Source organism: Plantactinospora sp. DSM 117369 (genome assembly GCF_053764795.1).
Genome location: NZ_CM132446.1, coordinates 3023357 through 3254042 on the forward strand (window position 1 = coordinate 3023357; position 230686 = coordinate 3254042).

At 72.1% G+C, this 230686-nt stretch carries 177 protein-coding genes, 1 pseudogene and 1 riboswitch (2 of these 179 cut by a window edge); of the genes and pseudogenes, 98 read left to right on the forward strand and 80 right to left on the reverse strand.

Annotation, left to right across the window (positions count from 1 at the left end; translation table 11 throughout):
* A protein-coding gene (locus ACSMXO_RS13495; RefSeq protein WP_455417989.1) for an N-formylglutamate amidohydrolase crosses the window boundary here: on the reverse strand, positions 1–464 show its 5' portion. Its footprint begins 385 nt before the window's first position; the window shows 464 of its 849 coding nt (coding positions 1–464); it begins with the start codon at positions 462–464; its stop codon lies off the left edge, out of view.
* A gap of 180 nt (positions 465–644) precedes the next feature.
* Between ACSMXO_RS13495 and ACSMXO_RS13500 the strand changes: the two genes are divergently transcribed.
* The 3 genes from ACSMXO_RS13500 (at position 645) to ACSMXO_RS13510 (ending at position 5554) form a co-directional block, all read left to right on the forward strand.
* On the forward strand, positions 645–2537 hold the full coding sequence (locus ACSMXO_RS13500; protein ID WP_455417990.1) for a CocE/NonD family hydrolase: 1893 nt from the start codon (positions 645–647) through the stop codon (positions 2535–2537).
* Between the two features lie 234 nt (positions 2538–2771).
* Complete coding sequence (locus tag ACSMXO_RS13505; protein WP_455417991.1) at positions 2772–4211, forward strand: hypothetical protein; 1440 nt, start codon at positions 2772–2774, stop codon at positions 4209–4211.
* A 641-nt stretch (positions 4212–4852) separates the two neighbouring features.
* Positions 4853–5554 carry a hypothetical protein gene (locus tag ACSMXO_RS13510; RefSeq protein ID WP_455417992.1) on the forward strand — a complete coding sequence of 234 codons (702 nt, stop codon included), beginning with the start codon at positions 4853–4855 and terminating at the stop codon, positions 5552–5554.
* A gap of 283 nt (positions 5555–5837) precedes the next feature.
* Here ACSMXO_RS13510 and ACSMXO_RS13515 read toward each other — a convergent pair whose 3' ends face one another.
* Complete coding sequence (locus ACSMXO_RS13515) at positions 5838–6854, reverse strand: NAD(+)/NADH kinase (protein WP_346257733.1); 1017 nt, start codon at positions 6852–6854, stop codon at positions 5838–5840.
* 428 nt (positions 6855–7282) lie between these two features.
* Here ACSMXO_RS13515 and ACSMXO_RS13520 point away from each other — a divergent pair, with 428 nt between their 5' ends.
* The 7 genes from ACSMXO_RS13520 to ACSMXO_RS13550 are packed head-to-tail and all read left to right on the forward strand — an operon-like array spanning position 7283 to position 15524.
* Positions 7283–8302: a LacI family DNA-binding transcriptional regulator gene (locus ACSMXO_RS13520; protein ID WP_346257732.1), complete on the forward strand. Its 1020-nt coding sequence runs from the start codon at positions 7283–7285 to the stop codon at positions 8300–8302.
* A 1-nt stretch (position 8303) separates the two neighbouring features.
* Positions 8304–9566, forward strand: a complete 1263-nt coding sequence (locus tag ACSMXO_RS13525) for a sugar ABC transporter substrate-binding protein (RefSeq protein WP_455417993.1) — start codon at positions 8304–8306, stop codon at positions 9564–9566.
* A gap of 1 nt (position 9567) precedes the next feature.
* Positions 9568–10503, forward strand: a complete 936-nt coding sequence (locus ACSMXO_RS13530; RefSeq protein ID WP_455417994.1) for a carbohydrate ABC transporter permease — start codon at positions 9568–9570, stop codon at positions 10501–10503.
* Positions 10500–11405, forward strand: coding sequence for a carbohydrate ABC transporter permease (locus ACSMXO_RS13535; RefSeq protein WP_346257729.1), 906 nt, complete (start codon positions 10500–10502; stop codon positions 11403–11405). The genes ACSMXO_RS13530 and ACSMXO_RS13535 overlap by 4 nt, the downstream gene beginning before the upstream one ends.
* A 22-nt stretch (positions 11406–11427) precedes the next feature.
* Complete coding sequence (locus ACSMXO_RS13540; protein ID WP_455417995.1) at positions 11428–13017, forward strand: glucoamylase family protein; 1590 nt, start codon at positions 11428–11430, stop codon at positions 13015–13017.
* Positions 13018–13059: 42 nt separating this feature from the next.
* Entirely contained in the window at positions 13060–14958 is a 1899-nt protein-coding gene (locus ACSMXO_RS13545) for a GH39 family glycosyl hydrolase (protein ID WP_455417996.1), read from the forward strand.
* A 59-nt stretch (positions 14959–15017) separates the two neighbouring features.
* Positions 15018–15524 carry an amphi-Trp domain-containing protein gene (locus ACSMXO_RS13550; protein WP_455417997.1) on the forward strand — a complete coding sequence of 169 codons (507 nt, stop codon included), beginning with the start codon at positions 15018–15020 and terminating at the stop codon, positions 15522–15524.
* A gap of 206 nt (positions 15525–15730) precedes the next feature.
* Here ACSMXO_RS13550 and ACSMXO_RS13555 read toward each other — a convergent pair whose 3' ends face one another.
* The 3 genes from ACSMXO_RS13555 to ACSMXO_RS13565 all read right to left on the reverse strand — a co-directional run bounded on the left by ACSMXO_RS13555 (position 15731) and on the right by ACSMXO_RS13565 (position 21911).
* Entirely contained in the window at positions 15731–18520 is a 2790-nt protein-coding gene (locus ACSMXO_RS13555; RefSeq protein ID WP_455417998.1) for a BTAD domain-containing putative transcriptional regulator, read from the reverse strand.
* A 238-nt stretch (positions 18521–18758) separates the two neighbouring features.
* A complete protein-coding gene (locus tag ACSMXO_RS13560; RefSeq protein WP_455417999.1) occupies positions 18759–20966 on the reverse strand; it encodes a choice-of-anchor P family protein in 2208 nt (735 codons plus the stop codon).
* A gap of 285 nt (positions 20967–21251) precedes the next feature.
* Positions 21252–21911, reverse strand: coding sequence for an MBL fold metallo-hydrolase (locus ACSMXO_RS13565; protein ID WP_346257723.1), 660 nt, complete (start codon positions 21909–21911; stop codon positions 21252–21254).
* A 107-nt stretch (positions 21912–22018) separates the two neighbouring features.
* Between ACSMXO_RS13565 and ACSMXO_RS13570 the strand changes: the two genes are divergently transcribed.
* On the forward strand, positions 22019–22549 hold the full coding sequence (locus ACSMXO_RS13570; protein WP_455418000.1) for a hypothetical protein: 531 nt from the start codon (positions 22019–22021) through the stop codon (positions 22547–22549).
* 272 nt (positions 22550–22821) lie between these two features.
* Here the strand turns inward: ACSMXO_RS13570 and ACSMXO_RS13575 are convergent, their stop codons facing one another.
* The 3 genes from ACSMXO_RS13575 to ACSMXO_RS13585 form a co-directional block, all read right to left on the reverse strand.
* Complete coding sequence (locus ACSMXO_RS13575) at positions 22822–23193, reverse strand: hypothetical protein (RefSeq protein ID WP_455418001.1); 372 nt, start codon at positions 23191–23193, stop codon at positions 22822–22824.
* A gap of 141 nt (positions 23194–23334) precedes the next feature.
* Complete coding sequence (locus ACSMXO_RS13580; protein WP_346257720.1) at positions 23335–24168, reverse strand: class I SAM-dependent methyltransferase; 834 nt, start codon at positions 24166–24168, stop codon at positions 23335–23337.
* 1 nt (position 24169) lies between these two features.
* Positions 24170–24955, reverse strand: a complete 786-nt coding sequence (locus ACSMXO_RS13585) for a class I SAM-dependent methyltransferase (protein ID WP_455418002.1) — start codon at positions 24953–24955, stop codon at positions 24170–24172.
* 71 nt (positions 24956–25026) lie between these two features.
* Here ACSMXO_RS13585 and ACSMXO_RS13590 point away from each other — a divergent pair, with 71 nt between their 5' ends.
* Complete coding sequence (locus ACSMXO_RS13590; RefSeq protein WP_346257718.1) at positions 25027–25974, forward strand: LysR family transcriptional regulator; 948 nt, start codon at positions 25027–25029, stop codon at positions 25972–25974.
* 54 nt (positions 25975–26028) lie between these two features.
* Here the strand turns inward: ACSMXO_RS13590 and ACSMXO_RS13595 are convergent, their stop codons facing one another.
* Positions 26029–26826: an SAM-dependent methyltransferase gene (locus tag ACSMXO_RS13595; RefSeq protein WP_455418003.1), complete on the reverse strand. Its 798-nt coding sequence runs from the start codon at positions 26824–26826 to the stop codon at positions 26029–26031.
* A gap of 255 nt (positions 26827–27081) precedes the next feature.
* Here ACSMXO_RS13595 and ACSMXO_RS13600 point away from each other — a divergent pair, with 255 nt between their 5' ends.
* From ACSMXO_RS13600 to ACSMXO_RS13615, 4 genes are all read left to right on the forward strand, one after another.
* Entirely contained in the window at positions 27082–27834 is a 753-nt protein-coding gene (locus tag ACSMXO_RS13600; protein ID WP_346257717.1) for an NUDIX hydrolase, read from the forward strand.
* A gap of 131 nt (positions 27835–27965) precedes the next feature.
* A complete protein-coding gene (locus tag ACSMXO_RS13605) occupies positions 27966–28943 on the forward strand; it encodes a molecular chaperone DnaJ (protein ID WP_455418004.1) in 978 nt (325 codons plus the stop codon).
* A 29-nt stretch (positions 28944–28972) separates the two neighbouring features.
* A complete protein-coding gene (locus ACSMXO_RS13610) occupies positions 28973–29935 on the forward strand; it encodes a hypothetical protein (RefSeq protein ID WP_455418005.1) in 963 nt (320 codons plus the stop codon).
* On the forward strand, positions 29932–31245 hold the full coding sequence (locus tag ACSMXO_RS13615; RefSeq protein ID WP_455418006.1) for an adenylosuccinate synthetase: 1314 nt from the start codon (positions 29932–29934) through the stop codon (positions 31243–31245). The genes ACSMXO_RS13610 and ACSMXO_RS13615 overlap by 4 nt, the downstream gene beginning before the upstream one ends.
* Here ACSMXO_RS13615 and yaaA read toward each other — a convergent pair.
* Both yaaA and ACSMXO_RS13625 read right to left on the reverse strand, forming a co-directional pair.
* Positions 31232–32029 carry a peroxide stress protein YaaA gene (yaaA, locus tag ACSMXO_RS13620; protein WP_455418007.1) on the reverse strand — a complete coding sequence of 266 codons (798 nt, stop codon included), beginning with the start codon at positions 32027–32029 and terminating at the stop codon, positions 31232–31234. The two genes, ACSMXO_RS13615 and yaaA, sit on opposite strands and share 14 nt — an antisense overlap.
* A gap of 87 nt (positions 32030–32116) precedes the next feature.
* Entirely contained in the window at positions 32117–32776 is a 660-nt protein-coding gene (locus ACSMXO_RS13625) for an FMN-dependent NADH-azoreductase (protein ID WP_346257712.1), read from the reverse strand.
* A gap of 155 nt (positions 32777–32931) precedes the next feature.
* Between ACSMXO_RS13625 and ACSMXO_RS13630 the strand changes: the two genes are divergently transcribed.
* The 21 genes from ACSMXO_RS13630 to ACSMXO_RS13730 all read left to right on the forward strand — a co-directional run bounded on the left by ACSMXO_RS13630 (position 32932) and on the right by ACSMXO_RS13730 (position 57511).
* Positions 32932–33492 carry a MarR family winged helix-turn-helix transcriptional regulator gene (locus ACSMXO_RS13630; protein WP_455418008.1) on the forward strand — a complete coding sequence of 187 codons (561 nt, stop codon included), beginning with the start codon at positions 32932–32934 and terminating at the stop codon, positions 33490–33492.
* 179 nt (positions 33493–33671) lie between these two features.
* Positions 33672–35003 (forward strand): hypothetical protein, encoded by a 1332-nt coding sequence (locus ACSMXO_RS13635; RefSeq protein ID WP_455418009.1) that lies wholly within the window; start codon positions 33672–33674, stop codon positions 35001–35003.
* Positions 35000–36046, forward strand: coding sequence for a PASTA domain-containing protein (locus ACSMXO_RS13640; protein WP_455418010.1), 1047 nt, complete (start codon positions 35000–35002; stop codon positions 36044–36046). The genes ACSMXO_RS13635 and ACSMXO_RS13640 overlap by 4 nt, the downstream gene beginning before the upstream one ends.
* Positions 36047–36138: 92 nt before the next feature.
* Entirely contained in the window at positions 36139–37029 is an 891-nt protein-coding gene (locus tag ACSMXO_RS13645; RefSeq protein WP_346257708.1) for a carbohydrate ABC transporter permease, read from the forward strand.
* Positions 37026–38303, forward strand: coding sequence for an ABC transporter substrate-binding protein (locus tag ACSMXO_RS13650; protein ID WP_455418011.1), 1278 nt, complete (start codon positions 37026–37028; stop codon positions 38301–38303). The genes ACSMXO_RS13645 and ACSMXO_RS13650 overlap by 4 nt, the downstream gene beginning before the upstream one ends.
* Positions 38300–39343: an ABC transporter ATP-binding protein gene (locus tag ACSMXO_RS13655; protein WP_455418012.1), complete on the forward strand. Its 1044-nt coding sequence runs from the start codon at positions 38300–38302 to the stop codon at positions 39341–39343. The genes ACSMXO_RS13650 and ACSMXO_RS13655 overlap by 4 nt, the downstream gene beginning before the upstream one ends.
* Positions 39340–40218: a carbohydrate ABC transporter permease gene (locus tag ACSMXO_RS13660; protein ID WP_346257705.1), complete on the forward strand. Its 879-nt coding sequence runs from the start codon at positions 39340–39342 to the stop codon at positions 40216–40218. Before ACSMXO_RS13655 ends, ACSMXO_RS13660 begins: the two co-directional genes overlap by 4 nt.
* 18 nt (positions 40219–40236) lie before the next feature.
* Positions 40237–40719, forward strand: coding sequence for a hypothetical protein (locus tag ACSMXO_RS13665; RefSeq protein ID WP_455418013.1), 483 nt, complete (start codon positions 40237–40239; stop codon positions 40717–40719).
* A 134-nt stretch (positions 40720–40853) separates the two neighbouring features.
* A complete protein-coding gene (locus tag ACSMXO_RS13670; RefSeq protein ID WP_455418014.1) occupies positions 40854–43253 on the forward strand; it encodes a WD40/YVTN/BNR-like repeat-containing protein in 2400 nt (799 codons plus the stop codon).
* A gap of 157 nt (positions 43254–43410) precedes the next feature.
* Positions 43411–43572, forward strand: coding sequence for a hypothetical protein (locus ACSMXO_RS13675; RefSeq protein WP_346257702.1), 162 nt, complete (start codon positions 43411–43413; stop codon positions 43570–43572).
* Positions 43573–43578: 6 nt separating this feature from the next.
* Positions 43579–46230: a class III lanthionine synthetase LanKC N-terminal domain-containing protein gene (locus tag ACSMXO_RS13680; protein ID WP_455418015.1), complete on the forward strand. Its 2652-nt coding sequence runs from the start codon at positions 43579–43581 to the stop codon at positions 46228–46230.
* 158 nt (positions 46231–46388) lie between these two features.
* A complete protein-coding gene (locus ACSMXO_RS13685) occupies positions 46389–48119 on the forward strand; it encodes a DUF4331 domain-containing protein (protein WP_455418016.1) in 1731 nt (576 codons plus the stop codon).
* Positions 48120–48209: 90 nt separating this feature from the next.
* Positions 48210–49523, forward strand: coding sequence for a tetratricopeptide repeat protein (locus tag ACSMXO_RS13690; protein ID WP_455418017.1), 1314 nt, complete (start codon positions 48210–48212; stop codon positions 49521–49523).
* Complete coding sequence (locus ACSMXO_RS13695; protein WP_455418018.1) at positions 49520–51136, forward strand: HoxN/HupN/NixA family nickel/cobalt transporter; 1617 nt, start codon at positions 49520–49522, stop codon at positions 51134–51136. Before ACSMXO_RS13690 ends, ACSMXO_RS13695 begins: the two co-directional genes overlap by 4 nt.
* Positions 51137–51240: 104 nt before the next feature.
* Complete coding sequence (gene sigK / locus ACSMXO_RS13700; RefSeq protein ID WP_455418019.1) at positions 51241–51882, forward strand: ECF RNA polymerase sigma factor SigK; 642 nt, start codon at positions 51241–51243, stop codon at positions 51880–51882.
* Positions 51879–52619 (forward strand): anti-sigma factor, encoded by a 741-nt coding sequence (locus ACSMXO_RS13705; RefSeq protein WP_455418020.1) that lies wholly within the window; start codon positions 51879–51881, stop codon positions 52617–52619. The genes sigK and ACSMXO_RS13705 overlap by 4 nt, the downstream gene beginning before the upstream one ends.
* Before the next feature lie 170 nt (positions 52620–52789).
* On the forward strand, positions 52790–54490 hold the full coding sequence (locus ACSMXO_RS13710) for a CocE/NonD family hydrolase (protein ID WP_455418021.1): 1701 nt from the start codon (positions 52790–52792) through the stop codon (positions 54488–54490).
* A gap of 174 nt (positions 54491–54664) precedes the next feature.
* Entirely contained in the window at positions 54665–55876 is a 1212-nt protein-coding gene (locus ACSMXO_RS13715; protein ID WP_346257694.1) for a helix-turn-helix transcriptional regulator, read from the forward strand.
* A gap of 295 nt (positions 55877–56171) precedes the next feature.
* Positions 56172–56555 (forward strand): hypothetical protein, encoded by a 384-nt coding sequence (locus ACSMXO_RS13720; RefSeq protein WP_455418022.1) that lies wholly within the window; start codon positions 56172–56174, stop codon positions 56553–56555.
* On the forward strand, positions 56552–56686 hold the full coding sequence (locus ACSMXO_RS13725; RefSeq protein ID WP_346257693.1) for a hypothetical protein: 135 nt from the start codon (positions 56552–56554) through the stop codon (positions 56684–56686). The genes ACSMXO_RS13720 and ACSMXO_RS13725 overlap by 4 nt, the downstream gene beginning before the upstream one ends.
* Positions 56687–57103: 417 nt before the next feature.
* Complete coding sequence (locus tag ACSMXO_RS13730; protein ID WP_346257692.1) at positions 57104–57511, forward strand: NUDIX hydrolase; 408 nt, start codon at positions 57104–57106, stop codon at positions 57509–57511.
* Positions 57512–57533: 22 nt separating this feature from the next.
* Here ACSMXO_RS13730 and ACSMXO_RS13735 read toward each other — a convergent pair whose 3' ends face one another.
* The gene (locus ACSMXO_RS13735) at positions 57534–58052 is read right to left on the reverse strand and encodes a hypothetical protein (protein ID WP_455418023.1); all 519 of its coding nucleotides are present in this window, start codon (positions 58050–58052) and stop codon (positions 57534–57536) included.
* Between the two features lie 173 nt (positions 58053–58225).
* On the opposite strand from ACSMXO_RS13735, the gene ACSMXO_RS13740 reads away from it, so the two are divergent.
* The 4 genes from ACSMXO_RS13740 to ACSMXO_RS13755 all read left to right on the forward strand — a co-directional run bounded on the left by ACSMXO_RS13740 (position 58226) and on the right by ACSMXO_RS13755 (position 63629).
* Positions 58226–59809 carry a phospholipase D family protein gene (locus tag ACSMXO_RS13740; RefSeq protein WP_455418024.1) on the forward strand — a complete coding sequence of 528 codons (1584 nt, stop codon included), beginning with the start codon at positions 58226–58228 and terminating at the stop codon, positions 59807–59809.
* Between the two features lie 270 nt (positions 59810–60079).
* Positions 60080–61087, forward strand: a complete 1008-nt coding sequence (locus ACSMXO_RS13745) for a 3-oxoacyl-ACP synthase III family protein (RefSeq protein ID WP_455418025.1) — start codon at positions 60080–60082, stop codon at positions 61085–61087.
* A 23-nt stretch (positions 61088–61110) separates the two neighbouring features.
* Complete coding sequence (locus ACSMXO_RS13750) at positions 61111–61875, forward strand: AfsA-related hotdog domain-containing protein (protein ID WP_346257688.1); 765 nt, start codon at positions 61111–61113, stop codon at positions 61873–61875.
* Entirely contained in the window at positions 61872–63629 is a 1758-nt protein-coding gene (locus tag ACSMXO_RS13755) for an acyl-CoA dehydrogenase family protein (protein WP_455418026.1), read from the forward strand. Before ACSMXO_RS13750 ends, ACSMXO_RS13755 begins: the two co-directional genes overlap by 4 nt.
* Before the next feature lie 180 nt (positions 63630–63809).
* On the opposite strand, the pseudogene ACSMXO_RS13760 reads toward ACSMXO_RS13755, so the two are convergent.
* A pseudogene (locus ACSMXO_RS13760) lies at positions 63810–65051 on the reverse strand (amidohydrolase); the annotation flags it as partial.
* Positions 65052–65213: 162 nt separating this feature from the next.
* On the opposite strand from ACSMXO_RS13760, the gene ACSMXO_RS13765 reads away from it, so the two are divergent.
* On the forward strand, positions 65214–65408 hold the full coding sequence (locus tag ACSMXO_RS13765) for a thiazolylpeptide-type bacteriocin (RefSeq protein WP_318397877.1): 195 nt from the start codon (positions 65214–65216) through the stop codon (positions 65406–65408).
* A 79-nt stretch (positions 65409–65487) separates the two neighbouring features.
* Positions 65488–65667, forward strand: a complete 180-nt coding sequence (locus ACSMXO_RS13770; RefSeq protein ID WP_346257686.1) for a thiazolylpeptide-type bacteriocin — start codon at positions 65488–65490, stop codon at positions 65665–65667.
* A 75-nt stretch (positions 65668–65742) separates the two neighbouring features.
* On the opposite strand, the gene ACSMXO_RS13775 is transcribed toward ACSMXO_RS13770, so the two are convergent.
* The 14 genes from ACSMXO_RS13775 to ACSMXO_RS13840 all read right to left on the reverse strand — a co-directional run bounded on the left by ACSMXO_RS13775 (position 65743) and on the right by ACSMXO_RS13840 (position 89146).
* Positions 65743–67662, reverse strand: a complete 1920-nt coding sequence (locus tag ACSMXO_RS13775) for a TOMM precursor leader peptide-binding protein (protein ID WP_455418027.1) — start codon at positions 67660–67662, stop codon at positions 65743–65745.
* The gene (locus tag ACSMXO_RS13780) at positions 67659–68414 is read right to left on the reverse strand and encodes an ABC transporter permease (RefSeq protein ID WP_346257684.1); all 756 of its coding nucleotides are present in this window, start codon (positions 68412–68414) and stop codon (positions 67659–67661) included. Before ACSMXO_RS13780 ends, ACSMXO_RS13775 begins: the two co-directional genes overlap by 4 nt.
* The gene (locus tag ACSMXO_RS13785; RefSeq protein ID WP_346257811.1) at positions 68411–69334 is read right to left on the reverse strand and encodes an ABC transporter ATP-binding protein; all 924 of its coding nucleotides are present in this window, start codon (positions 69332–69334) and stop codon (positions 68411–68413) included. The genes ACSMXO_RS13780 and ACSMXO_RS13785 overlap by 4 nt, the downstream gene beginning before the upstream one ends.
* Entirely contained in the window at positions 69331–70518 is a 1188-nt protein-coding gene (locus ACSMXO_RS13790) for a peptidase M50 (protein WP_455418028.1), read from the reverse strand. Before ACSMXO_RS13790 ends, ACSMXO_RS13785 begins: the two co-directional genes overlap by 4 nt.
* On the reverse strand, positions 70515–71576 hold the full coding sequence (locus ACSMXO_RS13795; protein WP_455419233.1) for a lantibiotic dehydratase C-terminal domain-containing protein: 1062 nt from the start codon (positions 71574–71576) through the stop codon (positions 70515–70517). The genes ACSMXO_RS13790 and ACSMXO_RS13795 overlap by 4 nt, the downstream gene beginning before the upstream one ends.
* 13 nt (positions 71577–71589) lie before the next feature.
* The gene (locus ACSMXO_RS13800; protein WP_455419234.1) at positions 71590–74307 is read right to left on the reverse strand and encodes a lantibiotic dehydratase; all 2718 of its coding nucleotides are present in this window, start codon (positions 74305–74307) and stop codon (positions 71590–71592) included.
* 8 nt (positions 74308–74315) lie between these two features.
* Positions 74316–75950 (reverse strand): nitroreductase family protein, encoded by a 1635-nt coding sequence (locus ACSMXO_RS13805; RefSeq protein ID WP_455418029.1) that lies wholly within the window; start codon positions 75948–75950, stop codon positions 74316–74318.
* 9 nt (positions 75951–75959) lie between these two features.
* Positions 75960–77885, reverse strand: a complete 1926-nt coding sequence (locus tag ACSMXO_RS13810) for a TOMM precursor leader peptide-binding protein (RefSeq protein WP_455418030.1) — start codon at positions 77883–77885, stop codon at positions 75960–75962.
* Entirely contained in the window at positions 77885–79990 is a 2106-nt protein-coding gene (locus tag ACSMXO_RS13815; RefSeq protein WP_455418031.1) for a TOMM precursor leader peptide-binding protein, read from the reverse strand. Before ACSMXO_RS13815 ends, ACSMXO_RS13810 begins: the two co-directional genes overlap by 1 nt.
* The gene (locus ACSMXO_RS13820) at positions 79987–81837 is read right to left on the reverse strand and encodes a BTAD domain-containing putative transcriptional regulator (protein WP_455418032.1); all 1851 of its coding nucleotides are present in this window, start codon (positions 81835–81837) and stop codon (positions 79987–79989) included. The genes ACSMXO_RS13815 and ACSMXO_RS13820 overlap by 4 nt, the downstream gene beginning before the upstream one ends.
* Before the next feature lie 199 nt (positions 81838–82036).
* A complete protein-coding gene (locus tag ACSMXO_RS13825) occupies positions 82037–82690 on the reverse strand; it encodes a LuxR C-terminal-related transcriptional regulator (RefSeq protein ID WP_455418033.1) in 654 nt (217 codons plus the stop codon).
* Between the two features lie 511 nt (positions 82691–83201).
* Complete coding sequence (locus ACSMXO_RS13830; protein ID WP_455418034.1) at positions 83202–85340, reverse strand: MMPL family transporter; 2139 nt, start codon at positions 85338–85340, stop codon at positions 83202–83204.
* A 382-nt stretch (positions 85341–85722) separates the two neighbouring features.
* The gene (locus ACSMXO_RS13835; RefSeq protein WP_455418035.1) at positions 85723–87420 is read right to left on the reverse strand and encodes a peroxidase family protein; all 1698 of its coding nucleotides are present in this window, start codon (positions 87418–87420) and stop codon (positions 85723–85725) included.
* A gap of 328 nt (positions 87421–87748) precedes the next feature.
* Positions 87749–89146 carry a short-chain fatty acyl-CoA regulator family protein gene (locus ACSMXO_RS13840; protein WP_455418036.1) on the reverse strand — a complete coding sequence of 466 codons (1398 nt, stop codon included), beginning with the start codon at positions 89144–89146 and terminating at the stop codon, positions 87749–87751.
* A gap of 200 nt (positions 89147–89346) precedes the next feature.
* Here ACSMXO_RS13840 and aceA point away from each other — a divergent pair, with 200 nt between their 5' ends.
* The 3 genes from aceA to ACSMXO_RS13855 all read left to right on the forward strand — a co-directional run bounded on the left by aceA (position 89347) and on the right by ACSMXO_RS13855 (position 93660).
* Positions 89347–90633, forward strand: coding sequence for an isocitrate lyase (gene aceA, locus ACSMXO_RS13845; RefSeq protein WP_455418037.1), 1287 nt, complete (start codon positions 89347–89349; stop codon positions 90631–90633).
* A 156-nt stretch (positions 90634–90789) separates the two neighbouring features.
* The gene (gene aceB / locus ACSMXO_RS13850) at positions 90790–92391 is read left to right on the forward strand and encodes a malate synthase A (RefSeq protein WP_455418038.1); all 1602 of its coding nucleotides are present in this window, start codon (positions 90790–90792) and stop codon (positions 92389–92391) included.
* A gap of 39 nt (positions 92392–92430) precedes the next feature.
* Complete coding sequence (locus ACSMXO_RS13855; RefSeq protein ID WP_455418039.1) at positions 92431–93660, forward strand: hypothetical protein; 1230 nt, start codon at positions 92431–92433, stop codon at positions 93658–93660.
* A 94-nt stretch (positions 93661–93754) separates the two neighbouring features.
* Here ACSMXO_RS13855 and ACSMXO_RS13860 read toward each other — a convergent pair whose 3' ends face one another.
* The 7 genes from ACSMXO_RS13860 to ACSMXO_RS13890 form a co-directional block, all read right to left on the reverse strand.
* On the reverse strand, positions 93755–93976 hold the full coding sequence (locus ACSMXO_RS13860; RefSeq protein ID WP_346257670.1) for a hypothetical protein: 222 nt from the start codon (positions 93974–93976) through the stop codon (positions 93755–93757).
* A gap of 86 nt (positions 93977–94062) precedes the next feature.
* Positions 94063–95790: a beta-N-acetylhexosaminidase gene (locus ACSMXO_RS13865; RefSeq protein WP_455418040.1), complete on the reverse strand. Its 1728-nt coding sequence runs from the start codon at positions 95788–95790 to the stop codon at positions 94063–94065.
* Entirely contained in the window at positions 95790–96623 is an 834-nt protein-coding gene (locus ACSMXO_RS13870) for a carbohydrate ABC transporter permease (protein ID WP_455418041.1), read from the reverse strand. Before ACSMXO_RS13870 ends, ACSMXO_RS13865 begins: the two co-directional genes overlap by 1 nt.
* On the reverse strand, positions 96623–97522 hold the full coding sequence (locus tag ACSMXO_RS13875; protein ID WP_455418042.1) for a carbohydrate ABC transporter permease: 900 nt from the start codon (positions 97520–97522) through the stop codon (positions 96623–96625). The genes ACSMXO_RS13870 and ACSMXO_RS13875 overlap by 1 nt, the downstream gene beginning before the upstream one ends.
* A gap of 5 nt (positions 97523–97527) precedes the next feature.
* Positions 97528–98814, reverse strand: a complete 1287-nt coding sequence (locus tag ACSMXO_RS13880) for an extracellular solute-binding protein (protein WP_455418043.1) — start codon at positions 98812–98814, stop codon at positions 97528–97530.
* 263 nt (positions 98815–99077) lie between these two features.
* Entirely contained in the window at positions 99078–100367 is a 1290-nt protein-coding gene (locus ACSMXO_RS13885) for an amidohydrolase/deacetylase family metallohydrolase (RefSeq protein WP_346257665.1), read from the reverse strand.
* Positions 100364–101692, reverse strand: coding sequence for a MarR family transcriptional regulator (locus ACSMXO_RS13890; protein ID WP_455418044.1), 1329 nt, complete (start codon positions 101690–101692; stop codon positions 100364–100366). The genes ACSMXO_RS13885 and ACSMXO_RS13890 overlap by 4 nt, the downstream gene beginning before the upstream one ends.
* A 155-nt stretch (positions 101693–101847) precedes the next feature.
* On the opposite strand from ACSMXO_RS13890, the gene ACSMXO_RS13895 reads away from it, so the two are divergent.
* The 3 genes from ACSMXO_RS13895 (at position 101848) to ACSMXO_RS13905 (ending at position 108210) form a co-directional block, all read left to right on the forward strand.
* Positions 101848–103089, forward strand: coding sequence for an alanine racemase (locus ACSMXO_RS13895; RefSeq protein ID WP_455418045.1), 1242 nt, complete (start codon positions 101848–101850; stop codon positions 103087–103089).
* 610 nt (positions 103090–103699) lie between these two features.
* The gene (locus ACSMXO_RS13900) at positions 103700–104806 is read left to right on the forward strand and encodes a sugar phosphate isomerase/epimerase family protein (RefSeq protein ID WP_455418046.1); all 1107 of its coding nucleotides are present in this window, start codon (positions 103700–103702) and stop codon (positions 104804–104806) included.
* Between the two features lie 74 nt (positions 104807–104880).
* Positions 104881–108210 carry a ThuA domain-containing protein gene (locus ACSMXO_RS13905; protein ID WP_455418047.1) on the forward strand — a complete coding sequence of 1110 codons (3330 nt, stop codon included), beginning with the start codon at positions 104881–104883 and terminating at the stop codon, positions 108208–108210.
* A gap of 99 nt (positions 108211–108309) precedes the next feature.
* Here the strand turns inward: ACSMXO_RS13905 and ACSMXO_RS13910 are convergent, their stop codons facing one another.
* Positions 108310–109296, reverse strand: coding sequence for an N-acetylglucosamine kinase (locus ACSMXO_RS13910; protein WP_455418048.1), 987 nt, complete (start codon positions 109294–109296; stop codon positions 108310–108312).
* Positions 109297–109402: 106 nt separating this feature from the next.
* On the opposite strand from ACSMXO_RS13910, the gene ACSMXO_RS13915 reads away from it, so the two are divergent.
* From ACSMXO_RS13915 to ACSMXO_RS13940, 6 genes are all read left to right on the forward strand, one after another.
* Complete coding sequence (locus ACSMXO_RS13915; RefSeq protein ID WP_346257659.1) at positions 109403–110320, forward strand: MurR/RpiR family transcriptional regulator; 918 nt, start codon at positions 109403–109405, stop codon at positions 110318–110320.
* A 2-nt stretch (positions 110321–110322) separates the two neighbouring features.
* Positions 110323–111075 (forward strand): sugar isomerase domain-containing protein, encoded by a 753-nt coding sequence (locus ACSMXO_RS13920; RefSeq protein WP_455418049.1) that lies wholly within the window; start codon positions 110323–110325, stop codon positions 111073–111075.
* Between the two features lie 20 nt (positions 111076–111095).
* Positions 111096–112532, forward strand: coding sequence for an N-acetylglucosamine/diacetylchitobiose ABC transporter substrate-binding protein (gene ngcE / locus ACSMXO_RS13925; protein WP_346257658.1), 1437 nt, complete (start codon positions 111096–111098; stop codon positions 112530–112532).
* Positions 112533–112539: 7 nt separating this feature from the next.
* Positions 112540–113466: a carbohydrate ABC transporter permease gene (locus ACSMXO_RS13930; protein WP_346257656.1), complete on the forward strand. Its 927-nt coding sequence runs from the start codon at positions 112540–112542 to the stop codon at positions 113464–113466.
* Entirely contained in the window at positions 113463–114359 is an 897-nt protein-coding gene (locus tag ACSMXO_RS13935; RefSeq protein ID WP_455418050.1) for a carbohydrate ABC transporter permease, read from the forward strand. Before ACSMXO_RS13930 ends, ACSMXO_RS13935 begins: the two co-directional genes overlap by 4 nt.
* A gap of 171 nt (positions 114360–114530) precedes the next feature.
* Positions 114531–115712, forward strand: coding sequence for a carbohydrate-binding protein (locus ACSMXO_RS13940; RefSeq protein WP_455418051.1), 1182 nt, complete (start codon positions 114531–114533; stop codon positions 115710–115712).
* Positions 115713–115886: 174 nt separating this feature from the next.
* On the opposite strand, the gene ACSMXO_RS13945 is transcribed toward ACSMXO_RS13940, so the two are convergent.
* The 4 genes from ACSMXO_RS13945 to ACSMXO_RS13960 form a co-directional block, all read right to left on the reverse strand.
* On the reverse strand, positions 115887–117539 hold the full coding sequence (locus tag ACSMXO_RS13945; RefSeq protein ID WP_346257653.1) for a tripartite tricarboxylate transporter permease: 1653 nt from the start codon (positions 117537–117539) through the stop codon (positions 115887–115889).
* Positions 117540–118061, reverse strand: coding sequence for a tripartite tricarboxylate transporter TctB family protein (locus ACSMXO_RS13950; RefSeq protein ID WP_455418052.1), 522 nt, complete (start codon positions 118059–118061; stop codon positions 117540–117542). It lies immediately after the preceding gene.
* On the reverse strand, positions 118058–119083 hold the full coding sequence (locus ACSMXO_RS13955) for a Bug family tripartite tricarboxylate transporter substrate binding protein (RefSeq protein WP_455418053.1): 1026 nt from the start codon (positions 119081–119083) through the stop codon (positions 118058–118060). Before ACSMXO_RS13955 ends, ACSMXO_RS13950 begins: the two co-directional genes overlap by 4 nt.
* A 199-nt stretch (positions 119084–119282) precedes the next feature.
* Entirely contained in the window at positions 119283–120296 is a 1014-nt protein-coding gene (locus ACSMXO_RS13960) for a cobalamin-binding protein (RefSeq protein WP_455418054.1), read from the reverse strand.
* A 35-nt stretch (positions 120297–120331) separates the two neighbouring features.
* Here ACSMXO_RS13960 and ACSMXO_RS13965 point away from each other — a divergent pair, with 35 nt between their 5' ends.
* Entirely contained in the window at positions 120332–121618 is a 1287-nt protein-coding gene (locus ACSMXO_RS13965; protein WP_455418055.1) for an endo-1,4-beta-xylanase, read from the forward strand.
* Positions 121619–121707: 89 nt separating this feature from the next.
* On the opposite strand, the gene ACSMXO_RS13970 is transcribed toward ACSMXO_RS13965, so the two are convergent.
* Positions 121708–123225 (reverse strand): family 43 glycosylhydrolase, encoded by a 1518-nt coding sequence (locus ACSMXO_RS13970; protein WP_455418056.1) that lies wholly within the window; start codon positions 123223–123225, stop codon positions 121708–121710.
* A 29-nt stretch (positions 123226–123254) separates the two neighbouring features.
* Positions 123255–124760 (reverse strand): family 43 glycosylhydrolase, encoded by a 1506-nt coding sequence (locus tag ACSMXO_RS13975; protein ID WP_455418057.1) that lies wholly within the window; start codon positions 124758–124760, stop codon positions 123255–123257.
* A 485-nt stretch (positions 124761–125245) separates the two neighbouring features.
* Between ACSMXO_RS13975 and ACSMXO_RS13980 the strand changes: the two genes are divergently transcribed.
* Both ACSMXO_RS13980 and ACSMXO_RS13985 read left to right on the forward strand, forming a co-directional pair.
* Positions 125246–126781, forward strand: a complete 1536-nt coding sequence (locus ACSMXO_RS13980; RefSeq protein ID WP_455418058.1) for a family 43 glycosylhydrolase — start codon at positions 125246–125248, stop codon at positions 126779–126781.
* Between the two features lie 140 nt (positions 126782–126921).
* Positions 126922–128313 (forward strand): FAD-dependent oxidoreductase, encoded by a 1392-nt coding sequence (locus tag ACSMXO_RS13985; protein ID WP_455418059.1) that lies wholly within the window; start codon positions 126922–126924, stop codon positions 128311–128313.
* A gap of 12 nt (positions 128314–128325) precedes the next feature.
* On the opposite strand, the gene ACSMXO_RS13990 is transcribed toward ACSMXO_RS13985, so the two are convergent.
* Positions 128326–128919 (reverse strand): TetR/AcrR family transcriptional regulator C-terminal domain-containing protein, encoded by a 594-nt coding sequence (locus tag ACSMXO_RS13990; RefSeq protein WP_346257644.1) that lies wholly within the window; start codon positions 128917–128919, stop codon positions 128326–128328.
* Positions 128920–128987: 68 nt separating this feature from the next.
* On the opposite strand from ACSMXO_RS13990, the gene ACSMXO_RS13995 reads away from it, so the two are divergent.
* Positions 128988–130223, forward strand: coding sequence for a beta-ketoacyl-[acyl-carrier-protein] synthase family protein (locus ACSMXO_RS13995; protein WP_455418060.1), 1236 nt, complete (start codon positions 128988–128990; stop codon positions 130221–130223).
* A 192-nt stretch (positions 130224–130415) separates the two neighbouring features.
* Positions 130416–132959 (forward strand): polysaccharide lyase family 8 super-sandwich domain-containing protein, encoded by a 2544-nt coding sequence (locus ACSMXO_RS14000; RefSeq protein ID WP_455418061.1) that lies wholly within the window; start codon positions 130416–130418, stop codon positions 132957–132959.
* Positions 132960–133006: 47 nt separating this feature from the next.
* Here the strand turns inward: ACSMXO_RS14000 and ACSMXO_RS14005 are convergent, their stop codons facing one another.
* The 4 genes from ACSMXO_RS14005 to ACSMXO_RS14020 all read right to left on the reverse strand — a co-directional run bounded on the left by ACSMXO_RS14005 (position 133007) and on the right by ACSMXO_RS14020 (position 135526).
* Positions 133007–133570: a dihydrofolate reductase family protein gene (locus ACSMXO_RS14005; RefSeq protein WP_455418062.1), complete on the reverse strand. Its 564-nt coding sequence runs from the start codon at positions 133568–133570 to the stop codon at positions 133007–133009.
* 23 nt (positions 133571–133593) lie between these two features.
* Complete coding sequence (locus tag ACSMXO_RS14010) at positions 133594–134058, reverse strand: SRPBCC family protein (protein WP_346257640.1); 465 nt, start codon at positions 134056–134058, stop codon at positions 133594–133596.
* A 1-nt stretch (position 134059) separates the two neighbouring features.
* Complete coding sequence (locus ACSMXO_RS14015) at positions 134060–134401, reverse strand: ArsR/SmtB family transcription factor (protein ID WP_455418063.1); 342 nt, start codon at positions 134399–134401, stop codon at positions 134060–134062.
* Positions 134402–134596: 195 nt separating this feature from the next.
* On the reverse strand, positions 134597–135526 hold the full coding sequence (locus ACSMXO_RS14020; RefSeq protein WP_346257638.1) for an alpha/beta hydrolase family protein: 930 nt from the start codon (positions 135524–135526) through the stop codon (positions 134597–134599).
* Between the two features lie 166 nt (positions 135527–135692).
* On the opposite strand from ACSMXO_RS14020, the gene ACSMXO_RS14025 reads away from it, so the two are divergent.
* On the forward strand, positions 135693–136280 hold the full coding sequence (locus tag ACSMXO_RS14025) for a TetR/AcrR family transcriptional regulator (RefSeq protein WP_455418064.1): 588 nt from the start codon (positions 135693–135695) through the stop codon (positions 136278–136280).
* A 127-nt stretch (positions 136281–136407) separates the two neighbouring features.
* Here ACSMXO_RS14025 and ACSMXO_RS14030 read toward each other — a convergent pair whose 3' ends face one another.
* Positions 136408–137457, reverse strand: coding sequence for an SEC-C metal-binding domain-containing protein (locus tag ACSMXO_RS14030; protein WP_455418065.1), 1050 nt, complete (start codon positions 137455–137457; stop codon positions 136408–136410).
* Positions 137458–137606: 149 nt separating this feature from the next.
* On the opposite strand from ACSMXO_RS14030, the gene ACSMXO_RS14035 reads away from it, so the two are divergent.
* The 3 genes from ACSMXO_RS14035 (at position 137607) to ACSMXO_RS14045 (ending at position 145349) form a co-directional block, all read left to right on the forward strand.
* Positions 137607–140867 carry a family 78 glycoside hydrolase catalytic domain gene (locus tag ACSMXO_RS14035; RefSeq protein WP_455418066.1) on the forward strand — a complete coding sequence of 1087 codons (3261 nt, stop codon included), beginning with the start codon at positions 137607–137609 and terminating at the stop codon, positions 140865–140867.
* 102 nt (positions 140868–140969) lie between these two features.
* Positions 140970–143750, forward strand: a complete 2781-nt coding sequence (locus ACSMXO_RS14040) for a family 78 glycoside hydrolase catalytic domain (RefSeq protein WP_455418067.1) — start codon at positions 140970–140972, stop codon at positions 143748–143750.
* Between the two features lie 138 nt (positions 143751–143888).
* The gene (locus tag ACSMXO_RS14045) at positions 143889–145349 is read left to right on the forward strand and encodes an MFS transporter (RefSeq protein ID WP_455418068.1); all 1461 of its coding nucleotides are present in this window, start codon (positions 143889–143891) and stop codon (positions 145347–145349) included.
* A gap of 57 nt (positions 145350–145406) precedes the next feature.
* On the opposite strand, the gene ACSMXO_RS14050 is transcribed toward ACSMXO_RS14045, so the two are convergent.
* Positions 145407–146474, reverse strand: coding sequence for a TetR/AcrR family transcriptional regulator (locus tag ACSMXO_RS14050; RefSeq protein ID WP_455418069.1), 1068 nt, complete (start codon positions 146472–146474; stop codon positions 145407–145409).
* 118 nt (positions 146475–146592) lie between these two features.
* On the opposite strand from ACSMXO_RS14050, the gene ACSMXO_RS14055 reads away from it, so the two are divergent.
* Positions 146593–147786, forward strand: coding sequence for a cytochrome P450 family protein (locus tag ACSMXO_RS14055; protein WP_455418070.1), 1194 nt, complete (start codon positions 146593–146595; stop codon positions 147784–147786).
* A 147-nt stretch (positions 147787–147933) separates the two neighbouring features.
* The gene (locus ACSMXO_RS14060) at positions 147934–152616 is read left to right on the forward strand and encodes a family 78 glycoside hydrolase catalytic domain (protein WP_455418071.1); all 4683 of its coding nucleotides are present in this window, start codon (positions 147934–147936) and stop codon (positions 152614–152616) included.
* Positions 152617–152674: 58 nt separating this feature from the next.
* Here ACSMXO_RS14060 and ACSMXO_RS14065 read toward each other — a convergent pair whose 3' ends face one another.
* A complete protein-coding gene (locus ACSMXO_RS14065) occupies positions 152675–153718 on the reverse strand; it encodes a LacI family DNA-binding transcriptional regulator (RefSeq protein ID WP_455418072.1) in 1044 nt (347 codons plus the stop codon).
* Positions 153719–154016: 298 nt separating this feature from the next.
* Here ACSMXO_RS14065 and ACSMXO_RS14070 point away from each other — a divergent pair, with 298 nt between their 5' ends.
* The 5 genes from ACSMXO_RS14070 (at position 154017) to ACSMXO_RS14090 (ending at position 159563) form a co-directional block, all read left to right on the forward strand.
* Positions 154017–155534 (forward strand): sugar ABC transporter ATP-binding protein, encoded by a 1518-nt coding sequence (locus tag ACSMXO_RS14070; protein ID WP_455418073.1) that lies wholly within the window; start codon positions 154017–154019, stop codon positions 155532–155534.
* Between the two features lie 76 nt (positions 155535–155610).
* The gene (locus ACSMXO_RS14075; protein ID WP_346257628.1) at positions 155611–156672 is read left to right on the forward strand and encodes an ABC transporter permease; all 1062 of its coding nucleotides are present in this window, start codon (positions 155611–155613) and stop codon (positions 156670–156672) included.
* Complete coding sequence (locus ACSMXO_RS14080) at positions 156662–157681, forward strand: ABC transporter permease (protein WP_455418074.1); 1020 nt, start codon at positions 156662–156664, stop codon at positions 157679–157681. The genes ACSMXO_RS14075 and ACSMXO_RS14080 overlap by 11 nt, the downstream gene beginning before the upstream one ends.
* 338 nt (positions 157682–158019) lie before the next feature.
* Positions 158020–159072, forward strand: coding sequence for a rhamnose ABC transporter substrate-binding protein (rhaS, locus tag ACSMXO_RS14085; RefSeq protein WP_455418075.1), 1053 nt, complete (start codon positions 158020–158022; stop codon positions 159070–159072).
* Positions 159073–159347: 275 nt separating this feature from the next.
* Entirely contained in the window at positions 159348–159563 is a 216-nt protein-coding gene (locus ACSMXO_RS14090; RefSeq protein ID WP_199853049.1) for a helix-turn-helix domain-containing protein, read from the forward strand.
* 50 nt (positions 159564–159613) lie between these two features.
* Here the strand turns inward: ACSMXO_RS14090 and ACSMXO_RS14095 are convergent, their stop codons facing one another.
* Complete coding sequence (locus ACSMXO_RS14095; RefSeq protein WP_455418076.1) at positions 159614–160909, reverse strand: aldehyde dehydrogenase family protein; 1296 nt, start codon at positions 160907–160909, stop codon at positions 159614–159616.
* Positions 160910–161159: 250 nt separating this feature from the next.
* A complete protein-coding gene (locus tag ACSMXO_RS14100) occupies positions 161160–162617 on the reverse strand; it encodes an MFS transporter (protein ID WP_455418077.1) in 1458 nt (485 codons plus the stop codon).
* 192 nt (positions 162618–162809) lie between these two features.
* Between ACSMXO_RS14100 and ACSMXO_RS14105 the strand changes: the two genes are divergently transcribed.
* Positions 162810–163649 (forward strand): hypothetical protein, encoded by an 840-nt coding sequence (locus ACSMXO_RS14105; protein ID WP_455418078.1) that lies wholly within the window; start codon positions 162810–162812, stop codon positions 163647–163649.
* Between the two features lie 94 nt (positions 163650–163743).
* Here the strand turns inward: ACSMXO_RS14105 and ACSMXO_RS14110 are convergent, their stop codons facing one another.
* Together ACSMXO_RS14110 and ACSMXO_RS14115 are read right to left on the reverse strand one after the other, a co-directional pair.
* Entirely contained in the window at positions 163744–165648 is a 1905-nt protein-coding gene (locus ACSMXO_RS14110) for a DUF2207 family protein (RefSeq protein WP_455418079.1), read from the reverse strand.
* Between the two features lie 329 nt (positions 165649–165977).
* Positions 165978–167030, reverse strand: a complete 1053-nt coding sequence (locus ACSMXO_RS14115) for an LLM class flavin-dependent oxidoreductase (protein WP_346257621.1) — start codon at positions 167028–167030, stop codon at positions 165978–165980.
* Positions 167031–167330: 300 nt separating this feature from the next.
* Here ACSMXO_RS14115 and ACSMXO_RS14120 point away from each other — a divergent pair, with 300 nt between their 5' ends.
* The 3 genes from ACSMXO_RS14120 to ACSMXO_RS14130 all read left to right on the forward strand — a co-directional run bounded on the left by ACSMXO_RS14120 (position 167331) and on the right by ACSMXO_RS14130 (position 171350).
* Entirely contained in the window at positions 167331–168755 is a 1425-nt protein-coding gene (locus ACSMXO_RS14120) for a hypothetical protein (RefSeq protein WP_455418080.1), read from the forward strand.
* A 28-nt stretch (positions 168756–168783) separates the two neighbouring features.
* Positions 168784–170007 carry an ARPP-2 domain-containing protein gene (locus ACSMXO_RS14125; protein WP_455418081.1) on the forward strand — a complete coding sequence of 408 codons (1224 nt, stop codon included), beginning with the start codon at positions 168784–168786 and terminating at the stop codon, positions 170005–170007.
* A 77-nt stretch (positions 170008–170084) separates the two neighbouring features.
* Complete coding sequence (locus ACSMXO_RS14130; protein WP_346257619.1) at positions 170085–171350, forward strand: SGNH/GDSL hydrolase family protein; 1266 nt, start codon at positions 170085–170087, stop codon at positions 171348–171350.
* Positions 171351–171428: 78 nt separating this feature from the next.
* Here the strand turns inward: ACSMXO_RS14130 and ACSMXO_RS14135 are convergent, their stop codons facing one another.
* Both ACSMXO_RS14135 and ACSMXO_RS14140 read right to left on the reverse strand, forming a co-directional pair.
* On the reverse strand, positions 171429–172586 hold the full coding sequence (locus ACSMXO_RS14135; protein ID WP_455418082.1) for a DUF5685 family protein: 1158 nt from the start codon (positions 172584–172586) through the stop codon (positions 171429–171431).
* 61 nt (positions 172587–172647) lie between these two features.
* Positions 172648–173826, reverse strand: coding sequence for a low temperature requirement protein A (locus ACSMXO_RS14140; protein ID WP_455418083.1), 1179 nt, complete (start codon positions 173824–173826; stop codon positions 172648–172650).
* 178 nt (positions 173827–174004) lie between these two features.
* On the opposite strand from ACSMXO_RS14140, the gene ACSMXO_RS14145 reads away from it, so the two are divergent.
* Positions 174005–175138 (forward strand): serpin family protein, encoded by a 1134-nt coding sequence (locus ACSMXO_RS14145; RefSeq protein WP_455418084.1) that lies wholly within the window; start codon positions 174005–174007, stop codon positions 175136–175138.
* A 35-nt stretch (positions 175139–175173) separates the two neighbouring features.
* Here the strand turns inward: ACSMXO_RS14145 and ACSMXO_RS14150 are convergent, their stop codons facing one another.
* The 6 genes from ACSMXO_RS14150 to ACSMXO_RS14175 form a co-directional block, all read right to left on the reverse strand.
* Positions 175174–175752 (reverse strand): gluconokinase, encoded by a 579-nt coding sequence (locus tag ACSMXO_RS14150; protein WP_455418085.1) that lies wholly within the window; start codon positions 175750–175752, stop codon positions 175174–175176.
* Positions 175742–176971 carry a D-mannonate dehydratase ManD gene (gene manD, locus ACSMXO_RS14155; protein WP_346257614.1) on the reverse strand — a complete coding sequence of 410 codons (1230 nt, stop codon included), beginning with the start codon at positions 176969–176971 and terminating at the stop codon, positions 175742–175744. The genes ACSMXO_RS14150 and manD overlap by 11 nt, the downstream gene beginning before the upstream one ends.
* Positions 176972–177026: 55 nt before the next feature.
* The gene (gene dgoD / locus ACSMXO_RS14160; protein WP_455418086.1) at positions 177027–178175 is read right to left on the reverse strand and encodes a galactonate dehydratase; all 1149 of its coding nucleotides are present in this window, start codon (positions 178173–178175) and stop codon (positions 177027–177029) included.
* Between the two features lie 36 nt (positions 178176–178211).
* On the reverse strand, positions 178212–179036 hold the full coding sequence (locus ACSMXO_RS14165; protein WP_455418087.1) for a carbohydrate ABC transporter permease: 825 nt from the start codon (positions 179034–179036) through the stop codon (positions 178212–178214).
* Positions 179036–179962, reverse strand: coding sequence for a carbohydrate ABC transporter permease (locus ACSMXO_RS14170; protein WP_346257611.1), 927 nt, complete (start codon positions 179960–179962; stop codon positions 179036–179038). The genes ACSMXO_RS14165 and ACSMXO_RS14170 overlap by 1 nt, the downstream gene beginning before the upstream one ends.
* A 70-nt stretch (positions 179963–180032) precedes the next feature.
* Positions 180033–181211 carry an ABC transporter substrate-binding protein gene (locus tag ACSMXO_RS14175; RefSeq protein WP_455418088.1) on the reverse strand — a complete coding sequence of 393 codons (1179 nt, stop codon included), beginning with the start codon at positions 181209–181211 and terminating at the stop codon, positions 180033–180035.
* Positions 181212–181454: 243 nt separating this feature from the next.
* Here ACSMXO_RS14175 and ACSMXO_RS14180 point away from each other — a divergent pair, with 243 nt between their 5' ends.
* On the forward strand, positions 181455–182216 hold the full coding sequence (locus ACSMXO_RS14180) for a FadR/GntR family transcriptional regulator (RefSeq protein WP_455418089.1): 762 nt from the start codon (positions 181455–181457) through the stop codon (positions 182214–182216).
* 162 nt (positions 182217–182378) lie between these two features.
* A complete protein-coding gene (locus tag ACSMXO_RS14185; RefSeq protein ID WP_455418090.1) occupies positions 182379–183503 on the forward strand; it encodes a 5-methyltetrahydropteroyltriglutamate--homocysteine S-methyltransferase in 1125 nt (374 codons plus the stop codon).
* A 36-nt stretch (positions 183504–183539) separates the two neighbouring features.
* Here the strand turns inward: ACSMXO_RS14185 and ACSMXO_RS14190 are convergent, their stop codons facing one another.
* A complete protein-coding gene (locus tag ACSMXO_RS14190; RefSeq protein ID WP_455418091.1) occupies positions 183540–183809 on the reverse strand; it encodes a VOC family protein in 270 nt (89 codons plus the stop codon).
* Between the two features lie 76 nt (positions 183810–183885).
* On the reverse strand, positions 183886–184167 hold the full coding sequence (locus ACSMXO_RS14195) for a CBU_0592 family membrane protein (RefSeq protein WP_455418092.1): 282 nt from the start codon (positions 184165–184167) through the stop codon (positions 183886–183888).
* Positions 184168–184174: 7 nt separating this feature from the next.
* A riboswitch (guanidine-III (ykkC-III) riboswitch) is annotated at positions 184175–184234 on the reverse strand.
* Positions 184235–184387: 153 nt separating this feature from the next.
* On the opposite strand from ACSMXO_RS14195, the gene ACSMXO_RS14200 reads away from it, so the two are divergent.
* Positions 184388–185518 carry a magnesium and cobalt transport protein CorA gene (locus ACSMXO_RS14200; RefSeq protein ID WP_455418093.1) on the forward strand — a complete coding sequence of 377 codons (1131 nt, stop codon included), beginning with the start codon at positions 184388–184390 and terminating at the stop codon, positions 185516–185518.
* A gap of 30 nt (positions 185519–185548) precedes the next feature.
* Here the strand turns inward: ACSMXO_RS14200 and ACSMXO_RS14205 are convergent, their stop codons facing one another.
* From ACSMXO_RS14205 to ACSMXO_RS14225, 5 genes are all read right to left on the reverse strand, one after another.
* Positions 185549–186709, reverse strand: coding sequence for a magnesium and cobalt transport protein CorA (locus tag ACSMXO_RS14205; RefSeq protein ID WP_346257604.1), 1161 nt, complete (start codon positions 186707–186709; stop codon positions 185549–185551).
* Positions 186710–186981: 272 nt separating this feature from the next.
* Positions 186982–187257 carry a ubiquitin-like small modifier protein 1 gene (locus ACSMXO_RS14210; protein ID WP_318397787.1) on the reverse strand — a complete coding sequence of 92 codons (276 nt, stop codon included), beginning with the start codon at positions 187255–187257 and terminating at the stop codon, positions 186982–186984.
* 3 nt (positions 187258–187260) lie between these two features.
* Positions 187261–188346 (reverse strand): WD40/YVTN/BNR-like repeat-containing protein, encoded by a 1086-nt coding sequence (locus ACSMXO_RS14215; RefSeq protein ID WP_455418094.1) that lies wholly within the window; start codon positions 188344–188346, stop codon positions 187261–187263.
* 109 nt (positions 188347–188455) lie between these two features.
* Complete coding sequence (locus ACSMXO_RS14220) at positions 188456–189286, reverse strand: isocitrate lyase/PEP mutase family protein (RefSeq protein WP_455418095.1); 831 nt, start codon at positions 189284–189286, stop codon at positions 188456–188458.
* A gap of 60 nt (positions 189287–189346) precedes the next feature.
* Complete coding sequence (locus ACSMXO_RS14225) at positions 189347–190588, reverse strand: sialidase family protein (RefSeq protein ID WP_455418096.1); 1242 nt, start codon at positions 190586–190588, stop codon at positions 189347–189349.
* A 397-nt stretch (positions 190589–190985) separates the two neighbouring features.
* Here ACSMXO_RS14225 and ACSMXO_RS14230 point away from each other — a divergent pair, with 397 nt between their 5' ends.
* From ACSMXO_RS14230 to ACSMXO_RS14245, 4 genes are all read left to right on the forward strand, one after another.
* Entirely contained in the window at positions 190986–192374 is a 1389-nt protein-coding gene (locus ACSMXO_RS14230; RefSeq protein ID WP_455418097.1) for an RNA-guided endonuclease InsQ/TnpB family protein, read from the forward strand.
* A gap of 10 nt (positions 192375–192384) precedes the next feature.
* On the forward strand, positions 192385–193977 hold the full coding sequence (locus ACSMXO_RS14235; protein ID WP_455418098.1) for a glycosyltransferase 87 family protein: 1593 nt from the start codon (positions 192385–192387) through the stop codon (positions 193975–193977).
* 299 nt (positions 193978–194276) lie between these two features.
* Complete coding sequence (locus tag ACSMXO_RS14240; protein WP_455418099.1) at positions 194277–196049, forward strand: sulfatase; 1773 nt, start codon at positions 194277–194279, stop codon at positions 196047–196049.
* A 162-nt stretch (positions 196050–196211) separates the two neighbouring features.
* A complete protein-coding gene (locus ACSMXO_RS14245; protein ID WP_455418100.1) occupies positions 196212–196589 on the forward strand; it encodes a VOC family protein in 378 nt (125 codons plus the stop codon).
* Between the two features lie 104 nt (positions 196590–196693).
* Here ACSMXO_RS14245 and ACSMXO_RS14250 read toward each other — a convergent pair whose 3' ends face one another.
* From ACSMXO_RS14250 to ACSMXO_RS14260, 3 genes are all read right to left on the reverse strand, one after another.
* On the reverse strand, positions 196694–197158 hold the full coding sequence (locus ACSMXO_RS14250) for a PPOX class F420-dependent oxidoreductase (protein WP_346261461.1): 465 nt from the start codon (positions 197156–197158) through the stop codon (positions 196694–196696).
* 100 nt (positions 197159–197258) lie between these two features.
* A complete protein-coding gene (locus tag ACSMXO_RS14255) occupies positions 197259–198041 on the reverse strand; it encodes a CoA-transferase subunit beta (protein ID WP_346261460.1) in 783 nt (260 codons plus the stop codon).
* A 169-nt stretch (positions 198042–198210) separates the two neighbouring features.
* Entirely contained in the window at positions 198211–199029 is an 819-nt protein-coding gene (locus ACSMXO_RS14260) for a CoA transferase subunit A (RefSeq protein WP_455418101.1), read from the reverse strand.
* A gap of 511 nt (positions 199030–199540) precedes the next feature.
* Between ACSMXO_RS14260 and ACSMXO_RS14265 the strand changes: the two genes are divergently transcribed.
* The 5 genes from ACSMXO_RS14265 (at position 199541) to ACSMXO_RS14285 (ending at position 204357) form a co-directional block, all read left to right on the forward strand.
* Positions 199541–200800, forward strand: a complete 1260-nt coding sequence (locus ACSMXO_RS14265; RefSeq protein ID WP_346261458.1) for an FAD-dependent oxidoreductase — start codon at positions 199541–199543, stop codon at positions 200798–200800.
* A gap of 162 nt (positions 200801–200962) precedes the next feature.
* Positions 200963–202015, forward strand: a complete 1053-nt coding sequence (locus tag ACSMXO_RS14270) for an aromatic ring-hydroxylating dioxygenase subunit alpha (RefSeq protein WP_455418102.1) — start codon at positions 200963–200965, stop codon at positions 202013–202015.
* Positions 202012–202329, forward strand: a complete 318-nt coding sequence (locus tag ACSMXO_RS14275; protein WP_455418103.1) for a hypothetical protein — start codon at positions 202012–202014, stop codon at positions 202327–202329. Before ACSMXO_RS14270 ends, ACSMXO_RS14275 begins: the two co-directional genes overlap by 4 nt.
* 30 nt (positions 202330–202359) lie before the next feature.
* Positions 202360–203391: a PDR/VanB family oxidoreductase gene (locus ACSMXO_RS14280; RefSeq protein ID WP_455418104.1), complete on the forward strand. Its 1032-nt coding sequence runs from the start codon at positions 202360–202362 to the stop codon at positions 203389–203391.
* A gap of 195 nt (positions 203392–203586) precedes the next feature.
* Positions 203587–204357, forward strand: a complete 771-nt coding sequence (locus ACSMXO_RS14285; protein ID WP_455418105.1) for an IclR family transcriptional regulator — start codon at positions 203587–203589, stop codon at positions 204355–204357.
* Between the two features lie 316 nt (positions 204358–204673).
* Here the strand turns inward: ACSMXO_RS14285 and ACSMXO_RS14290 are convergent, their stop codons facing one another.
* Positions 204674–204919, reverse strand: a complete 246-nt coding sequence (locus tag ACSMXO_RS14290; protein ID WP_455418106.1) for a hypothetical protein — start codon at positions 204917–204919, stop codon at positions 204674–204676.
* A gap of 209 nt (positions 204920–205128) precedes the next feature.
* Here ACSMXO_RS14290 and ACSMXO_RS14295 point away from each other — a divergent pair, with 209 nt between their 5' ends.
* From ACSMXO_RS14295 to ACSMXO_RS14305, 3 genes are all read left to right on the forward strand, one after another.
* Positions 205129–205971: a class I SAM-dependent methyltransferase gene (locus tag ACSMXO_RS14295; RefSeq protein ID WP_455418107.1), complete on the forward strand. Its 843-nt coding sequence runs from the start codon at positions 205129–205131 to the stop codon at positions 205969–205971.
* A gap of 142 nt (positions 205972–206113) precedes the next feature.
* On the forward strand, positions 206114–206755 hold the full coding sequence (locus ACSMXO_RS14300) for a hypothetical protein (RefSeq protein WP_455418108.1): 642 nt from the start codon (positions 206114–206116) through the stop codon (positions 206753–206755).
* A 322-nt stretch (positions 206756–207077) separates the two neighbouring features.
* Positions 207078–208049, forward strand: a complete 972-nt coding sequence (locus ACSMXO_RS14305; protein ID WP_455418109.1) for an ADP-ribosylglycohydrolase family protein — start codon at positions 207078–207080, stop codon at positions 208047–208049.
* A 42-nt stretch (positions 208050–208091) separates the two neighbouring features.
* Here the strand turns inward: ACSMXO_RS14305 and ACSMXO_RS14310 are convergent, their stop codons facing one another.
* Positions 208092–208907, reverse strand: coding sequence for a hypothetical protein (locus ACSMXO_RS14310; protein ID WP_455418110.1), 816 nt, complete (start codon positions 208905–208907; stop codon positions 208092–208094).
* 11 nt (positions 208908–208918) lie between these two features.
* Positions 208919–209557: an RNA polymerase sigma factor gene (locus tag ACSMXO_RS14315; protein ID WP_455418111.1), complete on the reverse strand. Its 639-nt coding sequence runs from the start codon at positions 209555–209557 to the stop codon at positions 208919–208921.
* 622 nt (positions 209558–210179) lie between these two features.
* Here ACSMXO_RS14315 and ACSMXO_RS14320 point away from each other — a divergent pair.
* The 3 genes from ACSMXO_RS14320 (at position 210180) to fxsT (ending at position 215466) form a co-directional block, all read left to right on the forward strand.
* Positions 210180–211181, forward strand: a complete 1002-nt coding sequence (locus tag ACSMXO_RS14320) for a DUF4034 domain-containing protein (RefSeq protein ID WP_455418112.1) — start codon at positions 210180–210182, stop codon at positions 211179–211181.
* Positions 211182–211315: 134 nt separating this feature from the next.
* Complete coding sequence (locus ACSMXO_RS14325; protein WP_455418113.1) at positions 211316–211705, forward strand: LppU/SCO3897 family protein; 390 nt, start codon at positions 211316–211318, stop codon at positions 211703–211705.
* A 404-nt stretch (positions 211706–212109) separates the two neighbouring features.
* The gene (gene fxsT / locus ACSMXO_RS14330) at positions 212110–215466 is read left to right on the forward strand and encodes an FxSxx-COOH system tetratricopeptide repeat protein (protein ID WP_455419235.1); all 3357 of its coding nucleotides are present in this window, start codon (positions 212110–212112) and stop codon (positions 215464–215466) included.
* 75 nt (positions 215467–215541) lie between these two features.
* Here fxsT and ACSMXO_RS14335 read toward each other — a convergent pair whose 3' ends face one another.
* On the reverse strand, positions 215542–215721 hold the full coding sequence (locus ACSMXO_RS14335) for a hypothetical protein (protein ID WP_455418114.1): 180 nt from the start codon (positions 215719–215721) through the stop codon (positions 215542–215544).
* Between the two features lie 199 nt (positions 215722–215920).
* On the opposite strand from ACSMXO_RS14335, the gene ACSMXO_RS14340 reads away from it, so the two are divergent.
* Entirely contained in the window at positions 215921–217168 is a 1248-nt protein-coding gene (locus ACSMXO_RS14340) for an effector-associated domain 2-containing protein (protein ID WP_455418115.1), read from the forward strand.
* Here the strand turns inward: ACSMXO_RS14340 and ACSMXO_RS14345 are convergent.
* From ACSMXO_RS14345 to ACSMXO_RS14355, 3 genes are all read right to left on the reverse strand, one after another.
* Positions 217157–218986, reverse strand: a complete 1830-nt coding sequence (locus tag ACSMXO_RS14345) for an HEXXH motif domain-containing protein (RefSeq protein ID WP_455418116.1) — start codon at positions 218984–218986, stop codon at positions 217157–217159. The genes ACSMXO_RS14340 and ACSMXO_RS14345 overlap by 12 nt on opposite strands.
* 209 nt (positions 218987–219195) lie before the next feature.
* Positions 219196–222813: a discoidin domain-containing protein gene (locus ACSMXO_RS14350; RefSeq protein ID WP_455418117.1), complete on the reverse strand. Its 3618-nt coding sequence runs from the start codon at positions 222811–222813 to the stop codon at positions 219196–219198.
* Positions 222814–223166: 353 nt separating this feature from the next.
* The gene (locus ACSMXO_RS14355) at positions 223167–224969 is read right to left on the reverse strand and encodes a P-loop NTPase fold protein (protein ID WP_455418118.1); all 1803 of its coding nucleotides are present in this window, start codon (positions 224967–224969) and stop codon (positions 223167–223169) included.
* 90 nt (positions 224970–225059) lie between these two features.
* On the opposite strand from ACSMXO_RS14355, the gene ACSMXO_RS14360 reads away from it, so the two are divergent.
* Positions 225060–225995 carry a TIGR04222 domain-containing membrane protein gene (locus ACSMXO_RS14360; protein ID WP_455418119.1) on the forward strand — a complete coding sequence of 312 codons (936 nt, stop codon included), beginning with the start codon at positions 225060–225062 and terminating at the stop codon, positions 225993–225995.
* A 258-nt stretch (positions 225996–226253) separates the two neighbouring features.
* Here ACSMXO_RS14360 and ACSMXO_RS14365 read toward each other — a convergent pair whose 3' ends face one another.
* On the reverse strand, positions 226254–226406 hold the full coding sequence (locus tag ACSMXO_RS14365; protein WP_455418120.1) for a DUF397 domain-containing protein: 153 nt from the start codon (positions 226404–226406) through the stop codon (positions 226254–226256).
* Positions 226407–226629: 223 nt separating this feature from the next.
* On the opposite strand from ACSMXO_RS14365, the gene ACSMXO_RS14370 reads away from it, so the two are divergent.
* Positions 226630–227244, forward strand: a complete 615-nt coding sequence (locus ACSMXO_RS14370; protein WP_455418121.1) for a mycothiol-dependent nitroreductase Rv2466c family protein — start codon at positions 226630–226632, stop codon at positions 227242–227244.
* A 14-nt stretch (positions 227245–227258) separates the two neighbouring features.
* On the opposite strand, the gene ACSMXO_RS14375 is transcribed toward ACSMXO_RS14370, so the two are convergent.
* Complete coding sequence (locus ACSMXO_RS14375; RefSeq protein WP_455418122.1) at positions 227259–230297, reverse strand: BTAD domain-containing putative transcriptional regulator; 3039 nt, start codon at positions 230295–230297, stop codon at positions 227259–227261.
* 260 nt (positions 230298–230557) lie between these two features.
* On the opposite strand from ACSMXO_RS14375, the gene ACSMXO_RS14380 reads away from it, so the two are divergent.
* On the forward strand, positions 230558–230686 hold the 5' portion of the coding sequence (locus ACSMXO_RS14380; protein ID WP_455418123.1) for a hypothetical protein. 174 nt of this gene lie beyond the right edge of the window; 129 of the gene's 303 nt are visible here — the first part of the coding sequence; the start codon lies at positions 230558–230560; its stop codon lies beyond the right edge, outside the window.

Genomic DNA, 230686 nt, shown 5'->3' on the forward strand with positions numbered 1-230686 from the left:
ACCCGGCCGCGTACGGCCAACCGGGCGTCCACCAGGTCGGTGATGGCCCGGGCGTAGGGCCGGTACCAGCGGTCGAGCAGTTGCGCCTCGGCGACCGGGTCCTCGGCGCGCAGCGGGGAGCCGTCGCTGGTCCTGGTGTAGACGGCGGCCATTCCGACCGCCCGCATCGACTCCCGCTCGTCCGGGAAGCGCTCCGGGTCGACGACCAGCCGGGAGAGCAGGTTCACGAACGTCCACGGAGTACGCCGGGCGGAGGTGGCGGCCCGGGCCGCGATCAGGTCGGTGTGCGCGTCGGTCATCCGGGCCAGCTCGGCCGCCAGGGCGGCGTCGTCGAGCAGCAGCCCGGCGCGTACGTCCGGCGGGACCAGCCGACCGGCGTGCGGGACGTGCAGGACCACGTCGCTGTCGGCGGCGCCCGGCACGACCCGGAAACCAACCGCCGGCTCCGCCCCGCTGTGCCGCACTCGCTACCGCCGTCCCGTCGACCCGCTGCCGGCGGACGGTAGCACGGCGACGGCGCAACCGCTGGTGCTTCCGTGTGCCGTCGAACCTGGACGGATCAGGTTCCGACAGATGTGCGTTGTTCGATCGGCGCTCTCGCCCGTAACCTACGCACGCCCTTGACCGGCGAAAAAGGAGTGTTCATGGGTCGGATCAGTAGGATCTGGCGGGTCGGACTCGCGGTGCTTCCGATGGCGGCGGTGGCCGTGCTGGGCTCCGCGCCGCCGGCGTTCGCCCACCGGGAACCGTCGATCGTGGTACGCGACGGCGTGACCCAGCCGGTGTTCGGGTACGCCGACGCGATCCGGGAACGGCTCTTCGTCGACTCGACGTTCGACAGCGACAACGACGGCGAGCGCGACATCATCGCGTTCGACGTGATGCGGCCCAGGGCCACGGCCGACGGGCTCAAGGTGCCGGTCATCATGGACGCCAGCCCTTACTACTCGACCGTCTGCCGGGGCAACGAGTCCGAGTGCAAGGCCGACCTGGACGGTGACGGCCTGCTCGACCGGTGGCCGCTCTTCTACGACAACTACTTCGTCCCGCGCGGCTATGCGGTGATCCTGCTGGACATGGTCGGCACCAACAACTCCACCGGCTGCCCGACCACCAACGGCACCCCGGACAACCTGAGCGCCAAGCAGGCGATCGACTGGCTGAACGGCCGGGCCACCGCGCGGAACGCGGCCGGGAAGGTCGTCAGGGCCGACTGGCACAACGGCCGTACCGGCATGGTCGGCAAGTCGTACGACGGCTCGCTGGCGATGGCGACGGCGGTGACCGGGGTGAAGGGCCTGACCACCATCGTGCCGATCAGCGGCCCGGCCGAGTACTACGACTACACCCGCAGCAACGGGGTGATCACCCGAGGCAACAGCTATGTGTCGTCGCTGGCCAACACGGTGACCAACCCGGACCGCCGGGACTACTGCAAGCCGGTCCGGGACGCGCTGGGCGCCGCCGACGGCGACGAGACCGGCGACTACTCGGCGTTCTGGACCGAGCGCAGCTACGTCCGGAACGTCGGCAAGATCAAGGCCAGTGTGCTGCTCTACCACGGGCTCAACGACGACAACGTCCGGCCGGACCACTTCAGCAAGTTCTGGTACGAACTCGCCGAGCACCGGGTGCCGCGCAAGTTGTGGCTCTCCCAGGAGGGGCACGTCGACCCGTTCGACTCGCGCCGGGCGGTCTGGGTGGACACCCTGCACCGCTGGTTCGACTTCTGGCTGCACCGGGTGCGGAACGGGATCATGGACGAGCCCCGGGTCGACCTGGAGCGCTCCGCCGACGTCTGGGAGACGCACGCCGACTGGCCGATCCCGGGGACCCGTGGGACCGAGGTCTTCCTCCAGCCCGGCACCGGCGGTGCGGGCGGCCTCAAGCTGATGCCGGCGTGGAAGCCGAGCGCCCAGACCTTCGCCGACGACCCGGCGCAGCGCCAGGACGCGATGATCACCAACCCGGAGACCGTCCAGCCGGGCCGGCTGGCGTACCTGTCGGAGCCGCTGCGTGCCCCGCTGCACATCTCCGGTACGCCGGTGGTGAAGCTGCGGGCCTCCGCCGACAAGACCGACACCAACTTCGGGGCGATCCTGGTCGACTACGGCACCGCCGAACGGGTGGCGCACCGGGCCTCCGGGGAGGGCATCATCACCCTGGAGACCCAGGACTGCTGGGGTGAGACCAGCCCGACCGACGACGGGTGCTACAAGCAGACCCAGAAGCGGGTGGCCACCGCCGACCTCGAACTGGTCACCAAGGGCATCCTGGACGCACAGAACCGGAAGTCGATCCGCACGGCGACCCCGTTGGTCCCCGGCAAGCTCTACGACTTCGACTTTCCGCTGCTGCCCGAGGACTACGTCTTCCCGCCGGGTCACCGGATCGGCGTGATCATCGTCGGCAGCTACCCGCAGTACTCCAGCCAGGCCGACCCGAACCGGGCCACCATCGACCTGGCGCTGAAGAACAGTCGTGTCGTGCTGCCGATCGTCGGTGGTGCCCGCGCCGGGTACGCCGCCGGACTGTGACCGTACGCCCCGCCGGCTGTCGGAGACTCCCCGGCGGGGCACCGGGACAGCTCCTCGGTGGCCGCCGGCCGTCCCCGTCCTGGTCCGGCGGTGCCCGGCCGGAGCGCCGGTACGGCTCGGCCGGGCCACCCCGCCGGGCCGCCGTCAGGTGTATGATCCGCCGGTTGAGCCCTACCCCTGCGGCGTGTGCCCCGGACGCCGGCACCGGGCTCGCGACCATATGGAGGATGGCGCATGTCCCAAGGCCAGGAGCTGTTCGACCTGCACGAGGACAAGACTTCGCGGCCCAGCTTCGAGACCACGCTGCGCGGTTACGACAAGCGGCAGGTGGAGCAGTATGTGGCGCAGACCGCCCACGAGCTCTCGAAACTGATCTCCGAACGTGAACAGGCGTTCAGTCACATCCAGGGGCTGACCGTCCATCTCCAGCAGGTACAGGCCGAGTTGACCGAGCTGCGAGACCGGCCGCCGCAGGTGGACCGGGCGTCGTTCCGCGACCTGGGTCCGATGGTCGACCAGATCATGGCGCTGGCCGAGAAGCAGGCCGGAGTGATCGTCGACGCCGCCGCCCAGCGGGCCACCGAGCACCAGAACGAGGCGGAGCGGGTCCTCGCCGACGCCCGCGAGCAAGCCGAGAAGCTGGTGGCCGAGGGTGAGGCCGGCCGGGAGCGCGCCGAGCAGGAGGCGCAGCGGGTCAGCGAGCGGAGCGCCCAACAGGCCGAGCGGGCCCAGGCCCAGGCCGAGTCGATGCTGGAAGCGGCGCGCAACCAGATCCAGCAGGAGATCGAGGCCGCCCGGGCGCGTACCCAGCAGGAGCTGGGCCAGTGGCAGGCCAACGTGGAGCGGGAGCTGACCGAGCTGCGCAACAGCACCGAAGCGGAGCTGACCCGGGCGCAGAAGCAGGTCGAGGAGGAGAACGCGAACCTGCGGTCGGAGGCCCAGCAGTACGCCTCCGAACTGCGGCGCCGGGCGGACGAGCAGGCCACCGCGCACCAGCAGCAGCTCGCGGCGCTCCAGGAGGAGGTCGAGACGCGGCAGCAGTCGCTCAGCCAGTTGCTGGCCGCGCAGGAGACCGCGCAGCAGCGGCTGGCACAGTCCCGCCAGGAGGGTGCCACCGCGGAGCAGGAGTTCGCCCAGCTACAGCAGCGGCTCGGCGAGGTCCGCCAGGACCTGACTGCCGAACTCAACCGGCTGGACGAGGCGCGCCGGGCGGCGGAGCAGGCCGAGCGGCAGGCGGCCGAGGTGCGGGCCCGGACGCAGCGTGAGGCGAAGCGGCTGGCCGACCGGGCCGCCGCCGCGGTGATGGCGGCCGCCGCGATCACCGGAGAGACCGGCGAATACCAGATGGTGGCGGTGCGCCAGGAGGCCAACCGGGGGCCGGCCGAGCTGCCCGCGGAACCGGTCGAGCAGCCCGAGCAGCCGGAGCGGCGCGAGTCGGTCGAGCAGCCGGAGCCGGCAGTGCACATGTTCGGACCGGTCGAGCAGCCGGAGCCGGCGGCGAACATGTTCGGACCGGCCGAGCAGCCGGAGCCGCCGGCGAACATGTTCGAGCCGGCCGAGCAGCCGGAGCCGGCCGTGAACATGTTCGAACCGCAGCAGCCCCCGCACCAGCCGCAACACGGGCACTCGCCGCCCGTCTACACCCCGAACGGCGGCGACCCCAGCCGCTACTAGCGGCGCGCGGCGACGTCGGTGCCAGGGTTTGAGCTGGCGTGAGGATGGTTGCGGGTCGGAGGTCGTGATGTAGCGAGGTCTCCGGTAGATGGTTCAGCGACCAAGCAGAACCTGGAAAGCCGGAGACCTCGTGGACACCCTGGCGGTGACGAGGCGGTTCGACCTGGCCGATGCCCAGTGGGCAACGCTGGAGGCGTTGCTGCCGACGCCGAAGCCGCCAGGCCGACCGTCGTTGTGGAGCAGACGCCAGTTGACCGACGGATCCGGTGGCCTGCCCGGGTCGGAGCCCCATGGCGGGCTCCCACGGCGGCCAGGCGGCAGTCGGTCCTGAGCCCCTGGCCAGAAGTCTTCGCCGTAACCAGCGCGCGATCCGGCGGATGCCGGCGACCAACGACGGAACCGCGCGGTGCCCGAGGTCGTACGGGCGAGAGAGAGCACTCCTGCACGGGCTGTATCGCGATCCGCGACGGGCTCTCGTGCTGCCGAGCTGCTGACGCGTGACGACGAGCCGGACCGGTACCGGTGGTGCGGGCTGATCCGCCTGAGCACGAGGTAGGCGCCGGTAACCGGCCGACATCCGCGTCGACAACAGCGTGGACAGTACCAATCTTCTCCGGGAGAGATGTGAAAGGGAAGTGAAAGTGGGCGTATTTACCATTGTTGTGAGAAGCGCCGCGCTATCCGAGGGCGAAGGCCGTCGTCCGACAACTGAGGCAAACCGGCACCCACCACGGAGGTATAAACATGCGAAACTCCTGTCGAGATTTGTCGTCATCGCTTCGGTACTCGTCACCGCGCCACTTGTCGGCGGCGCCGCCCATGCGGCCGCGCCCGCCGGCCAGCAGTACGTGCAGTACAAGACCGGGACCCAGGCGGTTTTTGAACAGCAGGCCCGGGCGGCGGGTCTGACCCCGAGTCAAGCCGAGTACCTGGAGAAGCGGAGCGACTACTACCTGGCCATCATGGGAGGGAAGCGGATATCCCTCAACCAGATCGACGTCAACGGGACCGCGACGGTGAACATCGCGCTTCCGGGCGAGAGTCGCCCTCGGAACCTCTCGTCTGAGGCTGGCCTCCGTCAAGCTGCCGAACCGTGTCCCTACCTGTACTTCTGCGCCTACCAGTACGAACACTGGACGGGCGACTCCATCAATATGTACAACTGCAGGTTCTATCCGATTCCATGGGTTTCGGCGGGCTCCTGGGAGAACGACCAGACCGTTGGCACCGAACCCATGCAATACCACAGCAACGGCGGCAGCCAGCGACTTCCCGCTGCGTACGCTTTGCAGGGGAGCGGCGTTACGTGGCTGACAATCACCGGCATCAGGCCGTGCGACTGACCGACCGGCAACCGTAGTCGCCACGCACGCTTCCGGCTACGACATCCATCGCCGGCGGAGGGCCGAGGAGCCGGTGCCCCACTTTCGGACACCGGCTCCTCCGGGTGAGGCCGCGCAGTACCGCTGCCCACGCCGGGCCACCGCTCTGCGTGCCGTGATCCTGCTGTCGTGGCCATCCGCTTCAGGAACTCGCCCTCCGCCACGAAGCCACCATCCGCCTCGCCGCCATCCACGAATGGCTGCGGCCGACTTCGACACCGGCCCTGGTCGGCGGAGCGGGCGTTCAGCCGTCGGCCTGGTCGGGCCGCCGGCTGTCGGCCACCGCCGCGGGCGCGTCGGCGAGGGAGAACCGTTCACGCAACCGGGAGTAGAACCGGGACGGGCGCAGCCGGACCAGGTGGGCCGGTTCGCGCGCCGGCAGCACCGTCACCCAGTCCCCGGGATCGAGTACGCCACGGAGCTGCCCGTCCACGCTGACCGCCACCTGGCCGGACCGGTCGAGGACGCGTACCGTCACCGCCTCGTCGGCGGCCATCACCAGGCTGCGGTTGAAGACCATGTGCGGGGCGACCGGAGTGAAGGCCAGCGCGCGGAGCCGGGGGGAGAGGATCGGGCCGCCGGCCGCGAAGTTGTAGGCGGTGGAGCCGGTCGGGCTGGCCACCACGAGGGCGTCGGCCGAGTAGGAGGCGAAGAGCGTCTCGTCCAGGTACACCCCGAGGCTGGCCTGCCGGTCGCGGGCCAGCTTCTCGAAGACGATGTCGTTCAGCGCGGTGACGTCCAGCGCCACGCCTGGCTGGTCGACAGGTTCGGCGCTGCGGGGCAGTGGCGGGGGCGGCGGCAGCAGCGGCCCGCGCCCGTAGCGCAGCAGCGCCTCCATCCCGCCAGGAATCTCCAGCGGCCGGGAGGCACAGAGCGTCAGCATCAGCCGTTCGTCGAGCTGTACCCGGCCGGCGAAGAACGCGTCCAGCGCCGTGTCGATCTCGGCGGGCTCGATCTCGGTCAGGAAGCCCACCCGGCCGACGTTGATGCCGAGCACGGGTACGCCGTCCTTGGCGGCGATCCGGGCGCCCCGCAGGAAGGTCCCGTCCCCGCCGATCGTCACCACCAGCGCCGGATGGCCGGCGGCCTCGGCCTCGTCGCCCGCGTTGCGGCGTCGCCGCTGCCCCCAGGACGGCTCCCAGACGTCGATGTCGCTGACCCCGATCGAGTGGTCGGCCGCCCAGCGCCGGACCGCCCCGGCCGCCGTCACCGCCGCCGCCCGGCCCTCGTGCACCACCAAGCCGATCCGTTGACCCGTCATGCTCTCTCGTTTCTCCTGCCTGGCGTCCGCGCCACCGGCCCTCGGGCGGTGAACGATCCGGTCGCGGTCCCGGCCACTGCCTATCACGAACATGGTCGACCAGCCCGCACCGCCCCGTGTCGCGGGGCCGACCGCGCCGACCGGGAGCGCCCGCCGCACCCGAACCGGGGACAGTCCGGGCCCGGGGCGCGGCGGCCGTCCCGAGCGTGTCGAGCCGGGCCGACGGCGGCGAATTTCCCGGCCTGGCACCGCTTCGGCCCGACCGTCGTAACAGGACTCCGGGTAAAGGTGCTGGCCCCGCTCGGCTTGACAGTGCTGCCGTACGGGGTCAGGCTGGGGCCACTGTAAGCGCTTCCGGAAGTGGTCCGCCGCTCCGGATTCTGTAAGCGCTTCCGGACTGGTTTGACCATAGTTGCTTGGAGTTGGCAATGGCGGTGCAGGACCGACGACAGGCGACCATCTACGAGGTCGCCCAGCGGGTCGGCGTCTCGATCGCCACCGTGTCCCGAGCGCTGCGCGGCACCGACTACGTCGCACCGGAGACCCGCCGCCGGGTGCTGGCGGCGGTGGAGGAGTTGCAGTTCCGGCCCAGCCGGCTCGGGCAGTCCCTGGCCGAGGGGCGGCACGCGGCGAACGGCATCGTCTTCCCCGACCTGTCCGGCCCGTACTACTCCGAGGTGGTGCTCGGCTACGAGGAGGTCGCCGCCGAGCTGGGCAACAGCGTGCTCATCCTGGCCACGCACGGTCGGCCCGACCCTGCGCGCAAGGTGCTCGAACTGGCCCGCCGGGTGGACGGGATGGTCGTGATGGGCCGGACGGTCGCCGACGGGATCGTCGCGCAGGTGGCGGAGACCGGCGTCCCGACCGTGCTGCTGGCAAGGCCAGCCGTCGGCGCCCTGGACACCATCACCGCCGACAACGACAGCAGCGCCCGGCGGCTGGTCGAGCACCTGCTCGGACACGGCTACCGGCGCTTCGCCTACCTGGGCGACCCGGACTCCTCGCCGGACGTGACCGACCGGTACGCGGCGTTCCGGGCGGCACTCGCCGACGCCGGGCACACCCCGCCAGGGGCACCGGTGCGCTGCGCCTTCGACGTGGAGGCCGGGCACCGGGCCGCCCGGCAGGTACTCGCGGGCCGGTCCCGTCCGGCCGCGCTGGTCTGCGCGAACGACGAGGTGGCGCTCGGGGCCATGGCGGCGGCCGCGGAGCTGGGGCTGACCGTCCCCGGCGACGTCGCGATCACCGGGTGGGACGACGTGATGGCCGCGCGCTACGCCGGGCTCACCACCGTGCACCAGCCGATGCGGAAATTGGGCGCGACCGCGGCCCGGTGGCTGCAGGACCGGATGGCCGGCAGCCAGACAGCGGTACGTCGAGAGGTTCTCCCGACCCGGCTCGTCGTCCGGTCGAGCTGCGGTCCACATGGCGCCGAGACGGAGGTCTGAGATGAGGACATGGAGACGGGCCGGTACCGCCGTGGTGCTCGCGGCGATGCTCGCGGTGACTGGCTGCGGCCGGGACGCCGGTACCGGCGAGGAGGCGGCCGCGCCCGTCGCGGAGGGCAAAGCGAGCGGCGACATCACGGTCTGGGCGATGGGCACCGAGGGGGAGAAGCTCTCCGTCCTCGCCGCGGACTTCATGCGGGAGAACCCGGACGCGAAGGTGACGGTGACGCCGATTCCGTGGGACGGCGCGCACGACAAGCTCGCCACCGCCATCGCCGGGAAGCAGACCCCAGACCTCAGCCTGATCGGCACCACCTGGATGGGGGAGTTCGCCAAGACCGGCGGGCTGGACCCGACACCGGGTGAGCTGATCAAGAAGGAGGACTTCTTCGAGGGAGCCTGGAACACCACGGTCGTCGACGGCACCTCCTACGGCGTGCCCTGGTACGTCGAGACCCGGCTCTTCTACGTGAACTCCGCCGTCGCCGCCCGGGCCGGGATCACCACCCCGCCGAAGACCTGGGAGGAGTTCAAGTCCGCGATCACCGCACTGAAGGCTAGGGGCGGCGCGAAGTGGGGCGTCAACCTGCAACCGCCGGGTTCGGCCATCGGTTCCTGGCAGAGCATCATGCCGTTCGTCTGGTCCAACGGCGGCGACGTGGCCACCGGCGACGGTTTCACCCTCGACAGCCCACAGGCCGTCGAGGCGTACGGGTTCTACAAGTCGTTCTTCGATGAGGGGCTCGCCCCGAAGGACCTCGCGCAGGGCGCGCTCGAACCGGCCTTCCTCGCCGGCGAGATCGGGGCGTTCCCCTCCGGCCCCTGGCACATCGGCGTACTCGAAGAGCAGGGCGGCGCGGGCAAGTTCCAGCTCTGGCAGATGCCGGGCCGACAGTCGGCCACCTCCTTCGTCGGCGGCGGTGACCTGGCGGTCTTCTCCGACGCGAAGAACCGCGACGGTGCGTGGAAATTCGTCGCCTACCTGAGCCGGCCGGACGTGCAGACCACGTGGTACCAGACGGTCAGCGACCTGCCGGCGGTCAAGAAGGGCTGGGACGATCCGGCGCTGCGCGGCGACCCGCTGCTCTCCGCCTTCGGCAAGCAGTTGGAGGACGCCAAGTCGCCACCGGCGATCGCCACCTGGGAGCAGATCGCGGCCGCGATCGACGGCGAGGTGGAGAAGATGGCCAAGGCCGGCGCGAAGCCGGAGGACGCGGCCAAGGCGATGCAGCAGCGGGCGACCTCGATCGGCACCGGGGTCTGAGATGACCGCCGTCGCCCCCGACGCGGGCACCCGGCGCGGGCGCAGCAGTCCGCGGCTGCGCCGGGCGGCGGTCGGCTGGGGCTTCGCCCTGCCGTTTACCGCGCTGCTCGTGGTCTTCCTGGCCGGCCCGGTGCTCGCCTCGCTGCTGATGAGCTTCACCGACCTGCGCAGCGCCGACGTCCGGAACCCGTTCGCCGTCAACATCGTCGGACTGCGCAACTACGCTCGGCTCTTCGGTGACGAACTCTTCGTCCGGGCCGCGGTGAACACCGCGATCTTCGTGCTCCTCGGCGTACCGCTGACCATGGTGGCCGGACTGGCGGCGGCGCTCGGGCTCAACTCGGGACTGACCCGGTTCCGCACGGTCTTCCGGGTCGGCTACTACCTGCCGGTGGTGACCAGCATCGTGGCGGTCGCCGTGGTCTGGCGTTTTCTGCTCCAGCCGGACTCCGGGCTGGTCGACAGCCTGCTCCGGCTGGTCGGGCTGGACGGGCCGAACTGGCTGGGCCGGACCGACCTGGCCCTGCCGTCGCTGATCGTGATGGCGGCCTGGCGCAACCTCGGCTACCAGATGGTGATCTTCCTCGCCGGGTTGCAGGCGATCCCGCAGCACCTCTACGAGGCCGCCCGGATCGACGGGGCCACCGGATGGCAGCAGTTCCGGTACGTGACGCTGCCGTCGCTGCGCCCCACGCTGCTCTTCGTCGGGGTGATCGGGACCATCGGCTACCTCCAGTTCTTCGAGGAGCCGCTGGTGATGACCCGGGGCGGTCCGCTCAACTCGACGCTCTCGGTCTCGTACCACATCTACAACCAGTTCGGCTTCGGCAACTACGGGTACGCCTCGGCGATGAGCTATGTGCTGTTCCTGGCGATCGTGCTGCTGTCGATCCTCTGGTTCCGGCTGCTCCGCTCGTCCGAGGAGGTGTCGCGGTGACCGCCCCGGTGACGAGTCCGCGCCCGGCGGTCGCCGTACCGCCGGCTCCGCCCGCCGGTCCCGCCCGGCCGGTACGCCGCCGACGCGACCGGGTGGCCTCGGTCGTGCTGCACGTGGTGCTGGTGGCGGGGCTGCTTGCCATGGTCGGCCCGTTCGGCTGGATGCTGCTGTCGTCGTTCAAGCCGGAGGCCGAGATCCGGCTCGTCCCGCCGACCTGGTGGCCGGAGCAGTTCACCCTGGCGAACTACCGGGAGCTGTTCGGCCGGCTCGACTTCCCGACGTACTTCTTCAACTCGGCCCTGGTGGCCACCCTGGTCACCCTCGGCAACCTGGTGTTCTGCTCGGCCGTCGGCTACGCGCTGACCAAGCTGCGCTTTCCGGGCCGCCGGGCGCTGTTCGGGCTGGTACTCAGCTCGGTGATGGTGCCCAGCATGGTGACCTTCGTGCCGCTCTTCGTGCTGGTCGCCAACCTGGGGCTGACCAACACCTACGCCGCGCTGGTGCTGCCGTTCCTGGCCGGGGCGCTGGGCGCGTTCCTGATGCGCCAGTTCATGTTCTCCATCCCCGACGAACTGGTCGAGTCCGCCCGGGTCGACGGCGCCAGCGAGCTGCGGATCTTCGTCCGGATCGTGCTGCCGCTCTGCCGGCCGGCGCTGGCCGCGCTCGGCATCCTCACCTTCCTCGCCAACTGGAACAGCTTCATCTGGCCACTGGTGGTGGCCACCACCGAGGACAAGTACACCCTGCCGGTCGCGCTGGCGCTCTACAGCGTCGGGCAGAACCAGACCAAGTTCGGGCTGCTGCTCGCCGGCTCGGTCGTGGTGGTGCTCCCCGTGGTGATCGTCTTCCTCGTGTTGCAGCGGCACTTCGTGCGCGGCATCGCGACCACCGGACTGAAGTGACGTACCTCCGGAGGTAACCCCCATGATCCGTCCCCTCCGGGTCGCCCTGGCGGCGACCCTCACCCTCGCCCTGACCCTGCCGACGGGCGCCGCCACGGCCGCGCCCGCCGCACCGACGGAGTCGGCCGTGCCGGCCGGGTCTCCGGCCGGGGCCGTCGACCGGGCGGCCGCGCTCCGCTGGGCGGCCGACACCTGGCGCTCCATGGTGGCGATGACCGACCCGGGTACCGGACTGCCGGCTGACAACATCGACGGCGACCTCGCCACCGGCAGCCGGGCGAAGTACACCTCGCCGACCAACATCGGCGCGTACCTCTGGTCGGCGCTGGTGGCGCGCGAGCTGAGGCTGATCGGCGAGCGGGAGCTGGTCGGGCGGGTCGGCGCCGCCCTGGACTCGCTGGCCCGGCTCGACCGGCACGCCGACTCCGGCATGTTCTTCAACTGGTACGACCCGGCGACCCTGGAACTGCTGCGTACCTGGCCGGTCGACGGCACGCCGGTCCACCCGTTCGCCTCCAGTGTGGACAACGCCTGGCTGGCGACCGCGCTGATGATCGTGCACAACGCGCTGCCGCAACTGCGCCGCAAGGCCGACCCGGTGCTGAACGCGATGGACTTCGGCTTCTACTACGACCGGCAGGCGCTCGGCGCCGACGTGCCGGTCGGGCTGATGCGGGGCGGCTTCTGGGTCGAGCCGCCGCCCGGCTGCTCGCTGCCGGGCAACTACCGGGGCCGGGGGCCGGACGTGCACTACACCTGCCACACCTACGGTGCTTTCAACAGCGAGACCCGCATGATCAGCTACGTCGCGATCGCCCGTGGTCAGGTGCCCCCGGCGCACTACTTCGGCCCGTGGCGGACCTTCCCCGACACCTGCGACTGGTCCTGGCAGGAGATGAAGCCGGTCGGCGGCTGGCGGGAGTATGCCGGGGTGCGGGTCTTCGAGGGCGCCTACCGCTACCGGGGTCTCCAGTTCGTACCGTCCTGGGGCGGGGACATGTTCGAGGCGTTCATGCCAGACATCTTCGTGCCGGAGACCCGGTGGGGGCCGGACAGTTGGGCCCGCAACCACCCGGTGTACGTACGCGGCCAGATCGCGCACGGCCTGCACGACGCGAAGTACGGCCACTGGGGCTTCTCGCCCGCCTCCGACCCGGCCGGCGGATACCGCGAGTACGGCGTGGACGCGATGGGGCTGGACACCCCCGGCTACCCCAGTGACCAGGAGCGGACCAGCGTCGACTACGGGTTCGAGGGCTGCCCCGACCGTCCCGCCCAGCCGGAACCGGCGGCGTACGGCGACGGGGTGGTCACCCCGCACGCGGTCTTCCTGGCCCTCCAGTACGCGCCGGCCGAGGCGCAGACCGAACTGGCGAAGCTGCGCCGGGACTTCGACATCTACGGCCCCGGCGGCTACTACGACTCGGTGGCGGTGCGCAGCGGCACCGTCGCCAAGCGGTATCTCGCGCTCGACCAGGGCATGGTGCTGGGCGCGCTGGGCAACCTGCTCGGCGACGACCTGCTCCGCCGGCAGTTCACCCGGGGCGGGGCGGAACGGCTGCTGCGGCCGGTGATGCGGCTGGAGGAGTTCTCCGTGCCGGCCCGGCAGTAATCCCAGATCGAGCAGAACAGCCAGACGGAGGATCACGCGCGGATGAGCGAACAGACGACCAGCACCGAGAACGCGGAGCGGGCCCGGGCGGACTGGGAGGGGCGGATGGGGCGGCGCCGGACCGGTGCCGCCGACGACGGACCGCTCACCCTCGACGCCCCGACCGCCCTGGTGGCGAGGTCGGGCCGGGGACAGGTCACCCTCGACTGGACGCCGGTGCCGGAGGCGATCGGCTACCAGGTGTACCGGTCGACCGGGGACGCGCCGCCCGTGCCGCTGGACCATCACGGCGGCGACGTGCTGGCGGTGCCGCATCCGCCGTACGCGGACACCACCGGCGAGCCCGGCCGCTCCTACGAGTACGCCGTGGCGGCACTGCGCGACGTCGACCAGCCCGGGGTGCTGTCGGAGCCGGTCCGGGTGGCGGCGCTGCCCGAGACCGCTCCGGGCGCGGGTGGGGAGCGTCCGGCCGTCGCCCGAGCGGAACCGCTGGTGCGGGTGATGGTCGAGGCGTCCGGCCCGACCCGGCCGGTGCACCGCCCATGGCGCCCCATGGTCGGCTCCGAGCACCTGAGCCACCTGCTCAGTGCGGAGACGACCGGCGGGCGGCCGATCGGGGCGGACCTCGCCGAGGCGCTGCGGATCATGCGTACCGAACTGGGCGTCGGCAGCGTACGGGCGCATGCCATCCTCGGCGACGATCTCGGCGTGTACCGGGAGGTCGACGGCGAGCCGGTGCACGACTTCAGCGGGGTGGACGCGGTCTACGACAGGCTGCTGAGTCTCGGCCTGCGTCCCGTGGTCGAGCTGTCGTTCATGCCCCGGGATCTCGCCAGCGACCCGTCGAAGACCGTCTTCGCGTACGGGGCGGTCGTCTCCCCGCCCCGGGACTGGCAGCGCTGGGCCGAGCTGATCCGTGCCCTGGTCAGCCACCTGATCGACCGGTACGGCCGGGCGGAGGTGCGGCACTGGCCGTTCGAGGTGTGGAACGAGGCGAACCTGGAGGTCTTCTGGTCCGGTACCCGGGCCGAGTTCCTGCGGCTCTACGAGGTGACCGTCCGGGCGGTCCGGGACGTCGACCCGGGGCTCACGGTCGGCGGCCCGGCCTCGGCCGCCGCCGGCTGGGTGGGGGAGCTGCTCGACCACGTCGACGCCTCCGGTGCGCCGATCGACTTCGTCTCCACACACACCTACGGCGCCCCGCCGCTGGACCTCCGCCCGCTCTGCGCCCGGCACGGCCGGCCGGACCTGGGCATCCTGTGGACCGAGTGGGGGGTGACGCCGACCCACTTCAACCCGGTCGGCGACGAGGTCTTCGCCGCCACCTTCCTGCTGCGCGGCATGCGTTCGGCGGCCAACCGGGTGGACGCGCTGGCCCACTGGGTCGCCTCCGACCACTTCGAGGAGCTGGGCCGCCCGCCCCGGCTCTTCCACGGCGGCTTCGGCCTGCTGACCGTCGGCAACCTGCGCAAGCCCCGGTTCTGGGCGCTGGCCCTGGCCGACCGGCTCGGCGAGCACGAGTTGCCGGCCACGCTGACCGGGGACGGGGCGGAGAGTCTGGTCGAGGCGTGGGCGGCCCGGGACGACGACGGCACGGTGACGGTCCTGGCCTGGACCGGCACGCTCGACCAGTCCAAGGCCGGTGGGGACCGGCGGTTGGACCGCGACGTCCGGGTCGAGCTGCGTGGGCTGGACGCCGGCAGCTACCGGGTACGCCACTGGCGGGTCGACCAGGAGCACTCCAACATCCGCCGGGTCTGGCAGGACCTCGACGGCGGCGACTGGCCGACCGGCGAACAGTGGGAGCTGCTGCGCGCCCGGGACACCCTGGACGAGTACCGGCCGGAGCAGGTGGTGCGGGTGGTCGACGGCGGCTGCGACGTGGACTTTCCGCTGCCGATGCCCGGGGTGTCGTTCCTCCGTCTCGAACCGGCGCCGTAGCCGTCCGCCCATCGGACCCAGGCGCGGCTGGTCCTGTGTGGAGTGCGAGCATGGCGGCCATGGAAATCTACGAGGACGAGCGTTCGGTGTCGCGGGCGGACCTGGCGGGCTGGCTGCGCCAGTTGGCCCACCAGCTCGATTCGGAGGGAAAGATCTTCTACGGCGCGGCCGGTGCGGTCACCGTCACCGACCAGGTCGAGTGTGAGCTGGAGATCGAGCGCGACGGTGCGGAGATCTCCGTCGAGATCGAGTTCTCCTGGACGGATCCCACCGCCGCCGCCAGCGCCGATGACGGGGACGACGAAGAAGAGGACGAGGAAGAAGACGAAGAAGGGGACCAGGACGAGGAGTCGACCGAGGCGTCGGCCACCGAGCCGGGCGACGAGCCGGCGGCGGAGGGCGCACCGGCGGACGCCGAGCCGGTGAAGCCCGCGGAGCCGGTGAAGCCCGCGGAGCCGGTGGCGGAGACCAGCGAGCCCGCCAGCCCGGCGGCCACCACCACCGCAGCGGAGCCGTCCGGCACCGACGAGCCGACCGGCGACGGCCGGCCGGCCGGAGCGGCCTGACCATCCGATCAGGACAGTTGACGGGTGGGCCAGTCGGGGGTTCCGGGCCGGCCCACCCTTGCGGCCCGGCCCGCCGGTAATCCGCCGGAAACTGACCGTAGTGCTCCCTGGGGCGGCCGGCCTGGCGGCGCCGGAGCTACTCGTCGCCGACCCCGGAGTCCTTCCGGCCAGTGCGCGACCTCCGGCCTCCGGGCTCGGCGGTGCGGTCAGTCCCGGAGCTTGGCGCGCAGTACCCCGGCGTCCGGCGCGCCGAGTTCCTCGTAGACGGCGAGGGCCTGCTGCCAGACCGCCCGGCCGTCCCCGCGGCGCCCGGCCGTCCGCAGCGCGTCGCCGAGCCGATGCAGGGTGGCCGCCTGGTACCAGCGGTCGTCGAGGTCCCGGTAGATCTCGGCCGCCCGCTGGTAGTGGTCGATCGCCGCGCCGTGCCGGCCCAGTTGGCTGTGTGCGGTCGCCGCGGCCTGCAACGCGCGGGCCTCGCCCCGACGGTGGCCGAGCGACCGGAAGATCTCCAGGGATTCCGTGATCACCGGTACCGCCTCGGCGGGCCGGCCGGCGACGGTCAGGGTCAGCGCGATCTGGTAAAGCGAGATCGACATGTTCCCGGTCTCGCCGTGCGCCCGTTCCAGCGCGTACGCCTGCCGGCTGCACCGCAGCGAGCGGTGGTGCTCACCGGCGTCCCGGTACGCGGCGCCGAGGTTGCTCAGCACCGTCGCGATGCCCGCCGGGTCGTCCATCTCCCGGAAGATCTCCAGGGCCTGCCGGTGCGTCTGCACCGCCAGCGCGGTCTGCCGGGTCGACCGGTAGGCGGTGCCGATCCCACTGAGCATGTGCGCCTGGCCGATCGGGTCACCCGTGCGCTCGGCCGCGCAGAGTCCGGCCCGATGGGTGCGGATCAGGTCACCCCAGGCACGGGTCAGGTGCAGGTGGACCCAGCCGGCGTAGGCGAGGCGCCAGCAGAGGTCGTCGAAGCCTTGGGCCAGTGCCAGTTCCACCGCGGTGATCAGGTTGTGCCGCTCGGTCTCGTACCACTGCCGGGCCTGCCGCTCACCGGAGAAGGTCATCGGTGTGACGTCCCGGGGCGGTCCCGGTACCCTCACCTCGGACTCGCTCGGCTGGAGCAGCGGCCGGGCGTGCAGGGCGCTGCGGGTCAACCAGTCGACCAGCCGGCGTTGGCTGGCGGTCCGCACCCGTGGGGTGTCCTGCTCGGCGGTGAGTTCGGCGGCGTAGGTGTGCAGCAGGTCATGCACCACGAACCGGCCCGGGGTGTGCTCGCTGACCAGGTGCGCGGCGGCGAGTTCGTCGATCAGCGCCCGGATCCGCGCCGCGTCGGCCCGGACCAGGGTCGCCGCGGCCGGGGCGGACAGCTCCGGGGTCGGATGTAGGCCGAGCCGCCGGAAGAGCCGGGCGGCCGGCGCGCTGAGGGTCCGGTACGACCAGGAGAAGACCGCCCGTACGTCGACGGCCGTGTCCGGGCTGGCGAACCTGTCCAGCCCGCCCTCGCTGTCGGCAAGTTGCCGGTCCAGTTCGGCCAGCGCAAAGGCGGGGCGGGCGACGGCCCGGGCGGCGACGATGGCCAGGGCCAGTGGCAGCCGGCCGCACGCGTCGACGATCCGGTCCACCGCCCCGGGTTCGGTGTCGATCCGCCGCCGCCCGAGCCGCGAGCCGAGCATCTGCCGGGCCTGGTACGCGGTGAACGGGTCCAGCCGGACCGTCCGGGCTCCCTCGGTCACCACCAGCGCGGAGAGCTCGCTTCGGCTGGTGACCAGCACGAAGCACCCGGTCCCGCCGGGCAGCAGCGGCCGGACCTGCTCGGCGTCGCCCGCGTTGTCGAGTACGACCAGCATCCGGCGGCCGTCCATCAGGGACCGGTACAGCCCGGTCTGCCCGTCGAGGTCGGCGGGGATCTCTGCGGCGGGCAGCCCGAGCGCACGGAGGAACAGCGTCAACGCGTGCTCCGGGGTCACCCTGGCGCGGTCGTCGTAGCCGCGCAGGTTCACCCAGAGTTGGCCGTCGGGGAAGTGCTCCGCGACCCGCCGGGACCAGTGCAGCGCCAGCGCGGTCTTGCCGACCCCGGCCGTACCGTTCAGGACCAGGACGCCGGGTGCGCCACCGGGGCGGAGGTCGCGGCTGTCGAGCAGGGTGTTCAACCGGGCCACCTCGGTGTCCCGGCCGGCGAAGCCGGAGACCTCCGGCGGCAGTTGCCGGGGTACCGGCGGCAGCCCCACCGCCTCGGTGGATGCCGTCGGGGTGCCGCCAAGCACCTGGGCGTGCAGCCGCTGGAACTCCTCGCCCGGGTCGAGTCCGAGTTCCTCGGCCAGGTGCCGGCAACCCTCGTGATAGGCGTCCAGTGCCTCCGCCCGGCGCCCGCTGCGGTGCAGGGCGGTGACCAGTTGCAGCCAGAGCCGCTCGCGCAGCGGATCCTGGGCGGTCAGCCCGCGCAACTCCTCGACGAGCTCGGCGTGCCGGCCGAGCCGCAGGTCCACGTCGATCCGCCGCTCCAGCGTACGGAGTCGCTGTTCACGCAGGCCGGGAACGCTCTCCCGGTGCAGCAGGTCGGACGGTACGTCGGAGAGCGGGTCACCACGCCACTGCCGCAGTGCGGCATGCAGCGCGGTCGACTCGCCGTCCAGATCGGACCGCCCGGCGGCCCGGTCGGCCGCCAGCACCCAGCGCCGGAACCGCCCGAGGTCCACCAGATCGGTGCCGACCTCGATCAGGTAGCCGTCGGAGCCGGTGGCGATCAGCGGCGGCGAGCCCGCCTCGTCGAGCAGGGCGCGCAGCCGGGTGACGTACAACTGTGCGGCCCGCCGGGGGTTGTCCGGCTGCCGGGTGCTCCAGATCGCCTCGGTCAGCCGTCCGACCGAGACGAGCCGGCCCGGTTCCAGTAGCAGCGTCGCCAGCAGCGCCCGGCACTTCGGCGACCGAACCGGTACCGGCCGGCCCGCCACCCGTACGTCGATGGGCCCAAGCAGCCCGAATTCCACCCCGTTGGTCATCGCCCTCTCCGCCCCCGCGTCTCCGATAGGCTGACACATCAGCCGGCAATCGGAAATACGCAGCTTGACGTACACATACAGGGTCGTGGAGACAGACGATAGCGGTTTTCCGACGAGATAGAGATCAATTCTCGGATCCGTTGCGGAATTCCGCAATGGAATGACCATTCGCGGCCGGGCCGACGGGGTCGGGGTACCGGAGCGGGCCTGCTCCGGTACCCCGACGCCGTGCCGGTCGTCAGCCCAGGTAGCTCCGGCTGAGGACGATCTCCTCACTCGGCAGGCCGAGCAGTCCGAGCACCTGGACCCGGACGGCGGTCTGCACGAGCTGCCCGTTGGGGTTGGTGGTGGACTCGTTGAGGTAGACGACGGCGACCCCGGGGATGCCGATCGTCACCGGGCTACTGGTGCCGACGGCGGCACCGTTGATCGTGCCGACCACCCGGGAGGTCCGGGTGATGCCGTCCGGTCCGGCCACGCTGGTGCTCTCGATGGTGGAGAGGTTGACCAGACCGCCGAGCAGGTTGGCGCCGGCGACGGTCGCCCGGGCCGTGGTCGTACCGGTGTCGGGGTCGAGCGTGCAACTGGCGTTGAGTACCCCGGTCGTCAACAGCGGCGGCGCGTTGACCGCCACCGAGGTCTGCGCGTCATCGGGCGGGCAGGTGACGTCGGGCGTCCGGGGGACGGTCAACAGCAGTCCGGTCGCCTGTAGCGCGAAGGCGCCGCCGGGCAGGTAGATGACCACCCGTACCACGGCGGTGGCCGAACCGCCGTCGTCGTCGGTCACCCGGACCAGCACGTTGTGCGGGCCGAGCGCGGTGAACGCGTGGCTGATCGTGCAGGTGCCGGCTCCGCCGGCCTCGTTGACCGTGCCGGCGGCGAGCGGGCTGCCGTCGTCGAAGTCGACCGAGCAGGTGTGCGTGTCGTTGGTGCCGATGTCGGTGAACGGCGCGGTGAAGCTGACCGGGGTGCCCCGGGTGAAGAGCGCCCCGTCGGCCGGGGCGGAGATGCTGACCGCCGGTGCGACGTTGGTCAGGGTCAGCGTGGCGGTGGCCTCCACCGGCGGGTTGACCCCGTCGTCGGCGGTCAGGGTGAGCGTGTAGACCCCGTTGTCGGTGCAGGTCACCGTCGTGGTCAGCGCGGCCTGGTTACCGAACGCGCAGGTCGCCCCCGGCTCGCCGCCACCGCTGACGTCCCAGTCCAGGGTGGCCGGTGGGCCGTCCGGATCGGTCACGTCGCCGGCGATGCCGACCGGGGTGCCCTCCTGCCCGGAGTACGGGCCGCCCGCCTCGACCACCGGCGGGGCGTTGATCACGACCGTGGTGCAGTCGGTGACGAAGCCGGGGCCGCCGCCGTCACTGCCGAAGGCCCGTACGCAGATCTCGTGCGTACCGGCGGGCAGCGCCGGGGTGCTGGTGCTGTAGGTGACGTTCTTCGGCCCGGGGGCCTGCGGCAGGTCGGGCTGGATGTCGGCGTTGCCGATCGGGGTGTAGGGGCCACCGGGCCCGGTGGTGCTCAGCGCCAGCGAGCTGAGTTCGGAGGTGATGATGCCGGGCAGGAAGTCCGGTAGATCCTGGGTGGGTACCTCGACGCACTGCCCGCCCGGCACGGTCGCGGCGGTGATCTGTTGGAGGCTGCCGCGCCCCTCACCGTCGTCCGTGCAGGAGGAGCCGGAGCCGACCGCGAAGGTGTAGATGTCGACCTCCTCCGGGGTACCGACCAGCGCGGCCGCTACGCCGCCGTCCGCGCCGTCGGTGGCTACGCCGTCGGAGAGGAAGACCACGATCTTGCGGTCCTCGTCCGCCGCCTCGGCCACCGCCCGGGCCCGGGTCACCGCGTCGGCGAAGTCGGTCGCGCCCTCGACCTCGCGGTGGGTGAAGTCGTCGACCCCGCCGTTGCCGGCGGCGTTGGAGAAGGCCGAGGCCATTACCTCCTCGATGTCCCGGTCGCCCGCGTCCGGCCCGGTACCGCCGAGGTCGCTGTCCGGGCCGGTGGTGAGGTCGTCGGGGGTACCGCCCGGCACGACATCGGCGGCCACCGCCGTCGACCCGAAGACCACCGCACCGACGCTGCCGACGGTGCCGGCGATGGCGGGATCGGTCACGATCCTGTTGTTGAGGTTCCGGGCGGCGGCTATCTCACAGTCGATGATCCGCCCGCAACTGTTGGCGCCCGCGTCGGTGCTGCCGGAGACGTCCAGCACGTAGACGACCGCGGTGTTGGCCACCGGTTGCCCGGTGCCGACCGCCGCCGTGCCGGTCACGGTCACCGGACCCGGGGGCAGCACCGCCCCGTCGGTCGGGGTGTCGATGGTGACCGAGATGCTGGTGCCGCCCGGCAGGTTGCCATCGACGGCTCCCGCCGGTACCCCGGCCGCGAGTACGAGTGCCAGCGCCGTTACCGAGACAACCGTGGTGCCGGTCCAGGCTGACCTTGCACGCTTCATTGATTCCTCCTCCGTCGGGGCGTGGAACGGGGTCACGACCCCGATGCACGCAGACGGAGTATGGAGTGAGGTGAATGTGGTTCGTGCGCGTTAAGTGACAGCCCGTTGACTGAATTCAGGTAGCTCAGTTTCTATCGATCTGATATGCATTCATCAATGGTTGGATGAACGGACTGAGTAGTTCCGGCCGCTCGCCTCTCGACAGGGGCGGACCGTCCCTTGACTCGGCGGTCACTGGGGCCGTGAGCGGACGCCGCAGGCCTGAGCGGTGCCCCGCCGCACCGGTCAGACCGTGACGGCGGCTCCCGGCTCGGCCAGGGCGTGGAACGTGATGCCGAGCCGCTCGACGTACCGGCGGAAGGTGTCGTAGCGCTGCCGGAGGAAGAAGTCCCGGGCGTGGCCGTCGTGCACCGGCAGGACCGCCCCGGGCTGGAGTTGGGCGACGAAGCCGGCCACCGCCCGCTCGGTCAGGAACGGCGCCATCACGGGTACCGCCGCCACCGCGACACCCCGGTACGCCAGCAGCCCCGGATGCAGCGAGTCACCACAGTGCAGCAGCCGCCCGCCGACCAGGTAGGCGGTGTTGCGCGGGGTGCGGTCGTCGAGTACCGGCTCGTGGTCGGCGGGAACGGCGTCGAGCCGCAGCGCGCGGACGTCGTGCGCGCCCTCGGCGAGTACCGTCACGTCGAGCCCGTCCGCGCGCAGCGCCTCGGCGGTCTCCTGGTTGCCGAGCAGGCGCGCCCCGGTCCGCCGGACGATCTCGACCAGCGCCGCCGGGTCGGCGTGGTCCGGATGGTGGTGGGTGAGGGCGACGGCGTCGAGCCGGCCGAAGTCGGCCGGGTCCACCCGGCCCTCCGCGAAGCTGAACCGGCCGGGATCGATCAGCAGCCGTACCCCGTCCTGCTCGACGAGCAGGCACGAGTGCAGGTACTTCGCGATCCTCAAACCGCCGACCTCTCCTCGGGCATCCCGACGGGCTACCCGGACGTCTCCCGGGCAAACCCGGAATCCGCCGGCCGGGCGGCCGTGACGGGGCCGGCTACGGTGGCCGGATGCGGCAGGGGCGCGGTGACTGGGCGCAGCGGTGGAACGCCGACCGGTTGGACAGCCGGGTGACGGAGCTGCTGCGCCGGTGGCCCGAGGACCCGGCCGGAGCGGCGGTCCTGCTCAACGGAGTGCTCCGGGCCGCCGCGCCGTACTCGGTGCTGTCCCTGGCGGAGAGCTACCGGCGTCGACACCACTCACTCGAACCGTTGCTCGGCGCCGGCACCGACCGGTTGGTCGAGGAGGACTCCGGCCGGTACCCGAGCGGGGTCGCGGCGCTGCTGACACTGGACCGGTCGGGGCGGCTGCGCGAGGCGGGGCTGCGCCGGCTGGTCGCCAGCGAGGAGCCGTTCGTGCTGCCGTACCTGCTGCTGCGGCTCGACGACCCGGTCGATTCGCTCCGCGACATGGCCGTCGACGCGGTGCGCCACCGGCTCCGGGTCGACGGTGTCGACGTGCTCGTACCGATGGCACCGCTGCTCGACCGGCTCGCCGGCCGGCGCCGGGCGGGTCCGCTCGTCCGGGCCCTCCGTCCCTAACCGAGCCCGACGCGGCGGAAGCCACCAGCACGGACAGCGCGAGGGCCATGGCGGGGCCGGGCTCGGTGGGCAGACCGGCGGACCGGGCGACCAGGATGGCGACGGTCGCGACGGTGAGGCCGGCGACCGCGGCCCAGAGCCGGTGGCGCCGACGCGCCAGGGCGATGCCGCCGGCCACCGCTCCAATGGCGCAGTCGAACAGCCGGTAGCGGCGGCCACCCTAACCGTCGACGACGATCGAGATGTCGCAGACGACCTGGTTGCCCATGACCTCAGGCGACCCGGAGGGTCGGCGCGGCGACGATCCGGGCGAGGTCGGAGATGTCGCCGGTCTGGTCGACCGGCGGATTGGCGGCGCCGGCAGTCGCGCTGGCCGCCGGGCCGGCGGTCGCCGTGCCGGTGGCGTCCGGCGGCGAGCCGGGCGAGGCCGTCGCGATCGGCACGGTCGGGGCGGCGGACAGGCTGATCTCGTTGAGCGTCCCGATCAACCTGCTTACGTCGTCGGTCGCCATCCGGAATGATCCCCGGCACACCGTGCCGATCCACAGCGACACCACCACGGTGCCCCGGTCACCGTGGTAGCTGACCCGCATCGTCCGGTCGCCGCCACGGGTGTCGATGAACAGATCACCAACGCTCGGCATCGGCCGCACCTCACCCATGGATCCAGCATGTGGCATCGGGAGCCGGAGTGGAAGGCCCGGCAGCGGGCCTGGCCCGCGCCGTCTCGCCTCGGCCCGGGCACGCCACAGCGGGCGAGCGGTGGGTGTGTGCCGGGATCCCGGCTACGGTCGGCGGGCGGTGACCAGCCAATGCGCGCCGGGGATGCGTACTCCGTCCGGTCCCTCGTACCGGCGCAGCACCTCGACCAGGATCTCCCGGGCCGTCTCGACGCTCGGCCCGTTCGCGGACTGCAGGACCGCCAGTACCGGTCCCGAGCCGAGGAATCCCTCCGCCGCCTCGCCCGCGTCGGCCCCGAACGCCATCGGGGCGTCGACCGGCCGGGGCCGTACGTCGGTGAAGCCGGCCCGGTCCAGCACCTCCGTCAGCCGGGCGGGATCGGCCAGCGAGAACATCGCCGAGTCGGGCAGCCGCCCGGAGTTCCGCCGGCCGTGCAGCGCGGACATCGGTGCCACGTACCACGCGTTGTCGGCCATGTCGCGGGGGCAGACGAAGGCGAGCCGTCCGCCCGGCCGGAGCGCGTCGCGGACGTTGCCGAACGCCGCCACCGGGTCGGCGAAGAACATGATGCCGAACTGGCTGATCGCCACGTCGAATCCACCGGCCGGAAACGGATGCACCTGCACGTCGCCCTGCGCGAACTCGATGTTGCGCAGCCCGGCCGAGGCCGCGGCGGCCCGGGCGTGGTCGAGCATCGGCGCGGAGAGGTCGACGCCGAGTACCCGGCCCCGGGCGGCCAGCCGGGCGCCCAGTCGGCTCGTCTCGCCGGTACCGCAGCCGATGTCGAGTACCCGGTCGTCCGGCCCGATCGCGGCGGCGGTGAGCAGCGCCTCGGTGAGCGCGCCGTTCACCGGGTCGTCCCGCTCGCTCCGTGCGGCCCAGTTGACGCCCTCGGGCCCGTTCCACGCCTCGGCCTGGTCGGTGTTGACGATACGCATCTCAGTTCCCTTCCGGACGGGCCCGGGCGAGCAGCCGCAGGCCGACCGGGGCGAGGCCGCCGTCGGCCACCCGCAACCGCTCGATCTGTCGGAGTGTCGTGAACAGCGCCAGCCCGTCGGCGTCGTCGTCGAGCCGGTCGGCGAGATAGCGGTGCAGGTACGGCACCCGCACGGTCTGCTGGATGTCGAAGAGTGTGGCGATCTCGGTGCTGACCGCCACTCCCGGGTGCAGGCGGTACGCGTCCCGGTGCCGCTCGACCCAGTGCGCGTGTGGCGCCTCGACCGGCGCGGCGTCGGGATCCGGTCCGAGCCGTCCGGCGGCGCCGAGCACTGCCGCGAGGTCGTGGTACCAGCCGGCGGTGGCGGCGTCCGCCCGTTCCCAGGCGAACTCGTCGACCACCAGGGTCCCGCCCGGCCGCAGCAGCGACCACGCCCGCCGGACGGCGCCGGCGAGGTCCGCCATGTGGTGCAGGGAGAGCGAACAGAGCACCACGTCGAAGGGGTGCTCGTCCCGGTAGTCGGCCAGGTCTGCCACGAGCGCCGCGACACCCTGCGTGGCGGCCGCGCTGACGGCCACCGGATCGACGTCGATGCCCAGCACGGCGTAGCCGGCCCGGCCGAGGGCGCGGGCGAGGTCGCCCCGCCCGCAGCCGGCGTCGAGGATCCGGGCCGGCGGTGGGGGCAGCCAGCCGGAGAGGAAGGCCAACTGGTCGGCGATCCGGGCGGCGGTGACGTCGCCGGTGCCGGCGTCCGGGTCGTACGCCCGGGCTGTGCTGATTGGACTCACCGGTCAAGCGTCGACCGGGGTGGGCCATGCGGACAACTGCGGGTTGGTTGGGTCTGCCATAAGCTCGACGCATGCTCGATCCCTGGTCGTTGCAGGTGCTCGTCGCGGTGGGCGAGCGCGGGTCGTTCTCGGCGGCGGCCACGGCGCTCTCGCTGACCCAGCCCGCCGTATCCCGCCAGGTCGCGGGCCTGGAGCGGCGGCTCGGGGTACGGCTGTTCAGCCGGGACGTCCGTGGTGTCCGGCCGACCCCGGCCGGTGCGGTCGCGATCGAACTCGCCCGGGACAGCCTCACCCGGCTACGGGACCTGGAGGCCCGGCTGGCCTCCTTCGCCGAGCTGGAGTCGGGCGAGCTCCGGCTGGCCGCCTTTCCGAGCGTCAACACGCACTTCGTGCCCGAGGCGGTCCGCCGGTTCGGTCAGCTCCATCCGGGCGTGACCCTCAGTCTCCGGCAACCGGACCAGCCGGCGCTGCTGCCGTCGGTACGCGACGGGCGGATCGACCTGGCCCTGGTGACCGACTGGCACCTGTACGACGAGCCGCAGGCGGCCCGGGACGCCCCGGTCGGTGCCGACCTGCCCATGATGAACGTCGAGGGTGTCGAGTTGGTGCCCCTGCTCGACGAGGAACTCCAGGTGGTCCTGCCGGCCCAGCACCGGCTGGCCCGGCGCCGCCGGGTCCGGCTGGCGGAGCTGTGTGGCGAGACCTGGATCGACGGGGCACATCCCGACTGTCTCGGGCCGGTGGCCCCGCTGGCCCAGGCGCTCGGCGCCGCACCCCGGATCGGGTTCTGGTGCGACGACTGGAGCGGCAAGCAGGCGCTGGTCGCGGCCGGTGTCGGCGTGATGCTGATGCCGACCCTGGCCGCCGTGGCGGTACGCCGTGACGTGGTGTTGCGCCCGACCACTCCGGTGCTGCCGACCCGCCGGCTCTACGCGGTGACGGCCAGACCGGAATTCCGTGCCCCGGCGGTGACCGCGATGCTGGAGGTACTGGCCGACCTCGCGCGGCTGCGCGGCTGACCGGTGCGGGCGGCGCGCCGCCGGACGGCGGCCGGCGCGGAGCCGTTGCCGGGGCTACCGCTTCCGGGCGACTCCGGCGGCGACCTTGAGCATGGTCGGCGGAGCCTTTTCGTCCGGCCACCACTCCTGCACGTCGACGACGCCGGGCGAGAGCAGTTCGAAGCCGTCGAAGAACCGTTCGATGTCGTCCCGGTGCCGGAACGTCATCGGCGCGGGGGAGTTCACCGAGATCTCCTCCAGCTTCGCCCTGGCCGCCGGGTCGCTGCCGTCGACGCAGAACTGGGAGATGCAGATGTAGCTGCCCGGGGCCATCCGCTCGCGGAACCGCGCGATCAGCGCCGCCGGATCCTCGGCGTCGGTGACCAGGTGGAACAGGCCGATGAAGAGCAGCAGTATCGGCTCGTCGAAGTTGATCAGCCGCTGCACCTGCGGATCTTTGAGGAGTTCGTCCGGCCGGCGGACGTCGGCCTGGATCGAGACCACGTTCTCGTCGGTGGCCAGCAGGGCCCGGTTGTGGATGAAGACGATCGGGTCGCTGTCCACGTAGACCACCCGGGCGTCCGGGGTGATGGCCCGGGCGGTCTCGTGCACGTTCGGTGCGGTGGGGATGCCGGCGCCGATGTCGAGGAACTGCGTGATGCCGGCGTCGGCGCACATCTGGGTGACCCGGAGCAGGAACCGCCGCTGGGCCTTTCCGAGGGCGGGCAGGTCCGGGGCGAGCGCGATGACCTGCTTGGCCGCCTCCCGGTCCACCGCGAAGTTGTCCTTGCCGCCGAGTACGTAGTCGTACGCGCGGGCGTGACTCATCTGCGTGGTGTCGATACCGGAGGGCACGGAGTCCTGGTCGGTCACGGGCACTCCCGGAAACGGGATCGAGGGCTGCGAGCGGCGAGCCGATCCTAGCCCGCCGAGCGACCGGGTGCCCGTGCGAAGGGCCGGCAGGAAAGGGGCTTCCCGGCGGCTTCTCATGGCCGGTCACCGTGCGGTGGCGGTACGCGAGTCGTGTCCGGACACAGTGGGTCCGAGGGGTTGAACGGGCGACCGCTGCGCGGTAGGTTCACCTCCAAGTGAGTAAGACTCAAGTTGAGAACAACGGAGGTCGCGCCGATGCGCCCGGAGTCCACCTTCCTGGCCGGGTACGACCCGACGGCGTTCCCGCCGGTCGCGGTCACCGTCGACATCGTGGTGCTGACCATCCGGGACGGTGCGCTGCACGTACTGCTGGTGGAGCGGGCCGAACATCCATTCCGGGGACGGTTGGCCCTGCCGGGCGGTTTCGTCCGGGACGAGACGCTGGCCGAGGCGGCCCGCCGCGAGCTGGCCGAGGAGACCGGGCTGCGCCCGGGCCAGGCGGCGCTGGCCCGGGTCCACCTCGAACAGTTGCGCACCTATGGTGACCCGGGGCGGGACCCACGGATGCGGGTGATGTCCGTGGCGTACCTCGGATTCGCGCCGAGCCTGCCGGATCCCCGGGCTGGCGGCGACGCCGCCAGCGCCGCGTGGCTACCCGTCGACGAGGTCCGGGACCTCGCCTTCGACCACGACATCGTGCTCGCCGACGGCCTGGAACGGGCCCGCGCCAAGCTGGAGTACACCCCGCTGGGCACGGCGTTCCTCGGGCCGGAGTTCACCATCGGGGAGCTGCGCGCCGTCTACGCCGCCGTCTGGGGCGAGCAACTCCATCCCGGCAACTTCCACCGCAAGGTGCTCTCGGTGCCCGGTTTTGTGGAGAGCACCGGCGGGACGACCAGCCGGGGCGGCGAGCGGGGCGGGCCGAGGGCCCGGCTCTACCGGGCGGGCGACGCCACCCTGCTGCATCCGGCCCTGCTCCGGCCGACCCGCGAGGAGCAGGTCCGGTGAACCGGCCCGACGGTTCGGGAGCGAGGAGCGGGCCCGCCGGGGCGGGACCGTCGTGCCGTGACGGGCGCTACCGGCGGACCCGACCGGGCCGGCGGAGCAGCGCCGAAAGCCGACCGGAAGGGGAGAGCACGATGACCTTCGACGAGGCGGTCGCCCTGGTGGAACGGACGCGTACCCCGGCCGAGATATTCGTCGACGGCGCGACGACGTACCGCCGGTTGGTCAAGATCCTGCACCCCGACGTCGCACCGGCCGGTCGCACCGCTACCGCGACGGCGGCCCTGGCCCGGCTCGCCACGCTCTGGGCCGCGACCAGCGCGGTCATCCGGACCCGGCGGCACCGCTGGTCCGTCGGCGCCGAGTTCGCCAGCGGCGATGTCGGCACCCTGCGCGAGGTCACCGACGGATCCCTGCGCGGCCTGCTGAAACTGCCCCGCGACCCGGCCGACGGCGATCTGGCCCGGGCCGAGATCGACGCCCTCGACCGGCTCGCCCGCTGCGGCGAACACCGGTTCCGGGCCTACGCGCCACGCCTGCTGGACACCGTCACGCACGACGACCCGGCGACCGGGGTCCGGCGCACCGGACCGGTGCTGGAACGGCTCGACGGGTTCGTCAGCCTCGCCGAGGTGGCCCGCCGGTACCCGGACGGAGTCGACCCGCGCGACGCCGCCTGGATGTGGCGCCGGCTGCTGGTCGGGCTCGGCTGGGCACACCGGGCCGGCCTGGTGCACGGCGCGGTGCTCCCCGAGCACGTGCTGATCCACCCCGCCGAACACGGCCTCGCGCTGGTCGACTGGTGCTACTCGGTCCCGCCTGGCCAGCGGATACCCGCGCTCGTCGCCCGGCACCGCGACAGCTATCCGCCGGAGGTGCCCGGCCGCCGCCCCGCCACCCCGGCCACCGACCTCTACGCCGCCGCCGAGTTGATGGCCCGGCTGATCGGCCCGCGCCTGCCGACCGCGCTGCGCCGGTTCGCCGACGGCTGCCGCCTGGAGCGGCCGACGATGCGCCCCGACGACGCCTGGCGGCTGCTCGCCGAACTCGACGACCTGCTGCACGACCTCTACGGCCCCCGCCGATTCCGACCGTTCGCCATGCCGGCCTGATCCCTCAGGCCCGACCGAAGGGAAACACCATGGGCAGTGGACGCTGGTCAACCGACGTGTACTCGGCCGCCGCGAGCTACCGCGCGGCCACCGGGGCGAGCCCGTTCGCCTACAGCGACGGCGGAGCCCGTACCGCGCATCCCGACCTCAGCCCCTACAAGGTGACCGCCCGGGAGAGCCGGGACAGCGCCGAGCACCCGCACTCCACCCCGATCGCCGTACTCTTCGACGTCACCGGCTCGATGCGCGACGTGCCCCGGGTGCTCCAGGCGAAGCTGCCGCAACTGCTGGGACTGCTGCTGTGCAAGGGCTACGCCCGGGACCCGCAGATCCTGTTCGGGGCGGTCGGCGACGCCACCTGTGACCGGGTGCCGTTGCAGATCGGCCAGTTCGAGTCGGACAACCGGATGGACGACCAGCTCGCCAACATCGTCCTCGAAGGCGGCGGTGGCGGCCAGCAGACCGAGTCGTACGAGCTGGCGATGTACTTCATGGCCCGGCACACCGAGCTGGACAGCGTACGCAAGCGCGGCCGGCCCGGCTATCTCTTCCTGATCGGCGACGAGCTGCCGTACGACCGGGTCAAGCCGGCGGAGGTCCGCCGGGTGATCGGGGACCAGCTCACCGAGCCGATCGCGGTCACCGAGATCGTCCGCGAACTGCGGCGCAGCTTCGAGGTCTACTACATCCTGCCGAGCGGATCCAACTACGCCGGTGACCCGCGCACCCTGAACGCCTGGCGGAAGCTGCTCGGCCAGAACGTCCTGGAACTCGACGACCTCGACGCGGTCTGCGAGACCATCGCGCTCACCGTCGGGCTCGGCGAGCAGTCCATCGACCTCGACGCCGGGCTGCGGGATCTCGACGACGTCGGCTCGACGGTCGGCGCCAGCGTCGGCCGGGCGCTGGCGACGATCCGGCGCGACCCGGTCGGCAGTTCGGTGGCGCTGACCGGGCTCGACGACGGCACCGGCGGAAACCTCCGGCTGTGAACCACACCGTCGCTGTCGACCTCGGCTACGGGGACGCGGGCAAGGGCACCACGGTGGACTGGCTCTGCGCCGGGGCGCCGGTCACCGCCGTGATCCGGTTCAACGGGGGCGCGCAGGCCGCACACAACGTGGTGACGCCGGACGGGCGGCACCACACCTTCGCCCAGTTCGGCTCGGGCACGCTGCGCGGGGTGCCCACCCACCTGTCGCGGTTCGTCGTGGTCGACCCGCTGGCCCTGGCGGCCGAGGCGGCGGCGCTGGCCCGGTCGGGGGTGCCGGACCCGTTCGGGCTGCTGACCGTCGACGGCGACGCGCTGCTCGCCACCCCGTGGCACCGCGCCGCGAACCAGCTCCGGGAGCTGCGACGCGGTGCCGACCGGCACGGTTCGTGCGGGGTCGGGGTCGGCGAGACCATGGCGTACGCGCAGCGCCACCCCGACGCCCCGCGGGTCGCCGACGTGCGTGATCCGGTACGCCTGCGCCGCCGGCTCACCGGGCTACGCGACCGGCTCACCGACGAACTCGGTCCGCTCGACGCGCCGCCGGTCGACGACGTGCTGGCGGCGTTCCGGGCGTTCGGCGAGGCGGTCGCGGTGGTGGACGGGATCGCCGTCCGGCGGCGGCTGCTCCGTGCCGGACCGTGCGTCTTCGAGGGTGCCCAGGGGGTGCTGCTGGACGAGTGGCGGGGCTGGCACCCGTACACCACGTGGTCGACCACCACCTTCGACAACGCGGCGACCCTGCTGGCCGAGGCGGACGAGTCGGCGCTGCGGCTCGGCGTGGTACGCACCTACACCACCCGGCACGGGGCGGGCCCGTTCGTCACCGAGGATCCGGCGCTACGCCTGCCGGAGCCGCACAACGGGACGGGGCGCTGGCAGGGCCCGTTCCGGGTCGGCCACTTCGACGCGGTCGCGCACCGGTACGCCGTGCAGGTCTGCGGCGGGGTCGACGCGCTGGCCGTCACCCACGCCGACGCGCCGGGCCGGGAACCGGCGCTGCGGGTCTGCACCGGTTACGAGGTGGCCGGGGCGCCGCTGTTCCGGCTGGTCCCCGGGCCGGCGCGGGATCTCGCCCACCAGGCGGAGCTGACCGCGGTGCTGCACCGGGCCCGGCCGGCGGTGCTGTTCCGGCCGGACGACTGGCCGACGACGATCGGTGCGCTGCTCGACCTGCCGGTGCTGATGACGTCCTACGGTCCCCGGGGCACCGACAAGCGTTCCGGCACCGGATGCGGCGCGCGGCCGCCGGCTCGACCGGGCGGGCGGCACGCCGGCCCGGCGACCCCGGCCGGCGTCACAGTTCGGTGACCACCAGGTCGAGCTGTCGGGGGCGGCCGGCGACCACCGGCTGCTCCTCGACGGTGTACTTCAGGTCGCGCAGCGCCTCGACCAGCCGGCCGGCGGACCGGGGGGCCGCGCCGGCCAGCAGCAGGTCGCGGACCAGCCGACCCTTGCTGGCCTTGTTGAAGTGGCTCACCACGGACCGCCGGACCTCCCCGGCGACCACCTGCTCGTGCAGCACCCGGACCGTCACGGTGCGCTCGGCCAGCCGGCCGCTGGGCCGCCACATCGCGGCGTACCCGCTGGAGCGCAGGTCGAGCACGGGCCCGCCGCCGGCCGTCTCGGTGAGCACCGGGTCGAGCAGCCCGCGCCAGTACGCCGCCAGCCCGCCCACCCCGGGCAGGTTCACCCCGATCGCGCAGCGGTACGCCGGGATCCGGTCGTCCATCCGGATCGCCCCCCAGAGCCCGGAGAAGACGAGTACGGAACGCCGGGCCCGGGCCCGGGCCGGACCGGGCAGGGTGCCGAGGCCGAGTGCGTCGTAGAGCACCCCGGTGTAGACCTTGGCCGCCGGCTGGGCCGGCGCGGTGCGCAGCCGGGCGTTGCGGTCCAGCTCCTCGTCCTGCCCCGGGCTGAGCCCGAGCACCTCCCGGGCGCGGTCCCGGTCCGGCCCGGCGCAGAGTGCGACGAGCGCGTCGAGGACGCGTTCCCGCCCGGGGTTGAGCGCGGGCTGGGTCAGCGCGTCCGGATTCACCGGCCGGCCGGAGCGGGGCGCGGTCTTCCCCTCCGACGGAGGCAGCAGGATCAGCACGACCAGCAAGCCTACGCAGCGGGCCGGCGGGCGCGTACGGGGCGTGCCGGGCGGCCGCCCCGGACGCGTACCGGTCGGAGCGGTCGGTCAGGCCGCCTTGCCGAGGGCGTGCTGGGCCAGCAGTTCGCCGTGCTTGCCGGCCGAGGTGTGCCCGGCTTCGAGGTTCTGCCGGGCCAGGTCCCGCAGCGGCTCCATCGCCGGGGTGATCTCGGCCAGGGTCAGCTCGACCTCGCTGACGTGCAGGTCCAGCTCCAGCACGTCCTCGAAGAACCGGCGGTAGTACGGGGTGGCGTGGTCCCAGCCCTCCCGGGGGGTACCCGGACCGTAGCCGCCGCCCCGGGTGACGATCAGCGCCGCCGGCCGGCCGCGCAGCGGCGACTCCTGGCCCGGGGCCAACCGGGGATCGGTGAGCAGCAGGTCGATCCAGGACTTGACGTGCTGGGACACGCCGTAGTTGTAGAGCGGCACGGCGAGCAGGTACGCGTCGGCCGCGACGAGCTCGTCGACGTAGCCGGCGGCAAGCGCGGCGGCCTGCGCCTGGGCCTCGGTGCGCTGGTCGGCCGGGACGAATCCGGCGCTGACCGCCGCGGGCCAGGCGTCGGCCGGCACCGGCGAGGCGGCCAGGTCGCGCCGGATGACCAGCCCGGACGGGTGGGTACGGGTCCACGCCGCCTCGGCGGTGTCGGCGACGGCCCGGCTGACGGACTGCTCGCCGCGGATGCTGGCGTCGAGTCGGAACAGGCTCACTCTTACCTCCGAAAGAAGTTCTGTAACCGCGACTAAGTTAGCCACAGACCGACTGCTGCACAGCAGAACTGTGATTTATATTATCTTTAGTCAGATACTTCTGTCTCACAGAACATCTAGCGGGCGATGATCTTCCAGACGGGTATGCTGGTCATGTGTCCGACACCGCAGCTCCCGCGCCATCCGCCGCCCGTTCCGAGGACGGCGGTCGGATCGCGGCGGAGTTGCTCAAGGACGACTTCGGCTGGGCGCTCGGGGTGATCATGCGGCGCTACCTCCGCGCGGCGGAGGAGATCGTCAAAGACGTGCCGGGCGGCCCCCGGGGCTACCAGGTCGTCGCCTCGGCGAGCCAGAACCTGGCCACCAACCAGGGCGCGATGGCCGCCCAGCTCGGCATCGACCGGACCGTCCTCACCTACCTGATCGACGACCTGGAGGCCGCCGGACTGGTCTCCCGGCAACCCGACCCGGCGGACCGGCGCAGCCGCCGGGTGGTCGCCACCGAGGCCGGGAAGGCGCTCTGGCAGGACCGGCAGGCCGCCCTGGCCCACGCCGAGGCCGAGATCCTCCGGGTACTCGGCCGGGACGAGTCGGCCTTCAAGGAACTCCTGCAACGCGTGGCGATACACGCGGACCGGCTCGACCCGATGCAGAACGCCTGCCAGGTGGTCGAGGAGCTGAACGAACAGGAGAACCGGGGCCGCCGCCGGCGCTGACCGCGCCACGCGGACGGGACCGATCCCGATCGCGCCGAGGGTCAGCCGTGCGCCGCCGGTGGTCCACCGCTTGCCAACAAATCCGCCGACGGATGTATCCGAGCCGGGAGTAGCCGCCTCTGTACTGGTGAGCCGCGGCCGCCCCGGCCCGGCTGTACCTCGTCCGGAATCGGTGACCCATGCTGTCAACCTGGGTATCGCTGCTGCTTCTCGTCGCGGCGGCCGGCATCGTCATGGTCGTCGTGCGGCGCCGCCGCGGTGCGGAGACCACTCCGGCCGGCGGTCCGTCCACCATCGACGTGAGCGCGGAACTGCCGACCTTCAACATCGTCGCCCTCGGTGCCCAGGAGACCGGCAAGACCGTCCTGCTCGCCAGCATGTTCCACCGGCTCAGCACCGAGCTGCGCGAGGGTGGCTTCCGGCTCGTCACCGGGCTCGAACAGGCGGCCGACCTGACCGACCTCTACGCGACCCTGCGCGACCCGGAGGACGCCTGGCCGCCCGGGACGATGATTGGACAGACTCGCTCGTTCACCTTCGACTGCGTCGGCACGGCCGGCGGTCGGGATCACGCCGTACTCCGGTTCAACTACCTCGACTACGCCGGGGAACTGGTCGGTGGCGGGCGGGCGGCGAGCGTACCGGCGCACGGGCGGCAGGCCAGCCAGCAGGATCTGGAGCAGCGGCTGGGCGCCGCCCACGCGATCTTCGGCATCATCGACGGCCGGCGCATGGTAGACGCGCTGCGCGGTGGCCGGGAGGGCCAGCTCTACCTGGAGAACACCATCGTCCCGATGATCGTGCTGATGCGTCGGGCCGAGTGTCCGGTGCACTTCGTCCTCACCAAGTGGGATCTGTTCGACACCGTCGGCGCCGAACAGGACGAGGAGAACGACCGGCTCGAACTGGCCTGCAAGGAACTGCTGTCGTATCCGCCGATCCGCAACCTGGTCGAGCAGCGACGCCGGGCGCGCAAGATGGTCCGGTTGATCCCGGTCAGCGCGATCGGACGGCAGTTCGCCACGATGGCCGCCGACGGGCACATGGTCAAACTGCGGCACGGCCGGCTCCGGCCGGTCAACGTCGAACTGCCGCTCTGCGCCGTGCTGCCCGACCTCTTCGGGCAGGTCAGCGCGCAGCTCGACGAGGTCGTCGAGCGGAAGATCGTCGAGGAGTCCCGGGCACTCTCCCGGCTCTCCGCCGCCGAGACCGTGTCGGCGGTCGGCCGGTTCCTGGCCCGCCCCGCCGGACAGGCCGTACGCCTCGCCGTCGGCCTGGCCGTCGGGCGGAACGCGTTCAGCGAGCAGATCGTCAGCACCTTCCTCGACTGGGTCGGGGAGCCGTTCGAGGCGAAGGCCCGGGAGGTGGCGCAGGCGATCGACGACGCGCACCGTTCCGCCGAGCAGATCCGGCTCGCCAGGCGGGCCGTGCTGGAGGAGTTCCGGGAGAACATGGTCGTACTCCGCCGGCAGCTCCCCGCCTCCGACCTCACCACCTGGGGTGTCCGGTGAGCGCCGCGCCGGCCCGGTCCGGCTGGCCGTTCCTGGTCGGTCGCGGTCGGGACGCCGGCTACCGGATGCTGCTCACCCCGTCCGCGCTGGCCGACCGGAACGACTCGGACGGGCTACTCGCCGCGGTGACCGGCGAGGTGCCGGCGGACGCGCCACCGGTGGTCGCGGTCGTCGGCCCGGGCGGGGCACTCTGCGTCGTCTACCGCACCCTGCGGCCCAGCACCGCCGACACCGGCGCCACCGGTTCCGGCCGGCCCACGCCGTTGCTCGACCGGGCCGGCCGGCCGCTGGTCCTCGCGTACGGCTTCGTGTGCCGGGGCGGCCGGGTGACCCGGGTCGACGAAGCCGATCTGCGGTACGCCCGCGAAGTGGCGCTGGACGCCTTCCGCCGGTTCCACGCCGACGAGGCGGCGTACCGGACGGCGGTGTCGGAGCCGTATCCGCTGCGCTCGGAGGTTGTCGGACGACCGGCCGGTCGCGCCGGGGACGGCGGGCAGGCCCGCTCGGCGCCACCGGGGCAGCCCCGTTCCGGGTCACCGGGCCAGGAGGCACCCTCCGCGGCGGCCTGGCGGCCCGACGCGCTGCCGCCGTCCGGCCGGGACCGGAACGGCCGGCCGCGCCCACCGACCCTGCTGCTCGGCCTCTGCGCGCTGCTGCTCGTGCTCGGCGGGACCGGCCTCTGGCTGGCCACCCGGCCGCCCGAGGTACCGGTGCCGGGCATCGTGGGGCTGCCGGAGGCGGACGCCGTACGGGACCTGCACACCGCCCGGCTGCGCGCCGTACCCGGGTCGGAGCGGTGGGGCGGGGGCTGCCGGCCGGGCCGGGTGGTCGAACAGTCCCCGACGGCGGGCACCAGGGTCCGGGAGCAGACCGAGGTGGTGTACGCGCTCTGCGTGCAAGGGCGCCCGCCCGTGCCGCCGTCACCCGCGCTCGTGCCGCCACCGTCACCCGCGCTCGTGCCGCCACCGTCACCCGCGCGCTCCACGGCGGTGCCGGAGCGGCGGTCGCGTGCCACCAGTGAGATCGAGGCTGTACGACCGTAACGATCATCAGCGTAGGATGGGCGCCGAGCGGCGGGATCGGTCATCCAAGCGTGCGGAGAGGCGGGTCGCGGGTCGGTATGGCGGTTCGCGGCGTGCCGGGCACCTTCCCCGGAGCGGCGTCGGGTCCGCGACGCCGCCCGGCGAGCGGTCGGACGGCCCGGACGATCGGGCGGTTCGTGGTGCCGACCCTGGTGGCGGCGCTCTTCGCCGCTCCACTGTGGTTCATGGTGGTCGGCTCGCTCCGCCCCACCGGCCTCCCGCCGCCGCGTACCCTCGAGGTCCTGCCGCCGGAGCCGACGCTGGCCGCGTACGCCCGGCTGCCCGAGCTGATCCCGCTGTTCCGCTATCTGGCAAACTCGGCGCTGGTCGTCGCGCTCGCCGTACCGCTGACGGTGCTGGCCGCCTCGCTGACCGGTTTCGGGATCCGGCTGCTCGGCCCGGCAGCCCGGCGCCGGGTGGTGCTCGGCCTGCTGGTGGTGCTGCTCGTCCCGGTCACCGCCGTCTGGGCCACCCGGTTCGAGCTGTTCCGGCTGGTCGGGGTGGTCGACACCTACCTGCCGCTGCTGGCGCCCGCCCTGCTCGCGGTGAGCCCGTTCCTGGTGCTGCTCTACGCGTGGAGCTTCGGTGGCGTACCGGAGAGCCAGCTTGAGGCGGCCCGGCTGGAGGGCGCCCGGTGGCTGTCGGTCTGGCGCCGGGTGGCGCTGCCCCAGGTACGCCCGACCACCCTGGCGGTGGCGGTACTCGCCTTCACCTACCACTGGGCCAACTTCATCGACCCGTTGCTCTACCTGCACAGCGGTGACCGCTACACGTACGCGCTCGGGTTGCAGTTCCTGCGCCTGCTGAACCCGACCGACTGGCCGCTGCTGATGGCCGGCGCTGTCGTGGCGACCCTGCCGTGTGTGCTGGTGTTCCTGCTGGCCCAGCGGATCCTGCTGGACGACGACCCGTTGGCGGCACTGAGATCTGGAGGACGCAGATGACCCGATCCTGGCGGCGCTGGGCCGCCGGCCTGCTCGTCGCCGGCCTGCTCGCCGGCTGCGGCGCGGATGATCCCGGGGAGAGCGCCGGGATCACCGTCGTGCTCTTCGGCGACGCCGAGGAGATCGCCGGCTACCGGACGATGATCGAGGCGTTCGAGAAGTCCACCCCGGACGTGGACGTCACGCTCTCCCCGGTGGCCACCCAGGACGAGCTGATGGCCCGGCTGACCACGGCGTTCGCCGGCGGCACCCCACCCGACGTCTTCCTGCTGAACTACCGCCGGTACGGCCAGTTCGCCGCGCAGGGCGCCATCGAGCCCGCGCAGTCCTATCTCGACTCCAGCCAGGCACTGGCCGAGGGCGACTTCAGCAAGGCCGCCCTGGATGCCTTCCGGTTCGACGGAAAGACGCTGACCTGCCTGCCGCAGAACCTCTCGTCACTGGTCGTCTACTACAACGCCGACCTGTTCCGCGCCTCCGGCGTGACCCCACCGAAGGCCGGCTGGACCTGGGACGACTTCCTCGGCACCGCGAAGGCGCTCACCCGGGACGGCCGGTACGGGGTGGGCGTCGAGCCGAGCGTGCCCCGGCTGGCGCCGTTCGTCTGGTCCAACGGCGGTGACCTCGTCGACGACCCCGACCGGCCCAGCACGCTCACGCTGACCGGCTCGCCGGCCACCCGCGAAGCCGTCGACTGGTTCCTCGACCTGCAACTGGTGCACCACGTCGTACCGCCGGACGCCGAGGAGCAGAGCGAGTCGAGCGAGGCGCGGTTCCTGCGCGGCACGCTCGGCATGTACCTGAACAGCCGGGTCGCGGTCCCCACCCTGCGCACCGTCGAAGACTTCGAGTGGGACGTGGCGCCGCTGCCGGTCGCGCCGGGCGGGAAACCGGCGTCGATCCTGCACAGCGACGCGTACTGCATGAGCGCCGGGCGGCCCGACCACCGCGACGCCTGGCGGTTCATCGAGTTCGCGATGGGTGCCGAGGGGCAGCGGATCCTCGCGGCGTCGGGGCGTACGGTGCCGTCCCGGCTCGACGTCGCGCGCTCCGACGAGTTCCTGAAGCCGAGCCTGCCGCCGCACTCCTCGCAGGTCTATCTCGACGCCGAGCCGCACCTGCGGGCCACCCCGCGCACCGCCACCTGGTCGCGGGTCGAACGCGAGACGGACGCCCTGCTGGAGGAGGTGTTCTACGGCCGGGTCGGCCGCGAGGAGGGGCTGCGCCAACTGGAGGAGAAGGTACGGCCGCTGTTCCGGGACCCGACCCGGTGAGTGCCGACCGGGGCGCGATCCGGCTGGAGGCGCTGGGCAAGGCGTACGGGTCGGTCACCGCGCTGCACGAGGTCGACCTCGACGTGCGGGCCGGCGAGCTGCTGACCCTGGTCGGGCCCTCCGGCTCGGGCAAGTCGACGATCCTGCGACTGGTCGCCGGACTGGACCGGCCCGACTCCGGCCGGATCCTCGTCGACGGCACCGACATCGCACCGGTACCCCCGCACCGGCGGGCCGTCGCGATGGTCTTCCAGGATTACGCCCTCTATCCGCACCTGACCGTACGCGGGAATCTGCTCTTCGGGTTGCGGGTCCGCCGGGTGCCGAGGGCCGAGGCGGACCGGCGGGCCCGGGCCGCCGCCGAGCGGCTCGGCATCGCCGACCTGCTGGACCGCTATCCCGACCAGATGTCCGGCGGGCAGCGCCAGCGGGTGGCGCTGGCCCGCGCCCTGGTCCGGGAGCCCACCGTCTATCTGCTGGACGAGCCGTTGGCCAGCCTGGACGCCCAGCTCCGGTTCGCCACCCGGGCCGACCTGCTCGCCGTGCACCGCGATCTCGGCACCACGATGGTGCACGTCACGCACGACCAGGCCGAGGCGATGACCCTCGGCGACCGGCTGGCGGTGCTGGACGCCGGCCGGGTCCGCCAGGTCGGCCCGCCGCAGCAGGTCTACGACGAACCGGCCGACCTGGTGGTGGCCGGGTTCCTCGGCAGCCCGCCGATGAACCTGGTGCCCGGCGGCGGCGTGCTCGGCGGCGCACCCGGGCTGACCGTCGGGGTACGCCCGGAGGACATCGCCATCGACCCCGACGGGCCGGTCGAGGCGACGGTGGAGGCGGTGGAGGCGCTGGGCAGCGAGGCGATCCTGCTCACCCGCTGCCCGGACGGCACCCGGCTGGCGGTCCGCACCGGACCCCGGCACGGGCTGCGGGCCGGTGCCGGACTGCGGCTGCGCCCTGACCCGCGCCGGCTGCACCGCTTCGACACCGAGACCGGCCAGCGCCGAGCAAGCGTCGCCGGGACCGGCCGACGTCGATGAGCAGGCGTTTCCGGCGTCCGCTCACCCCGTGGATGTTCCTCGCCCCGTACGGCGTCGCCGTGCTGCTGCTGATCGCGCTGCCGGCGCTGCTCAACGTCGGGTACGCCTTCACCGACCACACCGGGTTGACCCGCGACCCCCGGTTCACCGGGCTGGCCAACCTGCGTCGGCTCTTCGCCGACGACTTCTTCCTGGACAGCCTCGAGGCGTCGCTGTTCCACGTGGCGGTCTCGGTGCCGCTGCGGCTGCTCGCGGCGGTCGGGCTCGGCCTGCTGCTCGCCGCGCCCAGGCCCGGCGGCCGGTGGTTCCGGGTCGCCGTCTACCTGCCGACGGTGATTCCCGACGTGGCGCTGGCGGTGCTCTTCCTCTGGGTGCTCAACCCGCTCTACGGCCCGCTCAACCAACTCCTCGGGCTGGTCGGGCACCCCGGCTACACCTGGCTGGCCGAGCCGACCACCGCCCGGGTCGGGGTGGTGCTGATGCTGCTCTTCCCGATCGGGGAGGGCTTTCTCGTCGTCCTCGCCGCCCGCCGCCTGCTCGACGGGCGGCTCTACGAGGCGGCGGCGCTGGAGGGCTGCGGCCCGTTCGGCCAACTGCGCCGGCTCACCCTGCCGCTGCTCGCCCCGGTGCTGGTGCTGCTGGCGGTCCGGGACACGATCCTCACCCTTCAGGTCAACTTCGTGCCGGCGTACGTGCTCACCGACGGGCGCCCGGCGAACGCGACCCAGTACCTGCCGGTCTACATCTTCGACCACGCCTTCGAGTTCTCCGGATTCGCCTACGGGGCGCTGCTGACGATCGTCCTGATGGTGATCAGCGCGGCCGTCATCACTGTGCAGCTGCTCGCGGTACGACGCTGGCGGGTGCTGCGCTGACCGTGGCATCCTGCACCGATGAGATCCCGGGTGCTCGTGCTCGCCGTCGCCGTGCTGGGGCTCGCCGGCTGCGGTGGTGACGGCGGTGCGGGCGGATCGGCGGCGCCGGACCGGAACGAGGCCATGCTGGCGAACCTGCCGAGCTGCGACCGGGTGCCGATGGACGAGGGCAGCGAGGTCACCGCTGAGGTCGCCGGTCTGGTGCTGCCGGAGGGCGCCCGGGTGACGAGTACGGCCGCGCAGGGGGCGCTGACCACGGTGGAGGCGACGATCCGGCTGACCCCGCTGGACGTACGGGCGCACTACCAGGAGCGGACCGACATCGAGCTGCTCAGCGTCGAGGACGAGGTCTTCGAGTCCGAGGTGCTGCTCCGGGCCCAGCACCGGCGGATGTACCTGCGGGCCACCGCGCTCTGCGCCGACGGCACCGCGCTGACCGCCGTGGTCGGTCCCGACTCCGACGACGCGGGCCTGCCGGGGTTCCGCAGCGGCGGCGGATAGCACCCGGCCTGGGGGTTGGCCCGGAGGTCGAAATGGGACAGCGGTTCATTGACCTTGATCCGTGATCAATCTAGCCTGGCCGCACAGCGACCGGATTCGCCATCGCACTCCCGTGTGGACAGGAGAGAGCCCGCATGAAGGCCACACCCCGCCCACCTCGCCGCGGCACGGCGGTCACCGCGACCCTGGTACTGCTCGCCGCCGGCGCCCTCGCCTCCTCGTCGTCGACCTCCCTGACCCCGCAGCCCGCCGAGCAGCGCTCCCTGGCCACCAGCATGCCGACCGGGCCGATGGAGATGCCCGCCGAGTGGATGACCTCGCAGCGGCTCAGCGACGGCAGCCGGGAACTATCCGCCGCCAAGTACGTCAGGGCCCGGGGCGAGGCGGACGGGATCGCCGCGCGCAGCCGGGGCGCGTACCACGACCTGGCCCGGCAGAAGTGGCACTTCTTCGGCCCGACCAACATCGGCGGCCGGGTCGTCGACATCGCGATCGACCCGTTGGTCGACGACCAGGTCTTCATCGCCGCCGCCTCCGGCGGGATCTGGAAGTCCAGCGACGCGGGGATGACCTACGAGTCCGTCTGGCCGGGAAACTGGGTGCAGAGCATGGGCGCGGTCGCGATGACCCGCAGCGGAGTGCTCTTCGCCGGCACCGGTGAGGCACAGCCGGGCGGTGGCTCGATCACCTTCGGCGGGGACGGGGTCTACCGGTCGTACAACCGGGGCAGGACGTGGCAGCGGGTGGGGCTGACGGACAGCCACGCCATCGCCCGGTTCGCCATCGACCCGCGCAACGAGCGCCGGATCTTCGCCGCCGCCGCCGGCAACCTGTTCAAGCCGGGCGGCGAGCGGGGCGTCTACCTCTCCGAGAACGGCGGCAGCAGTTGGCGCCGGGTGCTCACCCCGCCGAACGGCACCACCGGGGCGACCGAGGTGCTGATCGACCCGACCAACCCGAACCGGGTCTACGCCGCACTCTGGGACCACCTGCGCGAGCCGCACCAGCGGACGTACGGCGGGCCGGGCTCCAGCCTGTGGCGCTCCGACAACGGCGGCCAGAGCTGGCAGCGGATGACGAACGGGCTGCCGACCGACGCCGACCAGGGCCGCTGGGGCCTGGCACTGGCGCCGAGCGACCCGAAGCGGCTCTACGCGTACGTCGGCACCGCGCTCGGCCCGTTCCGGGCGTTCTACCGCTCCGACGACGGCGGCGACACCTGGACCCAGACCCCGGTCACCGCCAACCAGGCGTCGCAGTCCACCTTCAGTTGGTGGTTCGGCAAGCTCTGGGTGGATCCGTTGGACGCCGAGCACGTCTTCCTGGCCGGGGTGAACCTGGGACGCTCGACCGACGGCGCGCAGACCTTCGCCTCGGTCAGCGGGGTGCACGCCGACCAGCACGTGATGCGCTGGGACCCGAAGGTGCCAAACCGGGCCTACCTCGGCAACGACGGCGGGATGTACCGCTCCGACGTGAACGGGGTCGGCGGCTGGACCAAGGCGACGTACGAGCCGTACACCCAGTTCTACACGGTCGACGTCGCCGAGACCGATCCGGCGCTGAAGGTGGCCGGGGCGCAGGACAACGGCTGCAACCGGGGCTACAACGGGGTGGGCGGCCCGTGGGACGCGATCGGCTGCGGCGACGGGCTCCAGGTGGTCATCCACCCCGAGGCGTCGAACATCGTCTTCGGGTGCAGCCAGTACGGCTCCTGCTACCGCTCGGAGAACAGCGGTGGCACCCCACGGCAGACCATCGGCACCAACCAGACCGTCTCGGACCGGCGTAACTGGCAGACGCCGCTCCAGTTCGACCCGAGCGACCCGGACGTCATGTACTACGCCGGCAACATCGTCAACCGGTCCACCGACAACGGCCGGACCTGGACGGCGATCAGCCCGGACCTGACCGGCGGCGGCCCGAACGACCCGAACGGCTACCCGTGGGGCACCGTCACCACGCTCGCGGCGGCGCCGACCGACGGCAGCAAGCTCTACGTCGGCACCGACGACGGCCGGCTCTGGTGGACCGACGACACCGGGCAGAACTGGCACCAGGTCGACCCGGCGGAACTCCCCGGCACCTGGGTCACCCGGGTCGCGGTGCACCCGAAGGACAAGAACATCGCGTACGCCACCTTCTCCGGCTTCCGGTCCGGCAGCGACCGCCCGCACGTGATGGTGACCCAGGACGGCGGTCGTACCTGGACGGACATCGGCCGGGGCCTGCCGGACGCGCCGGTGAACTCGGTCATCCCGACCTCCGACGGCCTGCTCGTGGTCGGCACCGACGTCGGGGTCTACCTCTCGGCGTGGAACGGCGGGGAGTGGGCGGCGCTCGGCACCAACCTGCCGCAGGCGGCCGTGATGTACCTGCGCTACCACGAGCCGACCCGGCAACTGACCGCCGCCACCTTCGGCCGGGGCGTCTACGACCTCACTGTGCCCCGGTGCCCGGGAGCGTCGACCCGACTGCCGCTGCGCAAGCCGGGCGTCGGGGTCGTCGGCGCACTCGCCTCCTGCCGGGCGTAGCGACGAGCTGAGGCTGGCCGGTGCGGGGTGTGGACGAGGGTCCACACCCCGCACCGGCGATCAGTCTGTGTATGTCTCCTCGAAATATTGACATCCGCTGGGTAACGTGCGAACTCCAGACTTCCCGCAGACCAAGGTTGGTCGGAAAGGATTGACTGTGAACGCACTGCTGTCCCTGGAGCCGCGTGACGCGGGCGCCGACGTGCCGGAGCCGGACCTGGAGTTCGCCAACGGCTACCACACCGAGCAGGACCGGACCCGCTGCGAGGGCTGCTGCATCAACGCCAGCTGGGCCATCATCCACACTCGGTCGTCCTAACCACTAGTGATTCCAAGCCAGGACCGGGCGTTCGACGTGGCCGACAACGAGATTGAGAGCTACGTCGAACGCGCCGTCCGGGACCACGCCGGGAACGGCTACCAGCTCCGGTCCGACCACACCTGGCTGATGCTCAGACCGGACGGCAAGGTGCTGCCCGAGCATGGCTGGAAGCTACACATCTCGGCGCGTCCGGCCACCTTCCCGGCTCTGGTAGAGCGACTCGTCCCTGTGCTGCTCGCCGAGGGCTGCACCTTCAAACTGGCCCGCTCACGACGGGTGCTCAGCCGGCTCAACGACGGTTTCAGCTCACCGGCGTCGGTCGGTAAGGCCTTCACCCTCTATCCGGACCAGGACCGGGTACGCGAGCTGGGAATCCGGCTGGTGGACCTGCTGTGCGGGGAGCAGGGACCGCGGGTCCTCAGTGACCGGGCCATCGATTCGGCCGCGCCGGTCTACTACCGGTACGGCCCGTTCGTCAGTTCGTGGTCAGCCGATCCGAAGGGTCGCCTGGTCGCGGTGATCCACGGACCCAACGGGGAGGAATTCGGGGGGCTGGCGACGCTGCGGTACCGGCAGCCGACCTGGACGATCGACCCGTTCACCGGCGAGCGGGGCGACCACGACGCCGGCGCGGCCCGTACGCCGACACTGCTCGGCGGTCGCTACCGGGCGGTCGCCGGCGTCTACGAGTCCGGGCGCGGCAACGTCTATCGGGCAGTCGACGAGCGGGGCGGCGCCACGGTGGTGGTCAAGCAGGCCCGGGCGCACGTCGACGAACACGACGCGGTCGGCGACACGCGGCTGCGGCTCCGCAACGAGCGGCGCATCCTCCAGGTACTCGACGGTGTGCCGGGCGTACCGCGATTCGTCGACCACTTCCGGCACGGGGTCGACGAATTTCTGGTCACCAGTGACGCCGGCCCGCGCAACCTGGTGGACAGCGTCATACTCGATGGTCCGTACCTGCCGCGGGACGCCGTCGGGCGGTCGGACGCCCGGCGCGATCTCGAACGCCTCGCCGAACAGCTCGCCGGCATCGTGCTGTCGCTGCACAGCCGCGACGTTCTGATCCGCGATCTCACCCCGCGCAACATCGTCGTGGACAGCGACCGGGTGACCCTGATCGACTTCGGCCTCGCCCACCACGACGGCGTGTACGTGCCTGGTGGCACGCCCGGGTACGCCCCGGCGCGACAGTTCCGCGACGAGCCGCCCCTGGACACCGACGACCTGCACGCGCTCGGCATGACCCTGCTGTTCGCCGCGCACGCCCTGCCCCCGGTGGACGTGGGGGATGACCGGGAGATTCCCCGGCAACGCGCCCTGCGGGCGATCCGGGCGCGCCACGGTGAACGGCCGGCGGGCGTCGTCGGCGCGATCGTCGATCTGATCAGCGGCGACGGCGACCTGGCGCGCGACGCGGCACGCCGGCTGGCCGCCGGAGAGACCACCCGGCCGGGCAGCACACCCCGAGTCCTTCCCGCCCCGCCCGATGTCACCCCGGAACTCGCCGCCGAGATCACCGGCAACCTGCTCGCGGACCTGCTCGACCAGACCCGGCGGCTCATGGCCACCCCGCCGAGCCGGTCCGCCGCGATCGACGCGAGTGTCTACAACGGCGCCGCCGGGGTGGGACTGGAGTTGCTGGAGCACCTGGACCACTCCGGGGTCGCCGACTGTCTCCGCGACCTGGTGCCGTTCACCATCCAGGCGATGACCGCGATCGACCTGCCGCCCGGGCTGATGACGGGCCGTACCGGCGTCGACCTGTTCCTGTTGTCCGCCCAGCGGCGCGGCTTCGACCTCGGGCCGGGGTATCCGGGTCCGCACCTGCCCGCCGCCGACTGGGCGCCGGAGGACGAGGACCTGATGTCCGGCGCCGCCGGGGTCGGGCTCGGCCATGTGTTGCTGCACCGGGCGACAGGCGATCCGGCGCATCTCGCCGTGGCCCGGCGGTGCGCCGAGTTCGTGCTGCGGCGACCGGTTCCGGTCACGAGGACCGAAGCCGATCTGCTGCCGGCACCGGCCGCCGTCGAGCAGTCGGCCGGCCGGGCGCACGGCCTCGCCGGTACGACGGAGCTCCTGCTCGGCGTCGGCACCGCCCTCGGCGACGACAGCCTGATCGCCGGGGGAGCCGAACGTGCCCGGGCGCTCGCCCGCCGGGCGCGATCGTTGGCCGAGCGGATGCGCGGTCCGATCGCGGCCTCGATCGCGGTGTCCTGGTGCCAGGGTCTCAGCGGCATCACCGAGACCCTGTGGTACGCGGGACGCGTCCTGGACGACGCGGAACTGGCCGACCTCGCCCGCCACCTCGCGGACGTCTGTACGGCCTTCCTGCCCAGGGTGAGCGTGCCGGTCCAGTGTTGTGGCAGCGCCGGCGTCGGCAACATGCTGATCGACCTTGCCATCCAGGACGCCGACCCGCGCTACTGGGACGCGGCCAGCGCGGCGGGGGCGCAGATGCTGCTGCGCGGCGCCGGTACGGATGGACATCCGATCTTCGTGGTCGACGATCCGGCGGAGAATTCGGCCTCGTGGGCCTTCGGAGTCGCCGGCTTCCTCAGTTTCTTCCGGAGACTCTCCCGGCGCGGCGGCATCGCTGGCCTGCCGTTGTCCGGCTGGGCTGACCAGGTGTCGCGGAACCAGAGCAGGTAGCCGGGCCCGGTGCGGCGCGGTGGCCGGGCGCCCTATTCGGAGCCGGTCCCGGCGCGGATGGGTGGCTGACGGGAAACTCACAGTGGGCCATCAGGGAGGCGCCCTCCTCCGAATCCTCGGCAGACGACACCAGCGTCTGCACCGAGAGTGGAGGAAAGATGACCACGACACCTGGCCCGGCGTCACGGCGCCGGCCCGCGCGGCGGATGACCACGGCACTGGCCGCCGCGACCTGCGTCGCCCTCGCCGGTGCGGTGGCCGGCCTCGGGCCGACCACCGCCGGGGCGTCCAGCCACCGCGAGGCGCCGCTGGTCGCCACGGACCCGGCGATCGACAACACCGACCTGTACGCCTTCGTCAGTCCCGAGCGCCCGGGCTACCTCACGTTCATCGCCAACTGGACACCGTTCGAGGAGCCGAACGGGGGACCGAACTTCTACCCGTTCGCGACCGACGCGGCGTACAACATCAAGGTCGACAACGACGGTGACGCCAAGCCGGACGCGACGTTCCGGTGGACGTTCCAGAACGTCGACCGGCGGGGCGGCTCGACGTTCCTCTACAACAACGGCCCGGTCACCGCGCTGGACGACGAGAACCTGCTGTTCCGGCAGACCTACAAGCTGGAGTCGTCGTTCGACGGCGAGCCGTTCAAGACCCGGGTCACCGGCGGGCCGGTCGCACCGTCCCGGGTCGGCAACGCCGCCATGCCGGATTACGCCAAGCTGCGCCGGGACGCCACCACCACGCTGCCCGGCGGCTGGAAGGTCTTCGCCGGCCAGGCCGACGACCCGTTCTTCCTGGACCTGCGGGTCTTCGACCTGCTCTACGGCGGGGACCTCAGTGAGACCGGCCAGGACACCCTGGCCGGCTACAACGTCAACAGCATCGCCCTCCAGGTGCCGTTCTCGGACGTGGCGCTGCGCGGCGACCCGAAGCGCAACCCGGTGATCGGCGTCTGGGCGACCACCGACCGGCCCCGGGTGCGGATCTCCGGCAAGGTCGGCGAGGTGCCGCGCGGCGGCGACCGGGTGCAGGTCTCCCGGCTGGGCAACCCGCTGGTCAACGAGGTGGTGGTGCCGGCGAAGCTGAAGGACGCGTTCAATTCGCTGCCGCCGGAGAAGGACGCCACCATCCCCGAGGTGGTGGCCCGGGTGACCAACCCCGAGCTGCCCCGGTTGATCGAGACCAGCTACGGCGTACCGGCTCCGGCGACGCCCCGGCAGGATCTCGTGGAGATCTTCCTGACCGGGATCACCACGAGGACACCGGACGGCCCGATCAAGGTCGACCTCAACTCGCAGCTCAACAACCAGGACGTGTCGCCGGGCCGGTTCCAGCCCGCCGAGATGCTCCGGCTCAACCTGTCGACGCCGGTCGCCGCGACGCCGAACCGGCTGGGCGTACTCGGCGGCGACCTACAGGGCTTCCCGAACGGGCGGCGGCTCACCGACGACGCCGTGGACATCGCGATCCAGGCCGTCGAGGGGGCGGCGCAAACCGGCAAGCTGGTCGACGCGCTCGCCGCCGGAGACCGGGTGGACGCGAACGACAACCGGTTCGGCGGCTCCTTCCCGTACCTGGCCCTGCCGAACGTCGGCGCGGTCAACAAGGGCGGCGGCACCGGAGCCGGCGCCGGGGCGGCTCCGGACGGCGGCGACCAGGCCGACGGGTCGCCGCAACCCGCCGACCCGTCGGTGACCCCGGGCAGCCTCGCCGGACTGGCCAGCCGGGACGGCGGCGACACCCCCGCGACGATGGTCGCGACCACCGTCGCCTGGGGGCTGGCCGGGGTGGCCGCCGCGCTCGGCACGCTGCTGCTGGTCGGCTGGCTGCGCTGGCGTCGCCGTCCCGCGCCGGTCGACTCCGAACCCACCCAACCGCTGTAGCACCCCGGCCCCGGAGGCATGGCGGGTCGCGTGCCGGCCATGCCCCGGGCCCGGAGACCGAAGGAATCGCGGAGGAGAGGAAGCGGAGAGATGAGGCGGCTACTGCGGATCCGGGTCCGTTCCCTGGTGGTGCTGGGACTGGCCACCGTGCTGCTGCTCGGCGTCGGCGGGGTGCTCGGGCTCCGTGCACCGGCACCGGCGGCGGTCACCGGCGAGGTCGTACCCCGGGTCGACCGGCTTGCCGTGACGATCGACCGGGCGCAGGAGCAGCTCCGCCGGGTCCCCGGCGACCACCGGAGCTGGGCGGCGCTCGGCCTGGCGTACCTGGAGAAGTCCCGGATCACGGCGGACCCGAGCTGGTTCGGCAAGGCCGAGGGGGCACTGCGCCGGTCCCTCGCGGTACGCCCGGACGGCAACGACCCGGCGCTGGCCGGGCTCGGCGCCCTGGCGAACGCCCGGCACGACTTCGCCGGTGCCGCCCGGCACGCCCGGCAGGCGTTGCGGGTCAATCCGTACAGCGCGGAAGCGTACGCGGTACTCGCCGACGCCGAGACCCAGTTGGGCCGGGCCGACGCCGCGACCGAGGCGGTGCAACGCCTGCTCGACCTGCGCCCCGGGCTGACCGCGCTGACCCGGGCCGCCTACGACCGGGAGCAGCGCGGCCGGATCTCCGAGGCGACCGCCCTGCTGCGGCAGGCCCTCGACACCGCTCTCGATCCGGCCGATGTGGCCTTCTGCCGCTACCACCTCGGCGAGCTGGCCTGGAACGCCGGCGACCTGGCCGGCGCGGAGCGGGAGTACGCCGCCGGCACCGCCGCCGATCCCGGCTACCTGCCGCTGCTCCAGGGCCGGGCGAAGGTGGCCGCCGCCCGGGGCCGGTTCGACCAGGCCGTCGCCGGCTACGCCGACCTCATCGCCCGGTCACCGACCCCCGGCTACCTCCTCGAATACGCCGACCTGCTCGACGCCGCCGGCCGGAGCGCCGAGGCCGACGCGCAGCGAGAGCTGGCGCACGCCGCGCACCAGCTCTTCACCGCCAACGGCGGCACCGACGCCCTGACCGGGGCGGCTCTCGCGCTGGCCCGGTCCCGTCCGGCCGAGGCGCTGACCCTGGCCCGCCGGGAGTGGCAGCGGCGGCAGTTCGCCGAGGTCGCCGACCTACTCGGCTGGGCGCTGCACGCGAACGGGCGGCACGCCGAGGCACTCGGCTACGCCCGGCGCGCCGAGTCGCTGGGCGCCCGGAACGCCCGGTACGCCTACCACCTCGGAATGATCGAACTCGCCCTGGGGGACCGGGCGGCCGCCCGGCGCGACCTGGGGCGGGCGCTCGACGTCAACCCGTACTTCTCCACACTGGACGCGCCGGCCGCCGCCCGCGCCCTCGCCGGACTGGGGTCAGCATGAGACGGATCGCGCTACTGGTCGTCGTCGGACTCTCGCTGGGGCTGGCCGGTGCGCTGGCCGCCCCGCCGCGCCCGGCCGGCGCCCACCCGCTGGGCAACTTCTCGGTCAACCAGTCGGCGGCGGTGGAACTCCGCCCCGACCGGGTCGTGGTGGCCGCCGAGGTCGACCTCGCCGAACTGCCGACGTTGCAGGAGTCCGGCACGGTCGACTCGAACGGTGACGGCAGCGCGAGCGGTCCGGAACGCGCCGCGCACGCCGTCGCGAGCTGCGCCGGGCTGGCCCGGGACTTCGAGGTCACCGTCGCCGGCCGCCGGCTGGGCTGGGCGGTCGGCGACACCGCCTTCGAGTACGCCTCCGGTGCCGCCGGGCTGCCCACCAGCCGGCTACGGTGCCGGCTGACCGCCGACGCCGTACTCGGCTCCGCGACGACGGTCGAGATCGTCAACCGGTACCGGGTCGACCGGGTGGGCTGGCGCGAGCTGACCGCCGTCGGCTCCGGGGTGCGGATCGTCGACTCGCCGCTGCCGGTGGCGAGTGTGAGCGAGGGGCTGCGGGCGTACCCGGAAGACCTGCTCAGCTCCCCGCTGGACGTACGCGCGGCGCGGCTGCGAGTGGAGCCGGGTGCCTACGGCGGTGCTGCGGGTCCGGGGGCCGCGACGGTGGACGGCATCGCGGCGCCCACCTCCGGCGAGTCGTCCTCGGCCGTCGCCGGCTGGACGGCGGCTGCCGAGCGGCGGTTGCGTGACCTGGTCGGCAGCCGGCAGGTGACGCCGCTGGTCGGGACGCTCGCCGTGCTGCTCGCCCTGGTGCTCGGCGCGGCACACGCCGCACTGCCCGGCCACGGCAAGACGGTGATGGCCGCCTACCTCGCCGGTCGGGCCGGCCGGCCGAGGGACGCCGTGGCGGTCGGCGCGACCGTGACGCTGACGCACACCGGCGGGGTGCTGGTGCTCGGCCTGCTGCTGACCACGGTCGCCGGGCTGGTCGGCGAGACCGTGCTCGGCTGGCTCGGCGTGGTCAGCGGCGGCCTGATCGCGGTGGTCGGCGCGGGCATGCTGCTCGATCTCGTCCGCCGTCGTCGCGCCCGCTCGGCAGTCGACCACCACCGAACCCACGCCAACGCCTACGGACACGATCAGCCCCATGCCCATGCCCATGCCCATGCCCATGGCCACGGGCACGGGCACGACGACACGCACGGCCACACCCACGAGAATGACCACCCGCACGGCCACGGGGCGGGGCAGCACCACCACCATCACCACGGAACCAGCCGGCTTGGCATCCTGGGGCTCGGCGTCTCCGGTGGACTGGTGCCCAGCCCGTCCGCCCTGGTGATCCTGCTCGGCGCGATCGGCCTCGGGCGTACCGGATTCGGGGTGTTGCTCGTGATCGGCTACGGCCTCGGCATGGCCGCCACGCTGACCGCCGCGGGCCTGCTGGTGGTCCGGCTGCGGGAGCGGTGGGACCAGCGGCGGCGGCGCGACCGGGTGGCCCTGCGCTGGGTCCGGCTGACGGCGCTCGCCTCCGCCGCACCGCTCGGCACGGCCGGGCTGGTGCTCGTCGTCGGGCTGGTCCTCGCCGGCCGTGCCCTGGGCACCGTCGCCGTCTAGTGACCGGGCCCGGATACCGGCAGATCCGTGGATACCGATCCGGCGGATCGTCGTGTCCAATACCACTCGTGGTCCGGGCGGACCACCGAAGGAAGGCTGGTGCCATGACGGATCCCAGCGGCGCGCGGCGCCGGCCCGACCACCTCACCCCGGTACCCTCACCCCGGCCGGAGCCGGACGCGGGGCGGGCTGAGGCGGACGGGCTGCTGCGGGCGGTGGCCCTCGGCGACGAGGCGGCGTTCGGCCGGCTCTACGACCTGGTGGCCCCCCGGGTGTACGGGCTGGTCCGCCGGGTGCTGCGGGATCCCGCGCAGGCCGAGGAGGTCGCCCAGGAGGTACTGGTCGAGGTGTGGCGCACGGCGACCCGGTTCGACCCGGCGCGCGGCTCGGCGACGAGCTGGATCTGCACCATCGCGCACCGCCGGGCGGTGGACCGGGTCCGGGCCGAGCAGGCCAGTGCCGAGCGTCAGGTCAGGGTCGCCACGAGCCCGGCCGAGACCCCGCACGACGAGGTGCCGGACCAGGCCGCCCGCCGGCTGGAGCAACAGCAGGTACGCCGCTGCCTCGGTGACCTGACCGAGCTGCAACGCGAGGCGATCACCCTCGCCTACTACGCCGGGCACACCTACCGGGAGGTCGCGGAGCTGCTCGGCGCGGCGCTGCCGACGGTGAAGACCCGGATGCGGGACGGGCTGATCCGGTTGCGGGACTGTCTCGGCGTACTCGGGGTGGAGGTGACGAGGTGAGCGACATCCACACGCTGGTCGGGGCGTACGTGCTGGACGCCGTCGATGACCTCGAACGGGCCGCCTTCGACCGGCACCTGGCCGACTGTCCGTCCTGCGCGACCGAGGTCGGCGAGCTGCTGGAGACCGCCGCGCGGCTGGCCGACGGTGCATGGTCGGTGCCGCCGCCACGGCTGAGGGCCGAGGTGCTGGCCCAGGTGTCCCGGACCCGTCAGGAGCGACCGGGGCCCAGGCCGGGCCGGGACGGCCGGAGTGTGCTGTCCCGGTGGCGTACGGTCACCGCCGCTGCCGTCGCCGCCGCCGTACTGGCGGTGGCCGCCGGGGTGACCAGCTACCTCGTGCAGCAGCAGCGGGTACGCGACGAGCGGGCGGCCACCGTCGCCGCCCGGGCCGAGCTGGACCGGATGCAGGAGATCCTCGACCAGCCGGACCTGGTGGTCCGGCGCAACGGGCTGACCGGCGGGGGACGGCTGACCGTCCTCAGTTCCCCGGGCCGGGACGCCGGAGTCGTGCTGCTGGCCGGTGCACCCCCGGTCCCGGCCGACCGGGCGTACCAGTTGTGGCTGATCGAGGGGACGACCCCTCGGCCGGCCGGGGTGCTGACGGCCGGGGCCGGCGACGACAGCGCCGTGCTGGCCGGACTGTCGCGGATGAACGGGGTCGCGGTAACCGTCGAACCGGCCGCCGGCTCGGCCCAGCCCACCACGTCGGTGCTGACCAGCGTGCCACTCGACTGAACGCGCGACCGCCCCGGACCGTCGGGTCGTCACCGCCGCCGCGTCCCGGCGCGGATGCCGTCCGCATCACGAACATCACATCGACTTCCGTCAGATCGCGCTAGGTCGATATGGTGGCGCCACGTGTCCGGTACGGGGGAGGGACCATGCGCTATCGCGTTGGCACAGCCATGTCCAGATCGTTCGCCGCCGCCCTGTTGGCCGGGGCGATGACGGCGGGAGGCGTGCTGGTCGGCACGGCGCCGGCCACTGCCGCGCCGCCCGGCCTGGTGATCGAGAACGGCGCCACCCAGCCGGTCTTCGCCAGGGACGCGGCGATCCAGGAGACCGTCTACGTCAACTCTGGAATGGACAGTGACGGCGACGGCTCGACCGACCGGATCGCGGTGCAGGTGATCCGTCCCGAGGAGACCGAGACCGGGCTCCAGGTGGCGACGGTGATGCACGCCAGCCCGTACTTCGGGGACAGCACCGCGCCGCGCGGCAACCTGATCGTCCCGGCACACTTCACCGCCTGGTACGACGACTACTTCGTGCCGCGCGGCTACGCCGTCGTCGAGGTCGACATGCAGGGCACCGCCGGATCGGACGGCTGCGCCACCATCGGCGGCCCGGAGGACGTCCGCAGCGCGAGCGCGGCGATCGACTGGCTAAACGGGCGCGCCACCGCCACCTACTCCGACGGTACGCCCGCGGTCGCCGACTGGAGCACCGGTTCGGTCGGCATGATCGGTGTCTCGTACGCCGGCACCCTGCCGATCGCGGTCGCCGAGACCGGCATCGACGGGCTGGAGACGATCGTCCCGATCGCCAGCATCTCCGCCTGGTACGACTACGCCCGCGCCCAGGGAATCGCGTACGGCGGCTTCGGCAGCCGCTACCCCGAATCCCTGGCCCGGTACGTCTCCTCGCCCGCGCACGACGCCGAGTGCGCCGCCCGCTACACCGCCCTCGGCGACGCGGCCGACGACGCGACCGCCGACCTGAACGCCTTCTGGCAGCAGCGTGACTACCGGGACGGGGCGGCCTCGGTGGACGCCTCGGTCTTCCTGGTCCACGGCCAGCAGGACGGCAACACCAAGACCACCCAGTTCGGCCGGTACTGGGACGCCATCGCCGCCCAGGGCGTGCCGCGCAAGCTGTGGCTGCACGACGGGGCGCACACCGACCCGTTCGGCAGCGACCTGGTCGGGCGGGACACCGTCGGCCGCTGGATGGACTACTGGCTCTACGACATCGCCAACGGGATCATGGACGAGCCGCAGGCCACCATCAAGCGGCCCGGCGGCGCGACGAACACCTACCCGAGCTGGCCGGGGACGGTCACCTCGACCGACTTCTACCTCGGCGGGCCGGGCACCGGCGCCGCCGGCACCCTGCTGACCTCGCCCGGTCCGGCGGTCAACCAGTCGTTCACCGACAGCCGGGGCCAGTTCGAGTTCGCGATGACCAGCCAGCCGGAGACCGCCAAGCCGAACCGGTTGGTCTACCTCGCCCCGGCGCTGACCACCGCCCGTCGGCTGGCCGGGGCCGGCACGGCGGAGGTCCGGTTCAGCGCCACCTCGACCAGTACGCCGTTGACCGCCCTGCTGGTGCACTACACCGACGGGGCGCCGACCCGGGTGGTGAGCCGGGGCGCCATCGACACCAAGAACCACAGCTCGCTGACGACCGGTACGCCGCTGACCCCGGGCACCGCCTACACGGTGACGATCCGGCTGGAGCCGAAGGACTACATCTTCCCGGTCGGCAGCCGGATCGGGTTGGTGCTGGTCGCCAACCACGGTGAATACCTGACCACGGACATGTCGGCCGCCGGGGTCACCGTGCAGCTCTCGCCGAGCCGGCTCACCCTGCCGTTGACGAGCTGACGGCTGCGGCGGGGCAGTGACGCGTCAGACCCGGCTGGAACATCATCTACGCCTTGTCGTACATGATGTTCCAGCCGGGGAGTAGTGGCGGCGGACCGGATACGTTCCTGGCGCTGCTGGCTGAGTCCGCGTACCGTCGGGTACACGATGTACCCAATGCGGTGAGGTGGCGCCATGACCGATCAGACCGAACCCACACCAGGCATGCGGGTCGAGCGTCTACGCCGCGCGGCGGGACTGTCCCGGGAACGTCTCGCCGGGCTCGCCGGGCTCTCCCCGACGACCGTCAAGTTCATCGAGAACGGCAAGCGGTCCCTGACCCTGCGCGCCGCGCAGCAGATCGCACCCCACTTGGGCGTCCGGGACCTCGGCGACCTGTTCGGTCCGGCCGTCACCCTGTCCCTTGACGGTCGACCCACCCACCCCGGAGTCGAGGATGTCCGCCGAGCGTTGACCGCGTGGCACGTCAACATCGACGGCGTACCCGCCTCGCCGGAGTATCTGCGGGGCGCGGTTGATTCGGCGTGGCAGACATGGCACACCTCCCGGCATCAGCGGTCTGAGGCGGGCGCGATCCTGCCCGGCCTGCTCGACGCCACCCAGCGCGCCGTGCGGCTGCACGCCGGAGCAGAGCGGCGTCAGTCGCTCGCCATGCTGGCCCAGTCGTACCACCTCGCCCAAGCGTTCTTGGCTTGGCACGGCGACCGCGAACTGTGCTGGCTGACTGTCGACCGGGGCATGGCGGCCGCCCTCGACGCCGACGATCCGATCGCCGTCGCGCAGGCCATCTGGTACGCCGCCCACCTGCTCCGGTCCGTCGGCCGCGGCGACGAGGCGCTTGCCCGGCTCGGCGAAGCGAAGGCGCTCATCGAGCCGCGCGTTGCGGACGGGCCGGTCGAGTATGCCGAAATACTGGCCGACCTGCACCTGTGCTCGGCGTTGACCCGGGCACGGACCGGAGATCAGGGCGCCTGGTCGGATTGGGAGACGGCCCGGAACGTGGTGCATCGAGTACTGCCGGAGAACTTCGTCGGTTTGCGCACCCGGGTCTCCCGGCCACTGGTCGACGTCTACGCGGTGATGTGCGCCGTCGACCTCGGCGACCCGGAGGAAGCCCAGCGGCGGGCGCACTCGCTCGACCCGGCGTCGATACCTTCGACGGAGCGACGCGGGCGACACTACGTCGAACTGGCCCGGAGCGCGGACATCGAGGGCGCGCGGGAAGCGACCCTTCATCTTCTTCACAAGGCTGACGCGACTTCGCCGGAGACGGTCAGATACAACCCTGCGGCCCGGGACATGTTGGCCCGACTGGCTACCGAGGCCCCGGCGTCGATCCGGTCCGAGGCGGTTGAGCTGGCTCAACGAGCCGGAGTTACTCCGTAAGGGGTACGCCGTGTATCCGGGTACGTGACGTACCCCTCACCCAGTTGCGCGGTATCTACGGTGACTGCACGGTCGCGGCGCGGATGTCGGACGGGCGGGTGCCCTCAGGTACCGCGTAGCTGTTCATCCCACCGTGACCGCCCTCACTGGACGCGGCTCCGCAAGCCTGCCGCGTCCGCCGGGCGACACCCTTCCCCCGTTGGGTGCCGCCCGTCCAAGCGGGGCGTGGCGGCCGGAACGGGTTCAGTAGAGGGACCCGGCCGCCATGCCTCCCCGGTTCGACTGGGAGGGACCGATGGGCACGCTGGGAAGGTGGAAGTCCGCTCTCGACGAGTACCGGGCCGACCGGATCTGTGAACGAGCGCAGGCCGAGGAAGACGCCGAAGCGGCCCGCGCCAAGAAACGCGTGCTCGAAGCGGTCCTGGTCCAGCGGATCCCGGCGGGCCTCGTACTTCGCCTCGAACCCACGGACTGGCTGGAACTGATCTCCCCGGCTCTCGACCGCCGACCCCACGTGGTCGTCTCCACGACCCATGGACCGATCACGTATCGGGGGGATGTCGGCTGGCTGCGGGTGTGGGGACACTCGCCCTGGTGCGGCAGGTACCCCGACCACGGTCCGTGCATCACCCTGATGGTCCGGGTCGGCGCCATCCTCGACGCCATGGCCGCCAGATGAAGTACGTCGTGGTGAGGCTGGTCGATCTGCTGCTCGATGCACTCTGGTGGGTGGTCAACGAGCTGCACGGCGTTCGGGACTACCGGCTCGAAGCGGGCCGCTGGCGCCGCGTGGATGGACCCGACCGATGAGCGGCGGGATCGCTGGGGACTGGAGCCCTGCGATCGAGTACTCCGTCGCCCGACTGGCGAGCGACGTGCACGACCGCGGCGGAAGGTGCCTCAACTGCACGCCGGAGGGCTGCCCGGTCCCGCTCTGGGCGGCCGACGTGCTGCGGCGAGAAGCAGCCGTCCGGCTCCTGCGCTCGGGCACGCTGCCCGAGGATGCGACCCTTGACTACCTCCGGGCGGCCCTGGCGCGTGTCCGATGACCGGCACGACGATCTGTATGCCCTGTTGGCTGGCCGTCCGGCCGCCGCTGTCGAGCGACACCCCGCACGACTGTCCCGGAGCGGTCGTCGGCGACGGCCCAGAGGTTGCTGTCAAGAGGTGTGTGTGCCCGGTGTGCTGGCCGGAGGCTCCTGCATCGGAGGCGTTGAGGGAGTCATCGTGAACCAGCGATATGACCGAGCGTTGATCGCTGCTGCCGTCATCGTGGACGACGGCCGGGTGTTGCTGGTGAGGCGGCGTGTGAACGAAGGTCAGCTCTCGTGGCAGTTTCCGGCGGGGGAGGTGGAACCAGAGGAGTCCGCCGAGGAGGCCGCAGTCCGGGAAACCGGCGAAGAGACCGGCCTAACGGTCCACTCGGTGCAGCGCCTCGGCGAGCGCATCCATCCCGCGACGGGACGCAAAATGGTGTACGTCGTGTGCCGGGTGCTGAAGGGGACGGCATACGTCGCGGACGAGGAGGAGCTTGTCGAGCTTGCCTGGTGTAACCGGAGCCTGCTCGTGGAGTACGTGCCGTATCCGTTTTATGGCCCGGTCCAGGCCTATTTCGACCTGCACCTAGACGACTAGCAGCACTTGGCCGCCTGTTCGGTCATGCAGCGGGTGCTTTGACCACCAACGGGGTGCCATCGGTCAGCACGCGAAGGATGGCTGCGGTCGTTCGCGGCGGTCCGTCACCCGGGCAGTCTTGCCAAGCAACGATTGTGGCTCGGGAGGCCAGGGTGGAGAACCACTCGCCTTCGCACTTTGGCTTAGGCCTCTTCCACATGTCCTCTTCAGCGAACGTGGGGTCATTCAACAGCGAGTGCAGGTCGCGAATCTGGATTTCGTTGAGTTTGCCAGAGGTTGTCTTGTCATCACCCGCGCAGTTGTGACACTCCCATGCTCCGTGAGGCTCTACTTCCAGACGCTCCGACCAGTTAGTGCCGGGGTCCGAATCATGGCCGGCGGATACGATGACCCGTGGAATCATCAGAACAGTAGGGGACGGCCCCGGAGCAGAAGTTGCCGAAGTTGCTGAGTGCTCCTGCGCCGGCTCTGCCCCCGCGCATGCTGAAACGGTGAAGGCCAAGGCGCAGGTGAGGAAAAGACCGATTCGATACTTGGTCACGACGTGGGACAGTAGCGCCAGGCACCCCATCCTTCAAAGCCGCCATCTGGACTACCCGTTCAAGCCGCCAGGACGGTAGGGCGAGTCCGTCGTACTGGCCGAGTGCCGCGTACGGGATGCGGGTGGGCGGCGCCCGTCCTACCGTGAGGTGATCGCCTAGCGGAAGGTGCCGCGTGCCTGTTCAGGACTGGTTTCTCAGCGAGGCGGAGCGGGACAACCCCGACTCCGCCCTCCCGGTGTGGACGGAGGGCAACCTGGCCGAACCACTGATCCACGGCGCCACCTACTTCGACCGGCTCGCCACCGAGGTCGAAGCCCTCGAAGAAGGCGACCACGTCTTCTTCACCGACTGGCGGGGCGACCCGGACGAGCGGCTGCGCGACGACGGCCCCACCATCGGCGGGCTGCTCTCCGCCGCCGCCCGGCGCGGCGTCGTCGTCAAGGGCCTGATCTGGCGCTCCCACCTCGACCGGTTCACCTACAGCGAGGAGGAGAACCGGCACCTCGGCGAGGCGGTCGAGGCGGCCGGTGGCGAGGTACTGCTCGACCAGCGGGTCCGGCGTGGCGGCTCGCACCACCAGAAGTTGGTCGTACTCCGGCATCCGGCCGAGCCGGAGCGGGACGTCGCGTTCGCCGGCGGCATCGACCTGTGTCACAGCCGGCGCGACGACGCCGACCATCGCGGCGACCCGCAGGCGGTGCGGATGGCCAGGGCGTACGGCGACCGCCCGCCCTGGCACGACGTGCAGCTCGCGCTGCGCGGCCCGGTCGTCGGTGCGCTCGACCTCACCTTCCGGGAGCGCTGGACCGACCCGGCGCCGCTGGACCAGCACGGGCCGATCAGCACGGTACGCGACAAGCTTGACGGCGCGGACCTGCACGCCGACCGGCTGCCGCCGCAGCCGCCCGACCCGCCGCCCTGTGGACCGCACCGGATCCAGCTGCTCCGCACCTATCCGGCGATGCGGCCGGCCTACCGCTTCGCCAGGTCCGGCGAGCAGAGCGTCGCCCGTGGCTACACCAAGGCGATCAAGCGGGCCCGTCGGCTGGTCTACCTGGAGGACCAGTATCTCTGGTCCCGGGAGGTGGCGAAACTCTTCGCCGACGCGCTCCGGGACAACCCCGACCTGCACCTGGTCGCCGTCGTGCCCCGGCATCCGGACGTGGACGGTCGGCTCGCACTGCCACCCAACCAGGTCGGTCGGGAGCAGGCCATCGCACTGTGCCGGGAGGCCGCCGCGGACCGGGTGCACGTGTACGACGTGGAGAACCACGCCGGCATCCCCGTCTACGTGCACGCCAAGGTCTGTGTGGTGGACGACGTCTGGTGCAGCGTCGGCAGCGACAACTTCAACCGGCGCTCCTGGACCCACGACAGCGAACTCTCCTGCGCCATTCTCGACGACACCCACGACGAGCGGGCGCCCCGCGACCCGGCCGACCTCGGCGACGGGGCCCGCCGCTTCGCCCGTGAGTTGCGGCTGGCCCTGCTCCGCGAGCACCTGGACCGCACCTCCGGCGACGACGCCGATCTCCTCGACCCGGATTCGGCGGTCGACGCCATCGACGCCGCCGCCAACGCGCTGCGGGACTGGCACGCGGGCGGCCGGCGGGGTCCCCGGCCGCCGGGGCGGCTGGTCCCGCACGAGACGAGCCGGCTGCCGTGGCACCAGCGGCTCTGGGCGGTCCCGGCGTACCGGCTGGTCTACGACCCGGACGGGCGAGCCTGGCGGGACCGCCGCGCCGGCACCTGGTAGACCAGAGCGGGGAACGGAGGTCGGCAGGCAGATCACCGAGATCGTCGCGTTCCACGACACTGCCTCGCCGCCCGAGACTGGACGAGGCGCTGGTCTGCGGCGTGCCAATCCCGTGTATCTCGGCGCCGATCCCGTGTATCTACCGGTCCTCTGTGGAAGATCGACTTATATCGTCGGTTAACTGGGTCAGCTTGTCGGCCGCCATCCCACCGCCGGTGACCGTCCGGCGTGTCGGGGACGCGCGCCCGGCTCCGGGGGACGGGGAGGGTCATGGGAATCTACGGCGGCATAGGCGTGCTCGGAACCGGCAGCCACCTGCCGGACCGGGTCCGGACGAACGAGGAGGTGGCCGCCGCCTGCGCGGTGTCCACAGGATGGATCGTGGAGCGTACCGGCGTGCGGCGCCGGCACGCCGCCGCTGCCGGCGAGGCCACCTCGGACCTGGCGGTCGCGGCGGGCGGCCGGGCGCTGTCCGACGCCGAGCTGAGGCCGGACGAGATCGGCCTGCTGGTGGTCGCCACCTCCATGCCGGACGACTTCGGCCCGTCCACCGCCTGCCGGGTGCAGGTCCGGCTCGGCGCCAGCAGGGCCGCCGCCTTCGACCTCGGTGCGGCCTGCACCGGCTTCTTCTACGCGCTGCGGGTCGCGCACGACTGGCTGGTGGCCACCGGTGGCGGCGAGGGGTACGCGCTGGTCATCGGCGCGGAGAGCTACTCGCGGTTCGTGGATCCGGCGGACCGGGCCACCGCCGTACTCTTCGGCGACGGCGCGGCGGCGGCCGTACTCGGCCCGGTCCGCCCCGGGTACGGCTTCTCCGAATTCAGCTGGGGCGCCGACGGTAGTCAGGCGGACCACGTACTGGTGCCGGCCGGTGGCAGTCGCCGGCCGGCGACCGGGCAGACGCTCGCCGACGGCGCGCACTACCTGCGGATGGACGGGCGGGCGGTGGCGGCGTTCATCGCCGACGTGTTCCCGCGGCTGCTGGCCAGCGGGGTCCGTTCCGGCGGTGTGAAGCTCGCCGACGTGGACGTGTTGATCTCGCACCAGCCGAACCCGGCGCTGCTGCGCCGGGTAGCCGAGGCGGCCGGGGTACGCCCGGACCAGTTGCACATCATCGGCGACCGGGTCGGCAACCTGGGCGCGGCGTCGATCGCCTACGCGCTGGCGGACGCGGCCGAGCGGGGCCGGCTGGCCGACGGCAGCCTGGCCCTGCTGACCGGATTCGGCGCCGGTGTCACCTGGGGATCGGTCATGCTCCGCTGCGGGGGTTCGCGATGAGCGACGGCATCGGATCCGGCCCGATGAGCGACGAACCGGCGGACGTCTGGGTGGTCGGCGAGAGTTTCGTCCGGGCGACCGGGCTGCCGGACGTGCTCACCGTCGGGGAGTTGCACGAGGAGATCGCCCGGGCGGCGGTCGCGGGCCCGGCCCGCCGGCTGCGGGTACACGCCGGGCTGGGCGTCGATGCCACCACCTGGCGCGGGCTGCGCGTCGCCGCCGAGACGGACGGTGCCGGCCCGGCCGTCGAGTTCGGACCGGCCCCGCCCGACACCATTCCCCGGCACCGGGTGATCAAGCGCCGGCAGGACAACGTCCTGGTCGGCGAGCCCACCGTGGTCGACGGGGTGGCCACCGCCGCCCTGGTGGTGCCGAACGAGACCGAACTGCTCACCGACCACACCGCGGAGCGCCAGCACGTGCCGGGCGTACTGCTCATCGAGGCGGGCATCCAACTGCTCACCTGGCTGGTGGACGAACTGGTGCCGGCCACCCCGGACGGGGTGCGGCGGTACCCGGTGATGCACGCCTGCCGGTTCGACTTCCCGCGCTTCGTCTTCCCGTTCGCCGCGACCCTGCGGGCCTGGCTGGAGCAGACCGCGCCGGGCACCGCCGAGCGGGTGCCGCTGGTCGGGCATGCCCAGGTGTCGCAGGGCGGCCGGGTCTGCGCCGAGTGCGTCTTCGAGGTCAACGCCTTCGACCCCCGGCACGTCTTCGAGATCGAACATGCCCAGGCCCTCCGGGCCGCCGCCACCGCACTACCCGAGCCGAAGGAGGCGCACGCGTGAGGATCGCCGTCGGAACCGAGGAGCAGTTGCTGCGTACCCTGGACTCCGCGCTGGACCGGCCGTTGTTCGCCGCCGACCCGCCCCGGCACCTGGACGAGTACGCCCGCCGGACCTACGCCCAGCTCGAGGTGGTGAACGAGCTGGTGGGCGGCGCCTCCACGCTGCTCAAGGACTCCCGCAAGATGGCCGCAGTGCTGGAGTGGACGGCGGTGGTAGACCCGTCCCTGTTCGCCGCGGCGGCGATCCACTACGCGGTGGTGCTGACCAGCATCCGCGACCTGGGCCGGCCGGACGCCTCGCTGGTCACGGCGACCGACCGGCTGGACCGGCTGGACGCGGTGGGCGCCATTCTGATCACCGAACTCGGCCAGGGCAACAACCACATCGCGCTACAGACCCAGGCCCACTACGAGCCGGAGACCAGGACCTTCCGGCTGCACACCCCGCACCCCGGCGCCCGCAAGCTGATGGCCAGCATCGCGCTGCCCGGGGTGGCGAAGATCGGCACGGTGTACGCGGACCTGATCGTGGCCGGGCAGTCCCGGGGCACCTTCGCGTTCGTGGTGCCGCTGCGGGAACGGTCCGGGCTCACGCCCGGGGTGGTGGTGGAGCCGCTGCCCGGGACCAGTCCGGTGCCACTGGACTACTCGATCGCCTCCTTCGAGGGGGTGCGGGTGCCGTACGACCACTGGCTGCGGGACAGTGCCTCGATCAGCGAGGCGGGCGAATATCTCGACCCGCTGGGCAGCGCCGATCGGCGGATGCTGCGCTCGCTCTGCCTCTCGGCGTGGGCGTCGCTGGCCGGGGCGGTCGGGCTCGCCGCGGCGGCCCGGGCGGCAGTGGCCGTGGCGTTGCGTTACGCGAACAAGCGCACCACGCTGGGCCGGCTCTCGCCGAACCGGCCGGTGCTGGACTACCAGACCCAGCGCCACGCGCTCTACGGCGCACTCTCCGAGGCGTACGCGGTGACCGCGCTGGTCCGGCACGCCGTCGAGGACTTCCTGGCCCGGCCCTGGTCGGTCGAGGAGGCGCCCACCGACGAGGGCGCCATCACCTGGTCGCCGTGGGTCGCCGCGCACCGGGGGAACGCGCTGGCCAAGGCGGCCGCCGCAGAGATCTGCGCCGGGGTGGCCGGTGAGTGCCGGCGGCGCAGCGGTGCGCAGGGGGTGCTCTCGGCCAACCGGATCATCGCGTACGAGGGCATGGCCGAGTCGTACAACTCGGCCGGCGGCGACAACCTGCTGATCCTGCTGGACGCCGCTCGTTCGATGATCGAGGGTCCGGCACCGGACCGGCCGGTCGACCGGGTTGTCGGTGACCTGACCGACGCCCGGGAACGCCTGCACCTGGTGCGCCACCAGGAGGCGACCCTGCACCTGGAACTGGCCGAGGCGGTACGGCACGATGCTGGCTCCCCGTTCGAGTCCTGGAACCCGCACCTGGTGGACGCGGTCGCGCTGGCCACCACCCACCAGCGGCGGCTGGTCGCGGAGGCGTTCCGGCACGCCGTCGGGGCCGAGGAGCCGGGCCCGGCCCGGGACGCGCTGGCCGCGGCCGAGCTGCTGTACGGGCTGCGCGACCTGCACGAACACCGCGCCTGGCACCTCGAACGCGGCACCCTGGACGCGGCCGCGGCCCGGACCCTGGGCGGGCTGGTCGACGCGGCCGTGGACGGCGTGGGCCGGCACGCCGACACCCTGCTGGCCGGACTGGGGCTGCCGACCCGACGGCTCAACTCCCGAATGGTGCCCTAGCTCAGGGCGAAGTGTGCGTTTCCAGGGCGGCGCGGTACCCGGATGCGGCCTGGCCGCGAGTTGCTTTCGGGTTGTTGATCTTTCGGTAACAGTTCACGTAACTGGATGGGCTGTCGCTGATCCCTCAGTGCCGTTGGCAGCCTGGAGTCGTTGATCGTCCGGGTCCGCACCGAGCCAGCAGCGTGCGGCGCTCACCAGCGCCTGGATCCCGGTCGGCAGCGCGAGTGCGGCGTGCGGGGCGAACCGCGGCGAATGGTTGCCCGGGATCTGTACCAGCTTGGCAGCCGCGTCGCCGGCGGCGGCACGCCACTGAGCTGGACTGATCGTGCCCAGCATCCAGTACCCGGTGGCCACGCCGTCCACGCCGAACACGGGGAAGTCCTCGGCGGCCAGCGACGGCGGCCATCCGCCGACCCGGACGGCGCCGAACGCGTCCGCGTGCGCCGCGCGTACCCGGGCGGTGACCCAGGGATCGGGCCGGTTGACCGGGGCCTGCGCGACCACGGCGATGCGGGGATCGCCGGGCGTGCCGGCGGCGGTGCAAGCAGCCCGGACTATCCGTTCGACCGCCTCCCGCATCTGGCTCAGCGTCGCGGCCGAGTACGCGCGCATCGTGACGCCGATCGTCGCGCTGTCCGCTATCACGTTGGCGCGGCTGCCGGCCGAGAACTGCCCGACGGTGAGCACCGCCGGTTCGGACGGGGCGATCCGCTGGGAACGGATCGTCTGCAACTGCGTCACGATGGAGGCGGCGGTGACCACGGGGTCGACGCAGAGGTGGGGCATCGCCGGGTGTCCGCCCTGGCCGTCGATGGTGATTTCCAGGGTCACCGAACCTGCCGTCATCAGCTCGCCGTGTGCCACCATCCCGGCAGGAAGTGGCGCGGAGTGCTGTGCCAGCGCGACGTCGGGGCGGCCCCAGCGGTGGTAGAGCCCGTCGTCCATCATGGCCGCCGCGCCGAGCAGAGTCTCTTCGGCGGGTTGGCCGACCGCCAACAGCGTCCCCCGCCAGCGCTCCCGGTCGGCGGAGAGCACGGCGGCGGCGCCGGCGAGCGAGGCCAGGTGCAGGTCGTGCCCGCAGGCGTGCATCACCGGGACCTCGGCACCGTCGGCGCTCCGGGCGACAACGCCGCTGGCATAGGGCAGCCCGGTTTCCTCGGCAACGGGTAACGCGTCCAGTTCGGCGCGCAACAACACCGTCGGGCCGGCGCCGTTGGTGAGCCTGCCCACCACCCCGTGCCCACCCACCCCCGTGGTGACGTCGAAGCCGAATGCGCGCAGCCTGGCCGCGAAGGCCACGGCGGTCTGTGCCTCCGCTCCGGACAGTTCGGGGTTAGCGTGCAGGTGCCGGTACAAACCCATCGCCGCACGCAGGATGTCGCCGTGAACCGCACCGGTCGGCGCCAGCGCCCGGATGGCCATGTGCCAAGTCTTCGTCACCGCGCTCACAGGTCACTGTCATCGTCGGTCGGCGCCCTGCCAGCGCGCTGTGGCCGATCGGTGAGCGTCACCCGGTGGACTGTGGTGGCAAAGCCAGGCCCTCGTCCGGAGAGTCCGGCCCCGACACAGCACAAGGGAGTCCCCATGAACGCGCAGAACGAACTCGACCTCCTCGCGGAGGAGATCCTCGCCCTGGAGACGGAGACCTTCGCGATCTCCGACTACGCCGACGTCACCGAGGCGGTCCTCGCCTCGACCTCCTGCTCCGCCACCACCTCGTGCTGCAGCAGCACCACGTCGTGCACGAGCTCCAACTCGTCCAGCTCCTGCTGCGGCTGACCAGCCGATCAGCAGTGGACCCGGTGGTGGCCGGCGCGGTCGAACGCGGCGGCCACCACCGCCATACCGAGGAGTGCCCATGAACGATCAGACCGACCTCGACCTCCTGGCCGAGGAGATCCTCGCCCTGGAGACGGAGACCTTCTCGATCGCCGACTACACCGACGTCACCGAGGCCGTTCTTGCGTCGACGTCGTGCGCCACCACGTCGAGCTGCAGCTGCACGAGCTCCACCTCGTGCGCGGCGACAAGCGCCTGACCGTGGAGAACGGTTGACGGCGGTGGCCGGCAGGCGCATCAGAGCTTGGCGGCCACCGCCGTAACGAACGCGACGTTACGGGAACGGATGGGGGACCAGCCGCGGCCCGTCGACCGCACCGCCCCGCTCGCGCAGTCTCCGCTCCAGCCGGGGCATCGTGAGGGCCCGTTGGCGACGCCAGCCGAAATCTATCGGCAGCAGGCCGGGCACGATCGTGCAGACGGTACGGAGCCCCATCCCGAGCTGCTCCGGGGTGGTCTGGTCGACGACGATCACGTCGTAGCCCTTGCCGTGCAGCTCGTCCAGTACCCCCTGCAGGTCCTGGCCCAGGTCGGGATCGGGCGGCCGGGGCGTGCCGTACACCGCAGCCATCGACTCGAGTGGGCGATCGGCGAGATAGTCCTCGGCGTGTTCGCGCATCGCCGGCAGGCCGAACAGGTCGGCGTGGTCGTGCACGGTCTGGACCAGCGAGTAGTCCTCGGCCATGGCGTCGAGCTGGTGCCGCCGTCGCAGGGTCGTTCGGCGCTTGAGCGGGATGTAAGTCAGCGTTTCGGAGAGCGCGGCGGCGACGGCGCGCTCCGGCGCCAGGTGCGCCGCCGCAGCGAACGACAACAGCCCCGGTCCACCGTCGCGGCGCGCCGCCACCGTGGTGACCACGGGCACGGTCAGGTCGATGCGATTGTCGAAGGCGAGCACGTCGTAGCCCGCGAGCCGGGCGCGGTCGACCATCGTGCGCACCGCGGCGCTGTCGCACGAGTCCAGGTCGATGCGACGCAACCGCTCCCGGCCGTACCAACCGAGCACGAAGGCGTCCCGTTCGACGAGCTCCAGCAGCCCGTACAGGATCGCCTCCTCGAGGCAGCCGCCGGTGGCACAGCCGCTGGACGAGGAGAGGACGAAGTTGTCCCCGTCCGCCCCTGACATGTAGAAGCAGAACCGCCGCGGCACCAGGATCGGTTCGCCGCCGCGCATCCGGTGTCCCCATACCCAGGGGATCGGTCTGGAGGGTTCGAACCGCCGCACCATGTGGTCGGCGTCGTAGGTCTCGTCGGTGTACAAGCCGCAGGAGGTCGGATCGAGTGCCCGGTCGGCGACCTCGGTGTACGCGGCGACCAGCGGTGGGCCCGGGCGGCGCCGGTGGGTGCCGGCGTAGCGTTCCACCCCTTCGAGGTAGGCCAGGCGCAGGCTGTCGGCGAAGCTGTTGGCGTGCCCGCTCCAGGCGATGTCCATCAGGCCCGCGTAGCCACGGTTGAAGACGCCGCCGGTCACCGCGGCGGTCGTCGGCAGTACGGGGTTCATCAGCGCGCCCGCCCCGATGGCGCCGCACACCGGGTTTGCCAGCGCGCCGACCGGCAGGGGGTAGTCGTGCACGCCGCGCACACGGTACCGGTCCGGCTGGGGTTTCGGGCGCGATCGCGGCGTCTCGAACGGCGTCGCGCCGTCCGGTACGGCATCGGCACAGCTCGGGCAGAGCGGCTCGCGCAGCAGCGGCACCGTGTAGGAGCGCAGACCGCCCAGCTCTACCGAGGTGATCCGGGACAGCGTGGCACTGTCCGGGTCGAGATAGGCGCCGGCTGCGGGCGGCGAGTCGACGAGCGCGCAGAACAGGCTCCACACCGCGTCCACAATGTACTCGGGCAGCTCCGGCCAGACGCCGGTGGTGTTGAGCCCGAGGCCGACCTCCAGCGCTTCGCGTTCGGTGCGGCCACGCAGGCGCTGCCAGCGCACGCCAAGGCAGTGTCCACAAGGCTTCGAGTGACCGGGAGCACCGCCCCACGGCCCGAGCAGCACCGCGCCGCCGGTCAGGTGGACGTTGGCGGCGCGGCGTACCGGGTCGGGGGCGATCGTGACGTCAACGGCACCGAGCGTGACCACCGCGGGCGGCTCGCCGCCGGGCACCCGGCGCGCCGACCATCGGGCGTCGAGGTCGCGCTGGAGCTGGACCGCGCCGGCGGCGAGCGGGGCCTCCGGCGCGGTCTGGAGTGCACGCGTCATTCCTCGTTGCCCCACTTGAACAGGCGCAGGCCGACCGCGGTGAAGACGGCGCCGAACCCGAGCAGCGCCAGGCAGGCGACCCAGTACGCCTTCGCCTCACCGGCGCCCGCGAGAGAGTAGACCAGGGCATCGTCGACGTAGCGCAACGGCATCGCGTACGAGACGCTCTGCAGCCAACCCGGCATGAGCTCGACCGGGATGAACGCGCCGGACAGGAACGCCATGGGTATGACGACGCAGTTGGTGACGGCTCCCACCGCCTCCGGGGTGTTCGCCGCCGAACCGATGATCAGCCCGAGCGCCAGGAAGGTGGCGATGGTCAGCAGCATGATGGGCAGCGCGAGCGGCCAGGGCCCGGCCACCGTCATGTTGAACGGTGGAAGCATCGCGACCGCGATGAACAGCACGCACTGGGCGATCCCGACGAAGACGGCGACGACGAGGCGGGCGAGCATCACGCTGGAGGCCCGGGAGGGTGTGAGCCGGATCAGCCGCAGCAGGTCGTCCCGGCGCCACTGCACGAGCATGAAGGCGATCCCGAACACCGCCGCGTTGCCCAACCCCCAGGACAGCACGCCCGGGGCGATGAAGTCGATGTATTCGTTGCCGGTCTCCTCCACCTCCTGGCCCTGGAAGATCAGGCCGAAGATGACGAGGAAGATCAGCGGGAAGGCGAACGTGAAGAAGATCGTCGCCGTGTCCCGGGCGCTCGCCTTGACGGTGGCCCGGGTCAGCGCCACGAAGGCGGTCATGACTGTGCTCCGATCAGTTCCAGGTAGACGTCTTCCAACGTGGCCGACTTGGTCTGCATCCCGGCCAGGTCGGTGGTGGCGCCGAGTGCGGCAAGCACCTGGGGGAGCTGCTGGGTGTGCAGGATGAGCGTGTCGCTCTCCACCGTCACCGAGTCGACACCGTCGACGTTGAGGGCTTGCTCCGGCGCGAGCCGGCCGACCGGCAGCAACAGCTGGCTGCCCACGGCGGCACGGCTGATGAGTTGACGCGGCGCGTCCAGCGCCACTATCCGACCGCGGTGCAGGATGGCGACGCGGTCGCAGAGCGCTTCCGCCTCGTCGAGGTGGTGGGTGGTGTACACGATGGTCTTTCCAGCCCCTTTGAGCTGGCGCAGCATGACCCACAGGTCCCGACGGGCCTGCGGGTCCAGCGCGCCGGTCGGCTCGTCCAGAAAGATCACCTGGGGCTGGTGCACCAGGGCAGAGGCGATGGCGAGCCGTTGCCGCTGGCCGCCGGAGACGTTGGACACCCGCACATCGGCCGAATCGGTCAGCCCGACCTGGTCCAGCGCCCGCTGCGCGGCCTGCCGGTCCAGGCCGTAGAGCGCCGCGACCGTCTCCAGGTGCTCGCGCGCGGTCAGTCGCGGGAAGAACGCCGACTGCTGCGTCTGCACCCCGATCAACGGCAGCAGTGCCAGGTTGCGCGGCGCCGGGCGGTGGCCGAGCACCGTGACGGTGCCGGCATCCGGCACCCGCAGTCCTTCGATGATTTCGATCAGGGTGGTCTTTCCCGCGCCGTTCGGCCCGAGCAACCCGATGAACTCGCCGCGCGGCACGTTCAGGGTCACGTCGTCGACGGCGCGCACCTCACCGTAGGACTTGCTCAGCCGCGTGACCGCCACGGCCGGTTCTGCGTTTGTTTCCATCGCCTTGCCTCTCACTGGGTTCGTTGGTGGTGCGCGGTTTGCTGGGTTGGTGCGGCCCGCACGGGACGCCGCTGCCGGCTGGCGAGCCATAGGGTGATGGTCAGTACGACGGCCGCCGCCGACACGGCGTACCCGGCGTGACCGAGGTACGGCCGCAACAGGTCACCGGCGCCGTACGCGATGGCCGTGCCGGCGCCGGCGATCGTGGCGTGCCACGCCATGCCGTACAGGCCGAGCACCAACCGGGCCCGCCTCGGGTAGCGCGGACCGCGTCGGGTCAGCCAGTACCGGGGCCGCGACCAGAGGTACCAGCGGCTCTCCTCGGCGAGCGCGACCATGCCGACCTGGTGACTGAGCATCTTGTACCCGTCCAGCGGCGGTACTGGGACGAAGTTGACGAGGCTCTGCACCGCGCCGGCGACGACCACCGCCGCCGCGAACCGGTGCCCGGCCGAGCCGTCCGCTGTCACCTGCCAGGCGAGCGCGAAGGGGACGACGAGGAGGCTGTTCGCCACGCCGCCCGCGGCCGCGATGACGACCTGCTGCGCGCGTGCGGGCAGGTACTGGTACTCCTCCACCCGGCAGCTGAAGGCCAGCAGGTTGAGCCGGACGACCCGGCAGCCGAAATGGATCGCCGCGACGCCGTGCGCCAGCTCGTGCAGCATCGCGCTGAGGTAGCAGACCGCGGCGATCCCGGCCACGTGGCGCCAGTCGCCGAACGCCGGCGCGGCGGCCCGCCACAGTCCGGGAGCCGCCGCCGCGAGCGAGCCGTACATGGCCAGCAACCCGACACCGAGGACGACGCCGGACGGGGCCGAGAAGACCCACGCGAACGCGGCGGCGAGCCGGCCCAGCGTGCGCGGTGGCGCGACCGCGCGCCCCTCCGGCGCCCCGGGCGGCCGCAGCAGGTCACGCTGGTGCAGCAGCCACAGCAGCTGCGACCACTGCGCCGGGCCCAGCCGGCGGCCGAACCGGGCCGCGTACTCCTCGCCGATCTCGGCCAGCGACCGCTGCCCGTCCAACCGGCTCAGCAGGAACCGCTCCTTGGCCGCGACCTCGAACGCCTTGCCGCCACGGACCTTCACCAGATAGATCCGGTCCGGCCCGCGGCCCAGCTCCCGGGAGAACAGCAGGTCCGACCGCACCCGCGGCCGGTTGGTGAGGAGCGTCGCCCTGTCGCTCAGCGCGCTGTCGGTCATCTCGCCGCCAACGAGTCACGCACCGCCCTGCCCAGCAGGTACGCCAGGTAGGCTTCGTCCCTGAGTGTGACGTACAGCCGGTTGTTCGTCATGTGCAGGTACGGCGAGAGCAACCGCGGCAGGGCCACGCGCGGGTCGGTGACAGTGACGGCGGGAGTGCCCTCCGGGAAGGCAAACGTCAGCTGCCCCGACTCGGCCAGCCGCCCCGCCCGCTCCCGCAGTTGCGCGGCGTGCTCGGCCCAGCCGCGCAGGAACGCCGGCAACCGGTGCTGCTCGCCGCGGTCCAGCGCACCGAGGATGGGCTGGAACCGCCGGTCCAGGTCCGGCGCCAGCCGCTCGTACATGGTCGCGTAGTCGATGCCGTTGACGAAGTCGGTGCCGGCGAAGGCCCGGTGCCAGAAGTCGTGGTAGATGCCCAGGAACTCGGCCAGCTCGGCGCGGTCGGGCAGGAACGTGCCGGCCGTCACCAGCATCAGCTGCGCCGCGGTGCCCAGCGTCACCGGCCGCAGGTGGAGGTTCATCGTCCGGACCGCGTCGATCAGCACGTCGCTGGAGTACTCGAAATGCCATTCGGCGAGGGCGACACCGGCCGGGCCGCCGTACTTGCCGTACTCCGGCTCGTAGGGGCGGTAGCTGAAGGAGTTGTTCGGCTGCATCCGCACGTTGCCGTCCGGGCCGACCAGCTCGGCCGGCTTGCCCTGGGGAAACTCCAGGTCGAACAGGAGGTTGTAGAGCTCCGCCCGGTAACCGGCGTCCAGCTCGTACAGCGCCGGTCGTTCGGTCAGGAACCGTTGGATGGCCGCATCGGCCGCGGCGCGTACGGCGGGCTCGTCGGCGGCGGTGCGGAGCTTGAGCCGCAGCCGGACGTGCGGGCCTTCGAGCCAGTAGTTGATGAAGAAGTAGCAGGCCAGCAGGTTCCGCGCGCGCAACTCGTCGACCAGCGGCCGGATGCATTCGGTCAGCATCGGCCGGGCGCTGCCGCCGTAGAAGATGTGGATGGCCAGCCACCGCCCAGGCTCGGCGGCGAGGGCCTCTCCGGCCGCCGCCGGCTCCGTCACAGGCATCTCCGTCTCAGGCATCTCCGGCTCCGTCCGTCGGGGAGATCGGGAAGGTCTCGATGGCGAACTCGGCGACGTGGCCACCGCGGTCGGAGCTCGCCACCAGCTCGTCGCCGGCGGGCAGCATCTCGCGCAGCACCACGCGGTCCTCGGCGCCGTCCAGCGACGCCTCCAAGGCCAGCAGCGACAGGTAGCTGTCACAGTCGACGTACTGGGGCTTCGGTTTCGCTTTCGCCCGACCACCGCTCCCACCGTGGACGGTCGCGAACATCTGGGCGGGCAACCCGTTCGCCCGTCGCCACCGCTGCCAGCCGAGGAACCAGGCGGTGTCGGTGTCGCCATCACCGCGACGCGGAAGCGCGGCCGCCGTCATCGACCAGCTTCGCCGGCTGATCACCACGTCACCGACGCGGACCCGTGGACGCGTGGTGACGCCCTCCACGGCCGGCGGCTTCGGCACACCCCGCCACAGGTCGAGCGGGGCCATCGACGTCGGCGACAGCAGCAGGAGCGTGCGGTGTAGCTGTGGCAGCGCCATCGGCACCAGGTAGCCCAGGTATACCGGGATTACCTCCTTGCCCAGCCGGTGGGAACGCAGCACCACCTGGTCGGTGTCGACGTCGTGCTGCACGTACAGGTCGGCCAGGGGCAGTTGGTTGGCCTCCGGCACCAGGCTCGTCTCCCCGGGGCAGACGATGACGTAGTCGGTGAGCTGCGCGTGCAGGTTCAGGTTGGTGGTCGCCGCGCCGCCGGTCAGCTCGGCGAAGACGGCTCCCGGCGGCGCGACGGCGGCCGCCTGCGCCCGCAGGTGCGCGGAGAGCGCGGTGTCCTCGAAGCAGTGCGTGAAGCGGCTGAAGGGGAACGACAGCCCGCCGAGGGACTGGTTGAGCACCAGCAGGGGGCCCTCCCGCCGCCGGGCGACCTGGACGAGGTGAGCCTGCGGCCGGAACCCGCCGAGCAGGTCGCGCACGCCTCGAGTGAGCTTGTTCAGCACCGTGGGATCGAGCTTCAGCTCGGGCGCGTCCGGAGCCGCCGCGGCAGCCGAGCGCAGGTAGTCGGCGAAGTCCTGCCTGGCCCGGTCGAGCGCCGGCAACTCCGGCCGGCCGAGCCAGTTCTCCTCGGGCCGGTAGGTACCGTCCTCGGCGAACGGTCGCAGGTCGGCGGTGTAGGAGGCGTACTGCTCGTACAGATCCTCGTGGAAGTCCTCGACGAGGCGCAGCAGGTCGTCGCAGCGACCGCCCCTGCCGTACCTGGCCAGGAAGAAGCCGTGGAACGTGACCCGGTGCGGCAGCGTCATGTCGAAGGCCGGCAGCACCCCTTCCACCGCGGCGAGGTCGCCGCCGACCAGCCGTCGCCACTCGTCGGCCGGCGTGGACAGGTCCTCATCGACGCGGCAGTCCTCGTAGAGCAGGGCCTGCGGCAGGGACGCCGCCTCGGCTCCCAGCCAGACCTGGATGTCCCGCAGGGCCCCCCGCAACCGGCGCAGGGCGGACCGCCGGTCGGCGAGTTCACCGACGCGGAACGCCTCGACGAGCTCGATCGGCTCGGCCAGGCGTAGCGCCAGGTCGTCGGCCCAGGGCCGGTCGAGGGTGGTGAGGAAGTCCCGGAGGTTGCGCAGCGGATCGGGCGTGTGCACCTCGACGGCGAACCCGTCGACCTGGAGGATGCCCAGCCGGAGCAGGATGGACAGATACTCCTCGCACTGCTCCGGGCTCGCCTGTGTCTGCTGCCGCAGCCAGGCGGCGAGGTCCGCGCAACGCCGCGCACCGTCCTGGAGCAGACCGGTGAGCTGGTCGAGCAGGCCGCTGCGACGCAGGTAGAACAGCCCGTCCTGGATCGAGTCGAAGCTGACCGAAGCGCTGTCGTCGCCGGGCGTGACCCAACGCCGCACGTACCGCACCCGCTCGGCGTCCTGGCGCAGGCCGGGGCTCAACACCACCGGCAGGTCGCCCCGGCGGCCGAGGTCGGCGCTGATCGCATCCACGATGCGGGTCACCACGACCACGTTGAGCCTGACGTAGCGGTGCCACCGCGTCGGCACCGCAAGATCCGGTTCGGCCGCGCCCGCGTCGAACTCGCCCACTCCGATCCCCGTGAACGAGCTGAAGGGGCTGGTCTTGCACGCGGTGCGGTAGAGGTACGACAGGACCGACCGTTCCACCCGCCGCATCTTCTTCGCCGGCGGCGGCGAGCCGTCACGCCCCGCGAAGGCGACAAGCTGCTCGTCCAGTGCCGGTGACGCGATCTGGATACCGGCGCGCAGCCGCGGGTCGCCGGAGAGGCGCCACAGCTCGGCGCGGGAGTCGTCGATCTCCTTGTCGAGCCGGGTGCCCAACTCCTGCCGCAGCCACGCCATCCGCTGCGCGAGGGCCAGCCAGTCCCGTACCGGGTCGACCGCGGTCGGGTCGACCGCGGCCACCGCGGCGAGCGCGCCCTCCTGGTCGGCGGGGAGCACCACCTTGAAGATCTGCCGGCGCAGCGCGAGCAGCCGCCGTCGGGACTCGCTGTCTTCGTTGGCTCCGACCAGGTGGTGCAGCACGTCGCTGACGCGGTCCGCGTCGGCGCGCAGCTCGGCTTCGAGGTCGAGGAGCTCGCCGGCGTACCTGGCCGCCTCCGGGCATCGCAGCGCCGCCACCGTGTCGTACGGCAGGCCGCCGACCCGTACCGCGAAGTGGGTACCCAGACGGCGTCGTGGCGGCGCGACTTCCTCGGCTGTGCGGAACGTCATCATGGCCCGGCTCACCGCAGCTCGTGCCGGTAGTCGCCGGGCAGGTCTCGCTCGTGGCCGGCGAGCATGATCAGCAGTGGCGTCTCGCCGGTCGCGTCGAGCCCAAGCTCCTCGACGTAGGAGACGCCGTCGAACCCGAGCGCGACACCGCAGCCGACGTCGAGCGCCGCCGCGGCGGTGTAGACGTTCTGCGCCACCGCGCCGATCGTCGCGTTCACGACGTTGTAGCCACGAGGGCCGACCGCGTCCAGCACCGCGTGTACCCGGATGGTCGGCACTATCACCACGGCGGCCTGCTCCAGGTTGTAGTTGGGCAGGAAGTAGTTGCGCTGTAGGAACATGCCGGGTGGGCCGGGCCGGATGGCGCGCAGTTCGTGGCGCGCCGGGTCGTACTCGTAGCTGCCGGGTGCCACCCCGTCGACGTGGTTGACGAAGAGATAGAACTTCGCCAGGTCCCCGTCGTCACTGGTGATCTCGGTCGGCAGGCGCGCGGAAGATGCGGCGGTGAGCAGCGCGGCCAGGTCGGCCCCGTCCATCGCGGCGCTGCCGTCGAACCGGCCGAAGCTGCTGCGCCGACGGCTCAGCGCGGTGCGGATCGGCATGTCCATCCTGCGCGCCGGTGGAAGCGCCACCCGGTCGCCGCCATCGGGCACGGGCCTGGCCGCGGCGGCGGCCAGGGCACTCGATTCCGGCCGGGGCGTGGCCGACTCCGCCGTCTCCCGGTGGACGCGCCGCAACGCGTCGAAGGTCAGTACGACGCGGGACCGCTCGGAGTCGCGCCGCAGCACCGAGGCACCGTCGGTCGCCGTCGCCGTCGCCGTCGCCGTCGCCGTCGCCGCGGCCGCCCGGGGCGGCGCGTGGGTCGCCCCGGCCGCCGTCCACCTCAGCGGTACGACGGTGAACAGGCCCTCGTCGTCCGGGGGCACTCCGAGCAGGTGGCGCAGCGCCGCCTGGTCGAACCAGAACCTCGGCTCGATCCGCCGCCGCTGGCCACCGGCCCACAGCCGCCAGGTCTGCAGCAGCGTACCCACATCCATCGACACCGCGTGATACGAGAAGTTGTTGTACTTGAAGGAGTTCGCCCAGTACTTGACGCCGACCACCAGGAACTGGGTGGAGTCGTCCGGGAGGTCGGCGGCCGCGCGTACCCTCGCCGTCACGTCACCGGCCAGCAACCGCTGCATCGCGTGGTGCCGGCAGGAGTAGTGGTACACCCCTGGGCAGACTCCGGCCCCGGGCCCGGCGATCCAGTAGACGCTGCATGGGTAGAGGCCACCGCCGGAGGCGGTGCCGCGGTGCCAGGTCGCCCGTGCGTACCACGGATACCCGGGTGTGTCGGTGTTGGCCTGGAGGCCGAGCCGGCGGCCGATCAGCCCGTAGGAGTCGCGGAGCATGGCGCCCAGCATCGGCAGGCTGAACGCCTCGTCCCCCGGCTCCCCGGCGATGCCCGCACCGACCGTGGCGGAGTGCGGCGGTGGCATGTCGGGCAACGGGAACGACAGGGCACCGGGGTAGTACTTCGTCGGCCGGGGCTTGTCCGACCAGTCGGGGTTGAAGTCGACCGGTGGCATCGGAACCCGGTTGCGCATAAGGACTGCCGTCGCGTACTCGTGCGCGTAGCTGCCGGCAGTGTCGGTTGTCGTCATCGCCTCACCTCAGGGGTACGGGTGCGGGACCCGGTGGATCTCGTCATCGCGCAGGTCGTGGTCGGCCAGCCCGGCATGGCGCTGGGCGGTACGGAGGCGGGGCATGTGCAGGGCCCGCTGCCGCTGCCAGCCGAAGTCGATCGGCAACAGCCCCGGTACCGTCACGCTGGCCGTGTGCAGGCCGAGGTCCCGCTGTTCCGGCCGGGTCTGGTCGACCACGATCACGTCGAAGCCCTGCGCGGTCACCGTCGACACAGATCGTTCGAGGTCGTCACGCAGGTCGCCGGCGAGCGGGGGAGCCGGCCGGGCACCGGCGTACGTCTCGGTCATCGAGCGTGGCGCGGCGCCAGAGTCGAGCAGGAACGACGCGTGCCCGCGCATCTCCGGCAGCCCGTACAGCTGCGGATGGTCGTGCAGGTTCATCACCTTGTCATAGGCGTCGACCATCTCGCGCAGCTCGGGCTCCACGCTGGCGGCGCGCACCCTGAGCAGGATCGCGTCGGCCGCGATCTCGCACAGCGCCGCGGCGACCGCGGTCTCCGGGTCCAGGCTCGCCCCGCCGCCGAAGGCGAGCGTGCCGAAGCCGCCGTCGATCCGTTCCGCCACGGCGGTGACCGCGGGGATGTCGAACGTGCACCTCGCGTCGAAGAACCGGGCCCGGTAGCCGTACATCGCCAGCCGGTCCACCATGAGCCGGGTCTGAGGGCGGCGGCTGGTCTGAGGGTCGATCTCGGCCAGGGAGCGCTTGCCGTACCAGGCAATCATGAAGGCGTCTCGCTCGATCACCTCCATCAGGCCGTGGTACACCGCCTCCACCAGGCTGGCGCCCGAGGCGCAGCCGTTGGAGCACTCCTGGACGAAGCGGTCCTCCACCCTCGCGTGGTGGTAGTAGACCGACACCTCGGGCACCAGGATCGGCCGCGCGTCACGCATCGACCATCCCCAGACCCAGGGGATCGGCCGATCGGGCGCGAACCGCCTGATGCGGCGGTTCGACTGGTAGAACTCGTCCGCGTACACCCCGCACTCGCGCGGGTCGAGCGCGTCTTCGCCGAGGTCGTCCAGGGCCGCGACCACCGTGGTGCGCTTGCTGGACGGCCGCATACCAGCGGCCCGCTCGAGTCCCTCCAGCAGGCTCAGTCGTGCGCTGCGCGCGTAGCTGTCGGCGTGGCCACCGTGGAGCATCTCCCGCAGGTACTCGCCGCCGCGCGCCTGGAAGGCTCCGTGCACCGCCGCCGCCGACCGTGACGTGGCGTCAGGCCGCAGGCCGGGGCCGAGCACACCGCAGACCGGGTTGACCAACGCGATGGTCGAAAGCGGATAGTCGGCGGCATCGCGGATGCGGAAGGCGTCCGGCGCGCGTTTCGGGCTCGCCGTCAGCTCCGGCGCCGTGGGTGCGTCCGGCACCGCGCGGGCGCACTCCGGGCAGTCGCCGTCCGGTACCAGCGGCACCCGGCTCACCCGCAGCGTCTCCAGGTCGAGTACGTGGACGGTGGCGGTGGCGCCGGCCGCCGCCGCGAGCAGGGCGCGCAGGGCGTCCGCGGCGAACGGGGTCGCGTAGGGCCAGTCCCCCGCGGCTGCTGTCTCGCCACCCAGCTCCAGGGCGTCGCGCAGCTCCGCCGGCCGGATCGCCTGCCATCGGCGGGCGAGACAACGGGGACAGCCAACCCCGCCCGGTTCCGGGGCGAGCAGGGCATGCCGGCCGTAGACCAGCACCCGCGCATGCGCTGTCGCGACGCCACCCGCTGGCACCGTGGCGGTGAGTTCGTCGCGTGCACCGGGTTCGTCGCGTGCACCGAGTTCATCGCGTACGCCGAGTTCATCGCGTACGCCGAGTGGATACACGACGACCGGCGACGACGGGTCGGCGGCGTTCAGCAGCGCGCTGAGCGCTGCGGTGATCCGGTGTCCCGGATCCACGGCGGCCGAGCTCATCAACAGGACCTCTCCTGGAGCACGACGCGGACCGCGGACAGGCCACCGGCCGGCAGGTCGGCGCCACCGATCGGCACCACCACGACATCTGTACCGGCCTTCGCCAGATCGTCCAGCACACCCTGCCAGCCGCCACCCGCGTCGAGCCCGACCGGAGCGGTACCGGCCACCGCGAGGGTGTCGGCGTCGAAGTCGACGAGCATGGGGTCACACCCGTCGGTGGCCTCCGGGTCAGCCGACTGCTGTCGAAGCTGGACCCGCCCGAGCAGGTCGCACAGCGTACGCACAGCGGCGTTCCGCCACGACGGGTCGGCGGCGATCGACCAGAGCTTTCCGCCGCTGTGCGGCTCGACGCACCGGCCGAGCAGCGTGGGTACCCCACCCGGCGCACTCGCGGTGAGGTCGAGCAGGTCGACAGTGACGTCCAGATTCGCCGCTGACTTGGCGAGGAACCGCAACTCCGGGTCGTCCCCGAGCGCGTCCAGCGGCACCTGCGCCACCGGCGTACCGGCTATCGCGTCCCGCAGCGCGGCGAACGCCAAGGCGGAGGCGAGCCCTTCCCGAATCGCCGCGGCGGGGTCGAAGCCAGCCCCGGCTCCGGCGCGGCTCGGCTCGACAACCCGGTCCGCGTTGGCGATGCCGAACGGCTCGACCACCGCCCGCGGCAGTTCGACCCGCGCGTCGCTCGTCAGGCAGTCGCCGGTAACCGGTCCCGTGTCGTGCGGGCTCGCGCCGAGCTGATCGGCGTACGCGACGGCGGCCAGCGCCAGCGCGCGCGTCCGGGCCCCGACCACATGGTGTACGTCGAAGGCACTGATCCGCCGGGGTTTCCCCGACGGATCGGTGAACCGTACCGTACCGATCTTGACCGGCGTCTGCTCCCAGTCCTCGTCGTCGTAGCGCTGGAACACGCCGGCGTGCGGCTGGAGCAGGAGGTCCCGCGCGGCCAGTTCGGCGGCTGCGGCGTCGGCCGCCTCGTCCTCGTCGGCGACCTGGGCGGGCGACGGCGCGTCGACGACGACGGCGGCCAGCGGGATCCGCGGCGGTTCCGGCCGGCAGTAGACACACAGTGGGTGCGGCAACAGCGGTTCGCTGACCACGTCGAGCGAGTCCAGATCCTGCACGATCAGCTTGCCGTCGGTCTCGGCGGTCAAGGCGCCGGTGGTGAGCCGGAACACCTCGAAGCCCAGCAGGTTGCCGATCATGGCAGCCAGCGGGCCGGCCGGCCGGGGGAGGGTCGACGGCGCGGCGGCGGCGACCGCCACCTGGCGCCAGACGTCGGCGGCGTCCGCACCGCCGGCGTTGGCCGTCAACCGCAGCATCGCGCAGTACCAGCAACCCCGGTGACCGGCACCGCAGGCCGGGCCGATGATCGCCCGGCTGCCGAACGTCCACGCGGGAATCATCGTCTTGCCCTCGGGAACGCCGGCGGCGAGCAGGCGGTGCGCCAGCCGGGCGGCGCCGTCGCCACCGGCCACCAGTACGACGTCGGCTTCGGCCAGGTCGGCCCAGCTCAGCTCGTCCCCGCCGGCCGGCCAGTCGAGCACCGCGGACGGTACGCCGGTGGAGTGCAGTTCCGCGGCTTCCGCGGCGGCGGTCCCGTCGCCCCTGCCGACGATCGCTACCCGGGCCATCCCGTTGCGTACCAGGCTGGTGGCGCAGGCGTGCGCGATCGGCCCGCTCCCGATGACCGCTGCGGTGCTCTCGCGGAAGGCGGCGAACCGGTGCGGCGCGCCGTCGACGTAGTGGTCGATGTAGCCGATCTGGCTGGCAAACCGCTTCGCCACCGCCGCGCCGACGACCGTCGCCGGGTCCACCTCGTCGGGCGGGATGTCGCGGGCGAGCTTGCGGGTCAAGAGGGCGCTGACAAGTTCGCCGACCATGGCGCGTTGCGGCTCGGGCAGCTTGGCACAGAGCTCGGCTACCGTCCGGCGTCCGTTGAGGTGCGGGACCAGCAGGCTGGCCAGTCGATAGGCGCTGGGTGAGGTGATCCGGAAGCCGCCTGCCGGGTTGTGAAAGAGAACGCCGTCATATGCGGCGGTGAACAGCACATCGCGGCGGATCCGAGGCCGGGTGGCAGCAACGGACTCATATATAGCGGTCATCGGAACTCCGTTCCTGAAGCGGTGAGGGTGACAACGGCGCCGGCGCCCGGCCGCCGACCGTCGGTGGCGGCATGGGAGTAGAGCCGAAGGAGCTCGCGCATCCGGTAGTGCCCCGGACGCTCGTCGAACAGGCTGGCGTCGGTGAGCTGGTCGACTATCGCCTCGGCGACGTCGGGCGTGACCCGTAGCCGGTCCGCCACGGCGGGCAGCGCGAGCGTGTCCTGCTCGTGCGTACCGAGGCGCAGGAACGCGTCCACAAGTGCCGGGGGCAGCCGGTTCACCGCGGTGTCGAACCGGCCCAGCAACGACATGTCCGGGTCGCCGGGAAGCGCCAGCCGGTTGATCGGATCTTCGCGGAGCCAGGCGACCGACTCGGCCAGGCTCGTCCTGGTCCGGGTGAGCAGACGGCCGGCGGCGATCCGCAACGCCAGCGGCAGGTGGCCACACAGTTCGGCGAGCTCCGCCGCGGCGGCCGGCTCGGCCTCCACCCGCTCCTCGCCGATCAGCGTGGACAGCAGCGTGACCGACTCGGCGGGGCTGAGCCCCTCCAGCCGCTCTATCCAACCACCGAACCGCGCGACAACGCCGGCGAGACTGAACTGGCTGGTGAGGAGGACGGCGTCCCCGGGAGTCCACATCGGCGCGACCGTGAGCGCTTGCTGCACGTCGGCCACATCGTCCAGGACCAGCAGGCCGCGTCGCCGGGCGCCGGTGCGCGTCCAGCCCGCCACCCGGGCGGCTAGCTCGTCGGTGGTCAGCGGCTCGCCACCCGGGGCCCGCATCCTGACCATGAGTTGGCCGGCCGGAAAGTCCTCTCTCCGCTGCGCCGCCACGTACCGGGCCAGCGCGCTCTTACCGACGCCGGGTGGGCCGGTCAGCACGACGATGCCCGTCGCGGTGACGAGCCGTTCGGCCACGACCCGGGCAGCGGCGGCGCGCCCGACGAACTCCCGCGGCGCCCGGACGGACGGCCGGCTCGCCGCCGCGTCGTGCGGCTCGGCGGACTGGGCGGAGGTGGCGATCTGAGCCCGCCCGTCCAGCATCTGTCCGGTCAGGATGTTCGACTCGAGCCGCCGCAGGCGGGGCCTGGGATCGACGCCCAGTTCGCCGGAGAGGTAGTCCTTGATCCTTCGGTACTCGGCCACCGCCTCGGTCTGCCGGCCAGTCCGGTACAGCGCCTCGATGAGCTGCTCGGCGAAGCGCTCGTTCCCCGGGTAGGCGCGGGTGGCCTCCCAGAGTTGGACCAGGGCGGTCGCGGTGAAACCCAGCTGAATCTTCAGGTCGCAGAGCCGCTCCAGGACCCGCAACCGCTCCTCGTTCAGCCTCGGTACGACGTCGCGGTGCAACGTTTCCGACGGCACGTTGGCCAGCACCGGACCGTTCCACAACGCCAGGGCCGCCTCGAGGAGCACGAGCTGCTGATCGTCGTGCGGCCGCGATTCGGCAGCCTTGGCCAGTTCGCGGAACCGGACCAGATCGACCGTTTCGGCGGACGCGCGGACCCGGTACCCGCCAGGCACCGTCTCGATGGCCGTGGCGGTGATCCCATGCCGGACGAAGAGCTGGCGCAGCCGCATGGCACAGGTCTGCAGCGCCCCCTTCGCGGCCGCCGGCTGGTCGTCGCCCCAGATCGCCTCCTGCAGGGCGCCCACCGAGACCACCTCGTTGGGGCGCAGCAGCAGCGCTGCGAGCAGGTTGGTCACCCGGGACGGCGGCAACACAACCGCCTCCGTGCCCTTGGCGAGTGCCAGCGGACCAAGCACCCGGAATGTCACCTCGGCCTGGGAGAGTCGTTCGGCCGTACCGCCGTCCGGATCCGGGTCCGCTGTCCGCACGGCCGGTCGCATCGCATCCTCCCGTTCGCCCGTCGAGCCGGCAGCCAGCGACGGTCCCGTTACTGAGACTGTTACGCATGACCGAAATGTTTCGAGGCCTGGTCACGGCAAAAGGTAGCCCCCATCCGTGGGCCCCGGATACGTCACATTCCAGCGGTCGTCTCGTAAGCGACGGTCGCCGTAATGCGGGCAGCCATCGACCGCGACGGGATCAGATTCCCGGAATGAGGCGCAGCTCCATGGCGACTCGGGTCAGCCCGGCCTTGTTGTGCGCCCGCACCTTTCGCCGTACCCGATGCAGGTAGGTGTCCACGGTGGGCTTGGAGAGGCCGAGCTGCTGGCCGATCTGCTTGTGGGTGAGGCCCTGCGCGACAAGCGTGAGCACCTCCCGCTCCCGCGGCGTGAGCGCCGTGGCCGACACGGCGCCGACGGTCCGGTCCGGGGCGTCGCCGGGCTGCTCCGACGGCGAGCGATCGGCCGCGAGGACGGGGCCGAGGTTGCTTCCGAGGTAGAAGTCGCCGGCGGCAACGGCGCCTATGGCCCGGACGAGGCTGGTCACGCTGGCTCCCTTGGACAGGTAGCCCCGGGCACCGGCGCGCAGCGCCGCCCGCACATCGTCGGGGTCCGTCGAGTTCGACATGACCACTATCGGAAGGTTCCCCGGCAGCAGGAGAGGCTGGCGGACCGGCTGGGCAAACGGATCTCCGACCGCGATGAGGGCGTCCCGCGGGTACGCGAGCAGCCGCGGATCCGCGAAGGCGGCGAAGACGCCGGCCAACTCCAGGCTCACCGCGTCCTTGAGCACCTCGATCAGCCCGCGGAACGTAACAGATCGATCATCGATGATCGCGATCTTGAGGCTCATTGCGGCGGCGCTCCTCTACGGCGGACCAGCGCGGTCACACTTCGGTGATCGATGCAATGTAGATGAGGCGTTGTCGCCTATGCGTACAAGATTCGTATATTCGATATACAACCTCGGCAGACGGGCTGCCAGGCCAACGACCAGGCACAATGCTCCTGGTCTCAGTGCTTTGGTGCGAGCTGTCCACATTGTGTGTCAATAAATGATAGGCGCCTTATGGGCCGGAAATAGGATGCGCCGTACCGCAGCGTCGATGTTGATACCCGGCCATTCCGGACGGAAGTCAAGGCTCCCGGCGCCGGGCGGTCGGCGCTGCGTCGCGGCGATGGTCGCCATCGGGAACGGCGCCGGCCGCGACTGCTGTGCAGCCGGGCCCGGCTCGACGGCTACCGGCTGGTGCAGGGCTGGCCGCGGGACCGGTGATCCTTGACGCGTCCCGGCCACGACGTCCCCGACGGTCACCTGTGCTGGCAGTCCTGGCCGGTCCGCCGTCGGGCTTACCCGGCGGGCGTCACGCGGTGGGCTCGTCCCGTCGGTGTCGCCCGCCAGGACCGGGCGCGGTGTCCTCGTGCCCCGGCCACCAGGCGGCGTGGCCGAGCAGTGCGGTGATGGCCGGCGTCAGGAAGAGCGACATCACGAACGCGACGATGGCGATGCCGCAGGAGATGGCGAAACCCATCTGGGTCAGGGTGCTGTTGCCGGCCAGCATCAGCGAGGCGAAGGTGCCGGCGAGGATCAGTCCGGCGGCGGCGACCGTCGGTCCGGCGTGCCGGATCGCCATGCTGGCGGCGTCGCGCGGGCTGCGCCCCTCCCGGGCCTCCTCACGGAGTCGGGCGATCATCAGGATGTTGTAGTCGGTGCCGAGCGCGACCACGAAGAGATACATGATCACCGGCAGGATGAAGATCAGCCCGGGCTCGCCGAGCCCGATCTGGAAGATCAGTACGGTCGCGCCGAGGGTGGCGGCGAAGCCGAGGCCGACCGAGAGCATCAGATACCAGGGCGCCACGATGCTGCGCAGCAGCAGACCCAGGATGACCATGATGAGTACGGCGGCGACCGGGAAGACCACCGCGTAGTCCCGGTCGACCGCGGCCTGGATGTCGACGAAGACCGCGGTGATGCCGCCGACCAGCGCGGTCGTGCCGTCCGGTGCCGCCGCATGCGCGGTCTTCCGCAGTGGCCCGTCCACGGTGCGCAGGGCGGCGGCGGACTGCGGGGTGTCCGCCAGGGTGACCACGTAGTTCGCCACGGTCCGGTCCGGCGACAGGGCCGGCTCCGCGACCTGCCCGACCCCGGGCACCCCGGCCAGCCGCTCGCGGTACCCGCCGAGCTGGTCTGCCGGCAGCGGGGCACCGGTGTCGGAGCGGAGGAAGACGTTCGACGGCTCGGTCGCGCCGGCCGGCAGCCCCTTGCGCAGCTCCCCGCTCCAGACGTTCGACTCCGACTCGGTGGCGGTGGACCCGCTGCTGAGGTCGAAGTTCGGGTGGAAGCCGAGCGCGAAGACGGCGAGTACCACCAGCGCGCCACCGGAGACCGCCGCGTACAGCGCCGGGCGGCGACCCAGCGAGCGGCCGATGGCGGTGAACCGGGCACCGGTCGGCTCGTGCCGCCACGCCTTCGACGGCCAGAAGACCTTGGTGCCGAGCAGCGAGACCACCGCCGGGATCAGGGTCAGCCCGGCGACCAGCGTGGTGGCGACCGCGATGGCCAGGGCGGGGCCGAGCGACCGGAACAGGCCGAGGGTCGACAGGATCAGCGCCAGGAACGCGATGATCACCGCACCGGCGGCCGAGGCGATCGCCTCCCCGGCGCGGGCCACCGCGTTGATCATCGCGGTCTTGGAGTCCTCGCCCATCCGGAGGCGTTCCCGGTAGCGGAACATCAGGAACAGGATGTAGTCGGTGCCGACCCCGAACAGTACGACGATCAGCATCGCGCTCACCGAGCTGTCGGTCTTGAGGTCGAACGCGTCGTTGGCCCAGGCGATCAGCCCGGTGGCGACCTGCGACACCGCCCCGATCACCACCACCGGCAGCAGTGCGATGATCGGGCTGCGGAAGATGATCAACAACAGCACCAGGATCAGCCCGATCGTGGCCACCCCGATGATCGCGTTGGCCCGGTCGCCCGACTTCTGGGCGTCGAGGGCCTGAGCGGCGGTACCGGTGATGCCCGCCTTCAGGCCGGAGTCGGCGAGCTGGGCCGGCAGCGCGTCCCGGAGCGCCTGCACTGCGTCGGCCTGCGACCGGTCACCCGCGCTGCGCTGCGGATTGAGCTGTACCGCGACGATCTGGATCAACCGGTTAGGTGACGGCGGTGTCGGCACCACCGCGACGACGTTGCGGATCCGCTGCCCGCCGAGTGCCTGCCCGATCGCCGCCACCTTCGCCGCGTCGGCGTCGGTCAGCGGCGCGTCGTCCTGGCGCTCGAAGACGATGATCGCGGCCGGCGTCGTGGCCTGCGGAAATGCCTTCCGCTGGACCTCGATGGCCCGGATTGACTCGTAGTGCGAGGGGAGGAACGACGCCTCGTCGGTGGTGGCGGTCAGGGTCGGGGCGAAGCCGATCACCGCCGCCGCCGCGATCACCCAGGCCACGATCACCCAGATCGGGTGCCGGACCACGAACCGTCCCACAGCGGCGAACACCAGCCGCACCTCCCGCGTCGGTGACCATCCCTCCGTGATCAAACCTAAACGCTGCGCTATCCAGAAATGTCGTAAATAGTCCAGCCGGCGGACGCGGCCGGTGGCGCTCGGCGTCTTCACCGGGCACACCGGGTGGCTCTCCGCCGGCCCAGACCGGCCGGCGGGCCAGACCGGCCGGCGGGCCGGGCCGGCCGGCGGGCCGGGCCGGCCGGCGGGCCGGGCCGGCCGGCGGGCCGGGCCGGCCGGCGGGCCAGACCGGCCGGCGGGCCGGGCCGGTCGGTGGGGGCGGGCCAGCCGGCGGAGGCTTGTCCGCCCCCACCGACCGGCCGCTCGACATGCTCGCCGGGCCCGGGCGGGCTAGGCGAAACCGGTACGGCTCGGTTCAGCCGACCGGGTTGAGCAGTTCGGCCTTGCCCTCGAAGGCGTACAGCAGCAGGTCGACCATCCGGAACGTCTCGTCGTCCGGTCCGAGGGTGGGCCGCCAGGTCGGGTCGCGCAGGATCGAGATCCGGCTTCCCTCGATGGCCCGGTGGAACACCTCGGCGACGATCCGCGCGCCGACACCGTCGAGCCGGCCGCCGTTGAACTCCGCCTCGCGCAGGATGTAGAACCACAGCGGCGTGTTGGTGGTCAGCTCGGTCTTCTGCTCGTCGGTCAGCCCGTCCAGCACGGCCCCGTCCAGGCCGCCCAAGATCTCGTCGGCCTTGAGCGGCACCAGGTCGAAGAGCTGGGCCATCTGCTGACCGCTGGCCAGCCGCACCATCACGGCCCGGGTGAGGTTGCGGAAGGCCAGGTTCAGCTCGATCGCCGGCGGCGCCTCCTGGCCGCCGAACGATCCGAGCGGCAGGTTGCGCAGCGGGTCCACCATCCGGGTGTCGATCCGCTGGGTCAGGTTGAGCTGACGCTGCCCCGGATCGGCTTCGTCCCGCTTGACGACCGCGACCAGGTCCTCCCGGCCGGCCTCGGTGAAGTCGTACAGGCGGCGGAAGTCGGCGATCCAGTTGGTGGGTAGCCGCTCGAACGACCCCGACTCGGGATCGCCGATGGTGCCGTCCGGCGAGAGGATGCCGCTGGTGCCGGAGAACTGGAACAGCAGCTCCAGGGTGCCGGGCGCCAGCACGTCCGGGTGGTCCGAGGTGTTGAAGACGCGGTTCCAGTCGTACACGGCACGGATCATGCTGTGCCCCAGCCGGTAGGCCGCGACGGAGAACTCGATCGGCATCGTCGGCCGGTCGCCCGGCTGCACGGCCCTGTCCCGCCGTCCGGAGCCGTAGCCGGGGGAGACCTCGAAGAACCGGCGGCCCCGGCTGAACACCTCGTCGACCACCTCCGGCGCGACGATCCGAGGCAGGAAGTCGGTCACCAGCAGCCACTGGTAGTGCTTCACCACCACCGAGCGGGCCGCCCGGAACAGCGCCGGTCCGGAGAGCCCGCCCTCGGCCAACTGGTCGACCACCCGGTTGTGGAACCGGATGAACGCCAGGTGGGTCTGGGCCACCACCAGGTTCTCGTCGTTGCGGGCGTCCGGGATCAGTGCCGCCCGCCGCTCCCGCTTGCTCGACCCCAGCCCGGACCGGGGCAGGTCGAAGCCGTCCCGGTCCTGGTTGACCACGGGGTCGTCGCCGGCCACCGCCGCGCTGGTGCCGGTCTTCAGGTGTACGCCGTCAGCCGCGTAGAAGACCCGGTCGTGCTTGTCCTCGGGTCCCCGGCCGTAGAGCGAGTCGAGGTCGAGCGCCGGGGAGCGGCCCTGGAGCAACTCGTCGACGGAGACGTCCTCGCCCAGCGCGGCGGCGGTGTTGTCCATGGTCAGGTCGTGGTCCACGAACTGGCCGAGGTACGTGTACCCGGCGGGAACGGCCGGGACCGCCGAGTCGGCGTTCGCACCGGCCACCATCGCCTCGGCGACGGCGGTGCGGGTCGGCTCGGAGAGTGCCCGACCCTCCGGACCGAGCCGGGAGAACCGGAACTTGCGCAGCTCGGCGGTTGTCGACGGGCGGCGGGTGGTCGGTTCGTGCTTGTCGTCGAAGCAGAGCAGGCCCTCGCCCTCGACGAGGTAATCCTCCCGCATGTGCCGTTTCATTCGTCGTTCCTCCCTCGTGGTGACCAGCACCCGGACCCGGTTCGACTGACGGGGGAGGGATGTGCACGACAGGCGCGTACGCACGGCGACGCAACGTGCGTCCGTACTGCCTGAACCCCGTGAACGTCCGCGATCGGCGCGGACCAGCCGACCCGGCCCGGTGCACCATGCCGGTCTCAGTCGACGTAGGGCCAAGAGTCCGCAGCGCCGCCGGGGTCGTCCACCTAGTGTCGAGCATGCGACGGAAGCCAGGCCCAACCGTCACGCTGAGGCTATCTGCCCGTCACTGTAAGCACTTTCTCGACATTCGCTGAGTGTCCCCTGTGGACTACCTGTCCCGCTCGCGGAGCGGGTACGGGATGAACGTGCTCCGGTTCTCGTCGAGGTCGAGTTGCCGGCCGATCGGCTGGGCGGCCCGCTGCGGGCAGGTCATCCGCTCGCAGGTCTTGCAGCCCGGCCCGATCGGGGTGGCCGCCTCGGTCGCGTGCAGGTCCATCCCGGCGGAGTAGACGAGCCGGCCGGCGTGCCGGGTCTCGCAACCCAGGCCGATGGCGAACGTCTTGCCGGGCTGGCCGTACCCGCCGTGGTGCCGGGTCACGGTGCGGGCGATCCACAGGTAGCGCTGGCCGTCCGGCATCGCCGCCACCTGGGTCATCACCTGGCCGGGAGCGCCGAACGCCTCGTAGACGTTCCACAGCGGACAGGTGCCGCCCGAGCGGGAGAACGGGAAGCCGGTCGCCGACTGGCGCTTGGACATGTTGCCGGCCCGGTCAACCCGGACGAACGAGAACGGCACCCCGCGCGCCCTCGGTCGTTGCAGGGTGCTCAGCCGGTGGCAGACGCTCTCCCAGCCCATCGCGAAGTGGTCGGTCAGCAGTTCGATGTCGTATCGCATCGTCTCGGCCGCGACGAGGAATTCCCGGTACGGCAGAATCAGCGCGGCGGCGAAATAGTTCGCCAATCCGACCCGCATGAGGATCTGGGTTTGCAGGTCGGCGACGTTTTCCTCCTCGATGATTTCGTCGATGACGTCGGCGAATTCGAGCAGCGCGATCTGGGCGCCCATCCGGATCGCCCGCTGGCCCGAGCGCAGCGAGGTCGACAGGTGCAGGGTGCGGGTCTCCGGCCGGTAGCGGTGCAGGTCACCGGCGAGCGAGTCGGGATCCTGCCGGACTATCCGGATGCCGTGCCGGCCGGCGAGCCGGTCACTCAGCGCGGCCCGGGTCTCGCCCCGGCGGATCCCGATCTGCGCGGCCAGCGCCTCGGCCGCCTCGTCCAGTTCCGGGACGTAGTTCTGCCGGCGGTAGAAGAAGTCGCTGACCTGGTCGTGCGGGCTGCGGCCGGGCACCAGCCCCCGGTCGCCGACCACCTCGGCGAGCTGGTCGTCGACCTGCCGGTACCGCCGGTAGAGGTCGATCACCGCCTCGGCCACCTCGGGCAGCTTGCCCGCGAGTTCCGTGAGGTCGGGCAGGCTGGCCCGGGTCGGCAGCGCCTCGCGCAGCTCGGCGACCAGCCGGGGCGTGTCGTGCGGTGCGAAGTAGGCGGTGTCGACGCCGAAGACCTCGGTGATCCGGATCAGCACCGGGACGGTCAGCGGGCGGGAGTCGTGCTCGATCTGGTTGAGATAGCTGGGCGAGATGGCGAGCTGCCGGGCCAGCTCGATCTGGTTGATGCCGTGCTCCTCGCGCAGCCGGCGCAGCCGCGCACCCGCGAACGTCTTGGCCACGGCGCCTCCCTCCGCCCGGATCCAGTCACATTAACACACCTGAAAAGCAGCACATTCGCAACTTTGCAAAATGCGGTCGAGACTTTTCAATAGTTGGCTGTTTCCGTGTCTCGACCCGTCGCCGACGACCGTGCCACAGTTTCGCCAAGTCCTGATGGACGGTGAGTTGTCGACTATCGACTGAACCCGAGGAGACTTCCATGAGCACGCCGGCAGAGCGGTTGCGTACCGAATGGGCCACCGACCCGCGTTGGCGGGGCGTCGAGCGGGTCTATCAGCCGGAGGAGGTCGTCCGGCTACGTGGCGTGGTGCAGGAGCAGCACACCCTCGCCGACCGGGGTGCCCGGCGGCTGTGGGGCCTGCTGCACCAGGAGGACTTCGTCCCGGCGCTCGGCGCGCTCACCGGCAACCAGGCGGTGCAGATGGTCCGGGCCGGGCTCAAGTCGATCTACCTCTCCGGCTGGCAGGTCGCCGCCGACGCCAACCTCGCCGGACACACCTATCCGGACCAGAGCCTCTATCCGGCCAACTCCGTGCCGGCGGTGGTGCGCCGGGTCAACAACGCGCTGCTGCGCGCCGGCCAGATCGAGACGGCGGAGGGCCGCCGCACCGGGGCCGACGACGCCGGGATCGACTGGCTCGCCCCGATCGTCGCCGACGCCGAGGCCGGGTTCGGCGGGCCGCTGAACGCGTACGAGCTGATGACCGCGATGATCGTCGCTGGCGCGGCCGGGGTGCACTGGGAGGACCAGCTCGCCTCGGAGAAGAAGTGCGGGCACCTCGGCGGCAAGGTGCTGGTGCCGACCGGGCAGCACGTCCGGACCCTCAACGCCGCCCGGCTCGCCGCCGACGTGGCCGGTGTCCCCTCGGTGATCATCGCCCGTACCGACGCGCAGGCGGCGACGCTGCTCACCACCGACGTCGACGAGCGGGACCGGCCGTTCGCCACCGGTGAGCGGACCGCCGAGGGCTTCTACCGGGTCCGCAACGGGCTGGACGCCTGCGTGGCCCGGGGACTCGCCTACGCCCCCTACGCCGACCTGCTCTGGATGGAGACCAGTACCCCGGACCTGGAACTGGCCCGCCGGTTCGCCGAGGAGATCAAGGCGGTGTACCCGGACCAGATGCTGGCGTACAACTGCTCGCCGTCGTTCAACTGGCGCAAGCACCTTGACGACGCCACCATCGCCAAGTTCCAGCGGGAGCTCGGGCACATGGGCTACCGCTTCCAGTTCATCACCCTGGCCGGCTTCCACGCGCTGAACTACTCGATGTTCGACCTGGCCCGCGGCTACGCCGCCGACGGCATGCCGGCGTACGTGTCGTTGCAGGAACGGGAGTTCGCCGCCGAGGCGTACGGCTACACGGCGGTCAAGCACCAGCGTGAGGTCGGCACCGGCTACTTCGACCTGGTCAGCACGGTGCTGAACCCGGCCGCCGAGACCACCGCACTGCGCGGCTCGACCGAGGAGGAGCAGTTCGCATGAGCGAGCGTAGCGAGCGAATCAGCCAGCTCAGTGTCGATGTGCCTCATGAGGGCACGGAGCGGAGCGGAGTGCCGTCATGAGCGAGCGTAGCGAGCGAATCAGCCAGCTCAGTGTCGATGTGCCTCATGAGGGCACGGAGCGGAGCGGAGTGCCGTCATGAGAATCGCAGTGACCGGACCGCTGCGCGAGCGGTACGACGAGATCCTCAGCCCCAAGGCGCTGGACTTCCTGGTCGCGCTCGACAGCGAGTTCGCGGCCCGCCGGGTGGCCCTGCTGGACACCCGGCGGGCCCGCCGGGCCCGCTATGCCGACGGCCAGCTCCCCGGCTTCCTGCCCGAGACCGAGGCGATCCGGGCCGACCCGAGCTGGCGGGTGGCGCCGCCGGCACCGGGCCTGCACGATCGGCGAGTCGAGATCACCGGCCCGACCGACCGGAAGATGACGGTCAACGCGCTGAACTCCGGTGCAAAGGTGTGGCTGGCCGACTTCGAGGACGCGCTCGCGCCGACCTGGGACAACGTGATCGGCGGGCAGCTCAACCTGGTCGACGCGATCGACCGGCGGATCGACTTCACCGCGCCGGGCGGCAAGCGGTACGCCCTCGGCGACGACCTCGCCACCATCGTGGTCCGGCCGCGCGGCTGGCACCTGGTGGAGAAGCACGTCGTGGTCGACGGGCGGGCGATCTCGGCCACCCTGGTCGACTTCGGGCTCTACCTCTTCCACTGCGCGCAGCGGCAGCTCGACGCCGGCAGCGGCCCGTACTTCTACCTGCCGAAGCTGGAGAGCCACCGCGAGGCGCGGCTGTGGGCCGAGGTCTTCCGGTTCGCCCAGAGCTATCTCGGCATCCCGCAGGGGACCGTCCGGGCCACCGTGCTGATCGAGACCATCACCGCCGCGTTCGAGATGGACGAGATCCTGTACGAACTCCGCGAGCACTGCGCCGGGCTGAACGCCGGACGGTGGGACTACATCTTCAGCATCGTCAAGAACTTCGGCTGGCGGGACGACTTCGTGCTGCCGGACCGGGGCGACGTGACGATGACGGTGCCGTTCATGCGGGCGTACACGGAATTGCTGGTCCGGACCTGTCACCGGCGCGGGGCGCACGCGATCGGCGGGATGGCCGCCTTCATCCCGAGCCGGGATCCGGAGGCCAACCGGATCGCCCTCGGCAAGGTCCGGGCGGACAAGGAGCGTGAGGCCGCCGACGGGTTCGACGGCTCCTGGGTGGCCCACCCGGGGCTGGTGCCGGTCTGCCGGGATGCCTTCGACGCCGTCCTCGGCGACCGTCCGCACCAGCTCGACCGGCGCCGCCCCGAGGTCACGGTCGGCGCGGACGACCTGCTGTCGGTGGACCGTACCCCGGGCCGGGTCACCGGCGCGGGGCTGCGCGGCAACGTGGCGGTGGCGCTGCGCTACTTCGACGCCTGGCTGGCCGGCACCGGCGCGGCGGCCATCTTCGACCTGATGGAGGACGCGGCCACCGCCGAGATCGCCCGCTGTCAGGTGTGGCAGTGGCTGCACCACGCGACGCCGCTGGCCGAGGGCGGCCGGGTCACCGAGGGACTGGTCCGGTCCATCCTGGTCGAGGAGGTGACGAGGCTGAACGCGGAACGGTCGGTGGAGGAACGGGACCGGCTGACCCGGGCGGCGGAGATCTTCGTGCAGACCGCGCTCGGCGAGGAGCTACCGGCCTTCTTCACCACCGAGGCGTACGCCCGGCACCTGGTGACCTCGACGGTGCCCGTCCGGTAGGGGGCACCCGCCGGCCGATCCGGCTGACATCATGGCCGGGTGCTGGAACGACTCGACGACATTGACTGGGAACGGCTCGGGCACGCCTACGGCACCGCCGAGGACGTGCCCGAGCAGCTCCGCGCGCTGCGCTCGCCGGACGCCGCGATCCGGGAGAAGGCCCGCTGGCAGCTCTACGGCAACATCTTCCACCAGGGCACCCGGTACGAGGCGACGGCGTACGCCGTGCCGTTCCTGCTGGAGCTGCTGGCCGATCCGGCCACCGCCGAACGGGAGGAGTTGGTCGGCCTGCTGGCCGCCATCGCCGTCGGCTACGACGAGCAGTGGCTGCCCGACGGACTGCCGATCGCCGAGCACCGGCAGCAGGCGGCCGGCGGGGCGGAACTGCTCGCCGCCGCACCGCATCCGGGCGACGACGACTTCGACGAGGACGAGGGCGACGCCGAGTACCTCGAGTCACTCTCCGAGGACGACCAGGACAGGCTGTACACCCACGTGGTGGTCGCCGCGTACGACGCGGTCCGGGCCGGGGTGCCGCTGCTGCGTACCCTGCTCGCCGGCGAGCACGACCTGGAGTTGCGGGTGATGGCCGGGTACGCGCTGTCGTGGTTTCCCGAGGAGGCCGAGGGCAGCCTGCCGGTGCTGGCCGGTGCCGTCACCGAGGCGCTGGAGGTCGGGGCGACGGCCGTGGACGGCCCGGACCACACGGTGCTCGCCGCGACCGCCCTGGTGGCGACCGGGCTGCTCGGCGGGGCGCCGGACCCCGCCCTGCTCGACGACCGGCGTCCGCTGGTCCGGTGGGGCGCCGCGATCGGGCTGGCCCGGGCGCACGGGCCACGGGCGGACCCCGCGGTCGCCACCGAGCTGCTGGGCTGGGCCGGCGGCGAGAGCCCGAGCGACGACCGGGTGCCGTTCCTCGACGGCGACCTGGCCGGGTACGCCGGGCAGGCGCTCGCCCAGCTCGGTGCCGGCCGGACGGTCGAGACGTTCGACGCGCTGCTGCGCCGGATTCCGGCCGTCTCCGGCGTCGAGGCGCTGCACGTCGTCGGTGAGGCCCTGAAACTCGCCTTCCCGGGTGGGACGCTGACCGGCGACGTCCCGTTCGACGCCCTCGACGAGCGGCAGCGACGGCTGGTCCGGCAGCTCGCCGACCACGAGCAGGTGTGGCGGATCGACGGCTCGTACTTCGGGAACTTCCGGTTGCTGGTCGGCGAGTACGGCCTGCCGGACAAGTACGTCACGCTCCGGTCGTACGCCGACCAGGGGTAGGGAGGTGCGGCGTCGTGCCGCCGGTCGGGGCGTCGGCAGCTAGGCCGGCGCCCCGACACTCGACTACGCCTCGGCGGCTCGGCGTGTCAGCCGACTACTTGTCGTCGGCGAGCGCGACCAGCGCGCTGGCGGTACGGAAGTACTGGCTGCGGCCGAGGTCACCGATGGTCTTGATGCCCAGCGCCTCCTTGAGGTGCGTCGCGGCCCGCTCGCTGACTCCGGCGAGCGCGGCGACCGGGGCGTCGACGAGTTCGGCCATGCTCTTGTCCTGGTACTCCTTGTCGACCAGCTTGGCAAGGTTGGCGGTAACCGGCACGAATGCTCCCAATGGATGATCGGTCCGGCACGGCGCCGGATCCGGCCAGCATTGTTCCAGATAGGACGGACGCGGTTTCGACCGGATCATGAACTCGACGGCGCCGCCGGACGGCCGGGACCGGGCGGAGTCGTCGCATGGTCGGAACCGGGTCCACCCGCGCGCTGCCGCAGTACGTTGCCGGTGATCCGGGCCAGCTCGGCGTCCCGGTCGGCCCGCTGGCGCGGCCAGCCCGCCGCGTCCGGCCGGCGCTGCCAGGGCAGCGGCCCGCCCGGTGGCCGGTATTCCACGCCGAGCGCGTCCAGCCGGCCCAGGTGCTCCCGCAGCCGGTCGTCGAAGCCGTCCATCGTGCCCGGTGCCGACCAGACCGCCTCGGCGAACGCGGAGAGCCGGGGAAAGGCCAGATAGTCGACGGTACGCGGGTTGTCGGCGTGCTCGGTCCAGAGGTTGCACTGCGCCCCGACGATCCGGTGCCGCAGGTCGGCCGGCAGTTCGGCGGGTACCGGCTCGAAGGCCCGCACGTCCGCGACGGTGAGCACCGTGCCGACCGGGATCGGCTCGTCCGGCCGGTCCGACTGCCGGTAGTCGAGATAGGCGGAGGTGTCCCAGCAGGAGACCACGTCGTGGCCGGCGCGGGCCGCCGCGACCGCCAGCGCCGGCCCGCGCCAGGCCGCGACCGTCGCCTCGCCGGGCAGCCCGCCCTCCAGCACCTCGTCCCAGCCGAACAGCACCCGCCCGTTCGCTGCCAGGTGCCGCTGGAGCTGCCGGACGAACCAGCTCTGCAACTCGTCCTCGTCGCGCAGCCCCAGCTCGCGCCGGCGCCGCTGGGCGGCCGGGCTGGCCCGCCACTCGGACTTGTCACACTCGTCGCCGCCGATCCCGATGTGCCGGCTCGGAAACAGCTCCATCACCTCGTCCAGCACGTGCCGGACGACGTCGAGGGTCTGGTCGGAGACGTTCAGCACCCGCCGGGAGATCCCCCACCGGGTCGAGACCGCCACCGGCTCGCCGGGCTCGTTGCCGAGTTCCGGGTACGCGGCGATCGCCGCCTGGGTGTGCCCGGGCAGGTCGATCTCGGGTACGACGGTGACGAAGCGCTCCGCCGCGTACCCGACGATCTCCCGGAGGTCGTCCTGCGTGTAGTAGCCGCCGTGCGGCCGGCCGTCGAAGCGCTCGTGCTGCCGGGAGCCGACCATCGACTCGGGCCGCCAGGCGCCCACCTCGGTCAGCCGGGGGTAGCGCCGGATCTGCACCCGCCAGCCCTGGTCGTCGGTGAGGTGCAGGTGCAGCACGTTCAGCTTGTGTGCGGCGAGCAGGTCGACGAGGCGCAGCACCCCGGCGACCGGCATGAAGTGCCGGGCCACGTCGAGCATGCAGCCGCGCCAGCCGAACCGGGGTGCGTCGGAGATCTCCACCGCCGGCACCCTCCACGGGCCGGCCGAGACCCGGGCCCGGCGGTGCACGGCTGGCGGCAGCAACTGGAGCAGGGTCTGGGTGCCGTAGAAGACGCCCGCCGGGGCGCCGCCGGTGATGGTGACGCCGTCGGGGCGTACCCGCAGGTGGTAGCCCTCGGCGGCCAGTGCCGGGTCGACGGCGAGCGCGATGCTGCCTCCCCCGGCGACGGCGCCACCCCCGAAGCGAACGCCGTCGCCGGGGGAGGGGTCCGGCAGGGGCAGGCCGGTGGAGCGGGCCAGGGTTTCCCGGAGCAGCCGGGCCACCCCGGCACAGCCGGACTCCGCGCCGAGGGTCGTGGCCGGACCGAGCGCGAACGCTCCCGACCCCTCGCGGGTGGTGGCCGGACGGGGCAGCGGCATCAGTCCTTCACCGTCCCACCGAGCCCGGCGACCAGCCGGCGCCGGACGAAGACGAAGAAGACCAGTACCGGCACGGTCATCAGGGTGGAGGCGGCCATGATGCCGCCCCAGTCGTTCTCGTCCGGCTTGAAGAAGACCAGCAGCGCGGCCGGCAGGGTCTGGTTCTCGGTGGCGCTGATGATGAAGGTCTTGGCGAAGAGGAAGTCGTTCCAGGCGGTGATGAAGGAGAAGACGCTGGTCGCGGCGAGGCCGGGTGCGATCAGCGGAAAGAGGATCCGGCACAGGATGGTGAACCGGGAGGCGCCGTCCACGGTGGCCGCCTCCTCCACCTCCGGCGGCACCGCCGCGACGAAGCCGCGCAGCATCCAGATCGCGAACGGCAGGCTGAACGCCAACTGCACCAGCACCAGCGAACCGAGGGTGTTCAGCCCGACGCCCGGCACGGTCCGGCCCAGGTCGCGGATCTGGAAGAAGAGCGGGATGCTCAGCGCCTCGACCGGCACCATCTGGGCGATCAGGAAGAGCACCAGGATGGTGCTGCGGGTCCGGAACCGGTAGCGGGTCAGCGCCACCGCGGCCAGGAACGCGACCAGCGCACTCAGCGCGACCACGGCCAGCGCGACGACCAGGCTGTTCAGGAAGTACCGGCCGAAGCCGCTCACCCCGAGCGCGGAGCGGAAGTGGTCCAGGGTCGGGTGCAGCGTCCACGGGCGCGGGTCGGCGGAGAGGATCTCGCCGGTCGGCTTCAGCGCCGACAGCACCATCCAGTAGATCGGGAAGACCGTGACCAGCGCGACCAGGATCGCGACGGTGTCCGCGACACGGCGACGCATCAGAGCACCTCCCCGGTGCGGCGCAGCGCCCGCAGATAGCAGAGGGTGACCACCAGCAGGATCAGCGTCATCACGATGCCGATCGCCGAGCCCAGGCCGTACTGCGACGAGGCGAACGCCTTCTGGTACGCGTACACGTTGAGCACCATGTTCTGGCCGGCGATGCCGCCGCCCCGGGTCATCACGTAGATCTGGGTGAACACCTTGAAGTCCCAGATGATCGACTGGATCACCACGATCGCGATCAGCGGTCGCAGCATCGGCACCGTGATCCGGCGGAACGCGGTGGCCGGGCCCGCACCGTCCAGCGCCGCCGCCTCCAGCACCGACGGCGGGACGGCCTGGATGCCCGCGTACAGGGTGATCATCACGAACGGGAAGGAGTGCCAGACCACCACCGCACCGACCAGGGCGAAGGCCACGGTCCGGTCGTAGAGCCAGTTGTGGCCGTCCAGCCCCAGCACCTCGTTGACCAGGCCGAGGTTGCTGTCGAAGAGGAACATCCAGACCACCGAGCCGGTCATCGCCGGTGCCGCCCAGGCGGTCAGCGCGGCGTACGACAGCAGGGTCCGGGCCAGCTTGCCGATCCGGGTCATCAGCACCGCCAGCGTGGCACCGACGGCGAGGGTCACCAGCACGCACCCGGCGGCGAAGACCACCGTCTGGCCGAGCACCGTCCAGAACGCCGGATCGGCGAAGAGGGTGGAGAAGTTGCCCGCCCCCACGAACCGGGCCGGCTCGCCGCCGGAGACCTGCGGCTGCCCGTAGTCGAACAGGGAGAGCAGGCCGAGCTGATAGAGCGGGTACCCGAACATCGGCACCAGCACGGCGAGCGCCGGCAGCAGCAGCAACCCGGGCATCAGCCGCTGCTGCCGGCGGATCGTTGCGGACGACGGCACGCTGGCTACTTCCCAAACGCCGCGGTGATCTGGGTGTTCGCCTCGGCGGCCGCGGCGTCGACGGTCGCCTTACCGGTGATCACCTTTTGCAGCATGTTCGGCAGGATCTTCTCGGCGTCGATGGTGGTCCACGCCTTGTCGACCGGGACGAACCTGGTCCCCGCCTCCATCGTCTCCACGAACGGCTTCAGGAACGGCTCCTTGGCGATCACCTCGGCCCGGCCGGACTTCATCGCCGGCACGAAACCCATCGCGGCGTAGAGCTTCAGGGTGTATTTCTTGCTCGCCAGCAACTGCATGAACTCCACGGCCAGGCTGCGGTGCGTGGTGGAGCGGAACACCCCGAGGCTGCTGCCGCCGGCGAAGGCGGGCGCGATCGAGCCGGGCTTGGCGCCGGGCAGCGGCACCACCGCGTACTTCCCCTTCACCGCGCCCGCCTCCACCGCTGAGCGGTTGAAGTTGCCCAGGATGCCCATCCCGGCCCGGCCGGCCGCGAACGCCTCGACGGTCCCGCCGCCGGTCAGGTCGACGCACTGCTGGGCCGGGCAGATCTCCGGGCTGAACAGGTCGGTGTACGCCTTGATCCCCGCCTTCGACCCGGGCGAGTCGATGGCCGCGGTGTACCCTCCAGCCGAGTTGGTCGCGATGTCGCCTCCGGCGTCCCAGACGAACGGCAGCGCGCCGAAGGTGTAGAGCCCGCCGACCGCGATGCCGAGCATGTCCTTGCGCTCGGCCCGGATCTTCTTGGCGGCGGCGACCAGTTCGGCGTACGAGGTCGGGGGAGTGAGTCCGAGTTCGGTGAAGACGTCGGTGCGGTAGTAGAGCGCCCGGACCCCGATCCACCACGGCACCCCGTACGCCTTGCCGGCCACGGTGACCGTCTGGACCAGGTCGGCCGGCAGGTCGGCGGCCTCGGCCCACTTCTTGTTGTCCTCGGTGACGTCGGCCATCCCGTTCGAGGCGACGAAGTTGGCCAGGTCGGTGTTGCCGACCTCGGTGACGTCCGGCGCGCTCGCCGGGTCGTTCAGCGCGCCCTTGTACTTCTCCGCCCGGGTGTCGGTGGCCAGGTAGCTGACGTCGACCAACACGTCGGCGTTCTTGGCGGTGAACTCGGCGATCGCCTCGTTGATCACCGCCTCCTTGGCGGCCCGGTTGGCCTCGTCGAAGAGCCAGACCCGCAGGGTGCCGGTCCGGCTGTCGGTGCTCTCGGCGGGTGCGTCGGTGGAGGGCGCGCAGGCACCGGCGCCGAGCGCCAGCGCGAGCAGCGCGGGAAGTGCCAGGAGTTTTCGCACGGGCTGCCTCCTCGAATAACGAGCTAGGTTCGTAATTAGGTCGATATGGATGTCATCCAGGCTGGGGTTCCGCCAGTCGCCCGTCAAGTAACAATTTCCCTGCTCAGGTGCCCTATCAGGACAGGCCGTAGCCGCCGTCCGGCCCGGCCGGACGGCACCTGCCCGGACCGGCTCAGTCGCCCAGGTAGAGCACCGCGTCGATCTCGATGTCGAACCCGTTCAGCACCGCCTGGTCGGCCACGACGATCTGCCTGGGCATGGGATCAACCTCCGTGTCGGGGGAACTGCTCGGCGAGCCCGTCCGGGCCCACCAGGGGTGGGGTGAGAAGTCGGCGTACCGCCCGGTCCCGGTCGGCCAGCGCGGCGCGCTGCGCGTCGGTGAGCGTGACCCACGGCGGCACCGGCCCGGTCTGTCGGGGAGGCAGCAGCCGGCCCGCCCGGTAGGTCAGCTCGTTGACCAGCCGCAGCGGGGCGTACCGGCGCTGCCCGTGCACGTCGACCAACTCGTACCGGCCGGGCTCGATCGTGAAGACCGCGATGTCGGCCGGTGCGCCGACCGCGAGCGTGCCGATCCCGTCCGGCAGGCCGAGCGCGCGGGCCGGTCCGACGGTCGCCGCCGCCACCACCTGGGGCAGGCTCATCCCGACCGCCAGCATCTTGGCCATCGTGGTCGGCAGGTCGAAGACCGGGCCGTGCAGCGACCGGCTGTGCAGGTCGGTGGAGACGGCGTGCGGCGGCATGCCGGCCGCCAACTGCGCCTCCAGGACGTCAAAGGCGAAGCCGCCGGAGCCGTGCCCGAGGTCGAAGCGCACCCCCGCCTGGTACGCCTCCTTCGCCGCCGGGTCGAAGCCGTCCGGGCCGGCCGCGATGCCGCTGGCGCAGTGCGTGATCAGGTCGCCGGGACGCAGCAGCGGCAGCAGCTGCGCCACCGTCGGCGGCGCCGCGCCGATGTGCACCATCACCGGCAGTCCGCACGCCTGCGCCGCCTCGACCGCCCGGCGCAACGGGGCCAGGCCGTGCGTACCGACGTTGTGCCGGTCCATCCGTACCTTGATCCCGACGATGCTGTCCCGGTGCGCCCGTACGGTCGCCACCGCCAGCTCGACGTCGCAGTTGGCCAGCTCCCGGGACTCGCCGACCGGGGCGACCAGCCCCACCGCGGAGATGTTCAGCAGCGCGGGTACCCGGACGGTGTACCGGGCCGAGGCGGCGGCGAACGCGGCGAACCCGTACGCCCCGGCCGAACCGGCGTCCACCCAGGTGGTCACGCCGGAGCGCCAGGCCACCGGGTCGGGGTCGATCCCCCAGTACGTCGCCCCGGCGTGCACGTGTGTGTGCAGGTCGACCAGGCCGGGCGTGATCAGCCTGCCGGCCAGCTCGACCAGCTCGGCGGCCCGTTCCCGGGGCAGCACGGGTGCGACCGCCGCGATCCGGCCGTCCCGGACGGCGACGTCGTGCCGCCCCGCCCGGCCGGTACCCGGATCGAGCAGGTCCCCGCCGGTGAGCAGCAGGTCCCAGCCCTCCCGACCGGACTCGGCAGCGGATCCGGTCACGGCGCTGCCTCGACCGGGGCGGGCACCGGCCCGGCCCCGCCGGCGCCGCCGATGCGGAGCCGGTAGAGCCGGGCCGGGCGCCCCTTGCGGTGCACCTGCGTGCTCCCCTCCACCTCGACCAGGCCCGATTCGCTCAGCTTGCGGATCAGCCGGCGGCCACTGGGATCGGTGATGCCGAGCTGTTGGGCCAGGTCGCTGGGGGAGATGGCCCGGCCCTCCAGGGCCCGTTCGATGGCGGAGAGCCGGGACAGCGTCGCGGCGCTCAGTCCCACCTCGGCGGCCAGCCGTTCGAGTTCGGCGCCGTGCTCCCGGTAGGTGAAGGCGAGCGCGGCCCCGGCCGGGCTCATCGGCCCGATGATGACGCCACCGTCCTCGACCAGGTACGCGCTCGGCGACTCCTCCTGCTCGGCCCGGGCGACCGCCCGCTCGGCCAGGTGCAGGCAGCTTCGGGCCGAGGCACCGACCCCGAACCCGGCGGCGACCCGGATGCCGAGGGTCTCCTGCGCCTGGCCGAGCGTGGGCAGCGACACCCAACTGTTGGTCGCCTGCTCGAAGAGGGCCTGGTGGGCGAAGACCACCACGCCGCGCCGGCCCCGGTTCTCGATCCAGGCGTCGCCGAACTCCGGCGTGTTGAGCAGCAGGTTCATCAGCCCCACCCGGGCCCGGTCCAGGTCGAGCTGCGGGCCGGCCCGGCCGACCAGGAAGATGCCGGCGGCGAACCGCAGCGCACTGGCCTGTTTGGACTGCACCTGGAGGGCCAGCTCGTGCAGTTGGGCCCGCAGGGTGGCCGGCCCGGGCAGACCGCCGAGGACCCGGGCGCCGCCCTGTAGCTGGGCCGCGACCGCCGTACGCAGGCTGATCACGTAGTCGGCGCCGGTCCGGGCCAGCGTCGCCCGATGGAACGCGACGATCTCGGCCACGCTCTGTTCCGGGTCGTAGGGCAGGCAACTGATCTGCGAGCGGTCCAGTTCCAGGGCCCGGGCCACCTCGTCCACGGTCTGGGTGTCATAGGTGTCGATGCTCACCGGCGTGGGTCGCCAGCCCCGGGACAGCGCCTTGAACAGCGCCAGCGACAGGTCCAGTCCGGCCGAGCGCAGGATCGCCACCGGCAGGTCCGCCGGGAGCAGGTCACGGCATTTCGCGTACGGGACCGGGCCGAGCAGCAGGCCGTCGACGCGTTGCCGGGCGAGCAGTCCGTCGACGAGTCCCCGGACCGCGTTCTCGTGCTCGTAGACGATCCACTCCAGCGTCACCCCGGCCAGCGTGCGGGCCGCGTCCTCGAAGACGGTGCGGTGGCTGGCGTGGATGACGAGACCGATCACCATCCGGCTCTCCAGGTTCGAAAGTGGTCCGTTAACGGTGGCGTGGTTAGCCTGGGTCCCGCCGGCCACCCTCGTCAAGTCGTTGACGAGGAAGGTCCGCATGCGGCAGGCTGGGCGGCCAACAGCGAGCCATATCCGAACCTGCCCGGGGAGAGTCGGTGCGCCACGAACTCGACGAGCCCGCGCTCGACTGGCGCGCCAAGGGGTTCTGGCAGCCCGAGACGCCGGTCCCGGACGCGGCGTTCGCCGCCGCCCGGCACTCGCTGTTCGGCGGCGCCGTCACCTGGCCGGTACTGGCCGTCCGGCGCTCCGCCGTCGCGCACAACGTCGCCACGATGGCCGGGTTCTGCGCCCGGCACGGCTTCTCGTTCGCCCCGCACGGCAAGACCAGCATGGCGCCGTCGCTGCTCGCCGCCCAGTTGTCCGCCGGTGCCTGGGCGATCACCATGGCCACCGCCAACCAGGTGCTCGCCTGCCGCGCCCTCGGCGTACCCCGGGTGCTGCTCGCCAACGAGCTGCTCGATCCGGTGCCGCTGCGCTGGCTGGCCCGGGAGGTCGACCGGGGTTTCGAGGCGTACTTCTTCGTGGACTCGGTCGCCGGAGTAGCGGCGATCGAGACGGCGCTCGCCGACCAGCCGGCCGGTACCCCGGTACGGGTCCTGGTCGAGCTCGGCTTCCCCGGCGGGCGGGCCGGCTGCCGCAGCGTGGAGCAGGTGGTCGAGGTCGCCGAGGCGGTCGCCGCGACCCACCGGGTACGCCTCGACGGCGTCGCCGGCTACGAGGGCGGGCTGCCGGACGGCGCGGCCGTGTCGGCGTACCTGCGGCGGCTCCGGTCGGCGGCGACCGAGCTGGCCCGCCGTGGGCTGGTCGGCCCGGAGGTGCTGGTCAGCGCCGGTGGCAGCGCGTGGTTCGACCTGGTGGCCGAGGAACTCGGCGGTGCCTGGCTGACCGGGCACGACCTGCGGGTGGTGCTGCGCAGCGGTGCCTACGTCACCCACGACCACGGCTTCTACGCCGAGCACACGCCGTTCCGACGGATCCCCGGCGAGGGCGCTCTCGACCCGGCCCTGGAGCTCTGGGCGCAGGTCACCTCCACTCCGGAGCCGGGGCTGGCGATCGTCGGCATGGGCAAGCGGGACGCCCCGTACGACGAAGGGCTGCCGGTGCCGCTGCGGATCCGGCGCCGTTCCGGCGAGCTGCGTCCCGGCACCGGGGTGACCGTCAGCCGGCTCAACGACCACCACGGCTATCTCGCGGTCCCGCCCGGCGTCGAGCTGGGCCCGGGTGATCTGGTCTGCTTCGGCATCTCCCACCCGTGCACCGCCTTCGACAAGTGGCGGGCGCTACCGGTGGTCGACGACGACCACACCATCGTGGACGTGCTGCGGACCTACTTCTGAGCGGTCTGTCGATCCGAGACGCGGCGTCGAGGCGGTGTCCCGGACGGAGACTGTCGAGCTGCCCCGCTTGTGCTCCCTTCGGGACAGGCGGCGCGATGTCGGGATTGTCGCGCCCCGCCTGTGCACCCAGCTCGACAGTCTCCGTAACTGGGATGCCCGGCTCGGCCCGGCGGCTGACTCCCACGTACCGGACGCCCTCTGATGGGCGCAAGACCGGACCCCGGAGAGGGGCCGGGTCCCGTTCGACCACAATCGACGGGAACTTTCCGCTGGGTGCGACGAACTTTTGTAAACAGCGACCAAAGTTGGCGCGTCCTGCTCTTTTCTTCTCGCTGCGCAGCCTCTAGCGTGTGTCTATTCGTAACAGAGAAGATCGCTGATCGTCATATCCCGCCCGGGTGGAAGCCGGAGCGGGAGTCACGAAGGCGTCGGGTCCGCCACGGCCGCGACGCACGTCCCCGCGCGCCACGAGTGGCACGTGAGCGCGCCCGTACCCGTCGACTTTCTTCGCGCGGGCACTCACCCGAGCATCCGAGCTGTCCACCGAAGACCTCTTGAATCGATCCAAGCATGGGCGGCGGAGGCGTCGCCGCCCGGGAAGGTGCAGGACATGGGGAAGACGCAGCGCGAACCGATGGATCCGGCGGAACGCCGCCGGCTCACCCGGCGCAGCATCCTGGCCGCCTCGGCCGGCGCGGCCGCCGCGCTCAGCGCGGTCGGCGCCAACGTGGTCCGGACCGAGACCCCCGCCGTCGCGCACGGGCAACTGCGGGCCGAGCCGCTGATCCCGGGCCGCAACCGGGGCATCATCCTCTACAGCGTCCGGGACCGGATCTCCGCCGCCCCCGACGACAGCGGTGTGCCGTACGGCTTCGAGCGGGTGCTCGCCCGGATCGCCGAACTCGGCTACCAGGAGGTGGAGTTCGCCGGCTACACCCAGAACACCCAGATCCTGGGCCGGCAGATCACCCCGGCGGAGATCCGCAAGATTCTCGACGACAACGGGCTGGTCGCCAACGGTACGCACACCTCGATCAATCCGGCCACCTTCGAGCAGCAGATGGACATCGCCGAGACGCTCGGCATGAAGAACATCGGCACCGGCAGCGACCCGACGAACTCGGCGTACACCTCGGACTGGGACGCGGCGGCGGACGTCTGGAACGAACTCGGCCGGCAGGCCCGCAGTCGCGGACTCCGGCTCTACACGCACAACCACGACGCCGCGTACTCCTTCCTGCTCGACGCGGGGCCGCTGGACGCGAACGGCCGGCCGACCCGCTCCTCCGGCACCCGCCGGCTGGAGTACTTCTTCCGGAAGACCGACCCGAGGTACGTCTTCTTCGAACTGGACATCTACTGGGCCTACGTCGCCCGGTTCAAGCACCAGAAGTACGTCGACCGGTGGGGTCGGGAGAAGACCGACCTGTTCGACCCGATCCTCAACGTGGTCTCGCAGAGCAAGCGGTTCCCGCTCTTCCACGCCAAGGACGGCAACCGGAACAGCGCGCTGGCCAACGGCTACGAGATGACCCCGCTCGGCGAGGGCGACATCAACTTCCAGCAGTTCTTCCAGACCATCGGCGACCCGGACTTCCGGCACGCCAACTGGGAGCAGGACACCGCGCCCGGCGGGGCGGCCAACCCCGGCCAGTCGCTCGACTTCGCCGCGGTCAGCTACACCAACATGTCGGAGCTGACCATCTACCGCCGGTGACCTCCCGGGCGGGCCACGGATCGCCGTGTCCCGCCCGCTTCCCGTAACCCCTACGGCGTGCAGACGGAGGAGAGATGAAGAGAACCATGCGCCGCTGGCTGACCGTGCTGGCGGCGACCGCGACGATCGCCCCGCTGACGGTCCAGGCCCCGGCGGCGGCCGTACCGGACCCGGGAGCGGGTTCCGGCGGCGTACCCGCCGAGCAACTGGTGGCCGAGGAGAACGGCCCGGCCGCGCTCCGCTCGGACGCCCGGGCGCCGCGCGACTACGGCGTACTGGTCTTCACCAAGACGGCCGGGGCGCGGCGGGCGTCCATTCCGGACGGTGTGCGGGCGATCCGGGACCTCGGCAGGGAGCACGGGTTCCGGGTCACCGTCACCCAGGACGCGGCGGCGTTCACCGAGCAGAACCTCGGAAAGTACCGCGCGGTGGTCTTCCTCAACACCACCGGCGACATCCTGAACGCCACCCAGGAGGCGGCGTTCGAGAAGTACGTCCGGGCCGGTGGCGGCTACGCCGGGGTGCACGCGGCGGCCGAGACCGAGCCGGACTGGGCCTTCTACCAGAGCCTGCTCGGCGCGAAGGCCACCGGCGCCTCTCCGGTCGAGCCGGGCAACATCGACGTCGCCGACCGGGCGCACCCGTCCACCGAGACCGTGCCGCGCACCCTGACCCTGACCGAGGAGTGGTACAACTTCTCCGCCAACGTCCGGGGCGTCTCGCACGTGCTGGCCACCGCCGACGAGCGCAGCTTCGCCGGTGGCGCGATGGGCTTCGACCACCCGATCGCCTGGTGCAAGGACTACCAGGGCGGACGCTCGTGGTACACCGGGCTCGGTCACTCCATCGAGACCTATCGCTCGAAGCCGTTCACCCGGCACCTGCTCGGCGGCATCCAGTGGGCGGCCGGTGTGGTCGAGGGCGACTGCGGGGCGACCGTGACCGGCAACTACGAGAAGGTCACCCTCAACGACGAGCCGGGCGAGCCGATGTCGCTCGCCGTGCTCCCGGACGGCCGGGTGCTGCACAACACCCGGGGCGGTCAGGTCCGGCTCTACGACCCGGCCAGCGGCGCCAGCCCGGTGATCAACACCATCCCGGTCTACAGCCACGACGAGGACGGGCTGCAGACCATCTCGATCGACCCCGACTTCGCCACCAACAAGTGGGTCTACCTCTACTACTCGCCGCCGCTGAACACGCCCGTCGACAACCCGGCGACCCCGGGGGTCAACGAGGGTGACGCGCCGGCCACCAGCGCCGACCCGACGGTCTGGGACAAGTTCAAGGGCTACAACCAGCTCTCCCGGGTCAAGTTCGTCGACGGCCCGACCCCGCACCTGGACATGAGCACCGAGCAGCAGATCCTGCGGGTGGACGTGGACCGGGGCATCTGCTGCCACGTCGCCGGCAAGGTGAAGTTCGACGGCCAGGGCAACCTCTATCTGATCACCGGTGACGACACCAACGCCGGTGGCTCGGACGGCTTCGCCCCGATCAACGAGTCGCCGACCCAGGGCCCGGGTTACGACGCCCAGCGCTCCTCCGGCAACACCAACGACCTGCGCGGCAAGCTGCTGCGGATCAAGGTACGGGCGAACGGCACGTACACCATCCCGGCCGGGAACCTCTTCCCGGAGGCGCAGGACCACGACAACAAGACCCGTCCGGAGATCTTCCTGATGGGGCTGCGCAACCCGTTCCGGTTCGACGTGGACGCCTCCGGGCGGGTCTACGTCGGCGACTACTCGCCGGACAGCCGGACCTCGAACCCGGCCCGGGGGCCGGAGGGGACCGGCCGGTGGTTCTCCACCAACAAGGCCGGCAACTACGGCTGGCCGTACTGCTACTCGCCGGCCCTGCCCTACGTCGACTACGACTTCGCCACCCGGACCTCCGGGGAACCGTTCAACTGCGGTGCCCCGGTGAACGACTCGCCCCGGAACACCGGCCGCACGGTGCTGCCGCCAGTGCAGGACCCGCAGTTCTGGTACACCTACGAGGCGCGTACCCCGTGCCCGGGGACGTACCTGGAGACGCCGCCACTGAGCTGCGACTTCAAGTGGCCGGTGATCGGGACCGGCGGGGTCGGCCCGCACGGCGGACCGATCTACCACTACGACCCGGAGTCGACCTCGGAGACGAAGTTCCCGGAGTACTACGACAACGCGGTGGCGTTCGGCGAGTTCACCCGGGACAAGATCTTCATGATGCGGACCAACGGCAACGGCGGGCTGGTCGGCGTCGAGCAACTGCTGCCCGGCTTCGTCTTCGACAACCCGATGGAGATGGAGTTCGGCCCGGACGGCAGCCTCTACCTGCTGGAGTACGGCGACGGCTTCTTCACCGCCAACCCGGACGCCCAGCTCTCGGTGATCCGCTACGTCAAGGGCAAGCGGTCGCCGGTCGCGGTGCTGAACGCCAGCCCGACGTCCGGGCAGGCCCCGTTGACGGTGAACTTCTCGGCCGTCGGCTCGCACGACCCGGACCCGGGTGAGTCGATCTCGTACGCCTGGGACTTCACCAGCGACGGTACGGTCGACTCGGCCGACCCGAGCACCTCGCACACCTATACCGCGAACGGGACGTACACCGCGCGGTTGACGGTGACCGACTCCAGCGGCAAGACAGGGGTGCTGACCCGGACCATCACGGTCGGCAACACCGCCCCGACGGTGACAGTGACCAGCCCGATCCCGGGATCCTTCTTCAACTGGGGCGACCCGGTCCCGTACACGGTGACCGTCACCGACCCGGAGGACGGCACCATCGACTGCTCCCGGGTGACGGTCAGCTTCGTACTCGGGCACGACACCCACGGCCACGAGCACGGCTCGACCACCGGCTGCACCGGTACGTTGCAGTCTCCTGCCGACGGCGCCGACCACGCCGGCGGCTACCTGTACGGCGGGATCAGCGCTTCCTACACCGACCTCGGTGGTGGCGGGCAGCCGGCGCTGACCACGGTCAACCAGGTCGTGATCCAGACGCCCCGGCAGCAGGCCGAGTTCGCCCAGGTCAAGCAGAACGTGACGATCGCCAACACCAGCGATGCCGGTGGTGGCCAGCACGTCAACGGGATCGACGCGGGCGACTCGATCGCGTTCGACCCGATCAACCTGGGTGACGCCAGCGCGGTCACCTTCCGGGTCTCCGGCGGCTCGGCGGCCACCGCCGGTACGCCGCGGGCCACCGTCGAGCTGCGGCTCGACTCGCCGACCGGCCCGCTGGTCGGCACCGCCACGCTGAACGCCACGACCGGCAACAACGACTGGTCCAGCCAGACCCTGGCGGTCGACCAGCCGGCCGGCGGGCACCGGCTCTACCTGGTCTTCCAGCCGGTCACCGGTGGCCCGACCACCGGCCTGGTGAACCTGAACTGGGTGGAGTTCACCCCGAGGTAGTCCCTTCCGGACGGCTGCCGGGAAGTCGCATCCGTGACTTCCCGGCAGCCGTCGTCCGTGGACCGGCCCGCCGCCGCGCAGACCTCCGGCTGCCGCCGGTCAGGCCGGGCCGCCGCCGGCCGGGTCCACGCCGACGCCGCTGGCCGAGGCGGCCAGCAGCCTTGCGTGCAGCGCCGGGTCGGCGTACCCGAGGAAGCGGTGGAGGGCGACCCAGGCGGCGCCGGCGGCGGCGTCCCCGGCCGGCACACCGGGCCGGCCCAGCCGGTCGACGAGCCGGTCCTGCACGGCGGTGCGGATCTCCGGTACCCCGGCCAGGACGCCGCCGGCCAGCACCACCGGACCTGGCGCCGGATGCAGCGACAGGAGTGTGCCGGCGAGCCGTTCGGCGGCGGTCTCCAGGATGGCCGTCGCGTCCGGGTCACCGTCCCGGGCCGCCGTGCCGACCAGCGGGGCCAGCCCGGCCAGCCGGTCGCGGCCGACCTGGTAGACCCGGGTCACGAAACCGTCCGGCTCGGTGGTGCCGATCTCGGTGGCCACGGCGCGGGCCAGCGCACCGGACGGTGGTCCCCGGTAGAGCGCCCGGGCCGTCGCCCTCGCCGCCGCCAGACCGAGCCAGAATCCGGAGCCCTCGTCGCCGAGCAGCCAGCCGAGGCCGTCGGCGGTGCGGCCGACCGTGTCGTCGCGGACCTCGGCGGCGACCGCACCGGTGCCGGCGATCAGGACCGTGCCGCACTCGGCCGGGGTGCCGGCCGCGAACGCCACCACCGCGTCGCCGACCGGATGCATCGGGCAGCTCAGCCCGAGCCGTGACCACTGCGCGGCGTACCGGGCGGAGACCTCCGGCTCGGCCAGCCGGGCCACCCCGGCCAGCCCGACCACGGCGCCGACCACTCGGCTCGGGTCGTATCCGTGCAGCGCGGCCCGGCCGGCCTCGCCGAGCGCGGCGGCGGCCTCGGCCGGATCAGTGGCGACCGGGTTACCGGGCCGGGCGCGGCCGCGCCCCACGATCCGGCCGTCCACCGTGGCCAGTACGACCCGGGTGGCCGTGCCGCCGCAGTCGGCGCCGAGTACGAACGCATCGACCATGCTGCCGATGGTGCGGGGTACCGATCGTCAATGTCAAACCTATTGACTTGCGACCCCAAATGGTCATAACTTTTTTCATCACCTGGTTGTCGTGAAAGGAATGTTGATGGAGGAGAGCGGGCTGCTGGGCCGGTTGCGTACCGAGCTGGCCACGCTGCCGGTCGCCCTACAGCGGGTCGCCGAGCAGATCCTGATCGCGCCGGAGGAGACCGCCCGGGCCACGATCATCGATCTGGCCGAGCGGGCCGGCACCTCCACCGCGACCGTGACCCGGTTCTGCCGGGTCTTCGGCTACCGGGGCTACGCCCAGCTCCGGGTGGCGGTGGCCACCGAGATCGGCCGGGCTGCCCAGGCGCGCTGGGACACCGACATCGACCGGGAGATCGGGCCCGACGACCCGCTCGACCACCTGCTCGGGGTGGTGGCCAGCGCCGACGCCCGGGCGATCCAGGACACCGCCGGTCAGGTCGACCTGGCCGCCGTCGGCCGGGTCGCCGAGGCCGTCGCGCAGGCCCACCGGGTCGACCTGTTCGGGCTCGGCAGCTCCGGCAACGCGGCCCGGGAGATGGCGTTCCGGCTGGAACGGATCCGGATCCCGGTCTGGCACCGGGCCGACCCGCATACCGCGCTGACCAACGCCGCGCTGCTCGGCCCCGGCGACGTGGCGATCGGGCTGTCGCACAGCGGGCGTACCCGGGAGGTGATCGAGGTGCTGGCCGAGGCGGCCGACCACGGCGCACTGACGGTCGCGGTCACCTCGTTCCGGCGCTCGCCGCTGGCCGAGGTCGCCGACGTGGTGCTGACCACCGCCGTGCAGGAGACGACGTTCCGGCTGGCCGCGCTCTCCGCGCTGCACTCCCAACTGCTGGTGCTCGACCTGATCTACGTCGCGGTGGCCCAGCGGACCTACCAGCGCACCACCGAGGCGTTCGAGGTGACCGCCCGGGCCGTCGACGCGCACCGGGTGCCGGACGACTCGCCGCGAGCCGCACGCCGGCAGCTCAAGACCACGGAGGGGCTTTGACCATGGACATCGGCGCATCCGCCTACCTCACCGCCGTCACCGCCGCGATCGACCGGGTCGCCCGGACCCAGGCCGACGCCGTACGCCGGGCGGCCGACCTGATCACCGCCGCGCTGGACCGGGGCGGCGTGGTGCAGGCGTTCGGCTGCGGGCACTCCGAGGCGCTCTCGATGGAGATCGCCGGCCGGGCCGGCGGACTGGTACCCAGCAACCGGATCGCCCTGCGCGATCTCGTGCTCTACGGCGGCGCCGACCGGACCGTACTCGAAGATCCGCTGCTGGAACGCGATCCGACCGTGGCGCACCGGCTCTACGAACTGGCGCCGATCAAGCCGGACGACGTCTTCGTGCTCACCTCCAACTCCGGCGTCAACGGGGTGATCGTCGAGTTCGCCCTGCTGGTCAAGGAGCACGGCCACTCCCTGATCGGGATCACCTCGCTCGACCACACCGCCCGGGTCACCTCCGGGCACCCGTCGGGGCGGCGCCTCGCCGACCTCGCCGACGTCGTACTCGACAACGGGGCGCCGTACGGCGACGCCGCGCTGCCCCTGCCCGATGGCGGTGCCGTCGGGGCCATCTCCTCGATCACCGGTGCGTTGCTCGCCCAGCAGGTCGTCGCCGAGGTCGTCGCCCGGCTGCTCGACGCCGGTACCCGGCCACCGGTCTACCTGTCCGCGAACGTCCCGGGCGGTCGGGACCGCAACAGCGAGCTAGAGGCGCGGTACGCCGGTCGCATCCGGCGCACCGCCTGACGAGAAGAAGGCGAGGCGCCATGAACTCTCTCCGTCCGGCCCGCTCCGGGCCGGCACCGACCACCGGCCCGGGTCGACGTACCGTGCTGCGGGCCGCCGCGATCGGGCTGGCCGCCCCGGCCCTCGCCGGCTGCGTCACCAGCGGCGGCGACGACGGGCAGCCCGCCGCGGCCAAGGGCGAGACGAGCGCCGACAACCCGCTCGGGGTACCCGCCTCGACCCCGCTGGAGGTGGTCATCTTCGACGGCGGCTACGGCGACGAGTACGCCACCAACGCCGAGAACATCTACAAGGGACGGTTCCCCGGCGCCACCGTGGACCACAAGGCGCTCCAGAAGGTCGGCGAGGCGCTGCAACCCCGGTTCGTCGCCGACACCCCGCCGGACGTGGTGGACAACACCGGTGCCGGCCGGCTCGACCTGGCCACCCTGGTCGCCGCCGGCAAGCTGGCCGACCTCACCGAGCTGCTCGACGCCCCGTCGCTGGACGACCCCGGCCGCAAGGTCCGGGACACTCTGCTGCCGGGGGTGGTGGCCGACGGCACGCTGGACGGCAAGGTCTACACACTCAACTTCACCTACACCGTCTGGGGACTCTGGTATTCCAAGCCGCTCTTCGACCGGCACGGCTGGGCGTACCCGACGAGCTGGGACGCGATGCTGGCGCTCTGCGCCCAGATCAAGAAGGCGGGCATCGCACCCTGGACCTATCAGGGCAAATATCCCGAATACCTGAACGACCCGCTGCTGGCGATGGCGGCCAAGGCCGGCGGTCCGGAGCTGGTGAAGGCGGTCGACAACCTCCAGCCGGGCGCCTGGAAGCAGCAGCCGCTGCTGGACGCGGCGACCGCGATCGCCGAACTCGCCGGCCGGGGCTACCTGCTCGCCGGCTCGGAGGCGCTGTCGCACACCGAGGCCCAGGCCGCCTGGTCGCAGGGGAAGGCCGCGATCATCCCGTGCGGCTCCTGGCTGGAGGCCGAGCAGAAGGGCGTCACTCCGGCCGGCTTCGACATGGTGATGGGTGCGGTGCCGTCGCTGGGCGGGGCCGACAAGCTGCCGTACGGGACGATCCAGGCCGCCAGCAGCGAGTCGTTCCTGGTACCGGCCCGGGCCAAGAACCCGCGCGGCGGGCTGGAGTTCCTCCGGGTGCTCTTCTCCTCCGGCAGTGCCCGGCGGTTCGCCGAGCTGAACAGCACGCTGCCCAGCGTCGCCGGAGCCACCGACGGGCTGGCCGTCAGCACCGGGCTCGGCTCGGTCCGCTCCGCCGTGCAGGCCGCCGGCCCGAACACCGTCACCTACCGGTTCCGCACCTGGTACGCCCCGCTGGCCAAGGCGGTCGACGACGCCACCGGCGAACTCGCCACCCGCCGGATCAACCCGGGGCAGTGGGCCGACCGGATCCAGAAGGCCGCCGACGCGGTCGCCGCCGACTCCGCCGTCACCAAGTACACCCGGTAGCCCGGCGATGGCGGCCCTGCGGCACGGCAAGTACCGCTTCCTCGCCGGGGCGATCCTGCCCGGACTGCTGCTCTACGCGGTCTTCGTGCTCTCCCCGTACGCGCAGGCGTTCTATCTCGCGCTGACCGACTGGACCGGGGTCTCCGGGCAGGTGGAGATCGTCGGACTGGAGAACTTCCGGCGGCTCGTCGACGATCCGCTCTTCCTAGCGGCGCTGCGCAACAACGGGCTGCTGCTGCTCGTCGTGCCGGCGGCCACCATCGGGCTCGGGCTGCTGCTCGCCGCACTGGTCAACTTCGGCGGCCGGCGGGGCAGCACGATGGTCGGCGGAGTACGGGGCGGCGAGTTCTACAAGGTCGCCTACTTCTTCCCGCAACTGCTCTCGCTGCCGATCATCGCGGTGCTCTGGCAGTTCGTCTACCACCCGAACGAGGGCGTACTCAACGGGGCGCTCCGGGCCGTCGGCCTGGACTTCCTGGCCCGGACCTGGCTGGGTGACCCGCACCTGGCGCTCTGGGCGGTGGCCGGGGTGCTGGTCTGGTCGTCGGTCGGCTTCTACATGGTGCTCTTCTCCGCCGCCATGGAGTCGATCCCGCGCGACGTGCTGGAGGCGGCGGTACTGGACGGCGCCGGCCGGCTCGCCGTACTCCGCCGGGTGGTGCTGCCGCTGGTCCGGGAGAACGTGCAGGTCGCCTTCGTCTACCTCGGCGTACTCGCGCTGGACGGCTTCGCGGTCGTCCAGGTGATGACGGTCGGGCCGGGGGGCCCGGACGGGGCCACCGAGGTCATCGGGCTCGGCCTCTACCGCAACGCCTTCACCTACGGCCGGTTCGGCTACGCCGCCGCGATGGGGGTGGCGCTGTTCTTCCTCACCCTCGCGCTCGCCGTCGTCGTGCTCCGGGCCGGCCGCCGGGAGCGGGTGGAACTGTCGTGACGACCCTCGTCGACCGTCCCGCCCAGCGGCAGCCGTCCGCCGCGCCGGTCCGCACCCCGGCCCGCCGTACCGGGCGGTTCGGCGACCTGGCCGCGCACCTGTTCCTGGTCGGCTGGGCCGCGCTGGTCACCGTGCCGCTGCTCTGGGCGGTACTCAGCTCGCTGAAGACCGACCGGGAGATCCTGACCAGTCCGTGGACGGTGCCGGCGACGCCCCGGTTCGACAACTGGGCCCGGGCCTGGGGCGAGGCGTCGATCGGCAGCTACTTCCTGAACAGCGTGATCGTGGTGGGCAGCGCGCTGGTGCTGACCATGCTGCTCGGCGCGCTGGTCGCGTACGCCCTGGCCCGGTACTCGTTCCCGGGCAACCGGCTGCTCTACTACCTCTTCGTCGTCGGGCTGCTCTTCCCGGTCTTCCTCGCCCTGGTGCCGCTCTTCTTCGTGGTACGCCAACTCGGGCTGCTCGGCACCTATCCCGGGCTGATCCTGGTCTACACCGCGTACGCCCTGCCGTTCACCGTCTTCTTCCTGCACGGGTTCTTCCGGTCGCTGCCCTCGGCGCTGGCCGAGGCGGCGTTCCTGGACGGTTGCTCGCACTGGGGTGTGCTCTTCCGGGTGATGCTGCCGCTGGCCCGGCCGGGCCTGGTCAGCATCGCGATCTTCAATTTCCTCGGCCTGTGGAACCAGTACCTGCTGCCGCTGGTGCTCAACCCCGACCCCGAGCGGTACGTGCTGGCCCAGGGGTTGGCGGCCCTGTCGGTCAGCCAGGGCTACCGCAGTGACTGGAGCGGTCTCTTCGCCGGCCTCACCATCGCGATGTTGCCGGTGCTGGCCGCGTACGTGCTCTTCCAACGCCAGATCCGGACCGGCCTGACCGCCGGTGCGGTCCGCTAGGCCCCGTACCACCGCACCTCGCACCTGGTCACCACCCGCGTGCCGGCCGCCGGCTCACCTCGGTTGGGTGAGAGTCACTCACCCGAGGGCGGGTCAGAGTCGAACGCGGACCTGACCGGCGGCCGGTACCCGGTCACCCCCTTGTCACCCCCACCGGGAGGAGAAACCCCCGTGTCAGCCAGACCCAGCGCGCGAAGCCTCGCCGCCGGTACGGCGGCCCTGCTGGCCGCCGGCACTCTCGCCGGCATCACCGCGACCACCGCCGGTGCCGTACCGGCCGCCGCCCCCGCCGCCGCAGCCGCCTGCGGCGTCCTCTTCGACGACTTCGGCTACTCGTCGCCCTCCGACCCCGCGATCGCCGCCCGGGGCTGGACGGTGCGGACCAACGCCGGCGGCCCGGGTGTGCCCGGGGCGTCCTGGCCCGCGTCGAACGTCAGCTTCCCCACCGACGGCGGGCAGAAGGTGCTCCAGTTGACCGCCCGCACCGACGGTACGGCCGGCGGCACCAGCCACGCGGAGTTCTTCCACCAGCGCAAGTTCTTCGAGGGCACCTACGCCAGCCGGGTGCGGTTCACCGACGCGCCGCAGTCCGGGCCGGACGGTGACCACCTGGTGGAGACCTTCTTCACCATCACCCCGCTGGACCGGCCGCTCGACCCGAACTACGGCGAGATCGACTTCGAGTACCTGCCGAACGGCGGCTGGGGCGAGCAGGGGCCGATCTTCTACCAGACCACCTGGGAGACGTACCAGAACGAGCCGTGGCAGGCCGACAACACCCACACCGCCCAGCGGACCAGCTTCGCCGGCTGGCACGACCTGGTCTTCACGGTTTCCGGCGGCCGGGTGAAGTACTACGTGGACGGCCAGCAGGTGGCCGACCACGGCGACCGGTACTACCCGGAGACCCCGATGTCGATCAACTTCAACCTCTGGTTCATCGACCTCACCGGACGGACCGGCACCGGGCTGGCCAGCTACATCCAGCAGGTCGACTACCTCTACTACGCCGACCAGGAGGTGATCAGCACCGCCGAGGCGAAGAACCGGGTGGCCGCGTACCGGTCGGCCGGCACCGGCCACGTCGACACGGTGGGCAGCGGCGGTGCCTGCCCGACCACGCCGCCGACCACCCGGCCGCCGACCACGCCGCCCACCACCCCGCCGCCCACCACCCCGCCGCCCACCCAGCCGCCGGTCAACTGCGCCGGTGCTCCCGCCTGGGACTGGGGGACCGTCTACCTGGAGGGTGCCCGGGTCCGGCACAACGGCCGGCTCTGGCAGGCGAACTGGTGGACGCAGGGCTCCGAGCCGGGACTGACCGCGCAGTGGCGTGACCTCGGCCCCTGCTGAACGAGCGCCGGCTCTCCCACCTCCGCCGGTGCGGGGTGGGGGAGCCGGGGCGGATGGCGGATATTGACGCTCCTGAATCAGGTCCTTACCATCCAGACCTAGGAAAGCGCCTTCCCGTACCGTCCGGGTCGCCCGCCCGCCGCTCCCGCACTCCGTCCGCCGAGCCGTCGCCCGTCACGGCCGGTCGGGCGGCCCGGGAGCGGCGGGTGGGCGCAGGTCGTCGTCGGCGTCGTGGTCCGGCGCCGCGCCCTCCCGCTGGGCCGGTACCGGCGTCTCCCCGGCCGGTGCGGTCGCGGGCGAGGGCGCCGCGCCGGTGGGCGGCGTGGTCGCCGGGGCGGCCGCCTCCCGGCGCCGCCGGAGCACCCGTACGCCGACCGGCACGAGCAGGGCCAGCACGGTGACCACGAAGAGGGTGCCGGAGATCGGCCGGGTCAGGAACCCGCTCGGATCGCCGTCGAAGATCCGCATCGACTGCCGGAACGCCGTCTCCAGCAGGCTGCCCAGCACGAACGCCAGCACCAGCGGGCCGGGCTCGAAGCCGGTCTTCTTCATCAGGTACCCGAGGACGCCGAAGACGATCACCAGCAGCATGTCGAAGGTGCTGTTGTTGACGGTGTAGACGCCGAGCATCGTCACGGTCACCACGACCGGCGCGAGGATGCTGTCCCGGACCGAGACCAGCCGGACGAAGACGCCGACCAGCGGGACACTCAGGATCAGCAGGAAGATGTTGCCGATGTACATCGAGTCGACGACGCCCCAGAAGACCTCGGGGTTCTCGTCGATCAGCCGGGGACCGGGCGGGATGCCCTGGAGCAGCAGCGCGCCGAAGATCAGCGCCATCACCGGGTTGGTCGGGATGCCCAGGGTCAGCAGCGGGATGAACGAGGAGGTCGCGGCGGCGTTGTTCGCGGTCTCCGGTGCCGCCACGCCCTCGATGGCGCCCCGACCGAACCGCTCCGGCGTCCTGCTGCGCCGCTTCTCCAGGGCGTACGCGGCCATCGACGACAGCACCCCGCCGCCGCCGGGCAGCAGTCCGATGAAGAACCCGACCACCGAGCCGCGCCCCACCGCGCCCCGGGACTGCCGCCAGTCCTCCCGGGACGGCCAGGCGTTGCTGACCCGGGGCTTCGGCAGCCGGTTCCGGGCCCGGTGTTCGAGCAGGTAGAGGATCTCGCCGAGCCCGAACAGCCCCATCGCGAGGGCCACGAAGTCGACCCCGTCGGCCAGGTTGATGTTGCCGAAGGTGAACCGGGGCGAGGCGAACAGCGGGTCCGGCCCGGCGGCGGCCAGCAGCAGCCCGAGCCCCGCCGCGACCAGGCTCTTCGCGGTGGAGACCGTACCGAGGCTGGCGACCAGCAGGATCCCCATCGCGGCCAGTACGGCGTTCTCCGGCGGGCCGAAACCGAGCGAGAATTTGGCCAGCACCGGGGCGACCAGGGTCAGCCCGACGATGCTCACCGTGCCGCCGATGAACGACCCGATCGCGGCGATGCCCAGAGCCGAGCCGGCCCGCCCCTGCCGGGCCATCTGGTAGCCGTCGATGGTGGTGATCACCGTGGCCGCCTCGCCGGGCAGCCGCAGCAGCACCGAGGTGATGGTGCCGCCGTACATGGCGCCGTAGTAGATGCCGGCGAGCATGATGATCGCCGACTCGGCCGGGATCTCGTAGGTGATCGGCAGCAGCAGTGCGATCGTCGCGACAGGTCCGAGGCCGGGCAGTACCCCGATGACCATGCCGATCACGACACCGGCCAGCACGTACAGCAGGTTCACCGGGGTGAACACCACCCCGAAGCCGGCCAGGACGGGGTCGAGGAAGTCCACTCAGAAGGCCAATCTCGGGAGCTTCACGTCCAGCAGCGTGATGAACAGCAGGTAGAGCGCGGCCGTGGTGACGATGCTGACCACCGCGGTGACCCGCCAGGACTCCCGCCCGAGCACCCTGAGCCAGAACGCCATCACCAGCAGGGTGGGTATCTCGAAGCCGATCCGGTTGATCAGCAGCACGAAGACGACCAGGCTGACGACCCCGAGGGCGATCCCGATCCCGCCCCGGCCGAACTGTTCGACCGCCGCCGCCTTCCGCTCGAAGACCAGCGACCACAACCCGGCGCCGAGCAGGAGCAGGCTGGCCAGTGCCGGCCAGAGCCCCGGCCCGGCCTCGGCGGGCGTACCGAGGGAGAGCGAGACGGAGTATCCGAGACCGGCCAGGCCGAGCGCGATCGGCAGCATACCTGCGACGAGTTGCCCGAGCTGGCCGGCCGGCGGAATGTCGTCGGAGGGCAGCAGCCCCGGCTCGCCCTCCCCGGCCGGCGGGGACGCACCGTCGAGGTCGGACCGACTCACTTCGGCCCCAGCCCGAACCGGTCGATCAGCGCCTTGTACCGGTCGAAGTCACCCTTGATCTTGCTCGCCACCTCGGTGCCGTCGACCTCGAACCGGTCGATGTAGTTCTTCTTCAGGAAGTCGTCGTATTCCGGTGCCTTGACCGCCTCCCGGAACGCCTCCTGGAGCGCGGTCACCGCGTCGTCCGGCATCGACTTCGGCCCGGCGATGAATCGGGCCTGGTCGACGGTGAGATCGAAGCCCTTCTCGACGGCGGTCGGCAGGTCGGGCAGCGAGGGGCTGCGCTGCTGGCTGAACACCCCGAGCCAGCGCAGCTCGCCGGACTGCACCAGCCGCATCGACTCGGCCGGTTGGGAGGCGCCGATGTCGACCTGCTTGCCCAGCACGGCGGTGACGGCCGGACCGCCGCCGCCGAACGGCACGTCGGTGGCGTTGATCCCGGCGAGCTTGTAGAACGCGGTCTGCGCGAAGTACGCCCCGGTGCCCACCCCGGAGTGCCCGTAGGTGATCCGCCGCCCGCTGCCCTTGAGCGCGATCACGTCGTCGATGGTCTTGAACGGGGAGTCCTTGTGCGCGACCAGCACGATGTTCTCGACGGTCAGCCCGATCACCACCCGCAGCTCGTCGAGCGAGACCGTGGCGGCGTTCCTACCCAGTTGTGGGGTGAGGGTGAACAGCGAACTCGGCGGGAAGCCGATCTTGTAGCCGTCGCCCTGGGCCGAGGCCACTTCCTTGGTGCCGACGGCGGCGGCCGCGCCGTCCCGGTTGATGATCACCATCGACTGGCCGAGCGGCTTCTCGATCGCCTTGCCGAGGGTCCGGGCGATCAGGTCGGTGCTGCCACCCGGGGCGAACGGCACGATCAGCTCGACCGAGCGTTCCGGGTATCCCGATCCGCCGTCGTCGCCGCCGTTGCCGGTCTGCACGCTGCAACCGGCGAGGAAGGCTCCCGCGCCGAGCCCCGCGCCCAGGCGCAGGACGGCACGCCGGTCCATAGCGCGCCGCAAATTCGATTCGGTCACTGGTCCCTCCCTGGTGGCTCAGGTTGGAGATCTTGGACTTCGAAGAGTGTCACCTTGATACATGCCGATCTAGAGGCTGTCAATCAAATCGGTGGCAGCAGTACGAAGCGGGCGGAAGCGCCAGCAGCCTCCAAATCCTCTCAGGACCTCGGGGCGGTACGGCGCCGCCGCGCGGGCCGGCGACCCGGTCACCGGTCGGTCAGGCGATCCGGGCGACGGCTCCGTCGGGCGGCTCGGGCACGGCGCCCGGGTGCAGGATCGCGGCGATCGCCTCGATCCCGTCCACCAGGCGCGGGCCGGGGCGGACGACCAGACCGTCCGCGTCCACCGCCCACACCGCGACCCCGGGCAGCCGGCGTGCCACGACCTCGGCCTGTCGGGCCGCGCCGTCCAGGTGGAAGCCGCACGGCGTCACGAGCACGATCTCCGGCTCGGCGTCGACGAACTCCCGCCAGGTCGTCTCCACCGACCGTGCCCCGGGCCGGGCGGCCACCGGCTCGCCGCCGGCCGCGCGGACCAGGTCGGGCACCCAGTGCCCGGCGGTGAACGGCGGCTCGACCCACTCCACCACCGCGACCCGGGGCCGCGGGCGGTCCCGGACCGCCGAGGCCACCGCCGCGAGCCGGTCCCGCAACGCGCCGACCAGGGCCTCGGCCCGATCGGGTACGCCGGTCCGCGTGCCCACCGCCAGGATCGTCCCGAAGACCTCGTCCAGGGTGTACGGGTCCAGCGACAGCACGTCGGCCCGGCAGCCGAGATGGTCGAGGGCGTCCTCGACGTGCCCGGAGGGGAGTGCGCAGACCCGGCAGAGGTCCTGGGTCAGGATCAGCTCCGGCTCCAGCCCGGCGAGTGCGTCGGCGTGCAGGGTGTAGAGGTCGGCGCCCGCTGACATCTGTGCCTTCACGTAGTCGTCGATCGCCGCCGGTGTCATTCCCCGGGTGTCCCGACCGCCGACCACGACCGTCTTTTCGATCCGGGCCGACGGCGGCTCGTCGCACTCGAAGGTCACGCCGACGAGGTCGTCCCCGAGCCCGAGGGCGTAGACGATCTCCGTCGCGGAGGGCAGCAACGAGACCAGGCGCATACCGCCATCGTGCCCGCCCCGGTCGCGCCCGGCCAGCCGCCCCGGCCGGAAGGTCGACAAGCAACCCGTGCAGTTGCCAAGCAGGCCAGAGTTGATCGTCGAGCGGTGCTCCGGCGTACGGTTGGCCATCCGCGCCGTCCACCCCCACCGATGGAGGATGCTCGATGTCGCCCGACTCCGACGCGCTGATCCGGCAGTACCGGACCGCCACCGCCACCCTGACCGTGACCAGCGGAGGTGCCCCGCTGGCCGGGCAGGAGGTGGTCGTCGCACAGCGCGACCACGCGTTCCTGTTCGGCTGTACCGGATTCGAGTTCATCCCGCTGGCCAACGGGGAGCTGACGGCGGCCCCGGAGGCCGGCCCGGACGGCGGGTCGGGCTCGCTGGGCGAGGCCGACATCACCCGGGTCGAACGGATCGCCGACCTCTGGCTCGACCTGTTCAACTTCGCCACCCTGCCGTTCTACTGGGGACGGTTCGAGCCCGAGCGCGGCCGGCCGGACACCCGGCGCCTCCTGGCGACGGCGCGCTGGTTCGCCGAGCGGGGCTGCCTGGTCAAGGGTCATCCGCTGGCCTGGCACACGGTGAGCGCCGAGTGGCTGACCGAGCTGACCAATCCGGAGATCACCCAGGTGCAACTGGACCGGATCCGCCGGGAGGTGACCGACTTCGCCGGCCTGATCGACACCTGGGACGTGATCAACGAGGTCGTGATCATGCCGATCTTCGACAAGTACGACAACGGCCTCACCCGGATCTGCCGGGACCTGGGGCGCATCCCGCTGGTCCGGATGGTCTTCGACGCGGCCCGCGAGGCGAATCCGGGCGCCACCCTGCTGCTCAACGACTTCGACATGTCCGCCGCGTACGAGTGCCTGATCGAGGGGGTACTGGAGGCGGGGATCCGGATCGACGCACTCGGGTTGCAGAGCCACATGCACCAGGGCTACTGGGGCGAGGAGAAGACCCTCGGCATCGTCGACCGGTTCGCCCGGTACGGCCTGCCGATCCACTTCACCGAGACGACCCTGCTCTCCGGGCACCTGATGCCGGCCGACATCGTCGACCTGAACGACTACCAGATTCCGGACTGGCCCAGCACGCCGGAGGGGGAGGAGCGGCAGGCCGACGAGATCGTCCGGCACTACAAGACCCTGCTGTCGCACCCGTCGGTGCGGGCGAGCACCTACTGGGGGATGGTGGACGGCGGCTGGCTCGGCGCGCCGGGCGGCTTCGTCCGGGCCGACGGCACGCCGAAGCCCTCGTACGAGGCACTGCGTGCGCTGGTCCGTGACGAGTGGTGGCTCGCGCCGACCCGACTCGGCACGGACGAACAGGGTCGGGTCGGGTTCACCGGCTTCCTCGGCGAGTACGAGGTGTCGGCCGGCGGCCGTACCGCGACGTTCCGGCTCGCCGAGCCGGGGGCGGCAGCGGTCGAGGTGGCGCTCTGACCCTCCGGTCGAGCCCCGGCCAGGGTGTACGGCGGCGGACCGCCCGGGGAACTGGCGAGGATCGCACTCCCCGGGCGGACCTGCCCGGCTTACTCGCCCGACGGTGCGGTGAGCTGCACGCCGAGCCGTACCGGGGTGCCGAAGTTGGGGGTGCCGTCGCTGTTCCAGGTGAACTTCTGGGCCCGGGTCGAGCGGTTCATGTCACAGCCGCCGCTCGCCGAATCGTTCGCGTGGTACACGATCCAGTCCTCGGTCCCGTCCGGTGACGTGAAGAAGCCGTTGTGGCCGGGCGCGAAGACGCCGTTGGCGTCGCTGCGCTGGAATACCGGGTTGGGGCTCTTGGTCCAGGATGACGCGCTCAGCGGATTGCCGCCGGTCAGGGTGAGCAGGCCGAGTTTGTAGTCCGGTCCCCAGCAGGCACTCGCCGAATAGACGATCATCGTCCGGCCGTTCCGGTAGAGCGGCTCCGGCCCCTCCGTCACCGGATGGGTCTGCCGTTCCCAGCTCAGCGTCGGCGAGGTCAGCCGGACCCGGGAGCCGCTGATCGTCCACGGGTTGCTCAGCGGGGTGATGAACAGGCTCTGCCCGTAGCTGCCGCCGGCGTTGTAGGTGCCGAGCAGGTAGAGGCTGTTGTTGACCCGCAGCACGCTCGCGTCGAGCTGCCAGTCGCTGCCCAGGTCGGCCTTGAAGGTGTACGGCCCCATCGGGTCGGTGCCGGCACTCTCCAGCACGTGCAGCCGCTGCGTCGGGTTGAAGTCGCTGACGTTCTGCCCCGCCACGTAGTAGAGGTACCACCGGTTGCCGTTCGGCCCGTTGATCAGGTGGAACTCCGGCGCCCACATGTTGCAGCAGCCGTTCGGCCGGTTGGCGAGGTTGAAGACCACCTGGTCAGGCGCGCTGGCCAGGCCGGCGAGGGTCGCGGACCGGCGCATGGTGATCGTCGAGTTCCAGGTGGTGGTGGCGAGGTAGTAGTAGCCGTTGTGGTGCTGGAGCCACGGGTCCGGCCCGTTCCGCTTGATCGGGTTGGTGAAGGTGCCCGGCGTCGGGTTCCCGCCGCCGACGGAACCGACGTTGACCATCTGCCACTGCTGGTTGGCGCCGTCCAGGTCCTGGTACTGGGAGACCATCGCACCGTCTGCGGTGGACCACTCCCAGACGTCCAGCGCCTTGCCGCTGGCCCGGTTGACCAGGCGTACGTGGCCGCCGGCCGAGTCGGCGAGCCGAAAGTGCTGCCGGCTGTTGCCGCTGTCGGCGTTCTGCACCAACTGCACGCCGTCGTCGGAGTTCGGCAGCTCCAGCACCTTGCCGCTGTGCCGGGACTGCACCTTGTAGTAGCCGCCTCCGGCGTCGAGGAACCGCCACTGCTGCCAGTTGCCGTCGTTGCGGGTGTACTGGTTGATCGGGGCGCCGTCGTCGGTGGCCAGGTTGTAGACGTCGAGGGCCTTGCCGCTGTGCCGGTTGACCAGCACGTAGTACACGTTCGGGTCGGCGGTGGCGGCCGAGGCCGCCGGAGCGGCGACGAGGACGCCGGTGCCGGCGACCAGGCCGGCGACGCCGGCGGCGAGTCCGGCCCGCCAGCGGACCCGGCGCGGATGCAGGGGTGTCATGGAATGCTCCCTACGGTCGATGGGGGCGGTCAGTAGACGTACGGCCAGCCGGCGGAGTCGTAGCCGATCCGGTTGATGCCGAGCAGCGAGGCGCCGTTGTTCGCGTAGTAGTGGTAGACGAGCAGGTCGCCGTCGGTGTCGGAGAGCACCGTCTGGTGGCCCGGTCCGTGGATGTCGCCGTGCGAGGCGAGCACCTGGGTACCGCCGCCGGAGGTGAGCGCGGTGCCGTTCCGGTCGACGAACGGTCCGGTCACGGTGGTGGAGCGCCCGACCATCACCCGGTAGGTGCTGGACGCGCCCTGGCAGCAGCGGTCGAAGGAGACGTACAGGTAGTAGTAGCTGCCCCGCTTGACCAGCGTCGGCGCCTCGATCGCGCCGCCGTTCCGGCCGGCGATGCTCCGGATCGTGCTGTCCGAGCGCTTGCCGGTGGCCGGGTCCAGGGCGACCAGCTTGAGACCGGACCAGAACGAGCCGAAGGCCAGCCACCAGCGGCCCTGGTCGTCCACGATCAGGTTCGGGTCGATCGCGTTGAAGTCGTCCGAGGTACGCGACTCGATCACCAGGCCCCGGTCGGTCCAGCTACCGGAGTTGCCGGTCGGGCTGGTGGCCAGGAAGATCGCCGACCGGTTCGAGCCGAAGGTGGAGGCCGAGTAGTACAGGTAGTACTGGTTGTTCCGGTACGAGATGTCCGGCGCCCAGAGGTTTCGGCTGCCCCCGGTGTAGCTGGTGGTCCACGGCGCGCCGTTCGGGAAGACCGATCCGGCGCTGCGGAACGCGACCCGGTCGGTCGAGCTCTTCAGCGCGATGTCGTTGCCGGTGTGCGCCACCAGGTAGTCGCCGCCGGGCCGGCGCAGCACGGTCGGGTCGTGCACCCCGATGTCCCCGGTCACCCGCATCGGCGCCGGGTAGGCGGCCGGCGGCGTGCCGGGGCCACCGGTGGGGGGCGGAGTTCCGGGCCCGTCGGAGCCGACCCGGACCAGTTGCCACTGCTGGTTGGCGCCGCCCTGGTCGGCGTACTGGCTGATCCGGCCGCCGTCGGCGGTGGACCACTCCCACACGTCGAGGGCCTTGTTGCTGTTCCGGTTGATCAGCCGGACGTACCCGCCGTCCGAGTCGGCGAGCCGGAACTGCTGGTCGGTGCTGCTCTGGTCGGTCCACTGGATCACCTCCGCGCCATCGGCGGTGGAGGAGTCCCGGATGTCGAGGACCTTGCCGCTGTGCCGGGAGCGGAGCCGGTGGTAGCCGGCGCCCGAGTCGACGAACTGCCACTGCTGCCAGGCACCGTCGTTGCGGGCCCACTGCACGATCCGGCCACCGTCGGCGGTGGACCGGTCGTAGACGTCGAGTACCTTGCCGCTGTGCCGGGACACCAGGACGTACCAGGCGTTCGGGTCGACGGTCGCGGCCGAGGCCGACCTGACCGGTACGGCGATCGCGGCGCCGACGAGCGCGGCGGCGACCGCGAGCACGGTGGCGGTACGGAGCAGCCGGGGCCGGCCCGGCGCCCTCGGGGGTGGGGAAGCGAGAGCTTCCATGGTCTTCCTTCCGTCGGTCCGTCCGGTGGACGGTGCCGAGCCCGCAGTGCCGTGGGACGACGGTCCCGCGGGCTGACAAGGGCGGTCAAGGTGGCGTGGATCTTGCTGTGTCCGGTGGGTGGCGCTCGGACGCCGGCTCGGGACGGTGTGCCGGCGGGCGCTTGCCGCAGTGCCCAGGTGTCGGCGCGCGGCCGGCGGTGCGGCGTGCAGTGAACCTTTTTCAACCTGAACCGCGCGGCGCTCAGGCGCCGCGTCGGACCATGTGGTCCGTCGGACCGCAAGGGGTTCGAAAGGTTAAGCGGTGTGGCCTGGCCCGGACGTATCGATGATGTTCGCGCTCACATCGGTCGATGTCAAGAGGGAATGCGCTTTCCTCGCGGGGCTTGAAGAAGCCTTGACTGGCGTCGATGTTAGCGATCACACTGTCCCCGTAACACCAAGGTAACGGACCGGACGCTCCCCGGATCGACGAAAGGTCGCTGGTCATGAAGCCGATGCCGCGCAGGATGTTCCGTCACCCGCTCCGGCCGTTCGGCACCGGCCCGGCGGCGGGGAGCGCCGCGACCGCCTGCCATCCCGGCCGGGGGCTGGCCGCGCCGGTGTTCGCCGCGCTGACCACGGTGCTCGCGCTGCTGGCCGGTCTGCTGCCGGGAGTGCCGGCCGCAGCCGCACCGGCGGTGAACTACACCAACCCGCTGGCCAACCAGCGCGCCGACCCGCACATCTTCAAGCACACCGACGGCTACTACTACATGACCGCGACGGTGCCGCAGTACGACCGGATCGTGCTGCGCCGGGCGTCCACGTTGCAGGGGCTGGCCAGCGCCACCGAGACGACCATCTGGCGCCGGCACACCAGCGGGGAGATGGGCGCGCACATCTGGGCGCCCGAGATCCATTTCATCGACAGCCGCTGGTACGTCTACTTCGCCGCCGGCCGCACCGACGACGTCTGGCGGATCCGGATGTACGTGCTGGAGAACGCCGGTGCCAACCCGCTGACCGGGTCCTGGACCGAACGCGGCCGGATCAGCACCCCGTGGGACACGTTCAGCCTGGACGCGTCGACCTTCGTCGCGGGCGGCGTCCGCTATCTCGTCTGGGCCCAGTCCGAACCGGGTATCTCGACCAACTCCAACCTCTACCTGGCCAGGATGGGTGCCAACCCGTGGACGATCACCGGCACGGTGACCCGGCTGACCGTGCCGACGTACGACTGGGAGACCCGGGGGTACCGGGTGGCCGAGGGGCCGGCGGTGATCCAGCGCAACGGCCGGATCTTCCTGACCTACTCGGCCAGCGCCACCGACGCGAACTACTGCCTCGGGATGCTGACCGCTTCGGCGACCGCGAACCTGCTCTCCGCCGCATCGTGGACCAAGAGCCCGACCCCGGTCTTCACCAGCAACGCCGCGACCGGCCAGTACGGCCCCGGGCACAACTCGTTCACCGTCTCCGAGGACGGCCAGAGCGACATCCTCGTTTACCACGACCGCAACTACCGGGACATCAACGGCGACCCGTTGAACGACCCCAACCGGCGTACCCGGATCCAGAAGCTGTACTGGAACGCGGACGGCACCCCGAACCTCGGCATCCCGGTGCCGGACGGCGCGACCCCGGTCCGGCTACGCCCGCATGACCTCGCCAACTCCTACCTGCGGCACTACGACTACCGGGGCCGGGTCGAGGCGAACGTGACGCCGCTGGCCGACTCGCAGTTCCGGATCGTGACCGGGCTGGCCGGTTCCGGCACGGTGTCGCTGGAGTCGACCAACTTCCCCGGCTACTACCTCCGGCACCGCAACTACGAGGTGTTCGTGGAGCGCGACGACGGCTCGGCGCAGTTCCGCGCCGACGCCAGCTTCCTGCGCCGCACCGGACTGGCCAGCAGCGCCGGTATCTCGCTGGAGGCGCAGAACGTCGCCGGCCGGTACCTGCGGCACCGGGCCGGACTGCTCTACGTCGAGCCGGTGACCTCCACCGCCGAGCAGGCGTCCGCCACCCTCCACCTGGAATAGCGCGGTGGCGACCGCGGCGGGGCTCGGGTCGCCCCGCCGCAGGCGTACGCCGACACGCCGGAGAGTCGTGATGCTGACTGTCCGGTGGGTTACCGAACAGATTTGGCCTGGTGAGTGGCGGTGTCGGTAAGGATTGAGATATGCCTTCGCCACTGTCCAATCCCCGCCATGCCGTGGTCATCGGCGGGAGCTTCGCCGGCCTCTGTATCGCGCGCACCCTCGCCGATGTCGTCGAACGGGTGACCGTACTCGACCGGGACCGCTTTCCGGACGGACCGCGGCTGCGTACGGGCATCCCGCAGGCACGGCACCTGCACGTCCTGGTCACCTCGGGGCAGCGGGCCCTCGACCGGCTCTTTCCCGGTCTGATGGCCGAACTGTATGACCGCGGCGCGGTCCCGGTCGCCGCGCCGACCGACCTGCTGTCGCTGAGCCCGAACGGATGGCGGGAACGCTTCCCGGCCACCCACACCCTGGTCGGGGCCAGCCGGGAACTGCTGGACTGGACCATCCGGCAGCGCCTCGCCGGCGACCGGCGGATCCGGTTCGAGACCGCCCGGGAAGTGGTCGGACTGCTGCCCGGCGAGGACGGCGCCTCGGTAGCCGGGGTGCACCTGCGGGTCCGCAACGGTGGACCCGAGATCCACCGGTGCGAGGCCGACCTGGTCGTCGACGCCAGCGGTCGCGGCTCCCGCAGCCCGGAGTGGCTGGCCGCGCTGGGCTACGGGCGGCCGGAGGAGACCAGGGTCGACGCCGGGCTGGGCTACGCGAGCCGGCGCTACCGGCTGGCCCCGGGCGTCGCCGACGGCTGGAAGAACATCATGGTGATGCCGAAACCACCGCAGGTCACCCGGGCCGGGGTGCTCTATCCGATCGAGAACGGCCGTTGGATGGTCACCCTCGGCGGGTTCGGCGACGAGACCCCGCCCACCGACGAGGCGGGCTTCCTGGAGTTCACCCGTAACCTGCGCAGTCCGCTGATCTACGAGGCGATCCGGGACGCCGAGCCGGACGGGCCGATCCACGGTTTCCGGCGGACCGCCAACCACCGCCGGCACTACGAGACGATGCCGCGCTGGCCGGAGGGGTTCCTGGTGGTCGGGGACGCCGCCTGCGCCTTCAACCCGGTCTACGGCCAGGGGATGAGCGTGGCCGCGCAGACCGCGGTGGTGCTCCGCGGGCACCTCCGGACTCACCGGGGACGGTTCGGGCGGGCCGCCCAGGCCGCGGTGGCCGAGTGCAGCGCCACCGCGTGGACCATCGCCACCGGTACCGACCTGCGGTTCGCTGCCGGAGCGGTCCGGCCGGGACGGCGTGGCCGGCTCTCCCACTGGTATCTGGACCGGGCCGCCGTGGTGGCCGACCGTGACCCGTACGTGCTGCGGGTGCTGACCGACGTGCAGCATCTGGTCCGGCCGCCGACCGCGCTGGCGCGTCCGGGGGTGGCGCTGCGGGTGCTGCGCGGCCCGACCCGCCCGCCGCTGTCGACCCCGCCCGTCGCGGTGTCGGGTCGCCCGGCACCCGGACGCTGAGCACCCTGCCCGTCACGGTGTCGGGTCGGCCGGTCTCCGGACGGTGAGCACCCCGGCCAGGTCGATGTCGTCGGCGCGGCCGTCGAAGCCGGACTCCGAGATCAGCCGGGCGCCGAGGACGGTGCTCCAGAAGGTGCGTGCCTCGACGTCGGCGGGACGGTCGATCACCCAGCCGTGCTGGTCGAGGATCGCGCCGAGATAGCTCTGCGCCTTGCGGAACAGCACGGCGAGGCTCTGCTCGGCCACCGGTCGCAACTCCGGCCGGCGCCGGGCGATCGACATCGCCTGCACCGCGATCGGCACCGCGGGCAGGGTCAGGGCGCTGCGGGCCAACGCCGTGCGGAACGCGGCGGGGGTGCGCCGGCGTCGGCCGACCGGCTCCAGCCGTTCGGCGTCCCGGAGCAGCAGCATGAACGCGGCGTGCACGAACAGTCCGTCCTTCGAGCCGAAGTAGTAGGTGATCTGGTTCGGGTGGGCCGAGGCGGCGGTGGCGATCTCGGCCACGCTGACCGCGTCGAAGCCGCGTTCGGCGAAGAGCGCCGCGGCGTGTTCGAGGATCTGCGCCCGGGTACGCCGACCGCGGGCCCGGGGTGGCTCGGTGGACATGTCATAGTTGTATGGGATACAACTAGCGGCGGACAAGCCGGCACACCGCGAAGACGGGAGGAGCGAGCATGAGCGGCCGCGACGTGGTCGTCACCGGACTCGGCGCGACCACCCCGCTCGGTGGGGACGTCGACTCCCTCTGGCAGGGCATGCTCGCCGGGCGCTCCGGCGTACGCCGGATCGACGACCTGATGGCGTCGTTCGCGCACACCGACGACCTGCCGACCAGGATCGCCGCTCCGATGGCCGTCTCGCCGGACTCGGCGCTGACCCGGGTGCAGGCCCGCCGGATGGACCGCTGCCAGCAGGCCGCGCTGGTCGCCGCCGGGCAGGCCTGGGCCGACGCCGGCAGTCCCGAGGTCGACCCGCTCCGCCTGGCGGTGGTGATCGGCACCGGGATCGGCGGCGTCACCACGCTGCTGGCCCAGGACGACCTGCTGGAACAGAAGGGGCCCGCCCGGATCTCCCCGCTCACCGTGCCGATGCTGATGCCGAATGGTCCGGCGGCCTGGGTAAGCCTGGAGTTCGACGCCCGGGCCGGCGTCTACACCACCGTCTCCGCCTGCGCCTCCGGCGCCGAGGCCCTCGCGCTGGCCGTCCGGCTGATCCGCTCCGGCGAGGCCGACGTGGTGATCGCCGGTGGCGCGGAGGCGGCGATCGCCCCGCTGACCATCGCCGGCTTCGCCCAGGCGCGCACCCTCTCCAAGCGCAACGACGAGCCGGAGCGGGCCTCCCGACCGTTCGACGTGGACCGCGACGGCTTCGTGCTCGGCGAGGGGGCCGGAGTGATGATCCTGGAGCGGGCGGACTTCGCGGCGGGCCGGGGTGCCCGGGTGCTCGGCCGGCTCGCCGGCTACGGCATCACCGCCGACGCGCACCACATCACCGGCCCGGACCCGACCGGTGCCGGGCAGATCCGGGCGATCCGCACCGCCGTGGCCGACGCCGGGCTGCGACCGGGCGACGTCGGGCACGTCAACTGCCATGCCACCTCTACAGTGGTCGGCGACCTCGGGGAGGCGAGCGCGATCCAGCAGGCGCTCGGCGACGACGTCATCCTCACCGCGCCGAAGTCGAGCCTCGGTCACCTGGTCGGTGCGGCCGGCGCGGTGGAGGGCATCGTCACCCTGCTGTCGGTCGCCAACGGTGTCATCCCGCCCACGCTCAACCTGGACCGCAAGGCTCCCGAGGTGCGGTTGGAGGTGGCCAGCGACGGGCCACGCGAGCAGCGACTCGACGCCGCGATCTGCAACTCGTTCGGCTTCGGCGGCCAGAACGTCTCGCTGCTCTTCACCGCCAACTGAGCGTCCGGTCCGACCACGGTCCGACCCGGCCGAGACATCGGCCGTGGAGAGCGAAACTTCCACCTGGACGGCGCGGCGCCCGCGCCCCGACTTCCTCCCGGTTAGATCCGGACCGCAAGGGGGAGGTTGAAAAGTTTCACTGTGGTTGGTTGAATTCGGCAAGCGTTTACCGTCGATCTTGGAGCGTCCGCCGTGCCCGTCTCCCGCCGCGCCGTCCTGTCGACGATCCCCGCCGCCGGCCTGTTGGCGCTGGCCGGGCCACTGCGGGCGAGAGCCGCGACCCCGCCGCAGCGGGCCGCCGCCCCCGCCGAGCACGCCGTACTGCTCGACAACACGGTCGCGATCTTTGCCGGTACCGCCGAGTCGAACGCCCGGCCCGAGGTGGCCGGCAAGCTCGCGACCATCGACTCGACGGCCCGGGCCCGGCTCGACGCCTTGGCCGGCGCCGGACCGGGCGAGTTGTTCCGGGGCGTACCGCTGGGCACCAGCGACCCCAACCTGACCACGTCGTTCCAGTACCTCTACGAGATCGCCCTGGCCACCCGGGTCCCCGGCGGCAGCCTCGACGGCGACACCACGCTGCGGCGCCGGGTCATCGACGGGCTCGGCTGGCTGCACGAGCGCTACTACGGCGACCAGGCGACCGGCTACTACGGCAACTGGCACAACTGGGAGATCGGCATCTCGAACCACGTCAGCCGGACCCTGGTGCTGCTCGCTGCCGACGTGGCGACGTACCGGCCGGAGCTGGTCGGGAGCTTTGTGGGGTCGATGGACGCGTACCTGCGCAACGGGAAGGACGGCGACGTCGACCTCGACTCGCGGTTCCACACCGGCGCCAACCTCGCCGACATCGCGACGAACCGGGTCCTCCAGGGCGCCGTCCTCGGCGACGACGCCCGGATCAGCAAGGCCCTCGCCGACCAGCTCACCGTCTTCGCCACCATCGACCCGTACGCGCTGGAGCACGGCGTCACCGACGGCCACTACGCCGACGGGTCGTTCATCCAGCACGCCTCGGTCGCCTACACCGGCTCGTACGGCAGGAACCTGCTGACCCGGGTGGTGCAGACCATCAAGATCCTCCAAGGCACCGGCTACGTCCCGGGCGCCGACCTGGTCGACGTGGTCCGGGGCTGGGTGGTCGACGGGTTCGCCCCGCTGATCTTCGAGGGCTGGATGATGGAGATCGTCAAGGGCCGGGCGGTCTCCCGGACCACCACCGGCTATGCCGACGTGGCGGGCGTGCTGGAGGCGGTCGTCGACCTCTCCGGCCACGCCACCGGCGCCGACGCGCAGGCGTTGGCCGGCTACGTCAAGTTCGTCCGGCAGACCTCCCGGGCCGTGCTCAACCCGAGCACGTTCGTCTCCCCGGTCAGCATCGCCCGGTACGCCGACATCCTGGCCGACGCGACGATCCCGGCGGCCGACCTGAACCCGGCGCGGCGCAGTGTCGCGTTCAACGCGATGGACCGGACGGTGCACCGCCGCCCCGGCTACGCCTTCGCGCTCGCCCGCAGCTCCGACCGGATCAGCAAGTACGAGTACATGAGCGGCGAGAACCTGACGCCCTGGTTCCAGGGGGACGGGGCGTACTACCTCTACCTCGCCGGAGCGGACCAGACCCAGGCGTACGGGGTGGACTACTTCACCGCGGTCTCGCCGTACCGGCTGGCCGGGGTCACCGCGCCGGTGGAGCACCGGCACACCGTCCCGGAGCTGTACGGCACCGCCTGGTACGACAACCCGGCGCTCGGCTTCACCTCGTCGTCGGAGTCGCAGAACACCTACGTCTACTTCCCGCGCGGCACCAACCGGTTCTCCGGCGGCGCCACCCTCGGCAGCTATGGAGCAGCCGGGCTGGTCCAGTCCGACGACGCCGCGTACGCCGCGAAGCGGGCCGGCCGGCTGCCGGACGACTTCGTCGCGTACCGCAACGCCGTGGCCACCAAGTCGTGGTTCCTCTTCGACGACGAGATCGTGGTGCTCGCCGCCGGGGTCGGCGACCTGGCCGGCCGGGCGGTCAGCACGACGGTCGACAGCCGGATCGCCGAGGAGTCCGATCCGGTGACGGTGACCGGCCGGCTCCGCGACGGCCGGAGCTTCAGCGGCACCGGCACCGCCCCGCTGGCCTGGCTGCGCTACGCCAACGCCGCCCAGCAGACCTCGGTCGGCTACGCCTTCCTGTCCGGTCCACCGCCGACGGTCACCGCCGAGGTGGTGACCCGGAGCCGCCGGGTGGTCCGGACGGCCAACCCGGACACGATGGTGCGGAAGCGGGTCTTCGCCGTCTCGGTGGAGCAGGCCGCCGGTGCGCCGCTCGGCTCGCTGGCGTACGTCCTGCTGCCGAACGCCTCGGAGCAGCGGCTGCGGGCGTACCCGGGCGGGCCGGTCGTGGTGCTGGCCAACAGCACCCGGTTCCAGGCCGTCCGGCACGCCGGGCTGGGGCTGGTCGCCGCTAACGCCTTCGCGCCCGGTCGGCACGCCGCCGACCGGCTGGTGGTCGACGGCCCGGCCTCGGTGCTGCTCCGGCAGGCCCGCGACCGGACCGTCACGGTCGCGGTCGCCGACCCGACCACGGACCGCGACACGGTCTCGGTGACGCTGCGCGGTCGCCGACTCCGGGTGGTCTCGGCCGACGACGGGATCCGGGTCCGCCGGATTCCCGGCGGCACCCGGATCGAGGCCCGCACCCGGCAGGCGTACGGTCGCAGCTTCCAGGTGACCCTGCGCTGACCTACCGCAACCGGACGGTGGTGCGGCTCCGTCGAGTGATCTTCGTGCTACCCGACCGATGTCGGAGTCTTGTCCAGCGTGTAGTCGAGCAGGACGAGCCGTCGGTCGAGCACCTCGGTGGCGGCGAGCCGCAGATTGAGGTCGGGCAGGCCGACCAGCATCCGTTGCTCGCCGGTCTCGCCGAGTACCTGCGGGAACACCAACAGGCGCAGCCGGTCCACCAGGCCGAGCCGGAACAGGCTGCGGACCAGCGAGATGCTGCCGATCACCCGCAGCGGGTCGCCGGGAGCGGCCTTCATGGCGGGTACGGCCACCTCGACGCCCTCGGTCACCACCGAGGTGTTGCGCCAGCTCAGCGGCGGCCGCAACGACGTGGAGAAGACCACCTTGGGCAACTCCGCCATCCGCTTGGCCGACGGGTCGTCGCCACCGCTGTATTCCGCCAACGCCCGGTAGGTGTTGGCGCCCATCAGCATCACCTGCGGGCGGGCCGACTGCTCGTCGATCCACGCTTGCAGGTCGGGACCGTCGTAGCCGAAGTAGGCGGGGGAGTCGCGCCCTCGCAGCCAGCCGTCGACGGTGCTGAACAGGTCCACTGTCAGTTCCCGCATCGGGTTTCCCCGTTCCGTCCGCGTCAGGAGAGCTTCGTCAGGTACGCGGCCAGGGCGTCGTACGACTCGCGGGCACCGTCGGCCATCCCGGAGGCGGCCATGCCGTCGCGCTCCTCCTTCGTGTCGAACCGGGTGACGCTGGTGACCGTCGTCCTGCCGTCCTGCTCGGTCAACTCCAGCGTCTCCACGCAGACCTTCCCGGGCATGCCCTCGAACTCGAAGGTCTGCACGATCCGCTCCGGCGCCTGGATCTCCCGGTATTCGCCGCGGAACGCGTACTGCCCGTCCGGGGCGTGCTCGACGAAGCGGTAGCTGCCGCCCGGCCGGAAGTCCATCTCGCAGTCGAGCGGGTTGCCCCGCCCCCACCAGTGCTTGACGTGCTCGCACTTCGCGTGCGCCTCGAAGACGAGCGCGCGCGGCGCCTCGAACACGCGCACCATCTTGATCTCCAGGTCGGACGGCAGGGTCACCGTCAGGTTCTCGCTCATCTCACTCCTCCGTCGGTCGTGTTCTGTTGCTCTGTAGCTGTCGCAGGTACTCGCCGAGCTGGTCGTAGCGCTGCTCCCAGAACCGCTGGTAGCCGGCTACCCAGTCGGCCACCTCGTGCAGCGGCTCCGCGTCGAGCCGGCACGGCCGCCACTGCGCCTCCCGGCCCCGCGTGATCAGCCCGGCCCGCTCCAGCACCTTCAGGTGCTTGGAGACGGCCTGGAGGCTGATCGGGAACGGTTCGGCGATCTGGTTGACCGTCGCCTCGCCCTCGGCCAGTCGGGCCAGGATGGCCCGTCGGGTCGGGTCGGCGAGGGCGCTGAACACCTCGCTCAGCCGGTCCACTGTCTCCGCCCTTCTCAACCGCTCGGTTAATCAACTCGTAGGTTGAATATGCCGCCTGCGGCGGCCGGTGTCAAGCCCCGTGGGCGGCTGGATCGAGCGGAGTGCGGGTCGCAACCGATCTCGGTGGCCCGGCGGTACGCCGCGGCGGACGGCGGCCGCCCGCCCCGGAGGGGACGGGCAGCCTCGTCCGGAGCGTTACTTGGCCTCGACGCGGCCCAGCGGGTCGGTGCCCTCCGTCAGTTCGGCGCTCGCCACGGCCCAGCCGGTGTCCGTGGGGTAGAGCGCGCTGCGGAGGAAAGCCCAGGTGAGTCGCTGGATCAGGGCGACCCGTTCGGGGCTCTCGTCCGTCGTCTCGGTGGAGGCGTACCCGGAGATCCCGCCCAGCGAGTGCTCGGCGCCGAACAGGGTGAGCAGGCTCTTGGCCCCCGGGCTCAGGAAGTACGGATCCGTGAACCACTCCGGCCCCCGGACGGTGAGGGCGGACTGGTCCTTGTCGCCCGCGACCACCAGGGCCGGTGTCGTCATCCCGGTGAAGTCCGGGTTCATGAAGGAGAGGTGCGCGGCGGCGAACGGCGTCAGGTCGGCGCCGCCGGTGCCCGGCAGGGCAAGCAGCACGCCGGCCCTGATCCTCGGATCGGACAGGTCAACGCCGGGCACGCCTCGGGCGTCGAGGACCCGCGCGCCCAACAACATGCTGGCCGTCTGGGCGCCCCAGGAGTGGCCGGCGGCGGCGATGCGGCTGTGGTCGAGACGCCCGGCGAGGCCGGGAACGCCGGCTTCGATCCGGTCCAGTTGGTCGACGATGCGGGTCAGGTCCTCGACCCGGAAGCGCCAGATCTCCGGGTAACGCGGGTCGTCGGGCGTGACGTTCAGGGTCCGCGAGTCGAGGTGGGTGGGCTGAATGACCGCGAAACCGTGCGCGGTCCAGAAGTCGACCAGCGGGGCGTAGCTGTCCAGTGACCCGCCGAAGCCGTGCGAGAAGACGATGATGGGCAATCCGTCGCCGGTCACCGGAGCCGACACCCGCACCTGGAGGTCCTCGTCCCGGCCCGGGGCCGGTAGCAGCACCGGGCGTACCGAGACGACGGGAACGGGCCTGCTGACGACTTCGTCGGGGTGGCGCATGAGCTTCTCCTTGCGACGTGACGGTCGGGAAAGTGGTGTGCGGGGCGGTGCGTGGCCTGGTCACGGGGCGCCCGCTCTGGCACCATGAGTACCGGATCCATGTTCCGTTTCAACGATACGGAACCGAGTTCCGGTTAGCAAGACGAGTGACGGAGGCAACGGCGCAGTGACTGAGATCGGCAGCGGACCAGCATCGTCGGCCCGCCGGAAGCGGGCCGACGCCCGGCGCAACGAGGAGACCCTGCTCGAAGCGGCCGCCGCGGCCTTCGTCGCCTCCGGCGTCGACGCGCCCGTGCGGGACATCGCGGCCAAGGCCGGCGTCGGGGTGGCGACGATCTACCGCCATTTCCCGACCCGGGCCGATCTCGTCGTCGCCGTCTACCGGCACCAGGTCGAGGCATGCGTCGAGGCGGGCCCGGCGCTGCTGGCGAGTGGCGACTCAGCGCACGGCGCCCTGGCCCGGTGGATCGATCTCTTCGTCGACTTCCTGGTCACCAAGCACGGCCTCGCCGAGGCGCTGCAGTCCGACGACGCCACCTTCGCGACCCTGCACGACTATTTCCTCGACCGACTCGTGCCGGTCTGCGCCGAGCTGCTCGACGCCGCGGTCAGGGCGGGTGAGATCCGGCCCGACATCGAGGCCCTCGAACTGATGCGGGGCGTCGGCAACCTCTGTATCGGCGCGGACAAGGACCCCCGGTACGACGCCCGTCGCATGGTGGAGCTTCTCCTCGCCGGACTACGCCTGCACTGAACCTTTTTCAACCTCCCCTTGCGGTCCGCCGGACCGCAAGGTCGGACGCAGTGCGTGAGCGCCGCGCGGTCCAGGTTGAAAAAAGTTCACTGATCGACCAGGTCGATCCACCGGCCCGGCCGGAGAGCTAGGCGCGGGTACGCGGCAGGCAGCACTTCTTGTACTTGCTGCCCGAACCGCACCAGCACGCCTCGTTCCGCTCCGGCGGCCAGGGAAGCTGCCCGCCCCGCTCGGCCAACTCCGCCGCGTAGCCGGACCGGGCCGACTCGTCGGTCGGAGCCGCGCCGGTGCGCGCGGCGTAACCGGCCAGCCCCTCGGTCGAGCCGCGCAGTGGGCCGAGCCCGACCCGACCCAGGTCGGTCAGCCGGACCAGTTCCCGCTGGACCCCGGCCCGGTGCTCGGCCCAGTTCCGGCCGACCGCCTCGGCCAGCTCTGGCCAGCGCGACAGCAGCGCATCGAACTCGTCCTGCGGCAGGAACAGCCGTGCCTCCGGCCCCGGCTCGGCCGCCGCGGTGGTCGCGCTGCGGAACAGTTCGTTCTCCAGCCGGTCGGCCAGGTTGTCGTTCTGGTCGTGCGGCAGGTCGAGTTCGCGGCGTACCCGGTGTCGCTGTTGCAACAGGAAGAAGAGCAGCCCGGAGGCTTCCTGCACGGTCGGTTCGGCGGTCACCGTGGCGTCCGTAGTGTCCTCCGCGGGGCCCTCCGCCGGGGTGGTCCGGTTGCGTAGGGCGGTCTCGACCGCCTCGGTCAGCCACTGCTCGGCCAGGTCGGTCCGGCCACCGACGTCCAGTGCGGCACTGAGGTACGCGGCGGCATCGGGCTGGGAGTCGAGGAGCGGGCGCAGCGCGGTGAGCTCGGCGAGCGCCTCGTCGGCGCGACCGGCCCGGAACAGGATCCGGGCGTGCAGGGCTCGGGCGAAGCCGGCGTCCGGCTCGGTGCTGTCCCGGTACGCCCCGACGGCGCGGTCCGCGTACCGCTGCGCGGCGTCGAGTTTCGCCCTGGTCTCGGCGATCTCGGCGGCCAGCGTCAGTGCCCGGCCGGCGTCGGCCGGATCGGCGAGCCGTCCCTGCTCGACCGCCTCGGCCAGCTCGGCGGCGATGCCCAGCGGGTCGGCCGCGCCGAGCGCGGACTGTCGTAGCTCGGTCAGGTCTGCGCTGGTGAGAACGTCTTTCGTCGGCACGGCTTCACCGTACTGCGGTGGCCGGGCGGAACCCGCCTGGTCGGGGGTGTAACCCGCCACACGTGGCCGGATCCGGCCAACCGCCGCGTCTTCCGGTGGAGCGGCCAGCGGCGTTAACCTGCCTGAAACGATTCAGGCAGGAGGCACGGGTGAGCCAGCCCAGCGCCGAGCACACCGCCGATCCGGGTCCCGAACTGTCCCGCCGAGGGCTGCTCGGCAGCGGGGGCGCCCTCGCCCTCGGCGCCACTGCCATCGCCTCCGGAGCCGGCCTCGTCGGCACCGCCGCCCCGGCGGCCGGCAAGCCGACCGGAACCCTGGCCCCGACCGGACTGCTCACCTCCCTGCTGGACGATCCACTGGGGATCGCCGCCGCGCACCCCCGGCTGAGCTGGATCGTGCCGGCACTCGGCCGGGCGCCCCGGCAGTACGCCTACCAGGTGCAGGTCGCGCACACCACGACCGAACTGTCCCGCCGGGGCGGGGTGGTCTGGGACAGCGGCCAGGTCGTCTCGGCCGACTCCACCGCCGTGCCGTACGCCGGGCCCCCGCTGCGGCCCGGCTCGGTCTACCACTGGCGGGTGCGTACCTGGGCGGGTCCGAGGCGGGTCTCGCACTGGTCCGCGCCGCAGCGGGTGGTCACCGCCGCCGGGGACACCTGGGTGGCCGAGCCGGTCTGGGCGCCGGACGACACCGTCCGGCTCGGCGACGGCAGCTTCGAGGTGTCGGTCACCATCACCTCGGTCGCCGCCAGCCTCTGGTTCCGGGCCCAGAGCACCGCCAACAACTATCTCTGGCAGCTCCGGGCCGGCACCCCGGGGGTGCTGCGTACGCACGTGCAGCGCAACGGCAGCTACACCGTGCTGGCGGACCGGCCGCTCACCGCGCCGGTACCGGTGGGCACCCCGGTGCGGCTGCGGGTCGAACTCGCCGGCCCGACGATCCGGACCTACCTCGACGACGTGCTGATCGACACCACTGTGGACGGAACGTACGCCGCCGGGAGCATCGGGTTCCGCAACGGGAGTACCGAATCCCAGCGGTTCCACTCCGCCAGGTTCACCGATCCGACCGGTGCGGTCCTGGTCGACGAGGACTTCTCGACCGGAGCGGGGGTGTTCGGCCCGACGGGCACGGTCGTCGGCGGTGACCTGGTGATCGACCGGGGCCAGTCGGTACTGGCGACGCTGGGCGAGAGCAACGACTGGGCGCTGCTGCGTACCGAGGTGGTGTTGCCGGGCAGGCGGATCGCCGCCGGCTACGTCTACGCGACCGGGCAGTCGCCCGAGCCCACCCGGCAGTACGTCTACCAGCTCCGGCTCAACGACGAGATCGTCGGGGTGGGCCCGGTCCGGGCGATGGCCGGCGAGGCCCGCTACGCCACCCACGACGTGACCGACCTGCTCCGGCCGGGCCGCAACGCGCTCGCCGCGCTCTGCTACTCCACTCAGGAGCGCAGCTTCCTCGCCCAGCTCGTCGTGGTCTACACCGACGGCACCCGGCAGGTCTTCGGCACCGGCGCCGGCTGGCGGGCCCGCCGGGCCGGGGCGTGGCGGCCACCGGCCGGGCACACCGGCGGCGGCTTCTACCAGGCGCCGCAGGAGTATCTGGACGCCCGTCGCGAGCCGGTCGGCTGGACACGCGCCGGGTTCGACGACTCCGGCTGGCAGCCGGCGGTCGCCGCCACGCTGACCCGGCCGCTGGCACCGGCCTGGGTCGGCAACATGGAATACCGCTACCTGCGGCCGGTCGCGGTGCACCGGCTCGAACCGGGCCGTTGGCTCTTCGACCTCGGCCGGGAGGTGGTCGGCGGACTCCGGCTTTCGGTGCGCGGGGTCGACGGGCAGACCGTCGAGGTCCGGCTCGGCGAGGAGCGCACCGAGACCGGCGCCCGGTACCACCTGCGGGCCGGGCAGACCTATCGCGAGGTCTGGACCCTTCGGGACGGCTGGCAGCGGCTCGAACACTGGGGGTACCGGGGATTCCGCTGGATCGAACTGGTCGCCGACCCGGCGCTGGAGCTGTCCCGGGCGGTCGAGGCGGCGGTGCTGAAGCTGCCCTGGCGGGACGGGGACGCGGCGTTCTCCAGTTCCGATCCCGATCTGGACCGGGTCTGGGCGATGTGCCGGTACTCGATCGAGGCGACCCGGCAGGACCTCTACCAGGACACCCCGACCCGGGAACGCGGCCCGTACGAGGGCGACGCCATCATCAACCAGCTCTCCGAGTACGCCACCCAGCGGTCGTACGCGCTGGCCCGGTACTCCACCTCCTATCTGGTCCGGCGGCCGACCTGGCCGGCCGAGTACCGGTTGCAGACCGTACTCACCGCCTGGCAGGACTATCTGGCCACCGGTGACCCGTCGAACCTGGCCGCCGACTACGACCTCTTCGTCGACCGGCAGCTCGACGAGGCGCTCAACGCCAGCGGCCTGGTGGAGAAGAATCCGGGCGGCTCCAGCCAGTCCAACGCCGACCTGGTCGACTGGCCGGCGAGCAACCGGGACGGGTATGTCTTCACCCGGGTCAACACCGTGATCAACGCGTGGCAGTACGCCGCCTTCGAGGCGCTGTCCCGGATCGCCGGGGTGCTCGACCGCCCCGCCGACCAGCGGCGGTACGCCGAGCTGGCCGCCCGGCTGCGCGCCGCGCTGAACGCCCAACTGCTCGACCCGGTCGCCGGTGCCTACCGGGACGGGCTCGGCACCGACCACCGGGCACAGCACGCCACGGCGTTTCCGCTGGCCCTCGGGGTGGCGGCGGAGCCGCACGTCCGGGCCCTGGGGGAGGGGCTGGCGGCCGGCGGGATGCGGGTCAGCGTCTACGGTGCGCAGTTCCTGCTGGAGGCGCTCTACCGGGCCGGCCTGGCCGACGCCGCGCATGCGCTGCTGACCAGCCGTGGACAGTCCTCCTGGCTGCACATGATGGACGACCTCGGCGCCACCGTCGTGATGGAGGCGTGGGACCCGTCGATCAAGCCGAACACCACGTTCTCGCACGCCTGGGGCTCCGCGCCGGCCAACATCGTGCCCCGGTTCGTCGCCGGGATCCGCCCACTCGCCCCCGGTGCCCGGGAGGTGCTGGTCGCCCCGCAACCCGGCCCGCTGCGCTGGCTGCGCGCGACCGTCCCGACGGTACGTGGCCCGGTCCAGGTGCGGCTCGACCGGGGATCCGGGCCGTACCTGGCCGGCACGCGGCACCCGACCGGCACGCCGTACCTGTCCGTCACGCTGCCGCCGAACGTCACCGGGCGGATCGAACTCGACCTGGCCCAGTTCGGCGTCTCCGAGGCCCGGAGGGTGCGGGTGCGCTCCGAGGGGCGGGCGCCGGAGCGTGCGGTGGTCGCCGGCCGGCTCGTGCTGACCGGGGTCGAGCCGGGCACGACCGTGCTCGGCTGGCCGGGCCGGCACTGACCATTTCCCGCCTGGACAGCGCGGCGCGTCCGCCCCGTCCTTCGGCTACGGCGCCAGCCAGCCGTCCCGGCAGAAACCGTCCACCGCAAAGAGGAGCGCCACATGTCACGACGCCGACGATCCGCCCGGCTGAGGACCGCCCTGGTCGTCACCGCCGTACTCGTGCCGGGGAGTGTGCTCGCCGGAGCCCCACCGGCGCTGGCGACCCGGGGACACGCGCCGGCCACCCCCACCGGCCTGACCGTCGACGACCGGGTACGGCCGTTGAACGTCGAGGGCACGCCCCGGTTCGGTTGGCTGCCCCGGGACAACGACCCGGGTGAGACCCAGAGCGCGTACCGGTTGACGGTCTCGGCGGCCGACGGTGACCTGCTCTGGGACTCCGGCAAGGTCCGCTCCGCACAGCAGTCCTACGTCCCGTACGCCGGACCGGCGCTGGCGCCCGGCGCGGCGTACCGGTGGACGGTGCGGACCTGGGACCGGACCGGGCGCAGCTCGCCGGCCGGCAGCGGCAGCTTCGAGACCGGCATCTCGGACGCCCAGTGGGAGGGGGCGAACTGGATCCGCCGGGTCACCGGGGACGCCGACGACTACACGCTGGCCCGCACCGAGGTCCCGATCGGGCGCAGCCGGGTGGTCCGGGCCCGCGCCTACACCGCCGCCGACCACACCTACGAGCTCTACCTGAACGGCCGCCGGGCCGACCGGGGCACCTCGTTCGGCTATCCGGGTGAGGACTACTACCAGGCCGCCGACGTCACCGACCTGGTCCGGGCGGGCAAGCCGCTCGCGGTCGGGGTCCGCTACCACTGGTACGGCAGCGGCCAGGGCCGCCCCGCCGGGGCTCCCGGGCTGCTGCTGAAACTGGTCGTCGAGCACGCCGACGGCACCCGGCAGGTGATCGTCACCGACGGGTCGTGGCGGGTGGCCCGGGACAGCTTCTTCCCGGCCGGCTCCGCCCGGCGCAACGGCGAGGGTGACCGGATCGAGCGGCAGGACGCCCGCGCCGAGATCCCCGGCTGGACCGCGCCCGGTTACGACGACTCCGCCGGGCCCTGGGCGCCGGCCGTGGTGGTCGGGGCGCACCCGACGGCGGAGTACCCGCGGCTGATCGGCCAGGAGACCCGACTCGCCGAGCGGACCGTCAAGCCGGTGGCGCTGACCACCGCCGCCGACGGCACGGTGGTCGCGGACTTCGGCGTGGTCGTCCCGGCCCGTCCGGCGGTACGGTTCGACGCCGGGGTCGCCGGCCGGACCGTACCGATCCGGGCCGGCTACAACCTGAACCCGACCACCGGCCGGGTGGAGACCTCCACCCTGCTCTCCCAGGGCACCGACATGAGCTTCCCCTACACCCAGAAGGACGGGAAGCAGGAGTTCCGGGCCTTCACCCACCTCGGCTTCCGCTATCTGGAGATTCCGGACGCGGGCGAGCGGATCGACCGGGACGACGTCTCGGCGGTGCTGGTGCACACCGACACCCCGGCCGGCCGGGAGGCCCGCTTCCGCAGCTCCGACCGCACCCTGAACGAGGTGTGGGAGATGCTGAAGCGGTCGGCGATCTATTCGGTGCAGGAGGCGTTCGTCGACACCCCGACCCGGGAGAAGGGCCAGTTCCTCGGCGACGCGGCCGACATCTCGTACGCCACCATGGGCGCCTTCGGCGAGCGCGACGCCACTCAGCAGGCGATCCGCGAGTTCCTCTACTCCGCCACGCGCTTCTGGAACACCGGCAACGACCTGGGCCGCTACAACGCGGTCTATCCGAACGGCGACGGCAAGCGGGACATCCCCGACTACTCGCTGATGTTCGTGGACTGGGTCTGGCGCTACTACTCCGAGACCGGGGACGCGGGCCTGCTCGCCGAGGCGTACCCGTCGATCCGGAACACCGCCGACTACGTGCTCCGGCACATCCCGGCCGACGGTCCGACCGCCGGCCTGGTCACCCGGCTCTCCGGCGGCAGCGGCGCCTACCAGTACGGCATCGTCGACTGGCCCGAGCCGGGCCGGTTCGGCTACGACATGAGCGCCGCCGCCCGGACCACCATCAACGCGCAGGGCGTGGACGTGCTGCGTACCGCCGGGTGGATGGCTGAGGCACTGGGCCGGCCGGCCGAGGAGGCAGCCGGTTACCAGGCCCGGGCCGACGCGCTGGTCGACACGATGAACGCCAAGCTGCGCCGCCCCGACGGCGTCTACGTCGACGGCCTCGCCGCCACCGGCGAGCAGAGCGCGCACGCCGGCCAGCACAGCACCTCGTACGCGATCGCGCACGGGGTGGCGCCGGAGGCGGACCGTCCGGGGCTGGCCGCCCACCTGGCGTCGATGGGCATGAAGCAGGGGCCGATGACGGCGCACTGGCTGCTGGCCGCGCTCGGCGAGGCGGGCCGGGCGGATGCCGTACTCGACCTGCTGACCAACCCGGACGACCTGGGCTGGGCGAACATCCTCGCCCAGGGCGGCACCTTCACCTGGGAGGCCTGGACCCTCGACCCGGGCACCAACTTCAGCCAGTCGCACGGCTGGGGTGCGCAGGCCGTCGTCGACGTCCAGGAGACCCTGCTCGGGGTGCGTACCGCGAGCCCGGGCGCCGGGCGGGTCGAGATCGCGCCTCCGGCGACCGGCCTGGCGTACGCCGCCGGCACCGTGCACACCCAGCGCGGTCCGGTGGCCGTGGACTGGCGCCGCACCGGTGCCGGGCTGCGGGTCGAGCTGGAGGTACCGGTCAACGTGACGGCCCGGGTGGCGCTGCCGGTGGTGCCCGGCAGGTCGTACCGGGCGGCCGGGCCGAGCCGGGCGACCTTCGTCGGCATCGAGGAGGGTCGGGCCGTCTTCGAGGTCGGCTCCGGCCGCTCCGTCTTCCAACCGTCCGGCCGCTGATCGCGTCTCCCGCCGTGGCCCGGCCCAGCATCTCCTGGGCCGGGCCACCGGGTGGGTGGCGCGGCCGTCGGACCCCGCGCCCGCACGCTGGCGAAACTGCTCGACATCAACCTTGGTTCAGGTCATAGGGTCATGGGCATGAGCGTGATCCGGGGGGATCGGAAGACCTTCTACCAGCTACTCGCCAACACCCTGTTGGTGTCGGTCATCAACTTCACCGTGTGGTTCGCGATCACCTTCTACGTCTACCTGCAGACGCGGTCGGTCTTCGCCACCGGGGTGATCTCCGGAATCTTCCTGGTGCTGACGGCGTTGACCGGCATCTGGTTCGGCAGCCTCGTCGACCACCACTCGAAGAAGACGGTGATGCAGGCGTCCGCGCTGGTGTCGCTGGTGCTGTACGCGCTGGCTTTCGCCGTCTACCAGGTGACGCCGGAGGAGTCGTTCGCCGACCCGACCAGCGTTGCGCTGTGGGTGATGGTCGTGCTGCTGATGTTCGGGGTCATCGCCGGCAACATCCGGACCATCGCGTTGCCGACCCTGGTGACCGTGCTCATCGAGGAGGAGACCCGGGACCGGGCCAACGGGTTGGTCGGCACCGTCTCGGGGGTCACCTTCCTGGTGACGTCGGTGATCAGCGGCATCCTGGTGGCGATCGGCGGGATGCTCTGGGTGCTGGCCCTGGCGTTGGTGGTGCTGGCGGCGGCCCTGCTGCACCTGGCCCTGGTGCCGGTGCCGGACCGCCCGGCGGCACCGGCCGGCACCGTCGGGCCGGCGCCGACGGGTGAGCCGCCGCTGACCGGTGAGCCGCCGCTCACCACCGGTCCGGCGCTCACCGCCGAGCCGGCGGTCGCGGCGAAGCGCAAGGTGGACCTGCGCGGCACCATCCGGGTGGTCGGCGAGGTGCCGGGGCTGACCGCGCTGATCCTCTTCTCGGCGTTCAACAACTTCCTGGGCGGCGTCTTCATGGCGCTGATGGACGCGTACGGGCTGTCGCTGGTGTCGGTGCAGACCTGGGGACTGCTCTGGGGACTGTTGAGCACGGGCTTCATCGTCGGCGGGCTGCTCATCGCCCGTACCGGTCTGGGTAAGAACCCCGTCCGGCTGCTGCTGCTGGTCAACCTGCTGCTCTGGACGGTCACCCTGCTGTTCCCGCTCCGCGCGTCGATCGTCCTGCTGACCGTCGGGCTGTACGTCTACATGCTGGTCGTGCCGTACGCGGAGGCCGCCGAGCAGACGGTGCTGCAGAAGGTGGTGCCGTACGAGCGGCAGGGCCGGGTCTTCGGCTTCGCGCAGAGTGTCGAGCAGGCCGCCTCGCCGCTGACCGCGTTCCTGATCTCGCCGATCGCGCAGTTCGTCTTCATCCCGTTCATGACGGACGGGGCGGGTGCCCGGACGATCGGCGGCTGGTTCGGTACGGGCGCCGACCGCGGGCTCGCCCTGGTGTTCGTGCTGACCGGGATCGTCGGCCTGATCGCCACGGGGCTGGCGCTGCGCAGCCGGCCCTACCGCCGACTGAGCCGGCGGTTCATGGCCGGGCCGACGACCGGGCCGGAGCCGAACGAGCCGGAGCTGAGCCCGTCCGGCGTCAGCCAGTAGCGCCGACCACCAGCCTGGCGGCTTGTCCGACGCGGGCAGTGCCGGGATTCCCCGCCGTCAGCCGGCGGCCACCGCATGGCAGGCGCCGTAGCCGTCGGCCCGGGCGACGATCCGGCCGGCTTCGACGCGTACCGCGCTCTCGGTAGCGTCGCTGCACGCGGCGACTCCGGCGGCGTTGGCCAGCGCGCCCGATTCGTCGTGTACGACCTGGAGCCGAGGCCAGGCCGCCGCCGGCACCGCCGCGCGGAGACAGCCCCGCAGCTCGGTCACGGTGAGCCGGGCCAGCGGGCCGAGCTCGCCGGGGTTGCCGGTGACCAGCACGGCCGTCACGTCGGTTTCGGCCGGCGCGGCACGGCGTGCCTCCTCGACGGCGGTCAGGCGGTGCAGGCCGAGGATCGCGACCACGCCGTCCCCGGTCAGCCGGGCCGGCTCGTCCCGTAGGGCGTCGGTCCCGGCCGGCGGGGTCCATGGTTGGTCCGCCGGACGGGCGGGGGAGACGTGCGGCAGGTGCGGCGGCGCCCACTCGTCGGCCAGGTCCATGTCGGCGAGTTGTTCACAGGCGCGGACGACCGTGAACGGCTCACCGAAGCCCGGTGCGGCGGCGGCGAGCTGGCCCGCGCCGTGCAGGGTGGTCAGCGCGGTTTCGGCGGCCCGGACCATCCGGGCCGACGCCCGGCCCGGCCCGAGTTGCTCCAGGGCCAGGCCGAGCACGATCGCGCTCAGCCCGGTCAGTTGGGCGAACGGAAGGCTGGTCCGTTCGTCGGCCAGGATCTCGGGGACGAGGTCGCGGCCGAGCCGGGAGGCGCTGTGCCGGTCCTCGGTGGCCAGCGGTAGCCGGGCCAGCCAGGCCCGCGCGAAGTCGCCCAGCGCCGCGCCGGCCGTCCGGGCGGTCGGCCGGTACTCCGGTGCGCCCGCCGCCTCGGCGGCCTCGGCCAGTACGGCGAAGTAGAGGGCGCGCTTGCTGGGGAAGTTGGAGTAGACGGCACCCCGGGTCAGGTCGGCCCGCTCGGCGATCTGATCGATCTTGGCGTCCCGGAAACCGCGCTCGGTGAACTCGTCGCGCGCGGCGGCCAGCACCCTGGCGCGGTTGTGCTCCTGCATCTCGATCCTGTTGCGCCGGACCATCGTCCCCTCATCCGTTCCGCCTCGTCGTCGGCCGTTGCCCACCGGGCGTGGGTAGGATACCGTCGCCATCCAGATGATAAGAACATCTGACATCAACATCTGAATTGAGGAGTGCGGCATGGCAGAGATTCCGGAACTCAGGCTCGCCGACCCGGCCACCCTGGCCGACCCATTCGGGGCGTACGCGCGGGCCAGGGAGGAAGGTCCGCTCGCCCGGCTGGTGACGCCCGGGTTCGGCACCATGTGGGCGGTCACCCGGTACGCGGAGGTGAAGGCGATGCTCACCGATCCCCGGTTCGAGCTGAACTCCTCCAGCTACCAGCGCCTCGACGTCCCCGAGCACTGCCGCAGATACCTGCGGACCATGCAGGAGATGGAGGGGGAGGAGCACGCCCGGCTGCGCCGGCTGGTCTCACCCGCCTTCACCGCGCGCCGGGCTGCCGAGTTCAGGCCGAGGATCGTCCCCATCGTGGACAACCTGCTCGACGAGCTGGCCGGCCGGGCCGACGACGGCGTGGTCGACCTGCTGCCCGGGTTCGCCGGGCCGTTGCCGATGGACGTGATCTGCGAACTGGTCGGCATCCCGGCGGCCGACCGGGGCCGGTGGCGCGAGTACGGCGCCGCGGTCGCTGCCGGGCACGGCCCGGCGTTCGTCGCCGCCGTTCCGGCGATCATGCGCGACGCGGCGAACGCCGTCGCCGGGCGTACCGGCGGGCCCGGTGTCGACCTGCTCGCCGAGTTGATCGGCATCCACGCCGAGGACTCCGACCGGCTCAGCGAGACCGAGCTGGTCACCCTGGTCTGGCATCTCGTGCTCGCCGGACAGACCCCGACCAACGTGATCACCAACGCCGTCGAGGCGCTGCTCCGGCATCCCGACCAGCTCGCGGCGCTCCGCGCCGACCCGGGCCTGCTGCCCGGCGCGGTCGAGGAGCTGACCCGCTGGTGCGGCCCGCAACTGCTGAGCCTGCCCCGCTACCCCCGGGAGGACGTCGAGATCGCCGGTGTGCCGATCGGCAAGGGCGAGCCGGTCACCGCGATGCTCGCCGGCGCCAACCGGGACCCCCGGGCGTTCGCCGAGCCGGACCGGCTCGACCTGCGTCGCCCCGCCGGCCGGCCCGCACACCTGGGGTACGGGCACGGGCCGCACTTCTGCCTCGGCGCGGCGCTGGCCCGGGTGCAGATCGAGGTCGCGCTCGGCGCACTGCTGCGCCGATTCCCGGGACTCGCGCTGGTCGAGGGCGGAGCCCGCCGGGTGCCCGATCCCGGGACCTGGCGGCTGACCGAGCTGCGGGTGGCACTGCGCCCCTAGCGGCCCGGCATCGCCGGTCTGGGCGGGAAGGCTGGCCGGATGTGGCCACCGCCAGCCATTGAGTCCGGCCGGGGCGGCTGGTCAGGATCGTCTCAGTGTCCGTCCATTGAGACGTCTCATCAGCCATGCGGGAGTGGGGAGTCGGCGATGTTGCTCACCAGGTTGCCCCGGTCGGGCTTGTCGGCGGTGCTCGCGCTGCTGCTGGCGCTGCCGGTGGCGGCGGTCGCCGGGCCGGCGCCGGCCACCGCGGGGACTTCGGGCCCGGAGGTGACGGTGGCCGGTCTGACGACCGAGCGGGCGACGGATCCGATCGGAATCGACGTCGAGCGCCCCCGGCTGGGCTGGACGATCGACTCCAGCCGGCGTGGTGTGGTCCAGCAGGCGTACCAGGTGCGGGTGGCCAGCAGTGCGAGCCGGCTCGACCGGCCCGACGTCTGGGACAGCGGCCGGGTCACGTCCCGGAACAGCACCCTCGTCCCGTACGCCGGGCCGGCGCCGCAGCCGCGCACCCGGTACGCCTGGCAGGTGCGGATCTGGGACGAGACCGGCCACGCCTCCGGCTGGAGCGAGCCGGCGTACTGGGAGACCGGGGTCGGCGGGCCGGACGGCTGGCAGGGCGACTGGATCGGGCTGGCACCGCCGACCGAGTCCTGGGTGGACTACACGGTGCAGACGACCGTGCGGGTGGAACGGGACGCGGCCGGGATCTTCTTCCGGGCCAGCGGGGCAGGCAACGCGTACATGTGGCAGTTCTCCACCACCGGCGGCAGCGCGAAGCTGCGCCCGCACGTCCGGGTGGACGGGGCGTGGACGGTGCTCAAGGAGGTGTCGCTGGCTGCCGTCGTACCCCCGGAGAAGCTGACCGCGCCGCACACGCTGCGGATCGGCGCGGCGGGTGACACCTTCACCACCTGGGTCGACGGGGTGCAGGTCGACGTCACCCGGCACACCGCACACCGGTCCGGCTCGGTCGGGCTGCGCACCTCCACCCAGGAGTCGGCGGTCTTCGCCGACTTCTCGGTGACCAGCGGCGACCAAACCCGCTACGCCGCACCGCTGACCGACGGCGAGAATCCGTTCGGCGCCGGTACGCCGACCGCCGACGGCCTGCGGATCAGCGGCGACACCGAGACGATGCTCGCCGCGCTGGACGCGAACCCGCTGCTGCGGCGCGGCTTCCGGGTGGCCGGCGAGGTGACCCGGGCCCGGGTCTACGCCAGCGCGCTCGGCGTCTACGAACTCTCCCTCAACGGCGAACGGGTCGGCGACCACGAGCTGGCCCCCGGCTGGACCGACTACGCCAAGCGGGTGCAGTACCAGAGCTACGACGTGACCGGCCAGCTCCGGCCCGGCGACAACGCGTTCGGGGCGATGCTCGGCGACGGCTGGTACTCCGGCAGCATCGCCTGGTTCGGCACCGACAACTACGGCCCCCGGCCGCTGCTCAGCGCGGCGCTGGTGATCGACTACGCGGACGGCCGCACCGAGACGGTCCGCACCGACGGTTCGTGGCGGGCTACCCCGGGGCCGTTCCTGCTGACCGACCTGATCCACGGCGAGACCTACGATGCCCGGCGGTTGCCGGCCGGCTGGGACCGGCCCGGCTTCGACGACTCCGGCTGGTCGGCGGCGACGGTGGGCGGCGACGGCGGGGCGACCGGCCGGCTGGTCGCCCAGGTCGACCCGCCGGTCCGGGTGACCCAGGAACTGAAGGCGTCGGCGCTGACCCAGCCCACCCCGGGCACCTGGATCTTCGACCTCGGGCAGAACATGGTGGGCAAGGTCCGGCTGAAGGTGGCCGGCCCGGCCGGTACGACGGTACGGATCCGGCACGCCGAGGTGCTCAACCCGGACGGTACGGCATACACGGCGAACCTGCGGACCGCCCGGGCCACCGACCTCTACCGGCTGCGCGGCGGCGGCCCGGAGGTGTACGAGCCGACCTTCACCTTCCACGGCTTCCGCTACGTCGAGCTGACCGGCTTCCCCGGCACTCCCGACCTGGGCACCGTGACCGGCCTGGTGATGCACACCGACGGCGAGCTGACCAGCACGTTCTCCACGTCGAACCCGATGGTGAACCAGTTGCACAGCAACATCACCTGGGGGCAGCGCGGCAACTTCCTCTCCATCCCGACCGACACCCCGGCCCGGGACGAGCGGCTCGGCTGGACCGGCGACATCAACGTCTTCGCCGAGACCGCGACGTTCAACATGGACAGCCTGACCTTCCTCACCAAGTGGCTGGCGGACCTGCGGGATGCCCAGTCGGCGAACGGGGCGTACCCGGACGTGGCGCCGAGGGCCTGCTGCGGCGACGGCGCCACCGGCTGGGCCGACGCCGGCATCACCGTCCCGCACACGCTCTGGCAGCGCTACGGCGACACCCGGGTGATCGAGGAGCACTACGACTCGATGGTCCGCTACGCGGCCTGGCTGGAGAGCACCAGTTCGGGAGACCGGCGGACCAACGCCGGCCCGTACCTGGACTGGCTGAACCTGGACGACCCGACCCCGGCCGGGGTGATCGGCACCGCGTACTACGCGTACAGCATCCGGCTGCTCGGCGAGATGGCCGGCGCGATCGGCCGGAGCGCCGACGCGCAACGGTACGCCGCGCTGTCGGAGCGGATCGCTGCGGCGTTCACCTCGGCGTACGTCGGCGCCGACGGCACCGTGCAGGGCGACAGCCAGACCGGGTACGTGCTGGCGATCGGCATGGACCTGCTGCCCGACGCGTTGCGCGGCAAGGCCGCCGACCGGCTGGTCGCCAACCTGGAACGGCACGACTGGCACCTGGCCACCGGCTTCCTCGGCACCCCGGACCTGCTGCCGGCGCTGGCCGACACCGGGCACCTCGACGTGGCGTACCGGCTGCTGCTGAACGACACCTACCCGTCCTGGGGCTACGAGATCGGCAAGGGTGCCACCACGATCTGGGAACGGTGGAACTCGATCATGCCGGACGGCAGCTTCGGCGACGTCTCGATGAACTCCTTCAACCACTACGCCTACGGCGCGGTGGGGGACTGGATGTACCGCACCGTCGCCGGCATCCAGCCGGACCCGGCGCACCCGGGCTACGCGCATGTGACCATCGCACCGCGACCCGGCGGCGACATCCGGTCGGCGAAGGCGTCGTACCGGTCGATCTACGGGACCGTCGGCACCGACTGGCATCTCGACGACGGGCAACTCCGGCTGGCGGTCACCGTGCCGGGCAACACCACCGCGACGGTACGCATTCCGGCAGCCAGCCGGCACGCGGTCACCGAGGGCGGCCGGCCGGCGGAGCGGGCCGAGGGCGTACGGTTCGTCCGGCGCGACGGCGGGGACGCGGTCTTCGAGATCGGCTCCGGCAGGTACGCCTTCGCGGTCGACCGGGTGCTCGGCGACCTGGGCGAGGCGGCCGACGCGGTCGCCGCAGCGGCAACCGTCGCCGACCAGGTCGCCGGTGAGCTGCGCTGGCCGCTCGCGATCCAGGTGCGGCTCCGGCTCGCCCGGTTGACCGTCGAGGCGGCGGCGGCCGGGCTGGCGTACCGGTACGGCGAGGGTGACGCGCGGGCCACCGCCGGTGCCGTACACCGGGCTCTGGCGACCGGGTCCGACCTGGAGCGCTGGCTGGAGACCCAGGTGCGGGCCGGGCGGCTGTCGAGGGCGGTCGCGGACCGGTTCGCCGCCCCGCTGACCCGATTCGACCAGCGGTTCTCCGCCGCCTCGTCGGCCCTGGTCGGCGCGGTGGCCCGGCTCGACCTCCCGGCCGGGGAGGTGCTGCCCGGTGGTGTCATCCGGGCGGTGGTGATGCTGGAGAACCACGGGGACGCCACCCTCGGCGCGGTGGAGTCCACCTTGGACGGCGGCGACGGCGTGACGGTACGCCCGGTCGGCGCCCGGCCGGGCAGCGTCCCGCCGGGCCGGACGGTACGGCACGAGTACGAGCTGCGGGTCCCGGCCGGCCAGGCGGTCGGCACGGTCTCGATGACCGGGTCGGCGGGCTACCGCTACCGATCCGGCACCGCGACGCTGCCGCTGGCGGGCTCGCTGCCGGTGGCGCCGGCCGTCATCGTCGTCTCGACCACCGCCGAGCCGGCCTCGGTGGCACCCGGCGGCACCGCCACCCTGCACACCGTGCTCCGCAACCGCTCCACCGTGCCGGTGACGGGCGAGGTGACCGGCACCGCCCCGGACGGCTGGCGGGTCGAGCCCGGCAGCCGGCCGTTCACCCTGGCTCCGGGTGCCGAGGTCACGCTGGAGGGCACCGTCACCGCGCCGCTGGCGGTGACCGAGGGCGCGGCCGGGATCACCGTCGCCACCGGGCCGACCGAGGCGGAACGCCGGACGGTCGACCTGCCGGTCCGGTTCGACAACCCGCCGGGCACGGTGCTCGACCACGTCGATCTCGGCGCGGCAGCGTCCGAGCAGGCGCACCGGCTGGCCGCCTCGGAACACTCCGGCACCAACGTGGAGGCCGGGCTGACCCGCCGCTACACCAACGTCACCCACCCGGGCGGCTGGTTCGAGTTCGATCTCGCCGTCGAGCCGGGACGGCCATTCCTGCTCCGAGCCGTGGAGACGTACGACAACCCGCAGTTGAAGGACTACGACGTACTGGTCGACGGGGTGGTGGTGCACGCGCGGGCGTACCGGCGTACGGCCGGCGGGGTCGGCACGGTGGGCTACCAGTTCGTGGTGGACCGGCCGGAGTCGACCGCCGACGGCGTGGTCCGGGTGCGGTTCCAGGACACCGGCGAGGGTTACGACCCGTCCATCGCCGACGTCTGGACGATGCCGCTACCGGCTCCGCCGCCGGCTTCCCCGGCCGGTCGCTGACGCGGCCGGCCTGTGGCGGTGACGGCTGGGAGGTCCGGCCGGCCGGGCTGCGGTGGGTTCACCCGGCGGTCCGGCCGGCCGGGCGGCGGCTGGATTCCCGGACGACCAGTTCGGGCTCGAAGACCACCTGCCGGTGACGGTGTTCGGCCGGCTCGTTGACCTCGCCGAGCAGTAGTGCGGCGGCGGTCTGGCCGAGCCGCTGCCGGGGCTGGCGTACCGAGGTGAGCGGCACGGCGGCCGCGGCGGCGAAGTCGATGTCGTCGTAGCCGACCAGGGCGATGTCCTCGGGTACCCGGACCCGCTGCTGGGTCAGCCCCTGGAGGACGCCGAGCGCCAGCAGGTCGTTGGCGCAGAACACGGCGGTGGCCCGGTTCTCCCGGGGTGCACCGAGCAGCCGGGCCGCGGCATCCCGGCCGGCGGACACGGTCGAGGCCGAGGTGTCGAGCCAGAGCAGGCTGTCGTGGTCGAGCCCGGCGTCGGTCATCGCCTGGACGGCGCCGGCGTGCCGGTCACGTACCTGTCCCAGCCCGACCGGGCCGCCGACGAAGGCGATCCGCCGGTGCCCCGCCTCCAACAGGTGGCGTACCGCCAGTTCGCCGCCGAGCCGGTCGTCCACGGAGACGGAGCAGAGGTCGGGATCGCGGGACCGCCGGTCCAGCAGTACGACGTGGATGCCCCGGTCGCGCAGCCGGAGCAGCCGGGCGCTGGCGTCGTCGACCGGGGTGATGAGTACGCCCTGCACCCGCTGCTCCTTGAGCAGGTCGAGGTAGGCGTCCTCCCGGGCCTGGTCGCCGTCGCTGTTGCAGAAGATCAGCGCCATCCCGGCGGTGCCGATGGTGTCCTCGACGCCCTTGGCGAGGTCGGTGAAGAACGGGTTGGCCACGTCCAGCACGACGAGACCGAGGGTCCGGCTCCGGCCCCGGCGCAGTTGCCGGGCGGCGTGGTTGGGCACGAAGCCGAGTTCGTCGATCGCCGCGAGGACCCGGGCCCGGGTCGCGCTCGACACCAGGTCGGGTTGGTTGAGCACGTTGGAGACCGTGCCCATCGAGACTCCCGCGTGACTGGCGACGTCGCGGATGCTCACCACGGAGGTCTCTCGCACGCTGTCCCTCCTCCGCGCCGGCCCTGAACTGAATCGTGTCAAGAATGCCTGGCGGCTCGGGCGGCGGGGGGTACCTGACCGGATCTGGCCAGCGCGGCACGGGTTGACGGCGACGACAGCCGGGCTGTTGTCGACAATCATGGCACCGACCCTGCTCAACGCCGGGGTCGGGGGCGAGGAAAGGGCTTACCCCTGAGTAACGATTCGGTAACCGCCCCGAAATGCTTGACCTGCCGGGAAGCCGGCCTCTAGCGTCTTCATCACATTGGGCTGAAACGTTTCATGGCTGGAGGGCCGGATGCCCGAGCGTGCAGATCCGGGTACGGCGCGATTGGCCCTGTCCGGCGTACGGAAGTCGTTCGGCGCGGTGCACGCGCTCGCCGACGTACGCCTCGAGCTGCGGGCCGGTGAGGTGCACGCGCTGGTCGGGGAGAACGGCGCGGGCAAGTCGACCCTGGTGAAAATCCTGGCCGGGGTGCACGCCCCGGACGCCGGAGAGTTGACTATGGACGGTGCGCCGCTGGCCCTGACCGGTCCGGCCGACGCCCGGGCGGCCGGGATCGCGGTGATCTACCAGGAGCCGACGCTCTTTCCGGACCTGTCGGTCGCGGAGAACATCTTCATGGGCCGGCAACCGCTGCGCGGCCTGCGCCGGATCGACACCGCGACGATGCGTCGGCGTGCCGAGGAGCTGTTCGCGCGGCTCGGCGTACCGCTGGATCCGGACCGGCCGGCGCGCGGACTCTCCATTGCCGACCAGCAGCTCGTGGAGATCGCCAAGGCACTCTCCTTCGAGGCCCGGGTGCTGGTGATGGACGAGCCGACGGCGGCGCTGTCGGGGATCGAGGTGGAACGGCTCTTCGCGGTCGTCCGGTCGTTGCGGGAGGCCGGCGCGGCGGTCCTGTTCATCTCGCACCGCTTCGACGAGGTCTTCGCGCTCAGCCAGCGGATCACGGTGATGCGGGACGGGCGGTGGGTCTCCACCGATCCGGCCGAGGACCTCGACGTGGCCCAGGTGGTGCGCCGGATGGTCGGCCGGGAGGTCTCCCAGCTCTATCCGAAGCAGCAGACCGAGGCCGGCGAGGTCATCCTCCAGGTACGCGGCCTGACCCGGCGCGGGGTCTTCGCCGACGTCGGCTTCGAGGTGCGCCGGGGCGAGATCGTGGCGCTCGCCGGCCTGGTCGGCGCGGGCCGCAGCGAGGTGGTCCGGGCGGTCTTCGGCGTCGACCCGTACGACACGGGTGAGGTGCTGGTCGACGGCGTACGGCTGCCCCGGAGCCGGCCGGCGGCGGCGATGGCCGCCGGAATGGCGCTGGTACCGGAGGACCGCCGGCAGCAGGGGCTGGTGATGGAGCTGTCGATCGAACGCAACGCCACGCTGACCCGGCGCTGGCCGCTGGCCCGGTTCGGCCTGCTCGGCCGGGGCGCGGAGCGGACGGCCGCGCAGACCTGGACCCAGCGGTTGCAGGTGAAGGCGGGCCGGCTCGACGATCCGGTCTCGACGCTCTCCGGGGGCAACCAGCAGAAGGTGGTGCTGGCGAAGTGGCTCTCCACCACACCGAAGGTGCTGATCGTCGACGAGCCGACCCGGGGGATCGACGTCGGCACCAAGGCGGAGGTGCACCGGTTGATGTCGCAGCTCGCGAGCGAGGGGGTCGGGGTGCTGATGGTCTCCAGCGAGCTGCCCGAGGTGCTGGGCATGGCTGACCGGGTGCTGGTGATGCACGAGGGCCGGCTGGTCAGCGAGATAGCCCGGGACGCGGCGACCGAGGAGTCGGTGATGCTGGCCGCCACCGGACAGGGAGGAAAGCCGTGACCGGGCAGCGACGGACGGCGGCCGGGCGGGAAACCGCGGCCGGGCAGCGAGCGGCGGCCGACCGGGGAGGTAGGGCGTGACGACCACGACCCGCCCGGAGCCGGCGCCGGACGCCGCCGAAGCCCGGGCCCGCAGCGGGGCCGCCGGCATCCGGCTCGGCCACCGGCTCTTCGTGGCCCGCGAGGTCGGCATCGGACTCGCGCTGGTCCTGCTGATCGCGGTGACCACGGTGGTGAACCCGAGGTTCCTCTCCGGACAGGGCCGGCGGGACCTGATGCTCGGCGCGACCATCCTGGTGGTGCTCGCGGTCGGCCAGGCGATCGTCATCATCACCCGCAACGTCGACCTCTCGGTCGGCTCGGTACTCGGCCTGGCCGCGTTCGCGACCGGAAAGCTGTTCCTGGCGATGCCGGACGCACCGATCGTGCTCGCCCTGCTGGTCGGGGTCGGCCTCGGCGTGCTCTGCGGCGTGGTGAACGGGGCCCTGATCGCGGTGGCCCGGGTACCGGCCCTGGTGGTCACCCTCGGCACCCTCTACGTCTTCCGGGGCGTCGACTACTCGTGGGCGGCGGGACAGCAGATCAACGCCGCCGACATGCCCAGCGGCTTCAAGAGCATGGGCACCGCCGACCTGCTCGGGATCCCCCTGCTCGCCCTCTTCGCGGTGGCGGTGCTGCTGGTCGCCGGCTTCTATCTGAAGTCGTACCGCAGCGGCCGGGAGCTGTACGCGATCGGCTCCGACCCGGCGGCGGCCCGGCTGTCCGGGATCCCGGTCGGCCGGCGGGTCTTCGGGGCACTGGTCGTCAGCGGTGGACTCGCCGGCCTGGCCGGGGTGCTCTACGCCGCCCGGTTCGGCACCCTCGACGCGGCGGCCGGCAGCGGAATCGAGCTGAACGTGGTCGCGGCGGTGGTGGTCGGCGGCGTTGCGATCTTCGGCGGCAGCGGCTCGGTGTACGGGGCGGCACTCGGCGCCGTACTGCTGAGCACCATCGGCAGCGCCCTGCCGGTGCTGAAGGTGAACCCGTTCTGGCAGCAGGCGGTGGTCGGGGCGCTGATCCTGGCCGCGATCGGATTGGACCGGGCGCTGGCCGCGCGGGTGGCCCACCGGCTTCGAGGAAGGAAGGCCCGTGGCGCCTGACAGGACGGGCCGGCCGGCCCGCTGGGTTTCCACCTTCGGCACCTGGGACGTGCTGGTGATCGTCGTCCTGGCCCTGGTGGTGGTCGGCGCGTCGGGCCTGGTCGAGGGCTTCGCCACCGCCCGGTTCTGGGGTTTCCTGCTGCTGGACATCGTCCCGATCGCGCTGATCGCGCTGCCGATGACGCTGATCGTGATCACCGGGGAGATCGACCTGTCGGTGGCGAGCATGCTCGGCCTGGCCAGCGCGGTACTCGGCCAGCTCTGGGTGACCGGCCTGCCGCTGGTGCTGGCCGTACCGCTGGTGGTGCTGCTCGGTGCCGTGCTGGGCGCGGTCAACGGGCTCTTCATCGCCGGGTTCGGCCTGCCCTCCCTGGCGGTGACGATCGGCACCCTCGCGCTGTACCGCGGACTGGCCTACGTGGTGCTCGGCGACCGGGCGGTCGCGGACTTCCCGATCGGCTGGACCGGCAACTCGATCGAGGCGCTGCCCGGCACCACGGTGCCGTGGGTGGTGGTGCCACTCGCCGTCCTCGCGATCGGGTTCGGAGTGCTGCTGCACGCCACCCCGATCGGTCGCGGCCTCTACGCGATGGGCAACAACGACCAGGCCGCCACCTTCGCCGGCATCGCGGTGGCCCGGACCAAGTTCTGGCTCTACGTCGTCACCGGCGCGGTCGCCGCCCTCGCGGGGGTCTTCTGGACGATGCGGTACGCCAGCGCCCGCGCCGACAACGGGGCCGGGCTGGAGCTGTCGGTGGTGGCGGCGGTGCTGCTCGGCGGCGTCTCCATCTTCGGCGGCCGGGGCACCCTGGTCGGCGTCCTGGCCGGCGTACTGCTGCTGATGACCCTGCGCAACGCACTACAACTCGCCGACGTGCCGGCCGACACCCTGACCGTGGTCACCGGCACCCTGCTCATCATCTCCGTCGTCGGGCCGAACGCGGCCGGCATGCTCCGGGCGCGGGTGCGACGGCGACGACCTGCCACACCGCACTCCCCGCCCCGGTAACCACTCCGATTCCCGCCGGCCCGAGAGATGGGCAGTTGTATCCAAGGAAGGACCGGTCTTAACGCACCCACGGTTGGAAGCCGGGGGATTTCTGGCTCGGACCGCACGAGAGCACCGTCCGGGAGCCAGCAGCGCGGCCCGCGCGGTCGCGTCGGGACGCAACCGGTAGGGGTAACCCACCGTCTCGCCCACACCCGCAAGCATCCCAGCCACATCCGACAGTTCCGCCCACACAGAGGAGCCGACACCATGCCGACAACCAGCAACACCACACCTGACCGCCCATTCCTCCCCATGGCTGAAGCCAGGGGTTTCTCGGGCGGCTGCTGATGACCGTCATGCGATCCAGAGGCGTACGGATGGGCGCCGCCGTGGCCACCCTGGCGGCATTGATGCTCAGCGCGGGCTGCGCGAGCGACGACGAGGGCACCCCGTCCGGCGGTTCCTCCGCCGGTGGCGGCGGCTCCATCAAGGAGGGGCTGAGCGTCGCCTTCCTGCCCAAGCAGGTGAACAACCCGTACTTCACCGTGTCGGACAACGGTGGAAAGGCGGCGGTGGAGGAGTTCAAGGGCGAGTACAAGGAGGTCGGTCCCTCCGAGGCGAGCGCGTCCTCGCAGGTCAGCTACCTCAACACGCTGACCCAGCAGGGCAGCGACGTGATCGTGGTGTCGGCGAACGACCCGAACGCGATCTGCGGGGCGGTCAACCAGGCCCGGCAGGGTGGCGCGAAGGTGGTCACCTTCGACTCCGACACCAACAAGGACTGCCGGGACCTCTTCGTCAACCAGGTGACCGCGCAGGGCATCGCGGAGAACCAGGTGAAGCTGATCTCCGACGCGATCGGCGGGCAGGGCAAGATCGCGATCCTCTCGGCGACCGCGAACGCGACCAACCAGAACGCCTGGATCGAGCTGATGAAGACCGAGCTGAAGAAGCCGGAATACAGCGGGGTCCAGTTGGTGACGACGGTCTACGGCGACGACAAGGACGAGAAGTCGTTCCAGGAGACCCAGGGCCTGCTCTCCGCCCATCCCGACCTGAAGGGCATCATCTCGCCGACCACCGTCGGTGTCGCGGCGGCCGCCCGCTACCTCTCCGGCTCGCAGTACAAGGGCAAGGTGGCGCTGACCGGGCTGGGTACCCCGAACCAGATGCGCGAGTTCGTCAAGAACGGCACGGTGAAGAACTTCGCGCTCTGGAACCCGGCCGACCTCGGCTACCTGGCCGCGTACGCCGGTGCCGCCCTCGCCTCCGGCATGATCACCGGCAAGGAGGGTGACAAGTTCACCGCCGGCAAGCTGGGTGAGTACACCGTCGGTGCCGACGGCGTCGTGGTGCTTGGCCCGCCGACCGTCTTCGACGCCTCCAACATCGACCAGTTCAACTTCTAGCCGCACCGCCGTCCCGGCACCGCCACCGGCCACCGGCGGGTCCACCCGCCGACCGGTCCGGTGGCGGTCCCGGGCTTCGGCACCACCGGAACCCGTGCGGTGCCGGAGCCCCGCATGCGCCGCGGGACCGGGATGCGGCGCCAGGACCCGCGTCCGGCCCCGGGACCGAGGCGCGGGTGCCGGGAGGCGCGACGCCCCGGTCGGAGCGGCGTCCGGCCGGAGCGCGGATCGGAGCAGGAACGGGCAACACCGCGCGGTGAGGAGGGAGTGGCGCCGTGACCGTACCGATCGTGCAACGCCATCCACTGGACGACGAGGAACTGGCCCTGCTGCGACTGCTCGCTCAGGGGCTTCCGGTCGACGCGGTCGCCCGCCGGCTGGAGATGTCGGAGCGGACCGTCCGGCGGCGTACCCGGGCGATCTGCGACCGCCTCGGCGTGCCGGCGCCGATCTCCGCCGTGGTCTGGGCGGTCCGGCACGGACTGCTCTGAGGAAACGGCTCGCGCCGCGCTGTCGACACGGCCCGCGTCGGGCCGGCGGGTCAGCCGGGGACGCCGGGTGCGTCCTCCGGTACGACCACGTACTGCCGCAGGTAGAGATCCTGGAAGGTGACCGGGCCGCGCGGGCCCGGCACGTGGTCCACGTTGATCCCGGTCTCCGGTACGCCGTGCAGCTTGAAGCCGTCCAGCAGCCGGGTCGAGGCGTTCCAGAAGACCCCGGTGCCGACGGCGGAGGCGATGAACCGCTCGGCCGCGGCCCGGTCCTCGGTCACGATCGTCGCGGCGAGCCCCGAGGTCTCGGTGTTGGCGATCGTCACCGCCTCGGCCAGGTCGGTCACCTCGGCGATGGTCACGGTCGCCTCCCGGCCGCTGTCCAGGGCCCACTCGTAGCCGACCGGGTGGTCGTACGGCGGCAGCGAGGCGCGGACGCCCAGCTCTGTCAGGGCCGCCTCGAAGCGGGGCAGTGCCGCTCCGGCGACGTCCCGGTGCACCAGCAGCAGGTTGACCCGGTTGCAGACGCCGAGCCGGTCCAGGCCGGTGACCAGCAGCTCGGTCGCCCGGTCGAGGTCGGCGGCCGCATCGACGTAGAGCACCCCGCCGCCGTCGGCGTGCGCCAGCGTACGGACGCCGTGCCGGGCCGCCTCGGCGCCGAGCGAGCGGGTGGCGTCACCACTGCCCCGGAGGATCACCAGCGGAATCAGGTCGGTCTGCCGGACCAGGGCCACCGCGCTCGCCCGGCTCGCGTCCGGCAGCAGTTGGATCGCGTCCGGATCGAGGCCGACGTCGCGCAGCCCGGCGGCGATGACGTGCTGGTGGAGCGCGTTCGCCGAGGTGAGTGCGGCGGACCCGGTACGCAGCACGCCCGCGTTGCGGGACTTCACGAGTTGGGAGGCCACGTCGACGGTCACGTTCGGCCGGGCCTCGAAGTTCGCCCCGATCACCCCGACCGGCCGGCGGCGCTCGGAGAGCCGCAACCCGCCCGGCAGCGACCGCAACGGCGTTTCCCGGGCCGGGAACGGCGCCTCGGCGAGCAGCCGCAACTGGTCGGCCATTCCCTTCAGCCGGGCCGCGTCGAGCCGGAGCCGGTCCTGTAGCGCCGGGCTCATCCCGGCGGACCTGGCCGTCTCGACGTCCCGCTGGTTGGCGGCGAGGATCTCGCTCTCGGCCGCGACCAGGCGGTCGGCCATCGCCGTCAGTGCAGAGTCGATCACCGAGTCCGGTGCCTCGGTCAACCCGGCCGACCCGGCCCGGGCCCGCCGGCCGCACTCGGCGACCAGGGCGTGCACGCGGTCGTCCGCTCCGCCCGGGGCTCCGTCGGTCCCCTCGATCGAAACCATCTGCCGGTCTCCTTCGCCGTCCTCGTCCGCCGCCATGCTATGCCGCAGGCTGGTGGCAGCCACCGAGTCTGACACGTTTGTTCAACGAGAGAGCAATGGTGTCCGCTATTCAGGACCGTCCGGGCCCGGGTACCGGGGTCCGACCAGTCGGAGTACCTCCAGCCACCGGCCGCGGCTGGCGCACCCTCGGCCGTGGGCATGGTGATCAGGAGCAGTTGCCGCTGTTCCGCCTGCCCGCGTCGCGCGGCCGTTACCGGCGCGCCGCGTCGCTCACACCCGGACGACACGCGACGGGTCGACGGGCGTCGTCGCGCATCTGGCGGTAGGCGATCGTGCCGGCCACCACGGCCAGTAGGCCGCCGCCGAGGATCACCGGCCGGGTGGCGTCGATGAGGAGATCGTTGCCCCACAGGAGGACCTGGCGTTGCCCGATCAGGGTCACCAGCAGCGGTGACAGGGCCACGGAGCACCCCAGGACGACCTTCAGCAGCGACTGGTAGAGCGCGTTGACCCGACCGCGTATCGCGTCATCGACGCGGGAGCCGATGATCGTGACACCAGCCAGGAACGCGGTGCCGGCGCAGGCACCCACTACCACCACGGTCGGTAGCGAGACGGCCAGGTGCGGGGAGAGCGCCAACAGGACGAGCATGCTTCCGGCGGCGACGACGGCGATGCCGAACAGTCGCTCGTGCGTCATCCGGCCCGCCAGTCTGGGCGTGGCGACGATGCCGATGACCAGCCCGAGAAAGGCGGCAAGTAGCAACAGCCCGAAGGCGGCCTGGCCGCCGAGCAGGCTCAGGGCGTACGGCTGAGCCGAGCCGACGACAGCGCCACCGGCGGCGAGCGCGCCCGCCATGCCAACCAACAAACCACGGACGAGGGGGGTACGCCGCAGGTAGCTGACACTGTCGCGCAGCATCCCGGCCACTCCCGGGCCGGGTGCGGTGGCGGCCACGGGGGTGGAGGCGTCGGGGGTCGGCGGCGTCGCCTGGGCGAACCGCCCGGAGAGCTCAGGCACGAGGGCGGTGATCGATGCCGCGCTGGCCAGGTAGAGCAGTGCGGCGAGGACGATCGCGAGCCGGGTCAGGCCGTTCATGGCGATGACCTCGGTGGGCAGGCCGAAGACGGTTCCGGCACCGGTGATCAGGGTGTACAGGGCGCCGGCGACCACGATGGTGATGCCGTATGTCATGACCAGGCCCAGTTGGGCCGCTGACGCGACCTGGTCCGGTCGACGGAGCAGTCGGGGCAGTGCGGCGTCCTTGGCCGGAATCCACATGGTCGTGGCGATCTGGACGAGAAAGCCGCCCGCGAGGATCCACCAGTAGGTGTTCACGACCGCGATCGACAGCAGTAGTGCGCAGCGGACGAGGTCGGCGGCGGCCATCACGGTACGTCGATCGAACCGGTCCGCGATCAGCCCGGCGATCGGCGCGAACAGCAGGCCGGGCAGCAGATTGGCGAACAGGACGCCGCTGAACGCGAAGTTCAGCCCCGCTGCGCTGGTGGCCAGGGTGCTGGCCAGCGCGGCGAGCCCGGCCAGAGCCAGCCAGTCCGCGGTACTGCACAGTCCCGTCACGACCCACAGCCGGCGGAACGCACGCAGCCCCAGCACGTCACGCGCCTGGGCCAGCGAGGAGTTTCCACGGCTATCCGAGCGGGTGTCTTCGTCGGTTGACGGTTCCGCCTCCTCGCTGATCCGCATCAACGCACGGTAGACGTGGCTGGGTACGGGGCAACGAGCAGGTCTCCGCCGCGGTCCGCGAGCGGTTCCGGTCGGCTTTGCGCGACGACGGCGTGAACCATCGCTTCGGACGGACCGGACGATCGGCGCCGGCGGGGCGGGGCCGAGGGGCACCGGCCGGAGCATGATCGGCGTACGGATAGGGTCCCCGCCATGTTGAAAAAGCTGGTGCGGGTCGCCTTCCTCGATGCCGACACCGGAGCCCAGATCGGTCACAGCGAACTGCCGCTCGGACAACTGCCGGAGAGCTTCCAGGCGGCGACCACGCTGGAACTGGCCGGCGCCACCTGGTCGGTCGAACGGGCCGAGCCGCCGACGTCGGCACAGTTCGGCGCGACCGGGACCCTCACCCTGACGCTGCGCCGGATCGAGTCGGTCCCGCCCGGCGGCATCCTCTATTCGCTGCCTACGCTCTGCGCCGCCCTGCCGGCGGTCGCCGGGGCACCGGCCGGTGCCGACCGCCTCGAACTGCACGAGGACGACTGGCGGCAGGTGGAGTTGGTCAGCGCCGATCTCGGTGACGAGGTCCAGACCGAGTTGCGGGCGGTACGCCAGAGCTTCGAGCAGCACGCCCGCCGCGACGAGCAGGGTCGGATCTACGGCTTCCAGGGCATCCACATCCGCAGCCAGCCGGTCCGGCCGCTGTCCGGGACGGTGTCCCGGAGCCGGCTGCTGAGCCTGCTGCCGCCCGGCGCCCGGAGCCGGGGCGGTATCGGCTTCCGTGGGCAGCCGGGGATCGTGCCCAGCTCGTTCGCGGTCTCCGTCGGGCGGGTGCTGCTGTACGGGCTCGCCGACGGCGACTCGCTCGCCGTACTGGCCGTGCACGCCGAGCCGGGACCGGCGGCGGAACCACAGCCGGAGCTGGTCGCCGCGCTGGAGCGGTCGATGCGCGAGGCCGACCTGCTGCTCGTCGACTGGTGCCGGGTCGCTCTCGTCCCGCCGGCCTCGATCGGCGACTACCTGGCAGCGACCGGGGTGGTCGGCCGGAGCTGACCGGCCCGGCGTCCCGAGTCCGGCCCGGGCGCTCCCGGTCAGGCCGGGCGGGTCAGGCCGGGCGGGTCAGGCCGGGCGGGTCAGGCCGGGCGGGTCAGGCCGAGTCGGTCTGCCGGGCCGACGCCCGGGACAGTGCGGTATCCAGCAGCCCGGTCAACCGGTCCGGCGCGACGTCCCGGCCGGGCTGGAGCAGCACCACCACGTCGCCCCGGCGACCGACCAGCCGATCGGCACCGAGGTACGCCTCGTCGCCGGTTCCGGCCAGCGGCCGGCCGACCGCCCGGACCAGGGTCAGCAACACCCGACCGGACCTGCCCCGGGCGACGGTGACGGTCAGCGCCGGCCGGCCGTGCAGATCGGTGAACTCGGCGGACCACGGCCGGTCGTCCGGATATCCCGCCGTCGATGCGGACCTGACCGGCCGGCCCAGCGCCCAGCCGATCTCCTCGGCACTGAGCAGTCCGTCGGACCCGATCCGGTCGCCGTCATCGACTCCGGGATCGGGCCCGAACCGGTCGGCGGCGGCGGTGCCACCCGGTGCGGACCGGGCCGGCCGGTGGACGGTGACTCCCCGTACCCGGCGGGTCCACGGCCGGACCCGCGCGGTCACCACCTCGCCCAGCCGGCACTGGCCGGAGATCTCCTCCGGCAGCACCCAGGCCCGGGTCCGGTCGGACCGGCCGTCGTCGATCACCAGGTAGTGGTTCACCGGTACGTACTCCCGGGCGCTGCCCTCCACGACCTTCCGCTGCCAGACCTGCTGCCAGAGCACCTCGCCGGTGACGCTGCCGGGCGCCACCAGGTCGATCAGCACCCGCAGGGCGAGATAGCCGGCGTAGCCGAGCGCGACGAGCCCGGTCAGCAGGAAACCGAGCGTGATCGGGTCGCTGGAGAGCCGCACCCAGAGTTCGCCGACCGCGTCCAGGGGGCCCTCGGCCGCCCCCGGCTCGGCGCTGCCCAGCCAGAGCGAGCCGAGTACGCCGGTGAACGTACCGCCGACCAGGGCGGCGAGAATCGCCCGGAAGGTGATCCAGCCCAGCGACTGCCCGTACCGGAGGCGGCCGCTCGGATAGCTGACCCGGATCTGCCGCCAGGTCCCGCCGTACGAGGACCGGAGCAGGTCACGGTTGGCCAGTCCGAGTTGGACCACCCCGGCGACGACCCGGGTGAGCCCGAACGCGGTGCCGTACCCGAGCCGGCGGCCCCAGGTGGCGACGGCCGACGGCGGCAGGTCGGCGAACCCGGCCTGCCCACCCAGCCACGCGCGCAACCCGGCCCAGCGCGCGGCGGCGCTACGGCCGGCGGGCGTGTCCCGCTCGCCGTGGTCCCGCCGGACGATGCCGCCCAGCACGGTCGCGGTGACCACGAGCAGCGCGATGGCGCCGAAGACGCCGTCCCCGTCCTCGTTCTCCAGCCCTCCGGTGCGGACCAGGTAGTGCCAGGCGCCCGCCGCCACCCCCAGCGCGGCGCCGCAGCCGGCGGCCACCAGCGCGGTGACCAGGGTGGCCGGAAACCGCCGGCGGGAGAGGCCGAGGCGCCGGGCGTCCGCGACGACCAGCCGCCGGAACGACTTCGTCCACGACTTCGTCCGCTGCTCGTCGTGCAGGCCGAGCGCGGTCAGCGGGACCACGCCGTCGACCGCCCGTTCGACCACCCGGGACAGCACCAGCCGTTCGTAGCGGTTGAGGTCGTCGGCGGGACGGCCGGTGGGATGCACCGTCGTCCCGGCCGGATCCGGACCGCTCTGCCGGAGTGCGAGATGTCCCCGCGCGGCGAGGTCGAGCAGGGTGGCGCGGGCGGCGTCCGGGGTGATCCGCCACCGGTTCGCCAGCAGGCTGACCACGGCCGGTGACTCCGGACCGGGCGGCTCCGCCGTCGGCGCGGCGGGTGTGGTGCCCCGGGGCCGAGTGGCCAGCCGGGCGATCCCGTAGGCGGCGCTCCAGAGGGCGAGGCTGACCACCGGAAGGCCGGCCTCGACGGCCAGGTCGGCGAGGCTCATCGCCGGCCCGGGCCGGGCCGCTCGTCCACTGTCGTCGCGGCACCGCCCGGACGGTGTCGGGTCCGCGCCGGTCGGGGTCGGGGCGGATACCGGACGGGGTGAGTCGGCAGCGGACCCCGGCCCACGGGTCATCACCTTCCGTTCGCGCGGCTGCGCCACCGCCCGGCGGCGGTCGTCAAGTTGATGTTGCAAGATGCCGTCAAGCCCGCACATCAGCCGTCCGGCCGGGGCAACTGGAGCGCCGGTCGCCACCGGCCGGTGGACAGCCGGATCCCGTCCTGCGGTCGCCCCGGCGGCGGAGGCATCGAGGCATCACTGGGGTGCCCGGGTCAGGACGCCGGGCGGCCGTCCGCGGCGAGGAGTTCCCGGACCCGGGGGACAACCTGGGTGCCGTACCGCTCGATCGTCCCCATCAGGCGCTCGTGCGGCAACGTGCCGGCCGAGTACTTCAGGTCGAAGCGCTGCACCCCGAGGACCTGCACCGTTCGGGCGATCTTGCGGGCCACGGTCTCGGCCGAGCCGACGTGCCAGGCGCCGCCGGCGATGTCGGCGTCGAAGCGGCTCCGGGTCATCGGCGGCCAGCCGCGTTCGGCGCCGATCCGGTTGAACAGCACCCGGACGTGCGGCCAGAGCAGGTCCGCCGCCTCCTGGTCGGTCTCGCCGACGAAGCCGGGCGCGTGCACCGCGACCGGCAGCGGCTCCCGGCCGAACTCGGCGAGCGCGCGGTGGTAGAGCTGCACGTACGGAGCGAACCGGGCCGGGTCGCCGCCGATCACGGCCAGCACCAGCGGGAAGCCGTACCGGGCGGCCCGGACCACCGACTCCGGGCTGCCGCCGACACCGATCCAGGTACGGATCCGGCCCGACTCCGTCTTCGGATAGACGTGCTGCTTCGTAAGCGACGCGCGTACGGTGCCCTGCCAGCTCACCGCGTCCTCGGTGAGGAGCTGCGACATCAGCTCGGTCTTCTCCTCGAAGAGCCGGTCGTAGTCGGTCAGGTCGTATCCGAAGAGCGGGAACGACTCGGTGAACGAGCCACGACCGAGGGTGATCTCCGCCCGGCCCCGGGCGAGCGCGTCGAGGGTGGCGAACCGCTCGTAGACGCGTACCGGATCGTCGGAGCTGAGCACCGTGACCGCGGTGCCGAGCCGGATCCGCTCGGTCCGGGCGGCGATCGCGGCCAGCACGATCTCGGGGGCCGAAACCGCGTAGTCGTCCCGGTGGTGCTCGCCGAGCCCGAAGGCGTCGACGCCGAGCCGGTCGGCCAGGACGGCCTCCTCGACCACGTTGCGGATCACCTGGGCGTACGGCACCGGGTTGCCCTCGGCGTCGGCGGTCACGTCGCCGAAGCTGTCCAGACCGAATTCCACGGCCGTCGCCATGTCGTCCTCCTTCACCGGTTGCCGGTCGTACCCGTGCGGCCGGCTCTCCGGGCGGTGTAACGGCGCTGCCGACGGTCGCATTCCCGCCCGAGCGGGTGCGAAACACCCCCGTTGACCGGTACGCCGGGCCGGCCGCGCGGGGCTAATCGTCTCGCCCGCGCACCGCGGCACCGGGTACGGTGACCCGGCCGGCCGCGGGACTCAGGTGCGACTTCCGGAACCCGCCTCTGCAGCGATGATTCGCAGTTCGTGCCCTCATTCCCCGGCCGGCTTCCCCTTACCTGCCGGATGGAGGTCGCCGTGCTGTCGCTGTCGGACCGGGTCGCGTGCGAGGACGTGGTCATGTTCGTCAACGCGGCGGTCACCTCGACCGGGCAGCGCGAGTTCCGTTCGGAGGCCGCCGAGCAGCGGATGTCGCTGTCGTTCCTGCACGACTACGTGCTCGGCAACTACCGCGACCTGTACGCCGCGACCCTGGCGCTGGACGTCAACGACTTCAACGCCGCGCTGGTGGTGACGAACCTGCTCCGTACGGCACGGCTCGCCGACCCGGCCCGCCGGGCGGTGGAGGGGCGGCTGATCGCGGCCCGGTTGCGGCTGCTGCCGCCGCAGCGGGCCTACCGGGTGTTCGGGGAGCTGCGCCGGCTGGGCGTGAACAACCGGCGTACCCGGGCGATCGTCCGGGACTGGCTGGCGGCCCGGCCCGATCCGGCGCTCGACGCGGTCAAGTACCGGCGTGGACTCGCCGTCGCCGCCCGGCACGCGCATCTGGCGCTGCCCGGGGAGTTGGGCACGGTGCTCTTCGACTGGCGCCGTCCGAAGCGGTACGAGACGCCGATCCTGGAGACCTGGCGCCGGGCACACTACGAGCAGCGGGCGCTCTACGGGCTGCCGTACACCGCCGCCGAGGGGCTGGCCACGCTGCACGGCGTCGGGCGGGCCCGGTTCCTGACCGGCATCGCCCCGAAGCTGACCGGTGCCGAGCGGCTCCGGCTCCAGTCCTCGGCCCGCCGGCTCGGCGTCGAGGCGGTCCGGATGGAGCTGTCCCGGGCCCCGCTGACCCGGCTCGCGAGTTACGTGCTGTCGCTGCCCCGGGTCGAGCGGGTCGCACGGCGCGCCGAACTGACCGAGGCGTTGCACGCCGCCGCCCGTCGTGCCGCCGGCCGGCAGGCCGGAAGCTGGGGTCGGGTGGTGGCGGTGCTGGACGACAGCTACTCGTCGTCCGGCTCCGGTGTCAAGCGACGCCGGCCGCTGGCGGTGGCGCTGGCCACCCACTATCTGCTCGACGTGCTCGCCGCCGACTACACCGGACTCTGGCTGCACCATCGGGACGACCCGCTGCTGGTCCGGGCGACCGGACCGACCGGGCTGGGGGAGCGGCTGCTGGACGGGCTGGCGCACCGACCGGACCGACTGGTGGTGGTCTCGGACGGCTGGGACAACGCGCCGCCCGGCCAGGCGGCGGAGGTGCTGCGGATCTGGCGTACCCGGCTCGACCCGGAGCGGCGGACCTCCGTCGTGCACCTGAATCCGGTGTACGACAGTGACGTCTTCGACGTGCGCCGGCTCGCGCCCGGGGTGGCGACCGTCGGGGTACGCGACGCCGAGGACGCCGCCGCACTGGTCGAACTCGCCCGCTTCGCCACCGGTACGGCGAGCTTCGCCGACCTGCGCCGGCACCTCGACGACCGGGTCGACCAGTTCCTCGCCGGGCAGTCAGTGTGACCACAGTGGACGGGAAGGAGGCGGCGGGGTGAGCGTGGCACAGGGGAGCGGTGGTGGTGCCCGCGTAGTCCGGCCGGAGCGGCACGAGCTGGAGTTGACCGGCCTGCACGCCGGCCCGGACCAGGTCTGGGGCGCCGTCCGGCTGCAACCGCTGCTGCGCGCCGAACCCCTCACCGAGCTGCGGCTGCACCCCCGGCTGCACGACCCGGACGAGCTGTCGGTGGTGGCCGTGGGCCCGCGCACCGGGTACGTCGCCTACATCCCGCACGCCTTCGTGGCGACCTGGACCGACGACGGCAGCCCGGCCGCCGCGTACGGCACCCAGTTGGTCGACCCGGCGGCGGGCGGCCCGCCCCGGGGCATCGGGCTGCACTTCCACCGCCGGATGGCCCGGCGCGAGGAGAGGCGCCGGCTGCGCTTCCTGCCGCTGCACCTGGCCCTGGAGGGCTATCTCGCCCTCCAGTTCGGCGGGCCGCCGATCGCCTGGCAGGAGTGGACCCGCCGGGCCGTCACCCGTGGCCTGTCGCCCCGGGTCGAGGCCGCGTACGCCGGCACCGAGATCCCCGGCCTCGGCGACGCGCTGCGGATCTTCGAGATCCACCCCGACCAGTGCGGCATGCTGCTCTACGTCGCGGACGCGCTCGCCGCCGCCCTGGTGGTGCCGCATCCCGAGGACTACCGTGCCCTGCACCCCACGCTGCTGGGCGACCTCTACGGCGAACTGGTCCACCAGTACGCGCAGCTCTATCCGGCGGTACCCGAGTTCCCGGCCCGGCTGGACGAGTCCCGGGTGCACAGCGTGGCCGACCTCCGGGCCGAGCTGGCGCGCGGCCGGGCCGCCTGGGAGGAGGTGCGCCACCTGATGGCCGACGGGCTCTTCGGTGCGCAGCACCGCACGGTCGAGTCGGTGTACCGGATGGGCCGGTTCACGCTCTCCCGGTTCCTGCCGCCGTTCCACCCGGACCGGGAGAACCACGTCGGCGAGACCATCACCGACGCCGACGGCCGGCTGGCGTACCTGAAGTCCTTCCGGCTCTCCGCCGCGCAGGCCCGTCGGGGGCACCTGCTCGGCCGGCTCGCCGCGTACGACTGGGAGCTGGACGCCACCGCCGCCGCGCTCGGCACCGATCGGGCCGGGTTGGTGCTCCGCCTGGACCGGGCCGGCTTCGGGCACCTGCTGCGGCCGGACGTCCTGCACGCCTGCCGGGCAGCCGTCCGGCGGTCGCCGGCCGGGATCCGTGCCATTCGTTGACCCCTGTCCGGGTGCGTGATCTGATGCCCGGACGCGAAGAAGCTTCGATATGTCGATCAGACCTTTGGGGGTCGGAGATGTTCGGGTTCCGTCGACCCGCGTTCGCCGCGGCGCTGGCGTTCACGCTCGCCGCGACCGGCACGCTGTCGGGCATCGCCACCGCACCGGGTACGGCCACGGCGGCGCTGCCCACGGCCGCGGTCGCGCTCGGGGACAGTTTCGTCAGCGGCGAGGGGGCCGGCGGCTACCAGCCGGTGGTGGACGTGAACGGTACCCCGCAGAGCTTCCCCGGCTGGTCCGCGCCGAACAGCAACGCCTTCTTCTGCCACCGGTCCGCGAACGCCTCGCTGCACCAGGCGAACCTGCCCGGCATCTCGGCCCGGTTCAACCTCGCCTGCTCGGGCGGCCAGCCGTACGACATCGCCAACGCCTCCGCCGGCCGCACCAAGGGGCGTACGGTGGCGGCGCAGCTCGACCAGCTCCGGGCGGTGGCGCAGACCCACGACATCGACCTGGTGCTGCTCGGCCTCGGCTCCAACAACAGCTCGTTCACCTTCGGCGACGTCGCCTCGGACTGCGCCAACCGGTTCATCGCGGACGCCTGGACCGGCTGGTGGGAGTTCTGGGCGTACCTCGGCGGGCCGGTCGAGCAGGCGCCGTGTGCCGGCGACGACCTCGGCACCCCGGCCGAGTTCGCGGCGGCGACCGCCGAGACCACCAACGCGGTCCGGCACCTGCTGGCCACGCTGGACCAGGTCGACGCCGACGGGCAGCACCGGATCGTCTTCCAGGACTACACCAACCCGTTGCCGTTCGACTTCGAGTCGCGGTTCCACGAGGAGGACAGCCGGGACGACAGCCGGGACAAGTTCCGGGCCCTGGGCGCCGAGCGGTACGCGGCCGGCTGTCCCGTGCACCGGGCCAGCCTGGCCGCCGGGCATCTCTTCTCCACCGGTCTCGGCACCCTGGTCCAGTCGGTGCACGGCACCATGCGGGCCGAGTTCCCCGGCGACGACCTGGTCTATCTGAACGTGCAGCGGGCCTTCGACGGCGCCCGGCTCTGCGAGACCGGGTCCAGCCCGACCGGTGCGCTCGCCACCCCGATCCGGTTGCAGGACGGCCCGACCGGGGTCCCGGTGACCAGCCTCTCCGGCTACGACAAGATCGCCATCCAGCGGATCGCCAACGCCTGCGTCACGTACTTCCAGACCTGCCAGGAGTCCTGGCACCCGAACGCGGCCGGGCACGCGGTGCTCGGGCAGTGCCTCGCCGGTGCGGCGGCCACCCCGAACCGGGCCGTGGCCTGCGTCCGCTCCGGCACCGGGGCGATCAGCGTGGGCTGAGCCGCTCCGGCCCGTCCGACCGGTCGGGTCCGCACCGGCGCCGGGACCCCGGTGCGGCCCCGACCTCAGCTCCCCGGCTCAACAGCAGTCGCAGCAGTCGCAGCAACTGCCGCAATTGCTGCAACTGCCGCAGTCGCAGTGCCTCGTGCACCAGCACCGGTCGCCGCAGTTGCTGCGGCGGTGCTTGCTCCAGCGCGGCTGCCACAGCCCGCAGGTGCAGGTGGTGAGCACGCAGGCGCCCCCTCTCACCAGCGGTGCGCCGCAGCCGTCCGGCCTCGGCGCCGGGCGCCCGACCGGATGTCCCGCCGGCTGTGCCGACCGGCCGTGCGGGACGAGCGGCAACCCGTGGTCGGCGCCGGGACGGCCCGCCGGCGCGCCCGCCAACGCGAAGGTCCGCTCGATGGCGTCGGCGACCTCGCGGTCGAGCAGTGCCCGGACCAGCCTCCGGTCCCGCAGCTCCAGGTCGGCCAGGGCCAGCCGCAGGCCGTGGTGCGCGTCCTCGCACAACCGGCGCGCCTGCGCCAGGTCGGTGCCGCTGGCCCGCAGCGGGTTGAACGCGCCCCGCACGGCGTCGTCGGCGTGGTCCTCGACCGCGTCGAGCAGGTGTGCGATCCGGCCGAAGTACCGGCCCACCTCGGCCAGCCCGGCGGCGTTGCCCGGCCGGCCGGCCAGCGTCGCGGTGTGCGCGAAGGCGGCCGCCACGGCGGTCTCGGTCGGCTCGGTGGCGACCAGCACCGGCACACCCGGGACGACCCTCGACTCCAGTTCGGCCTGCCGGGCCAGCGCGGCGAAGAGCACGCCGGTGTCGAAGCCCACCCCGCTGCCGGTCCGGGCACCGGCCTCGGCCCACCCGTCGGCCAGTCGGCCGGCGACCCCGGCGAGAGCGGGGACCCGCAACGCGCCGTCCCGGTCGGCGACGTGGTCGCGGGTCTTCCCGGCGGCGAGGACCAGCGATACGGCGGCGGCCAGCCGGGCGCCGGGATCGGCCGAGGAGAGCACCGAGGCACGCTGGAAGCCGCGCAGTGCGCACGGCGCCGCCGGACGGTACGGGGCAGGTGCCGCGCGCTGCGCCTCCAGGAGTACGGAGATCAGCAGGCCGTCGTAGTTGGTGGCCAGCCGGGCCCGGTGCCCGTGTTCGTCCCGCAGGGTCAGGCAGAGCCCGCAGAGGTGGCCGAGCCAGGCGGTGTGCAGCTTTCCACACATCCGGTGCCGGCACGGCCGTACGACCCCGAACATGGCGCCTCCCAGATCGATCCGGCTGCTGCGGCAGCGTAGCGACCCGGCGCACCTCGCAGGATCAGGACCGGGTGGACCTGCGACCCGGCCAGCGCCAGCTCCTCGACCGGGCGGCGTCGGAGAGGGCCACGCCGACCAGGACAGCGCCGGTGAAGCCGGCCACCGCGACCGGGGCCAGCGGCAGGAACGCCGGTGCCGTGCCGACCAGCACCACCAACCAGACCAGCCGGGACCAGGAGAACGTGCCGAACAGCTCGTACTCGAAGACGGTGCGGCCGATCAGGAACAGGGTGGGTCCGCCGACGATCACGGCGACCACGCCGAGCCCGGCCCGGGTGCGGGACTGGCCGGTCAGCAGCTCGAATCCGGTGGCGGTGGCGACGATGCCGGCCACCATGCACAGGTGGGTGTACGGCGCCCACCGGGTGGCCCGGCGCGGCCCCTTGTCGATCGCCACCTGGAGGAGCACTCCCGCCCGGTAGACGTAGATCTGCCAGAGCAGCAGCATGGTGACGAACGCCAGCAGCAGGATGCCCATCCGTCCGGCGTTGGGCCCGCTCCGGCCGCTGAGCAGCAGCGGCACCAGGATGATGTCGCCGAGCGCCAGGATGACGAACTGCTGGTAACGCTCGCCGAGGTGCTCGCTCGCCTTGTCGTACTGGTCCAGCGGGACCCGGCCGAGCCACGGTGTCGGATAGCGCAGCGCGCCGCCGACGGCGTCGATCAGCAGGGCGACGGCCCAGAGCGCGAGGCGGGTCGAGGCCGGCAGGAAGGCGCCGGCCAGCCAGAGCGCCCCGGAGAGCACGAACCAGAAGAGGAACCGGGCCGCCCGGATCTGGGCCTGATGCCTGCGGAGGACGGCTATCAGCACGAAGCCGCGGACCAGGTGGATCGCGACGTACATCCCGGCGAAGAGCCAGCCGAGCGCCGAGAACGCCAGCGGGATGCTCGCGGTCATCACGACGCTGCCGAGCATCGCCCAGGCGACGATCACCTGGATCTTGGGCTCCTCCGGGTTGTAGAAGTCGGTGAGCAGGGCGGTGATGGACCAGATCCACCAGACCGCCATCAGCAGCACCAGTACCTCTGCCGCGGCGGTCCAGGTCACCTGCTCGGTCAGCCGCATCGAGAGCAGGGCGAGTGCCGCGACGTAGATCACGTCGAGCAGCAGTTCCAGCAGGGTGGCCCGCTTCGGTGCCTCGGGATGGCGCAGCAGTCTGCGCGTCTCGTCGCTCGCCATCGAGCTGCCGTCCCACTCCCCGCCGTCCCGACCGCTACCTTCTCCTACCAACGCGAACGATCGACGGGCGGGTTGGACGTAACCCGGCCGCACGGCACAGGCACGAAGACCGGAGGATGGGTCGGATGAGGCATCGCACCGAAGAGACAGCGACGAGTGGGCGCGGCGGGGTGCCGGGATGAGTACCGAGGCGGCGAACGCGCTCACCGCGCGCTGGGCAGCCCGGCTGGACGGCCGGCAGACGGTCTTCTCCGGCGCGGGCGTCTATCCGCTGCTGGCCCTGCTCGCGCCGTACGCCGACGGCCCGGCCCGGGCGGAGCTGCACGCCGTCGCCGGCACCCCGGCCCGGTACGCCCTCACCGGCTCGCCGACCACCTCGCTGGCGATGGCCGTCTGGTCCCGCCACGACCTGCCGTTGACCGACCGGTGGCTCGCCGCCGTGCCGGAGTCGATGCGCGGGCAGCTCACCGGCGACCCCGGCACCGACCAGCCGGTCCTGGACGGCTGGGCGGCCCGGCACACCGACGGACTGATCCCGGCGATGCCGGTGCGGGTCAGCCAGGAGACCCGACTCCTGCTCGCCAGCGCCCTGCTGGTGCTGACCACCTGGGCGGAACCGTTCGCGGAGGGCTGGATCCGGCCGCAGGCCGGCCCGTGGCAGGACCGCGACCTCACCGGCCTGCACCGGAGCACCCGGGACCTGGCCGTGCTGCGGGTCGCCGACACCGAGGCCGGGCCGGTGACGTTGCTGACCGTACGCGGCAGCGAGGACGTCGACGTGGTGCTCGTGCTCGGCGGGCCGGACCGGACGGCGGCACAGGTGCTGCCGGCCGCGGTCACCGCGCTCCGGCCCGGCCCGTCGCTCGCCGTCACCGCCGGCCCGGGGGTCACCGAGGAGGTGGTGACCGCCCTCGACGACCAGCCCGAGCTGTGGGTCTCCACCGTCCGGTTCACCGTCGCGGGCGACCACGACCTGCTGGAGCACGCCGAGTTGTTCGGGCTGCGTAGCGCCACGGACTCCGGCCGGGGCCACTTCCCGGGCATCAGCCCGGAGCCGCTGGCGGTCTCGGCGGCCCAGCAGAGCGCGGTGGCGACGTTCGGTCCGCAGGGCTTCAAGGCGGCCGCCGTCACCGCCGTCGGGATGAGGGCCGGCTCGGTGCCACCGCAGCCGACCAGCCGGAAGCGCCGGGTACGGGCAACCTTCGACCGGCCGTTCGGCTTCCTCGCCGTGCACCGGGGCAGCGGCCTGGTGCTGGTCGCCGGCTGGGTCACCGACCCCGACCCCTACCAGCACCCCACCTGGGGTTACTGACCACGCCCGGCCTCGGTCGGGCGTGGCGTGGTTGGTCAGCCGCTCGGGCGACCGGCCCGGCGGGGCAGGTCGAGGCCCTCGACCGCGGCCTCGACCAGTTCCTCCGGCGTCGCGGCGACGTCGAGGGTGAGGACCCGCTCGTCCGGTCCCGGCCGTTCCAGCGTGGCGATCTGCGAGTCGAGCAGGCTGGCCGGCATGTAGTGCCCGGCCCGCCGGGAGATCCGTTCCCGGATCACCTCCGCCGACCCGTCCAGGAAGACGAAGTCGACGCTCGGCGGCCCCTGCCGGAGTACGTCCCGGTAGGAGCGCCGCAGCGCCGAACAGGCCAGCACCGTGGAGACACCCTCGGCGGCGCGTTCGGCCATCCAGCCGGCGAGCTCGCGCAGCCAGGGCCAGCGGTGCCCGTCGTCGAGCGGCACCCCGGCCCGCATCAGCTCCACATTGGACTCGGGATGGAACTCGTCCGCCTCGGCGAAGGTCAGCCCGGTCAGCGCGCTGATCCCCTCGGCCACGGTGGTCTTGCCCGACCCGGAGACGCCCATCACCACCACGTGCCGGGTGGACCGGACCGGCCCGCCGCCGTGCGACGGGCCGGAGCCGCCGTCACCAGTCATGGACGGTGCCGTCCTTGAGCCGGTTGAACGGCAGGTACGCCGGCTGGTACGGGAAGCGGGCCGCCGCCTCCTCGTCGAGTTCCACCCCCAGGCCGGGTTGCTCACCGGGGTGCAGGTATCCGTCGGTGAAGGTGAACGACTGCCGGAACACCTCGTCGGTCAACGGACCGTGCCGCATGTACTCCTGGATGCCGAAGTTGTGGATCGCCAGGTCCAGGTGGAGCGCGGCGGCCATCCCGACCGGGGAGATGTCGGTCGGCCCGTGAATCCCGGACTTGATCTGGTATTGCGCGGCGAAGTCGAGCAGCTTGCGCATCGCGGTGATCCCGCCGGTGTGCGTGACGGCCGACCGGACGTAGTCGATCAACTGCTCGCGGATCAGCGTCTGGTAGTCCCAGACCGTGTTGAAGACCTCGCCGATCGCCAGCGGGGTGGTGGTGTGCTGCCGGACCAGCCGCAGTGCCTCCTGGTTCTCCGCCGGGGTGCAGTCCTCCAGCCAGAACAGGTCGTACGGCTCCAGCGCCTTGCCCAGCTTGGCGGCCTGGATCGGGGTCATCCGGTGGTGACCGTCGTGCAGCAGCGGCAGCTCCGGGCCGAACTCGTTGCGGACCGCCTCGAAGACCGTCGGCAGGTGCCGCAGGTAGGCCCGGGTGTCCCAGTCCTCCTCGGCCGGCAGCGGGATGCGCTGCGCCGGCTCGTAGTCGTAGCGCTTGCCGTCGACGCTGGGCTGGGCGGCGACCCCGTAGACCGCGTTGATGCCGGGGACCGCGGTCTGCACCCGGATCGACCTGAAGCCGAGTTCCAGGTGGTGCCGGATCGAGTCGAACAGCTCCGGGATGTCCCGGCCGGAGGCGTGCCCGTACGCCATGATCCCGGTCCGGGACGCCCCGCCGAGGAGCTGGTAGAGCGGCATCCCGGCGGCCTTCGCCAAGATGTCCCAGAGCGCCACGTCGACGGCGGCGATCGCGGCCATGGTGACCGGCCCGCGCCGCCAGTACGCCGAGCGGTAGAGGAACTGCCAGGTGTCCTCGATCCGGTGCGGGTCCCGCCCGATCAGCAGCGGTACGACGTGGTCGGCCAGGTAGGAGGCGACGGAGAGCTCCCGCCCGTTCAGGGTGCCGTCGCCCAGCCCGGTGATCCCCTCGTCAGTGGTGATCTTCAGCGTGACGAAGTTGCGGTCCGGACTGGAGACGATCACGTCCGCGGCGACGATCTTCACGACATGCCTTTCTGCGCTGGGGTGGTGGACGGGAGCGGCGGGCCGACGGGGCGGCTCACCACTCCGCGAAGGAGCCGTCGGGGTGCCGCCAGACGGGCCCGCGCCAGCTGTGCCCGCGCTGGTCCGCCCGGCGTACCGCATTCTCGTCGAGCTGGATGCCGAGACCGGGACCGGTGAGCCGGGCGATGTGCCCGTCGGCGAACCCGAACGGCGTCCGGTCCACCAGGTAGTCCAGCACCTCGGCGTCGGCGTTGTAGTGGATCCCGATGCTCTGCTCCTGGATCAGGTAGTTCGGGGTCGCGAAGCCGACCTGGAGGCAGGCGGCCAGCGCGATCGGCCCGAGCGGGCAGTGCGGGGCGAGCTGCACGTCGTACACCTCGGCCAATGCGGCGATCTTACGGACCTCGGTGATCCCGCCGGCATGCGACAGGTCCGGCTGGGCGACCGCGATGCCGGCCTGGAGCGCCGGCAGGAACTCCTGCCGGCTGTAGAGCCGCTCTCCGGTGGAGACCGGGGTGCTGGTCGACCGGACGAACTCGCCGAGCAGGTGCGAGTTCTCCGGTACGACCGGCTCCTCCAGGAAGAACGGCCGGAACGGCTCCAGCAGCGGGGCGACCCGGCGGGCGTTGGCCAGGGTGAACCGGCCGTGGAAGTCGACCGCGACGTCCCGGTGCTCGCCGAGCACCTCCCGGGCGGCGGCCACCCGGCGGACCACCCCGTCGAGTTCGGCCACCGAGGCGACCGGGCCCATCCGGCCGGACGCGTTCATCTTGACCGCGGTCAGCCCCGCCGCCACCTGCGCGGCGATGTGCTCGGCGACCTCGCCCGGCTCGTCACCACCGACCCAGCCGTACACCCGGATCCGGTCCCGGACCGGGCCGCCGAGCAACTGGTGCACCGGAGCGTCGAAGTGCTTGCCGGCGATGTCCCAGAGCGCCTGGTCGAGCCCGGAGACCGCGCTGGCCAGGATCGGGCCGCCCCGGTAGAACGACCCCTTGGTCATCACCTGCCAGTGGTCCTCGATCCGCAGCGCGTCCTGGCCGATCAGCAGCTCGCTGAGCTGGTGCACGGCGGTGCGTACCGTCTCGGACCGGCCCTCGCAGGTCGCCTCGCCCCACCCGACGGTGCCGTCGGCGGTCTCGATGCGGACGAAGAGCCACCGGGGCGGGACGAGGAAGGTCTCCACCCGCTCGATCTTCGTCACGCCGCCCGCCTCTGCTTCGCTGTCATACTCCCCGCCTCAGCCCTTGGTGGCCCCGGCGGTGAGGCCGGAGACGACGTACTTCTGCACGAAGAGCGCGATCAGCATGATCGGCAGGGTGACCACCGTGGACGCGGCCATCAGGCCGCCCCAGTCGATGCTCGCGTAGCCGACGAAGTCGAAGATCGCCACCGGCAGGGTCTTGGTGTCGGCGCCGGAGAGCACCAGGGCGAACATGAAGTTGTTCCAGGAGAAGATGAAGGACAGGATGCCGGCGGTCGCGATGCCCGGCGCGGAGAGCGGCAGCGTGATCCGCCGGAACGCCCCGATCGGGGTGAGCCCGTCCACCTGCGCCGACTCCTCCAGCTCCAGCGGCAGGCCGTCGAAGAAGCCCATCAGGATGTAGACCACCAGCGGCAGCGAGACGAACATGTGGCTGAGGATCAGCACGGTGAAGCCGCCGACCAGCCGCAGGTTGGAGAAGACGTAATACCACGGCACCAGCAGCGAGACGCCGGGGATGACCCGGGCCATCAGCACCACCAGGGCCGACTTCTTCATGTTGAACCGGCTCATGGCATAGGCGGCCGGCACGCCCAGGATCAGCGACAGCACGGTGGCCGCGAACGCCACCCAGAGGCTGTTGCCGATGAACTGGAGGTAGTTCGCCTGATCCAGGACCTTGGTGTAGTTGTCCAGCACCGGCGTGAACGCGAACGCCTTGCTGGAGTCGTAGATGTCGACGTTGGTCTTGAACGAGGCGGCGACCATCCAGAGCAGCGGGGCGATCAGCGAGACCACCACCACGGCCAGGGCCACCGCCCGGAAGACCTGGTACGGGGTACGACGCTTGCGGCGGGCCATCAGAGTGCGCCCTTCTTGCGACGGGACGTCAGCGCCCACATCGAACCGATGATGATCAGGAAGAAGATGATGAGCACGGTCGACGAGATGCCGTACTCGTTGTAGTCGAAGCTCAGCCCGTACGCGTACACGTTCAGCGTCTCGACCTCGTGGAACGAGCCGCCGCCACGCCCCTTGGTGGCGTACAGGATGTCGAAGGTCTTCAGCGCGTCGATGCCGCGCAGCAGGATCGCCACGATCACCGTCGGCATCAGCAGCGGCAGGGTGACGTGCCGGAACCGCTGCCAGGCGCTCGCCCCGTCCACCCGGGCCGCCTCGTCCGGCTCGTTGGACAGCGAGGTCAGCCCGGCCAGCAGGATCAGCACCACCATCGGGGTCCACTGCCAGATGTCGATGAAGATGGTGGTCGGCAGCGCGCTGTGCTGGCCGGCCAGCCAGGGCTGCGGGCCGATCCCGACCCAGCCGAGGATCTGGTTGGCCATCCCGATGTTCGGGTCGAAGATGAGCCGCCACATCATGCCGACCGCGACCGGGGTGGCGACCAGCGGCAGCAGGATCGCCACCCGGACCCACCGCTCACCGCGGAACGGCCGCCACAGCAGCAGCGCGACCGCCATGCCGAGGACGATCTCGAAGGTCAGCGCGACCCCGGTGAAGCCGACCGTACGCAGCACGGCGGGCCAGAACCGGTCGGTGTCCGAGAGCACCTCGAGGTAGTTCGCGAACCCGATGAACTCGGACTCGGCCCGTACCGACCCCTCGGCGTCGGTGAGGCTGAGGTAGATCGTCCAGGCCAACGGGAAGATGATCAGCGCACCGACGAACGTCATGGCCGGTGCCGCGAAGAGCCACTTGCGGTGGTTGTTCGCCCAGCGGGTCCAGCCGGTCAGTTCGCCGGACGGCTGGGGGGATGCCAGAGATGCCATGGGGTGGTCTTTCCGGGTCGGCGGATCCAGGGGCGGGGTGACGGATCGCTCCGCCACCCCGCGCGATGGCCTACTTCTCGTCGTCGAGGAGCTTCTGGAACGCCTCGTTCGCGGTGGCGGCCGAGCCGGCCACGTCCTTGCCGGTGATCGCGTCCACGATCGGCTGGCCGACCAGTTCCCGAGCCTCGGCCACCTTCACGACCAGCGGCCGGTCGTGACCAACGCCGTTCTCGGTGCTGATCTTGATGGCGTCCGCCAGGTCCTTCGGGTAGGTCGCGATGCCCTCCGGGTTGGCCCAGACCGAGGCACGGGCCCCCGGCACGCCACCCTTCTGCTGCGCCAGCGTCTGGTCCTTGCCGGCCGCCCACTGGATGAACTTCCAGGCGTTGCTCTGGTTCTCCGAGCCCTCGTTGATGCCGAGCGCCCAGGACGGGATGTTGTACGGCTTGGAGCCGGCCGGACCGGCCGGGAACGGCGCGAACCCGACGGTGTCGGAGACCTTGGACTTGGCCGGGTCGGTGGCGTTCTTGTAGAGCGAGTTCGCCTCGGTGTAGAAGGCCGCCTTGCCCTGGGTGAAGATGGCCATCGCCTCGGACCAGCTCATGTCGGTGCTGATGTTCGCCGGCCCATGGTCCTTGAGCAGCCCGCCGTAGTACGCGTACGCCTGCTTGGCCTGCTCGGTGTTGACGCTGGCCTTGCCGCTGGCGTCGACGAAGTCGCCGCCGAAGCTGAACAGGAAGCTGGAGAACTGGGTGACCGCGGCGGCCTTGCCGGTCCGGGCCACGAAGCCGGCGGTACCCGGGTTGTCGGCCTCGACCTTGGCCGCCATCGTCTTCAGCTCGTCCAGCGTCTTCGGCGGTGCGGTGAAGCCGGACTTCTGCAGCAGGTCCTTGCGGTAGTAGAGGACCTCCTGCTCGGTGATGATCGGGATACCGACCAGCTTCTCCTCGTAGCTGGTGGCCTGCACCGGCGGGGCCTGGAAGTCGGCGAAGTCGAACGCCGAGTCCCCCTTGGCCTTGTCGGTCAGGTCGGTCAGGTAGCCGTTCTTGGCGAAGAGCTTCCCCTCCTGGAGGGGCCGGTACATCATCACGTCGATGTCGCTGGAGCCGGCGTTCAGCTTCACGTTGTACTGATCGGAGAGCTGGTCCTCGCCGAGCTGGGTGACCTCGACCTTCAGTCCGGACTGCTGCTCGAACTCCGGTAGCGCCTTCTTTATGTTTTCCGTCCAGACGTGGTTCACCAGCGTCACGCGCAGCGTGTTCGACCCGCCACTGTCATCGCCGCCGCCTCCGCAGGCGGACAGGCCGAGGGCAGCCACCACGGCCAGAGATGTTCCGATTACCGAGCGACGTAACACGTCCATCTCCCCTTCCCTCGCGGCGACCCGCCGTTGGGGCGCCGCCCGCGGACTCCTACGTCCGCCTAATGCCGGATGCTAGGCCGATAAACCTGACTTAAGCAATACCAGGGTGCTCACTGATAGGCTTTATTTATGGCCACGCCGTCACCAGAGGTCGCGTCTGTCCGGCTCGACCCCGCCGAGCCCGGGCTGCACGCCCGGCTGCTCGATCAACTAGGTACGGCCGTCTGCGCCGGCCAGCTCGCCCCCGGCTCCGTGCTCTACATCGACGATCTGGTCGAGCAGTACGCCGTCTCCCGGTCGGTGGTCCGGGAAGTGCTGCGGGTGCTGGCCTCGATGGGGCTGGTGGAGTCCCGCCGCCGGGTCGGCACCCTGATCCGGGCCGCGCGCGACTGGAACGTCTTCGACCCCCAGGTGATCCGCTGGCGGCTCGCCTCGGCCGGCCGGATCGCCCAGCTCCGCTCCATCACCGAGCTGCGTACCGCGGTCGAGCCGCAGGCCGCCTCGCTCGCCGCGCTGCGGGCGACCCCGCAGGAGGCCAGCGAGCTGGTCGGGCTCGCCGCGAAGATGTGGGCGGCGGGCAAGGCCGGGGACGAGGCCGAGTTCCTCCGGCTCGACATCGAGTTCCACCGGCAGGTGCTGGTCGACTCCGGCAACGAGATGTTCGTCAAGCTGCACGAGCTGGTCGCCGAGGTGCTGGCCGGCCGCCACCACTACGACCTGATGCCGCACTATCCACACGAGGAGGCGCTGCAACTGCACGCCGACGTCGCCCAGGCGATCCAGCGGCACGACGGCGAGCGGGCCAAGACCGCGATGGTGCACATCATGGAGCAGGCCATCACGGAGATGAGTGCCATCTGGGCGCAGAGCGGGCCCGATCCCGTCTCCTGAACCGCTTTCCGCCAGCCGGCGAGCGGGCCCGCGCGGAGGTACGGTCTCTAGATCATCAATGCCGGCGCGGCGGACTATGGTTGGCCGGATCGTGCCGTCGCGGTACGTGGCGCCGGCGTGTGCCGACCGAGAGCCCGCGTACCAGGAACAGAGGGGACCACCATGGACGCATCCTCCCGCCCGCCGTTCCGCGCCGACCACGTCGGCAGCCTGCTGCGACCCGCGCGGCTGCTGACCGCCCGGGCCGACCGGGCCGCCGGGAAGATCTCCGCCGCCCAGTTGCGCGCCGTCGAGGACGACGCGATCCGCGAGGTGGTACGCCTCCAGGAGAGCATCGGGCTGCGTACCGCCACCGACGGCGAGTTCCGGCGTACCTCCTGGCACATGGACTTCATCTACCAGCTCGGCGGGATCGACCCGGCCGACGAGAAGCTGACCGTGCAGTTCTTCAACGAATCCGGAAAGCTGGAGTTCCAGTCGGCGGCGCTGCGGGTGCACGACCGGGTGAGGTTGACCGACACCATCTTCGGCGACGCGTTCACCTTCCTGAAGCAGCAGGTCACGACGGGCACCCCGAAGCTGACCATCCCGTCGCCGAGCATGGTGCACTACCGGGGCGGCCGGGCCGCCATCGACACCGCCGTCTATCCGGACCTGGACCAGTTCTGGGCCGACCTGAGCGCCGCCTACGCCGAGCAGGTGCGCCGGCTTGCCGACCTCGGCTGCAGCTACCTCCAGTTCGACGACACCAGCCTGGCGTACCTGAACGACCCCCGGCAGCGGGAGATGGTGGCCGCCCAGGGTGGCGACCCGGAGCACCAGCACGAGCGCTACATCCGGCAGATCAACGCCTCGCTGGCCGGGCGGCCGGCGGGCCTGTCGGTGACCACCCACATGTGCCGGGGCAACTTCCGGTCCTCCTGGGCCGCCGAGGGCGGCTACGACTTCGTCGCCGAGGCGCTCTTCAGCCAGCTCGACGTCGACGGCTTCTTCCTGGAGTACGACGACGAGCGCTCCGGCGACTTCGCGCCGCTGCGGTTCGTCCCGCCGGGCAAGAAGGTGGTGCTCGGCCTGGTCACCACCAAGCGGGGTGAGCTGGAGAGCAAGGATGCCCTCAAGCGCCGGATCGACGAGGCGGCCCGCTACGTCCCGCTGGAGCAGCTCTGCCTCTCGCCGCAGTGCGGCTTCTCCTCGACGGTGGAGGGGAACGCGCTGACCCAGGAGGAGCAGGTGGCGAAGCTGCGGCTGATCGTGGAGACCGCCCAGGAGGTCTGGGGCGACGACTGAGCCCCCGCCATACCGCCCGCCCGGCCGGGCCGCTGGTCAGCCCGGCCGGGCGAACCCGCCCCGCGGGGCGATGATTTCCAGGTTGGTGCCGCCCGGGTCGGTGAAGTACGCGACCTCGGTGCCGGCCACGTCGGGCGGCGACACCTCCTCGGTGCGGAACGTGTACGCCGGGCCGAGGAAGTCGAGCCCGGCCGGCGCCCGGTAGAAGGCGACCGAGCGGTCCAGGTCGGAGACGGACATCCCGACGTGCGCGGCGGTGTCGAGCCCGATCGTCCCGGCCGACGGATCCGGTACGGCGTTGGCCATCGCGCCTCCTCCCGACGAACCGGCACCCCGGGGTGGCTCTTCCCGGCCCTCCGGGGCGCAAACCGGGCCGGCACGATCAGGGGTGCAGGCCGGGCCGGTCCGCAGGCTGCCCGCCGGGCCGGTCCCGGGCGGGCAGCCGGGCCAGCGAGACGGCGGAGATGATTGCCCAGCTCGCCTCCAGGAGCAGGAAGCCCCACGACCGGTGCAGCAGGGCGATCACCGCCAGCACGGTCGAGCCGGCGACGTTCAGCAGCAGATAGCGGGCGGAATGCGGGGAGAGTCGGCGGGTCTGGGCGGCGGCGAAGGCCGACAGGATCAGCAGCGAACCGACGATTTCGATGACATCGACAGCGGTCATGGGTTTCTGCGCGCCGTCTTTGCGGGGCCGGGTACGGCAGCGCTCTCGTCCGGGGCGGTCGCATGATGGCGCCGCCTGATGATCGAGAATAGCTCGGCGGCGCGCCGGACCGGCCGGGTGGTGCGGAACCTCACCGGCGGGCGGCACCCGGGACCGGCCGGGTGGCCGGCGGATGGTTCGATGCACGCCAGCGACCGCACGCGGGAAGGGGCACACGCCGATGGCGGGGTACGAACGGGACGCGGCTGCGGCCGGCACCCGGGCCAGGTGGGTGGCGCCGGTCCGCCGGGCAATCGCCCGGATGCTCAACCCCGACGGCCTCTCCGCCGGGTACGTCCCGGCGCAGCGCGGCCAGGAGACCGACCGGATCGTGGACTGCGCGGCGTACCTCGACGGTCGCCGGTTGCCGGGCCGGCCCGACTACCGGGCGGCGTTGGCGGCGGCGCGCCGGGGGCGCGGGTTCGTCTGGCTGGGGCTGCACGACCCGGACGAGGCGGACTTCGCGCCGATCGCCCAGGCGTTCGGCCTCGACGAGCTGGTCGCCGGGCACGCGCTCAACCGGGAGCACCGGCCGGCGGTGGAGCGCTACGACCAGGTGACGGTGATCGTGCTGCGCACGACCCGGTACGTCGAGCACACCGAGCTGACCGAGACCTCCGAGGTGGTGGAGACCGGGGCGGTGACGGTGTTCGTCGGTCCCCGATTCGTGATCACCGTCCGGCACGGCGCACCCGGTGCGCTCCGGCCGGTCCGGGCCGACCTGGAGGCCCGGCCCACCCTGCTGGCGCTCGGCCCGTGGGCGGTCGCCTACGCGGTCTGCGACCAGCTCGTCGGCTCGTACGTCCGGGTGGCCACCGCCGTGGAGGCCGACGTCGACGCGGTGGAGGAGCAGGTCTTCGCCCCGCGTACGGCCCGGGACCGGATCGCGCACATCTACCAGCTCAAACGGGAGCTGATGGAGTTCAAGCGGGCGGTCGCACCGTTGCAGCGGCCGTTCGCCGCGCTGCTCGACGACCGGGAACTGCCCCGGCCCGTGGTCCGCTACTTCCGGGACGTGCACGGCGTACTGTCCCGCACGGTGGAGCGGGTGACCGCCTACGACGACCTGCTGAACTCGGTCCTCCAGGCCCGGCTGGCCCAGGTCTCGGTGGACCAGAACAACGACATGCGCAAGATCGCGGCATGGGCGGCGATCTTCGCGGTGCAGACCTTCATCGCCGGCATCTACGGGATGAACTTCGAGTTCATCCCGGGGCTGAAAGCGGCGAACGGCTTCTGGGTGGTGCTGGTGGTGATGCTGGTCCTGGCGGTCTTGATGCACCGAGGCTTCCGGCGCAACAACTGGCTGTGAGCGAGGCGACGCCGCGGCGGCCCGGGCCGGTCAGAGCCAGTCGCGGCGCTTGAAGATCACGAAGAGGGTGGTGCAGACCACCAGCATCAGGAAGAGCGCGAACGGGTAGCCGAGCGTCCAGTGCAGCTCGGGAATGTGGTCGAAGTTCATCCCGTAGACCGTGCCGATCACCGTCGGCGCGAAGAGGATCGCGGCCCAGGCGGAGATCCGCTTGATCTCCTCGTTCTGCGTGTAGCTGGCCACGGTCAGGTTCTTGACCTCCTCGTTCTGCGACTGTGACACCAGCGTGGCGTTCAGGGTGAGGATGTCCGCCAGGATCTGCCGGAACTCGTTGACCCGCTCGGAGGCGGTGGTGGCGTGGTCGGCCACGTCGCCCAGGTAACGCCGCAGCTCCTCGTCGGTGCCGTACTTCTCGAAGCCGGCGGTGAGCCCCTGGAGGATGTCCAGCAGCGGGCGGGTGGCCCGCTGGAACTCGATCACCTCACGGGACAGCTCGTAGATCCGCCGGCTCACCCGGGGATCACCGCCGAAGACCTCGGTCTCGATCTCGTCGATGTCGTTCTGCAGCCCGCCGACCACCGGGGCGTACCCGTCGACCACGCTGTCCAGGATCGCGTACAGCACCGCCTCCGGGCCGCGCCGCAGCAGGTCGGGGTCGTTCTCCATCCGGCGGCGTACGGCGGTCAGGTCGGGTGCCTGTCCGTGCCGTACGGTCAGCACGAAGTTGGCCCCGACGAAGATGTGCACCTCGCCGAAGTCCACCTCCTCGCGCTCGTCGAGGTAGCGGGCGGCCCGGAGCACCACGAAGAGGGTGTCGCCGTACCGTTCGAGCTTCGGCCGCTGGTGCGCGACGATGGCGTCCTCGACGGCCAGCTCGTGCAGCCCGAACTCCTCGGCGACGGTGAGCAACTGCCCCTCGGTCGGCCGGTACAGGCCGATCCACGCCATCGTCCCGGGATGCTCCCGCAGCCGCTGGCAGGTCTCGGCGAGGTTCGGCGGGCCGTCGACCCGGTGACCGTCCCGGTAGATCGCGGAGGTGACCACACTCTCCTCCGCGGGAGGCGCCTCGGTGCCCTCCTCGGCCGCCCGCGGATCCATCGACAGCTCCGGGGGCGACTGCGGATATCGGTCCTGCGAGCGGCGCAGTGCCCGCTTCGCGGGACGGAGGGCGCGCGAACGCCAGTCGGACATGGGCAGCCTCCACAACGAAGACGTCGAGCGACACGTGCGGGGACCCCACGAAAGAGTGGATCACGTAACCGGTCGACGGCCCACGCCGGGCCGCTGTCCCATCCCACGCCCGCCCCTGGCCGAGGACGACCAACCGCCGGCCAACAGCACGGAAACGTTGACCAACCCCCACCGTAGGCGGCGCCGCGCCCCTTCGCACCCCGAGTCGCGGACAACGCCGGCCCGGTGGTCCCGGTCGGCTGCCGACCGGAACCACCCGGGGGCGGGGCCGGTCAGCCCCCGGCGACGGAGGGGATGACCTGGATCTCCGCGCCGTCCGGGACCGCCGTGTCGAGGCCGCCGGTCTGCCGGCAGTCCTCGCCGTCGACGTACACGTTGACGTATCGGCGCAGTTGGCCCTGCTCGTCCCGGATCCGCCGGATCAGCCGCGGCCACTCGGCGCCCACCTCGTCGAGCACGGCGCGGAGGGTGCCCGCCGCGGCGACGTCGAGCCGGCCCGCGCCGGCCGTCTCCCCGCGCAGTGCGGCGGGCACGACGACGGTGACCATCGCTCAGACCTCCGCGGCCCGGACGCAGAGCACGTCGGGCAGGTGGGCGGCGACCAGCGACCACGAGTCGCCCTCGTCGCGGCTGGCGTAGACCTCGCCCGAGCGGGTGCCGAAGTAGACCCCGGCCGGGTCGGCGTCGTCGACGCACATGGCGTCGCGCAGCACGGCGGGGTAGTAGGGGTCGGTCGGCAGCCCGTCGGTCAGCGGCTGCCAGGTGTCACCCGCGTCGGTGGAGCGGAAGACCCGGCAGCGCCGGTCGACGGGGAAGCGTTCCCCATCCGCGACCAGCGGAAAGGTGTAGATGGTGTCGCCACGGTGCGGATGGGCCACCATCGGGAAGCCGAAGTCGCTGGGCAGGCCGTCGGCGATCGACTGCCAGCTCACCCCGCCGTCGGTGGACCGGTAGACGCCGTGGTGGTTCTGTGCGTAGAGCTTTTCGGGGTCGACCGCGTCCCGGGCGACCTTGTGCACACACTGCCCGAACTCGGGCCACTCGTCCGGCATGAAGTAGGCCCGGATGCCGGTGTTCTGCGGGCGCCAGCTCGCACCCGCGTCGCCGGTGCGGTAGACGCCGCCGGTCGACATCGCGACCAGGATCTGCGCCGGATCGGCCGGGTGCGGCAGCACCGTGTGGATCGCCTGGCCGCCGAACCCGGCGTCCCACTGCTCGCGGTGCGGGTGGTCCCAGAGCGGGCGGACCATCTCGTAGGAGGTGCCGCCGTCGACCGACCGGAACAGCGCCGAGGGCTGGGTGCCGGCGTAGACCACGTCGGGCTGGTCGGCCGGGCCAGGGGTGAGCTGCCAGACCCGCTCCAGGCTGGCTCCGGTGCCGTCCGGGAACGAGACGGGCGGCTCCGCCGGCTCCTGCCAGGAGGCGCCGAGGTCGTCGCTGGTCGCGACGCTGGGGCCGAAGTGTGAACTGGTCACCCCGGCGAGCAGCCGGGGGGTGGCCCGCCGCTTGTCCACGGCGACCGAGTAGACCCCGGTCATCGCGAAGTGCGGCCCGCTGACCTGCCAACTCTTGCGGTCGTCGCTGCTGGTGGCGAGGAAGAGGCCCTTGCCGGTGCCGATCGCCAACAAGGCGGTCATGGTCATCCCTCCGATCGGACGTGCGCCGTCGATGTCCGCCGGCCAGTATGCCGAGCGGCACCGACAAAAAGGCAGCTCGGACGCCCGTGGCGTGGGATCCGCGACCCCGTTACGGCCAGAGCGCGTTGACCCGGGGGTAGCTGAGTACCTCCGTGCCGAAGCCGAAGGTGCCGGTCTCCCGGATCTCCCGGGCCGCGTCCACGAAGGCGGTCAGCGCCGCCCGGGCCAGGGTCGAGCCGACGCTGACCCGGCGTACGCCGCAGTCGGCGAGCATCGCGACCGTCACCCCGGGGGCGCCGCCGGCCAGCGCGTTGACCGGTTTGTCCACCGCCGCGCAGACCGAGCGGACGGCGTCCAGGTCCGGCAGCCCCGGTGCGTAGAGCACGTCGGCCCCGGCGGCGGCGTAGGCCCGGAGCCGGCGGATGGTGTCGGGCAGGTCGGCCCGGCCGTAGAGGAAGTTCTCCGCCCGAGCGGCCAGGGTGAACGGAAACGGGAGAGCCCGGGCCGCTGCCACCGCCGCCTCGACCCGGCGTACCGCCTCGTCCAGCGGGCGGATCGGATCGGCGGGATCGCCGGTGGCGTCCTCGATCGACCCGCCGACGGCACCCGCCTCGGCGGCGAGCCGGATAGTCTCGGCCACCTCGGCCGGGCTGTCGCCGAATCCGCTCTCCAGGTCGGCCGCCACCGGCAGCGGGGTGGCCTCGGCGATCATCCGGACGTTCCGCAACGTCTCCGCCCGGCTGACCAGGTTGGCGCCGTCGCGCCGGCCGAGCGCGAAGGCCAGCCCGCCGCTGGTGGTGGCGAGCGCGGGAAAGCCGAGCTGGGCGAGTACCCGGGCACTGCCGGCGTCCCACGGATTGGGGAGTACGAAGGTCGGCCCCTCGTGCAGCCGGCGGAAGGTGACCGCCCGGCGGTACTGGTCGGCGGCGTCCAGAGTCATCGGATCATCCTCTCCGCCGGCCAGTCTAGGTACCCCGTCCTCCCCGCGACCCTCCCGCCGTCACTCCGGTGTGCCGTTGAGCATCCACGGCAGGTTGAACTTGCGGAACACGATCGACCGCCGCGAGGTGTCGCTGGCGGCGGTGTTCTCGTTCACCTCGACCAGTGCCCCGACGAAGTAGTCGGCGGTCTTGGCCATGCTCGAATAGCCACCCTCGGCGACGCTGCCGCCGCCCAGCCCCGGCCAGGACGGCAGCGGCGCGTCGGCGAGCCGGCGGTAGACCGGCCAGGTCCGGGCCTCGTCGTAGCTGATCCGCACGGTCATCCTGGTGCGGGTCTCGGTGCTCGCCGAGTTGAGGAAGACGATCCGGGTCGGCGAGTCGAGGTTGTACCGCAGGATGGAGCCCTGGGCGCGCGGATCCAGCAACGTCTGGTCCGGCGCGAAGGTGCCGAAGCCGCCCTCGATCGTCCCGCGCGCCACCCAGCGGCGCTTCGCGCCCTCCCAGACCGCGCCGACGGCCCGGTCGTTGCGCATCAGCCGGCCGTCGGTCAGCTCCAGCACCGTGCCCTCGCTGGTGCCCTCCTGGGCGGCGCCGGTGCTGGTGGTGATGCGCTGCACCTTCCAGGTGGCCCCGTGGTCGTCGCTGTAGATGTTGCGGTGCAACGCGGGAATCACCAGCCGGCCGGTGGAGGTCTGCACGCCGACGCCCGGACCCATCGCGTCCCACGCCCAGGTTCCGCCGCCGGCGAGCGTCCTCGGCTTGAGCGTGGCGGTCAGGTCCACCGGATCGGTCCAGTTCCGGCCGTCGTCGGCGCTGCTGCTGACGTACACCTTGCGGTGTTCCCAGGCGCTGATCCGGGTGGTGCCGTCGTCGCCGTTCTGGCTGTAGCCCGCCGGGTTCCAGGACATGAAGAGCCAGATCCTGCCGTTGCTGGAGTCGACGACGGCGGTCGGGTTGCCCCAGGTGCCCTGTCCAGCCCCGACCACCTCGTCCAGCGCCGACCAGGTGGCGCCGTTGTCCGTCGAACGCTTGTAGACCAGGTTGATGTTGCCCCAGTCCCGGTTGTTCGACGCCCGGCCCTCGGCGAACGCGATCAGGGTGTTCGCCTTCGTCCGCACCAGCGACGGGATCCGGAAGGAGTGGTAGGTGATGCCGTTGAGGGACTCGCCGCCGCCGTCGAAGAGCAGCCGCTCGCTGTGCGCGGCCGGTGCGGCCGCGGCGGGTCCGCCGGCCGGCGCCACCGACAGGCCGAGCAGCAGCCCACCGACCAGCACTCCGGCCGTCCTCGCTCGCCAGGACATCGGTACCTCCTCGCCGCCGGTCCGCGTCAGACCAGCAGGTCCTCGTCGTAGATGCTGGCCAGCCGGTTCGGCGTGCCCTGGGAGGCGAAGCCGAAGCAGAGCCGGGCCGTGTTCAGGTCCGCCGCACCGGCCATGCCCGCACCTCCGTGCGCAGTTAAATACCTACATCTATCGCTTGGTTTGAGAAAGAAACTGCCATACCGTCTCGGTCACCGCAAGGTCTCCGTACGGCATCGGTCGATCTTCCGCTCGGGCCGGGCTGGCTAGTGCGGTGTCCAGTAACGTTCGTCGGGTTTCTGTCGTACCCGTGGGGTTGGCTCTGCTGGTGCCTCGTCGTCGGGATCCGGCCGCTGCTGTGGTGGTGTATCGGACGGCGCGGGTGGGGTTGCGGTTGACGGTGGGTCAGCGGCGGCGGTGTTTCGGCCTGCTCCGGTCGGCAGGGGATGTGTGGGCGTGTGTGTTGGAGGTCAATGCGTGGCGTCGGGCCCGTCGGGATGCCCCGTTGGCGGGTTATCAGGAGTTGTGTCGGGAGTTGGCGGCTGCGGGGTCGGGGACGTTCGGGGAGTTGGATTCCACGGGGGCCCGCTCGGTGTTACGCCGGTTTTCCGACGCCTGGTTCGCGGCGGCGAAACGCCGTAAGGACGGCGACGCCACGGTCCGGTTTCCGCGTCGTCGGCGTGGGTTGGTGCCGGTGCGCTGGTACCACGGCACGTTCACCCTCGATGGCCGGCGGTTGCGGGTCCCGACCGCTCGTGGCGCAGGTCCGTTGTGGCTGCGGCTGGCCCGGCATCTGCCCTACCCGGCCGGCCGGGTGCGGTCGGTCACTTTGCTGTGCGAGGGTGGTCGGCTGTTCCTCGATGTGACCGCCGAGATCCCGGTGGCGGAATACCAGCCGGGGTGTGGTCCGGATCCGGGGCGGATGGCGGGGGTGGATCTGGGGGTGATCCATCCGTACGCGGTCGCCGGCCCGGCCGGGCAGGCGCTGTTGGTGTCCGGGCGGGCGATCCGGGCCGAGCACCGTCAGCATCTCGCGGATACGAAGAAGCGTCGTCGGGCGGTCGCCGGGCGGGCGCCCGCGAAGGGAGAGCGCGGGTCGCGGCGGTGGCGGCGGTACCGGCGTCGGGCGCGGCTGGTGGAGGGTCGGCATCGGCGGCGGGTCCGGCAGGCCCAGCACGAGGCCGCCAAGACCGTGATCGGCTGGGCGATCGCACAGCGGGTAGGCACCCTGCGGGTTGGTGACCCGCGCGGGGTTCTCGACATTCAGGCGGGTCGGCGGCACAACCTGCGGTTGCGGCAGTGGCGCATCGGCCACCTCATCCGCATCCTCCAGGACAAGGCGGCCCTGGCCGGGATCAGAGTCGACCTCGTGGATGAGCGGGGGACGTCGTCGACCTGCCCGGCCTGCGTCCGGCGGATACCGAAACCATCCGGACGGGTCCTCACCTGCCGGTACTGCGGATTCTCGGGCCATCGTGACCTGGTCGCGGCGGCCATCATCGCCACCCGTACCCCGGGCGGCGGACCCACCACCCCACAACCCTCGGCCCCTGTGCCGACGCTGTTGTCCGGGGTGGTCACGCACCGTCGAGCCGGCCGGCACCTGCCCGGTGTCGGCCGGTCCCGACGTGACCCCCGCCGCCCACCACAGCACCTCGGGCGGCGTGCGGGTCGGTTGGCCAGCGGTGGCCCGCCCCACCAACCACACAGTGGGGAGTCGCTCGCCGAACAGGCGAGGATCCACAAAACCACCGGGAGACCCGGTGAACGTCAGTGGACACCGCACTAGACTCGCCCGCGTGGGCAGTCGCAGGGGGACGATCGCGCTCTGGGGGGTCTTCGGCGTCGTCGCGGTGGTCTCGTCGGCACTCGTGCTCCGCCGGCCCGACTGGGAACGCCTCTCGGATCTGCACATCTACTACGGCGCCATCCGGCACCTGCACGCCGGCCAGCCGCTCTACGAATTCGTCGCCGAGAACGGTGGGCCGTTCACGTACCCGCCCTTCGCCGCCCTGGTCCTCTCGCCGATCGGCCTGCTGCCCGAGAGCGTCCTCCAACTCTCCTGGCTGGTGCTGACCTGCGCGGCGATCGCCGCCATCGCCGTCGCGGTGGGTGGCGCCGTCACCTCGCAACGGCACCGGCGACCGCTGGTGGTCGCGGCCATCGCCTGCGCGCTGATGCTCTCCGCGCCGGCCCAGAGCAACCTGCGCTTCGGCCAGGTCAGCGTCTTCATCGTGCTGCTCGCCCTGGTCGACGGGACGGGGCTGACCCCGGCCCGGTATCGGGGCGTCCTGGTCGGGATCGCCGCGGCCGTCAAGCTGACCCCGCTGCTGTTCGTGGTCTTCTTCCTGGTCGCCCGCCGCTGGCGCGACGCCGGTCGGGCGGCCGGCGCCTTCCTGGCCTGCGGCCTGGTCGGCGCGGTCGTGCTGCCGGCGGAGAGTTGGACCTTCTGGACCGGTACCTTCCTCAACACCTCGCGGGTCGGCAACCTCGCCTCGCTCGGCAACCAGTCCCTGCACGGCATGCTGCTGCGGGTGGGCGCCGAGGGCGAGACCTTCCCGCTGCTCTGGGCCGGCCTGGTGCTGGTCGTCTGCGGTACGGCGCTGCTGCGGGCACGCCAGCTCGAACTGTCCGGCCGGTCCGCGCAGGCGGCCGTGCTGGTCGGTTGCGCGACCGTGGCGGCCTCGCCGGTCTCCTGGACCCATCACCAGATCTGGCCGGTGCTGGCCGCGATGTTCCTGGTCGGGGCGTACGGGGTGGCCCGCCGGGTGGCCGGTGTCGCGGTGCTGGGCGTGATGGTGCTGTCGCTGGGCGCGCTGCTCAGCTCGGTCTCGATGACCCCGGGACTCCAGTTCCTCTTCGAGAACTCGCGTTCCATCGCCACCATCACGCTGTGCCTGGCCGGCTTCGGCGGGGCGGCGGTCGCGGCGGTCGCCGCCGCTCGGCGTACCTCCACGGCCCGGGGTTGGCTGCGGGTGGGCACCGCCGCCCTCGCCGGGGTCGCCTTCTTCGCCGTACAGCCGCTGCCGGCGGGGGCGGACCCGACGTTCAAGGCGTACTCGATGTCCGACGTGCACAACCCGCGCTACTTCTTCGTCTGCCGCAGCGCGGCCGGGTGCGCCGCGTTCGGCGCGGGTGCGCCGATCACCTTCGGAGTCACCGCCGAGAAGACCAAGGTACGCGTCAGCGGGGTCGTCGACGCCACCGTGGCCCGGCTGGAATACCAGTCCGCGCCCGGGGGCGCCGCCCGGACGATCCCGCTGCTGGAGGTATATCCGGGGCAGCGGCTGTTCTCGTTCCGCTCGGCCAACCTCTCGCACGGCTGGTTGACCGCCTACCGCGCGGACGGCAGCCCGATCGCCGCGTACAGCGAGGAACTCGTCGCCGGGTGACGGCGCGGTACCGGCGGGTGGGGCGGTTCACCGACCCGGCAACCGGTGGCCGGGGCCCGGTCAACTCGGGATGTTAACGTGGCGCCCGGCTCACGACGGCGGCACGCAGACCAGGCCGGTCACCGCCTCGACCGGTGCCGGCCGGCCAGGCCGTGCCGGCGCCGCCGACCTCGCGCGACCGTGCGAGTCGGTCACTCCCAGTGGCGAGCGGGCGTCACCAGGCTTCACAGGAAAGGGCCTCTGGATTGTCGGCTTTCACGCGCCGTCGTCGAACCCCGACCGATGCACCGCCGGAGCCGGTGGAGGTCCCGGCCACCGACGGCCACCCGTCACCGGAACCGGACGACCACGGTACGCCCGACGCCAACCACACGTCGGAGGTCGCCGGTGGCCCGACCGACGCCGCGACCGACGACGCCGCTCCCGCTCCCGCTCCCGCTCCCGCTCCCGCTCCCGCTCCCGCTCCAAAGCGTGGCAGGCTGCGGACCGTGGCGGCCGGCCTGACCAGCGTCCTGGCCCTGCTGCTGGTCGTCTTCGCCCTGCTCGCGCCGAACCAGCTCACCCTCCTCACCCCGGGTGCGTTCCTGCGGCTGCCGCTCGAAGCCCTGCTGGTGGTCGCGCTGGTGCTGCTCCTGCCGGGCTGGGGACGCCGGGTGGTGGCGGTACCGGTCGGGATCGCACTCGGAGTGCTGGCCATCGTGAAGGTCATCGACATGGGCTTCTTCGCGGTGCTGGCCCGGCCGTTCAACCCGGTCTTCGACTGGATCTCGTTCGAGGCCGGCACGGACTACGTCGAGGAGTCGTACGGCCGGACCGGCGCCGTCGTCGCCGTGGTCGCCGCCGGCCTGCTCGCGGTCGGCCTGCTCGTCCTGATGACGCTCTCGGTGCTCCGGCTGACCCGCCTGGTGGTCCGGCACCGCCGGGCGTCGACGCACATCGTGTCGGCCCTCGGGGCCACCTGTGTCGTCGGCGCCGTGCTCGGTGTGCAGATCATTCCAGACGTGCCGGTCAGCACCCTGACCTACGACCGGGCGCTCCAGGTGCGGGCGGCCCTGCGCGACCAGGAGGTGTTCGCGGCCGAGGCCCGGGTCGACGCCTTCGGTGACACCCCCGGCGACCAGTTGCTCACCGCGTTGCGGGGCAAGGACGTGGTCCTCGCCTTCGTCGAGAGCTACGGTCGCTCGGCGGTCGAGGACCCGGCGTTCGCCCCGGAGATCGGCGCCACCCTCGACACCGGCTACACCCGACTGCGCACCGCCGGGTACGCGGCGCGCAGCGGCTGGCTCACCTCGCCGACCTACGGCGGCGGAAGCTGGCTGGCCCACGGCACGCTGCTCTCCGGTCTCTGGATCAACAACCAGCAGCGCTACACCCACCTCGTCGCCAGCGACCGGATGACCCTGAACCGGGCCTTCCAGCGGGCCGACTGGCGGACCGTCGGCGTGATGCCGGGCATCACCCAGAAATGGCCGGAGGGGACGTTCTTCGGCTACGACGAGGTGCACGCCTCGAAGGAGCTCGGATACCGTGGCCCGCAGTTCAGTTGGGCCCAGATGCCGGACCAGTACACGCTGTCAGTCTTCGAGCAGCGCGAACACGCCAAGCCGGACCACCCGCCGGTGATGGCGACGATTCCGCTGGTGTCCAGCCACGCGCCCTGGACACCGATCCCGGAACTCATCGGCTGGGACCAGCTCGGCGACGGATCGATCTTCGGGCCGATGGCCGAGGTGGGCGAGTCGTCGGACGACGTGTGGCGGGACACCGACAAGGTGCGCACCCAGTACCGCCGCGCCATCGAGTACTCGCTGAACACCGTCGTCTCCTACCTGGAGCGGTACGGCGACGACGACCTGGTCTTCGTCTACCTCGGCGACCACCAGCCGGCCCCGCTGGTGACCGGGGAGAACGCCAGTCACGACGTACCGATCACCATCGTCGCCAAGGATCCGGCCGTGCTGGACCGGATCTCCGGCTGGAACTGGCAGGAGGGCCTGAAACCCGGCCCGGACACTCCGGTCTGGCGGATGAGCGACTTCCGGGACCGGTTCCTCACCGCCTTCGGGTCGTAGCTCCGAGCCGACCCCGCTGCGCGGTGGGCCGGCCCGGCCCGGTGAACCCACCCGAAGTGTCGGGGCCTGCCGGTAGGATTTCCGGGCCCGTGCCACGGTGCTGGCCGTGGCCCGGATCGATGTCCGGCCAAGGCTCTGACCAGCATTCGGAGGTTCCGCATCATGTTCGACGGCACCGGTCTGACGTTGACCACCGTCAATCTGAGTGCACCGGACCCGGCAGCGCTCGCCCGTTTCTACCAGCGCCTCCTCGGTTGGGAGATCACCGAGGAGGCGTCGGACTGGGTGCTGATGCGCGACCCGGCCGGGGGAGTCGGGCTGGCCTTCCAGACCGAGTCGCCGTACGCCCGGCCACGCTGGCCGGCCGGTCCCGGCGACCAGCAGATGATGATGCACCTGGAGATCCGGGTCGACGATCTGGAGAGCGCCGCCGCGCACGCCGTGGCGTGTGGCGCCACCCGCGCGGACTTCCAGCCGCAGCAGGATGTCCTGGTGCACCTCGACCCGGCCGGCCACCCGTTCTGCCTCTACCTCGGCTGATCCACCGCGCCGGATCGGGGAACCCCATTGGGGTGGGCACCCGTCCGGGCCGTCCCCGGCCCACCGCACCCCGATGCTCCCCGACCCATTCGGGGCCCGCCGGATCAGTCGGCGAGGCGGGCCGGGAAGCCGCCGGTGGCGACCGGCCCCCAACCGTCGATGGTGACCCGGATCAGCGACTTGTCCTGCCGGCGCATGGCCTCGCGGTACTCGTCCCAGTCCGGGTGCTCGCCGGAGATGCACCGGAAGTACTCGACCAGCGGCTCCAGCGCCTCCGGCAGGTCGAGCACCTCGGCGGTGCCGTCGACCTGGACCCACGGCCCGTTCCAGTCGTCGGAGAGGACGCAGACGGAGACTCGGGGATCCCGGCGGGCGTTGGTCGCCTTCGCCCGCTCCGGATAGGTCGAGACGACGATCCGGCCCTCGGTGTCCACCCCGCAGGTCACCGGCGAGGACTGGGGTCGCCCGTCCGGGCGGGTCGTCATCAGGATGGCGCGGTGCCGGGGTCGGAGGAAGTCGAGCAGTTCGGCGCGGTCGACGCGGGTGTTGGTCGCGATGCTGCGGGTCATTGATCGTTTCTATCAGGCTGGGCCGGGACGGCGGGCCGGGCGGAGGGGGTCTGGGTCCACTGCGGGGCCGGCAACCGCTGTTCCGGGATTGCCGGACAGTTCAGGTGCCGGACGCGGAGCGGTCGGCGTCGGTGGCGGCCTTGAGTGCGCGCAGCACGGAGAGCTCCGAATCGGTCGGCGGCTCGCCGGTACGCAGGTCGTCGGCGACCCGCAACCGCCAGCCGGTCGCCGCACGGGCCTGCTCGACCGTGGCGCCCGGATGCAGTTGGGTCAGCACCAGTTCCCGGCTGGACGGGTCGGGCCGGAGGATGCCGAGGTCCGTGATCACCACCTGCGGTCCGGCCCCGCGCAGCCCGAGTCGTTCCCGGTCACCGGAGCCGGCGCCGTAACCGAACGAGGTGACGAAGTCGACCCGCTCGACGAAGGTACGCGGACTCTGCCGCATGATGACGATGACCTCGCGGCAGGAGGCGGCGATCTCGGGTGCCCCACCGGCCCCGGGCAGCCGTACCAACGGATTGCTGTAGTCGCCGCCGATGGCGGTGGTGTTGATGTTGCCGTACCGGTCGAGCTGGGCACCGCCGAGGAAACCGACGTCGATGTTGCCCGGCTGGAGCCAGTAGTTGAAGACCTCCGGCACGCTGACCACCGCGTCGGCGGTGTCGGCCAGGATGCCGTCGCCGATCGAGAGTGGCAGCCGGTCGGGTTTGGCGCCGAGACACCCGGACTCGTAGATGAGCACGAGCCGGGGGGCGTGGGTCACCCGGGCGAGGTTGGCGGCGGTACTCGGCAGGCCGATTCCGACGAAGCACGCGGTGCCGTCCCGCAGTTGCCGGGCGGCGGCGACGGTCATCATCTCGTCGGCGGTCCACTCCGCGCTCATCGCCGCCACCTCCCGGGCCGCTCGATCCGCTCGCCCATCCCGCCACCAGGTCCGTGCTCGCTCATCCCGCCTGCTTCGTCGGGCTCCTTCGGCCCGCCGGCCGGCCCGCGTTCGTCCGTCCCGCCACCATGTCCGCGGTCGTTCGTTCGGCCGGCCTCGCCGCGCTCGTTCATGGGTTCCTCCGGGCGTCGAGGACGTGCTGCCGCATCCAGGTGGTGAAGGTGTCCCGGTCGCGGCTGATCGCGTCCCACGCCTGGTAGAAGTTGTTGTCCCGGACCGAGTAGCCCTGTGCGTAGGACGGGTGCGAGCCACCGGGGGCGAGCGCGACCGCGCTGACCGCCCAGGTCGGCAGGACCACCTGGGTGGGCATCGGCTCCAGGGAGTCGACGATCTCCTCGACGGTGACCAGGGACCGCCTGGCGGCCAGCACCGCCTCCTTCTGCACGCCGGTGATGCCCCACATCTGCACGTTGCCGGCCCGGTCGGCGCGCTGGGCGTGCACGATCGTGACGTCGGGGTTCAACGCCGGTACGGCGGTGAGCACCTCGCCGGTGAACGGGCAGGTGATGGGCTTGATGGTGGCGGTATGCCGGGGCAGGTCGGTGCCGGTGTAGCCACGCAGCACCGCGAACGGCAGCCCGGAAGCCCCGGCCACGTACCGGTTCGCCATTCCGGCGTGGCTGTGCTCCTCGATCTCCAGCGGTGCCGGCCAGCCGTGCTCCACCGCGTCCCGAAACCGGTGCAGCGAGCCGACGCCCGGGTTGCCGCCCCAGGAGAAGACCAGTCGACGGGCACAGCCCATCCCGATGAGCTGGTCGTAGATGACGTCCGGGGTCATCCGGACCAGTTCCAGGTCGCGCCGCCGCTGCCGGACGATCTCGTGGCCGGCGGCGAACGGAATCAGGTGGGTGAATCCCTCCAGCGCCACCGTGTCACCGTCGTTGACCAACTCGGCCACACCTTCGGCCAACGAGACGATCTCAGCCATCCGTCCCCAGTCTCCTGATCGCGCGTCGTCGCCCTGCCGAGCGGTGACGGCAGACGGGCGCAGTCGTTCGTTTGGCGTACGCCTGTTCTGATATCGAACGTAGCGTGACGCATCCGGCCCCGTCAACGCCGCCCGGCGCGGCCACGGGATTTTCCGCCGCCGTCGTGGCCGTGCTGGGCCGAGCGTCCGACAGGTCCGCGCCCGCCGAGGCGGTCCGGCCGGTATGCGGACCCGCTCGGCCGGTACGCGTGGGAGAGCGCGAGCGTGCCCGCGGAGTACGGCTTCGCGGCCGGGGAGAGCGCGGTGACCGCGACGGCGCTTCGCTCGGTCGTGCACGTCGGGGCCCGGCACACCGGTGTACCGGGGCGACCCTCCCTGCCTCGTACCCGCGCCGGAAGGGTGACCCGCGCGGCGCGATGCTGCCGTACCGGCCTCCGGACAGTTGCGATCTTCGCTGCGTCGGGAGTACCGTGGGTGAATAATTCATCGTCCGTTGAATAAGGTGATCGCGGTGGACGAGCGTACGACCTGCGTCGTCGTCGGCGGTGGACCGGCTGGAATGGTGCTCGGGCTGCTGTTGGCCCGGGCCGGCGTCGACGTGACGGTGCTGGAGAAACACGGCGACTTCCTGCGCGACTTCCGGGGCGACACGGTGCACCCGTCCACCCTGCAACTCCTCGACGAACTGGGCCTCGGCGAGCGGTTCGCCGCCCTGCCGCAGAGCCGGCTGGACGAGGTCGCCTTCCCGGTGGCGCCGGGGCGGCAGGTCGTCATCGCCGACTTCCGCCGGCTGAAGACCCGGTACCGGTACGTCGCGATGGTGCCGCAGTGGGACCTGCTCAACCTGCTCGCCGAGGCGGGCGCGGCCGAGCCCTCCTTCACGCTGCGGATGAACACCGAGGTGACCGAGCTGATCCAGCAGGACGGCCGGGTCCTGGGCGTGCGCTACCGGGGGCCGGACGGCAGGACAGCTGAGCTGCGCGCCGAGTTGACCGTCGCCTGCGACGGCCGGTGGTCGCTCGCCCGGGCACAGGCCAACCTGCCGGTCCGGGAGTTTCCGGTGGAGATCGACGCCTGGTGGTTCCGGTTGCCCCGCGACCCACACGACGACCCGGCCGGGCTCACCCCCCGGGTCGGCCCCGGCCGGTTCGCCGTGGTCATCCCCCGGGAGGGTTACCTCCAGATCGCCTACATCGCCCGGAAGGGCAGCGACGCGCGGATCCGGGCCCAGGGGGTCGAACAGTTCCGCCGCGACATCGCGGAACTGGCTCCCGGCTTCGCCGACCGGGTCGACGCGATCACCTCGATGGACGAGGTCAAGCATCTCGACGTACGGCTGAACCGGCTCGACCGCTGGCATGTGCCCGGGCTGCTCTGCCTGGGGGACGCGGCGCACGCGATGTCGCCGGTCGGCGGGGTCGGGATCAACCTCGCCGTGCAGGACGCGGTCGCCGCCGCCACGCTGCTCGCCGAGCCGCTCCGGCGCGGCACGGTGACCGAGGCCGACCTGGCCGCCGTCCGGTCCCGGCGGCTGCTACCGACCATCCTGGTGCAGCGGTTGCAGCGGTTCCTGCACCGGAATCTGGTCACCCCGATCCTGGCCGGGCGCCGGGCCGGACCACCCCGGCCGGTGCTGGCCCTGCTCCGGCGGTTCCCGGTCGTGTCCATCGGCCCGGCCTACCTGATCGGCGTCGGCGTACGCCCCGAGCACGCGCCGCCGTTCGCCCGCCGGCCGCCGGCCCCGGTCGACACCGACGGAGAGGCCGGCTGAGCACGTCCACCGCCCCGCCCACTCTGGACGGAGCAGGGCGACCCGGCCCGGATGCGGCGTCTCAGTAGCCGCCCTTCCGCTATCCGGAAGACGTACTTCCCGGCCGACCGCGTGCTCGACATGCTCGGAGGAGAAGATCCCCCGCTTCTCCAGGGAGTCGCCATGACGGCTTTCGTACGCGACCAGTGGTATGTCGCCGCATACAGCCGGGAGGTCGGGCGGGAACTGCTCGGCCGCACCATCCTCGGCGAGCCGATCGTCTTCTACCGGACCGAGGGCGGCGAGGCGGTCGGACTCGCCGACCGGTGCGTGCACCGGCGCTTCCCGCTCTCCGAGAGCCGGCTCGACGGCGACACGATCGTCTGCGGATACCACGGCTTCACCTACGACCGCGGCGGTTCCTGCGTCTTCGTCCCCGGCCAGCAGCGGATCCCGCGTACCGCCAGGGTGCCGGCCTACCCGGTGGTGGAGCAGGACTCGTTCGTCTGGGTGTGGATCGGCGACAGGGCCGAGGCGGACCCCGGGCTGATCCCCCGGGCGCCCTGGCTGGCCGACCCGGACTACACCGCGGTGTGCGGGATGGAGCCGCTGGACGCCCGGTACATGCTGCTGGTCGACAACCTGATGGACCTCTCCCACGAGACCTACCTGCACGGCGGATACATCGGCACGCCGGAGGTCGCCGAGACGCCGATCCAGACCGAGGTCGACGAGGACTCCGGGACCGTCTACGTGAGCCGGCACATGGACGACGCCGCCTGCCCGCCGTTCTACTCGAAGTCGACCGGCATCGAGGGCCGGATCACCCGCTGGCAGGACATCGAGTACCACCCGCCGTGCCTCTACCTGCTGCACAGCCGGATCGCGCCGCAGGGCGGCTACCCGCCGGCCGAGGGCCCTGACGACCAGGCGTTCCACGTCGAGGTGGTGTACGCGATCACCCCGTCCACCGAGAACACCACGTACGACTTCTGGGCCGTCGCCCGGGACTTCGCCCTGGAGGACGAGGAGGTCTCCCGGTTCCTGTACTCCAGCAACCACACCGTGGTGATGCAGGACGTGACCGCGCTCAACCTCCTCGAACAGGTACTCGTCGCGGAGGCGGACGGCTACCAGGAACTCAGCATCAACATCGACACCGGTGGCCTGGCGGCCCGCCGCATCCTCAAGCGGATGGCCGAGCGGAGCCGGCCGGAGGGCGCGGTGCCGTCGTGACCGGGCGGAGCGGCGGTACCGCCGCTCCCAGCCGGATGCTCACCGGCCCCCGGGTGTACCGGGTCGAGTGGGTGCTCGGCACCGACCGGCTGCGCGGCTTCTGTTTCTGCGGCACCTCGTACGACGCCGAGGACCCGATCGCGCTGTGGGCCTGGCTGCTGGCGCACCCCGACAGCCACGGCGGGGACCGTCCGGTGGACCCCGAGCCGGTCGACGAACCGACCGGAGTCGACGAACCGACCGGAGTCGACGAACCGAACGGGATCGACGAACCGACCGGATCGGTCCGGGACCGCCAACCCGTCCCCGCCTGAGCCGGGCCCCCGCTGCCCGACCCCGACCGAATGGCCGAACCGATGCCCAGCGACACCGATCTCGGTTCCGACACCCCGATCATCACCGCCGACGGCCCGGTCGCGACCGCTGGCGGTGAGACCGAACTCGACCTGCTGCTGACCGCCAAGACCGTGGTGGCCGACGGTGTCGTCGTACTCCGGCTGCGGCATCCCGCCGGAGCGCCGCTGCCGTCCTGGGAACCCGGCGCCCACGTCGACCTGCTGCTCCGGCCGGACCTCGTCCGGCAGTACTCGCTCTGCGGAGATCCGGCGGACCGCACCGAGCTGCGGGTCGCGGTGCTGCGGGAGAGCGGCGGTCGGGGTGGTTCGGCGTACGTGCACGACGGGTTGCCGGTAGGCGCGACCGTACGCGTCCGGGGCCCGCGCAACCACTTCGCGCTGCTGCCCGCGCAGCGGTACCTCTTCATCGCCGGCGGGATCGGGATCACCCCGATCGTTCCGATGCTGGCGGCCGCGGAGGCGTCCGGTGCCGGCTGGCGGCTCGTGTACGGCGGCCGCTCCCGGGCCTCGATGGCGTTCCGCACCGAGCTGCGGGACCGGTACGGCGACCGGGTCTCGATCCGGCCGCAGGACGAGATCGGGCTGCTCGACCTGCCGGCACTGCTCGCCGAGCCCGATCCGGAACGGCTGGTCTACTGCTGCGGCCCGGAACCCCTGCTCGGTGCGGTCGAGGCGAACTGCCGGCACTGGCCGGCCGGGACGCTCCGGGTCGAGCGCTTCGCGCCGAAGACCTTCGACGAACCGGTCCGGCGGGAGTCGTTCGAGGTGGAACTCGCCCGATCCGGCCGGACCCTGGCGGTGCCACCGGACCGGTCCATCCTGCAGGTCGTCGGGGAGGCCGGTATCCCGGTGCTCTCCTCCTGCCAGGAGGGGACCTGCGGCACCTGCGAGACACCGGTGCTCGCCGGGATCCCGGAGCACCGGGACTCGCTGCTGACCGACGAGGAGCAGGCGGCCAACGACGTCATGATGATCTGTGTGTCCCGGTCCCGTACCCCGAAACTCGTGCTCGACCTCTGACCACCCGGGCCCCGGCCGGCAACGGCGGGCCACGGCGGCGGCGCGGGCCCGGTGTGCCGGCCGGGGATCGTCCCGGCGGCACGCCGGATCCCGGCCACGCGTCCGGCGAATACGCTGGCGGTAGCGGGTGTGTACGGCTTGGGGGTGGCGGTGTCGGACGGGACGCCGTCGGGGACGGGTTCGGGGACGGGTTCGGTGACGGTACGAGCGCTGCGGCTGCTCGAGGCGTTCACGCCGGACCACCGTGAACTGACCCTCACCGAGCTGGCCGGCCGGGCCGGGCTGCCGCTCACCACCACGCATCGGCTGGTCAACGACCTCGCCGGCTGGGGTGCGCTGGAACGGGGCGCGGACGGCCGCTACCGCATCGGGCTGCGGCTGTGGGAGATCGCCTCGCTCGCACCGCGCGGCCTCGGGCTCCGTGAGGCGGCGCTGCCGTTCCTGGAGGACCTGTTCCAGGTGACCCAGGAGAACGTCCAGCTCGCCGTCCGGGAGGGCCTTGAGGTGGTGTACGTCGAGCGGATCGCCGGGCACAGCGCGGTGCCGGTGCTGACCCGGGTCGGCGGGCGGTTCGCGATGCCGCCGACCGGCGTCGGCCTGGTGCTGCTGGCCCATGCCCCGACCGACGTGCAGGAGGCGGTGCTCGACGCGCCGTTGCAGCGGTTCACCGAGCGGACCATCACCTCCGCCCGGGAGCTGCGCCGGGTGCTCGCCGAGGTCCGGCGGACCGGGATCGCGATCAGCGACCGCCAGGTGACCATGGACGCGCTGTCGATCGGTGCCCCGGTGTACGGCCCGACCGGGGAGGTGGTGGCCGCGGTCTCGGTCGTGGTCCGGGCGCCGCGCCCGCAGCGCGCCGGACTGATCCCGGTCGTCCGGGCCGCCGCCCGAGGCATCTCCCGGGCGCTGCGCGCCCCCGCGCTGCCGGCCGTCCGGCCGGGCCGCCGCGACCCTGCGGCCGAGTAGCCGGCACGTCCGCCGGGTACGCCGCCGCGGCCCTGTCCGGAGCTTGTCTCTCGGGCGTCCGCGACCGGACCGGCGGACGGTCACGAGGTGGCGGCTCCCCGTCGACGGTGCCGTCCGGGACGCCCCGTCGACGGTCACGAGGTGGCGGCTCTCCGTCGACGGTGCAGTCCCGGGACGCCCCGGTCCCGCTCGCTCCGGGACGGGACGGCCAGCCGGGCGGCTGTGCGCCGGGTCGCCGGACGCACAGCCGCGCGGTCGTGCCGGAGCCGGTCGGTACGGTCCGACCAGCGGGCGGAACTCGTGCCGTCGGCGGAACCTAGGCGCCGACCAGGCCGACCCGCCGCTGGATCGGGTCGATGGCGTCGAGGCGGGCCTCAAGCCGGGTACCGACGTCCACCGGGCCGGCCTTCCAGAGCAGGCCGGGAACGCCCTCGACGGTCTCGACCAGGGCGCCGAACGGCAGCGTCCTGGTGACGGTCACCGCGACGGCGTCGCCAACGACGTGCCGACCCAGGAACTCGTCCCAGCCGGCAGGGGTGTTCGTCCGAGTCAATGTGATCACCTCCTCTCCTCACCCGGACCTCACGAGATCTGGGGGAGAGAGTGGCGGGCCGCGCGCCCGCGGCCGGATCACGCGGCCATCGGGTAACCCGTCTGCGCATGGCGCCGTGGCGCCGACCCGACCGTCACGGGAGTGATGCTACGACATCGGGGACGCCGCCCGGGTCGCCGTTCCGGCCGGGAGGTCCTGTTCAGGCGTAGAGTGGTGCGGTGCCGGGACAGCCGCCCGCATTCCAGTGGGACGAGACGCTCTACGCCGGCAGTGCGGACTACTACGCCGTCGGTCGGATGCCGTACCCGGCGGCGGTCGCCGACGCCCTGGCCACCGAACTCCGGCTCGACGGCCGTGGCCGGCTGCTCGACGTGGGCTGCGGACCCGGCTCGTTGACCCTGCTGCTGGCACCGCTCTTCTCGTCGGTGCTGGGGATCGACGCCGACCGGGACATGGTGCGGCGAGCCGAGCGGGCGGCCCGCGAGGCCGGCGTCGGCAACGTGCGGTGGCAGCGGTTGCGGGCCGAGGAATTGCCCGCGGGGCTCGGCACGTTCCGGGTCGTCACGTTCGCGCAGTCGTTCCACTGGCTCGACCGCCCCCGCGTCGCTCGCGCGATACGCCCGATGCTCGGCGCCGACGGGGTCTGGGTGCACGTGGGCGCCACCACCCACCGGGGGGTGGACGGCACCGACCCACTTCCGCTTCCCCGCCCGCCGCACGACGAGATCGACGCGCTGGTCGCCCGCTATCTCGGCCCGGTGCGCCGGGCCGGTCAGGGAGTGCTGCCCGGCGGCACGGCCGGTGGGGAGGAGGAGGTGATGCACGCCGCCGGCTACCGGGGCCCGCGCCGGTTGACCGTCGGTGGCGGCGTCGTGCGGGAGCGCACCGAGGACGAGGTGGTGGCCGCGGTCTTCTCGCTGTCGTACGCCGCGCCGCACCTCTTCGCCGACCGGCGGCCGGAGTTCGAACGGGATCTGCGCCGGCTGCTGCGTACGGCGGCACCGGCCGGGCGCTTCGCCGAGCGGGTCCGGGAGATCGAGCTGGTGCTGTGGCGGCCGTAGTCCCGGGTGGCCGGCGCGGCGCCAGTGCACTGAAGTGCTGACTTGTCCCACTTTCCGGTGTGGATTTGGCGACATCGAGGGACAGGACTACGGTCAAGGCCGGCTGATGCCGCGAAATGGGGCCAACACGACCGACGGGATCATGGTGACTGTCCTCAACTTTCGGCGTACCCGATCAGGTGTCCTGCTCGCCGTGACGTGCGCGGCGGCCCTGTCGCTCTCCACGGCCTGCGCGGGCCAGGGGGCCCAACGTCCCCAGTGGTCGGACGGTGTCCCGGCTGCCGATTCCTCGTCGGCGGCGCCCACCCCGACCGCCGCGAATCCGAGTCCCACCCCCACGCCGAGGCCCACGGCGGCCCGGACCACCCGGCCGCCGGCCAGCAGCGCGCCGCCCCGCCGGGCCCGCACCATGGGCGAGCAGACGACGGTGACGGTCAGGGTCACCGGCGGGTTCGGCCAGGCGCAGAACTTCACCGGCCTGCACCAGGAGGGCTGTGGCAACCCGAGTTTCGGGCTGGTGCAGGTCCGGGTGGGCGCGGCCGGCAACGTCTCGTCGGTGTCGTTCCGCTACCGGGTGAACACCGTGGTCCCGTTCGACGGCAGCGGATCCGCCCGGACCATCGGCAGCGACCGGGGGACCTGGCTGACCAGCCTCGGGCCGTTCCGGGCCGAACCGCGCAACTCGGCGGGCGGCACCATCGCCATCACGGCGACGGCGAAGTTCAAGGACGGCTCGACCCGTACCGCCCGGACCAGCACCTCGCTGAAGGGCTGCCAACGCTGACCCGGCACCCCCGGCCGACCTGCGCTGCCAGTGGGTTGACGTGAAGCGAGGTTGAACTTGCAACCTGGTGACCATGGCGGACATCACCATCGACGAGGCGTACGAGCGGCTCCGTGACACCGGCCCCGAACGTGACGGCACGCGATCAAGTTCGTCGACACGTACGCCCGCAGCGGTGACCCGACGCTTCCGGGCGTGGCCGCCGAGTCGATCCGGCCGCTGACCGAGGACTGAACCCGCTGCACCGCGCCCGGTGGCCCGCCACCTCGGCGTGGGCCACCGGGCGGGCGGATCCGGACCGGACTGGGGCATGATCGGAGCGATGTCCTTCGTCCTGCACGAGCCGGCCCGGCTCGACCTCTGCTACGACAGCCTGCACGGGTTGTCCGTCGGTGACGCGCTCGGCGCGCAGTTCTTCATGGTTGGCCGGTCGCCGGCCGACCTGGCCGCGGGTCGACCGCCGGCCGGCCCCTGGGAGTGGACCGACGACACCGAGATGGCCTGCTCGGTGGTGGCCGAACTCGCGGCGCACGGCGAGATCGGCCAGGACCGGCTCGCCGCCGCGTTCGCGGAGCGCTGCGAGCCGTACCGCGGCTACGGGGCGGGTGCGGTGGTGATCCTGCACCGGGTCCGGGACGGGGTGCCGTGGCGGGAAGCGGCCCGGGACGCGTTCGGCGGAGAGGGCTCCTGCGGCAACGGCGCCGCGATGCGGGTGGCTCCGCTCGGCGCCTACCACGCCGACCGGCCGCGTCGGGCCGCCGAGCAGGCGACCCGGTCCGCCGAGGTGACCCATGCCCACCCCGAGGGGATCGCCGGGGCCGTGCTGGTCGCGGTCGCCGCCGCGCACGCCGGAGCGGCCCGGCTCACCGGAGTACGCCCGTCCGCGCCCGAGTTCCTCGACCGGCTGGAGCCGTACCTGATCGACGGGCAGCTGCGCCGGGGCGTCGAGCGGGCCCGCCGACTGCTCACCGGCACTGCGGTGACGGTCGAGGAGGCGGCGTACGAACTGGGCAACGGCTCGCGGGTGACCGCCCAGGACACCGTCCCGTTCGCGCTCTGGGCCGCCGCGACCCACCTCGGCGACTATCCGGCCGCGATCACCGCGTGTGTGGCCGCCGGTGGGGACATCGACACCACCGGGGCGATCGTCGGCGGCGTGCTGGCCGCGTACACCGGGATCGGTGACCGACCCGACGCGGTCGGCGTGCCGGCGGACTGGTTGGCCGCCCGGGAGGCGCTGCCCGGCTGGGTCGGCCGGCCTCCGGACGACGGCCCTGTCGCCGGCCGGCGATAGCCGGGCGGGCGGTTGTCCCGGGACGGTCCGGCCGGTGGGGGCTCAGCGGGAACCGTTGCCGCCGTGTTCCTGGCCGGGCGCCCTGCCGGGTGGATCGGTCGGTGCATCCCTGCCCGGAGGCCGGTGCGGCTCGTTGGCGTCCGGCTCCGGGTCGGTGGCCAGCAGGCGTCGGCAGTAGTCGTCGACCTCGTCCCGACCACCGGCCGCCCGGATCAGGGCGGCGGAGGGCGGCCGGCCGGCTGAGGAGCCGTCCGGACCACCCCCGGTCAGGAAGGCCCGACACTGCGCCACGAGCGCCTGCGGCGGGGGAGTCTGCCCGGGCCGGCCGGACTCCGCCAGCGATGGCTCGGCGCCGGTCGGGGTGGCCCTCGGCGCCGGTCCGGTCGTCGGCGGCGCTGACGTCCGCACTGCCGGCGTGCCGGCATCGGCGCTCGGCGGCGTGCCGCCGGGTGGCCCGGCGGGACGCAGTGCGGGGATCTCCGCCGCCAGCGCCACGCCCGCGGTGAGCGTGGCGGCGGCCACGGCGATCCAGCCCAGGGCGCCGGCTGTGCGCCGGCGACGATCGGCAGGTGGATCGGCGGCGGTACCGGCCAGGGCCTCACGGGTCCCGGTCGTCCGGGGTGTCGCCGCCGAGGCCACGGTCCGGCCGTCGCGGGCCGCCCGGAACGCCGCCACCGCGGCGTCCTCGCCGTGCAGTTCTCCGGGGCGGGCCGGTGCCGCCGCGACGGCGAGTAGCTGGGCGAGCGGGTCCGGGACAGCGCCGTGCGCCTGCCGGGACCCGGCGGCGCCGGCCGCGACGGCGTCGAGTAGCCGCTCCGCCGCCTCCGGATCGGGCCGACCGCGTCGACGGAAAGCCATTCTCATCTCTCTCAGCGCCATCCCTGTCCAGCTTCGACATCCTCGCCGGACCGTACGTCGGCGACCTGCCCGTCCCCGCGTCCGGCGTCGACCGGCCGCACGGCACCGTCCTGCCCGTTCTGTGCCAGGACGCGGGCCAGCCGGCGCAGTCCCCGGTGGGCGGCGGTGCGGACCGCTCCCGGTCGTTTGCCGAGCACCCGCGCCGTGCTCTCGGCGTCCAACCCGATCACGGTACGCAGCAGCACCGCTTCGGCCTCGGTACGCGGCAGGGTGGCGATGAGTGCGACGGCGGTGTCGGTACCCAGCCCTTCATCGGCACTCGCGGCGGTGTCCTCGGCACCGGGCAGCTCGGCGAGCGCCTCGACCGGTACCGGCAGGGTCGGCCGGCGGCGCTGGTGGCGCAGGTGGTCCAGCGCCCGGTTGCGGGCGACCCGGGTGGCCCAGGCCCGGAAGCCGGGCCCGCCGGCGAACGTCGTCAGGTCGCGGGCGATCTGCAACCAGGTCTCCGATGCCACATCCTCGGCGTCCGGCCCGACCAGCACGGTCAGGTACCGCAGCAGTCCGGGCTGGAGTTCCCGGTAGAGCGTCCGGAACGCGTACTCGTCGCCCTGCTGCGCCGACTGGACCAGGGCGGTCAGCTCGGCCGGCACGGCTCAGCTCCGGTACGGGTCGCCCCGGCCCCGTCCGCCCGGGGTGCCGTCCGGACGTGATGACGGGATACCGGAGCGCTTTCCGCAGCGTCTCGTCGTACCGTGCGTTGTCGTCGGATCCCGATCCGCACCGGTCGTCCCCCGTCCACGTGATCGCCGTCCTACGCTAGGTGCGGGTTGACTCCGTAGGCAAGTCGTGGCCGCGCCGCAACGAGTGAGATATCTCCGCCGGCCGGCACGGTGCGTCCCGGTAACGCGATTCCATCCTCCGGCGCTGCCGCCGACCATTGAACCTTTTTCAACCTGAACCGCGCGGCGCTCGCGCACCGCGTCTGACCTTGCGGTCCACCGCACCGCAAGGGGAGGTTGAAAGGTTCATTCCGCGACCGCGGCGCCGAATTCCGGCCCGACGGCAACGGAGCGTTTGTCGCCGGTCGCGCTGTGTGGCGTGTCCCGCGAATTCCGGTGCGGCCCCCGGCTACCGCCGGCCCCGACGCTCGGTAGCCTCTGCGCTTCGACAACGGACCGCCAGGGGCGTCCGCGCCGTCTGGGCTACCGGGCGGACCTGGTGGGCGTCGGGAAGGCGCGGGAGGCGCGTCGACGACGGGAAGGGGAGACGGTGATGTGGCCGTTCCGTAAGAAGCAGGTCGCGGAGTCGCCGGAGCGTCCGGCCAGTACCGCGCCGCCGATCGACAAGGCCAAGGGCGACCCGGGGGCGGCGTGGCTGCGTGCCGCGCTGGAACAGCGGAACTGGATGGCCGCCCGCGACTTCCTCACCTCGGTGGAGCATCCCGACGACCGGGCGTTCTATCTGGGCGTCTGCGCGGACGTCGACGGGCTGCAGGACTGGATCGGAGAGTGGGTCGCCGCCGAGCCGCACTCCACCCTCCCGACGCTGGTACGCGGCTGCCACGCCGTCTACTGGGCCTGGGAGGCACGCGGCGCCGCCACCGCCGACCACACCAGCCAGAGTCAGTTCAAGGGCTTCTTCGACCGGTTGCGGATGGCCGAGAACTGCCTCGACGAGGTGGTGGACCGCGACCCCGACGACACCACCGCGTGGACCTTCCTGGTGACCGCCGCGCGAGGCCGTCAGGTCGGCCGGGAGGAGGCGATGCACCGCTTCGCGCAGGTGGTCCGCCGGCATCCCACGCACCTCGTGGCACACCAGCAGATGCTCCAGTTCCTCTGCCGGAAGTGGTTCGGCAGCACGGAGGAGATGTTCGACTTCGCGCGTACGGCGGCGGCCAAGGCGCCGGCCGGAAGCCTGCTGCCGGAGCTGGTCGTGGTGGCGCACATCGAGCACTGGCTGGACCTGCCCAGCGAGGAGAAGGACCCGTACATCATGAGCCCGCAGGTACGTGCCGAACTGCGAGCGGCGGCCGAGCAGTCGATCTGGCACCCGGAGTACCGGCGCCGGCCGGGCTGGCCCAGTCCGTTCAACTCATTCGCGCTCGCCTTCTCCTTCGCCGAGGACTATCCGGCGGCGGCCGCCGTCTTCGACGCGATCGGCGAGAACGTGACCGAGTGGCCGTGGTACTACTCCAGCGGCAGCGACCCCGCCGGTCGGTTCGCCACCTGGCGGGACATCGCCCTCGCCAACCGGCACGAGCCGCCCCGCTAGCCGTGTAACGGAAACGCCGCCGAAATCGCTGTCGCACTTCTCCCCGGAATTCGTTGCCCGACGCCTTCCGCTGGCCCGTCGGGCTGGCTATTCTCTGCCGGTCCAATCGATCATGAGTAAAGGAACAACCGAACATGTCCAACTTCACGGGGCCGGAACAGCGGTCGAAACGGTCGATAGCCACCTGGTTCCGTGGCCTCCGGCCGATCGGCAAGTTCCGGGTCGTCCTCTTCGGCATCGCGGTCCTGGTGGCGCCGTTCGCGATCTATCTCGGGCTCGACGAGCCGAATCAGGCCGAGGCGGGCGACTGCATGGCCGGCCAGACGGTCTCCGAGCTGCGTACGGTCGACTGTGCCGACAGCGGTGCGCAGTGGACGGTGCTCGCCCGGTTGGAGGGCAAGACCGAGGCCGACCACAACGACGCCGCGTGTGCGGCCCACCCGGAGACCGAGGCGTCGTTCTTCGAGGATGGGCGGCGGTTCCGTAAGGGCTTCATCCTCTGCCTCGGACCGGTCGGCAAGTGACCCCGCCGCCCGGCGGCTCCGGATCGAGCGAGCGGCGGCCTCCGGCTCGCTCGTCCGGGCCGCCGGGCGAGCGGCCCGGGCGAAGGTCAGGCGCGCGACTGCCGGCTCGCGGTTGGCCTGGTCGTATGTGAACAGCCCGGCGCGGGCAATGCGCGTGATCGCTCCGGCATATGAGATCGCGACGTCGATGTCTGGACCTTCCGAGCGTCGGCCCATAGGCTCCATGCGCGCGGGGTTGTGCACGCGACACTCGGCAATTGCCCTCGGCTCTTCGGGCGGTGCATCATGGGCTAACCGGTCCCGGCGTATCGAGCAGGTGATGGGGGAAGAGCGTGGCGCAGGGCTCGATCAAGAAAGATCCCGCCGCCGAGCTGCGGGACGCGCTCATTTCTGCGCTGATCGACGTGCAATTTATGAATGCGCTTCCGGACCGGCGCCTACTCATAAATCTGGTCAGGCGTGACGTCATCAACTTTCCCGACGTGCAGGAGCGTTCGGAGGCCAGGCTGCACGTCGTGGAGATCGTGTTGGCGTGTCTGGGTAATCCTGGGGGGCTTCGGGCGTTGGTCGCCGCGCTGGCGACGATGGCCCCCGACGCGCCCGGCACGAAACGCGCCACCCAGCTGATCGAATCGGCCGCGTTGCTCAACCTGTTGCCGGACAGCGAGGTCAAGAGGGTGCACGAACTGCTGCGCAGGGCAGAGGAAGGGCGGGCCGAGGCGGGCTGGTGGCGACCGGCGACGAACGCGTCGGTTCCCCCACTGCCGGGTACGGTCAAGAATCTGACAGCGGCGTTCGACCACCTCGCCACGCAACCGCACGGTCAGCACCGCCTGCCGGCGGCGCTGGTCCTGGTCAACGATGTCGCCGCCCAGCTCGACGGCCCGATCGCGGTCGAGTTGTCGAACTGGGCGGAGGGGCAGGCCGAGCGCCTGGAGGTGCTCGAGGAGTTTCGGGCGCTCCGTCGACCGCCGGAGGACGTGGTCGACGGTGCGGGTGCGGTGGAGGCGTTGGCCGTCGACCCGGAGGGGTCGTTGCCCCCGCACCACCCGGCCGACCCGCCGGAGGAGGTTGGCGGCAACGACGGCGAGAGGCCCGCCAATCTCGGACAAATTGCTACAATCCCCGCGATCAGTCCGGACGAATCGGATGGGCTGGCAGAGATTGGACCGACCGACGTCGTCGACGTGCCCGTGCCAACCGAGAGCGAGGCGGGCCTACTGCGAGGAGATCCGATGCCTCCCGTCGCCCCCACCCAGCGGTCCACCGCCAAGCTCCCGCAGGTCTGGGGCGACGTGCCGCAGCGAAATCCGAACTTCACCGGCCGCAAGGAACTCCTCGAACATCTGCACAACGAACTCCGGGCCTCCCGGGAGACCGCGGTGCTGCCGCAGGCGTTGCACGGTATGGGCGGCGTCGGCAAGTCGCAGGTCGCCATCGAGTACGTGCACCAGCACAGCAGCGACTACGACCTGATCTGGTGGGTGCCATCCGAACAGGACGGTCAGATCCTCGCGTCGCTCACCAAACTCGCCCAGCGCCTGGATCTGGACGTGAGTCCCGAGGCGAACAGCGCCGTTCCCGCCGTACGGGAGGCCCTGAGCACCGGCCAGGTGCCGTACGACAGCTGGTTGCTCGTCTTCGACAACGCCGAGGCGCCGGACGAGGTGCAGCGGTACTTCCCCACCGGCGGCGCCGGAAAGATCCTCGTCACCTCCCGTGACCTCGACTGGGCGCGGGTCAGTCAGGCGATCGAGGTCGACGTCTTCACCCGCGAGGAGAGCCGGACGTTTCTGCGGAAACGCAACCCCGAGTTGTCGGACGCCGACACCGACCGGCTCGCGGAGGCTCTGGGGGACCTGCCGCTCGCCATCGAGCAGGCCGCGGCCTGGCGCGCGGCCACCGGCATGCCGGTGGACGAATATCTCGCGTTGTTGGAGGACAAGCGCATCGAGTTGCTGGACGCCTCACCCTCGCCGGACTACAAACGGTCGGTGGCGGCGGCCTGGAAGCTCTCGTTGGAGAAGCTACGGGACGTCAACGAAGGCGCCTTCCAACTGTTGCAGATATGTTCCTTCTTCGCTCCGGAGCCGATCTCCCGGGATCTGTTCGCCGGCTCGCCGACAGCGCCGATCACACCGGCGCTCGACGCGACCCTCAGCGACAAGTTCCGGCTCAGCCGGGCGATCCGCGACATCCAGCGGTACGCGCTCGCCCGGATCGACCATCGGCGCAACACTCTGCAGATCCACCGGCTCATCCAGGCGGTGCTGGTCGGCGGGATGGACGACGAGGAGCGCACGCTGATGCGCCGGGGAGCGCACACACTCCTGGCGAACGGCAACCCCAACAACCCGAGCCGGCGGGACCAGTGGGACAGCTACCAGGCGCTCCGGCCGCACGTGACCGTTTCCCGGGCGGTGGAGTCCACCGATCCCCGGGTCCAGGATCTCGTCTTCGGGATCGTGCAGTTCCTCTATCACTGGGGCGACCACACCGGCAGCGAGGAACTGGCCGAGGAGGCGCACGGGCTGTGGGTGCGCAACCGCGGTGAGGCGGATCCGCAGACGCTCCGGCTGGCCAAGTGGCTCGGCTGGACGCGCTGGATCAACGGCAAATACCGCGAGGCCCGGGAGTTGAACCGGCACACCCTCGAGCTCTACCGCCAGACGCTCGGGGACGAGGACGAGGGCACCATCGACGCCATGTACATGGTCTCGATCGACCTGCGTACCAGTGGAGACTTCGTCGCCGCCCGCGACCTCGACGAGCGCGCGCTCGCGGTCGCCCGCCGCGAGTTCGGTGAGGACGACCCCGCGACGTTGATCTGCGCGAACAGCCTCGGGGTGAGCCTGCGACTCAACGGCGAGTTCAAGCGCGCCGCGGAGCTCGACCGGGACACCGCGGACCGCCGGGCGACCATCCTCGGGCCGGACGACGAGGCGACGCTGAACAGCCTCAACGGCCTGCTGCTCGACATCCGCGAGTCCGGTAGCTATCTCCAGGCGCGCCGGCAACAGGAGGACCTGTACCTCCGACACCTGGCGGCGTTCGGTCCCGAGGCTCCCGCCACCCTGAAGGCCAGCCGGACCCTGGCGGTCGCCCGGCGGAAGGCCGGTGACCATCCCGGCGCTCGTGACCTGGCGGAGAAGACCCTCGACAAGTACCGCCGCCGCTACGACGACGACTATCCGGAGACCATCGCGACGGCGGTGGGATTCGGGATCGATCTCCGGCACGCCGGCGACCTCTCGGCGGCACTGGAACTCGGCGAGGCCACCCTCCAACGCTACGACCGGATGTTCGGCGCGCGTCACTCGTACACCCTCTCGGCCCGGACGAACCATGCGATCGTGCTGCGACTACAGGGTGACGCCGAGGCCGCGTACCGGCACGACAGCGAGGCGTTGGCGGCGCTGCGGGCCACCCTCGGTAACGACCATCCGGTGACGCTGACCTGTGCCACGAACCTGGCCAGTGATCTCTACGCGCTGGGCAGCCTGCAAACGGCGTACGAACACGACACCGACACCCTGGCCCGCTCGGAACGGGTCCTCGGGGTGGAGCATCCGTCGACCCTCGCGTGTAGCGTCAACCTGGCGTTGGACCTGCGGGCGCTGGGGCGGGTGAACGAGGCGGACAAGATCCTCGCGGACACGATGACTCGGCTCCGGCGGGTACTCGGGGAGCGCCATCCGGCGACGCTGAACGCGATCCAGAGCGTACGGGCGGACTGCGACGTGGACCCGATGCCCCTGTGACGACGGCGTCGCGGCCCCGCTGATTCCGGTGCCCCGGGGCTCGGTGGCCGACTCCCGCCCCTGGCGGCGGGCCGGTCAGTCCACCCGCCCGGGAGGGCCGCTGCCGATGTTGCTGCGGGGCCGCTCCACCTGGTCCATGACCCGCTGGAGTGGCCGCGTCAGCAGGTCCTGGTCGTATCCGGCCAGCGTGGCGAGGGAATCGTTGCTGAGGTCGACCAGTTCCGTCTCGACGTCTCGGGAGAAGGAGTTTTCCACTCGCCGGTTCCTTCCTCTGGGGGACGCCGTCTCATCACCGCGAGCATGCGCTGACCCGGCCGACATCGGTGGCGGGGGAGTGTCCGGTCCGTTGGCCCTGCGGTTTCACCAGTTTCCCACACGCCTCGGGCAACCCGGTCCTGATTCATCTCTGTTTTTTCCAGGCGGCCGGTGGGATGCTGAATGTCTGGAGGCATCAATGTCGAGATCCTTTGGTGCATCCTCCGGCGTCAAAGTCGGCATCGTCACCGCATTACCGGTGGAATGCGTGGCGATGCGGATGATGGTCGACGAGCTGGAGGAGCTTCGAGTTCCCGGCGACCCCAATCACTACCGCGGCGGGACACTGCCGAGCCGGGATCCGGAGCGCCCGCACCGGGTCGTCACCGCCGTGCAGACCGAGGACGGTACCCGTAACGCGGCCGCGATCTGCGCGGACATGGCGCGCAGCTTTCCCGGGCTGGGGACGTTCGTGATGTGCGGGATAGCCGGCGGCGTACCCGCGCCGCACCAGCCCGACCGGCACGTGCGGCTCGGCGACATCGTGGTGGCGACCAAGGGCGTCGTCGACTACGACCACGTCTGGACGGTGGACGGCACCGACACGCTCCGCCGGTCGGTGCAACAGCCGTCGAAGGCGCTGCTCCGGGCGGATCGGGAACTGGAGATGAAGGAGCTCACCGGCGAACTGCCCTGGGGTGCGCTGCTCGACACCGCACAGGCCAGGGCGGCGTGGTTCCGCCGGCCGGCCGAGGAGACGGATCCGCTGGCGCGGCAGGAGCCTGTCGCGAGCCGGCCGGGCACCCGAGCGGAGTGGCCGGCCGGCTCTCCCCGGGTACACCGTGCCGCGGTGGGCAGCGCGGACCGGTTGCTGCGCGACGCGGCCCGCCGGGACGCGTTGGCGGGCCGCCACCAGATCCGGGCCGTCGAGATGGAGGGCTCCGGGGTGGCGGTCGCCGCCGACCTGCACGAGCGGCAGTGGTTCATGGTCCGTGGCGTCGCGGACTACTGCGACAACCGGACGAAGAACGACGTCTGGCATCCGTACGCGGCACTGGCCGCGGCGGCGTACGTCCGCGCGCTGCTGGCCGAGACCGCGCCGTTCGGGTCGGAGAACGGGCGACCGGCCGGACCGGCCGGGCCGGCGGCGAACGGCCTTCAGCCGAACGGCCTCCAGGTGATCGTCGACGCGCTGCTGGGCGTCCCCGCCATGCGCGACGACTACCAGCGGCGAGCGGTCATCAACATGTTGCCCGAGCACATCCGGACGGCGGTCCCGGACAGCGTGGTCGGCAGGTTGCACGTCGTCGGGCTGGTGCGGACCTGCGAGCACTATCCCGGCGGCCGGGAGGCACTCCTCGACGCGCTCCGGCTGACCTTCGGTGCGGACGACCCGGACTATCGGCGGATCAACGGGATCGTCGAGCGGCACTGGTCAGGCGGTTAGCGCCGCGGTCGCCTCGTCCAGCCAGGCGGTGAGCCGAACCGGGTCGGGGTGGTAGCCCTCCTCGACGGCGCGCAGGTACACCGCGCGGACGAGTTCCGGGCGGTGCAGCAGCGCGGAACCGGAGACGGGGTCGGAGCAGAGCGTGCTGAGGCCGAGCCCGACCCAGGCGTTCAGGTCGTGGGCGTTCGCCGCGAGGCGCGCGCGGTAGCCGGCCCGGGCGGCGTCGAGATCGTCCCGGACCAGTGCGACGTCCGCCTCGGTGAGGTCGAGCGCGCGGATCCGGGGCCCGAGCTGGAGCGGGTGTCCGGCGACGTGCCGGCGGACGAGCAGCAGCATCCCGGGTGACCAGCGCCGCTGCGGGTGCGCCAGCAGACCGGGCCGGTACGAGTCCAGCTCCACCCGCTGGTCGCGGGCCCACGCCCGAGTGAGCCGGCGGACGTCCGCCGGCGGCGGGTGCAGGTGCCGGATCCGCCATCCGGCACGGTGACCGGCGGCGATCAGTTCGGCGGCGCGTACCACCCCGGTGGGCAGCGGATCCGCCAGCCAGGGCTCGACCCGCTCGGTCAGCCCGGCGACGAGCCGCTCGCCCCAGCCGGTCAGGCCGGAGCCCGGCTGCCGGACCTCCCGGAGCGCCTCCCGGACCTGCGCCCGCGCGTACGCGTACTCCAGGTCCGCGCTGCGCCGGTGCGGCCCGGTACGGCGCAGCCGGTAGTCACGCCAGAACCCGGCGATGCCGACGAAGGCGTAGATCCCCTGCAACAGGCCGCTCATCGGGCGCGGGTCGTCGCGCCAGGGCGCGTACCTGACCTGCTCGTCGGGGCCGGTGGTCAGCGGCACCAGGTGCATCAGGCCGCCGAGCTTGATGTGTTGGAACTCGTGCACCAGCGCGACCGCCAGGGTCACCTCGTCCGGCGGGGTCGAGACCATCACGCTGCCGAACGCCTCGCCGGTCGACGCGCTGCGCGTCTCCGAATCGTCGGTGCCGGGCAACGGCACCAGGGAGACCACGGCCGCCGCGATCGCCTCGGCGCCGTCCGGCCGCTGGTCGTGGAGCAGCCGCCAGGCCCCGGCCAGCAACTCCGTCCAGCGCGCCACGGCCGCCGCGTCGAGCCGGTCCGGCTCGACCGGGTCGGCGAGTTCGCGGTACGGGTCGAGGTCGTCGAGCAGGACGCTCAGCCGGGGATCGGGGCCGACGGTCAGCCGCCGCAGGCTCCACCAGCCCGGGACCTCCTCCTCCGGCGAACAGAGCCGGACCGTCGGCCCGTCGCCGGGGGTACCGATCCGGAGTACGCCGTCAGCGCACTCCGCCACCACCTGCTGCCACCCGGTCGAGTCGGCGAGTACCGCCATCCCGAGCGATGGCAGCATGACCCGGCCGGAGCGCGCCGGCAGCCGGGTACGCCAGGACAAGCCGGCCCGGGCGGCGGCCACCAGCGCCACCGCGTGCAGAGCGCCGAAGTCGATCCAGATCGGCGCCCGCGCCTGCGCACCGCCGCGATGGCGCCGCAGCGCGTACGCGGCCCAGTTGCCGACCTGGGGATGCAGCAGCAACTCGGCGAACTCGGCCGGTGCCGCCCGCTCGGCCCGGATCAGCACCTCCCGGGCGGCGTCGGCCGGCGGCAGCGGGCCGAGCAGCCGTGGCTCGGCCCGGGCCGCCTCCACCACCGCGTGCAGCAGCAGGAGTCGCCGGCTGCGCTGGGTGTGCCAGAGCGCCCGGACCAGGTCGGGACCGCCGTCGCCGGTGCAGAGCGCGTCGAGGTGTTCCCGGGGCAGGCGATGGTGCGGGAGGTTCGATTGCGGATCGACACGGTCCACCACTGACACACTCCTCGCTCCGTCTTGCGTAGACAGCGCTGTCCCGTCCGTGGCCAGTGCCGGAAACTCTACCGCCGTCCCCGGGCGCGGCAACACATCGAGAAAGGACGATCAGATGGTGCTCCGGTGCGATGCCGGGCGCGGCGCCGCAACGGCGTGCGGGGTGTTACCGGAAGCGGGCACTTCCGGTAACACCCCGCACTTTCCCGCGACTACGGGTTGACGGTGATGGTGAAGGTGGACGTGGTGTTCCGGATGTTCTGGTAGTTGTTGCTCAGCCGGAGGTTGTTGAAGACCGCCGTACCGCGCGCCGGGCCCTGACCGGCCTCGGGCATCTCGTTCGCCCAGATGCCGAACCCGGACTTGGCGTCGTACGCGTCGCCGCTGCGTTGCGCGCCGCTGATCGAAATGTTGGTGAATACGGTGTCGGTGACCGGGAACTGTGGCTGACCGCCCACGTAGTTCGTCTGGAACATGATGCCGTGATAGGTCGGGTCCACGATGTCGACGTCACTGACCCGGATTCCGCGCATCTCCTTCGACGCGGAGAACACCCATATTCCGGGGAACGTCTGCGCGCCCCAGAAGTGGCCGCCGGACCGGACTATCGAGGCGTTCTCCACCCGGGTGATCCCCGGCCCGAACCCGACGAACGGATAGCCGAAGTCGAGCGAGCTGATGGTGATCCCGGAGTAGACGAGCTGGTCGGCGATGTACATGTTGCGGAAGGTGTTGTCCTGCCCGCCGTACACTGCGACCCCGGCCGCCCGCCAGGTCAACGTCGCCGTCAGGTTCTCGAAGACGTTGCCGGTGTTCGCCCCGCCACCGGCGTCGGTCGCGGAGAAGAGCGCGAACGCGTCGTCGCCGTTGCCGCGCCCCTCGACGTTGCTGACCAGGTTGTTCGTGCTGCCGTTGGTCATGTTGACCGCGTCGGCGAAGGTGTTGCGGATCCGCGAGTTCTTGATGGTGACGTTGCTGACGTGCACGCCCCAGAACATGCAGACGGTGTGCTCGACCCAGACGTTGTCGAAGGTCAGGTTCGAGACGTTCTGCAACTCGCCCCAGACCTTGCCGGGGCCGTCGATCCGGGACGTGTAGTTGCCGAAGAAGGCGAGGTGCTCGAAGGACGAGCCGTTCGCCGTACCCTCGACCCGGAAACCGGCGTCGGTGTTCTCCTGGCCGGGTGGGGTCTGGAACCGGGTGTACCACATGCCGGCGCCGACCACCTTTACCGCCTTGCCGTACACCTGGAACTTGTTCGAGGTGCTGTAGGTGCCGGCGGGCAGGTAGACGCCGACCAGGTTGCCGGTGGTGTCCATCCGGACCCGGTCCAGCGCGTTCTGCACGTCGGAGTGGCTGGTGCCGGCCGGCGTGGTGTAGCGGGCCGGGTCCGGGTTCGCCCTCGGCGAGACCTGCTCGGTGTTGATGAAGTCGATCGCGTACGTGGTGTTGTTGGCCGGGTCCTTCTGCAACCTGATCCGGCTGCCGGCCGGGATCGACGAGTTGAGCAGCACGTTCGCCTCGTCGTAGATGTGCCGGGGGCCACCCGAGCCCGGCGAGTTGTTCGGACTCGCCTCGGCCCCGTAGAGCCAGGCGTACCGGCTGGTCAGGTCGATGGCCTTGTGGAAGGTGCCGTCGACGTAGATGTTCAGCGTCGAGTTGGCGCCGCCGCCACCCGGGGCGTCCGGCATGGAGAAGCGGGTCACCAGGGTGTTGGTCGGGGCCCGGGTGGTCCACTCGACGTAGGCGCCGGTGCTGTTCAGGGTCACCGCGCGCCGGCCGGACGCCTCGCCGGCGAGGTCGCCGACGGTCCGGTTCGGCCCGACGATCGCCGCGCCGCCGCCGAGCGTGCCGTCCTCGGCCTCGTACATCTCGTACGGCATGTTGGCGCCGCGCCCGACGAAGAACGGGGTGTCGCTGGTGTTGTTGCCCTGCTTCACCGGCAGTTCGTTGGCGTCGGCGGCGAGCACGGTCCGGACCGTGTACCGGCCGTTGGTCGCGGTCCAGGTGCCGAGGTTCACCGGCGCGGTGCTGGCCCCGGCCGCGATGGTGCCGGTGTACGAGCCGGTCAGGGTGCGTACCGCCGTGCCGCTGGCGTTCAGCACGGTCACCGTGATGCCGTGCGCCCCGCCGGCCGAGGCGCTGGTGCCCTGGTTGCGGATCGCCACCGCGAAGGTGACCGTCTGGCCGCTCGCCGGGGTGCTCGGCGACCAGCTCGGAATCGCCACCAGATCCGAGCTGGCCACCGGGGCGACGGTCAGCGAGGACGGGTTGGTGAAGCTGTTGTTGGTCTCGCTCTGCTCGACGACCGAGTGGGACTCGTCGACCTTGGCGGTCAACTGGTAGGTGCCGGCGTTGCGCGGTCCCGCGTTCGCGGTGACGGTGCTGCTGGCCCCGGCGGCGAGCCCGCCGACGGCGGCGGTGCCGACCAGGGTCGTACCCAGGTAGAAGTTGACGTTCGTGGCACCGGAGGCGGCGGTGCCGGCGTTGCGGACCGTGGCCGAGACGGTGATCGCGGTGGTCTCGACCGGCGCGGCCGGGCTCCAGGTGGCGGCGGTGACCGTCAGGTCCGGGTTCGGCGCCGGCACCCCGAAGACCTGGAACTCGGCGACCTGGCCGGCCGGCGCCCCGCTGTTCGAGGTGATCGACAGCCGGACGTCGGCGACGTTGCCGCTGACCGGGATGGTCACGCTGTTGCCGCTGCCCGGGCTGAAGTTGTAGACCGTCGCCGCCGACAGGCTGCCGAACGACGAGCCGCTCTGCTCGCGGCCGAGCACCTGGATGGTCTGGCTGCGCGGGCCCCAGGCCGGATCCGGGTTCAGCCGGACCACCACCGAGCTGACCGTGGCGTTTGCGCCGAGCGCCACGGTGAGCACACTCGGGTACGCACCGCCGGCCCCCTCCCAGTACGTCGCCACGTTGTCGTCGTTGGCGTTGGCGGCGACGAAGGTGTGCACGGTCGACGAGGCGCTGATCGGCTTGCCGATCGCCAGGTTCGTCCCGGCCGGCGGGTTGCCGGTGCCGGTGCGGGTCACCGTGTTGCTGTTGCCCGACACGTTCCCGGCGGCGTCCCGGGCCCGTACGTAGTACGAGACCGTCGCGCTGGTCGGCTGGTTGTCGGTGTACGTCAGCACGTTGCCGAGGTTGGCCCGCAGCGCGCCGTTGGCGTATACGTCGTACCCGACCACGCCGACGTTGTCGCTGGCGGCGCTCCAGGTCAACCGGATCTGCCCGCTGGCTGGCTCGGTGTAGGCCAGGTTGGTCGGCGCGGTCGGGGCCTGCCCGTCCGGGCCGCCGGTCGGGCCGTGCACCTCCAGCTCGGAGAGCTGACCGGCCGGCCAGCCGTTGTTGGCGGTGATGTGCAGCCGCAGGTAGCGGGTGTTGGTGGTCGGCAGGTTGACGGTGACGGTGTTGCCACTGGCCGGGTTGAAGGTGTAGCCGGTGGCGGCGACGAGGGTGCTGAATGTCGTACCGTTGTTGCTGTTCTGCACGGAGAGGGTCTGGGTCCGGGTGCCCCAGCCGGAGGGCAGTTTGAGCACGAGCCGGTTCACGTCGGTGGCCGCGCCCAGGTCCGCCTGGATCCACTGTGGGAAGGCGTTGTTGGCGCTCTCCCAGTAGGTTCCCTGGTTGCCGTCGCCCGCGTTGCCCGCCGGGTACTCCGGATGTGAGCTGCTGGCGCTGATGCTGGCCGCGACCGCGACGTCGGCCCGCTGGGGTCCGTCGTCGGGGCGGGCGGAGGCCGGGGCCGGGAAGAGCGATCCGGCGGTCACGAGTAGTCCGGTAGCGAGCGTCGCCGCGATCAGGCGGGGTCTCGGTGGTAGTTGTCTCATCGTGTTCCCTTGGCGCTCGTCGGAACCGACTGGAGGTGCTGCGAGCGGCCGGGCCTGGTCGGCGGCTGGCCCGGCTGCCGCCCGCCGCCGAAGGCGAGCGGTGGCGCCGTCCGTCCGCCTGTCCACCGCCGCCGCGACCCCGCCGAGGGTCGATCCCCGAGGCAGCCGGGGAAGGAGCACAGAGAACGCCTGTCCAGAAATTCCGGAGAGTAGGAGGCTATCTAGCAACCACACACCCGAAACTTGCGTGCTGTCGTCGTAATGTTGCAGACGTGCTACGGCCGCGTCAACACCTGTCGACCATCAATCCGGGTCGATGCGGGTGGAGCGTAGCGATTTATCCGGACCGATCATTATTTGCGGCGAGCGAGGGCTTCCGGCGCGTCCGGTGAGCGCTGTCGACCGGTCGACGGCACGGCTGCGGCCTGGGCCTGTGCCCACTCGCTGACCCGGGCGGCCGAGGAGGTTATCTCGGCGCCGACCGCATCCGCCTGCCTGCGGCGCTCGTCGCTGACGTACGAGCTGAAGAAGAGCGCCGGACCGGAATAGCCCGCCTCGCGCAGCGCACGGAGGCCGTCGAACCCGGCCTGGTCGTCCCCGTCCCGGCCGACGTCGGAGACGAGGGCGTTCGGGCGGAACATCAGGAGCAGGTCGAGGGCCTGCCGGGTGTCCACGCAGGTACGCACCTGGGCGCCCCGGGCCGTCAAACTCTCGATCGTCATCTCGTTGCCGGCCGGCTTGTCGTCGACCCAGAGCAGGCGTAGGCCGTCGAATCGGGGCTCCGTGCCGGCGGACGGGTCGAGCGGTGTGGGGGCGGTGCTCAGCGGACGCCGACGGAGCCGGTTCTGTAACCGCAGGCGTTCGTCCTCCGGCCCGAGGTCGCGGATCAGCCTGTGGCAGTCCTCGTTGTCGACCAGCAGTCGCCACGCCTCGGACACCCGCCCGTCGAGTTGCCCGAGCGCCCGTTCCCACAGCTCCAGGTCGGCGCCGCCGCCCGGCGGCACGACGCCGTACGACGTCATGAGATCCTGTCCCGCCCGGATGCTCTCGTCGTCCGACGACAACTGTCCCCGGCCCAACAGCCAGAGCCGGGCGTGCCGGTAGGCGAGGAAGTCGCCTGCGGTGTCACCGGCGGTGTGCAGGATGTCCCGGTAGAGGTCGGGATAGAGGTGTTGCAGGAGTACGGACTTCAGCAGGCCGTCGGCGCCGAACTGTCGCCAGTGCGGGTCGAGCTGGTATTCGGCGACGAAACTGTTGAGCAGCCGCTTCACCCGGCGGGGATTGCCCGCACACTGCCGGCCGATCAGGGCGATCAGTGGCTCGGTCAGCAGGTGCCCCGTCCGCGACCTGGCCGCGTACCCCCGGATCATGCTCGCCACGGTCGCCTCGGAGGCGACCGGTATCTGGTAGCTCACCTGGACGATCTTCTCCAGGTACTCGCGTACCTGTGCGCCGGTCTCGATTCCCGACAGCGGGATGCGGGACAGCACGGACAGGTCACAGCCGAGCACGAAGGCGATGCCGGGAAGGTCGAGGTAGAGCTTGATCGCCTCGCAGATCTCGATCGCGGTCGCCTCGCCGCAGCGGTCCAGGTCGTCGACGAAGACCACGATGGTGTGCCGGGGCTCGCCGGTCGTCTCGTCGACCCAGGCGTCCAGTGAGTTCCTCAGCAGTTCGCGGGCCTGCTCCCGCGCCCTGGCGTCCACCGACATCTGCGCCCAGAGCTGGTCGAGCGCCCGGTCGAGCCGGAAGAACGACGCGGCGACGGTCGCGCCGATCCGAACCGAGCTGCCGAGTAGTTCGTTGTCGCGCAGCCGCCGGAACGCCCGCCGAACCACGTTGCGGTCGAGCTTGCCCAGCACCACCTTGAGCAGCCCGGTCAGCGCGCTGACGCCGCTGGCCGTCCAGGCGTTGAACCACACGGTCTGCACGGCGGGACGCCCGGCGAGGATGTCGGAGAGCTGTCTCATCAGGGTGCTCTTGCCGGTACCCCAGCGGCCGTCGACGGCCAGCACGAAGGGGGTACTCGCGCGCGAACCGTAGATCAGGTTCGCGAGTTCGCCGGCGACCATCGAGGTGCCCAGCAGGTCCAGGGTCTGGTCCTCGACGGGTAGGTCGTTCAACAGCACGAATTCGCCCTCGTCGACGGCAACCATGGCGAGCAGTGTATGACCGGGGTCGGGTCGGCCCCCTTTACCGGCTACCGCACACTGGAGCCGCCCCGTCTCCGGGCCAGGAGGTATGTGATGTGGTTCGAGTCGGTTCCGATCTTCGTGTACGCCTATCTCGGGGTCGCGGCGGCGGTCTTCGTCGGCGCGTGGCGGTACCGCAGCCGGGCGCTCGGACAGCCGCCCCGGCTGGGGCTCGGTGACCCGACCCCGCAGCAGGTCGGCTACCTGCACGCGGGGGAGCGGCTGGCGGTCTACGCGGCGCTCGCCGGCCTGCGCGGTGCCGAGGCGGTACGCCTGACACCCGCCCGTACGCTGCGGGTGCACGGCCCGCTGCCACCCGGCGCCACCGCACTGGACGAGGCGGTCCACGCGGCGGCCGGTGACGGGGTGGCACAGCAGGCGCTCCGGGCCGATCCTCGGGTGGTGGCGGCGGTCGGGCGGCTCCGCGACGAGTTGGAGGAGTCCGGGCTGCTGCTCGGCCCGGCCGTGTCCCGCAGGGTCCGGCGCAGCGCCAGGCTGATGCTGCTGCTGCTCGTCATCGGCGTCGCCGGGATCAGCGGCGACCTGGTCGGCGGGCGGTCGCCCGGTTGGCTGGGCCTCGCCACGCTCGCCGTGGGCTGCGGCTACTTCGCGCTGGTCGCCAAGCTGCCCCGGGAGAGCGCCTCCGTCAGGGTGCTGCTCGAACAGCTCCGCCGGTCGTACGCCCACCTGGGCCCGCACCACCGACCGGCCCTGTCCACCTATGGCCCGGCAGCGGCGGCGATGGCGGTGGCGCTGTTCGGCACCGCCGTCCTCGGTGAACTGGACCAGGAGATGGGCGCCGAGGCGTACGTCGAGCACCGCGCCCTGGACACCGGGCCGACCGGCGCCCCGGGCAGCGGTTACGGCCACAGCTACGGCGGCGGTGACGCCGGCAGTGGCGGTGGCGGGAGCGATTTCGGGGGCGGCGGCGACGCCGGTGGGAGCGGCTGCGGTGGCGGGGGAGGTTGTGGCGGCGGGGGTGGCGGTTAGCCGGCGGTCCGGCCGGGCGGGCGCTGAGGCGGGCCGAGGGTCTGGAGACTCTGGCCATAGTGACCGCGATCGGCAGTCTGACGACAATGCTCGCGGCGGTCGGGTTCCAGGTGGGCCGCAACGTCGTCCAGGCGCCGGCGCTGCCGGGTGCCTTCGTCGCGCCGCCGGTGCCGGGCCCGCAGCCGGTACCCGGCCGTCCTCAGGCGTACCGCCCCGACCGGGCGGCCTGTCTCCGGACCGGGTCAACCGCAGGTGTGATCAGTGGTCTGCGAGGTGGCGGACGAAGGCCCGCCAGGCGTACGGGCTGAACTGGAGGGCGCCGGCCTCGCGGTCCTTGCTGTCCATGCCACGGGCGGTCGGCAGCGGTCGGACGAACTGTCCGGCTCGGACACTGTCGACCTGGGTGCACAACCGGGGCAGCCGGCGAGGGACGGCCCGGAGGAGCCAGGCGAGGTCCCGGCCAGCCGGTACACCGGAACGGAGTGGCCCGTGGGTGCACAAGCGGGGCAGCTCGACAGCTTGCGAAACACCTGGTCCTTCCCCGGCGGCGCGGCCCGCTGGGGCGGCACCTCGGCTCCGCATCGCCCGGGACCGTCTACGCCTAGGCTCGATGCAGGAGTGGAAGGAGTCGAGGATGCCGGAGACGACGGTCGCGGACTTCTGGTTCGATCCCTCCTGCCCGTACACCTGGACGACCTCGCGCTGGCTGCTGGAGGTGGCGAAGGTCCGGCCGGTCGAGCCGCGCTGGCACCTGATGAGTCTGTCGGTGCTCAACGAGGGGCGGGACGACGACCCGGAAGGTGACCCCGACGGCTACCTCTGGGTACCGGTGCGGATCTGCGCGGCGGCGCGCCAGGAGTACGGCCCGGAGGCGTTGGCCCGGCTCTACACGGCGATGTGGACCACCGCCCGGGGCGACGGCGACTGGCTCGGCGACCTGCACACCGCGCTGGACGCCGCCGGCCTGCCGCGCGAGCTGGTCGAGGCCGGCACCTCCACGGAGTACGACGAGATCGTGCGGGCCTCGCACGCCGAGGCGATCGCGCTGGTCGGCGAGCACGTCGGCACCCCGATCATCGCGGTGACCGGCACCGGCGGCCGCCGGGTCGCCTTCTTCGGCCCGGTGATCTCCCGGATCCCCACCGGCGAGCAGGCCGGCCGGCTCTGGGACGGGACACTGCTGGTGGCCGGCGTGCCCGGCTTCCACGAGTTGAAGGGTCGGCCGCACGCCGAGCCCCAACTCGGCTAGATCCTGCCGGCCGACTACCGGTGGGCCGGGTGCTGTGCCAGCCGGGCACGCAGCCCCTCGGCCCGTGGATGGCCCAGCGTGTCGAATATGTCCAGCGCCTGCTGCCAGCAGTCCCGGGCCTGGACCGGCTCGCCGGAGCGGAGCAGGCCGTCCCCGAGTACCTCCAGGGTTTCGGCCTCGAATCCGCGACAGTGTTTCTGGTGGAAGAGGTCGCGCGCCTCGTACAGGCGGATGAGGGCCTGCCGGTGCTGCCCGGCGTGCAGCAGTGCCTCGCCGAGATTGAACAGCGCCGAGGCAACGCCTGCCGGGTCGGCCAGCCGCCGCCGGACCTCGAGCGCCTGCGACAGGCAGCGGATCGCCTCCCGGTGCTGCCCGGCCCCGGAGTACGCCCGGCCGAGGTTTCCCAACGTCATGCTCTGGTCGTACTGGGAGGCGGTATCCCGGCGGATCTCCAGAGCCGCGGTCAGGTGGTCGATGGCCTCGTGGAACCTGCCCTGCCGGCCGTACGCGATCCCCAGGTTGTTGAGTGTCCGGCCCTCCCCGCGCCGGTCGCCGACGGCGCGGCGGATCTCCAGTGACCGGGTGAGGCAGTCGACGGACTTCTCGGTCTGGCCGAGCTGTCCGTAGCCGAGACCGAGACCGCTGAGGATCAGCGCCTCACCGGCCCGGTCATCCGTCCGGCGTGCCGCGTCGAGCGCGATCCGGCTGGTGCCGAGCCAGTCGTGCCAGTTGCTGCGGCGGTCGAAGTACAACCGGAGCACCGCGGGCAGGCGCCAGGCAATGTCGTACCTGCCGTGGCTGAAGGCGCTGTTCACGGCCGCGACCAGGGTGCTCTGCTCGGCCGTGATCCACCCGAACGCCTGTTCGTCGGTGTCGAACACGGGCAGGTGGGGTGGTCGGGCCCGCTCGTCCAGCACGACCTCCATGTTGTAGGGGAACAGCCGGCGGACGGCCGCTTCGGCGGCGTACAGATACCAGGTGAGGATTCGACCGACGGCGGCATCGATACGGTCCGCACCGTCGGCACCGTCATCCAGGCTGGCCCGCGCGCCGGCGTACTCCCGGAGCAGGTCGTGCAGTCGGTAGCGGTCGGCGGTGATCGGAGTGACGAGGTGCTCGTCGCCCAGCCGCTCCAGGGTCTGCCGGGCCATCGACGGCGGCACACCCACCAGCGCTGCGGCCGAATCGACGGTGAAGTCGTCGCCGGGGTGCAGCCCGAGCAGCCGGAACAGCCGCTGCCCGGCCGGATCGAGGGCCCGGAAGGAGAGGTCGAACACGGCGCGGATCTGCCGGTTTCCGACCGCCAGCTCGCCGAGGCGGTTGCCCTCCGCGTCGAGCCGGGCGGCGAGGTCGCTGAATGTCCAGGCTGGCCGGGACCGCAGCCGGTGGGCGGCCAGCACGACCGCGAGCGGCAGCCGCCCGCACAGGTCGGCGACCCGGCGAGCGCCGGCCGGATCGGCGGCGACCCGGTGCTCTCCGGCGACCCGGCCGAGCAACGCGTGCGCGTCCCGTGCGGTGAACACGTCCAGGTTCAGGGTGTGGGCGCCGTCGAGGGCGAGCACCCGACGGCTGGTCACCAGGACGAGGCTCGTCGTACTGGCCGGCAGCAGCGGTAGTACCTGGTCGTCGCTGGCGGCGTTGTCCAACAGGACCAGGGCGTGCCGGCCGTGCAGCCGGTCCCGGTACAGCGCCGCCCGGGCATCCAGACCGTCGGGGATCTGGGCGCCGGGCACCCCCAGCAGGTAGAGAAACGAGGCGAGTACGGTGGCCGGATCGGCGGGCGGCTCGTCGGCGTGACCGTGCAGGTCCACATAGAGCTGGATGTCGACGTACCGTCCGGACTTGACCAGTTGGTGGGCGAGGTGGACCGCGAGCCGCGTCTTGCCGACCCCGGCCATTCCCTCGATCGTGGAGATCACCACGGTACTGCCGGTCTCTCCGGCCGCCGGCAGGGCCGCCGACAGGGTGCTCAGCTCGGCCTCGCGGCCCGTGAAGCCGGCGATGTCCGGCGGTAGCTGGCGATGTGCGCTCACCGCCGTGCCGGTCCCCGCCGGCCTGGTCACCTCCTGGCGCAGCACCCGCCGGTGTGCTGCGGCCAACACGGGCCCGGGGTCCGCGCCCAGTTCGTCCGCGAGCCGTCGGCGCAGCGCCTCGAACACCCGCAACGCCTCGGCCTGCTGACCGGTGCCGGCCAGGGCGAGGATCAACTGCGCGTGGGCGGCCTCGTCCAGCGGATCGGCGTCGGTGGCCTGCCGCAGCAGGGGCAGCACCTGATTGTGCTGGCCGAGCCCGGTGGCGAGGTGGGCGTACTCCACGACGACCGACTGCCGTTCCCGGTCCAGCGCCGCCGCCTCGGGCAGGATCCGCAGGCTGGCAAGGTCGGCCAGCGGGGCACCACGCCACAGGCCGGTCGCCTGCCGGTACCACTCGTACGCGGACGCCAGGTCCCCGTCCCGATGGGCGCCGCGTGCCCGCCGGACGAGGCGGCGGAACTCGAGCAGGTCAAGCTGCTCGTCGTTGACGGTGAGCTGGTAGCCGCCCCCGGTGGCGACCAGCAGGCGGTCCGGCTGGGTGGTCGGCTGCGGCGCCCGCAGTCGCTGGCGCAGCCGGGATACGTGGTTCTGCACCAGAGCGGCTGCGCTGTCCGGCGATTGCCGGCCCCACATCACCTCGACGAGCGTGTCCAGGTGGACCGGCGCGTTCGGGCGCAGCGCCAGCGCGGCCAGCAGGGTGCGCTGCTTGGCCGAGCCCGGATCCACGCCGACCCCGTTGACGAGGACGGCGAGCGGGCCCAATACCTGCACCCGCAGGCCGTACGCTGGCGGGTGGGCGTGTCGACCGAGGCGGATGAGGCTCGATGTCTCCCCGGCGGAGAGGCCGAGGGCGCTGGCGAGTCGGCGCAGGGTGGCGGGACGCGGCGCGGCCACGCGTCCCTGCTCCAGGTCGCGCACCCCACCGACGCTCAGCCCAGCCCGGTCAGCCAGGTCCTGTTGGGTCAGACCGGCGCGTTCCCGGAACTCACGAAGGGAACTGGAGAGTCCCGCCTTACTCACTGGTCGTCACCGCCCGACCGCGTCCTCGTGGCTGGTCGCTCCCGTAGGAAATCCTGGGCAACCGTACATCGACTCCGCCGGCACCTGCCGCCCCGTACCCAACCCGTAGTCGGCCGGTGGACCACCCCGCACCACCTCGCCGACCAGCGCCGCCAGCGGCCGGGTACGGCTGGCCAGACGCCAGGGTTCGGCGAGCGTCCTCTGTCACCGTCTAGCCGTGACGATGAACAACCGGGCCGGTTACCGCCGGGGGATGCGCCATGGATAGGCCGCTGCTGAGGAGTCTGCGCGACCCGGTCGAGCAGCGGCTGCTGCGCGAAGCCCTGGAGGAACAGGCCAAGGACGACCGCGACCCGCTGGCCCGCGACATGGCCCGGGACGTACTCGCC

What these genes read in the sequence shown, in the direction of transcription:
- ACSMXO_RS13500 (WP_455417990.1), top strand. Translation starts at nt 645, where the DNA reads ATGGGTCGGATCAGTAGGATCTGGCGGGTCGGACTCGCGGTGCTTCCG.
- ACSMXO_RS13505 (WP_455417991.1), top strand. Translation starts at nt 2,772, where the DNA reads ATGTCCCAAGGCCAGGAGCTGTTCGACCTGCACGAGGACAAGACTTCG.
- ACSMXO_RS13515 (WP_346257733.1), bottom strand. Translation starts at nt 6,854, where the DNA reads ATGACGGGTCAACGGATCGGCTTGGTGGTGCACGAGGGCCGGGCGGCG.
- ACSMXO_RS13520 (WP_346257732.1), top strand. Translation starts at nt 7,283, where the DNA reads ATGGCGGTGCAGGACCGACGACAGGCGACCATCTACGAGGTCGCCCAG.
- ACSMXO_RS13525 (WP_455417993.1), top strand. Translation starts at nt 8,304, where the DNA reads ATGAGGACATGGAGACGGGCCGGTACCGCCGTGGTGCTCGCGGCGATG.
- ACSMXO_RS13530 (WP_455417994.1), top strand. Translation starts at nt 9,568, where the DNA reads ATGACCGCCGTCGCCCCCGACGCGGGCACCCGGCGCGGGCGCAGCAGT.
- ACSMXO_RS13540 (WP_455417995.1), top strand. Translation starts at nt 11,428, where the DNA reads ATGATCCGTCCCCTCCGGGTCGCCCTGGCGGCGACCCTCACCCTCGCC.
- ACSMXO_RS13545 (WP_455417996.1), top strand. Translation starts at nt 13,060, where the DNA reads ATGAGCGAACAGACGACCAGCACCGAGAACGCGGAGCGGGCCCGGGCG.
- ACSMXO_RS13550 (WP_455417997.1), top strand. Translation starts at nt 15,018, where the DNA reads ATGGAAATCTACGAGGACGAGCGTTCGGTGTCGCGGGCGGACCTGGCG.
- ACSMXO_RS13555 (WP_455417998.1), bottom strand. Translation starts at nt 18,520, where the DNA reads ATGACCAACGGGGTGGAATTCGGGCTGCTTGGGCCCATCGACGTACGG.
- ACSMXO_RS13560 (WP_455417999.1), bottom strand. Translation starts at nt 20,966, where the DNA reads ATGAAGCGTGCAAGGTCAGCCTGGACCGGCACCACGGTTGTCTCGGTA.
- ACSMXO_RS13570 (WP_455418000.1), top strand. Translation starts at nt 22,019, where the DNA reads ATGCGGCAGGGGCGCGGTGACTGGGCGCAGCGGTGGAACGCCGACCGG.
- ACSMXO_RS13575 (WP_455418001.1), bottom strand. Translation starts at nt 23,193, where the DNA reads ATGCCGAGCGTTGGTGATCTGTTCATCGACACCCGTGGCGGCGACCGG.
- ACSMXO_RS13580 (WP_346257720.1), bottom strand. Translation starts at nt 24,168, where the DNA reads ATGCGTATCGTCAACACCGACCAGGCCGAGGCGTGGAACGGGCCCGAG.
- ACSMXO_RS13590 (WP_346257718.1), top strand. Translation starts at nt 25,027, where the DNA reads ATGCTCGATCCCTGGTCGTTGCAGGTGCTCGTCGCGGTGGGCGAGCGC.
- ACSMXO_RS13600 (WP_346257717.1), top strand. Translation starts at nt 27,082, where the DNA reads ATGCGCCCGGAGTCCACCTTCCTGGCCGGGTACGACCCGACGGCGTTC.
- ACSMXO_RS13605 (WP_455418004.1), top strand. Translation starts at nt 27,966, where the DNA reads ATGACCTTCGACGAGGCGGTCGCCCTGGTGGAACGGACGCGTACCCCG.
- ACSMXO_RS13610 (WP_455418005.1), top strand. Translation starts at nt 28,973, where the DNA reads ATGGGCAGTGGACGCTGGTCAACCGACGTGTACTCGGCCGCCGCGAGC.
- ACSMXO_RS13635 (WP_455418009.1), top strand. Translation starts at nt 33,672, where the DNA reads ATGCTGTCAACCTGGGTATCGCTGCTGCTTCTCGTCGCGGCGGCCGGC.
- ACSMXO_RS13650 (WP_455418011.1), top strand. Translation starts at nt 37,026, where the DNA reads ATGACCCGATCCTGGCGGCGCTGGGCCGCCGGCCTGCTCGTCGCCGGC.
- ACSMXO_RS13660 (WP_346257705.1), top strand. Translation starts at nt 39,340, where the DNA reads ATGAGCAGGCGTTTCCGGCGTCCGCTCACCCCGTGGATGTTCCTCGCC.
- ACSMXO_RS13665 (WP_455418013.1), top strand. Translation starts at nt 40,237, where the DNA reads ATGAGATCCCGGGTGCTCGTGCTCGCCGTCGCCGTGCTGGGGCTCGCC.
- ACSMXO_RS13670 (WP_455418014.1), top strand. Translation starts at nt 40,854, where the DNA reads ATGAAGGCCACACCCCGCCCACCTCGCCGCGGCACGGCGGTCACCGCG.
- ACSMXO_RS13685 (WP_455418016.1), top strand. Translation starts at nt 46,389, where the DNA reads ATGACCACGACACCTGGCCCGGCGTCACGGCGCCGGCCCGCGCGGCGG.
- ACSMXO_RS13690 (WP_455418017.1), top strand. Translation starts at nt 48,210, where the DNA reads ATGAGGCGGCTACTGCGGATCCGGGTCCGTTCCCTGGTGGTGCTGGGA.
- ACSMXO_RS13695 (WP_455418018.1), top strand. Translation starts at nt 49,520, where the DNA reads ATGAGACGGATCGCGCTACTGGTCGTCGTCGGACTCTCGCTGGGGCTG.
- sigK (WP_455418019.1), top strand. Translation starts at nt 51,241, where the DNA reads ATGACGGATCCCAGCGGCGCGCGGCGCCGGCCCGACCACCTCACCCCG.
- ACSMXO_RS13710 (WP_455418021.1), top strand. Translation starts at nt 52,790, where the DNA reads ATGTCCAGATCGTTCGCCGCCGCCCTGTTGGCCGGGGCGATGACGGCG.
- ACSMXO_RS13715 (WP_346257694.1), top strand. Translation starts at nt 54,665, where the DNA reads ATGACCGATCAGACCGAACCCACACCAGGCATGCGGGTCGAGCGTCTA.
- ACSMXO_RS13720 (WP_455418022.1), top strand. Translation starts at nt 56,172, where the DNA reads ATGGGCACGCTGGGAAGGTGGAAGTCCGCTCTCGACGAGTACCGGGCC.
- ACSMXO_RS13725 (WP_346257693.1), top strand. Translation starts at nt 56,552, where the DNA reads ATGAAGTACGTCGTGGTGAGGCTGGTCGATCTGCTGCTCGATGCACTC.
- ACSMXO_RS13745 (WP_455418025.1), top strand. Translation starts at nt 60,080, where the DNA reads ATGGGAATCTACGGCGGCATAGGCGTGCTCGGAACCGGCAGCCACCTG.
- ACSMXO_RS13750 (WP_346257688.1), top strand. Translation starts at nt 61,111, where the DNA reads ATGAGCGACGAACCGGCGGACGTCTGGGTGGTCGGCGAGAGTTTCGTC.
- ACSMXO_RS13765 (WP_318397877.1), top strand. Translation starts at nt 65,214, where the DNA reads ATGAACGCGCAGAACGAACTCGACCTCCTCGCGGAGGAGATCCTCGCC.
- ACSMXO_RS13770 (WP_346257686.1), top strand. Translation starts at nt 65,488, where the DNA reads ATGAACGATCAGACCGACCTCGACCTCCTGGCCGAGGAGATCCTCGCC.
- ACSMXO_RS13775 (WP_455418027.1), bottom strand. Translation starts at nt 67,662, where the DNA reads ATGACGCGTGCACTCCAGACCGCGCCGGAGGCCCCGCTCGCCGCCGGC.
- ACSMXO_RS13780 (WP_346257684.1), bottom strand. Translation starts at nt 68,414, where the DNA reads ATGACCGCCTTCGTGGCGCTGACCCGGGCCACCGTCAAGGCGAGCGCC.
- ACSMXO_RS13790 (WP_455418028.1), bottom strand. Translation starts at nt 70,518, where the DNA reads ATGACCGACAGCGCGCTGAGCGACAGGGCGACGCTCCTCACCAACCGG.
- ACSMXO_RS13800 (WP_455419234.1), bottom strand. Translation starts at nt 74,307, where the DNA reads ATGATGACGTTCCGCACAGCCGAGGAAGTCGCGCCGCCACGACGCCGT.
- ACSMXO_RS13805 (WP_455418029.1), bottom strand. Translation starts at nt 75,950, where the DNA reads ATGACGACAACCGACACTGCCGGCAGCTACGCGCACGAGTACGCGACG.
- ACSMXO_RS13810 (WP_455418030.1), bottom strand. Translation starts at nt 77,885, where the DNA reads ATGAGCTCGGCCGCCGTGGATCCGGGACACCGGATCACCGCAGCGCTC.
- ACSMXO_RS13815 (WP_455418031.1), bottom strand. Translation starts at nt 79,990, where the DNA reads ATGACCGCTATATATGAGTCCGTTGCTGCCACCCGGCCTCGGATCCGC.
- ACSMXO_RS13820 (WP_455418032.1), bottom strand. Translation starts at nt 81,837, where the DNA reads ATGCGACCGGCCGTGCGGACAGCGGACCCGGATCCGGACGGCGGTACG.
- ACSMXO_RS13825 (WP_455418033.1), bottom strand. Translation starts at nt 82,690, where the DNA reads ATGAGCCTCAAGATCGCGATCATCGATGATCGATCTGTTACGTTCCGC.
- ACSMXO_RS13835 (WP_455418035.1), bottom strand. Translation starts at nt 87,420, where the DNA reads ATGAAACGGCACATGCGGGAGGATTACCTCGTCGAGGGCGAGGGCCTG.
- aceA (WP_455418037.1), top strand. Translation starts at nt 89,347, where the DNA reads ATGAGCACGCCGGCAGAGCGGTTGCGTACCGAATGGGCCACCGACCCG.
- aceB (WP_455418038.1), top strand. Translation starts at nt 90,790, where the DNA reads ATGAGAATCGCAGTGACCGGACCGCTGCGCGAGCGGTACGACGAGATC.
- ACSMXO_RS13865 (WP_455418040.1), bottom strand. Translation starts at nt 95,790, where the DNA reads ATGCCGCTGCCCCGTCCGGCCACCACCCGCGAGGGGTCGGGAGCGTTC.
- ACSMXO_RS13870 (WP_455418041.1), bottom strand. Translation starts at nt 96,623, where the DNA reads ATGCGTCGCCGTGTCGCGGACACCGTCGCGATCCTGGTCGCGCTGGTC.
- ACSMXO_RS13890 (WP_455418044.1), bottom strand. Translation starts at nt 101,692, where the DNA reads ATGGTGATCGGTCTCGTCATCCACGCCAGCCACCGCACCGTCTTCGAG.
- ACSMXO_RS13900 (WP_455418046.1), top strand. Translation starts at nt 103,700, where the DNA reads ATGGGGAAGACGCAGCGCGAACCGATGGATCCGGCGGAACGCCGCCGG.
- ACSMXO_RS13905 (WP_455418047.1), top strand. Translation starts at nt 104,881, where the DNA reads ATGAAGAGAACCATGCGCCGCTGGCTGACCGTGCTGGCGGCGACCGCG.
- ACSMXO_RS13910 (WP_455418048.1), bottom strand. Translation starts at nt 109,296, where the DNA reads ATGGTCGATGCGTTCGTACTCGGCGCCGACTGCGGCGGCACGGCCACC.
- ACSMXO_RS13915 (WP_346257659.1), top strand. Translation starts at nt 109,403, where the DNA reads ATGGAGGAGAGCGGGCTGCTGGGCCGGTTGCGTACCGAGCTGGCCACG.
- ACSMXO_RS13920 (WP_455418049.1), top strand. Translation starts at nt 110,323, where the DNA reads ATGGACATCGGCGCATCCGCCTACCTCACCGCCGTCACCGCCGCGATC.
- ngcE (WP_346257658.1), top strand. Translation starts at nt 111,096, where the DNA reads ATGAACTCTCTCCGTCCGGCCCGCTCCGGGCCGGCACCGACCACCGGC.
- ACSMXO_RS13930 (WP_346257656.1), top strand. Translation starts at nt 112,540, where the DNA reads ATGGCGGCCCTGCGGCACGGCAAGTACCGCTTCCTCGCCGGGGCGATC.
- ACSMXO_RS13960 (WP_455418054.1), bottom strand. Translation starts at nt 120,296, where the DNA reads ATGGCCAACCGTACGCCGGAGCACCGCTCGACGATCAACTCTGGCCTG.
- ACSMXO_RS13965 (WP_455418055.1), top strand. Translation starts at nt 120,332, where the DNA reads ATGTCGCCCGACTCCGACGCGCTGATCCGGCAGTACCGGACCGCCACC.
- ACSMXO_RS13970 (WP_455418056.1), bottom strand. Translation starts at nt 123,225, where the DNA reads ATGACACCCCTGCATCCGCGCCGGGTCCGCTGGCGGGCCGGACTCGCC.
- ACSMXO_RS13975 (WP_455418057.1), bottom strand. Translation starts at nt 124,760, where the DNA reads ATGGAAGCTCTCGCTTCCCCACCCCCGAGGGCGCCGGGCCGGCCCCGG.
- ACSMXO_RS13980 (WP_455418058.1), top strand. Translation starts at nt 125,246, where the DNA reads ATGAAGCCGATGCCGCGCAGGATGTTCCGTCACCCGCTCCGGCCGTTC.
- ACSMXO_RS13985 (WP_455418059.1), top strand. Translation starts at nt 126,922, where the DNA reads ATGCCTTCGCCACTGTCCAATCCCCGCCATGCCGTGGTCATCGGCGGG.
- ACSMXO_RS13990 (WP_346257644.1), bottom strand. Translation starts at nt 128,919, where the DNA reads ATGTCCACCGAGCCACCCCGGGCCCGCGGTCGGCGTACCCGGGCGCAG.
- ACSMXO_RS13995 (WP_455418060.1), top strand. Translation starts at nt 128,988, where the DNA reads ATGAGCGGCCGCGACGTGGTCGTCACCGGACTCGGCGCGACCACCCCG.
- ACSMXO_RS14005 (WP_455418062.1), bottom strand. Translation starts at nt 133,570, where the DNA reads ATGCGGGAACTGACAGTGGACCTGTTCAGCACCGTCGACGGCTGGCTG.
- ACSMXO_RS14010 (WP_346257640.1), bottom strand. Translation starts at nt 134,058, where the DNA reads ATGAGCGAGAACCTGACGGTGACCCTGCCGTCCGACCTGGAGATCAAG.
- ACSMXO_RS14020 (WP_346257638.1), bottom strand. Translation starts at nt 135,526, where the DNA reads ATGCGCCACCCCGACGAAGTCGTCAGCAGGCCCGTTCCCGTCGTCTCG.
- ACSMXO_RS14040 (WP_455418067.1), top strand. Translation starts at nt 140,970, where the DNA reads ATGTCACGACGCCGACGATCCGCCCGGCTGAGGACCGCCCTGGTCGTC.
- ACSMXO_RS14045 (WP_455418068.1), top strand. Translation starts at nt 143,889, where the DNA reads ATGAGCGTGATCCGGGGGGATCGGAAGACCTTCTACCAGCTACTCGCC.
- ACSMXO_RS14050 (WP_455418069.1), bottom strand. Translation starts at nt 146,474, where the DNA reads ATGGTCCGGCGCAACAGGATCGAGATGCAGGAGCACAACCGCGCCAGG.
- ACSMXO_RS14055 (WP_455418070.1), top strand. Translation starts at nt 146,593, where the DNA reads ATGGCAGAGATTCCGGAACTCAGGCTCGCCGACCCGGCCACCCTGGCC.
- ACSMXO_RS14060 (WP_455418071.1), top strand. Translation starts at nt 147,934, where the DNA reads ATGTTGCTCACCAGGTTGCCCCGGTCGGGCTTGTCGGCGGTGCTCGCG.
- ACSMXO_RS14070 (WP_455418073.1), top strand. Translation starts at nt 154,017, where the DNA reads ATGCCCGAGCGTGCAGATCCGGGTACGGCGCGATTGGCCCTGTCCGGC.
- rhaS (WP_455418075.1), top strand. Translation starts at nt 158,020, where the DNA reads ATGCGATCCAGAGGCGTACGGATGGGCGCCGCCGTGGCCACCCTGGCG.
- ACSMXO_RS14095 (WP_455418076.1), bottom strand. Translation starts at nt 160,909, where the DNA reads ATGGTTTCGATCGAGGGGACCGACGGAGCCCCGGGCGGAGCGGACGAC.
- ACSMXO_RS14100 (WP_455418077.1), bottom strand. Translation starts at nt 162,617, where the DNA reads ATGCGGATCAGCGAGGAGGCGGAACCGTCAACCGACGAAGACACCCGC.
- ACSMXO_RS14105 (WP_455418078.1), top strand. Translation starts at nt 162,810, where the DNA reads ATGTTGAAAAAGCTGGTGCGGGTCGCCTTCCTCGATGCCGACACCGGA.
- ACSMXO_RS14110 (WP_455418079.1), bottom strand. Translation starts at nt 165,648, where the DNA reads ATGAGCCTCGCCGACCTGGCCGTCGAGGCCGGCCTTCCGGTGGTCAGC.
- ACSMXO_RS14115 (WP_346257621.1), bottom strand. Translation starts at nt 167,030, where the DNA reads ATGGCGACGGCCGTGGAATTCGGTCTGGACAGCTTCGGCGACGTGACC.
- ACSMXO_RS14130 (WP_346257619.1), top strand. Translation starts at nt 170,085, where the DNA reads ATGTTCGGGTTCCGTCGACCCGCGTTCGCCGCGGCGCTGGCGTTCACG.
- ACSMXO_RS14135 (WP_455418082.1), bottom strand. Translation starts at nt 172,586, where the DNA reads ATGTTCGGGGTCGTACGGCCGTGCCGGCACCGGATGTGTGGAAAGCTG.
- ACSMXO_RS14140 (WP_455418083.1), bottom strand. Translation starts at nt 173,826, where the DNA reads ATGGCGAGCGACGAGACGCGCAGACTGCTGCGCCATCCCGAGGCACCG.
- ACSMXO_RS14145 (WP_455418084.1), top strand. Translation starts at nt 174,005, where the DNA reads ATGAGTACCGAGGCGGCGAACGCGCTCACCGCGCGCTGGGCAGCCCGG.
- ACSMXO_RS14150 (WP_455418085.1), bottom strand. Translation starts at nt 175,752, where the DNA reads ATGACTGGTGACGGCGGCTCCGGCCCGTCGCACGGCGGCGGGCCGGTC.
- ACSMXO_RS14165 (WP_455418087.1), bottom strand. Translation starts at nt 179,036, where the DNA reads ATGGCCCGCCGCAAGCGTCGTACCCCGTACCAGGTCTTCCGGGCGGTG.
- ACSMXO_RS14170 (WP_346257611.1), bottom strand. Translation starts at nt 179,962, where the DNA reads ATGGCATCTCTGGCATCCCCCCAGCCGTCCGGCGAACTGACCGGCTGG.
- ACSMXO_RS14180 (WP_455418089.1), top strand. Translation starts at nt 181,455, where the DNA reads ATGGCCACGCCGTCACCAGAGGTCGCGTCTGTCCGGCTCGACCCCGCC.
- ACSMXO_RS14185 (WP_455418090.1), top strand. Translation starts at nt 182,379, where the DNA reads ATGGACGCATCCTCCCGCCCGCCGTTCCGCGCCGACCACGTCGGCAGC.
- ACSMXO_RS14190 (WP_455418091.1), bottom strand. Translation starts at nt 183,809, where the DNA reads ATGGCCAACGCCGTACCGGATCCGTCGGCCGGGACGATCGGGCTCGAC.
- ACSMXO_RS14195 (WP_455418092.1), bottom strand. Translation starts at nt 184,167, where the DNA reads ATGACCGCTGTCGATGTCATCGAAATCGTCGGTTCGCTGCTGATCCTG.
- ACSMXO_RS14200 (WP_455418093.1), top strand. Translation starts at nt 184,388, where the DNA reads ATGGCGGGGTACGAACGGGACGCGGCTGCGGCCGGCACCCGGGCCAGG.
- ACSMXO_RS14205 (WP_346257604.1), bottom strand. Translation starts at nt 186,709, where the DNA reads ATGTCCGACTGGCGTTCGCGCGCCCTCCGTCCCGCGAAGCGGGCACTG.
- ACSMXO_RS14210 (WP_318397787.1), bottom strand. Translation starts at nt 187,257, where the DNA reads ATGGTCACCGTCGTCGTGCCCGCCGCACTGCGCGGGGAGACGGCCGGC.
- ACSMXO_RS14215 (WP_455418094.1), bottom strand. Translation starts at nt 188,346, where the DNA reads ATGACCGCCTTGTTGGCGATCGGCACCGGCAAGGGCCTCTTCCTCGCC.
- ACSMXO_RS14220 (WP_455418095.1), bottom strand. Translation starts at nt 189,286, where the DNA reads ATGACTCTGGACGCCGCCGACCAGTACCGCCGGGCGGTCACCTTCCGC.
- ACSMXO_RS14225 (WP_455418096.1), bottom strand. Translation starts at nt 190,588, where the DNA reads ATGTCCTGGCGAGCGAGGACGGCCGGAGTGCTGGTCGGTGGGCTGCTG.
- ACSMXO_RS14245 (WP_455418100.1), top strand. Translation starts at nt 196,212, where the DNA reads ATGTTCGACGGCACCGGTCTGACGTTGACCACCGTCAATCTGAGTGCA.
- ACSMXO_RS14250 (WP_346261461.1), bottom strand. Translation starts at nt 197,158, where the DNA reads ATGACCCGCAGCATCGCGACCAACACCCGCGTCGACCGCGCCGAACTG.
- ACSMXO_RS14255 (WP_346261460.1), bottom strand. Translation starts at nt 198,041, where the DNA reads ATGAGCGCGGAGTGGACCGCCGACGAGATGATGACCGTCGCCGCCGCC.
- ACSMXO_RS14260 (WP_455418101.1), bottom strand. Translation starts at nt 199,029, where the DNA reads ATGGCTGAGATCGTCTCGTTGGCCGAAGGTGTGGCCGAGTTGGTCAAC.
- ACSMXO_RS14270 (WP_455418102.1), top strand. Translation starts at nt 200,963, where the DNA reads ATGACGGCTTTCGTACGCGACCAGTGGTATGTCGCCGCATACAGCCGG.
- ACSMXO_RS14280 (WP_455418104.1), top strand. Translation starts at nt 202,360, where the DNA reads ATGGCCGAACCGATGCCCAGCGACACCGATCTCGGTTCCGACACCCCG.
- ACSMXO_RS14300 (WP_455418108.1), top strand. Translation starts at nt 206,114, where the DNA reads ATGGTGACTGTCCTCAACTTTCGGCGTACCCGATCAGGTGTCCTGCTC.
- ACSMXO_RS14305 (WP_455418109.1), top strand. Translation starts at nt 207,078, where the DNA reads ATGTCCTTCGTCCTGCACGAGCCGGCCCGGCTCGACCTCTGCTACGAC.
- ACSMXO_RS14310 (WP_455418110.1), bottom strand. Translation starts at nt 208,907, where the DNA reads ATGGCTTTCCGTCGACGCGGTCGGCCCGATCCGGAGGCGGCGGAGCGG.
- ACSMXO_RS14320 (WP_455418112.1), top strand. Translation starts at nt 210,180, where the DNA reads ATGTGGCCGTTCCGTAAGAAGCAGGTCGCGGAGTCGCCGGAGCGTCCG.
- ACSMXO_RS14325 (WP_455418113.1), top strand. Translation starts at nt 211,316, where the DNA reads ATGTCCAACTTCACGGGGCCGGAACAGCGGTCGAAACGGTCGATAGCC.
- ACSMXO_RS14340 (WP_455418115.1), top strand. Translation starts at nt 215,921, where the DNA reads ATGTCGAGATCCTTTGGTGCATCCTCCGGCGTCAAAGTCGGCATCGTC.
- ACSMXO_RS14350 (WP_455418117.1), bottom strand. Translation starts at nt 222,813, where the DNA reads ATGAGACAACTACCACCGAGACCCCGCCTGATCGCGGCGACGCTCGCT.
- ACSMXO_RS14355 (WP_455418118.1), bottom strand. Translation starts at nt 224,969, where the DNA reads ATGGTTGCCGTCGACGAGGGCGAATTCGTGCTGTTGAACGACCTACCC.
- ACSMXO_RS14360 (WP_455418119.1), top strand. Translation starts at nt 225,060, where the DNA reads ATGTGGTTCGAGTCGGTTCCGATCTTCGTGTACGCCTATCTCGGGGTC.
- ACSMXO_RS14370 (WP_455418121.1), top strand. Translation starts at nt 226,630, where the DNA reads ATGCCGGAGACGACGGTCGCGGACTTCTGGTTCGATCCCTCCTGCCCG.